We start from the raw sequence: 228,748 nt of genomic DNA on the forward strand, positions 1-228,748 counted from the left end.
AGGGCCGCGGCGGCGCGGACCGGGCGGGAGATGGTGCGACGGTTCATGGTGGTTCTCTCCTGGGGCTGTGGTGCGAGGGAAGGGACTGGTGGAGCCGTGCGTGACGCTGGGGTGGAGCCGATGTGGAGCCGGTGCGCGCCTGCGGATTAGGTGCTTCGGCGACGGGTGGCGAGCCGCTGCTGGAGGAGGACGGCGGCGACGATGATCACGCCCTTGGCGACGTTTTGGCTCGAGGTGTCGACGTTGTTGAGCGTGAAGACGTTGGTGAGCGTCGTGAAGATGAGGACGCCGAGGACGGTGCCGACGATCGTGCCGCGACCGCCGCTGAGGAGCGTCCCGCCGATGACGGCCGCGGCGATGGTGTCGAGCTCGAGCAGGTTGCCGTGGGTCGAGGTGCCGGTCGTCGTGCGGGCCATGAGCATCACGGCCGCGAGTCCGCAGGCGAGTCCGAGCAGGACATAGAGGTATGCCGTCTGGCGCTCGACCTTGATGCCGGCCAGTCGCGCCGCCTCCGGGTTGCCACCGATGGCGAGCGTGCGACGACCGAAGGTCGTGCGGTTGAGGAGCACCCAACCGAGCGCGGCCACGATGGCGAAGATGATGACGAGGACCGGGATGCCGAGGACGCTGCCGCCGAAGAAGTCGATGAACGAGCGGTCGCGCACGATCTGGGTCTTGCGCTGGGCGATGAGCTCGGCGAGGCCACGGGCGCTGGCGAGCATGGCCAGGGTGGCGATGAAGGGTGCCACCTTGCCGTAGGCGACGAGCACCCCGTTGACGAGCCCGCAGGCGCCACCGACGAGCAGTGCGGTGATCACCATGACGATCCAGTGGATGTCTGCGGCCATCGTCTGCGTGGCCAGGGTCGTGGCCCAGACCGACGACAGGGCGACGATCGCACCGACGGACAGGTCGATGCCGCCGCCGCAGATGACGAAGGTCATGCCGACGCTGACGACACCGACGACCGCCGCGAGGCGCAGGATCGTCAGGGCGTTGTCGATGCTGCCGAACCGCTCGCCCGCGGTGGCGAGGCCCACGACGCAGAGCAGGACGAGGGCGATGACGAGCCCGAGGTTGCGGGTCGCCGACCCCTCGAGGAAGCGGCTCACCGCGCTCGGGCCCGAACCGGCCGTGGCAGCGGGGGCCGCCATCTCCTGGGTGCCCGCGGGCTCCTCGGAGGCGCGGGGGGTCTCGACGCTCATGCGGCGTCTCCTCTCATGATGATGTCGAGCACCTGGTGCTCGTCGAGGTCGCCGGAGGGCGCCTCGTGAAGGACCTGACCGTCGCCGACGACGAGGACGCGGTCAGACAGACCGAGCACCTCCTCGATCTCGCTCGACACGACGACGACGGCCACGCCGTCGTCGGCGAGCCGGCGGACGAGGGCGTAGATCTCGGAGCGGGCGCCGATGTCGACACCACGCGTGGGCTCGTCGAGCAGCAGGACCCGGCAGCCGCGGAGCAGCCACCGCGCGAGCACGACCTTCTGCTGGTTGCCGCCCGAGAGGGTGCGGATCTCGCGGGTGATGCCGGTCGGCCGCAGCTCGAGGCTCGTGGCGAGCTCCTGGGCCGCGGCGTTCTCGGCGCCGCGGTCGATGAGGCCGCCCCTGGAGAAGCGGGTGAGCGTGGCCATGCTGATGTTGTGGGCGACGCTGTTGCCGAGGACGAGCGCCTGGCTCTTGCGCTCCTCGGGGCACAGCCCGACGCCCGCGGCCACCGCCGACCCGACCGACCCGGGCCGGAGGCGGCGGTTCCCGACCGTGACGGTGCCCTCGTCGGCCTTGCGGGCCCCGAAGACGGTCTCGACGATCTCGGACCGGCCGGCGCCGACGAGTCCGGCCAGACCGACGACCTCACCCGGGCGCACCGAGAAGCTCACGTCCTGGAACTCGCCACGGCGCGAGATGCCCTCGACGACGAGCAGCGGCTCACCCTCGGGAGTCGTGCCGCGCTCCGGGAAGACGTACTCGATCGACCGGCCGGTCATGAGTCGGATGACCTCGGCGGTCGGCGTCTCCTTGGCGGACAGCCCGGTGGCGACGGTGCGACCGTCCTTGAGCACGGTGACGCGGTCGCCGATGACGCGGATCTCCTCGAGGCGGTGCGAGATGTAGACGACGGCGATGCCCTGGGCGGTGAGCTGGCGGATGACGTCGAAGAGACGGTCGACCTCGCCGCTGTCGAGCACGGCGGACGGCTCGTCCATGACGATGAGCCGTGCCTTGCGCGACAGGGCCCGCGCCATGCTCACGATCTGCTGACCGGCGGCGGACAGGTCACCGACCTCGGTCGTGGGCGAGATCTCGGGGTGGCCGAGGCCGGCGAGCAGCTCGCGCGCCGCGGCCCGGGTCGCCGACCCCTGCGAGAGCCCGAACCGGGACGTCTCGTGCCCGAGGAAGATGTTCTCCGCGACGGTGAGCCCCTCGACGAGGTCGAGCTCCTGGTACATCGTCGCGATGCCCATGTCCATGGCCGCCTGCGGGTGGCCGAGGGTGACCTCGGCGCCGTCCCACGTGATCGTTCCCTCGTCGGGGGTGCGCACCCCAGCAAGCGTCTTGATCAGGGTGGACTTGCCCGCGCCGTTCTGCCCCAGGAGGCAGTGCACCTCGCCCGGGAGCACGTCGAGGTCCACGCCGTCGAGTGCCGTCACTCCGGGGAACCGCTTGACGATCCCGGCCATCACCAGAAGTGGTGAGGCGTCATTGCCTCTGCTCATGGGTCTGAACCGTAGGAGGCTTTTGCATGGGCGTCAAGCAAAAGACCTGAATTGGTGCGACACATTTGTCGGTGGCGTGGGCGAAACCCCTCGTTTGTGCTTGACTACCGCCGTGAACTCCCCCGGCACCCTCCCCCTCACCGATGGGCCTACGGGTGCCGGCGCCCTGCTCCAGCTCATGCGCGACGGGCGTCCGCGCACCAGGGCCGAGATCATCCAGGTGACGGGTCTGGCCCGCTCCACCGTCGGCGCCCGGGTCGACTCCCTCCTCGCGGTCGGGCTGCTCAGGCCCGCCGGGGAGTCACGGTCGACGGGTGGCCGCCCACCGGTGCGTTTCGCCTTCAACCCCTCCGCGGCCGTGGTCATCGGCGCCGACCTCGGCGCGACACACGCCACCGTGGGACTCACCGACCTCGACGGCACCGTCATCTCCGACCGGACCGTCGAGCTCGACATCGCCGGCGGCCCCGGACCCGTCCTCGACCGCGTCGTCGAGCTCGGTCGCGAGCTCCTCAAGGAGGCCAAGCGCACCCGGGCCGACCTCGCCGGCGTCGGCATCGGCCTGCCCGGCCCCGTCGAGCACTCGAGCGGCCGCCCGGCGTCCCCGCCGATCATGCCGGGCTGGGACGGCTACGACGTCCCTGCGCACGTCTCGGCCGGGCTCGGCGGGCCGGTCCTCGTCGACAACGACGTCAACATCATGGCCCTCGGCGAGCACGCCACGATGCACCCCGACGTCGACCACCTCGTCTTCGTCAAGGTCGCGACCGGCATCGGTGCGGGCATCATCTCCGGTGGCCAGCTCCACCGCGGCGCCCAGGGCGCGGCCGGCGACCTCGGTCACGTCGCCGCGCCGCACGGTGACGGCGTCCTGTGCCGGTGCGGCAACGTCGGCTGCCTCGAGGCCGTGGCCAGCGGTCCGGCGATCGTCGCCCGCCTGTCCCGCAACGGCGTCGACGCCCACGACACCCGAGGGCTCGTCGACCTGGTGCGCGGCGGCAACATCGAGGCGATCGCCGAGATGCGCGCGGCCGGTCGCGAGATCGGCGCCGTGCTCGCCTCGACGGTGAGCCTGCTCAACCCGCAGGTCATCGTCGTCGGCGGCCAGCTCGTGCAGTGCGCCGAGAGCCTCCTCGCCGGGATCCGCGAGGTCGTCTACGGACGGTCGCTGCCCCTGGCCACCGAACAGCTCCAGATCGTCGCGGCCCGCACCGGTGGTCACGCCGGCGTCATCGGCGCCGCGACGATGGTCATCCAGCACGTGCTCTCCGCCGAGGAGGTCGAGCGCCAGCTCGCCTCCGTCGCCTCCTGACCACTGCATCCGCAACCTTGGTCAGGAACCCGACCACGATTGCGGACGCAGCCGACGTTGCGGGCGACCCGCGGGTGCGCCGGTCCGCAAGACGGGGGCGCGGGTCCCACGCTCCGCCCGGGCCGGCATACCAAGGTGGTCACAGTTGCGCCCACGAGACGGAAGGGGGCGCGCGTCCCGTCGTCGCGGCCCATACAGTGTCGGACGTGATCTTCAAGGCCGTTGGCGACACGCGTCCGTACCCCGAGCACGGGTACAGCACGCGTCAGTGGTCCAACGTGCCCCCGCGCCTGGTGCGGCTCGACGACCTCGTCACCACCAAGCGCACGCTCGACCTCGGGATGCTGCTCTCGGAGGACTCGACGTTCTACGGCGACCTCTTCGCCCACGTCGTGGAGTTCGAGGGCACGCTCTACCTCGAGGACGGTCTGCACCGGGCCCTGCGGGCCGCCCTGCACCAGCGGCCGACGCTCCACGCCCGCGTCCTCGTCATCGAGTAGCCCGCCATGGCCGATCGCGACCTGTCCTCAGAGCTGCGCCACCGCAGGCAGAACCGCCGGGCGGCCACGACGATCCTCATCGTCCTGCTCCTGCTCTTCTTCGCGTTCTGGTACGCCTACTCCTACTACCGGGCGTCCGGCGGGGCGAGCGACGCCAGTCCGCGCACCAGCGCCACCTGTCGACCCTTCAACCCCAAGGTCCCGACGCCGGCGAACACCACGGTCAACGTCTACAACGCCTCCACCAAGACCGGTCTCGCCGCACGCACCGCCGCGTCGCTGCGCCAACGCGGCTTCAAGATTGGTGCGGTGAGCAACGACCCGCTGGACCGCAGTGTCGCGGTGGCCGAGGTGCGGTTCGGACCCGCCGGTCGCGGGCGTGCCCCGCTCGTCGTTCCGCTCGGGGGCAAGGGCACGACCCAGCTGCCCGACACCCGCAGGAACACGACGGTCGACCTGGTGCTCGGCAACAAGTTCACGACGCTCGCCCCGGCCCCGAAGCCGACCGGCCTGCCGATGTGCCCCGCGCCACGACCCACCGCATCGCCGTCGTGACCGTCGCGACGGGAGCGCCGATCGTGCTCTCCCCGGACATGACGACGACGCAGGCCCTCGACGTCATCGTGCGCTCGGCCGGCGAGCACATCCGCCGTCACAGCGAGCTGCTCGGCGCCGGTCTCGACCCCGAGGCTCTGCACCAGGTGCGGATCGGCGTCCGCCGGGCGCGGGTCGCCCTGTCTCTCCTCCGGCGCCCCCTGGGCGACGGCGAGAAGCTCGCCTGGGTGAGCACCGAGATCCGCGACCTCGCCGTGCCGCTGGGCAGGGCGCGCGACCTCGACGTCGCCGTCCGCGACCACGCCGACGGCCTGTCTCCTGACCCGCGGACGCTGCTGCTCGAGCGCCAGTCCGCGGCCCACGCCGAGGTCCTCGAGGTGCTGGCCTCCGACCGGTGGAAGGACCTCAGGACCCACGTCGACGGCCTCCTGCGCCACCTCCACGACGAGGTGCCCCACGACCCGCCCGTCCTCGAGTCGGCCCCGGACGCGCTGGACCGCCGACTCCGCCGCGTCCTGCGCCGGGGGGCCGACCTGCCCACTGCCTCGCGCGCGCAGCGCCACTCGGTGCGCAAGGAGGCCCGCAAGCTCCGCTACGGCATCCAGTTCTTCGGAAGCCTGTATGCCGTCCCACCCGAGTCCGCCCAGGCGCCCGGGTCCGCGCCCCACGAGCTGGCGCAGCGGGTGGCTCGCCTCCAGGACACGCTCGGCGAGCTGGGCGACCTCGAGACCAGCCACCACCTCCTCGAGCTCGTCGATGCCGCACCCGACGAGGTCGACAAGGAGCCCCTCGTGGGACGGGCGTCGTTGGTCGTCGCCGATCTCGGCTCGCGAGAACCCTTCTGGCAGCGCGGTCGCGTGACAGCCCCGTGACCGACCTGCGCACGTCGCCCGCGGTCCGTGCCGGTGCCGCATTCCTCGCGTCCCGGCTGCTGCTCGCACTCACCGTCCTCGCCATGGCCGCGGTCGCCGGGCAGGGAGCCGTCGACCACGAGTGGGCGAGCGGCGTCTGGTGGCTCGACCGGTTCTCGGCGTGGGACAGCTACCACTTCGTGCGGATCGCGACCCTGGGCTACCTGCCACCGGGGCTCGACTGCTGCGACCAGGCGTTCTTCCCCGGCTACCCGCTCCTCATGGCCGCGGTGTCCCCGCTCACCGGCGGCAGCGTCACCGGCGCCGGGGTCCTCGTGTCACTCGTCGCCGGTGTCGTCGCCGCTGCCCTGCTGTGGCGCCTCGTCGCCGACGACGCCCGCGGCGGACCGGTGGCGGCACGGCGGGCGGTCCTGCTGCTGACCCTCGCACCGTGCGGCTTCTTCCTCACCGCCGTCTACACCGAGGCCCTCTTCCTCGCCCTCGCCCTCGGCGCCTGGCTGCTCGCGACCCGGCGCCACTGGTGGTGGGCGGGTGCCGTCGCCGCCCTCGCCAGCGGGGTCCGGGTCAACGGCCTCTTCCTCGCGGCCGGGCTGGCGGTGATGTACGCCGTGCAGTGGCACCACGACGGACGCCCGCGACCGCGCCGGGACGTCCTCGCGCTCGCCCTGCCCGCCGTGAGCGTCGCCGCCTACATGGCGCACCTCCACTCGCTCACGGGCTCGTGGGACGCGTGGCGCGAGGCCGAGCAGCGCGGCTGGGAGCGCTCGACCGCGACCCCGTGGACGGGCATCGCCTCGGCCTGGCAGGCGCTCGTCGACAGCCCCGACAGGTGGCTCGCCGCCAGCCGGGCCGCCGACATCGTCGCGGTGCTCCTCGGTGTCGTGGTGTGCGTCCTCCTTGCGAGACAGCGCCGTTGGCCCGAGCTGACCTATCTCGCCCTCACCGTCGGCGTCGTCGTCTGCTCGACGCTCTGGGTGTCGGCGCCGCGCTACGCCCTCACCTGGTTCCCCGCCTACCTGGCGGTCGCGACGATGCGGGACGGGACGGCATACAGGCGTGTGTATGCCGTGGGGCTGGGACTGTCGGCCGCCCTCCTCGTGGGCGCGACGTGGGCGGCGGCGACGAGGCACTGGGTCGCCTAGCCGCGGACTGCCCCAGCGAACTCCCAGACCCATGGGTGACAATCTGTCGCGACACCGTTCGATTTCTCAGGAGTGTGACGTGGCCCCGTCCGGCAGTGGCAGCAAGAAGGCGCGCGCGAGCCAGCGCAACGCCTCCGACCGTGTGGCGCAGATGCGCAAGGAGCAGCAGGCCAAGGACAAGCGCCGGCTGGTCGCGATCTGGGGTGCGGCCGCGGTGACCATCGCGATCGTCGTGGGGGCCGTGGTGTTCGCGGTCGCGCACGACAAGGCCAACACCCCCGACCTGTCCGCGGTCAAGGACTACAAGTACGACGCCGGGGCGCACGTCCAGACACCGGTGACCTACAAGGAGACCCCGCCCGTCGGCGGCGAGCACAACCCGGTCTGGCTCAACTGCGGCGTCTACGACTCGGCGGTGCCCAACGAGAACGCCGTCCACGCGCTCGAGCACGGTGCGGTGTGGGTGACCTACAAGCCCGACCTGCCCAAGGCCGACGTCGACAAGCTCAAGGACGTCCTGCCCAGCACCTACGCGCTGCTGTCGCCGTACGAGGGTCTCCCGTCGCCGGTCGTCGCCTCGACCTGGGGTCACCAGATCCAGCTCACCGGCGCCGACGACCCGCGCCTCGAGGAGTTCATCAAGAAGTACCGCCAGGGTCCGGACACGCCCGAGCCCGGCGCGCTGTGCACCAACGGAACCGACGGCACCGACCCCTCCGTCTCGCCGAGCCTCACCGGTGGGGCGCCGGCCGCTCCCTCGACGGGCGCGACGCCGTCGACGAGCCCCTCGTCGATGCCGGGCGCGACGCCCTCGCCGTCGGCATCGTGACCGAGTCCCACCCCGCAGTGCCGACGGCCTCTCCCCGCTCCCGGGGCGAGGTCGTCGGCCTGTCGGTCCTGCTCGCGGTCGGCTCGTTGCTCGCCGGGCTGGTGCTCGGGTGGGCGTTGTTCGGGCGGGGCGGCTTCCCGCTGGACGGGTCCGCCGAGGCAGGGTTCGCGCGGGACATGCAGACCCACCACGGGCAGGCGGTGCAGATGTCGCTGCTCGTCGCCGAACGCACCGAGGACCCGGCCATCCGCACCTTCGCCAACGACATCGCGACGAGCCAGCAGCAGCAGGCCGGGCAGATGTTCGCCTGGCTGCAGCTGTGGGGGCTCACGCCGACGGGTTCGCAGGCGCCGATGGCCTGGATGGGGTCGGACCACCACGGAGCGACCTCGGCGTCGGGTGACGCCGTGCCGATGCCGGGCATGGCGTCCGAGGCGGACCTCGCGCGGTTGTCGGCCGCGCGCGGCGTCGAGGCCGACCGGATCTTCCTCACGCTGATGATCGCCCACCACCGCGGCGGGGTCGAGATGGCCGACGCCGTGCTCGCCCGCTCGGACCGCACCGAGGTCGTCACGCTGGCCCGGGCCATGAAGTCCGCCCAGACCTCGGAGATCACGGCGATGCAGCAGATGCTCGCCGCCCGCGCCTGAGGCCGGGGCCTGAACTTTTGCTCCCCATGCGGGAACCTCGAGGGTCCGGACGGAACATTTCCGTCCGGATCCTGTCGTTTCCCTCCGGATGCCCGCCCGCCACGCGTCGGTATGCCGGCCTGCCCGCCCTCGATTTCGCTCCTGCGGTCGCGTTGCGTATCCTGCTTCGCGGTGGTGTGTCCGAGCGGCCTAAGGAGCACGCCTCGAAAGCGTGTGAGGGTGCAAGCCCTCCGTGGGTTCAAATCCCACCGCCACCGCCAGAACGAAAGAACCCCGAGCCTCGGCTCGGGGTTTTTTCGTCGTCCTGCGCTTCCCGTCCTCACCAACTCGGCACATCTCGCTCGTTCGCGAGGACCGCGGTCACGACGGTGCGCTCCGGGCCCTGACCGCTGGGCATTTATTTACCACCGTTGACGTCGCCGGAATCCCATGTGCAATATATTGCATGCCAATCCCCCAGGACTCCCGGACCCTGCCCCGCCTGCTGCTGCGCGACGACGCCTACCTGGCACTGCGCGCCGGGATCATCGACGGCACCTTCGCCCCGGGTGAGCGCCTCAACGACGCCGACCTGGGCCAGTGGCTCGGCGTGAGCCGGACCCCGATCCGCGAGGCCCTCGGCCGGTTGGAGCGCGCCGGGCTCGTCCAGTCCAAGCCCGGCAGCTACACCCGGGTCAGCCCGCTCGACGTCCGCGAGGCCCGCGCCTCCCAGGCCGTCGCGGCGGCGCTGCACGAGCTCGTCGTCCGCGAGTCGGTCCCCAACCTGTCCGAGGGCGACCTCCGGGCGATGCGCGAGGCCAACCGCCGGTTCGCCGACGCCCTCGACGCCCACGACGCCGAGGCCGCACTGTCCGCGGACGACGACTTCCACGCCGTCACCGTCGTCGCGAGCGCGAACCCCGTCGCCTCGACCGTCCTCGAGCAGGTCACCCCCGTGCTCCGACGACTCGAGCGGATCCGCTTCTCGAGCCTCGACGGTCGACGCTCGATCACCCTGCACGAGCAGATCATCGCGCTGTGCGAGTCCGGCGACGCCGCTGCGGCGGGCCGGGCCGCGCAGGAGAACTGGCAGACCCTGCTTCCCCTCGTCGACCTCGTCGACGAGGACACCGACAGCCAGGCCGGCTGAGCGGCCCCTCCCCCCGCACCAAGGAGACACCCATGTCCATCGCGGACTTCGAGCGCTACCCCCTGACCTTCGGCCCCAGCCCCGTGCACGCCCTCGACCGCCTCACCGCCCACCTCGGTGGCGCGCAGGTGTGGGCCACGCGAGGACGTCAACTCCGGCCTCGCCTTCGGCGGCAACAAGACCCGCAAGCTCGAGTACATCGTCCCCGACGTGCTCGCCTCCGGCGCCGACACGCTCGTGTCGATCGGCGGCTACCAGTCGAACCACACGCGCCAGGTCGCCGCCGTGGGCGCGAAGCTCGGCCTCAAGGTGCGCCTCGTCCAGGAGCGCTGGGTCAACTGGGAGGACCCCGGCAACGACCGGGTCGGCAACATCCTGCTGTCGCGGATCATGGGCGCCGACGCGCGCCTGGACCCAGCCGGCTTCGACATCGGCATCCGGCAGTCGTGGCAGGAGGCCATCGACGAGATCGAGCGTGAGGGCGGCAAGCCCTACCCGATCCCGGCCGGAGCGTCGGAGCACCGCCTGGGCGGCCTCGGGTTCGCGAACTGGGCCTACGAGCTCGCCGCCCAGGAGGAGGAGCTCGGTGTCTTCTTCGACACCATCGTCGTATGCACCGTGACGGGCTCGACGCACGCCGGCATGATCGCCGGCTTCGCCGCCCTCGAGGAGGCCGGGGGCCGCCCCCGCCGCGTGCTCGGCATCGACGCCTCGGCCACGCTGCAGAAGACCCGCGACCAGGTGGGCCGGATCGCTCGGCACACGGCCGACCTCATCGACCTCGGCCGTGACCTGCGCGACGACGAGATCACCGTCCTCGAGGGCTGGGCCGGCGACGAGTACGGCATCCCGGTCGACTCGACCATCGAGGCGATCCGCCTCGCCGGCAGCCTCGAGGGGATGATCACCGACCCCGTGTACGAAGGGAAGTCGATGGCCGGACTCATCGACCTCGTCACCTCCGGCGAGATCGCCAAGGACTCCACGGTCCTGTACGCCCACCTCGGCGGCCAGCCGGCGCTCAACGCGTATGCCGGCGCGTTCGGGTGAGGTGGCGGCGTGAGCATGCTCGTTGACACCCCGGCGGCCCCGCCACGGCTGGCGGTGGCCGAGGCGAACGAGCAGGCCAACCCGCAGCACCTGCACCGTCCCCAAATGCCCAACATCGGCTTGGCGCATCGTCCATGATCTGACGGTGAACGTCGAGGAACTCGTGATGACCCGGTGGCGACGGTGGGGGCTGGACCGCCTGTACGTCGAGTCCGGCGACGGTTCGCGGCTGGGGTTCTGGGACCTCACCGCCGATGTGGGACACCCGGACCTGCCGGGTCTCGAACCCACGCTGCTCGAGGCGGTGACACATTGGCGACAGCAACAGCCGATCGGATCAGCGGTGCTCGCAGGTGCTGTCGGCGCCACCGGTGCCGGCTCCCCAGCAGCCACGGAGGCCTCTGCCGAGGTTGCCGAGCCCGAGACCCCCTCGGGTATGGAAACCCTCGACGCGCCTGACACGGCTGTCGCCGACCGTGTCGAGATCGACGAGTCGCCGCGGGCCGACGAGACGACTCCGACCGGGCCAGCACGCCCTTGGGTCGACCTCGCCACCAACCATGCGGGGGCGGAGGCTCGCGAGCAGGCCCACGCCGCCAGGGACGCCGCGCCCGTGAGGACGGTCTTCGCCCGACTTCTCGGCGTGCACACCGACGAGCGTGCGTGGCGCATCGGTGCCGACGGTGGGGAGAAGGTGGCCGCGCAGCTCAGGAAGGTCCAGAAGCAGGACCCGCGGTGGCGCTGCCTCCACGCGGTCCCCGTCGGTGGACGCGGCTCCGACATCGACCACGTGATCATCGGACCCGGTGGCGTCTTCACGGCGAACGCCAAGCACCACCCCGACGCCACCATCTGGGTCGGCGGCGGCACCTTCATGGTCAACGGCAGCAAGCAGTCCTACATCCGCAACGGGCGACACGAGGCGCAACGTGCGTCGCGGCTGCTGTCCGAGGCCTGCGGATTCCCCGTCCACGTCGAGGGACTCGTGGTGACCGTCAACGCCAAGAGCGTCACGGTGAAGTCCCAGCCCGAGGGAGTGTCCGTCCTCCCCCGCATGCAGCTCGCGAAGTGGCTGCTGCGCCACGGGGACATCCACACCGAGGAGGTCGTCGACGCGATCTTCGAGGTGGCGCGCCGGTCCACGGTCTGGCGCTGACCGGCATACGGCATGGAACAGCCCGCGGGCCTGCCGCTCCGAATTGGGAGGCGGCGAGTGCAGGGGACGACCTGCACGGCCCGCGGGCTGCGGTGAACTGCGTTGGATTGCGCCGGGCGGCGCGACCTCGAGCAGTCGAGGTGCACGACTAGCGCGCAGTCACCTCACGCGTCCAATGAGAAATCACTTCTTGGACCACCTCCCTTCCGTGTCCTCCGACGCTAAGCCGGGAGGCCCGTCGGGCGCAACGGTTTTTGACTCGTCGTGGACAGCCGACGGACGGGGCGGGTGTGGTCTGGTGGAGGGATGACGCGATACGGCTTCCACGCCTCCCACGAGCAGGTGAGCCCGCGTGACCTGCTTCGCGACGTGCAGCACGCCGAGGCCGCGGGCTTCGAGATGGCGATGTGCAGCGACCACTTCTCGCCGTGGAGTGTGCGGCAGGGACACAGCGGCTACACCTGGGCGTGGCTCGGCGCCGCCCTCGCGACGACGAACCTCACGATGGGGTGCGTCAGCGCACCGGGTCAGCGCTACCACCCGGCCGTCGCCGCCCAGAAGATCGCGACGCTGTCGCAGATGTTCGAGGGGCGGTTCTGGGTCGCCCTCGGCAGCGGCGAGGCGAGCAACGAGCACATCACCGGCGACGGTTGGCCGCGCAAGGAGCTGCGGGACCAGCGCCTCGACGAGTGCGTCGACGTCATCCGGCGGCTGCTTGCCGGCGAGGAGGTCAGCCACGACGGGCTCGTCACCGTCGACCGCGCGAAGTTGTGGGACCTGCCGGAGCAGCCGCCCAGACTCATCGCGCCGGTGGTCTCGGTCGAGAGCGCCGCGCGGGTTGCCGCCTGGGCAGACGGTCTCATCACGATCGTCCAGCCCGAGGAGACCCTCACGAGGGTCGTCGACGCCTACCGCGGGGCGGGCGGGCGCGGGCAGCTCTCGCTCCAGGTCCACCTAAGCTGGGCCGAGTCCGAGCGCGAGGCCGAGGCGATCGCCGTCGACCAGTGGCGCAGCAACGTCATCGGGCCACCGGTCGCGTGGGACACCGAGACCGCCGAAGCCTTCGACGCCATCGGCCAGCAGGTCGGCGTCGATGCCGTCCGCGATGCCGTCCAGGTCTCCGCCGACCTCGGTGAGCACCGCGACCGGCTCCGGCGCCTGGCCTCGCTCGGCTTCGACGACATCTACCTGCACCACGTGGGTCAGGAGCAGTCGGCCTTCATCGACACGTTCGGCGCGGAGCTGCTGCCGCAGCTGACGACGCAGCCGGCGACCCCGGGCGGGGCAGAGCCCGCAGCCGCCCCTCCTGCCTCCGCGACGCGACTCTGAGGAGACTCCATGCGCATCACCGACACGAGCGACCAGTGGTGGAAGTCCGCCGTCATCTACTGTCTCGACATCGAGACGTTCTACGACTCCGACGGCGACGGCATCGGCGACCTCCAGGGCCTGGCCCAGCGCCTCGACTACATCTCCGAGCTCGGCGTCACCTGCATCTGGCTCATGCCCTTCTACCCGAGCCCGCAGAAGGACGACGGCTATGACGTCGCCGACTTCTACGGCGTCGACCCGAGGGTGGGCACCGCCGGTGACCTGGTCGAGGTGATCCGCACCGCCCACGACCGCGGGCTCCGGGTCATCACCGACCTCCTCGTCAACCACACCTCCGACCAGCACCCGTGGTTCACGCAGTCGCGACGCAGCACCGACAACCCCCGGCGCGACTGGTACGTCTGGCGTTCGGACGCCCCGCCGGACACCAAGGCACAGGTGGTCTTCCCGGACAAGGAGGACTCCATCTGGGCCAAGGACGACCGGACCGGCGAGTGGTACCTCCACCACTTCTACTCCCACCAGCCCGACCTCAACGTCGCCAACCCCGAGGTCCGCGACGAGATCGCCCGCATCGCCGGCTACTGGCTCGAGCTCGGGCTCGACGGGTTCCGCGTCGACGCCGTTCCGTTCTTCGTCGAAGACGTCGAGACGGCCCGCGAGAAGTCCTCGGGCTCGGGGCGCAACGACGACGTCACCGAGAGCCTCAGCCCGCACCAGCACCTCAAGGACCTGCGGGCGTTCATCAATCGCCGCAACGGTTCTGCCGTGATGCTCGGCGAGGTCAACCTCCCCCACACGCAGCAGCGCGAGTACTTCGGTGGCGAAGCCGGCGACGAGCTGCACATGATGTTCGACTTCATCGGGATGCAGAACATGTATCTCTCGTTGGCCCGTGAGGACGCGCGCCCGCTCGCCAAGGCCCTGCTCGACCGACCACCGGTCCACAAGACCTGCCAGTGGGCGACGTTCGTCCGCAACCACGACGAGCTCACGCTCGACAAGCTCACGGACACCCAGCGGCAGGAGGTGTTCGACGCACTCGGCCCGGACCCGGAGATGCAGATCTACGACCGTGGCCTCAAGCGCCGCCTGCCACCGATGCTCGGCGGGGACCCTCGACGGGTCCGCATGGCCTACAGCCTCCTGTTCTCCCTCCCGGGCACACCCACGCTGTTCTACGGGGAGGAGATCGGTATGGGAGAGGACCTCGCCGGGGAGGGGCGCCTCGCGGTGCGGACCCCGATGCAGTGGAGCTCGGACACCAACGGCGGCTTCTCGACGGCGCCGCCGCGCAGGCTCGTCCGCAGGGTCACCCCCGGTGGCTTCGGGCCCGATCACGTCAACGTCGTCTCCCAGCGCACCGACCCCGACTCGCTCTGGAGCTTCATGCGCCACCTCGTTCAGACCTACCGGTCGTGCCCGGAGCTCGGCTGGGGCGAGTTCACCGTCCTCGACCAGCCCAACCCCCGGGTCCTCGCGCACGAGTGCTCCACCGGCGAGGCGGCCGTCGTCGCCGTCCACAACTTCGGCGCCGAGCCGCAGACCGTCACCCTCGACCTCTCGCACTGGGTGGAGGAGGAGGACATCGAGCTCGCCGACCTGCTCTCCGGCGCTGACGTCAGCACCGAGGGTGGCTCGCTCGAGGTCGTGCTCGACGGCTACGGCTACCGCTGGCTGCGGGTCCACCCCGCCGGCGACCTGCGGATCCCGTGAGCGCCGAGGGCCTCGGTCGCGCGCCGAGCGCCTCAGGCGCGTGCCGACGCCGTCCGTCGCCAGCTCCACACCGCCACGCCCACGATGAGGAAGCCCCCGAGGAGCACCGCCCCCACCGTCCCGAACCACGACACCACCTGCTCGTACGACTTGCCTGCGGCGTAGCCGGCGAGCACGCTCCCGACCGCCCACGACCCGGCGCCCAGCAGGTCCCACGCGAGGAACTTCGGGTACGGCATACGCGAGATCCCGGCGAGCGAGGGCATGACCGAGCGCACGAACGGGGTCCACCGGCCCAGGAACACCGCCAGCCCGCCACGCAGCCGCAGCCGTGCCTCGGCGCCCGCCAGACGCTGTCGTCGCGCAGGGTTCGTCACGCGCCGGTGCAGCCGCGGGCCGACCCGGCGCCCGACGGCATACCCGACGTTGTCCCCGAGGATCGCCGCGGCGAGCACGACGACGAGGACGGACGCGAGGGAGGTCTGGCCGATGGCCGCCGCGGCGCCCGCGAGCACGGCGACGGTCTCGCCCGGCAGGACCATCCCGACCAGCAGCGCGCACTCGCCGAAGACGACGAGGCCGGCGATCGACAGGATGACCCACGGCGGCTGGTCGAGCAGGAGGGCGAGGAGGTCGCTCACCGGCGCTCCCCGAAGAAGTCGAGCAGCTGGCGCGACGCCTCGGACTCGAGGACTCCCCCGACGACCTCGATGCGATGCGTCGCGCGCCGGTCGCGCACGACGTCCCACACCGAGCCGGTCGCCCCGAGCTTGGGGTCCCACGCCCCGAGGACGATCCGGGAGATCCGCGCGAGCATCGCCGCGCCCGCGCACATGGGGCACGGTTCGAGGGTCACGACGAGCGTGCAGCCCTCCAACCGCCACGAGCCCGTATGCCGTGCCGCCTCACGGAGAGCGACCACCTCGGCGTGGGCCGTGGGGTCGCCGTCGACCTCCCGCAGGTTGTGGCCCTCACCGATGACCTCGCCACCGGGGCCGAGCACCACGGCGCCCACCGGCACGTCGCCCTCCTCCGCGGCACGCGCGGCGAGCTCGAGCGCGCGGCGCATGGGGCCGGCATACTCCTCGCGCAGCGGGGCGGTTGTGGGGCCGGACGCTGGTCCGGGGTCGGGGCACACACGCTAAGTTTCACCCATGCGCGTTCACGTTGCCGACCATCCGCTCATCGCACACAAGCTCACCTACCTGCGTGACAAGCGGACGGACTCCCCGACGTTCCGCCGGCTGGCCGAGGAGCTCATGACCCTGCTCGCCTACGAGGCGACGCGTGACGTGCGGGTCGAGCCGTTCGAGATCGAGACGCCGGTGGCCCCGACGACGGGCATCAAGCTCTCCAACCCCAAGCCGCTCATCGTGCCGATCCTGCGCGCGGGCCTCGGCATGCTCGAGGGCATGGTGCGCCTGCTGCCGAGCGCCGAGGTCGGGTTCCTCGGCATGCAGCGCAACGAGGAGACGCTCGAGGCGATCACCTACGCCAACCGCCTGCCCGACGACCTGTCCGGTCGTCAGGTCTACGTCCTCGACCCGATGCTCGCCACCGGCGGCTCGATGGCCGACGCGATCAAGTTCCTGCTCGACCGCGGCGCCGACGACATCACCGCCGTCACCCTGCTCGCGGCGCCCGAGGGCATCGCGCACCTCGAGGAGTCGCTCGCCGACGCCGGGGTGCCCGTCCAGCTCGTCACCGGGTCGATCGACGAGAAGCTCAACGAGCTCGGCTACATCGTGCCGGGCCTCGGCGATGCCGGCGACCGGCTCTACGGCGTCGTCTGACGCCCGGCCCGACACGCCGTGTGGCCACATGAGTCACACCAGTCACACGTCCATCCGTCATCATGAGGTGCTGCGAAGTCGAGCCTGCGCGCGCCCCTGCGTCAGGCCTGAACCCGAGAGAGAGTCGACGTGTCCATGCCCCCGGTCAAGAAGATCGTCACGTGGCTGCTCGTCATCTTCCTGCTCTACGCCATCTTCACCTCGCCCTCTGACGCCGCCAACATCGTCGGCAGCGCCTGGGACGTCATCGCCAACGGCGTGGCCAACATCGGTCGGTTCTTCGACTCCCTGATCGCCCGGAGCTGACCTTGGCGGCCGGGCGCCTCGATCGAGAGCTGGACCGCTACCTCGTCGAGGGCGAGAACGTCGTCACGATGGTGCGCCAGCACTGGTTCTCGCAGATCCGCCCGATCGCGCTCTTCGTCGGCCTGCTCTTCCTCGCGACGTACGTCGAGGCCGAGGCCCCGCGCACCCGCGGCGGCGCAATGCTCGCGAACTTCTTCTGGTATGCCGCGTTCGCCGGTGCGCTGTACCTCCTGTGGCGCTATCTCAACTGGCGCCACGACTGGTTCGTCGCCACGGACAAGCGCTTCCTGCTCTTCTACGGCTTCATCCGTCGCAAGGTCGCGATGATGCCTCTGACGAAGGTCACCGACATGACCTTCGACCGCTCGGTCATGGGGCGGATCATCGGCTACGGCACCTTCCTCCTCGAGTCCGCCGGCCAGGACCAGGCCCTCGGCCACATCGAGTACGTCCCGCAGGCCGAGCGCCACTACCGCGCCATCTGCACCGTGCTGTTCGGCTCGGACGCGCCGCGTGACCCCGACGACGGGTGGGACGAGGACGACGAAGGTCCCGACGACGGACCCGGCGGGCGCGGTGGACGCGGAGGGCGTCCCGGCTCCGGACCGGACAGCGGCTACGACGACGGCTGGCAGGACCACTGGGAGGACCCGCACGGCTGGCGCGACTACCTCGGGCAAGGCGAGGGCGCGCGGGGAGCGGACGGCATACACAACCCGGTTCGCGACCACCGCGGAGTGACGCCGCCCCACGAGACCCTTTACCGCAGCTCCGATCTCCTGCACGCTTCTCGGTTGGAGGACACGGGTGAGATCCCCGTCATCAGGCCACGCAGCCAGCGCCGGCCCGGACGAAAGGGAATGCGATGAGCGTCATGCGGACCAAGTCCATCGAGCAGACCATCCGCGAGGGTGACGAGCCCGAGTACCAGCTCAAGAAACGCCTCACCGCCCTCGACCTCACCGTGTTCGGCGTCGGCGTCGTCATCGGCGCCGGAATCTTCACCGTCGCCGGCCGTGCGGCCAACCAGCTCGCCGGGCCCGCGGTCATCATCTCGTTCATCGTGGCCGCCATCTGCTGTGCGCTGGCGGCGCTCTGCTACGCGGAGTTCGCGTCGTCGATCCCGGTGTCGGGGTCGGCGTACACGTTCTCGTACGCGTCGCTCGGCGAGCTCGTCGCCTGGATCATCGGGTGGGACCTCCTGCTCGAGCTGCTCCTCGGTGCATCCGTCGTGGCACAGGGCTGGTCGGCGTATCTCGGCATCTTCCTCGATCACCTCGGGATCACCATTCCCGAGTCGGTGGCCTACGGGTCCTCGTTCGACCTGCCGGCGTTCCTCCTCGTGCTGGCGCTCACGGTGCTCGTGTCCGTCGGCATCAAGGAGTCGCTGCGGGTCAACATGGCGCTCGTCGCCCTCAAGATCTTCATCGTCCTGTTCGTGATCTTCGCCGGCCTCTCCTACGTCAAGACCTCGAACTACAGCCCGTTCATCCCGCCGTCGGTGCCGAGCAAGAGCGGCTCGACGATGGAGCAGCCGCTCGTCGAGTTCCTCTTCGGGTTCGCCCCGTCGGCATTCGGCATCTCCGGGATCTTCGCCGCGGCCTCGCTCGTCTTCTTCGCCTACATCGGGTTCGACGTCGTGGCGACGACGGCCGAGGAGGCCAAGAACCCGGCGCGCGACCTCCCCCGCGGCATCCTCGGCTCGCTCGTCATCTGCACGGTCCTCTACTGCGCCACCGCCCTCGTCCTCACCGGCATGGTGAAGTACAACGAGCTCGAGGAGTCCGGCTCGCTCGCCAACGCCTTCGAGCAGGTGGGCAAGCCGGGGTACGCCACACTCATCTCGGCGGGCGCCGTCGCGGGTCTCACCACGGTCGTCATGACGCTGCTCATCGGGTCCTCACGCGTCGTGTTCGCGATGTCGCGCGACTGGCTGCTCCCGTCGGGGCTGGGCCGGGTCAACCGCCGGACCGGCACCCCGCTCAGGATCACCATCGGCCTCGGGCTGCTCGTCGCCATCGTCGCCGCCGTCACGCCCGTCGGCAAGCTCGAGTTCATGATCAACATCGGGACGCTCACGGCGTTCTTCCTCGTGTCGATCGCCGTGCCGGTGCTGCGCAAGCGGCGGCCCGACTTCGAGCGGCCGTTCAAGGTGCCGTTCAGCCCGTGGCTGCCGTGGCTGTCGGCGGCGATCTGCGCCTACCTCATGTTCACGCTGCCGGTGGAGACGTGGATCCGCTTCATCATCTGGATGGCGCTCGGGTTCCTCATCTACTTCGTCTACGGGTACCGCAAGTCGCGGCTGGCGGGCGAGGCCCGCGAGGGCGAGGTCCCCAGCATGACAAGCACCTGACCCTCACCCGCATCAACTTTTGCTCCCCATGCGGGAACCTTGAGGGTCCGGACGGAACATTTCCGTCCGGACCCTCAAGCTTTTGTCCGGATGCCCGGCTGTCCACAGGCACCCCGCTCCTCTGCGGTCGTCCACAGGTCGATCAGCTGCCTCTCGCCCTCTCGCCAGGTCCGTCGAATGCTGGCGACCATGACCTCCCTCGATCCGTCACTGCGAGCCCTCGCCGAAGCGCAGCACGGGCTCTTCACGACCAAGCAGGCCCACCGGACCGGGCTCTCCGCGGTGGCGCTCGTCCACGCCGTGCGTTCCGAGGAGCTCCTCCATCCCGCCAGAGGCCTGTATGCCGTGGCCGAGCTCGTCGACCCGACGTCGCCGTCGAGGTGGCATACGGACCTGTCCTTCGGTGCCGGGCTGCTGTGGGACGACGCCACCCTGAGCTCCACGACGGCCGTGCTCGCACATGGGGTCCAGGTGTGGGGCGCGGGTCTGTCCACCGTCCACGTCCTGCGTCCGATCGACCGGTCGATCCGGGTCGGGCCCTATCGCGTTCGGCAATGGACAGGTCAGCCGACCGCGCCCACGGCCGTCGGCGCAGCCGTCGATCTGCCCACGGCCCTGGCCGCTCATGCGATGGAGCAGGGAGTTGTCCAGGGTGTCGTGAGCGCCGATCACGCACTGCACCAAGGTCTGGTGTCGTTCGATGATCTGCAGGCCGCCGTCGAGGTGGTGGGCGGTTGGCGTCACGGGAGCCGGGCGGTCTCGATGCTCTCCTTCGCCAACGGGCTCCGGGAGTCTGTCGGCGAGTCGCGCTGCTCGGTCATCCTCGAGATGGCCGGCCTCGTCCTCACACCTCAGGTCGAGATCCGGGACCACGACGGACGGCTCGTCGGTCGCGTCGACTTCCTCGTCCACGGCACCAACGTCATCGTCGAGTTCGACGGACGGATGAAGTACGACTCGGGCGACCCGGCGGTCCTGTGGGCGGAGAAGCGCCGAGAGGACGAGCTTCGACGTCTCGGTTATGTCGTGGTCCGTATCACCTGGGCAGATCTGGAACGCCCCGGGGCAGCGGCCGCCAAGGTGCGCTCCGCGATCGCGGCGGCTTGACGGCATACGAAGTCCGTTGGGCATGCAGCCGGAGGCAACATTGAGGGTCCGGAGGGAACATTTCCCTCCGGACCCTCAAGCTTCCCTCCTAGGGAGCAAAAGTTGGGCGCGGGTCAGAGGGCGGTGAGGATGTCGTCGACGCGCTGCTTGGCGTCGCCGAAGAGCATCTGCGAGTTCTCCCGGAAGAACAGCGGGTTCTGGACACCGGCATAGCCCGTCGCCATCGAGCGCTTGAAGACGATGACGTCGTGCGCGTTCCACACCTGGAGCACCGGCATCCCCGCGATCGGCGAGGTCGGGTCCTCGGCGGCCGCCGGGTTGACCGTGTCATTGGCGCCGATGACGAGGACGACGTCGGTCGACGGGAAGTCGTCGTTGACCTCGTCCATCTCGAGCACGATGTCGTAGGGCACCTTGGCCTCGGCGAGCAGCACGTTCATGTGGCCGGGGAGGCGCCCCGCGACCGGGTGGATCCCGAACCGCACCTCCACGCCGCGATCACGCAACCGCTTCGTGAGCTCGGCGACGGGGTACTGCGCCTGCGCCACGGCCATGCCGTAGCCCGGGGTGATGATGACCGACGACGCGTCGCGCAACAGGTCGGCGGCGCCCTCGGCGGTGATCTCGCGGTGCTCGCCGTAGTCCTTGTCGTCGCCGACGACGACCTCCTGGCCGAACCCACCGGCGATGACCGAGACGAACGACCGGTTCATCGCGCGGCACATGATCCACGACAGGATCGCACCGGAGGCACCGACGAGCGCGCCGGTGACGATGAGCAGGTCGTTGCCGAGCATGAAGCCGGCCGCGGCCGCCGCCCAGCCTGAGTACGAGTTGAGCATCGACACGACGACGGGCATGTCACCGCCGCCGATCGACGCGACGAGATGCCACCCGAACGCCAGCGCGATGAGCGTCATGAGGATGAGCGGCACGACCGAGTGCGACTGGACGAACCACAGCAGCAGCAGCGCCGACACGACGAGCGCCGCGAGGTTGAGCCAGTGGCGTGCCGGAAGCATGAGGGGCGTCGAGGGGATCCGTGCGGACAGCTTGAGGAACGCGACGACCGAGCCGGTGAGCGTCACGGCGCCGATGAACACCCCGAGGAAGACCTCGACCGAGTGGATCGTGTCCGACGCGTCGCCGACGGTGAGGTGGCTGTTGAGGCCCACGAGCACGGCCGCGAGCCCCACGAACGAATGCAGCATCGCCACGAGCTCGGGCATCTGGGTCATCTCGACCTGGCGCGCCCGCCACAGCCCGATCGCGGCACCGATGCCCATGGCCAGCGCGATGAGCAGCAGTGTCACGAGGGCGTGCTCGGACCGCGAGAGCACCAGCCAGATCGTCGCACCGAGCGCGATGACCATGCCGGTCACGCCGTAGGCGTTGCCCTCCTTGGCCGACTCGTGCTTGCTCAGCCCCGCGAGGGAGAGGACGAAGAAGACGGCAGAGACGATGTATGCCGCAGAGACCACGTTGCTCGTCATCGTCGCCTCAGTCCTTCCGGAACATCTGGAGCATGCGGCCGGTCACTGCGAATCCTCCGAAGATGTTGATGCTGGCGACGAGGATCGCCAGGAACCCGAGCGTCTTGACGAGCAGGTTGTCGGAGTCGATCTGCAGCAGACCCCCGACGACGATGATTCCGCTGATGGCGTTGGTCTCGGCCATGAGCGGTGTGTGCAGGGCGTGCGACACGTTGGAGATGACGTAGAACCCGACGATGACCGCGAGCGCGAACACGGTGAAGTGACCGAGGAACACCGCGGGCGAGGCCGACGCGACGAGCGCGAAGACGAGCGACCCCACGGCCATCCAGAGGTACTTGAGGCGTGGATCCCGCTTCCTGGGTGGCTCGGGGGGCGCGGCCGTGGTCGGCGCCGCGGCAGCATCGCCCACCGCTCCCGCCGCCGACACCTGCACCGGTGGTGGCGGCCACATCACCTCCCCCTCGCGGACGACGGTCATCCCGCGTTGCACCGGGTCCTCCAGGTCGAGCTCGAAGTGGCCGTCCTTCTCGGGCGTCACGAGCTTGAGGAGGTTGACGAGGTTGGTCCCGAACAGCTGCGACGCCTGCGTCGGCAGCCGTGCGGGGAGATCGGTGTAGCCCAGGATCGTCACGCCGTTCGCCGTGACGACCTTCTGGTCGGCGACGGAGCCTGCGACGTTGCCGCCGTTGGCCGCTGCCATGTCGACGATGACCGAGCCCGGCTTCATCGACGCGACCATCGCCTCGTCGAGCAGCCGCGGCGCCGGCCGGCCGGGGATGAGGGCGGTGGTGATGACGATGTCGACGTCGGCGGCCTGCGCGGCATACAGCTCGGCCGCCTTGGCGTTGAAGTCCTCCCCCGTCTCCTTGGCGTAGCCGTCGGCCGAGGGTCCGGTGTCCTCGACGTCGATCCGGAGGAACTCCGCACCCATCGACTCGACCTGCTCGGCGACCTCGCTGCGCGCGTCGAACGCCCTCACGACCGCACCGAGCGAGCCGGCCGTCCCGATCGCCGACAGCCCGGCCACACCGGCTCCGACGACGAGCACCTTGGCGGGCGGCACCTTGCCGGCGGCGGTGACCTGCCCGGTGAAGAGCGAGCCGAACTCGTGGGCCGCCTCGATGACGGCGCGGTAGCCACCGATGTTGGCCATCGACGACAGCACGTCGAGCGACTGCGCGCGCGAGATGCGCGGCACCGCGTCCATCGCGAGTGCCGTCACCCCGCGCTCGGCCAGGGCGGAGACGAGCTCCGGGCGCAGCGCCGGCGCCAGCAGGGCGACCACGGTCTGTCCGGCGCGCAGTCGCGCGACCTCGGACTCGGAGGGGGCGTTGATCTTGAGGATGACGTCGGTGTTCCAGACGTCCTCGCCGACGATGTCCGCACCTGCCGCGACGTAGGCGGCGTCCTCGAACGTCGCGAGGTGACCCGCGCCGGACTGGACGAACACGGCATACCCGAGGTCGATCAGCTGCTCGACGGTCCTCGGGGTCGCCGCGACCCGGGTCTCACCCGCCAACGACTCCAACGGCACACCGATGCGCACGACCGACCTCCTGGGTCCGGGACAGATACGCACGCGAACCTACTAGCCGAGGTCGACCCCGTGCCCGACTTGTGACTGCTGCGACGGCGTGGCGGCGTTCGGCGCCCACCAACCGCCCCTCGTGACGCGAGTCCCACTACGGTCGTGCCCATGGATGACTCGGTGCTGTGGCTCGTCGGTGCGGTCGCCCTCGTCGTCGTGGTGGCGGCGTTGATCTGGGTCCTGCGCACCCGGGGCGGCTCCGCGGCGCCGGTGCACCACGGCTACGAGGCACCCGAGGTGACCGAGACGGGCCAGCGCGGACGCAGCGACGTGACCTTCGGCGGCACCGACGACACCGACGCACCCATCGACCAGACCGTCCCGCGCAGCAGGCTCGGCGGCGCCGGGTGGCGCGACCGTACCGACGCTCCGGTCACCCGCACGACCGACTCGTATGCCGGTGAGTCACCGTCCTGGGCCGACGAGTCGTCCGCGGACGGCTCGGACTCACCCCTCGAGCACCATGTGGCCGTCGACCCGACGGACGCGGACCGGGGCGTGGACGAGGAGCTCGACCGTCGGCGCGGAGGTCATTGGTGAGCCGCTGCCCCGTCGACTGAGGTCCGTGGCGAGAACGACGACGCCCCGCCGGTCGAGACCGGCGGGGCGTCGTCGTGCGCTGTGCGGGGTCAGCCCTCGGAGGGGTTGAAGCCCGCGCGGCGGGCGGACTCCTCGTCGTAGAACCACACGTCGGGCTCTGCCGAGTCGTAGCCGTTGGCGCCGGGGGCGCGGTAGGTCATCGTGTCGCGGTACGCCTGCACGGGGTGGTCGAGCGGCTGCGCCCGATCCTCGAACGGTGCGGCCGAGCCGACGCCGTAGCCACCGTCGCGGATCTCCTCCATCGCCGAGATCCGTCGCGACGAGCTCTCGCCCTCGGTCGAGCCGCCGTCCTCGGACGAGCCGCCGTCCGAGTCGCCGTCGGACCCGTGGTCGTCGCCGCTCCACGCGTCGCTCTCACGGTCCTGCGCGCCCTGGTCGTCCGACGCCGTCTCGTGCGTGTCGGACTCGTCGGTGGCGGACTGCTCGGAGCCGGCCTCGTCGGTGCCGTCGTCGACTGTGTTGATCCGGTCGGTCCCGTCGGGCCAGTGGGTCGCGTCGCCACCCTCGCCGGTCGTGTCGTCGGTCGTGTCGGTCCGGTCCCCGTCGGCACGCGAGTCGGACTCGACGTCGCGGTCGGTCTCGACGTCGCCGCTGCGGGCGTCGTCGTCGCCGACGGAGTCGTCGCCGCTCCCGGCGACCGTGTCGTCACGGTCGCCCTCGTGGTCCGTCCCCGAGGGCTCGGAGTCGGACGTCGCGGCGGCACCCGCCGCACCGGCAGCACCCGCAGTGGCGCCGGCTGCTGCGGCCCCGCCCCACTCGCCAGAGCTCCCGGACTCCGAGTCATGGGAACCGGAGCTGTCGGCGTCGAAGTCACGCGCTCCCGAGCTCGCCGAGACGGTGGCGTCGGTCGTGGAGTCGGACTCGTCCTCCCACGTCTCCTCAGTCGTCGGCTCGTCGTCGGTCGAGTCACGCGCCCCGGTGTCGGCAGCGGTCGCCTCGGTGTTGCGGTCGGTGTCACGGTCGGTCACCGCGTCGCGGTCGGCCACGGGCTCGTCACCGCTGCCGGTCCCGTCCTGGCGACCCGCGTCGGAGCCCTCGGAGGCGAGGGGGGAGGTGCCCGGGGTCTGCTCGTCCGCCGGGAGCGGCTCCGTGGACGCGTAGTCCTCGACGTCGCCGATGATCGTCATCTCGCCGGCGTCGCCGTCGGAAGCGTCCGGCGCGCGCTCGTCGCCGTCACGGAGGTCTGCGTCGCGACCGTCGGCATCACGCAGGTCGCGGTCACGACCGTCGCCGTCGCTCGGGTCGCGGTCGCTCGCGTGAGCACCACCGTCACCCAGGTCGCGGTCCCCCGCGTCACGGGCATCGTTCGTGCGTTCTCCGTCGGTCCCGTCGCCGGACGCGGCCTTGGCACCGAAAAGCTCTTCATCGGACATCGTCGTCTCCTGTGCTCGTGGGTCGCCCTGGTCCACGTCCGAGACGGAGTCCGAGGCCTGGTCCGCATCGCGGCTGCTGTCGACGGGCGCCCACGTGCGCGCGGCGGGCTCGTCGTCGTGGTGGTCGGCTCCGTTGTCGCTGTAGTCGACTCCCGACGCGAGCCGCGCGGAGGCGTCATCGGGGTCGTTGCCGCGCGTCGCGGCATACGCACTGCCCGCTGCGGCCGCGGCACCGCCAGCGACGGCGGCACCCGTGCCCCATCCGCGGTCGGTGCGGTCCTCGTCCGCGGAGTCGGGCGTCGTGACCGAGTCAGCGATGGGGGTCCCGGAGTCGGAGTCGGCGGAGCGGGCCCCGGCGGCCGAGTCGGCGGGCTCAGGGGTCGACGTCATGGCGGACGTCGCGGGCGCCTCCTGCGCCGTCATGGACGCCTCGGACCGCTCGGGCCCGTCGGACGCCAGGGGCGCGTCGGTGGTCTCCGGTGCATCCGCGGTGGGCGAACCCCAGCGGCTGGCTTCGGGAGCCTGGTCACCTGCGGTCGACGGAGCCGTCGCGGGCACGGGCGTGTGGACGCGGGTCTCCTCGAGGGGTCGGACGTCGTCGTCGAGGTCCTCGGGGAGCGGGCGGGGGTCGTCGTTGGCGACCTCGACGTCGGGGTCGAGCTCGTCGGCACGGCGGAGCTCGGCGTCACGCTCCATGCGCCCGCGCTCGAGGTCGGCCTGGTGCCGACGCGCCTCCTCCTCGACCCGCTGCGCCTCACGGGCGCTCTCCTCGGCCTGACGCGCCCGTTCCTCGGCCTCCTGGCGGGCCACCTCGGCGCGCTCGGTCGACTGCTGGGCGAACGACTCCTGGCCCGAGAGGGCGGCCGACCGCTCGTGGGCACCGGCGCGGATGCTCGCGGCCTCGGCCCGCTGCTCGTCGAGACGGCGCTGCTTGCTGCGCGAGACCAACCACCACACGAGGAGGAGGAGGGCAAGGATCACAAGGGCGCCGATGAGGTACTTCACGGTGACTGCTCCTGACGTCGTCGTCGGGTGCGGCGGCACCCGCTCGTGCCCAAACTACCGTCGGACCTGCACGGATGGGGCGCGGGTCACGCCCCGGCTGGGGGCCCCTGATCGAGGCCCAGCTCCGCCACCGTGATCTCGCGCATCTCGACCTTGCGGACCTTGCCGGTGACCGTCATCGGGAAGTCCTCGACGATGCGGACGTAGCGCGGGATCTTGTAGTGCGCGAGCTTGCCCGAGGCGAACTCGCGCAGCGACTGCGCCGTCATCGGCTCCGCACCCTCACGCATCCGGACCCACGCCGCGAGCTCCTCGCCGTACCTCGCGTCGGGCACCCCGACGACCTGCGCGTCGACGACGTCCGGGTGGGTGTAGAGGAACTCCTCGATCTCGCGCGGGTAGATGTTCTCCCCACCGCGGATGACCATGTCCTTGATCCGTCCGGTGATCTGGAGGTAGCCGGCGTCGTCCATGACGGCGAGGTCGCCCGTGCGCATCCAGCCGTCGACGACGGCCTCCGCGGTCTTCTCCTCCTCGCCCCAGTAGCCGATCATCACCGAGTAGCCCTTGGTCCAGAACTCGCCGGCCTGGCCGCGGGGCAACGTCTCGAGGGTCACGGGGTCGACGACCTTGACCTCGAGGTGCGGACCGACCTGGCCGACGGTGCCGACCTTGCGGTCGAAGTCGTCGTCGGTGCGGGTCTGCGTCGAGACGGGCGACGTCTCGGTCATGCCGTAGCAGATCGTCATCTCGTCGATGCCGGCCGCGATGACCTTCTTCATGAGCTCTGCGGGGCACGTCGACCCGGCCATGATCCCGGTGCGGACCGAGCTGAGGTCGTAGTCGGCGAAGGTGGGCAGCGCCCACTCGGCGATGAACATCGTCGGCACGCCGTAGAGGCTGGTGCACCTCTCCTCGGCAGTCGCGGCGAGAGTCAGGGCAGGGTCGAACCCCGGCGCCGGGATGACCATGCAGGCGCCGTGGCTGGTCGCCGCGAGGTTGCCCATGACCATCCCGAAGCAATGGTAGAAGGGCACCGGGATGCAGATCCGGTCCTCCTCGGTGTAGCGGCACACCTCGCCGACGAGATAGCCGTTGTTGAGGATGTTGCGGTGGCTCAGCGTGGCGCCCTTGGGGAAGCCGGTCGTGCCCGACGTGTACTGGATGTTGATCGGGTCGTGCGGCGAGAGCCCGTCGGCGACCTCCCTCAGTCGTGCGTCGTCCACGGAGTCGGCGCCGGCCACGAGGTCGGACCAGCTGTCCTGGCCGATGACCCACACGTGCTCGAGATCGGGGCAGTCGCCGCGCACCTCCTCGATCATCGCGACGTAGTCGGACGTCTTGAACGACGCCGCCGTGAACAACCCGCGTATGCCGGCCTGCTTCAGCACGAAGCCCAGCTCGTGGGAGCGGTAGGCCGGGTTGATGTTGACGAGGATGACGCCCACCTTGGCGGTGGCGTACTGCACGACCGTCCACTCGGCGCAGTTCGGCGCCCAGATGCCGACCCGGTCGCCCTGGACCAGGCCGGCGGCGAGGAGCGCCCTGGCGAGCCGGTCCACCTGCTCGCCGAGGACGGCATACGTCCACCGCACTCCTTGGGCGCGGTCGACGAGCGCCTCGCGGTCGCCGTGTCGAGCGATGGTCGCGTCGAGGTTCGCCCCGATCGTCTGCTCGAGCAGCGCCGGCTCGGTCGGGCCGGCTGCATGGGAAAGCGTCGGGTCGGCGGTGGGTGACATCGAGTGCCCTTCTCACGTCGGTGTGAGACCCGAACGTAACCCCCGTCGCACCCCGCTGTCTGTAGGGTCTCGACATGGACGCGAGCGAGGGTGACGCCATCCCCGACGGTGCAGTCGTCGTGGGGATCGGGAACAGCGACCGAGATGCGGAGTGCCTGACCTGGGCCGGCAACTCCGCCCAGCGGTCCGGCAGCCCGCTGCACATCCTGCACGCGCACGACCTCGGCGCCGAGCTCTCCGCCATCGACCCCGTCGCCGGCAACCCGGTCTCGATGGGGCCCGAGGGCGACATCGGCAACGCCGGCCTCCTCGACGAGACGCTCGCGAGGGCCCGCGAGCGCTGGCCCGACCTCGCCATCACGGGCAGCCTGCCGTTCTCCCGTCCCGAGCAGGCGCTCATCGACGCGTCACGCACCGCGCGCCTCGTCGTCGTCGGCGCCGCCCGCACGAGCACCCTCCAGCGGCTCGGGCTGGGCCGCTCGTCCCTCGCCGCCGCGATGCACTCGTCGTCCCCGGTCGTCATCGTCCCGCAGGGCGCCCGGGTCGACTCGGAGGGACCGGTCGTCGTCGGCATCGACGGCTCCAGCCACAGCGTCGCCGCCGCCGAGCGCGCGTTCTGGATCGCCGAGCTGCGTGACACCCCGCTCGTGGCCGTGACCACGTGGAACGTCGAGGTCGTCGACGGCATGGTCGTCACGACCCCCGGCACCGACGCGTGGAACTCCGTCGAGGCGAAGTACCGCGCCGTCGCCGACCGGGTCGTCGGGCCGCTGCGCGCCAAGCACCCCAAGGTCGACTGCACGGTCGAGGTCGTGCGCGGCGCCGCGGCCAAGGTCCTCGCCGAACGTTCGGCCCAAGCCGGGCTCGTCGTCATGGGTACGCGCGGCCGCGGCGGATTCGCCGGGATGCTGCTGGGCTCGCAGAGCCAGAAGGTCCTCGAGACCGCCACCTCGCCGGTCATGCTCGTGCGCGCAGCGCAGAACGACTGACCCACCTGACGTGACCCGCACGCGCGACCGCTTCCAAGGACACATCGCCGGCGTCGGCTCGTCCTCGGGCACCCGCGTCGTCGTCGGCCGCTGGCACACGACCCCGCTCGGCCCGTTCACCGACGTCTTGGTCGAGAAGGGGGGCGGCCACCGCGTCCTGCTGGCGCCGAGCGACGCGGTCGCGGACTACGTCACGTCGACGTACGAGTTCGACGAGGTGCGCGTGGAACCGTTGTCCTGCACCGAGTCCGAGTCATCGTGGACCGTACGCTCCGACTCGCTCTCGCTCGACCTGACGGTCGGATCCCGTATGCCGTTGGGCTGGCTCCTGCGCATCGTGCCCCGCCGGGTCGGGGCCAGTCCGACGTGGGCCCGCATCGTGTCGCCGGTCGCACGACGGGTCATGCCCGGAGTCCGGACCGTCGGGACGGCGCTCGAGGGCCGACAGGAGTTCTACGGAGCGACCGACCTCCGGCGCATCGCCGCGATGACCGGACAGATGGACGGTGAGCCGCTGGGATCGCTCGCCGACATCGACCCACCCTGCCGCTTCGGCTTCTCCTCCACGCCGAGGACACCGTCGGTGACGACGGTCGTCACCACCGTCGTCGGGTCCACCTGACAGGTGCGCGGGTGCACAACCGGCGCTCGACATGCGGGCACTGTGCGATGCGGATACGGTCATCCCGGGTCAGCCAGGGGGGATGCTCATCCCGTCGGGGGGCGAGGCGATCCGGGCCGGCCCGAGAGGAGCATCTCGTGAACATGCATGCCCGAAGGACCACCGCCGCGATCGCCGGCGCAGGTGCCGCGCTCGCCCTGACGGTGGGGATGGCACCGCAGGCGCTCGCGAACTCGTTCGACCACGTGACCGCGGCCGGGGGATATGGCTACGACGACGGCGCCGACCGCTTCTGCGTCGTCGCCCACCCGGGCCGGTCCATCTCGGCGACCCTGACGCCCGACAACCCCACTCGAGGACCCAAGCGGTCGCTGAGCGCGAGCAACGGTCGCAGTGACTGTGCGAGCCTCGCAACGGCCTACGAGGACTCGGGCTACACCGCTCGCGTCAGCGGGACGTCGAGCGTCACCGAGTCGGTGCACTTCTTCAGCTGACCCGGCGGCTGCGGACGGGACGCGCCGGGAGACCGAGTCCTCCCGGCGCGTCGCGCGCCGTCGGCCGGTCGGCGCCCCAGCGCGGCGCCGGTCCGCGAGCCACGCCCACGGCGGAACGTGCGCGCGGACGGCATACCTCGTCTGGAAGCATGCGGACATGCGCCCGATCGTCCAGAGCAAGAAGCTCCAGCACGTCCGCTACGACGTGAGGGGGCCGATCCTCGTCGAGGCCCAGCGGCTCGAGGCCGAGGGGCACAAGATCCTCAAGCTCAACATCGGCAACACCGCGCCGTTCGGGTTCGAGGCGCCCGAGGCGATCGTCGCCGACATGGTGCACAACCTGCCCGATGCGCAGGGCTACAGCGACTCGCGCGGCATCTACTCGGCGCGCACCGCGGTCGCGCAGTACTACCAGTCGCGTGGGCTCACCGAGACGACCGTCGACGACGTCTACATCGGCAACGGCGTCTCCGAGCTCATCTCGATGGTGCTCCAGGCCTTCGTCGACGACGGCAACGAGATCCTCATCCCGGCGCCCGACTACCCGCTGTGGACGGGCGCGGTGTCGTTGTCCGGCGGGACGCCCGTGCACTACCGGTGCGACGAGGAGAACGGGTGGAACCCCGACCTCGACGACATCGAGTCCAAGATCACCGAGAACACCCACGCGCTCGTCGTCATCAACCCCAACAACCCCACCGGCGCGGTCTACTCCGAGGAGATCGTGCGCGGGCTCGTCGACATCGCCCGCCGCCACCACCTCGTCCTGATGGCCGACGAGATCTACGAGAAGATCCTCTACGCCGACGACGCGGTCACACCGGTGCACCACCACGTCGCGACCTTCGCCGAGGACGACGTGCTGTGCCTGACGTTCAGCGGGTTGTCCAAGGCCTACCGCGTGTGCGGCTACCGCGCGGGATGGGTCATGGTGTCCGGGCCGAAGCACCTCGCCGAGGACTTCCTCGAGGGTCTGACGCTGCTCGCCAACATGCGCATGTGCGCCAACGTGCCTGCGCAGCACGCGATCCAGACCGCGCTGGGTGGCTACCAGTCGATCAACGAGCTCATCGTGCCCGGCGGGCGCTTCTACGAGCAGATCAAGCTCGCCAATCGGCTGCTCAACGAGATCCCGGGCGTGACGTCGGTCGAGCCGCACGGCGCGCTCTACTGCTTCCCGCGGCTCGACCCGGAGATGTACGCCATCGAGGATGACCAGCAGTTCGTCATCGACCTGCTGCGCGCCAAGAAGATCCTCGTGACCCACGGAACGGGCTTCAACTGGTTCGAGCCCGACCACTTCCGCCTCGTGACCCTCCCCGACACCGAGGTCCTCACCGAAGCCATCGGCCGCATCGCGGAGTACCTCGAGACGATCCGCCGCTGACGTGAGCAGCCCTGCGGCACAGCCGGATGCGACGCTCCTCCTCGGGATCGCCGCCGGTGGCGTCGTGGGTTCTCTCGGCCGGTATGCCGTGGGGCTGGCGCTGCCACACCCCGCCGGCTCGTTCCCGTGGTCGACCCTCGTGGTCAACCTCAGCGGTGCGCTGGCCATGGGACTGCTCGTGGCGTTCCTGCTCGGCCGGCCGGGGGCGCACCGCCTGGCGCGGCCGGTCGTGGGTGTCGGGATGCTCGGTGGGTGGACGACGTTCTCGGCGTTCGCGGTCGACGTCGTCACCCTGCTCGAGACGGGGCACGGGGGCGAGGCCGGGGCCTACGTGTTGGCCTCCTTCCTCGGCGGTGTCCTCGCGGTGACACTCGGATCGACTGCGGGACAGCGGATCTGGAGGCTGTCGGCGTGACGGCGCTTCTCGTCGCGCTCGGTGCCGCGGTGGGCGCACCCCTGCGCTACCTCGTGAACCACTGGATGCGTCAGCACTGGGGGACGACGCCGACGGCGGGGACGCTCACCGTGAACGTCCTCGGGTCGCTCGTGCTCGGGCTCGCCGTCGGCTCCGGTGTCGACAGGTCCTGGCTGGCCCTTGTCGGGACCGGGTTCTGCGGGGCGCTGACGACGTTCTCGACACTGGCGCTCGAGCTGCAGGACGCGTTCGGGGACGAACGTCCTCGGGATGCCGTCGTCAACGTCGTGCTCAGCCTCGCGCTCGGAGTCGGCGCCGCATGGCTCGGGTGGATGGTGACGGCGTGAGCCCTGACGTCGAGCGTGCCGAGAACGCCGAACAGGTTGGCCCTTCGGAGCAGCGGGTCCACGCGATCCACATCGCTCCGGGAAGCCGGCTGCCCACCCGCTCGGTCGACTCGGTCGAGGCCGAGGCGGGCGCGGGTCTCGTCGGCGACCGCTACCACGGGAGCCGGCACCGGCACGTCACCGTGCAGGCGCTCGACGACCTCGAGGCTGCGGCGCGGGAGCTCGGCCAGGATATCCCGCCGGGGCTGACCCGGCGCAACGTCACGTTGACCTCGGGTCCGATCCCCACGCGCCCGGGCGAACGGATGCGCATCGGGGAGGTCGAGCTCGAGGTGGTGCGGATCGCGGCGCCCTGCCGGCTCCTCGACGACTGGATCGGCGTCGGCGCGATGAAGGCGATGCACGCCCGGGGCGGCACCGTCTTCCGGCTCCTCGGTTCAGGCACCCTCCACGTCGGCGACGAGGTCCACCTCGGCTGACCGGGCGCGCCGACGCACGAGCGATCCGTCGAGATCGGGCAGACGGCGCGATGCTGCCCCACGATCGTGCGTTCTGCCGGATCTCGACGTCCGCGAGGGCTGCAGCGAGGTCAGCCCGCCGGGCGAGGCACCTGGTCGGCGAGCGCGGGCGGCGCCTGGATGCAGTAGGAGTCGGTGAGCAGCTCGGCCACCTCGTCCCAGTCGATGTCGTCGTCGAGGATGAGGCCCACGACGTTGCTCCCCCACCCCGCCTTGAAGTACGGCTCACCCATGTGCTGGAACGCCATGACCTCGTCGGGGTCGGCGCGGAACGTGATGCGGAAGAGCTGGTCCTCGCCGCCGAAGACGTGCGCGATGGTCGCCGACCGGACCTTCCACGCCATGCCGATCCACGCGTCGTGCTCGCGCACCTCGGGGAAGGCGGCGACGATCGCGGAGAGCCGGTCGACCCACTCTGCGGGCACGGGAGGCCGTTCGACGGACGCCATGGCCGAGAAGCCTAGAGCCGGCCCCCGACACGCACGACCCGCACGACCCTCAGGACCCGCACGACCCGCAGGAAGACCTGCCGCTCCCTCAGCCGAGCCAGTGGACGAGCCAGGTCCCGGTGACGACGAGCACACCGAGCCCGAACGCCACGGCCGTCCACGCGAGTCTCCCACCGTCCGGCGCCGCCCCCGCCGGGAACCGGGACGCCGACGCAGTGGCCTGCTCGATGGCGGCCGCGAGGCCGCGGTGGTCGCCGTCGCCTGGCGTGATGTCGAGGACGCTGTCGTCGTCGAAGACCACGAGGGCCGCCTCCGTGTCGTGCCGCACCTCGCGGACCGCACCCATCGAGCTCGTCACCCGGCTGAAGACGGTGGCCATCTCGAAGCCGTCGCGGGTCACCCGGATCCTCCGGGCCAGCTGGTCCAGTCCCCAGTGCATCGCCGAGGCGGTCCCGACGACCACCCCGACACCGGACAGGCCCACCTCGTCGTCAGCCAGGAGCCACACGCCCACCACGATCGCGGCCACCGCCACGAGCGCGCCCGCGACCCGACGCCACGCAGGCGCCTCGACCACCACGGGCAGAGGAACAGGGATCGTCCCCATCGGCACCGCCTCGGACCAGTCCCGCACGTCCTCGGGGTCACGGTCGAACGTGTCGAGGTCGACCTCGGTCCCCTCGGGCAGCGCCGAGATGGAACCCATGGGCAGACGGAGCCCCGTCGGCGACGCGAGCGCGGCCCATCCCCCGTGGCGCACGTCGCCGACGAGGTAGGTCTCCACCGGTGCCGCCACGCGCCGGTCGTCGGGGCGGTCCAGCCGGAGGTCCTCGTCGACGGGGAACTCGGCCAGCCCGCGAGTGGAGTCGGTGGCGACGAGCCCCACGAAGTCGAGCTCGTCGGTGAACACCCGGACCGGCACCCCCACGTGGTGCGAGGACTCCTCGAGGTGGCGGCGCCGCACCCGCACCGACAGCAGCCGCTCGCCGAGCAGCCCTGCGACGAGCAGCGCCCCGAGCCCCACGGTGAACCACCACGTCCGGTCCGGCTGCTCGGTCACGGGGTGCGTCCACGACGGGTCGCGCGGGTCGATCCGCAGCGCGACCTCGTCGCCGACCTCGGGCACGTCGAGGAAGGTCAGGTCGACGACGGCCGGGAACCCCTCGGGCCGCTGCGAGAGCCGAACCTTCTGGTCTCCCTCGTCGTCCTCGCCGGTGATCACCACCCCCTCGACGACCTGCGCGCGAGCGACGTGCTCGGCGTCCAGCCCGGTGGCCCGCTCGTAGCCGAACACGGACCCGGTGGCGACGAGGACGAGGGCCATCGCGGCGAGCGCCATGAGTCGGTGGGGCCCGTCGGTGCGGAGCGGTCGCTGCAGACCTCGCGGCCACGGTGGCAGCACGACGCTGGCCGCCCGGGCGATGTCGCGCTGGCGACGCGCGCGGGACCGGAGGTGGACGGCATACGCGACGAAGGCGACCGCCACGACGGGCCACGCGACCCTCGCGGTGAGGACGTCGTCGAAGGCGACGTCGACGACCGCGAAGACCACCGCGCACGCGGCAGCCACGAACGGACGCCACCACAGCAGTACCAGCGCCCCGAGGCAGAGGACGACCGCCACCGAGAAGTCGGGCTCGGGTCCGCACGGCTCCGCCACCGTGCACGGCGCCGTGTCACCCATGGCCGACACGACGAACGCCGCGGCCCAGAGCACCGCGAGCACCCAGCGGGGCCAGCGCAGCGGCGCCGCCGCGACCCATGCCCGCACGCGCTCGTCGGTGAAGCCAGTCGTCACCGGCGCACCGTACCGCCGCCTCGGGCGGCCCGCACGGCAAACGGGCCCACGCACCCACGGCCCATCCACAGGGGCGGCGCACCGGACGGACCTTCCGGGTCCGCGCAGGCACCGGGCCTATGCTTCGCGAATGCCCAAGCGCCGCCGCAACGGACCCATGCCGGACGTCTTCGAGACGTTCGCGCACCGGGTCGACGAGGAGGAGCACTCCGAGGTCCAACTGGGTGCCGGACGCGTCGCCAAGGGCGCCGGGGTGTCCCTCGGGCTCATGGTGCTCGCGGCGCTCGCCTTCGTCCTGGGCTTCTGGACAGGCACCCGGAACGAGCCCGACCTCGCCTACGACCATCTCGTGTGGGAGGGGATCATCAAGGTCGGGTTCGCCGTCCTGTGCGGCCTGCTCGCCGCCGCCGTCGTGCTCGCCCTCGCAGCGCTCGCGATCGGCATCCCGTGGGTGCAGCGCCAGCGCGAACGCCGTCGCTGACCGTGGTCTCACGACCGACCACGTGCGCCCCGGCCCCGCCTACTTGAGCTGGCTCGAGCTCATCCCGAGCAGGCGCCGCGCCACGACGAGCAGCTGGATCTGCTGCGTCCCCTCGAAGATGTCGAGGATCTTGGAGTCGCGCGCCCACTTCTCGAGCAGCTCGCGCTCGGCGTAGCCGGTCGCACCGGCCAGCTCGACACAGGCGAGCGAGACGTTGACGCAGGTCCGGCCGGCCTTGGCCTTCGCCATCGAGGCCTCCATCGAGTTCGGGCGGCCGTTGTCGGCCATCCACGCGGCGCGCAGCGTGAGGGCGTGCGCCGCCTCGTACTCGGCCTCCATCTGCAGGAGCCGCGCCGCGGCATACGACTGCACGTATGCCGGCCGGTCCCAGTCCACGGTGACGCCCGCCTTCGCGAGGAGCTCGGTCGTGAGGTCGAGGCTCGCGCGGGTCAGCCCGAGGGCCATGGCGGCGACGAGCGGCCGGGTGTTGTCGAAGGTCTGCATGGCGCCGCCGAAGCCGCCCGCGGTCTTGATCTCGGGGTCGCCGAGCAGGTCGTCGGCAGGGACGCGGCAGTCGTCGAGGTGGAAGGCCGCCGTGTCGGAAGAGCGGATGCCGAGCTTGTGCTCGAGCCGGACGAGCCTGAGCCCCGGGTTGTCGCGCCGGACGACGAACGACTTGATGGCCTGCTTGCCCAGGCTCTTGTCGAGAGTGGCCCAGACGACGACGAGCTCGGCGCGCTCGCCGGCGGTGACATAGATCTTCTCGCCGTTGAGGACGTACTCGTCGCCGTCCCTCACGGCCGTGGTGCGGATCGCGCCCGAGTCGGAGCCGGTCTCGGGCTCGGTGATCGCCATGGCGGCCCACTGGCCGGCATACCGCTTCTTCTGCTCGTCGTTCGCGACGGCGGCGATCGCCGCGTTGCCGAGACCCTGGCGGGGGATCGACAGGGTGAGGCCGACGTCGCCGCGGCAGGTCTCGAGGATGGAGAGCACCGAGGCCAGGTTGGAGCCGTTGCGGACCTCGCTCGTGGAGGCGTGCGAGCGTCCGGAGCCGACGGCGGCCACCTCGGACTCGCCGTCGTCGGCACGTTCGGCGGCCTCGTCGGTGGCGCGGGTCGTCTTCGACGCACCCGCACCCTGGCCGGCGCCGGAGCTGCTCATGCCGTCGATGACGGCCGAGACGAGGTCGAGCTCGCGCGGGTACTCGTGCTCGGCGAGGTCGTACTTGCGCGAGATGGGGCGGAAGACCTCCTCGGCCATGCCGCGTGCCTGGGCGACGAGCGGTCGGAACTTCCGGGGAACTTCGAGATCGATCATGGTGTCAGTCCTTGGGTATGCCGGTCAGACGAGCAGGGTGCCCTCGAGGACACCCGCTCCACGGAGGTCACGGAACCAGCGCTCGTTGTCGAACTCCTTGACGAAGCCGTGTCCGCCGAGGAGCTGGACCGCGTGCGAACCGATCTGGGCGGCGTGGGTCGCCGTGAGCGAGCGCACCTCGGCGACGAGCGGCGCGGCATCGGTCCCGGCGTCGAGCCGGGCGGCGGCCTTGAGAACGGCGAGGCGCAGCCCGTCGAGCTCGATGGCGATGTCGGCGATGAGGAACGCGACGGCCTGGCGCTGGCCGATCGGCTCACCGAAGGCCTTGCGCTCCTGGGCGTAGGTCGTGACTTGGTCGAGGACGGCCTGGCCGGTACCGACGGCGGCGGCTGCCCACGCCAGCCGGCCGCGACGGACGGCGTCGCGGTGGTCGTCCGCGGTGCCGAGCAGCTGGGTGCGGGCCACGGTGACGTCGGTGAGGACCACGCGGCCGGTGCGGGCGGCGCGCACCCCCATCGCCGGGTCGTCCTCGATGGTCACGCCGTCGGTGGCGGCCTCGATGACGACGAGACGGGCCTCGCCCTCAAGCATCGCCGAGACGATGAAGAGCTCGGCGCGCTCGGCGTTGGCGACGAGGGCCTTGGTGCCGTTGAGGACGAGTGAGTCCCCCTGCGCCACGGCCGTCGTCGTCAGGGCGAACGGGTCGAAGAGGGGCTGGGGCTCCTGCAGCGCCAGCGCCGCGGCAGCGACCGGCTCGTCACCGGTGAAGTGCGGCAGGTAGGTCGCCTGCTGGTCGGAGTCGCCGTAGAGCGACAGGGCGGTCGCGACCGCTGCCGTGCCCATCTGCGCCACGGCGATGCCCATGTCGCCACGGGCGAGCTGTTCGAGGACGAGGACACCGGCGACCGCCGAGCGCTCCTCGGCGATGCCGCCGAGCTCCTCGGGGACGCCGACGAGCTCCAGGCCCATGTCCTGCATGGCCTGACGGGCGTCGTCGGGGACGGCGCGGTCGGCGTCGGCACGCGGGCCGACGGGGCGGATGACCTCGTCGGCGAGCTCGCGGGCCGCCTGCTGGAGCATCTGCTGGTCCTCGGTCGGCGTGAGGTCGTAGACCCCGCGACGCGTGGACGGGCCCGGGCGCCGGGCCGGGCCCGAGCCCTTGGCCCGGGTGAAGGCACGCCCGACTGCGACCTGCGCCTTGAAGCCGGAGTGGGCCCCGCGGTTGAGGATCCGCTCGACCCGGCCGCGAACCTTGGGGTCGGCCATGACGGGGAGCCCGCCGGCCTTGGAGATGAGCCGCAGACCGAGGCGCTGGCCCCGGTCGGCGAGAGTGGGTGGCGTCGTCGCCATGATGGCTTCCCTTCGAGGAAACGTGGTCGGTGTGAGGCGGTCGGGTCCGGGGTCGAGCCGTGGGTTCAGGTTCTCGACGAAGTATCCGGTACTCCGGGTGCCTGATACCGACTGTACCGCAAACTTGTCACTCGGTAACCAGAGCCGGATGACGGCACCACAAGCCGGGGGTGAGGGGGACGAGTCGGCATCGGACCCGGTCCCGACTCGTCATGGACACGCCGACGGGTCGGGCGTGCCATGCAGTGGACCTCAGCCGACTGCGGCCCCACGACCCACGGCGATCTCGGTGCCGAGCTCCCAGCCGGGCACGAGCGGCAACGAGTCGCCGCTCCAGAAGCGGCCCGGGTCGTACCAGTTCATCGGGGCGTCCGGCGTGAGCAGCCCCATCTCCTCGTAGGTGAGCGCGACGACCTCGGCGCAGTAGGCGACCTCGGGACGCAGCGCCTTGAGGTCGAGGTCGCGCGCCGACACGTGGTGGTCGCGACCGGCGAGCCACCGCCACGCGAGCCTGCCGGTCGAGGGGAAGGAGACGCCGTCGAGCCGAGCCACGCAGCGCAGCACGGCGTCCTCGTGCTCCTCCCCCACCTCCGGCGTGAGCTGGCGCAGCCAGGCGCGCTGGTCGTAGGTCTCCTGCCACCGCGACACCGCCGCGCGCAGGTCGTGCAGCTGCACCCCGCGGTGGAAGTCGCCGGTCCACATGTCCTGGAGGGACTTGCCCATCTCGGCGTGCCACATGAGCGGCGGCAGGTCGTCGAGGACCACCGCCATGCCGACGTGGTTGACCGGGGCGTTGGTCGCCGTCTGGATCGCGCGGTCGGCGATCGAGCGCCCACGGAAGATCCACACGTCACCGGTGCGGGTGAGGTCGACGGCCTCGTCGAGCGAGAGGCCGTCGGTGGGCTCGTCCACTGCACGCATGACGAGAGCCTATGCCGCACCCCCACTCCCCCGACTGATTGCCCTTTCCGGCGCCGCTCCGGGACGGTGACGGACCGCGGAAGCCGCTGGAAAGGGCAATCAGTCGCGCCGGGGCACGGCGGCATACGCTGCGGTCATGCAGTCGAACTGGTGGAAGCTGCTCGGTCTCGCCGGCGTCGTCTCGGTCGTCGCGACGGGTGCGGTCGTGGCGCGCAACGAGAGGCAGCGGCGCGCCTACACGCCCGACGAGGTGCGCGATCGCCTCCACGAGAGGCACGCCCGGGCCCAGCAGCAGCGCCCCTGACCCCGACTGATTGCCCCACCACGAGGAGCGAGCGCCGGCGAGCGCCTCGCGGTGGGGCAATCAGTCGCAGCAGTCGTGCGGGTCAGACCCAGAGGCTGGTGCAGCGGATGTAGCCGCCGCCCTTGGCGAGCTCGTCGACGTGCGGCGTGATGACCGACAGACCGGCGCTCTCGACGTCGGCCCGCAGCAGCGGGGCGCTGTCGCTCATGACCACCGTCGTGCCGGTCGAGACGAGGTTGCAGGCGAACGACTCCATCGCCTCGGACTCGGCGATCTCGATCGTGTCGACGGCGTCGAGGCGCGCGAGCAGGTCGCGGCTCTCGGGGGTGAAGGCCTCGGGGCAGTAGGCGATGAGGCCGCGCCCGTCGGCGTCGGGCTCGCGCAGGACGGCGAGCGTGAGGTCGATGTCGTACCAGTAGCTGTCGGGCCACCCGCTCACGGCGTTGACGTGCGGGCTGCCGTCGGCATTGAGCAGCGGGAGCGTCTGGAGCTGGATCCGCTCGAGACCGAAGCGCTGCGCGGCATACGCCAGGGCCGGCTCGTCGGAGCGGTAGCCGGCCCCACAGAAGACGAGGTCGCCGCAGACGAGGGCGTCGCCCTGCCCGCTGAAGCGCCACGGCTCGGGCAGGTCCTCGACCCGGTAGCCGAGCTCGGTGAGCTTGGTCCGCGCCCATGGCTCCTCGCCCTTGCGGGACGGGGGCAGGGTCGCCATGAGCGCGACACCGTCGCGCACGAGGGCCCAGTTGGCGGTGTAGACGCCGTCCTGGCAGGCCGGTGGGGCATCGACCTGGATGATCTCCGCGCCGGCCGAGCGGAGCGCGTCGCGGATGCCCGCGTGCTCGAGCTCGGCCTTGGCCGTGTCGACGGTCTCGCCGTCCTCGTAGTAGGGGTTGAGCTTGTGGTCGTTGCCGAAGTGGTGGGCGGACGACATCAGAAGCGTCGAGTTCAACACCGTCGGACTCCCGTGCGAGGTGGAGGGCGCGCCTCACGGAAACGGAGACTCGGGGGCACGCTACCCCTTGCGCGGCCTCATCCCGACACGGGAGCGGCGATCTGGGCCGCCATGTGGCCGGCGCCGTATCCGTTGTCGATGTTGACGACCGCGACACCCGGCGCGCAGCTGTTGAGCATGGTGAGCAACGGCGCCAGCCCTTCGAACGCGGCGCCGTAGCCCACCGACGTGGGGACGGCGATGACGGGAGCGGCGACGAGGCCCGCGACGACTCCGGGCAGGGCGCCGTCCATTCCCGCGACGACGACGATGGCCCGCGCGGCGCGCAGCTGGTCGAGCCGCGACAGGATGCGCTGCAGCCCGGCGATGCCGACGTCGACGACGAGTTCGGCGCTGCGGCCGAGGTGCCGCGCCACGAGCAGCGCCTCACGGGCCACGGGCAGGTCGGACGTGCCGGCCGCCACGACGAGGACGCCGCCACCCGTGGGCTCGGGCGGCTCGGCCGGCCACGCGACGAGCCGCGCCGTCTCGTCGTGGGCGGCGTCGGGGAGAGCCGCGAGGATCGCGTCGACGTGGTCCGCGGAGGCACGGGTGAAGAGGGTGCGAGCCTTCCGCTCCCCGACGGCCGCGGCGATCGCTCCGACCTGCGCCGCGGTCTTGCCCTCGCAGTAGACCGCCTCGGGGTAGCCGCGCCGGGCGGCGCGGTCGAGGTCGAGCTCGGCGATGTCGCGCAGCGCGTCGCCCGGCTCCCAAGGCCCCCGGGTCCGCGGTTCAGCCACGCGCTGCTGCCACGAGCGGGAGGGTGAAGGCACCGGACTGGATGCCGCGCAGGTCGACGGTGACGAACCGGAACCCGGCACGCCGGACCACGACGTCGACCTCGTCACGCAGCCCCGGGGCGGTGGCGCGCTCGATGTCGTCGGGCAGGAGCTCGACCCGGGCGACCTCGCCGTGGTGGCGCACCCGGCAGTCGGCGAACCCCAGCGCACGCAGCCCCGCCTCGGCCGACTCGACCTGCGCGAGCTTCTCGGGCGAGACCTCCTCGAAGTGCGGGATCCGCGAGGCGAGGCACGGCGCGGCCGGCTTGTCGGCGCACGGGAGCGCGAGCACTCGGGCAACCCTGCGGACGGCGGCCTTGTCGAGTCCGGCGTCGGCGAGCGGGCGCAGCACGCGGTGCTCGGTCGCGGCCCGTGACCCGGGGCGGTCGGGCCGCAGCGCGTCGTCCGCGTTCTCGCCGTAGGCGACCGCGCCGAGCCGATGCGCGGCGACCACGTCATCGTCGATCCGGGTGAACAGCTCGTCCTTGCAGTGGAAGCACCGATCCGGGCCGTTGAGCCGGTATGCCGGGTTCTCACCTTCGTGGGTCCGCACCTCGACCACGGGGACGCCGATGAAGGCAGCCACCTCGTGGGCCGTGGTGCGCTCGTCGGCGGCCAGGCTCGGGGAGACGCCGAGGACGGCGACGACTCGGTCGGGACCCAGCGCCCGGGTGGCCAGGGCGAGCAGGGTGGCCGAGTCGACCCCGCCGGAGTAGGCGACGCCGACCCGCTCGAACGGGGCGAAGGCATGAAGGACGCGCTCGACCCTCGACTCGTCCGGGCCGAAGCTCACGTCCTCCATGCCTTCACCTTCTCACTGTTCGTCCCGAGTCCGCCGAGCCGCCCGCGTCCCGACCAGCGCACCGGGCACCGAGCGCCACCACCCCGCCTTGCCAGCCGTTGAGGCCCCCGGCAAGAGTGAACCCATGACATCGACGATCGAGGAGACTCCCGCCGAGGCCGCCCTGCGGGCAGCACGCATCGGCGACGAGCACGGTGTCCTGCCCACGGAGCAGGTCACGACCTTCATCGCCGAGCAGCTGGCCGCAACCGACCTCGACGGCAGGAGCGTCTGCATCGTCGTCCCCGACGGCACGCGCACCTGCCCGCTGCCGATGCTCCTGGGCGCCGTCCACGCCGCCCTCCACGGCCGGGTGACCCGGATGACGACCCTCATCGCTCTCGGCACGCACCAGCCGATGAGCGACGAGGCCCTCGCCGCGCACCTCGGCTACGAGGTCGGCGCGCTCGAGGAGACCTATCCGGGGATGGAGGTCGTCAACCACGAGTGGTGGGACCCCGAGACGTTCGCCGACCTCGGCACCATCCCGGCGGCGCGACTCAGCGAGCTCTCCGAGGGACGGCTGACGATGGACGTGCCCGTCCTCCTCAACCGCGCGGTCGTCGAGCACGACGTCGCCCTGGTGCTCGGTCCGGTCCTCCCCCACGAGGTCGTCGGTATCTCGGGTGGCAACAAGTACTTCTTCCCCGGGGTCGCGGGCCAGGAGATCATCGACGTGTCGCACTGGATCGGCGCACTCATCACCTCGGCCGAGATCATCGGCACGACGGCGATCACGCCGGTGCGCGCGCTCATCAACGAGGGCGCCTCGCTCGTCCCCGCCGAGAAGCTCGCCTTCTGCGTCGTCGGCGAAGCGGGCAGCCTCGACCTGCACTCGATCTCGTTCGGGGACACGATCTCGTCGTGGGCCAGCGCTGCCGAGGTCTGCGCGGCGACCCACGTCCACCACCTCGACGAGCCTGTGTCGCGTGTCATCTCGGTCATCCCCGAGATGTACGAGGACATCTGGACCGGCGCCAAGGGCTTCTACAAGCTCGAGCCCGTCGTCGCGGACGGCGGCGAAGTCATCCTCTACGCACCGCACATCACCGAGATCTCGACGAGCCACCCCGAGATCCTCGAGATCGGCTACCACTGCCGCGACTACTTCGTGAAGCAGTGGGACCGCTTCAAGCACGTCCACTGGGGCACCCTCGCCCACTCGACCCACCTGCGCGGCGCCGGCACCTACGACGCCGGGACCGGCGAGGAGCGCCTGCGCGTCAAGGTCACGCTGGCGACCCGCGTCCCCGAGGAACAGTGCCGCCAGGCCAACCTCGGCTACCTCGACCCGGACTCGCTCGACCTCGCCGCGGCCCAGGCCGACGGCGAGACCTTCGTCGTGCCCAACGCCGGTGAGGTCCTCTTCCGGCTGCGCTGAGACCTGCGATCCGGACCGGAGCCCGTATGCCGTGCACCGGGCACGTCGCCCGGCCGCCGGTGCCTGCCACTACCGTTTCGCGCATGACCACCCACCTCTGGATCGACGCCGGCGCCGGCGTCGCCGGGGACATGCTGCTCGGGGCGCTCGTCGATGCGGGCGCCAACCTCGCCGAGGTCCAGTCCGTCGTCGACGCCGTCCTGCCCGGGACCGTGCGGCTCGCCCTCACCGAGGTGAGCCGTGCCGGGCTGCGGGCGGCCAAGGTCGACGTCGAGGTCATCGCCCCCGACCAGCCGCACCGCCGGTGGACCGAGATCCGCACGCTCATCGAGGTCGCGGACATCCCGGAACCGGTGCGCGACAGCGCCGTCCACGTCTTCGAGGTGCTCGCAGACGCCGAGGCGCACGTCCATGGTGTCGACCCTGCCGACGTCCACTTCCACGAGGTGGGCGCGTGGGACTCGATCGCCGATGTCGTCGGCGTCTGCGCCGCCCTCCACCTGCTCGGCGTGACGTCGGTGTCCGGAGGTCCGGTCGCCCTGGGGTCCGGCACCGCCCGCACCAGCCACGGCACCGTCGGGGTCCCCGCGCCGGCGACCCTGCGACTTGCCACCGGGTGGGAGGTCGCTGCCGTCGGCGAGGGCGAGCTCGCCACCCCGACCGGTCTGGCCCTCGTCCGGGCGCTCGCCACGACCTGCGAGGCCCTGCCGCGGATGCGGGTCACCGCCTCGGGTTCGGGCGCCGGGACCAAGGACGTCGAGGGTCGCGCCAACGTCACGCGCGTCGTCGTCGGGGAGGTCACGGACACGGACACCCCTGCCGCACAGGCACTGTGGGTGCTCGAGGCCAATGTCGACGACCTCGACCCCCGCCTGTGGCCCGGGGTCCTCGAGTCGCTGATCGAGGCCGGCGCCGCCGACGCATGGCTCGTCCCCATCCTCATGAAGAAGGGGCGCCCCGCCCACACCCTGTCGGTCCTGTGCGACGACGCCCACCGTGCGCCACTGCGCGACCTCGTCCTGCGGCACACGACGACACTCGGCGTCCGCGAGCACCCGGTCACCCGCCACGCGCTGGACCGGTCCTTCGCGACCGTCACGATCCACGGGCACCCGGTGCGGATCAAGCTGTCCCACACCGGTGACGGCACCGTCGTGCACGCGACCCCCGAGTTCGAGGACGTCCGTACAGCAGCCGAGCAGGCCGGCATACCGGCTCGGATCGTCCTCGACACGGCGAACGCCGCCGCGCAGGCTGCGGAGCTCCGCGAGCCTGCGCGACGGCGTCAGGACTGAGTCGGGCCGGTCGCCCGACAGGGGTCAGCCGAGGTCGACCGGCCCCTCCTGCTCCGGCTCGCCCTCGCGCTTGCGAGCCGCGCGGGCGATGAGGAAGAGCACGGTGCCGACGACGACATAGCCGGCGCTGATGAGCCACGTCTGTGCGCTCTGCTGGGTGAGCAGGGCGACGCTTGCGACGAGCGCGAGGATCGAGACGATCGACGGGGTGCGGAAGTACGAGTGCTCGACCTCGTCCTTCTTGAGCACGAGCACGGAGATGTTGGCGGAGATGAAGACGAGCACGAGCAGCAGCACCGTCGTGTCCGCGAGAAGGCCCACGTCACCGACGAAGCTCATGACCATCGTCATCGCGCCGACGACGAGGATCGCGACCCACGGCGTGCGGCGGGTCGAGGCGACGTCGCCGAAGATCCGCGGGAGCAGGCCGGCCTCGGCGAGGCCGTAGGTCGCGCGGCTCGCCATGACCATGAAGAGCAGCGCGCCGTTGCCGATCGCGACGAGGGCGATCGCGCCGAACAGCCAGGTCGGGAAGGAGAGCGCCGACGCCTTGATGACCTCGAGCAGCGGCCCCTCGGACGCGGCGAGCTGGTCCGTCGGGACGACTGCGCCGGCGCCGAGGGCGATGAGGAGGTAGATGAGCGCGGCCGTGAGGATCGCGCCGAACAGCGCACGTGGGTAGGCCTTCGAGGGCTGCTTGACCTCCTCGGCCATGTTGGCCGCGGCCTCGAACCCGAGGAAGGAGAAGAACGCGGTGATCGTCGCGGCGAAGGCGCCCTGGAGAGGCGTCACGCCCTCGGCGAAGGTCGTGAGACGCGAGACGTCGGCGTCGCCCTTGCCGAAGACGATGCCCGCCACGACGATGATGATCACGAGGCCGGTCATCTCGATGACGGTGGCGCCGACGTTGGCCATGAGCGACTCACGCACACCGCGCAGGTTGATCGCAATGAGGGCGCCGATGAAGACGAGCGTCACGGGGACGGACGGCAGGTCGACGAGGGCCTTGAGGTAGTCACCCGCGAACGCGTTGGCGAGGGCGGCCGAGGTCGTGATCCCCGACGAGAGCATGAGCCAGCCGATGATGAACGTGGCGTAGGGCTTCTTGAAGGCGCGCTCGGCGTAGCGAGCCGCACCACCCGCGTGCGGGTACTTCGTGATGAGCTCGGCGTAGGTGCCCGCGGTGAGCAGGGCGAGGACGAGAGCGAAGATCAGGGGCAGCCAGATCGCCCCGCCGACGTCGTTGGCCATGGTGCCGACGAGGGTGTAGATCCCCGCGCCGAGGGTGTCCCCCACGATGAAGAAGAAGAGCAGCAAGGGGGTGATCCCCCGCTTGAGCTTGGTCTCGGACTCGCCTGACTGTCTGACATCGGTGTCTGCTGACATGACGCCACACTCTGCCGTGGGACTGGCTGATCTGCGACTTTGCGATCAGGGCAATACCCGGCTACGGGACACCCGCAACCTCGCCGCCCCCGGCCGCGCGCACCGGCGCACCGTCCGGGCGTTCAGTCCTCGTCGGGCGGCAGCACGAGCGGCGGCCCCGGCACGACGGCCGCGTCGGCTCCGGAGCGCCGCTGCGACGTGACGAACGCCTCGAGGCAGCGCAGACCCGAGACGGCGGCGGCGCCCGCGACGTAGCGGGTCTCGCGACCGGCCCCGCTCTCGGCGTCGACGGCGTCGATGAGGCCGTCGACGGCCCGCCGCGCCGCCAGCACGTCACCGTCGTCGGGGACGGTGTCGTCGACCGCCTCGAAGAGCACGGCGAGCGAGATCATGAGGTCGGCCGTCCGGCGCCGCAGGTCGTCGGTGAGCGGCTGCGCGTGGGGGTCGAGGATGACGACGGCCATCGACTCGACGGCCGTGCTGCACCGCTGCAGCGTCTCCCCGAGGTCGAAGAGCGCCCGGTGGATGTGCGCGGTCCGGGGCGCGCGGGGGTTGCCCTTGCGCGCGCTCCTCGCCTGCGCGATCGCGAGCCGCACCCGCTCGCGTGCCGGTCCGACCTCGGGCAGACCGGCGAGCGCGTCGTCGGCGCGACCGCCGCCCTCGTCGGACAGCGCGTTGGCCACCGCTCGCACCTGCCGGGCGAGCTCGCGCCGCAGGTCGGTGGTCGACTTCTGCAGCTCGTGCAGCGGAAGAGGCGCGAACGCGACGAAGTTGACGAGCATCCCGACGAGCGCACCGACGACGATCTGGACGACGTAGGCCTCGATGTAGCCCTCGGGACGGGCACCACCCACCGCGAGCACGAACAGCGCAACCACCGGCACCCACGTCGTCTGGTCCCGCAGCCAACGCCAGGCGCCGACGAGGACTCCCAGTCCGACCGCCAGGCCGACGGTGATCGGGTTGGTCCAGGCCGTGAGCTGCAGCCCCATCGCCAGCAGGGCTCCGAGCAGGACCCCGACCACGGCACGCGCGGCCTGGACCACCGAGTCCGAGACGCTCGGGTAGATCACCGAGTAGGCGCCGAGCGCCGCGTAGTAGCGGTACTCACCGAGGTCGCCCGGCAGCAGACCGCCGAGCCAGAAGGCCAGCCCCGCCGCGGCCGCGGCCTTCGCGGCGAGCGCGGACACCGGGTGGTGCCACGCCATCGAGATCGCCGCCCGCGGGCTGGGGCGACCGAACCGCTCTGCCATCTGGGCCTCCGTCTGGTCTGGGACAGCCATCGATCGTCCCATCCCTCTCGTATGCCGCGTGCACGAGGGACCTTGGACCCTCGCGTCCCCGCCCCACCGGGGCGACGCTCGAAGCGTCGAAGGGAGAGCGCCATGAGCACCACCGACTCGTCCACCGGTCACCCGGTCGTCGTCGGCGTCGACGACGGGCAGGCCACAGGTCGCGCCGTCGAGGAGGCAGCCGCCCAGGCCCGCCGGTGGGGCCGGCCGTTGCGGGTCATGCACGCCACCGGGCTGAGCATCGTGCCGTGGACCGACGAGCACCTCGTGCGGGTCGCCAACCGCACCGAGAGGTGCCGCGAGCGCGCCCTGCGCGCTGTGCCCGACCTCCGGGTCAGCGCCGTCACGGAGGTCGCGGACCCCGCCGCGATGCTCGTCGAGGCGAGTCGGCAGGCGTCGATGGTCGTCCTCGACGGCGGCCGGCTCGGACAGGCCGAGGCGATCCTGCTCGGCGCCACTGCCGACAAGGTCATCGCGCACGCAGCCTGTCCGGTCATGGTCGTCCCTCTCGCGGCGGACCGGTCGGCGAGCGGCCCCGTCGTCGTCGGCGTCGACGCGCACCAGCACTCCGCCCCCGCCGTCGCGCTCGCCTTCGCGGAGGCCTCTCGTCGTCAGGTGCCCCTCGTGGCCGCGCACTCGTGGTGGTGGGACGAGGCGAACGCCGCGTTCACCCGGGGCGACCCCGAGGAGGCGCGCGAGCGTGTCGTCGAGTCGCACCGGCTCCTCGTCGCGGAGATGCTCGCGGGCTACCGCGACGAGTACCCCGAGGTGCGCGTCACGGAGTCCCTCGTGCATGGCATCGCCGGACCGACCCTCGTCCAGGCGTCGCGCGGCGCCCAGCTGCTCGTCGTCGGGCGACGCGGCCTCGGCGGGTTCCCGGGCCTGCTGCTCGGGTCGGTGGGTGCCCACGTCGTGCACCACGCCCACTGTCCCGTCGTCGTCGTGCCGTCGGACTGGGCCGAGGACGGCGACGCCTGATGGGCGTCGTGCTGACCTTCCTCGGCGCGGCCGGCACGGTCACGGGCAGCAAGACGCTCGTCGAGCACGACCGGCGCCGCACCCTCGTCGACTGCGGGCTCTACCAGGGCGAGCGCCAGTGGCGCCGGCTCAACTGGGAGCCGTTCCGGTCGCCCGCCTCGGGCATCGAGGAAGTCGTCCTCACCCACACCCACCTCGACCACTGCGGCTACCTGCCGGCGCTCGTCCGGCAGGGCTTCTCCGGTCCGGCCCGGTGCAGCCGGGCCTCGGCGGCGCTCATCCCGATCGTTCTGCGTGACAGCGCCCACCTGCTCGAGCTCGAGGCCGACGACGCCCGGTCGTCGGGCTACTCCCGGCACGATCCGCCACTCCCGCTCTACACCGCGACCGATGCGGAGCATGCGATCTCGCTGCTCGAGCCCACGGCATACGACACCGCGGTGCCACTGCGATCGGAAGGTCGGCTGACCCTCGTGCGGGCGGGGCACGTCCTCGGCTCGTCGAGCGTGCTGCTCGACCAGGGCGACACGTCGGTGCTCTTCTCCGGAGACCTCGGACGACCACACCACCCGCTGCTGCGGCCCCGCCCCACTCCCCCGGCCGCGAGGCACGTCGTCGTCGAGGGGACCTACGGCGACCGGACGCACCCCACCGGCGACCCCGGGCACCACGAGATGGCCGCGACGATCAGCCGCACGATCGAGCGTGGTGGGTCGGTGCTCATCCCGGCCTTCGCCGTCGACCGCACCGAGCTCGTCCTCGAGGCGCTCGGCCGCCTGCGCCGTGACGGGCTCATCCCCGACGTGCCGATCCACCTCGACAGCCCGATGGCGCTCAAGGTGCTCGAGGTCTATCGCAGTGCCGTCGCGCAGGGCGAGCTCGCCGAGGACATCGAGACCACCCTGGCGAACCTGCCGCGCTGGCAGCTCGCCCTCACGGCCGACGAGTCGCGCGCCCTCAACAGGCCGCGGACGCCGAGCATCGTCGTGTCGGCCTCGGGGATGGCGAGCGGCGGGCGGGTGGTGCACCACCTCGCCTCGATGCTGCCCGACCCGCGGCACACCGTGCTGCTCACCGGCTACCAGGCGGTCGGGACTCGCGGCCGCGCGCTGGCCGAGGGGGCGAGGGAGGTCAAGATCGCCGGCTCCTACGTCCCGGTGCGGGCCGAGGTCGCCCACGACGAGGGGTTCTCGGTGCACGCCGACGCGGACGAGCTCCTGGGGTGGCTGCACTCCCTCCCCGACGAGCCGGACACCGTCTTCGTCAACCACGCCGAGGCCGCCTCCGCGGAGGCACTGGCCGGGCGGATCCGTGACGAGCTCTCGTCCGCGGTCGTGGTGGCCAGGCTCGGGGAGCGCGTCCGCGTCGCCTGACCCGCCACGACAGTGGCCGACACGGTCTCGGGCGCGGCCGCAGCGGACGCCCAGGTCCTCAGGACGACCCCTCGGGGACGGACGCTTGCCGAGGGGGGCCTGCCGTCGCCATGGACTCACGCAGCGCGTCCACGAACTCCCGGATCGCGGCACTCTGGCTCCGGCTGAAGCGGACGACCTCGGGCTGCGCCTCGTCGCCGGGCGGACCCACCAGCCGCAGGGTCAGGGCGCCCCGGCTGAGAAGTGTGGGTGGCTCCAGCCCGACGGCGGTGATCGACTCGAACGGGATCATCCGCTCACGACGACCCGCCGGCGGACGGCTGGCGGTGCCGCCCAGCTGCCTCACCAGGGTCACGGTGCCGTCGGCGAGGACCAGCATCGCCAAGTGACCCTGGACCGTCAGTGCATCCATGCCCCAGACCTACCCGCAGACGCCACCGGCCATGCGTGCGCGCGGTGACGCCTGCGGTCGAACGGCCCGCAGCATTCGCCGGTCAGGCGACGCGCTCCCGTGGTGCGGTCTCGGCGGTCTTGCCGGGGTCCCGCTCGACGACGTCGCCGAGGACCTCGTCGATCTGGTCCATCAGCTCGGGCTCGAGCCGCACACCGGCGGCCTTGACGTTCTCGTGGACCTGCTCGGGCCGGGAGGCGCCGACAAGGGCCGCAGCGACGTTGTCGTTCTGGAGCACCCACGCGACGGCGAGCTGGGCCATGGTCAGCCCGGCCTCGTCGGCGATCGGCTTGAGGCCCTGGACGCGGGTGAGGACGTCGTCGTTCATGAACCTCTTGATCATGTCGGCGCCGCCCTTCTCGTCGGTGGCGCGCGAGCCCTCGGGCGGCGCCTGACCCGGCTGGTACTTGCCGGTGAGCACGCCCTGGGCGATGGGGCTCCACACGATCTGGCTCACACCGAGCTCGGCGCTCGTCGGGACGACCTCGTCCTCGATGACGCGCCACAGCATCGAGTACTGCGGCTGGCTGGAGATGAGCTGGAAGCCGAGCTCCTTGCTCAGTCGCACGCCCTCGCGGATCTGGTCGGCGGTCCACTCGCTGACGCCGATGTAGAGCGCCTTGCCCTGTCGCACGATGTCGGCGAAGGCCTGCATCGTCTCCTCGAGCGGCGTCTCGGTGTCGTAGCGGTGCGCCTGGTAGAGGTCGACGTAGTCGGTCTGGAGCCGCTGCAGGGAGCCGTTGATCGACTCCATGACGTGCTTGCGCGACAGGCCGGTGTCGTTCTTGCCGCCAGGGCCGGTCGGCCAATAGACCTTGGTGAAGATCTCGAGGCTCTCGCGCCGCTCACCCTTGAGCGCCTCGCCGAGCACCGTCTCGGCCTTGGTGTTGGCATAGACGTCGGCGGTGTCGAAGGTGCTGATGCCCGCCTCGAGCGCCGCCTGCACGCACCGGGTCGCCATGTCGTTCTCGACCTGCGAGCCATGGGTGAGCCAGTTGCCGTAGGTGATCTCGGAGATCTTGAGTCCGCTGTTGCCGAGGTATCGATAGTCCATCCCCCCACCGTATGCCTGCGACGACCCGCGCATTCCCGCAGGTCAGGCCACCTCTCCCGCCCTGTATGCCGTCCCGCTCACGTAGCGTCGCCAGCAGGCCCCACCGGGTCGTGACCCCAACGAGAAGGAGCACTGATGTCGGACGACGAGAAGGCTGCCGAGGAGCTGGTCGAGACCCTGCGCGACGGCGAGAAGGGCTTCGCCGACGCCGCCGCCAAGCTGCGCGACAGCGACCGCGCCGAGTGGGCGAGCGTCCTGGAGCGCCTGGCACAGCAGCGGGCCGGGTTCCGCCGCGAGATCGTCGAGCTCGGCCACGAGTACGGCGACGACGTCGACGAGAGCGGCACCGCCGCCGCGGCCGTGCACCGCGGCTGGATCGCGCTCAAGGACGCCCTCACCGGCGATGACGCCGGCGGTGTGCTCGGCGCTGCCGTGACCGGCGAGGACCACGCGGTCTCCGAGTACGAGAAGGCGCTCGAGAAGGACCTCAGCGCCGGCTTCCGCGAGGTCGTCACCCGTCAGCACCAGGCGGTCGTGGCCGCGCGCGACGAGGTCAAGGCACTGCAGACCGCCGACTGACCAGCCCGCCACACGACGAAGCCCCGGCCGCGATCCCGCTGCCGGGGCTTCGTCGTGGTGGCCAAGGTGTGGCTAGATGTGATGCCCAGGGACGTTGGTCAGTCGGGTCACTGGCGGGTGGCCTCCGATCGCGGAGTGGGCGCGGTGGTGATTGTAGAAGTGGAGCCAGTTGGGCAGGGCGGAGTTGCGCTGGTTGGTTGACTCGTAGAACCGGGCGTAGGCCCAGCCGTCGGCCAGGGTGCGGTGGAAGCGCTCGATCTTCCCGTGCAGATCTCGGCGTAGGCGACGCGGGAGTGGTCATCGATCACGGTGTGCACGTACGCGGTCCCGATCAGCGGGCCACGCAGCTTGCCCCTGCGGCGCTGGGTGTCCGTGGCTGCCCGGTTGCGGAAGCCTTGCTGCTTGCTGACGTAGCGCCAGCCACCGCCGTCGGGGATATTGCCGAACTTGGTGACGTCGACATGGATCAGAGAGCCGGGGTAGTCGTGTTCGTAGCGGCGCAATGGTTCGCCGTTGACCCGGTCGATGCGGGAGAGGCGGTTGACCCGGCACCGTACGAGCACGGCGTGGACGGTTGATGCTGGGATGCCGAGCCGGCCAGCGATCTGGACCGGGCCGAGGCGGTGACGCCACCGCAACCGCACGATCTGACGCACGACCTTGGTCGGGGTCTTGGTGGGGCAGTGGTGTGGGCGAGAGGACCGATCCGCCATCCCGGCCGGGCCCTCGAACCGGTACCGGTCAGCCCACTTCTTCGCCGTCTTGGGGGCGACCATGAACATTTTCGCCGCCGCCGAGTACGTCCATCTGTGCTCGACGATCAGGCGCGCCAGCCTCAGTCGGGTGCGTGGGGTCAGGGTCGCGTTCGCGTGGGACACGAAGGCCTCCAGGTTGGGAGCGGTGAACTAGACAGCTCCACTCCACAACCGGAGGCCTTCACCTGTCAGCGCGACTCACCGCCTTTGGGCGGGACGACCTCCTTGGACATCACAGCTAGACGCACACCCAGCAGTAGATCCTCTGCCCCGACTCCGAGGCCCGCTCGGCAAGGGCCGAGAGCTGATCGAGGAACTCGGCCAGGTCAGCAGGGTCGGCCCCTCCCCAGAACTCCTCGGTCTGCGACCACTGCGGAGCCACGCTCGCGAGCCGCTCGGACCCCGCGCCCACCAGGGCTGCGGTCAGGCCGTCGGTCACCGCCAGGACGAGCCGCTCCCCACCGTCCCGCACCGCGAGGGTCTGGCCGCTGCGCGCGTCCTCGACGACCTCGTCGTAACTCCTGCCGGTGAGCAGCGACTCCAGCGTGCCGAGCTGGACCACCGGGTCGATCCCCCAGCCGGTCACGGTGTCGAACCCCTCGGCGCCGTGCTGTGCCGCCGGGCCACCGTCTCGGTCCACGACCGCAGCCGCGATCTCGTCGGACGGTGCTGCGAAGTAGTCGAAGAGGACGGACATGGACGCATCATGCACGAGCCCACACGGTCGCGGCCCGGGCACGACGAAGCCCCGGCGCGTTTCCGCTGCCGGGGCTCGCCCTCTGTCTCAACACAGAGTGCGCCCGAAGGGATTCGAACCCCTAACCTTCTGATCCGTAGTCAGATGCTCTATCCGTTGAGCTACGGGCGCGTGTCGCACCCTGTCGGGGCAACGATCGGAAAGCATACGCGAGCACCCGGCATACCGAGAAATCCGTCCGCGGACGCGCTCGCGCGAGGCCTCGAAGCGGCGGAGGCGGACGGCATACCCGCAGGTAGGCGTGCGTGTGAGCGACCTCATAGGTGCGGAAAGGTTTCCGCTGCCGTGCCTGTCCGGCGGACCTCCTACGGTGGACAGACCGTGCTCCCCGGAGCACCCGCCACGGTTCTCGCCCATGGGACAAGATGCGTCTCACGATGCGAGTACCGTGAACCATCCAGCAGGTCAGTCGTCGGATCGCCTCCGAGGTGGCTCCGGCGTCGACCGGGCCACAAAGCCGGGCTCACGCTCGGAACCGGAAGGACAACGGACGCAGATGACCGCCCCCGCCGCACCCGTTCAGGGCACCACGCACGCAGGCCTCCAGGCCTGGGTCGACGAGGTCGCCGCGATGACCACCCCCGACGAGGTCGTGTGGGTGACCGGGTCCGACGAGGAGTGGACCCGGCTCACGGACAAGCTCGTCGCCGCCGGCACGTTCGTGCGCCTCAACGAGGACAAGAAGCCCAACAGCTTCTACGCCGCGTCCGACCCGAGCGACGTCGCCCGCGTCGAGGACCGCACCTACATCTGCTCGGTCGACGAGAAGGACAGCGGGCCCACCAACAACTGGATGGACCCGAACGAGATGAAGGACCTCATGCGCGGGCTCTACGCCGGCTGCATGCAGGGCCGCACCATGTACGTCATCCCGTTCGTCATGGGCCACCTCGAGTCCGAGAACCCGATGTTCGGCGTCGAGCTCACCGACTCCGAGTACGTCGTCGCGTCGATGCGCGTCATGGCCCGCTGCGGCAGCCAGGTCTTGCGGCGGATCGAAGACCTGGGCGAGGCGGCAAAGTATGTCCCGGCCCTGCACTCGCTCGGCGCCCCGCTCGAGCCCGGCCAGCAGGACGTGAAGTGGCCCTGCAACCCCGAGAAGTACATCGTCCAGTTCCCCGAGGAACGGATGATCTGGTCCTACGGCTCGGGCTACGGCGGCAACGCCCTCCTCGGCAAGAAGTGCTACTCGCTGCGCATCGCCTCGGTCATGGCGCGCGACGAGGGCTGGATGGCCGAGCACATGCTCATCCTCAAGCTCACCTCGCCGGAGCAGCAGGTCTACTACATCGCGGCCGGCTTCCCCAGCGCCTGCGGCAAGACCAACCTCGCGATGCTCAAGCCGACCATCCCGGGCTGGAAGGTCGAGACCCTCGGTGACGACATCGCCTGGATGCGCTTCGGCAAGGACGGCCGTCTGTATGCCGTGAACCCGGAGTTCGGCTTCTTCGGTGTCGCGCCCGGCACCAACGAGCACACCAACCCCAACGCGATGGCGACGATCAACAAGGGCAACTCGGTCTTCACCAACGTCGCGCTCACCGACGACGGCGACATCTGGTGGGAGGGCCTGGAGAACATGCCCGAGCACGCCACGTCGTGGAAGGGCGAGGACTGGACCCCCGAGAAGGGCGAGGCCGGCGAGCTCAGCTCGCACGCCAACAGCCGCTACTGCACCCCGATCAAGCAGTGCGACATCCTCGCGCCCGAGTACGACGACCCGCAGGGCGTCCCGATCTCGGCGATCTTCTTCGGCGGTCGCCGCAAGACCACCGTGCCGCTCGTCACCGAGTCGCGCGACTGGACCCACGGCACCTTCATGGGCGCGACCCTGTCGTCCGAGACGACGGCAGCCGCCACCGGCCAGGTCGGCGTCGTCCGCCGCGACCCGATGGCGATGCTCCCCTTCATCGGCTACGACGCCGGCGACTACTTCCAGCACTGGATCAACATGGGCAAGGACGCCGACGCGTCCAAGCTGCCGAAGATCTTCTACGTCAACTGGTTCCGTCGCGACGAGGAGGGCAACTTCGTCTGGCCCGGCTTCGGCGAGAACGCGCGCGTCCTCAAGTGGGCCATCGAGCGCATCGAGGGCAAGGCCGCCGCGGTCGAGACCGCCATCGGTCACGTCCCCACCCCGGAGTCGATCGACACCGAGGGCCTCGACATGGACCCCGACGAGCTCGCCAAGGCGCTCACCGTCGACAACGAGGAGTGGAAGGCCGAGATCCCGCAGATCGAGGAGTGGTTCGCCAAGTTCGGCGACAACCTGCCGACCCAGCTCCAGGTCGAGCTCGACGGCCTCAAGGCCCGCCTCGGGGTCGAGTGACCTCGCGCTGAGATCTCGCAGAGAGGCGCCGCTCCCCCTCGTGGGGTGCGGCGCCTCTCGCATGCTGTCGCCGCAACCCCACCGTCGTATCCCGTTCGCGTGACTTTCTCCCGGTAGCCTCTGCTTCTTTGCCAACTCCTGACTCTTTGGGGGGTGCCGTGCTGACCCACCCCCGACTTGGCTGGTGGCGGCACCAGGTCGAACGGCGCGACATCCGTGGCCGTCGGGGGTGCCCTTGTCACAAGGGGAGTTCCACATGACACACGGAGGAAGGCGCCACGGGGTCACCCTCTCCGCGGCGGCACTGGCAGCAGCCGTCGCGGTGGGAACCGCGACGTCGGGCACGGCGCTGGCGGCGCCGAACGACCGGCCAACATCGGTCCCGCCCGCAGGCGACAGCCACGACCACCTGCCCGACATCGACCTGCGCAAGGCGTCCGTCGCACCGACGGCCGCGCAGAGGTCGGCGGCCGCCCCCGCCGGCAAGGCCAGCCGCGGCACGGGCGGGTCGACGGTGACGTTCAACCGCTTCGGCTCGGTCGGCACCGTCACGCCCGAGGGCACGGCGGCGCTCGCGACCGGCCTCGGCTCCGAGCCCGTGGCAGCCGCCCGCACCTACCTCGAGCGCAACGCCACCGCGTTCGGCCTCACGGCCGCCGACATCGCGTCGATGGAGCACGTGAGCACCAACGCCGTCGGCGGCTCCTCCGTCGTCATGCTCCGCCAGGTCATCGGCGGCGTCCCCGCCGGCATCGACGGCCTCGTCGTCGTCGCCGTCGAGAAGGGCAGCGCCCGCTACGTCAGCTCGACGCTCGCGCCGCTGCGGGGCGAGAGCTCGGCTCGTCGCGCCGCCCCGTCGGTCAGCCCCGAGCAGGCCCTCGAGAAGGCCGCCGCCAACATCGGCGCCAAGGCGTCGGACGTCACAAGCGGCGCCGCCACCCAGCGCAGCAAGGAGGCCGGCTGGACCACCCTCAGGGCCAAGGGCCTCGTCGGCGACCAGCAGGTCAAGCAGGTCGCGGTGCCGGTCCCCGGCTCAGGTGCGCGGACGGCATACCAGGTGGTCGTCCGCGACGGCGACGACAGCGGCTACTCGGTCTACGTCGATGCGACGAACGGGAGCGTCATCGCCCGCGAGTCGCTCGTCGACTTCGACAGCGACAACCCGCGCTGGAAGGTCTTCACCGGAACCCCGGCCACCGACCACAGCTCGACCGACACCCGCGTCGAGTGGTGCTGGACGACGGCCACCGGCTGCACCGAGACGGTCGCCAACAGCGCCTCGCCGAAGGCGTGGGACGTCGACCCGCTCACCGGCCAGAGCACGACGACGACGAACGGCAACAACGCCTACAGCGGCGAGCGCTGGCGCGGCATCGGCGCCGTCAACCCGGCGCCGCTCACCCCGGACCGCAACTACACCTTCCCCTGGACCAACCAGTGGTCGGCCAACAAGTGCAACCCGGCGAACTACACGAGCAGTGCCCGCAACGACATCGACGCGGCCACGACCAACCTCTTCGCGATGCACAACCGGATGCATGACTGGTCCTACAAGCTCGGGTTCACCGAGACGGCATGGAACTTCCAGCGCGACAACGCCGGGAAGGGCGGGCTCGGCAACGACCCGGTGCTCGGCTACAGCCAGTCCGGTGCCCAGTCCGGTTCGCGCAACAACGCCAACTTCGGCACCCCGCCCGAGGGCGTGAGCGGCTACAGCAACATGTACCTCTGGCAGCCGCTCGCCGGCTCGTTCTACGCCCCGTGCGTCGACGGTGACTACGACATGTCGGTCATCGGCCACGAGTACGGCCACGGCATCAGCAACCGCATGGCGGGCGGCCCCAACAGCGGCCTCTCCGGCCTCCAGGCCGGTGCGATGGGCGAGAGCTGGTCCGACCTCATGGCCACGGAGTACCTCCAGGAGTGGGGCTACGTCCCCGTGAGCGCGACGGCGACCCCGATGGGTTCGTACGTCACGGGCAACGAGGACCGCGGCATCCGCAACTACAACTTCAGCAAGAGCCCGCTCAACTACAGCAACGTGGGCTACGACCTCACCGGCCCCCAGGTCCACGCCGACGGCGAGATCTGGTCGGCCACCCATGGCGACATCCGCAGCGCGTTCATGGCGCGCTACGGCACCGGCGACGCCACGGTCCAGCGCAGCTGCGCCACCGGCGCCACCCCGGTCACCTCGTGCCCGGGCAACCGCCGCTGGATGCAGCTCGTCTTCGACGCGTGGCTGCTCATGCCGTCCGGTTCGGTGAGCATGGTCGACGCCCGCAACGCGATGCTCGCGGCGGACCTGCTCCGCTTCGGCGGCGCCAACCAGGACCTGCTGTGGAACGGCTTCGCCGGTCGCGGCCTCGGTCAGGGTGCGGCGTCGGTCAACAGCAACGACAGCAACCCGACGCCGTCGTTCACCTCGGCCTACGGCGACCCGGCGACGCTGCGGTTCAACCCGACCGACGAGGACGGCCGTCCGGTGCCCGGTGCGCAGCTCTTCGTGGGCGAGTACACCGCGCGCTCGACGCCGATCGCGGACACCGACCCGGCGACCGACCTCGCCGACACGTTCTCGATCCTGCCGGGTGAGCGCACCTACACCGTGCTCGCCGCCGGCAAGGGCCAGACCCGGGTGACCTTCACGGCCAAGCCGCGCCAGACCCGCGACATGCCGGTCAAGCTGCTCACCAACCTCGCGAGCAGCGCGGCGGGAGCCACGGTCACCGGCGAGGGCGTCGACGTCCCCGCGATGATCGACGGCGACGAGGGCTCGACGGCGACCACGGTCCCGGCACCCTCGGCAGCGCAGAAGCAGTTCACCATCGACCTCGTCGGCGGCCGTCAGGTCGTCCGCAAGGTGCAGGTGAGCGCCCTCCCGGAGCCGGGCGCAGCCGGTCGCTTCCAGAACCTGCGCTCGTTCACGGTGCTCGCGTGCGACGCCAAGGGCCGGGTCCTGTGCACGCAGGACGCGGACTTCCGCCCGGTCTTCACGTCCGCACCGGACGCGTTCCCCGGCGCGGCGCCCCGACCGGTCGCCCCGGAGCTCAAGATGCGGACGTTCGACATCCCGCAGACCGCGGCGACCCACCTGCGGATCGCGCTCGACACGAACCAGTGCCAGGGCGGCCCGCAGTTCCAGGGTGAGCAGGACGAGGACCCGAACAACGCGACCGACTGCACGACGGCGTATGCCGGCGCGCAGACGATCGCGGTGACCGAGGTGCAGGTCCTGCGCAAGTGACCTGACCCGCGCAGAGGCGCCGCTCCCCACCCGGGGGCGGCGCCTTCGCGTTGCCGAGTGGCGCGAGCGCGCCCGAGCATGAACAATTCTTCCTGTGACCTTCCTCTCAAGTCCGCGCACCACGGCCGTCGCCGGTGTCGCGGCCGTCGTCTCGAGTGCCGCCGTGGTCCTGCTGCCGCAGCCGGCGCCGACGATCGCGGCACGGCCGACCAACACGGTCGGGACCTGGGGGACGGCGGTGGACACGACGACGTTCACGTTGGCCGACCAGACGGTGCGCAACATCGTCCACACGAGCGTCGGCGGATCCGGACTGCGGATCTCGCTGTCCAACGCCTTCGGCTCGGTGCCGGTGACGTTCGACTCCGTGTGGGTCGGGCAGGCCGGCCAGGGCGCGGCCGTCGAGGCCGGCACCAACCGTCGCCTCACCTTCGGCGACGAGACGTCGGTGACCGTGCCGGTGGGCGCCGAGGTCCTCAGCGACCCCCTGCCGGGAGACCTGCCCGCCGAGTCGACGCTCGCCGTGAGCGTCCACGTCGTCGGCGACGCCGGCACCGTGAGCGGGCACAAGCTGGCCCACCAGACCAACTGGGTGTCGACGCCGGGCGACCACGCCGCCGACGAGAGCGCAGCCGCCTTCCCGACCTCGACCGGCAGCTACGCCTGGGTCGAGTCGGCCGTCGTCGAGACACCGCAGCAGGTCGACACCGTCGTCACGCTCGGCGACTCCATCACCGACGGCGACCGGTCCACGCCCGGCCTCAACCGCCGCTGGCCCGACTTCCTCGCCCGGCGCGTCCTCGCCCGGCCCACGCCCCACCAGTACGGCGTCATGAACGCCGGGATCTCCGGCAACCGGGTCCTCGCCGACGGCTCGGGCGTGAGCGCGCAGGCACGCTTCGACCGCGACGTGCTCGCCCAGCCCGACGTGCGGACCGTCGTCGTCATGGAGGGTGTCAACGACCTCCGCTGGGACTTCGCGACCAAGCCCGCCGACCTCATCAACGCCTACCGCCAGCTCGCGGCCCGCGCGCACGCCCGCGGCGTCTGCATCGTCGGCGGCACCATCACGCCGTGGGAGGGCGGCAGCCGGTGGTCCGCGCAGCGCGAGGCCATCCGGGTGCAGGTCAACCAGTGGATCCGCACGACCGGCGAGTTCGACGCCGTCGTCGACTTCGACGCCGCGATCCGCGACCCGCAGCGCCCGTCCCGGATGCTCCCGGCCTACGACGGTGGCGACCACCTCCACCCGGGCGACGAGGGCTACCGCGCGATGGCAGCGGCCGTCGACCTCGGCGACCTGGAGTGCAGCCGCTGATCGAGGATCCCTCGACGCGGACGTGACGAGGGACGCACCGGCACCGTTGTTACCCATCGGTTCGGCTGCGTATCGTGCTCGACGAACCGAAGTCGCGCACCTCGAAGGAGCACGTCCATGCCCGAGCAGCCCCAGGCCGTCATCTACGACGCCCTCCGCACGCCCCGCGGACGGGGGAAGTCCTCCGGCTCCCTCCACGAGGTCAAGCCGATCGACCTCGTCACCGGTCTCATCGATGCCGTCCGCGAACGCAACCCGAGCCTCGACACCGCGCAGATCGACGACATCGTCCTCGGCATCGTCTCGCCCGTCGGCGACCAGGGAGCCGTCCTCCCCCGCGTCGCGGCGATGTATGCCGGCCTGCCCGAGCCCGTGGCCGGCGTCCAGGTCAACCGCTTCTGCGGGTCCGGCCTCGAGGCCGTCAACCAGGCCGCCTCGCGCGTCCGCTCCGGCTTCGAGGACCTGCTCCTCGCCGGCGGTGTCGAGTCGATGTCGCGCGTCCCGATGGGCAGCGACGGCGGCGCGTGGGCGATGGACCCGGCGACCGCCCTCGCCACGGACTTCGTGCCGCAGGGCATCGGCGCCGACCTCATCGCCACCCTCGAGGGCTACGACCGTGCCGAGGTCGACCGGTTCGCGGCCCAGTCGCACGCCCGCGCCGCCGCCGCCTGGGAGGCCGGACACTTCTCCCGCTCCGTCGTGCCGGTCAGGGATGCCAACGGGCTGACCATCCTCGACCGCGACGAGACGATCCGTCCCGGCACGAGCGTGGAGTCGCTGTCGTCGCTCAAGCCGTCGTTCGCCGGGATCGGCGAGGCCGGCGGGTTCGACTTCGTCGCCACCGAGAAGTACCCGAGCGTCGACCGGATCCAGCACGTGCACCACGCCGGCAACTCCTCGGGCATCGTCGACGGCGCCGCGCTCCTCCTCATCGGCAGCGAGCAGGTCGGCCAGGAGATGGGCCTGACGCCTCGCGCCCGGATCGTCTCGACCGCCGTCGTCGGCTCGGAGCCGACGATCATGCTCACCGGACCGGCGCCCGCGTGCCGCAAGGCGCTCGACCGCGTCGGCATGACCGCCAGGGACATCGACCTCGTCGAGATCAACGAGGCCTTCGCCGCCGTCGCCCTCAAGCTCATGCGCGACATGGGCTGGAACGAGGAGCAGACCAACGTCAACGGTGGCGCCATCGCCATGGGCCACCCGCTCGGCGCGACCGGCGCGATGGTCCTCGGGACCCTCGTCGACGAGCTCGAGCGTCGCGACCTCGAGCGTGGCATCGCCACCCTCTGCATCGGCGCCGGCATGGGCATCGCCACCGTCGTCGAGCGCGTCTGACCGCGCCCGACCGCCTCCGACTGCCTTCGAGCCATCCCTGAACTCCGCACCTGAACTCCGGACAGGAACCCCAGACACCATGAGCGAGAACATGATCCGTTACGACCGCGACGACGAGGGCATCGTCACCCTGACGATGGACGACCCCGCCGCGGGCGCGAACACGATGAACGCGGCATACAAGAGCGCGATGGGCGAGACGATCGACCGGCTCGAGGCCGAGCGCGACGAGATCACCGGCGTCGTCCTCACCTCCGGCAAGAAGACCTTCTTCGCGGGCGGCAACCTCACCGACCTCCAGAAGGTCACGTCCGACACCGTCGGCGAGACGTTCGCCGAGGTCGAGGGCCTCAAGGCGCAGCTGCGCCGGCTCGAGCAGCTCGGCCGTCCGGTCATCGCTGCCATCAACGGCGCCGCCCTGGGTGGTGGGCTCGAGATCGCCCTCGCCTGCCACCACCGGATCGCCGTCGACGACGACAAGGTCAAGCTCGGCCTGCCCGAGGTCACCCTCGGCCTGCTGCCCGGCGGTGGCGGCGTGACCCGCCTCGTCCGGATGCTCGGCATCACCGAGGCCCTCATGGGCTGGCTGCTCCAGGGTCAGCAGCGCACCCCGGCCGACGCCCACGCCAAGGGCGTCGTCGACGAGCTGGTCGCCACCCGCGAGGAGCTCGTGCCGGCCGCCAAAGCGTGGATCCGCGCGCACGCCGGCGACGAGACCGCGGCGACGAAGCCGTGGGACGTCAAGGGATTCAAGCTCCCCGGTGGGACCCCGACGACGCCGGCCTTCGCCGCGAACCTCCCGGCCTTCCCCGCCAACCTGCGCAAGCAGCTCAAGGGCAGCCCGGTGAAGTCCCCGCGCGCCATCATGTCGGCGGCGGTCGAGGGCGCACAGGTCGACTTCGACACCGCGAGCCGGATCGAGTCCCGCTACTTCGCCGGGCTGGCCGCCGGGCGGGAGTCGACAGCGATGATCCAGGCGTTCTTCTTCGACCTCCAGGCCATCAACAGCGGTGCCCTGCGACCCGCAGGTGTCGACAAGCGCCTGGTCCGCAAGGTCGGCATCCTCGGCGCCGGGATGATGGGCGCCGGCATCGCCCACGCCTGTGCCACCTCGGGCATCGAGGTCGTCCTCAAGGACGTGAGCCTCGAGGGCGCCGAGAAGGGCAAGTCCTACACCGCCCGGCTGCTCGACGCCAAGGTCGACAAGGGCCGCCTCGACGCCGCCGGGCGCGACGCCGCCCTCTCCCGGATCACGCCGACCGCCGACGCCTCCCACCTCGCGGACGTCGACGTCGTCATCGAGGCGGTCTTCGAGGACCACGACCTCAAGGAGAAGGTGTTCGCCGAGGTGGAGGCCGTCGTCGGGCCCGACACCCTGCTCTGCTCCAACACCTCGACCCTGCCGATCACCGGGCTCCAGGGTTTCAGCAGCCGCCCGAAGGACTTCATCGGGCTGCACTTCTTCTCGCCCGTCGACAAGATGAAGCTCGTCGAGATCATCCGTGGCGAGCAGACCTCCGACGAGGCGACCGCCCGCGCCGTCGACCTCGTCCAGCAGATCCGCAAGATCCCCGTCGTCGTCGGCGACGGTCGCGGCTTCTACACCAGCCGCGTCTTCGGCACGCTCATCCTCGAGGGCGCCGTGGCCGTCGCCGAGGGCATCGACCCGATGACCGTCGAGCGGGCCGCGACGTCGGCCGGCTTCCCCGCGCCGCCGCTGGCGATGCTCGACGAGGTCTCGCTCACCCTGACCCAGCACATCCGCGCCGAGGCCGAGAAGGCCGCCACGGCCGAGGGTCGCACCATCGAGAAGTCGGCCGGCGAGGAGCTCATCGACACCATGGTCGAGCTCGGGCGCAGGGGCCGCGCGTCGGGGGCCGGGATGTACGACTACCCCGCCGATGGGCCCAAGGTGCTCTGGCCCGGGCTGCGCGAGCGCTGGACCCGGGACACCCGTGTCCCGCTGCGCGACCTGCAGGACCGCTACCTCTTCGCGATGGCGCTCGAGACCGCCGCGTGCTTCGAGGAGGGCGTGCTGCGCGACACCGAGTCGGCCAACATCGGTGGCATCTTCGGCATCGGCTTCCCGCCGCACACCGGTGGCCCGGCGACGTTCATGACCAACCACGAGGGCGGCCTCGCCGGCTTCGTGGCCCGCGCCGACGAGCTGGCCGACACCTACGGCGAGCGGTTCCGTCCGTCGGGTTGGCTCAGGGGTCGCGCTCGCGCCGGGACGCTCGTGGACGCCGGGGCCTGACGTGCCCGGACCGCTCGAGGGTGTGCACGTGGTCTCGGTCGCCATCAACCTGCCGGGGCCGGCCGCCGTCGCGCGGCTGGTCTCGATGGGGGCGAGCGCGACGACGGTGCTCCCGCCGAGCGGTGACCCGCTCGAGCACTACGCCAAGGCGTACTTCGACGAGCTGCACGCCGGACAGGAGATCGAACGCCTCGACCTCAAGAGCGAGGAGGGCCGGGCCCGGCTCGACGTCCTGCTCGCCGGGGCCGACGTCCTCGTGACGAGCTCGCGCCCCTCGGCCCTCGCGCGCCTCGGTCTCGACCACGAATCGGTGGGCGGACGGCATACGCGCGTCTGCCAGGTCGACATCGTCGGCCATCCCGGAGCCGAGGGCGAGGTCGCGGGGCACGACCTCACCTACCAGGCGGGCGCCGGCCTGCTCCACGACGGGCGGCTGCCGTCGACGACAGCCGTGGACCTCACCGGGGCCGAACGCGCTGCCGCCGAGGCGTGCGCAGCCCTCGTCGAGCGCGCCCGCACGGGAGTCGGGTCGCGGCGCGAGGTGGCCCTGTCGGAGGTCGGGGTGTCGATCGCGGCACCCTTCACCCACGGGCTGAGCGCACCCGGCGGCCCGCTCGGCGGAGGACTTCCCGTGTATGCCGTCTACGCCGCTTCCGTGGGGCACGTCGCCCTCGCCGCGCTCGAGCCGCAGTTCGTGGCTCGGCTGTGCGCCGTCCTCGAGCTGGCACCCGAGGACCTCACCGGGGACCGGCTCGGCGAGGTCTTCGCCGGACGCACCGCGCAGGAGTGGCAGCAGTGGGCCGACGAGCACGACATCCCGCTCGCGGCGCTGGCCCCACCCGTCTGACCGTCCGCCCCGTCTGGCCGTCCGACCCGCCTCGCCCGACCCGAAGGAGCCCGCCGTGGCCGACATCCTCCAGCCGCCGACCTACGTCTCACCGTGGATGGCGGACGAGGTCGCGGACGTCGCGACGCTCGCGCGCACCTTCTTCGAACGCGAGGTCACGCCGCACCTCGCGCGCTTCGCCGAGCAGCACCAGGTCGACAGGGACACATGGCTCGCGGCGGGTGCCGCGGGACTGCTCTGCATCTCGGTGCCCGAGGAGTACGGCGGTGGCGGTGGCACGTTCGCGCACGAGGCCGCGGTGCTGTGGGAGCAGGGGCGGGCCGGTGACGACGCACTCGGCTACTCCGTGCACTCGACGATCGTCGCCCACTACCTCCTGACCTACGGGACCGAGGAGCAGAAGCAGCGGTGGCTGCCGCGGATGGCCTCCGGCGAGCTCGTCGGCGCCATCGCGATGACCGAACCCTCGACCGGGTCCGACCTGCAGCGCATCCGGACGACGGCGAAGCGCGAGGGCGACCACTACGTCGTCAACGGCAGCAAGACGTTCATCACCAACTCCACCCACGCTGGGCTCGTCATCGTCGTCGCCCGCACCGGCGGCGAGGGCTCGAAGGGCATCTCGCTCCTCGTGGCCGAGGTCGACGGCCTCGAGGGCTTCGAGCGGGGCCGGGTGCTGCAGAAGGTCGGCCAGCACGGGCAGGACACCCGCGAGCTGTCGTTCACCGACATGCGCGTCCCCGTCGCGAACCTTCTCGGCGAGGAGGAGGGGCAGGGCTTCTACCAGCTCATGCACCAGCTGCCGCAGGAGCGGCTCGCCATCGCCGTCGGCGCCGTGGGCGCTGCCGACCTCGCCGTCGAGCTGGCGGTGGCGTACTCCAAGGAGCGCGAGGCGTTCGGCGCCCCGATCGCGAGCTTCCAGAACACCCGGTTCACCCTCGCCGAGGTGAGCACCGACGTGCTCGCGGCACGCACCTTCCTCGACTGGTGCGTCGGGCTGCACGTCGAGGGCCGGCTCGACGCGGCCACGGCGTCGCGTGCGAAGTACTGGACCACCGACGTCCAGTGCGACGTCGTCGACCGGTGCCTCCAGGTCTTCGGCGGCTACGGCTACATGCTCGAGTACCCCATCGCGCGGCTCTATGCCGGCGCGCGCGTGCAGAAGATCCACGGCGGGACCAACGAGATCATGAAGGAGCTCATCTCCCGCAGCCTGTGAGCGCGGGACCGGCCGCGTTCACAGGAAGCACACAGCGAACTCATGGACTGGACCGATCCGGTGACGCTTCACTGGGTTCCATGAGCACGACTCCGACCTCGTCCGCCAAGCTCCAGCGGCCCGACGGCAGCCCCGTCCGGGTCCTCGTCGTCGACGACGAGTCCAACCTCACCGAGCTGCTGTCGATGGCGCTGCGCTACGAGGGCTGGGAGGTCCGGGCCGCGGGCACGGGGATCAAGGCGGTCAAGGCTGCCCGTGAGTTCCAGCCCGACGCCGTCGTGCTCGACATGATGCTGCCCGACTTCGACGGCCTCGAGGTGCTGCGCCGGATGCGCGCCGACAACGACGCCGTGCCGGTCCTCTTCCTCACCGCCAAGGACGCGGTGGAGGACCGGGTCGCCGGGCTCACCGCCGGTGGCGACGACTACGTCACCAAGCCGTTCAGCCTCGAGGAGGTCGTGGCCCGGCTCCGCGCCCTCATGCGCCGCACGACCGTGGTCGCCGAGGATTCCTCGTCGCTGCTCGTCGTCGGCGACCTCACGATGGACGAGGACAGCCACGAGGTGACCCGCGGCGGTGTCGAGATCGCGCTCACCGCAACGGAGTTCGAGCTGCTGCGCTACCTCATGCGCAACCCCAAGCGCGTGCTGTCCAAGGCGCAGATCCTCGACCGGGTGTGGAACTACGACTTCGGCGGCCAGGCCAACGTCGTCGAGCTCTACATCTCCTACCTCCGCAAGAAGATCGACGCCGGCCGCGAGCCGATGATCCACACGATGCGCGGCGTCGGCTACGTCCTCAAGCCGGCCCCGTGAGCACCACCACGACGGCGCCCGGCGCCCGTTCGTGGTTCGACCCGACCGGGTGGTCACTGACGACGAAGCTCGTCGCCGCGGTCGTCGGGCTCTTCCTCGTCATCACCGTGGCCACGTCCGCGTTCACTGTCATCGCGCTGCGCAACCACCTCCTCAACCAGATCGACCAGGACGTCACGTCGAGCCTCGTGCGCGCTGGCGGACCCCGCGGTGGGGGAGGCGGTGGTGGCGGCCCGATCCCCGGCGGCGGTGGCGAGTCGCTGCTCGTCGTCCAGCGCGACGGGGTGGTGGCGGTCAACCGGGTCGAGAGCGGCCGAACCGTGGGCGAGCTGTCCACCGAGCAGCTCGCCGCGCTCGACCGGGCCGGGCTCGGGCCGGTCCCCCGCACCGTCGAGGTCGAGGGCCTCGGCGACTACCGCGTCGTGGCGGCGCGGCAGCCCGACGGCGACACCGTGGTCTCGGGGCTGCCGATGAGCGGCATCGACAAGATCGTCGACGCCGTCCTCGGGCTCGTCGTCGGCACGACCATCACGGGTCTGGCCCTCGTCGCGATCGGCGGCCAGTGGATCGTCCGGCGCAACCTCGCTCCCCTCCAGCGCGTCGCCCACACGGCCACCCAGGTGAGCCGGCTCGAGCTGGACTCGGGCGCGGTCGCACTCGCCGAGCGCGTCCCCGCCGCCGACACCGACCCCCGCACGGAGGTCGGGCAGGTCGGCCAGGCTCTCAACAGCATGCTCGACAACGTCGAGGGCGCCCTCATGGCCCGGCACGAGTCCGAGACCCGCGTCCGCCAGTTCGTCGCGGACGCCTCGCACGAGCTGCGGACCCCGTTGGCCTCCATTCGCGGGTATGCCGAGCTGTCCCGTCGCGAGCGCGAACCCGTCCCCGCGTCGGTCACCCATGCCCTGGCTCGGGTCGAGTCGGAGTCGCTGCGGATGCAGGGGCTCGTCGAGGACCTGCTGCTGCTGGCCCGGCTCGACGCCGGGCGCCCCCTCGAGAGCGGGAGCGTCGACCTGTCGCTGCTCGCCATGGACGCCGTCTCCGACGCCCACGCGGCCGCACCCACCCACGTCTGGGAGCTCGATCTGCCCGACGAGCCGGTCGAGGTGGCCGGCGACCAGGCGCGACTGCACCAGGTGCTGGCCAACCTGCTCGCCAACGCCCGGACGCACACGCCGCCGGGGACCCGGGTCGTCACGTCGCTGCGCCGCGAGGACGACTGGGTCCGCCTCTCCGTGCTCGACGACGGGCCGGGTGTCCCGGTAGCGCTGCAGGACACCGTGTTCGAGCGCTTCTCCCGAGGTGACGAGGCGCGCACCCGGGCGGGCGGCTCCACCGGGCTCGGGCTGTCGATCGTCGACGCCGTCGCCAAGTCGCACGGCGGCCAGGTGAGCATGGACAGCCGCCCCGGGCACACGCGCTTCTCCGTGTTGCTCCCGGCCACCGTCTGAGCCGTCCCTCGACCCGTGCCGGAGCGAGCCCAGCTGCACCCGGCACCTAGGTCGTCGCGCACTCACGCCAGCACGACAGGGGCACCACAGCAGGCCCACAGCCACCGGCTCGACCGTTGTCGGCATGAACGCGATGACCTTCTCCCCCGGCCCTGCCGACGCCGACGCGTCACGCCCCGTGGCCCTGTCCCCCGACCGGAGCGGTGACCTCACGGCGCGTGGCCGTCGCCTGCTCCGCGGCGCACCCGAGGACCCCTCCTGGGCCCGCCCGGCACTCCTCGGACTCCTCGTCCTCACCGCGGTGCTCTACACGTGGAACCTCACGAGCAACGGCTGGGCCAACAGCTTCTACTCCGCGGCCGTCCAAGCCGGCAGCGACTCATGGAAGGCGTTCTTCTACGGGTCCTCCGACGCGGGGAACTCGATCACGGTGGACAAGCCGCCGGCGGCCCTGTGGGTCATGGCGCTGAGCGTGCGCCTGCTCGGGCTGAGCTCGTTCTCGATCCTCCTGCCCGAGGTCCTCATGGGGGTCGGGACGGTCGCGGTCGTCCACGCGACGGTGCGCCGCCACTGGGGTCACGCCGCCGGGCTCGTCGCCGGCGCGGTCATGGCGCTCACCCCGGTCGCGGTCCTCATGTTCCGGTTCAACAACACCGACGCGCTGCTCGTCCTCCTCATGGCGCTCGGCGCCTGGGCGACGATGCGCTCGATCGAGCAGGGGTCGGCCCGGTGGATGGCCCTCGTCGGCGTCTTCATCGGTCTCGGGTTCCTCACCAAGACCCTCCAGGTCCTGCTCGTCGTGCCCTTCTTCGGCATCGCCTACCTCGTCGCCGCCGACACCACCCTGCGCCGCCGGGTCATCGGCGCCGCGACCGGTGTCGCCGCAATGGTCCTCTCGGCCGGCTGGTGGGTGGCCGTCGTCGAGCTCGTCCCCGCGAGCATGCGCCCCTACATCGGCGGCAGCCAGACCAACTCGTTCCTCGAGCTCACCTTCGGCTACAACGGCCTCGGCCGTCTCAGCGGCGACGAGACCGGCTCGGTCGGCGGCGGCAACGGCTGGGGCACGACCGGGCTCGGCCGAATGTTCAGCAGCGGCATCGGTGGCCAGATCTCGTGGCTCATCCCGAGCGCGTTCATCCTGCTGGCCGTCGGCCTGTGGCTGCGGGGTCGCGCCCCCCGCACCGACCTGCGACGCGCGGGCTACATCGTGTGGGGCGGCTGGCTCGTCGTGACGATGCTGACCTTCTCGCTCATGGCCGGGATCTTCCACGAGTACTACACGGTCGCCCTCGCCCCCGCCGTCGCCGCCCTCGTGGGCATGGGGTCCGCGGAGGCGTGGCAGCGCCGGGACTCGCTCGTCGGGGCGGGCGCCCTCGCACTGGCGACCGGGGCAGCGGCCGGTTGGGGCTTCATCCTGCTGGGCCGCACCACGGCATACGGGGACTGGCTCCGCGTCCTCGTGCTCCTCGTCGGGCTCGCGGCCGCCGTCGGCCTGCTCCTCGTGACCCGCCTGCCGCGGCGCGCCGTCCCGGCCGTCATCGCGGGAGCCCTCGTCGCGGCGCTCGCCGGCCCCACGGCATACAGCCTCACGACGGTGGGCACGAGCCACACCGGCTCGATCGTCACCGCCGGTCCCAGCACCGCGGGCACGGGCGGTCCCGGAGGACGCGGTATGCCGGGTGGTGGCGGTATGCCGGGCGGCACGCCTCCCCAAGGCGGCTTCCCCGGTGGTGCGCAGGGCGGGTTCCCTGGTGGAGCGCAGGGAGGCTTCCCGGGCGGGGGCATGCCGGGGGCACCGGGCACGACGCGGGGCACCACCCCTGGCGGCACGACCGGCGGCACCCCCGGAGGGACGGGCGGTGGCATGGGCGGCCTGCTCGACGCGAGCACCCCGAGCACCGAGGTCGTCGCAGCCCTGTCGGAGAACGCGAGCAGCTATCGCTGGGTCGCGGCGGCGGTCGGCTCGCAGAACGCAGCAGGCCTCCAGCTCGGCACCGAGCTCCCGGTCATGGCGATCGGTGGGTTCAACGGGTCGGACCCCAGCCCGACCCTGGCCCAGTTCCAGGAGTACGTCGAGCAGGGGCAGATCCACTGGTTCGCCGCGAGCGGTGGCGGGATGGGCGGCCGCGGTGGCGGCATGGGCGGCAACGGCACCGCGTCGGAGATCTCGTCGTGGGTCCAGGCGAACTTCACCGCCGTGACGATTGACGGGTCGACGTTCTACGACCTCACTTCCCTCGCCGGCACCGCCACCTCGACGACGACCACGTCGAGCACGACCGTGGAGACGGTGTGAGCGCCGTGCTCGAGGTCGTCGTCCCGGTCCACAACGAGGAGCGGGTGCTGGCGGCGAGTGTGCGGCGGCTCCACGCCCACCTTTCGGCGACCTTCCCCCACCCGTTCCGGGTCACCGTCGCCGACAACGCGAGCACCGACTCGACGTGGCTCGTGGCACAGGAGCTCACCGCCGAGCTCGACGAGGTCACCGCCGTGCATCTCACCGAGAAGGGTCGCGGCCGCGCCCTCAAGCACGTGTGGCTGGCATCCGACGCCGACGTCCTCGCCTACATGGACGTCGACCTCTCGACCGACCTCGCAGCCCTCGGCCCGCTCGTCGCGCCGCTGCTGTCGAGCCACTCCGACCTCGCCATCGGGTCCCGGCTCGCCCGTGGCGCGAGGGTGGTGCGTGGCCCCAAGCGCGAGGTGATCTCGCGGGCCTACAACCTCATCCTGCGCGGCTCCCTCGGCGCCCGCTTCACCGACGCGCAGTGCGGGTTCAAGGCGATCCGGGCCGACGTCGCCCGCGAGCTGCTGCCGCTCGTCGAGGACACCACGTGGTTCTTCGACACCGAGTTGCTCGTCCTCGCGCAGCGCGCCGGGCTGCGGATCCACGAGGTCCCGGTCGACTGGTGCGACGACCTCGACAGCCGCGTCGACATCGCGAGCACGGCGCGCGACGACCTGCACGGCGTGTGGCGGATGCGACGCACCATGGGTGCCTCGTCCGCCCCAGTCGTGGCGGTGGCCGACCGTTTCGGACGGCGTATGCCGGGTCCCCACCTCGCGCGCCAGGCGACGGTCTTCGCCGTGGTCGGCGTGGTGTCGACGGTGCTCCACCTGGGGATGTTCGCGCTGCTGCGCCAGGGCATGGCCTCGGCGGCGCTCGCCAACGCCCTCGCCCTGCTGCTCGCCACCGTCGCCAACACTGCGTGGAACCGGCGCTGGACGTTCGGCGTGCGGGGGCGCGTGGGCGCCGCGCGCCAGCAGCTGCAGGCCCTCGTGGTGTTCGCGACGACGCTCGCTCTCACCACGGCCGGGCTCGGGCTGCTCCACGCCGTGACGACGTCGGCGCCGACGTGGGTCGAGACGGCCGCGGTCGGGGTCATGGCGGCCGTGTCGACGGTGGTGAAGTTCGTGCTCATGCGGACGTGGATCTTCACCCCGCACCAGTCGGCTGCGACCTCGCCCGGGCAGGCGGCGACCACGTTCGTCACCGCCCCGCGCTAGTCCTCGAGGTGGAGGCGCGAGGCGGGCGGACGGCATACGGTCACTGCATGCGGACGATGCTGCTCGCCGACGAGCTCCTCCTCCAGGTGACCCTCCCGGACGGCCGCGTCATGGGCGCCTCCTCCGGCACGATCGGCCTCGGCCTCGCCGGCGCCCTGCTCAGCGAGCTGGCGCTGGCGGGCCGGATGGGGATCGATACGCGGGGCCGGCTCACGGTGCTCGACCGCACGCCGTTCGGGGACCCGGCGCTCGACGGGGCGCTGGCGGCGTTCGCCAGCCATGAGGGCAAGAAGCCCAAGAACGTCCTCGGCAAGGTCGCCAAGGGACTCAAGGACAGGCTGTATGCCGGCCTCGCCGCCACGGGGCACGTCGAGCAGCGCCGCTCGAGACTGCTCGGTGTCATCCCCCAGACGCAGTGGCTGCCGCGGGCCGGTGGCACCCGGGACGCCACGCGGCGCGCGCTCGGCGAGGTCCTCCTGGGCTCGAGGACGCCCGACGCGCGGACCGCCTCCCTCCTGTCGCTGCTGCTCGCCGTGGGCGCCGTGCCGACGCTCTTCAAGGGGCTCGGCGGCCTCCCCGGCCGCGAGCTCAAGCGGCGGGCCAAGGTCGTGTCCGAGGGCGGCTGGGCCGGTGAGGCCGTGAGCAAGGCCATCTCGGACGTCAACGCCGCCGTCAACGCCGCGGTCATCGCGGCCGTCGTGGCGTCGACGGCGGGAGCCGGCGCGGCCGGCAGCTAGGACCTCGACCGCAGCGCGTGGCACAGCCGCCACGGTGTGGCGGCCGCGGCGGCGACCCCGATCCGGGGAGCCGCTTTGCTGTCGGCGTGGCCGGACGGTTACCCTGATCCGGCTGAGGAGGCGTCGCCTAGTCCGGTCTATGGCGCCGCACTGCTAATGCGGTTTGGGCTAACCGCCCATCGAGGGTTCAAATCCCTCCGCCTCCGCACACTGGAACTGCCCCGGGTCGCGTGCGGCCCGGGGCTTTTTCATGCCTCCTCGGCGGCGGCTGTTCGGCCTCCGCCCACCGCCTGCTGCCGGTCCTCACGTCAGCCTGCTGTCGGTGCGATCAGGCACACTGACGCCATGCGTGAGCTCCTGACCCGGCGCCGGTCGCCCCGCGCGCTGCTCGGGATCATGGTCCTCGCCTGGATCGTCACGGTGGGCACCATGCAGGCCGGGGACTCCGCACCCGACTCGTGGCTGCGCATCCCGATGGCCCTCGTCATGATCGTCGGGCTGGCCGTCTCGGCCGCCTGCCTCCTGCTCTTCCTCGTCCAGTCGTTCCGGCGCTGACGATGGACTCACACGCCGCGCCGCGCAGCCGTTCAACGGGCATGACGACCGACCGCCGCCACGCCACCGTCACCACCGACCTCGGCGACCTGCTCGCCGTGGCCGAGGGCGACGCCCTGGCCGGCCTCTACTTCCCTCATCACTGGCACCCGCCCAAGGTCGAGGACATCGGCGCCGAGGTGCCCTCGGCCGATGACCCGGTCTTCGAGGCGACCCGGCGCGAGCTCGGCGAGTACGTCCGTCGCGAACGCACGACCTTCACCGTCCCCACCGTCACGCACGGTGACGCCTTCAGCGAACGCGTGTGGGACCTGCTCGTGACGATCCCCTACGGTGAGACGACGACCTACGGCGCGATCGCGCGCGAGCTGGGCAACGTCGGCCTGGCCCAGCGCGTCGGGCAGGCCGTCGGCCGCAATCCGGTGAGCGTGCTCATCCCGTGCCACCGGGTCGTGGGTGCCGACGGCTCGCTGACGGGCTACGCCGGCGGGCTCGACCGCAAGGCCCGGCTCCTCGAGATCGAGGAGCCACCCGAGGTCGCCGAGTCCCGTCTCTTCTGACCGGGCCACCACAGCCCCTGCCACGCCGTCCGCGTGCCCATTCACTCCTGCCGTCGTCCGGCTCCCGGAGCGCGGGTCAGGAGCAGATGTCGTCGCTGGCCTTGCGGGCCTGGATCGAGGCGGACGACGACGGCGTGGACTTGAGGGTCGGCGTGGGCAGCGGCTCGGTGCCGAGGCGGTTGGGGACCTCGACGACGTCGGGCGAACCGGTACCGAGCGTCACCCGGATCTCGCGGCCGAGGTCGCGCTCGGACTCCTTCACCGTGGCGCCGGGGAAGGCCGCCGCGACCGTGCGAGCGGCCTCGGCGCGGTCACCGGAGTACTCGACGGTGGCGCCCTTGACGACGCCGTCGCCGTTGCTCGAGGTCACCTCGCCGAAGCCCTGGACGCGCAGCGCACCGACGGCCTGCTTGGCCAGCCCGACGACACCGGAGGAGTTGACGACCTGGACGCGGATCTGGTCGGGAGTGACGGTGAGCGGCTGGGTCGACGTCGGGCTGGGCGTGGGCTTCGGGGCTCCGAGCTCGCGGTCGGACCGGATCGACTCCCACAGCTCGTCGGCCTCGGGGGCCCACTGGACGCGGTTGCGGTCGGGGACGTAGGTCTCGGTCGGGACCGTGACGAACTGGATCTTGTCGACGCCGATGCCCTTGACGCTCTCGGCGATGTCCTTCATCGGGCCGAGGCCGAACTCCGGGTCCATCTGGAGCGAGCTCGTCGCCGCGCCGAGGAAGCGCAGCAGCTTGTCGGGCCGCAGGAGGAGCTTGGTGTCGGTGGCCTGCTGGGCGACGGACGCGAGGAACGCCTGCTGGCGCTTGATGCGCTGGATGTCGGAGCCGTCACCGACGCTCTTGCGGGTGCGGACGTAGCCGAGGGCCTGCTCGCCGTCGAGGACGTGCCGCCCGGCGGAGAGGGTGAACTTGGCCTTGGGGTCGTCGATGTCGAACGGCGTGCAGGCGGGGACACCGCCGAGCGCGTCGACCATCCCCTTGAACCCGCTGAAGTCGACCACGGCGAAGTGGTTGACGAAGATGTCGGTGTTGCCCTCGAGGGTGCGGATGACGCAGCCGGGGCCACCGGTGTTGAAGTTCTGGTTCCACTGGTGGATGCGCCACTGGTCCTTGGGCGCGTCACCGTTGCAGTCGACCGGCGCCGGCACCATCGAGTCGCGCGGGATCGACACCATCGTCACGGACTTCCGGTCACCCGAGATGTGCATGAGGATGTTGGTGTCCGAGTGCTGGCCCGGCTCCCAGTCCCCACTGCCGTAGGTCTCGTTGCCCTCGCCCTCACGGACGTCGGAGCCGATGAGCAGGATGTTGAGCGGTCCCTTGGCGACGTCGCCGGACGGCGTGGGCCGGTCCTTGCCGACCATCTTGGAGACGTCGAGACGGTCGATGTTGCCGTTGAGCTTGAGGTAGGTCGCGACCATGCCGACGACGAGCAGCGCGGCGACCACACCCACGGCGGCGAGCCACCGGCGGCGGCGGCGCTGCTTCTTGGCGCGGTGGGTCTCGCGCATGGCAGCACGCGTGTCCGAGCCCCCGTCCTCGGGGTTCGGCTCACCACGTTCGTCGCGCACGTCGTCCTGCACTGCGTCCTCTTCGTCTGCTGCCTCGGGTCCTGCGCCCGAGTCCTCGACGGTCGAGGCGCCCGACGAGTGTAGAGGCCCAGCCTGAGAGGTCGCTGACACCGGGTGACCCCGTCACGACCGCGCAGGTCAGGGGCTCGGCGGACGCGACGAGGCCCCCTCCGCCGTGGCGGAGGGGGCCTCGCTCAAAGACTGTGTGGAGTCCTCGATCAGAGGGGGCGGACCTGCTCGGCCTGCGGACCCTTGGGACCCTGGGTGACCTCGAACTCGACCTGCTGGTTCTCGTCGAGGCTGCGGTAGCCCTGGGTGTCGATGGCGGAGTAGTGAACGAAGACATCCGGTCCGCCGCCGTCCTGGGCGATGAAACCAAAGCCCTTCTCAGCGTTGAACCACTTCACGGTGCCCTGTGCCATGTGGGGTAACTCTTTCCTGTGTGTAGCACTCGGACGCAGCAGAATCGCGGCGCCCAGCGGCTGCACGCAACCACACCCCATGAGACCGGACGGACCGGCTCAGACACATCAACGCCCGCCTTCTGTGGAAGCGAGACGGGCGCGTACTGCGACCTGCGAGGAACTGCGTTGTGCAACCGGTCACGAACTTACCAGCAAACCCCTCGCGTGTGCCTGCCAACCAAGGTCGCGTCGCCAGATGTTCACGCACCCCGAGAACGACGAGAGGTATGCCGGGAAGCAGGCTCCCCGGCATACCTCTCGTCGCTCGCTTGCGTCTGCGGATGTGGCGGCTCTAGCAACCGCATCCGCAGACGCAAGAAGGAAGGGTGCGGGCGGTTCAGGCCTTGACCGCGAGCACCGCGCAGGTCGCGTCCAGGAGCACCTGCTGGGCCGTGCTGCCCGTGACGACCTTGCCGAGCGGCGAGCGCTTGCGCACCCCGATGACGATGAGGTCAGCACTCACCTCCGCGGCGACCGAGAGGATCTCCTCGGCGGGGGCGAGACCCCTCGTCGACTGGCGGACCTCGTGGTCGATGCCCTTCTCGGTGAGCTGGGCGTCGAGGGCGTCGAGGTCCTGGGGGTCGGCGAAGCTGGCGACGGAGTAGTCGCCCAGGACACCGGAGTTGACCACGACGAGCCGGTCCTGGCGTCGCAGCGCCTCGTCGATGGCGGCGTCGACGGCGGCCAGCCCCTGGGGACTGGGGATGTAGCCGACGACGATCGTCACGGCGCGGCCTCGCTGAGCTTCTTGGCGCCGGTCATGATCGCCACTCCCTCACCCATGTCGTGGGTCTCGGGGGTGATGACGCCGGCCCGACCGCCGAGCCGCTGGATGTGGATGCGGTCGGCGACCTCCCACACGTGCGGCATGTTGTGCGAGATGAGGATGACCGACAGGCCCTTGTCCCTCAGCTGCTTGACCATGTCGAGGACCATCCCCGACTCCTTGACGCCGAGTGCGGCGGTCGGCTCGTCGAGGACGACGACCTTGCTGCCGAACGCGGCGGCGCGGGCGACGGCGACGGCCTGGCGCTGACCACCGGAGAGGGTCTCGACGGCCTGACTCATGTTCTGGATCGTCTGGATGCCGAGGTTCTGCACCGACTCCCCGGCCCGTTTCTCCATGCCCTTCTTGTCGAGCATGCGCAGGACCGAGCCGAGCGGACCCTTGCGGCGGTCCTCGCGAGCGAGGTAGAGGTTGCTCGCGATGTCGAGCGCAGGGATGACCGCCAGCTGCTGGTAGACGGTCTCGATACCCGCGTCGCGGGCGTCCTGCGGCTTCTTGAAGGAGACCGGCTGACCGTTCATCGTCACGGTGCCCGAGTCCGGGACGTAGGCCCCGGTGAGGCACTTGATGAGCGTCGACTTGCCGGCACCGTTGTCACCGATGACCGCGAGCACCTCACCCGGGTAGAGGTCGAGGTTGACACCGTCCAGCCCGACGACGCGGCCGAAGGTGATGACGAGGTTGCGCGCCGAGAGCACGGGCTCCTGGGCGTAGACGTGCTCCTTGCCGGCGGGCACGCCGCCGTGGGCGACCTCGAGGTCTGTTGCACTCATGACTTGACCTTCCGGATCCACTGGTCGATGGCGACCGCGACGATGACGAGGATGCCGGTGGCGAGGACTCGCCACTGCTGGTCGACACCCATCTGGGAGAGTCCGAACGCGAAGGTCTGGACGATGAGCGCGCCGATGAGCGTCCCGATGAGTCGACCACGCCCGCCGAACAGCGACGTGCCGCCGATGACGACGGCCGTGATGCTCGCGAGGTTGGCGTCCGGCGCCGCGTTGGGCGTGGCCGCACCTGCACGGCCGATGAGGATCCACGCCGCGATCCCGTAGATGAGGCCGGCCACGGTGTAGACGGCGAGGAGGATCCGCTTGCTCGGCACGCCCGACAGACGAGCCGACTCGGGATCGTCGCCCACGGCATACACGTATCGACCCCAGGCCGTCTGGGACAGGACGAAGCCCATGACGGCATACATGAGGATGACGACGACGATGCCCCACGTGATGCGGAAGCCCGCGATGCCGAATCCCTCACCGAGGAAGTTGAGCAGCCCCGGCAGGTGGTCGGCCTGGATGCTGGAGCCACCGGAGTACAGCAGGGCGATGGCGGTGAAGATGCTCAGCGTGCCGAGGGTGACGATGAACGGCGGCAGGTTGATCCGGGTCACGAGCCAGCCGTTGAGGAAGCCCGCGGCCACGGCCAGCAGCACGCCGATGAGCAGTGCCAGGATGCCCGGCATCCCGTCATCCTTGGCGAGGGTGGCCATGACCATCATCGACAGGACCATGATCGCGCCCACCGACAGGTCGATGCCGGCAGTGAGGATGACGAGGGTCTGCCCGATGGCGAGCGCCGCGACGACCGCCGTCTGCTGGAGCAGGATGCCCATCGAGTTTGCGGTGAGGAACGTCGGGGTCGCGATGAAGAACGTGATGAAGGCGGCGATGAGCAGGAACAGCGGACTCAGCCACGGCTTGCCGTGCAGCTGGTGCTGCAGCCTCTGCACCGGGGACTGCTGCCGCCGAGCGAACTCGGCAGCAGCAGACGTGACGTCGGCAGTCATGGTCAGTTGCCCCAGCAGATCTTGGAGCCCTCGTCGGCAGTGATGCTCTCGACCCCGTCGACCGGCTTGTCGGTCACGAGGGCGACACCGGTGTTCTTGAAGTCGAGGCCGGCGTCGGGCTTCGGCTTCTCACCACCGCGGGCGACTGCGGCGATGGCAGCCATGCCCTCGGTCGCCATCTTGAGCGGGTACTGCTGGGCGGTGGCGCCGATGACGCCGCTCTTGACCGAGGCCACACCCGCGCAGCCACCGTCGACCGAGACGATGGTCGCGGTCTTGCCGGCTGCCTTGAGGGCGGCGTTGGCACCGACGGCCGTCGGCTCGTTGATCGTGTAGACGACGTTGATGTTGGGGTTCTTGGCCAGGCACTTCTCCATCGCGGAGCGGCCACCGTCCTCGGCGCCGTTGCCGGCCTCGTTGCAGACGATGGTGTAGTCGCCGCCACCGGCCGCGGAGTACTTGCCCGTGGGAGCCTCGTCGCCGTTCTTCTTGCCGTCCTTGACCTCGATCCCCATGCCCTCGAGGAAGCCCTGGTCGCGGTTGTAGTCGACCGAGACGATCTTGTCGTTGAAGAGGTCAAGGAGAGCGATGGTCGCGGGCTTGCCGGCGACCTGCCCCGCCGCCCACTGACCGATGAGCTTGCCGGCCTCGCGGTTGTCGGTGGCGAAGGTGATGTCGACGGTGTCGGCCGGGTCGGGCGGGGTGTCGAGCGCGATGACGTAGAGGCCGGCGTCGCGGGCCTTCTTGATCGCGGCGTTGACGCCGGTGCTCATCGGGGTGATGAGGATGCCCTTGTCGCCGCGGGCGATGGCGTCCTCGATCGCGGTGATCTGGCCCTGGTCGTCACCCTCCTGCTTGCCGGAGGCGACGGTGAGCTTGACGTTGTTCTTGGCCGCGTCGGCCTTGCCGCCGTTCTGCATGGCGACGAAGAACGGGTTCGTCGAGTCCTTGGTGATGAGGGCGACGCCGACGGGGGCCTCGCCCCCGCTGCCGGTGTCCGAGTCGCTGGAACGGTTGCAGGCCGCCAGGCCGAGAGCCGTCGTGGCGGCCACGGCCATGACGAGGGCGCGGGATCCGCGCGAGGCTCGAGTGGTGGTACGCATGGATGTCTCTCCTTTGAGTGTCCGATGACAACGTTGTCAAGGTCATTTATAGGCCCACCTTGCGCTCAGGTCAAGGGATGGCGTACAACTCGTGACGTGACAGTGACATCGTTGTCGTGCTGCCGGCCCCGCGCGGTGCGCCGTGGCTGACCGGGTCGGGCGCGCCACCATGCGCGACGTCGCTGCGCTCGCGGGGGTCAGCATCAAGACCGTGTCGCGCGTCGTCAACGACGAGCCCGGGGTCGCCGAGCCCGTGCGCGAGCGGGTGCAGGAGGCCGTGACACGGCTGGACTACAGCCACAACCTCGGCGCCAGCAACCTGCGTCGGGCGGCGAGCCGCAGCGGGCTCATCGGCGCCCTCCTCCAAGACGTGAGCAACAGCTTCTCCGCAGCGCTGCTGCGCTCGCTCGAGGACGCCGCCCGCAGCCGCGGATCGGCGATCCTGTCGGCCAGTCTCGACGAGGAGCCCGACCGCGAGCGGAGCCTCGTCCAGGACCTCGTGACCCGGCGTGTCGACGGGCTCGTCATCATGCCGTCGACATTGCGCCAGGACTACCTCTCGTCGGAGGTGCGCGCCGGAATGCCCGTGGTCTTCGTCGACCGCGAGCCCCGCGGTGTGGCCGCCGACTCGGTGAGCGTCGAGAACCGCGAGGGCGCCCAGATGGGCACCGAACACCTTCTCGCACAGGGGCATCGGCGCATCGCCTGCCTGACGGACCTCCCCGAGATCGCCACCGCCCAGAACCGGCTCGCCGGCTTCACCCAGGCGTTCGCCGAGCGAGGGCTGCGACCCGACGCGCGGCTCACCATCTCGGGCCTGCGCGGCGCGGCCGCGGCCGAGGAGGCGGTCGTCCAGCTGCTCGACCTCGATCGGCCGCCGACTGCCGTGTTCGCCGGTCGCAACGACCTGGCGCAGGGCACCGTCCGGGCCCTGCGCCGGCGCGGGCTCAGCGAGTCGGTCGCCGTCGTCGGCTTCGACGACTTCCCGCTCGCCGACCTGCTCACCCCGGGGCTCACGGTCATCCGCCAGGACGTCGGCCGGATCGGCCGCCTCACCGCCGACCTGTTGATGGCGCGGATCGACGGCGACCGCAGCGCGCCGCACCGGGTCATCGTCGAGCCCACGCTCGTCGTCCGCGGCTCCGGCGAGATCCCGCCACCCTCCTGAGGCCCGCGACCTCGCTCGACCCATGTGGCCCAGGACCACCGGGCGCGGCCCGTTGTCGGGTCTCGCCCGGTGGTCCCGGGGCCATCAGTCGGTGGGTGACAGGCCCGTCACGGCCGCAGCGGGGTCACCTTGACGTCGACAGCCTTCGCCGACCCACCGACGTCGTACGTCCCGACGTCCGTCGCCGAGGCCGGAGGGTAGATGAGGTCGGTCACCGAGCGCTGGCCGCCCTCCGCGAGCACCTCCACCGAGCTGCGGTCGAGGTATGCCGTGAAGGCCACCTCTCCGTCGCGTACCGTCACCCGGGCCTCCTCGACGCTGGGGAACAGCGGGTGGAACCCGACGTTCCCGCTCCGGGTCCGGTCGACGACGAGCGTGCCGTCCCGCCGGACACCGACGCGGGTGCCGACTGACCCGTCGGCGCTGCGCCGCAGCACGACACCGGCCTCGCTCGCTGAACCGAGGGCCACCCTGACCTCGACCCGGGCGACCGTGGCGTCGAGGCCGGTCGCTCGCTCCCCGGACGGGACCGGGCGCACCTTGGCCTGCTCCTTGTCGCGGTTGACCAGCGCCTTGTCGATCGCCGGCACGGGGGTCTGCCGCAGCTGCGGTCCGTCCGCCGACGACACGAGGGCCAGCGTGCGCGGCATCGTCATCTGACCGCGCCACGGGCTCGTCGGGACGTCCTGGGCGTACTCCCAGTTGTTCATCCAGCCGATCGTCGTGCGCTGCGAGTCGGACAAGCCGTTGAACGTCACGCCCGCATAGTTGTCACGCCCGTGGTCGACCCAGCTCGCCCGCTCGGTGCCGTTCTTCGCGGGGCTGGGAGAGAGCATGAACTGGTCGGCGAGGATGTGGCCCCAGCCGCCGGAGCTGTGGTCGATGATCCGGATCTGGGCCGAGCGCCCCTGGAGGTCGGCCAGGTCCCACGAGGCCCAGTCGAGCGCCTCGCTGTCGGAGCCCGTGCTCGACCGGACGACCTGGCCGCCGACGACGAGGTTGACCGTGGTCTGGGTGTCGCGCGGACCGGCTGCGGTGTCGGAGAACCGGATGTCGTCGACCATGAGGTGACCCCAGTCGCCGCTGCTGTTCTCGTCTCGCACGACGATGCGGGCCTTCTGGCCCACCACGGACCGGGCGTCGATGTGGCGCCAGTCCATGTCTCCTGAGCTGTTGCCGGTCACGGACCCGACGACCCGGCCACCCGAGACGAGCTCGACCACCGTCGGCCCACTCGTCCCGAGCGGGTGCGCACCGCCCGCGGTGAGGAGGTTGACCCAGCCGCGGTTCACGGTGAACTCCGGCGACACGAACGTGCCCGTCGCCGGGTCGCACCGGTCGGGGACGACGCACGTGTCCAGAACCTTGTCACCCTGGTGGTTGGGCAGGCCCGAGCTCGTCGCTCCGTAGCCGACGAACTCGCCGGTGGCGCTCCACCCCGCTGGCAGGTGCGTTGTCGGGTCGAGGGTCTCGAAGTCGGTGAAGACCTCTCCCCCGGGGTCGCCCTGCGTCGCGCCCGGGACCGCCGGGTGCCGTCCGCCACCGATGAGGAAGTTGAGGTGGCGCTGGTCGATGGTGAAGCTCGGCGAGTTCAGCTCGCCCTGCGCGGCGTCGAAGTCGACGAAGCTGTTGACGAGGCGCTGGCCGACGTAGCCCGTCACGCTCTGCTGCCCGGGCAGTGATCCGGCCGCGGGCTGGGAGCCGAAGGCGGTCCCCGTCGCGGTCCAGCCGGCATACCCGTTCTCGAAGCCCTGGAGGAGCGTCCCCGTGGGCGGCTCGTAGGTGGCAGGGCCGTCGGCCCTGAAGGTCGTGCCGTCGAAGTCCCCGACGAAGTATTGCGTTCCCGACCCGCCGGCGATCCCGCCGGGGTTGAGGCTCACGAGCATGACCCACTTGACCTTGCGCGGGTCACCGTCGACGGCGAGCGGGAAGAGGTCGGGGCACTCCCACACCCCTCCGGTCGCGTTGCGCGGACCGAACTCGGACAGGCGGCTCCACTTCTTGAGGTCGTTCGAGCGCCAGATGAGGACCTTGTGCTCGTTGGCGATGACCGCGACCATCCGCCACTCGCCTGCCGGCGCGTACCAGAACACCTTGGGGTCGCGGAACTCGCGCGAGCCGATGTCGATGACCGGGTTGCCCGAGTACTTCGTCCAGCTCAGGCCGTCGTCGGTCGAGTAGGCGAGCGACTGCGCCTGGATGCCGTCGCGGCCGCTGGCTGCGGTGTAGGCGCTCGTGTACATCGCGACGAGCGGCGGGTTCTGCGCGGAGCCGAACCCCGACGTGTTCGCCGTGTCGACGACGACCGACCCGGAGAACACCCCCTCGTTCGCGTCGAACGGGATCGCGACGGGCTTCTCGGTCCAGTGGACGAGGTCGGTGCTCGTGGCATGACCCCAGGACATGTTGCCCCAACGGTCGCCGAGCGGGTTGTACTGGAAGAACAGGTGGTAGACGCCCTTGTGGAAGACGAGCCCGTTGGGGTCGTTCATCCAGTTCTTGGCGGGGCTGAAGTGGTAGGCCGGTCGGTGCTGTGGCGAGTCCACGGCGGTCGCCGAGGGGGCGACGCCGAGCGCCACGAGGGCGGCGGTGACGAGCAGGACGACGCCGCGACGGCGTCGTGGACGTGATCGAACGAGTGAAGGCATGTGAGAGGTCTCCCCGGGATGACAACGTTGTCAACCACGATGAAACGGGAGACCCGCGGGTACGTCAAACGGAGGGACGAAACGTGAGACGACGCCACGGCGGCGGGGCCGCGCGGCGCGGACGTGGCGGCGGGTGTGGGATTTGAACCCACGAGAGGTCTCCCTCTGGTCGCTTTCAAGGCGACTGCACTAGGCCACTATGCGAACCCGCCCGGCCCACCGGCGAACCGGTGACCGACAGACAGGGTATGCCGCGAGCGCCCCTGACGTGGAACCCGCACCGCATCCTCCGGCGGGTAGGGTCGAGGGCCAACGGAAGGACACCGACACCGATGCCCAGAATGAGTTTCCTCGTCGGCCTCGCGGCCGGCTACGTCCTCGGCGCCCGAGCCGGGAAGCAGCGCTACGAGCAGATCAAGACCGTCTCCGGCAAGGTCTGGCAGAGCGCACCCGTGCAGAAGCAGGTCGCCGTGGCCAAGGAGAACGCCCGCACGAAGGCTGCTCCCGTCGTCGCCGACCTCGTCGCCGATGCCGCCAAGGCCACGAGCGAGAAGCTGCGCGCCTCCCGCACCGTGCCTTCACAGGTGAGCGCGGGCCGTGACCGCACCACCGGCGAGGACCCCTGGGTGGCGTCCTCCGCTGCCCACGGCGAGGACCCCTGGAGCAGCGCCACCCGGCGCTGACCTCCACGCGCTGGCGCCCTCGCGCCGACCTCCACGCGCCGACCTCCAGGCGCTGACCTCCATCGCTGACCGTCCTCAGCGCCCGCCCCGGACCCCACCCGCTCCGAGCAGCACCAGAGAGGGGACGAGGCCCGGACGGGCGAGGTCGGCGAGCAGCACGGCCGTCCCGGCGACCCCGGTGGCGAGCGAGACGTCACCGTCCGCGCCGCGCAATCCGCAGGGCCACTCCCCGGGGTCGGTCGGCGCCGCCGCGACGAAGGCCGCCGCCGCCGCGAGCGCCCGCTCCCGGTGCTCGTGCACGCCGAGCACGTCGGAGGCCAGGGCCACCATCCCTGCGGGTCCACCGGCGCCGTGGCACAGCGTCCACCCGCCCGCCACGGCCTCGGGTCCGCCCGTCACGGTGAGCTCGGCCGCGTCGGTCATGGCGCGCCCGCACCGCTGCACGGCCATCTCGGCCTCGGCCCGGGTCGTGTCGGTCGACCACGGCAGGTCGAGGCCGGCGTCGGCGAGCTCGAGCAGGCGCAGCCGGACGGCGCCCGCGCCCGCCGCGCCGTGGCACCAGAGGTCCGGCCACGTCACGTCTCCCTCACGCAGGTCCGGCCAGCCGCCACGCACCGGCTCGGCCCACGACGCCTCCCACTGCAGCGCCTCGCACGCCAGCTCCAGGGCCGCGGGGGCGAGTCGCGGCCACACGGCGGCCGCCTCGGCGAGGGCCCAGACGATCCCCGAGGCCCCGTGCGCCAGCCCGCACAGGGGGCGCGCCGCGTCGCCCTCGAGGCGGTGGTCGGGCCAGCTGCGCCCCCACGGCTCGACCCGCGAGCGATGGCGCAGCTCGGCGACAATGGCGCTCGCGTGCTCCTCGTGGCGATGCCTGCGCGCCAGCGACAGCAGGATGCCTGCGAGACCGTCGGTGAGGTCACTGCCCTCGGACCAGCCGATCCCGTCGGTGCCGCGCACTCGGGGCAGGAGCGACAGCCCCGCCTCACCGGCGAGCAGGCCGGACTGCACGTCGGGCCCGGTCGGGCGGTGCCGTCCCAGGGCGTCCGCTCCGGACGCGGCGAGCTCGGTCGCGTCGGGTCGCCGCAGGGCGGTGCCGAGGTGGGTCAGTGCCCACACCACCCCGGCATCCCCGTCATAGAGGGAGCGCCGACCGGCGACGACACCCACGGCGCCGGCTGGCCCCATCTCCCACGAGGGCCATGTCGGGTGGCCGGAGTCGTCGATGATCGCGGTGCGCACGAGGAGGTCCACGCAGCGGTGCGCGGCATCGAGGACGAGTGCCCGGTGATCCTGCGGCTCCTGACCGCCCATGCCCTCGTGCTCCCTTGCCCTCGCGGCGACGCTCATCGCCCTACCGCCCACCTTCGGACCCGAGGTGGGGGCTGGATGGGTCGACCCCGCTCCGGCTCATCTCTTCGGCGACGAGGTCGAGCCATGCGCTCGTACCCGCTCCCGTCCCGTCCAAACGCCCGTATGCCGTCGCGACCGCCTCGCAGCGCCCCTCACCGAAGCTCCGCCCGTCGCCGGGGTCCTGCGCCCAGCCGACACCCTCTGCGAGCCTCTCCGTGAGGGGCGGCGGGTCCCCCGCGGTGAGACCGGCGACCGCCGTGACGACGAGGTCACGGTGCGCCTCGCGCCGCGGCCCGGCGAGGTAGACCACACACGCGTCCGGCCGCTCGAGCTCCTCCGTCGTGGTCGCCACCTTGAGGAGCCACTCGTCGGCCTCCGCGAGCGCCGACGTCACGGCGTGCACGACCCGACCGACCTCGCCCTGGTCCGGACGGAGATAGACCCGCACCAGCTCCTCCGGGACCGCGCCGTGGTCCCATCGACCGCCCCAGGTCCGCCACCACCCCTCCTGGATGACGGACCCGGGGCGCTCGAGCACCCGCACCCGGTCACCGACCCGCGGCGGGAAGCCGGGCCGGCCCTGCGTCGTGACGTACTCCCCCCGGCACAGGGCCCGCCTTCCCGTCGCCGTGGCGACGACGGCCACCCCGGCGATGCCGGTCGCGACGACCTCGGTGTCGTCGACGCTCCACCGCACCGCTGCCTCGTGCGCCGCCCGGGCCGTGCCGGCCACGGGAGCCGCCCACCGGGGTGGCGCGCCCGCGCGAGGTGGGCGGACGGCATACCAGCCGCGGTAGAGGACGTCGGCAGGTGAGGCGTCGGCGGGAGACGACCGAAGGACGTCGTATGCCGTGAGCACCTGGGCCGCGTGCTCGGGTCGCCAGGCGTTCATGCCGGACCCTCCTCGGCGGCGGCCTCGGCCAGCGAGAGCAGCCGGGCGACATCGGCTGCGCCTGACTCGCCGTGGTTGAGGGCGACCTGCCACGCGGTCATGAGCGCGCGGACGCAGCGCCACGGCCCGGTGAGGGTGCCGGGGCCGCACGCGGTCCAGTAGGCGTCGAGGCACAGCGCGGCGAGGTCGAGCCCGGGGCGCGAGAGGCTGGTGAGCATCGCTGCGGCAGAGGCGAGGTCGTGCTCGGGTGAGCCGAGGCCGCCGAGCTCGAAGTCGATGAGGCCGACCCGCACCCCTCCCGCCGGCGTGGTCTCGACGATGACGTTGCCGGCGGCGATGTCACCGTGCACGAGGTGGGTGGGCCGCCACTGCGCACGAGCCCGGTCCACGGCGCGCCGGATGGCGAGGGTGTCGAGCCGGGCAAGGACGGACCGGGTGTCGTCGCGCAGCCGGCCGCCCGACATCGACGGCGGCAGCGCGTCGAGGAGCGGCCAGGGTGTCGTGGCGCGGGGCAGCCTGGCACCGGCGACGGCGTGCCGGTGCAGCCGGGCCAGAGCGCGGCCGAGGTCGGTGGCGACGGGCCGCAGCACGGCATCGCCCCCCACGCCACGGAGCTCGACGCCCGGCAAGGGAGTCATCCACACCGGCCCCGATCCTCCCTGACGGATCGGGGTCGGTGCGAGTCGCAGGGGCGCGATCGCGCCCAGGATGCTCGCCTCGACGGAGACGGTGTCGTCACCGTCGAGGGAGGCGGCCGTGCCCGGCTGCTTGACGTAGCCCACGGCGACCCCGGCCCGCTCGACGACGTGCACGTGGTTGCTGCGCGACACCGGTCGCACGTGCACGCGGCCGGCACGGACGTCCGACACGGGCACGAGGCCGTGCCGAACGGCCGAGCCAAGCAGGCTGGGGGTCGAGTCCACGGTCAGGCACCACCCGAGCTGCCCGTGGTGCCGGCGCCCGTGGTGCCGACACCCGTGGTGCCCGAGCCGCCGCTGGCGGAGTCGAGCGCGTCGACCTCCTCGAGGGCAGCGCGGTAGCCGGTCCAGAACGCCTCGTCGGCCGCGGACTCGATCTCCCGCGCGGAGGCGCCGTAGCCGTCCTGACGGCCCCCACGCACCCACTGGTCGATCGGCGGGCGCTCCCACTCGCCCCCGCAGGCGCGGGTCGGGAGGGTGCAGCCCGGACGGGTGACCTCGAGGTCGCAGACGACCGGGCGAGTGACGAAGTCGCAGACCGCCGGTCGCGTGACGAACGTCGGGCACAGCGCCGGGATCCGGGTGCGGATCGTCGGACAGCTGAGCTCGAGCCTCGTGCGCAGGCACACCGAGATGCGGGTGTTGAGACACGTGCCGATCGGCCGGGTGAGGGTCAGGACCGGCGCGGTGACGAGGTCGACCCCCAGCTCGTCGAGCGCGGCCTGGACCGGGTTGGCGAAGGTCATCGACCCGTCGTTGCTCCCGGCGAAGAGCAGGCCGACGACGTTGCGCGAGGTGTCGAGGACGACCGAGCCCGAGTCACCGTGGTCCGAGAACCGCGGGTTGCGGGTGGTGTCGGTGTCGATCCGGATCTGGTGCCGGAGCGTGCGGGACCCGACGTCGCTGCCGTAGTCGATCGTCACGGTGAAGTCGGTGGACGCGACCGTGCCGAAGGTGTGCTCGGTGGTGCGCCCACGCTTCTGCACGGCCATGCCGACGGTCGCCGGCGTGCTCCCGTTGACGTCACCGACCCCGGTGACGGTGGCGGTCCACGGCTCCGACGTGTCGACCGTGATGACGGCGCCGTCGACGTTCTCCGAGAGGACGGCCCGGGTCAGCGAGCCGAACTCGCCGGTGGGCGCGCCACCGTCGACGAGCGAGGGCTGGACCATGCGGTCGCCGACGGTCCACGTGTTGTTGACGCACGCCACGTGGAAGTTGGTCAGCGCCATAGTGGCGCCGGACGCCCGGTCACGGACCATCGCGCCGAGCGTGCCGACGAAGACGTAGTTGCCCGCCGACGGCACGTCCGGTGGCGACAGGAAGACGGAGCGTCGCGGGCCGATGCTGATGCCACCGGCGAGCGTCGGGTAGTTCGACGGGTCGACGAACAGCTCGGCGTCGTCGACCTTGCGGAAGGCCGGCTGGAGCTCGATGACGAGCTCCTGGACGTCGGTCTTGACCCCGTCGATCTCCGTGGGGATGAGCGCGTCCTTGGCGAGCCTGGACTTCGGCTTCTTCTTGTCGACGAAGACGACGATGCTCAGCTCCCCCGTCTTCCTGCCCCCCGTCTCCTTCTCGGCGATGTCGACCGCGACGACCCCCGGCGTCGCGATGAGACGGTCCTCGACGGACTCCTTCACCGGGCGGATGGCTGCGCGCTGCGCCGCCTGTTCCGACTGTGTGGCCATGACTGCTCCTTCACGAGTGTGCGGGGCCGCCCCTGTACGGCCCCGACAGCGACAAGGAGTCGGTCAGGCCGCGCCAGATACATGGTCGCGTCGACGAATTCGCACAGAAAGATGTGCCGAACAGGTATCTGGGCGGCTTTCCCGAACTCCTGACGTGGTGACCGACCACTCCCTACGCTGAACTGACGGCACCAGCCGCCGCGAGTCAGTTGGCAGAGCTCTCGGAAGGCACCGATGAACCACGACGAGCGGCCCGAACGGGCCATGCGACGCATCCCCACGACCGTCATCCCGGGCACGGCGGTCCGACGACTGGGCGTCCGCTTCCTCGACCCGACCACGGCGGTCCGGGTCGACGGGCGAGCGCCCGAGCCCACGGCATACGTCGGGGACGTCCTCCTCGTCAGCGGCCTGCAGGGACCGGACTTCGACGACCGGTTCCGCGCCCTCGAGGAGTCGGCCAAGGACGTCGGGTATGCCGTGGAGCCGGTTCCCGACGACGGTCTCCTGGGTTTCGCTCGGGAGAACGGGCTCATCGAGCAGCTCGATGCGGTGGGGCACACCGCCGTTCGCCTCGTGGCCACGCAGCGCAACAGCCCGCCTGCCGACGCCTGGGAGGTCCTGCAGTCCGCGCGGGCCCGTGGCGTGGGCGGCGTCGGCCTCGCCCACGTCATGACCGCCACCGGTTGGGGCGACGGCATCGGCTGGGGCGACGGCATCGGCTGGGGCGACGGCATCGGTTGGGGCGACGGCATCGGTTGGGGTGACGGCATCGGTTGGGGTGACGGCATCGGCAGTGGCTCCGGCGGACGGTTCCCCGTCGTCTGGTCGGCCCCGGTCCCGACGGCCTCGACGGAGGACGGACCCGTGGTCGCCATCCTCGACACCGGTCTCGGGCAGCACCCGTGGTTCGACTCGGGGGTCGAGCGTCATCCCGATGGCTCCGCCTCCTCTCTCGGGGTGACGTTCCCCGCCGGTCACGACCCCGAGGTCGGCGGCGTGACGATCGACCCGGTCAACGGTCGCCTCGACCGGCTCGCCGGGCACGGCACGTTCATCGCCGGCGTCGTCCGGCAGCACTGCCCGGACGCGCGGATCCTCTCGGTGCCCGTGATGTGGGGCGACGGGGTCGCCGACGAGGTCGACGTCGTCCGGGCGCTCACCGGCCTCTACGCCCGACAGCTGCTCGCGGCCCGCGACGGCGACGCGGCCAGGGCCGTGCACGTCGTGACCCTGTCGCTGGGCTATCGGCACGAGACGCCCGGCGCCTTCGACGACGAGGAGGCGCTCTTCCGGGTGCTCCGGGGTCTGTCCTCGCTCGGGGTCACGGTCGTCGCGGCGGTCGGCAACGACGCGAGCGACGTCGAGTTCTTCCCGGCGGCCTATGCCTCCCAGGTGACGACGGGCGCGCCGATGGTGAGCGTTGGCTCGCTCAACCCGGACCGCCGCACCGTCTCCGTCTACTCGAACACCGGACCGTGGGTGCAGGCCTACCTCGCGGCGACCTCGGTGGTGAGCACGATGCCCACGACCTTCAACGCCTCGCGCCGCAGTCCCGTGCAGAAGCAGGCCGACGCCGTGGCCCTGCCGGCCGTCCCCACCCGCGGCGCCGTCGACACCGACGACTACAGCGGCGGGTTCGGGGTGTGGAGCGGGACGTCGTTCGCCGCCCCCGCCATCGCCGGCGACATCGCCCGGGGACTCGGCCACCGCGAGGCCAAGGGCGTCGACGAGCTGGGCGAGCGGGCCCGCAAGGTCGTGACCGCCGTCCTCGAGTCGGCGCGCAAGGCCGTCGAGGAGAAGACGCCGTGAGCACGGGGGCGACCGACCGTCCGGACCAGGCCGGACCCGCCGCACCCAGCCTCGCTGTCGTGGCGGCACAGGCCTTCTCGCGCCACCGCGATGGCGACTCGAGCGCGATGGACCGCCTCGTCGACGACGTCACCCCGCTGCTGTGGCACACCGCGAGGTCCCAGGGCGCTGACCGGGCGACGGCCGAGGACGTCGTCCAGACGACCTGGCTGCGGCTCGTCGAGCACACCCACGACATCTCGGACCCGCAGGCGGTCCTCCAGTGGCTGCTCATGACCACCAAGCGCGAGGCCTGGAACGCCGTGCGCCGCGTGCGCCGCACGGTCCCGCGCGAGCCCTGGGAGGAGCCGACCTCGGGCGACCCGACATCGCCGGCGTCCGTGCCCGACCCGGCCACCGCGTCCGAGGAGTCCGAGGTCGCGCAGGCGATCTGGCAGCACATCGAGCGGCTCCCGACACGCTGCCAGCAGCTCCTGCGGCTCGTCGCGTTCGTCGACCGGCCCGACTACTCCGTCGTCAGCGCGGCCCTGGGCATCCCTGTGGGGAGCATCGGGCCCACCCGCGGCCGCTGTCTTGCCAAGCTCCGCCTCGCACTCACCGCCGACCCCACCTGGGAGGTGACGGCATGACCCCCACGAACCCCACCGAGGACCTCCTCGCCGGGCAGCCGATGGACGCCGACGACGAGCGCGCGCTCGCGCTGGTCCGCCAGCACCTCTCCGCCAGCGACCCCGTCCCCTCCGGCCTGGCCGAACGCGTGAAGTTCGCGATGACCGTGGCCAGTCTCGAGGCCGAGGTCGCCCACCTCATCAACGAGGGCTCGACGGCCGGCGCCGTGCGGACGACCGAGTACGACCGGGCCACGACCGTGACCTTCGAGAGCCACGGGCTGAGCATCATGGTCACGCTCGAGGAGGCCGAGCGCGGCACGACGACCGTGCGCGGGTGGGTCACCGCACCCGGCGCCGAGGTCGAGCTGCGCGAACGGGCCCGCTCGGCCCTGACGACGGCCGACGACGAGGGTCGGTTCGTCTTCGAGGGTGTCGAGCGCGGCACCGTGCACCTTGTCATCCGCCACCACGACGAGCCGGGCACCCGCCCGGTCATCACCCCGGGCATCGAGATCTGAGGGGCGGCGCACGAACACGCTCGACACCATCCGCCACCTGCACCAGCTCGGCCAGGCCGAGAACTCGGCGGGGCACTACCGGCGCGCCGACGCCGCGCTGTCCCGCGCGCTCAACGCCATCGACGACGTCGGGATGCTCGGGCTCGAGTCGCCCGAGGACCTCGCCCAGCTGCGGGCCCGGATCCTCATCACCCGCGCGGTCTCACGCCTCGGCATCGACGGGCCCGAGGCCGCACTGACCATGCTCGCCGGCGTGCAGGACCTGGCCCGGGACAACGGCGTGCCGCTGCTCGAGGTGCTCGCCCACCTCCAGGCGGGCGCGATCCACGTCATGAGCTCGAACTGGATCGCCTCGCTCGACGAGCTGCGCCACGTCGGACCGCACCTCGACGAGCTCGTGCCCCGCGAACGCTGCTCGGCCCTGCTCAACCGCGGCCTTGCCTCCGTGTCGCTCGGGGAGCTCGACAAGGGCCGCGCCGACCTCGACGAGGCGCTCGCCCTCGCCGTCGAGCACGGCCTGCCCGCGCAGGAGTACAAGGCACGCCACAACCTCGGCTGCCTCGCCTACCTTGCCGGCGACATCCCCGGCGCCCTCGCCCTCATGCGCGAGGCGTCGGAGATGCCGGTCGACATCACCACGGCTCGCGGCCTGCTCGACCTCGGCAACGTCCTGCTCGACGCCGGGCTCATCGACGAGGCCGAGACGGTCCTCGAGCGCGGCCTCGCGGCGGCACGACGGGACCGGCAGCCCCTCGAACGCGGCGACGTCCAGCTCGACCTCGCCCGGTCGGCCCTGCTGCGGGGTGACGTCGCCCAGGCCCGGGTCCGCGCCGGCCATGCGGTGCGCACCTTCCGCGCGCTCCACGCGGACCGCCGCACCGAGGAGGTCGAACTGTTCGGCGCTGCCGTCGACCTCGGTGTCGGTCGCAACCTCACCCGCGCGGCCAAGGTCGCGACGAAGTGGACGACGTCGTCACCGACCACCCCTCCCGAACGCCTCGCCACCCGCATCCGCGTCGAGGTCGCCCTCGCCCGTCAGGACACCGACGCCGCCCGCGACGGGCTGTCCCGGCTCGTCACCGACCAGCCGCAGCCGCTCGGCGCGCGCCTGCACGAGCACCTGCTCGCGTCGCGGCTCGCGAGCGCCGAGGGCGACGACGCCCGGGCCACCCGGATCCTCGAGGAGGCCGCCGAGCAGCTCGCGCTCGAGCAGGGCGGGGTGCACAGCATGGAGATCCGGGCGGGCCTGGCCTTCCACGCCGCTCGCATCCGCGAGGCGGACGTCACCTCGGCCACGGACTCCGGGTCGCTGCCGCGCCTCTTCGAGAGCGTCGAGCGCTGGCGCGCGGCCTCCCACCGTGCCCCTCCCCTGCGCCCGCCCGACGACGAGGTCACGGCAGCCCTCGTCGCCCGGCTGCGTCGGCTGCGGCAGACGGGGCAGCAGGACGAGACGCCGCTCTCCGACACCCAGCGCGAGGTCGTCGTCCTCCAGGGCGAGATCACCGAGCGGCTGCGGGCCGCGCGCGGTGACCGCGGCGACGCCGACGTGCGGGCCGTGGGGTTCGAGGAGACCGCGCGCACCGCCGACGAGCGCCACGTCACCCTCGTGACGTTCCACGAGGTGCGCGGGACCGTCGTGCGACTGGTGGTCGGTGGAGGCTCGGTGAGCCAGAGCGTGCTCGGCCCGACCCGTGACCTCGCCTCCGCCACGGCCAGGTTGACGTCCGACGTCCGGGCGGCGGCGATCGCACGGCCCTCGATGGCGACCTTCCTCGCACGCGCCCGCGAGTCGTCGCTGCGCGACGTGGACTCGCTGCTGCTGCGCGGTGTCGAGCTCACGGGCACCGTCGTCGTCGTGCCGACCGTGGCCCTCGCCCCGCTGCCGTGGCGCGCCCTGCCCTCGCTCGGCGAACACCCCGTCGTCGCCGCTCCTTCGGCCACCGCATGGGTACGCCGGTCCGTGGACGCCCGACGCACACCGTCCGTCGCCGCCCTGTCGGGCCCCGGGCTGCCTCGGGCGCGCGAGGAGGTGCGATCGGTCGCGCGGGTGTGGGGACGGCATACGGTCCCGTCGTCCGGAGCCACGGACCACGGGTATGCCGTGAGCGCGGACGTGCGCTCGGCGCTCTCGTCCGCGAGCATCGTGCACCTCGCCGCCCACGGCCACCACGTCGACCAGAGCCCGTTGTTCTCCTCGCTCGACATGGCCGACGGGCCGGTCTTCGCGCACGAGCTGAGGGCACCGCTCGCGGCCGAGCTCGTCGTGCTGTCGGCGTGCGACGTCGGGCGCAGCCGCGGGCGGCCTGGCGACGAGCCGCTCGGCCTGGCCGCGGCCCTGCTGGGGCTCGGCGCCCAGTGTGTCGTCGCCGCGACCAACCCGGTGCACGACGAGGTGGCCGCGGCCGCGATGGTCGACCTGCACGAGCGGCTGGTCGACGGCACCGACGTCGCGACCGCGCTCCAGCGGACGGCCTCGTCGGTGTCGGGCGCCGAGGCGTTCTGCGCCTACGGCAGCACGTGGCGCACGGGCTGAGCGCGACTCAGATGAAGAGGGCGGGCTCGTTGAAGAGCGCCTCGTAGGGGTCCTCGCCCGGGTGGCCGGGGTAGCGCACGCGCGCCGGGATGCCGGTGGCGATGGCACCGTCCGGGACGTCCTTGACGACGACCGAGTTCGCGCCGATCTGAGCGTCGTCGCCGACCTCGATGGGCCCCAGGATGCGGGCGCCGGCGCCGATGGTGACCCGGCTGCCGACCGTCGGGTGGCGCTTGACCTTGGCCAGCGAGCGGCCGCCCAGGGTGACGCCGTGGTAGAGCATGACGTCGTCGCCGACCTCCGCCGTCTCACCGATGACGACACCCATGCCGTGGTCGATGAAGAAGCGCTTGCCGATGGTCGCGCCGGGGTGGATCTCGACCCCGGTCACCGCGCGCGTCGCGGTGGACAGGACCCGCGCCGCCGGCTTGAGGTGCTCTCGCTTCCAGAGCTTGTGCGCGACCCGGTAGGACCAGATCGCGTGCAGGCCGGGGCTGTTGAGCACGAGGTCGGTGCGGGAGGCCGCCGCGGGGTCGCGCGCCACGGCGGCGTCGACGTCCTCGCGCACGCTCGCCGCGGCCCGCTGGAGGCGGGACCGCAGGCGGGCGAACGGCATACCGGAAGGGGGGTTCGTGAGCATCGCGTCAGTCGACGAGACCCTCGAAGAGCACGGTCGAGAGGTAGCGCTCGCCGAAGCTCGGGATGATGACGACGATGGTCTTGCCGGCGTTCTCGGGACGCGTGGCGACCTCGTTGGCGGCGGCGAGGGCGGCGCCGGACGAGATGCCGACGAGCAGACCCTCCTGGGTGGCGGCCTTGCGCGCCCACTCGACGGCGGTGCCGGCGTTGACGTCGATGACCTCGTCGTAGATGTCGGTGTCGAGGATCTCGGGGACGAAGTTGGCGCCGATGCCCTGGATCTTGTGCGGGCCGGGCTGGCCGCCGTTGAGGATCGCCGACTCCTCGGGCTCGACGGCGATGATCGTGACGTCGGGCTTGCGCTCCTTGAGGACCTGGCCCACGCCGGTGATCGTGCCGCCGGTCCCGATGCCGGCGACGACGATGTCGACCTTGCCGTCGGTGTCCTTCCAGATCTCCTCGGCGGTGGTCTTCCGGTGGATCTCCGGGTTGGCCTCGTTGGCGAACTGGCGTGCCAGCACGGCGCCCTCACGCTCGGCGACGATCTCGTCGGCCTTGGCGACGGCGCCCTTCATGCCGGTCGACGGGTCGGTGAGGACGAGCTCGGCGCCATAGGCCCGCAGCAGCGCGCGGCGCTCCTTCGACATCGACTCGGGCATCGCGAGGACGACCTTGTAGCCCCGGGCCGCGCCGACCATCGCGAGCGCGATGCCGGTGTTGCCCGACGTCGCCTCGACGATCGTGCCGCCCTCCTTGAGCGCACCGGCCTTCTCGGCCGCGTCGATGATCGCGACGCCGATGCGGTCCTTGACCGAGCTCGCCGGGTTGTAGAACTCGAGCTTCGCGGCGACGGTCGTGCCCTCGGGCGCCTCGATGATGCGGTTGATCCGCACGAGCGGGGTGTTGCCGACGGCCTGGGTGACGTCCTCGAGGATGGGCATGGGGTCTCCGTTGCTTCGTGTCGTCCGGCGCGGTGGCCGGGAGGTGGGTCGGGTGCTGGGGCCAGTCTCGCAGAAACGTGGCTCCTGCTTATGTGCATTCCAACACCACGTTATCCCTCGACGTTCCCGTGTGGTCCCGCCACCTCGCTCTGCGTATGCCGTCCCCTTCCTAGGGAGGGTGCGCCGGGGCCGTCGCCGACCTACGGTCGGGGGACACGACGACGAGGAGTTGAGCATGCGCATCGGCTACACCTTGATGACCGAGCAGAGCGGCCCGAAGGACCTGGTGCGGTGGGCCGTCGGCGCCGAGGAGGCGGGCTTCGACTTCGAGGTCATGAGCGACCACTACTTCCCGTGGCTCTCGGCGCAGGGCCACGCGCCCTACGCGTGGTCGGTCCTCGGCGCCGTGGCGCACGCGACCGAGCGGGTCGACCTCATGACCTACGTGACCTGCCCGACGATCCGCTACCACCCGGCGGTCGTCGCCCAGAAGGCCGCAACCGTGCAGCTCCTGGCCGACGGCCGCTTCACCCTCGGGCTCGGCAGCGGCGAGAACCTCAACGAGCACGTCGTCGGCGAGCGCTGGCCGGCCGTCGCGACGCGCCAGGACATGCTCGAGGAGGCGATCGAGGTCATCCGTGCCCTGCACACGGGTGAGCTCGTCGACCACCACGGCGAACACTTCCGGGTCGAGTCGGCGCGGATCTGGGACCTGCCCGAGGGTGGTGTGCCGATCGGCGTCGCGGTGAGCGGCGAGGAGTCGGTCGCGCGGTTCGGACCGCTGGCCGACCACCTCGTCGCGGTCGAGCCGAAGGCCGAGCTCGTCGACGGGTGGAACGCGACCGAGGGTGCGCCGACCATCGGGGACGGAGGGGCCCGCGCGATCGGGCAGATCCCGATCTGCTGGGACCCCGACGAGAAGGCCGCCATCGAGCGGGCCCACGACCAGTTCCGCTGGTTCGCCGGAGGGTGGAAGGTCAACGCCGACCTGCCCACGACGGCGGGGTTCGCCGGCGCCACCCAGTTCGTGCGCCCCGAGGACGTCGCCGACTCGATCCCCTGCGGACCCGACCTCGACGCCATCGCCGAGGCCGTCGCCGAGTTCGATCAGGCGGGCTTCACCGACCTGGCCCTGGTGCAGATCGGTGGCGAGCACCAGGAGCAGTTCCTCGCCGAGGCGGCCGGGCCGCTGCTCGAGCGCCTTCGCTCCTGAGCCCGCCCACACGAGGGGCGAGCGGCACGAACGGGCACGTCAACGGCATACGGAGATCGCTCGTGAGTCGTGCCACAACGGGTGCGAGCGCGGTCACTGAGAGGTAAGCGAGCGCTTGGCCGACACTAGACTCGCGGCCATGTCCGCGCTCCAGATCGTCGCCTCCGCCATCTGTTTCCCGCTGATGCTCGTGGGGTGGGCCCTGCTCTTCCGCCAGATCGGGCGCTTCGTCGCGCTCTACCGTGTGGGACAGGCGGATCCGCGCCGCTCGGACGCGCCGATGTCGCGCACGGTGACGCTCGCGAAGGAGTTCCTCGGGCACACGAGGATGTCGCGGCTGCCGGTCGTCGCGGTGGCGCACTGGTTCACGGCGCTGTCGTTCATGCTCCTCTTCGGGACGCTCGTCAACGCCTTCGGCCAGCTCATCAAGCCGGAGTGGCAGCTGCCGATCATCGGGCACTTCCCGCCCTACGAGTGGCTCACCGAGGTCTTCGCGTGGACCGGGCTCGTCGGCATCGTCGTGCTCATGGTCATCCGCCAGCTCAAGCACCCGCGCTCGGCGGCCGGCGAGAAGGGCCGGCGCTCGCGGTTCTTCGGGTCGACCTGGTGGCAGGCCTACTACGTCGAGCTCACCATTCTCGGCGTCACGCTCTGCATCCTCACCCTGCGGGTGCTCGAGGCGGCGCTGACGAAGATCCAGCACCCCGAGGAGTCGATCGGGCTGCACTTCCCACTCACCGGGTGGCTGTCGGGGGTCTTCTCCGGGCTGTCGGTCGACGGGCTCGAGACCTGGATCGTCCTCGTCGCGACGGTGAAGATCATCATCTCGTTCGCGTGGATGATCACCATCTCGCTCACGCCGACGATGGGTGTCGCCTGGCACCGCTTCCTCGCCTTCCCCAACATCTGGTTCAAGCGTGAGGCCTCGGGCCGGACCGCGCTCGGCAACCTCAAGCCGATGACGATGGGCGACGGCCGGCCGTTCTCGATGGAGGCCATGGAGGCACTTCACGGCGACGAGGACACTGAGTCCGAAGAAGAGCCGGTCCTCGGCGTCGGCAAGGTCGAGGACTTCACCTGGAAGGGCCTGCTCGACTTCTCCACCTGCACCGAGTGCGGCCGGTGCCAGTCGCAGTGCCCCGCGTGGAACACCGACAAGCCCCTGTCGCCCAAGATGCTCATGATGACGTTGCGCGACCACGCCAACGCGAAGTCGCCGTGGCTCACCGCCTCCGAGGAGGCCCGCGCGTCACTCCCCGCGGCCACGACGGCGCTCGCGGAGCTCCCCCTCATCGGGCAGACCGGCTACGACATCGACAGCCCGCTCACGGCATACAACCCTCATGGTCCGGACGCGGTCATCGACGAGGACGTCCTCTGGTCGTGTACCACCTGTGGCGCCTGCGTCGAGCAGTGCCCGGTCGACATCGAGCACGTCGACCACATCGTCGACATGCGCCGCTACCAGACGCTCATCGAGTCGGCGTTCCCCTCCGAGCTCGGAGGGCTGTTCAAGAACCTCGAGTCCAAGGGCAACCCGTGGGGCATGGGTGCGCGCGCCCGCCTCGACTGGGCCAAGGACCTGCCGTTCGAGGTCAAGATCCTCGGCAAGGACGTCGAGTCGGCGTCCGAGGTCGACTGGCTGTTCTGGGTCGGCTGCGCCGGCGCCTACGAGGACCGCGCCAAGAAGACGACCCGCGCCGTAGCCGAGCTGCTCGACACGGCCGGCGTCTCCTTCGCCGTCCTCGGTGACGGCGAGACCTGCACCGGCGACTCCGCCCGTCGCGCCGGCAACGAGATCCTCTTCTCGATGCTCGCCGAGCAGAACATCGAGACGCTCAACGGCGCCGGCGCCCAGAAGATCGTCGTCACCTGCGCCCACTGCTTCAACACGATCAAGAACGAGTACCCCGACCTCGGCGGTCGCTTCGAGGTCGTCCACCACACGCAGCTGCTCAACCGCCTCGTGCGCGAGAAGAAGCTCGTCCCCGTCGCGCGTCCCGCGGATGCTCCCGGCATGTCGTCCGCGAAGAACGCGGCCTCGACCGCTCCCTCTGTCACGTACCACGACCCGTGCTACCTCGGTCGCCACAACAACGTCTACGCCCCGCCACGCGAGCTCATCGGCGCACTGCCCGGCGTCGAGCTGCGCGAGATGGAGCGCTCCAAGGAGAAGTCGTTCTGCTGCGGCGCCGGTGGCGCCCGCATGTGGATGGAGGAGAAGCTCGGCGGTCGCATCAACATGAACCGCACCGAGGAGGCCCTGGCCACCGGTGCCGAGCGCATCGCCATCGGCTGCCCGTTCTGCCGCGTCATGATCTCTGATGGGTTGACGGCCAAGCAGTCCGAGGGCGTCGGCGAGGACGTCGAGGTCGTCGACGTCGCGCAGATGCTGCTGGCTGCCGTGCGTCGTGGCGAGGAGGACGAGTCGGCTGCCGCTGCGGTCGCCTCCGAGTCGGAGGAGTATGCCGGCCAGTCCGGTTCCGCTGCTCCTGCCGGTGCCGCTGCGGCGGGTGCCGCGGCTGCGGGCGGCGCTGCAGCTGCGACCACGGCAGACGAGTCCGAGAAGGACGAGGCGACCACGGTCGAGGCGAACCACGCCGAGGCGACCACGGACGCCGAGGCGGACCCGTGGGACGAGCCCGCCACCGCTCCCACGGCCACGGCTGACGAGTCGAAAGCGTCCAAGACCGAGGCGCCCGCTGCCGCCGCCGAGGCAGACCCGTGGGACGAGCCCGCCCCTGCCGCCAAGGCTGCCGAGCCGGAAGCACCCAAGACCGAGGCGCCCGCTGCCGCCGCCGAGGCAGACCCGTGGGACGAGCCTGCGTCTTCTGCGGCCAAGACCGCAGAGCCCGAGGCCCCGACCTCGGCTGCTCCGGCCGAGGACGTCGACCCGTGGGACGAGCCGTCCGTTCCGGACTCGAAGGCGGAGACGCCCCAGACCGAGGCGAAGGCATCGGTCTCCGAAGGCGCCCCCTCGCCCGAGAAGATGGAGACCGCGGCCGCGGCCTCGACCGACGACGTCGACCCGTGGGATGAGCCCGCCTCCCCCGCGGCTGCCACCTCCAAGGCCGCCGCCGAGGACGCGAAGGCTGAGAAGTCCACGCCCGAGGCCAAGCCGACCGAGGCACCCGCCACGGCCGCAGCCGCCGACGACGTCGACCCCTGGGACGAGCCCGCCACTCCAGCGGCTGCCGCACCCACGGCCGAAGCCGATGCCGCCGAGCCGCAGACCCAGGAGGCCGCCACCGACACGCCCACGGCCGAGTCGACCGAGGCACCCGCCACGGCCGCAGTCACCGACGACGTCGACCCCTGGGACGAGCCCGCCACCCCCGCGGCCGCCGCACCCACGGCCGATGCCGACGACGAGCCGCAGGCCCACGAGCCCGACACCGCCACCGACGCGCCGAAGGCCGAGTCGACCGAGGCACCCGCCACGCCCGCAGCCACCGACGACGTCGACCCGTGGGACGAGCCCGCCACCGCAGCCGCGGCTGCCGCGCCTACGGCCGATGCCGACGACGAGCCGCAGGCCCAGGAGCCCGACACCGCCACCGACGCGCCCACGGCCGAGTCGACCGAGGCACCCGCCACGCCCGCAGCCGCCGACGACGTCGACCCGTGGGACGAGCCCGCCACCGCAGCCGCGGCGGACTCCGATGAGGCGACGACGAAGTCCCAGGCACACGAGACGGATGCGACCGAGGGTGACGACACGCAGGCGGATTCACCGGCGCCCGTGGCAGCGCAGTCCGACGTCACGAACCGTGACGAGCTGCTCGGCTCGCCCGACCCGTGGGACGACGCCGACGACCTCTCGGAGCGCGCCAGCCTGACCACCGACGCCGCCACCGCGGCCTCCAACGCCGACGAGGAGCCCGCGGCGGGCGTCGAGACTGAGCCCACCGACGCCCCGAAGACCGTCGAGGGCGAGACCTCCGAGGTCGAGCCCGAGGCCACGACCGATGTCGAGGCCGAGTCCACCTCCGAAGCCAACGCCAAGGCCGGCGACGAGTCTGTCGACACGACAGAGAAGGCGGACGACTCGAAGGCACCTGCGGCACCGGCCACGCCGGCCAACGCCGACGACCTGCTCAACGCCCCCGACCCTTGGGACTGAGCACTGACGGCCCCATCGAGCCCCCACCGGCATCTCGCCGATGGGGGCTCGATGTATGTCCATCCATTTCCAAGGGTGACTTTCCCACCCGAAGCGCAACACCTGAGCCTGCTGTGACAGCAGAGGCCTCCAGCATGCACAGCGTCGAATAACGTTGCGCCACAGCCCATTTCGCCACCGATCGACTGTCAGTGCCACCCCGTAGGTTCGATCCATGACCACAGCGACGGAGCTGACCTACACGGAGTGCGTGCAACGCCTGCACGCAGCCCGTGAGGCCGCAGCCGCGCTCCCATCCGTGCTGTGGCAGGCCACCGGCAGCGAGCTCGCTACCGGCCTCGAAGCGCTCGGCGAGCTGTCCGCCGCCGGAGAGGGCGCCGAAGTCGCGGTGGTCCTCGAGGCCATCGAACGCGGCGAACCCGGCTGCGCCTCACCCCCACAGACCCCACGCGAATGGGTCGTCGCGCACCACCGCCGCTACGCCGTCGCCGGCGCCACACGCGTCGTCGACGTCGCCCAGGCCTGCCGCCAGAGCAGCCACCACATCCTGCGTGAGGCCGTCGTCACCGGACGGGTCAGCATCGGCACCGCGCAGGTCGCGCTCAAGGAGATGCGCCTGCTCAAACCCCACCTGTGCCCCGACGCCGTCGACACCGTGTGGAAGGGCCTGATGACCCTGGGCGAACGACACGACGCCCGCACCGTCCGTCAACTGCGTGAACAGCTGCTGGCCGCCTACGGCATCGCGGACGCGTTCGACGACACCGAGGACAGAGCCCGCGCAGGCGCGTCCCTGACCGCCGGCAAAGAGATCGCCCCCGGCCTGTACGAGTACCTCCTGCGCCTCAGCCGCGATGGCCGCGCCCTGCTCGAAGCCGCCATCGGGCCCCACGCGGCACCCACCCCCGGCCCCGACGGCGAACCCGACGAACGCCCCACCGAACAACGCCGCGCCGACGCGCTCCTCGCCGTCATCGGCCGCGCCCTCACCGCCGGCGACAGCAGCTGGTCCTCGACCAAGGCGCAGGTGTTCGTCGGCATCGCCCTCGCCGACCTTCGGACCCACCACGGGGGGACACGCACCGGAGCAGCGCACACCGACCAAGGGTTGGCAGTGCCCGGCGCCGGGACACTGCTCGGGGCGCTCACCAGCGGCGACCTCGTCACTCCCGACACCGTCCGACGCTGGGCCTGCGACGCCACCATCATCCCCACCGTCCTGGGCTCCCACGGTGAGGTCGTCGACCTCGGCCGCGCCACCCGCCTCTTCACCCCCGCCCAGATCAAACGCCTCTGGCTCCGCGACCGGCACTGCACCTACCCTCGATGCGACGCCCCCGCCGCCTGGACCGACGCCCACCACCTCATCCACTGGGCCGACGACGGACCTTCGGACCTGTCCAACGCCGCCCTGCTGTGCCCACGCCATCACACCGTCGTGCACTCGCGACGCCTCCACGGACACGTCACCACCGACCCCCAAGGCCGGCAGAACGTCACCTGGGACCTCACCCGCGGCTCCTACGACACCGCCCTCACCCACCACGCCACCGCACCGGGCCACGCCCACCCCACCACGACCCCACCCGACACCACACCAGACCAACGCATCTCCGGAGACGACACCACCTGGCCCCGACCATGACCCCGCCCCACACCCCGACACCACACAGGCGACGGGGCCACAGCCACGTGTGTCCCGGGTTCCTGGCGTGGAGTCAGCGGCGAGCGAGCGCCGCGATCCTCTCGATGTCGTCCGCTCCCGTGAGATCCGGCAGGGCCAGGAACACCGTCCCGACTCCCGCTTCGAAGAGCCGGTCGTGCCGTTCACGGTGAGCCGCCACCTCAGCAGCGTGGTGGCGCGCGGCATACGACGCTGCCTTGGTCCGTCCGCGCAGCCGCTCGACCCGCGTCCACGTGTCGTCGCGGTCGGAGCCGACGACAGCGACGTCGAGCACGGTGACCTCGACCTCCTCGTGGGGTCGCCCCAGCTCGTCGCAGTGGCGACGCAGGACCTCGGTCTTGTGGGTGACGATCTCAAGATCCCCCTGCACGTTGCAGGCGTCGCCCCATCGGGCCGCGATGCGCAGCGTCCGCCGTTCACCGCCACCGCCGATGACGAGCGGCAACCGACCCGCCGGCCGCGGATAGCACGTGGTCTCGGGCAGCGACACCCGCTCGCCGTGGTACGCCTTGGTGCCGGGCGCCCACAGGGCACGCACCGTCTCTGCCGCCACCTCGAGCCCGTCGAGCCGACCGGCCGTGGCAGGGAAGTCCACGCCGAACGCAGCGTGTTCGCGCTCCCACCACCCGGCTCCGAGCCCGCAGAAGGCCCGGCCCCCGCTGAGGACGTCGAGCGTGGCCGCCGCCTTCGCGATGACGCCTGCTGGTCGGTAGGTGGCCGGAGTGCACAGCGTGCCGAGCATGAGGTCGGTGGGGAGCGCGGCGAGCGCGCCCAGCGTCACCCATGGCTCCGGGATCGGGTCCCACGCACGACCGACCTGCGGGATCTGGATGAGGTGGTCCATGAGGGCGAGACCCGCGAACCCGGCCTCGTCCGCCGCGAGCGCGATGCCGCGCAGCCAGTCGAGCGGGTCCTCGCCCCACGGGAAGCGTGAGACCTGGAGCATCACCTGTGGCCCGTCGGACCTCGCAGCCACGCCGGCCGAGTCAAGCCTCACCGCCCTCGCCGGATCCGTCGACGACGACGGGTCGGTCCGTGAGACCGTCGACGACATCGGAGATGACGTCGGCGCCGACGCCGCTGCCGACGCCTCGCCGCTCACGACGTGCACCTCCCAGCCCTCGGCCTCGAGCTCGCCGCGGACGTCGCGCATGCGCTGCAGCTGTGAGCCGAGGACAGACGCGGGGACCGGACGGTCACGCGCAGCGTTGCGGGCCCGGCAGGCCGCAGCCGGGGTGTCGATCACGACCGCCACGACGGGGAGCCCGGCCCTGCGCGCCAGCGCTGCCCAGCCGGCACGCCGCTCGGCGTCGAGACCCAGGGTGTCGACGACGACGGTGAGACCTCGCTGGGTCCGCCCCGTCACCACCTGGTCGAGGATCCGGAACGCGTCGTCCGAGGCGTCGAGGTCGGCAGGTCCACTCCCCAGCAGCGCACGCAGGGCGTCCGAGGAGACGACCTCGGCCGGTCGGTAGTGCCCCGCGGCCCACGTCGACTTCCCTGAGCCGGCCGCACCGACCAGGACGACCAGCGCAGGGTCGGGGATCCGCATCTTCGCAGTGTGGCACCCCGACAACCCCGCTCACCTCAGACCGATGACGGCGCCGGACGCGGCGAAGGGGTGCCAGCGAACGTCGTCGAGACGGTCTCTGGCACCCCTTCGCGCGGGAACTGCGACCAGACCGAGCTGACGGTGGATGACCGCGGGTCAGCGCGCGCCTGTCAGCCCAGGTTGTTGTCCTTGAGGAACTGGGCCGCCACGTCCTTGGCGTCCTTCTTGTCGGTGACGGTCTGCTTGAGCAGGCCAGAGATGACTTCGGTGGTGAGGGCCTTCGACACGGCGTCGAGCGCCGGGGCCAGCTGCTCGGCCTTGTCCTTCGCGACGAGCGGGACGATGTTCTGCGAACCGAAGAGCTTGTCGGTGTCCTCGAGCGAGACGAAGCCGTTCTCCGCGATCGACGGGTCGGTCGTGAAGATGTTGGCCGCGTCGACCTGGCCGTTCTTGAGCGCCTGGACGAGGCCCTGTCCGGTGAGCGGACGGAACGACTTGAAGGTCACGCCGTAGGTCGAGGCGAGACCGGGCACGCCCTGAGGCCGCTTCTGGAACTCCGGCGGCGCACCGAGCGACATCTGGCCGGCCGTCGCCTTGAGGTCGCCGATCGTCTTGAGGCTCTTGGAGTCGGCCGTCTCCTTGGTCACGACGATCGAGTCGTTGTCCTCGGCGGCGGACTTCTCGAGCATCGCGAACGTGTCGGGCAGGAGCCCTTCGACGGCCGAGTAGACCTTGTCGGGGTCGGTCTCCTTGAAGTTCTTGTCGTAGAAGAACCCAAGGGCGCCGGTGTACTCGGGGATGGCCTGGATCGACCCGTCCTCGAGCGCCTTGAGGTAGATCTCGCGGGAGCCGATGCGCGGCTTGGTCGTCGCGTTGACGCCCTTGGCCTTGAGCGCGCCGGCATAGATCTCGGCGAGCAGCTCGGACTCGGGGAAGTCGGCGGAGCCGATGACGACGTCGCCGCCGCTGGCCGAGGTCGACGAGCCTGACGGCGAGTCGGACGACAACGGGTCACCGCCACCGCCACAGGCCGACAGACCGAGGATCGCGGTGGTGGTGAGAGCGAGTACGGCAGTCATGCGCTTCATGGGGAACCCTTTTCGTTGCGATCGATCTGGCGTCGGTGCTGGTGGCGTGGGCGGCGGTGCCGGGCTGGGAGACCGGGTCCCGCGTGGTCGAGCGCGCGACATCGACCGAGGCCGTCATGTCGCATCGGGTGCAACTCCACCATCGTCCACCGACATTCCGCCTCGGGAGGACGAGTTCGCGACCTCGGGGTTGCGCCGGCCGCGCAGCGAGCGACCCGACCGCCCACCGGTGAGTCCGGGCGAGACGACGAGCCGCTGCACCAGGGCCAGGATCCCGTCCACGAGCAGCGCGAGCAGCGACACGACGAGCGCACCACCGGCGGTCGAGACGTAGTCGCCGGTCTTGATCCCGTCGACGAGGTAGCGACCCAGCCCACCGAGACCGATGTATGCCGCGACCGTCGCCGTCGCGATGACCTGGAGGAAGGCAGAGCGCAGGCCGGAGAGCATGAGGGGCAGGGCGTTGGGGATCTCGACCTGGCGGACGACCTCCATCCCGCGCATGCCCATCCCCCGTGCGGCGTCACGGGTGGCGGGGTCGACAGCCTCGACGCCGGCATACACGCCGGAGAGGATTGGCGGGATCACGAGGATGACGAGGACGACCACGCTCGGGATGAGGAACGCGAGGTCGCCCGAGATCTTGGGCCCGAGCCACAGCGCCACGGCGAAGAGCAGGCCGAGGGTCGGGACGGCACGCAGCGAGTTCGCGAGGGTGACGAGCCAGCGCGCTCGCCCGGTGTGTCCGACCCACAGCCCCAACGGAACGGCGATGACGGAGGCGATGGCGACGGCGAGCAGGGAGTACCAGAGGTGCTCGACGATCCGCGCCGCCAGCCCGCCCTCGCCCGACCACGTCGCTGACGAGGTGAGCCACTCGACGATGCTGGCGATCATGCCCGACCCCCCTGCGCCCGCACCCACGGCGTGAGCAGCCGCTGCCCGACGAGGATGAGCCCGTCGAAGAGCAGCGCCAGCACGACGCAGGCCACGATGCCGGCGACGATCTCGGCCGTGATGAACCGGTCGTAGCCGTCCGTGAGGAGGTTGCCGAGCTGCGCGACACCGATGAGCGAGGCCACCGAGACGATGCTGACGTTCGACACGGCCGCCACTCGCAGCCCGGCCGCGATGACCGGGACCGCCAGTGGCAGCTCGACGCCGAAGAACCGGCGAAGTCCCCTGTAGCCCATCGCCCGCGCCGCCTGCAGCACGTCGTCGGGGACCGAGCCGAGCCCGTCGGCGACCGTGCGCACGAGCAGCGCGACGGTGTAGACGGTCATCGCCACGACGACGTTGGACCGGTCCAGCACCCTGGAGCCCGGGATGATGAGCGGCATGAGGACGAACAGCGCCAGCGAGGGGATCGTGTAGAGCAGCCCCGACGCCGAGATGAGCACGGGATAGACCCGCGACCAGCGGCGCGCCGCCCACCCGAGCGGCAACGCGATGAGCAGCCCGAGGATGAGCGGCAGCCCGGCCAGCCACACGTGGCTGCGCGCGAGCGAGAAGATGTCGCCCCAGTGGTCGTTGACCCAGGTCACGTGGTCACGACCTGTCCCCGCTGCCCTCGGCCGCCTCGGCGAACGCGTCGGCCTTGTCCTCGTCGGGACGGTCGGCAGCCTCGATGAGCGAGAGCACCTCGTGGGCCCGCACCGTGCCGACGAGCTCACCGTCGTCGTCGACGACGACCCCGCGACGCGACGGCGACGACAGGGCAGCATCCAGGGCGCCGCGCAGCGATCCCGAGGCCCGCGCCACGGTCCCGCCGCGGTGGAGGTGGTCCGTGGTCACCTCACCCGACACCCGCGCCGGCTCGACCCACCCGAGCGGTCGGTGCGAACCGTCGACGACGAGCACCCAGTCGCCACTCATGCCCGACGTGGACTCGCCGAGCAGCACGGTGCGCTCGGAGGCGAGCGGCAGCCGCGGCGCCGGCTGGAACTGCAACGACCGGTAGCCCCGGTCCCGTCCGACGAAGTCGGCGACGAAGTCGTCGACCGGGTGAGCGAGGAGGTATGCCGGGTCGGAGATCTGCGCGAGCTTGCCACCGACACGGAGCACCGCCACCTGGTCACCGAGCTTGATCGCCTCGTCGATGTCGTGCGTGACGAAGACGATCGTCTTGCCGAGCTCGGACTGCAGGTCGAGGAAGACGTCCTGGAGCTGGTCACGCACCACCGGGTCGACGGCGCTGAAGGGCTCGTCCATGAGCATCACCGGCGGGTCGGCCGCGAGCGCCCGCGCCACACCCACCCGCTGCTGCTGGCCGCCGGAGAGCTGTGACGGATAGCGGTCGGCGAGCTCGGGCGCGAGACCCACCCGTGAGAGCAGCTCGCGCGAGCGCTCGAGCGTCTCCTTCTTGTCCCAGCCGAGGAGGCGCGGCACGGTGCCGACGTTGTCGAGGACGGTGCGGTGGGGGAAGAGGCCGGCGTGCTGGATGACGTAGCCGATCCCGCGCCGCAGCTGCGCCTCGTTCATCCGCCCGGTGTCCTGGCCGTCGAGCAGGATCGTGCCGCTCGACGGCTCGATCATCCGGTTGATCATCCGCAGCGACGTCGTCTTGCCGCAGCCGGAGGGGCCGACGAGGACGGTGATCTTGCCGGTGGGAGCCGTGAGGCTGAGGTCGTCGACGGCGACCGTCCCGTCGGGGTACTGCTTGGTCACGCCGTCGAACCGGATCATCTGTGCCCCTCGTCGCGGTTGGAACCTCCAAAATAACCGGGCCACGCGGCATACGCGCAGTTCAGAACGCACGAATCGCGAGGGAGAAAACTCCCCGGTCGCGGCACCGGAGCAACAGAAACGCAGCAATGACGCCTAGCATGACGCCGACCACCCACAACGACGAGGGACGAGGTGCGACGTGACGACGACGACCGGTGACCCGGTGCGCGCCGAGCACGACCCCGAGCAGCCATCCGAGCCGAAGTCGACCACCGCGGCCGGCGCCGAGGCCAGGCGGGAGCGCTGGATCGCGCTCGGCTACCTCGTGCCGGCGCTCGTGATCTTCGGGCTCTTCATCTTCTGGCCGCTCGTGAAGTCGATCCTGCTGTCCGTCCAGGGCACCGACATCCTCGGCAACCCGAGCGGGTTCGTCGGGTTCGTCAACTACACGCGACTCTTCAGCGACCCCGACTTCCTGCAGGTGCTGTGGGTGACGTTCGCGTTCACGATCCTCACGGTGATCCCGAGCATCGCGATCGCGCTCCTCATCGCACTGCTGCTCCAGTCACGGATCCGGGGAGTGCGGTTCTTCCGCACCGCTTTTGCGCTGCCCTTCGCGTTCTCGGTGGCGACGGCATCGGTGATCTTCGGCGTGCTGTTCAACCCGGCGAGCGGTGTCCTCAACGGCATCCTCAACACCTTCGGCGTCGACAAGGTCCAGTGGCTCACCAACCCCGACCTCGCGCTGTGGTCGGTGTCCGGTGCGACGGTGTGGATGCAGATCGGCTACAACCTGCTCGTCCTCTCCGCGGGCCTGGGCGCCCTGCCCGAGGACGTCCTCGAGGCGGCGCGGCTCGACGGCGCGAGCGGCTTCCGGCTCCAGCGCAGCATCATCATGCCGCTGCTCACGCCGCAGCTGTTCTTCCTCGTCGTCGTCGGGACGATCCACTCGCTGCAGAGCTTCGGGCAGATCAAGATCCTCACCGTCGGTGGCCCCGAGGACCGCACGACGACCCTCGTCTACTCGATCTACGAGCAGGCGTTCGCCAACAACAACAGCAACTACGGCTACGCGTCGGCGCAGGCGATGGTGCTGCTCATCATCGTCCTCGTCATCACCGCGCTGCAGTTCGGCGTCCTCGAGAGGAAGGTGTTCTACCGGTGACCACCACCGCGCAGAAGCCGGAGCAGAAGCCGACGCAGAAGCCGAGGCGGCGCTCCTCGTCCAAGCCGTCGAACATCGGCAGCTACCTCATCCTCGGGGTGCTCTTCCTCGTCGTGCTCTTCCCCGTCTACTACGGGCTCGTCGGCTCGTTCATGGGTGAGCGCGACACCAACAGCTTCCCGCCGGCGCTGTGGCCCAAGAACGGCGTCCACCCCGAGAACTACTCCAAGGCGCTCGACATCATCCCGCTGGGCAACCAGTACCTCACGAGTGTCCTGCAGACCCTCGGCATCACCCTCGGTCAGATGGTGACGAGCGCCCTCGCGGCATACGCGTTCGTCTTCCTCAACCTGCGCTGGCGCGCGTTCTGGTTCGGCGTCTTCCTGTCGACGATGATGATCCCGTTCGAGTCGATCATCATCCCGAACTACCTGCTCATCTCGCAGTGGGGACTCAAGGACACGATCGCCGGGCTCACCCTGCCGTTCCTCGCGACCGGCTTCGGGACGTTCCTCCTGCGGCAGTCGTTCCTGTCGTTCCCGATGGAGCTGCGCGACGCGGCGCGGGTCGACGGTGCCGGGCACTTCCGCTTCCTCTTCTCGATCCTGCTGCCGCTGTCACGTCCCAGCCTCGCGGCGCTCGGCATCTGGTCGGCACTCTCGGCCTGGAACATGTACTTCTGGCCACTCCTCGCCACCGAGGACCCCAAGCACCAGACGATCCAGATCGGCATCAGCCAGCTCCAGAGCTCGGACTCCGACTCCCCCGGCATGGTGCTGGCCGGCGTCATGCTCGCGCTCTTCCCCACCCTCCTGCTCGTGATCTTCGGGCAGCGCTTCATCGTCCGAGGCCTCACCACGGGCGCCGTCAAGTAGTTGAGAACAAAGGAGTTCCACGTGAAGACGAGACCAGGCGCCCCCAAGGCGCGCAGGCTCCGGTATGCCGTCCCGGCAGCTGTGGCATCCGCGTCACTGTTCCTCGCCGCCTGCGGCGGGGGCACGGACGACGGCGGGGAGGGGGGCGACGGGGGCAGCGGAGGAGCCCCCGCAGCCGACGTCCTCGACAAGGCCAGCGGCGTGACGACCGTCGCGTTCTGGCACGCGATGGACGGCACCAACGCCGAGGCTCTCACCAAGCTCGTCGCTGACTTCAACGCGCAGAACACCGGCAAGATCGAGGTCAAGGCGACCTATGCCGGCAAGTACGACGATGCGATCACGAAGTACAAGGCGGCAATCCAGAGCAAGTCCACTCCCGACGTCATCCAGATCTACGACATCGGCACCCGCTTCATGATCGACGCGAAGCAGACCATCCCGATGCAGTCGTTCATCGACCGCGACAAGCTCGACGTCGGTGACCTCCAGCCCAACATCACCGGCTACTACAGCATCGACGACAAGCTCAACTCGATGCCGTTCAACACCTCGATGCCGGTCCTGTACTACAACAAGTCGCTCTTCAAGAAGGCCGGACTCGACCCCGAGGCCCCGCCGCAGGACCTCGCCGCCATCCGCACCGCTGCCGAGAAGCTGTCGAAGAAGGCCGGCGGCCCCGCCGACTACGGCTTCGGGGCGGCGATCTACGGCTGGCTGCTCGAGCAGTTCATCGCCACCGACGGCAAGGAGTACTGCGACCAGGGCAACGGCCGCGACGGCAAGGCCACCAAGGTCCAGTTCGACTCGCCCGAGTCGGTCGAGGTCGTCAAGTGGTGGCAGACCATGGTCAAGGACGGCCTCGCCGCCAACACCGGTCGCGACACCAAGGCGGCCCAGGCGGCCTTCAAGTCCGGCCAGCTCGCCATCACGCTCGAGTCGACCGGCCAGCTCGGCGGCTTCAGCAAGGCGGCCAAGGAGGGCGGCTGGGAGCTCGGCGCCGCCAACTACCCGCACATCAAGGCGGGCACCGAGGGCGGCCCGATCATCGGCGGCGCGTCGCTGTGGATCAACGGCGAGAACCACGAGGACGCCAACAAGGAAGCCGCGTGGCGCTTCGTGAAGTTCCTCGCCGACAAGAAGAGCCAGGCCCAGTGGCACACGGGCACCGGCTACTTCCCGATCAGCAAGGGCGCGCTCGACGAGCCGGTCGACGTCGAGTACCGCAAGGCCAACCCGCTCTTCGACGTCGCGGTCAAGCAGCTCGAGAGCACCAAGCTGAGCAAGGCCACCCAGGGCTGCCTCCTCGGCGTCATGCCGCAGGCGCGCAAGGCCTCCGAGGACGGTCTCGAGGCCGCGCTCAACGGCACCGACCCGCAGCAGGCCATGACCAAGGCGGCCGAGTCGCTGTCCGGTCAGATCAGCCAGTACAACTCCTCGGTGGGCTGACCCCCACCCCCGACTGATTGCCCTTTCGTGAGGTGAGGAGCGCAGCGACGAGCCTCACGAAAGGGCAATCAGTCGTCGGACGCCAGCGAGGCGAACGGTGACGCCTCCTCGAGATCCACGGCGATCTCGAGGAGGCGTCGCTCTTCCCCGAGCCGGGCGGACAGCATGACGCCGACGGGTCGACCGTCCTCGGTGCGACCCAGCGGCAACGAGATCGCCGGCGCCCCGGTGGCGTTGGCCAGCGGCGTGAACGCGGCGTACTCGACGAGGCGGGCGAAGTGGACCTCGAAGGGCTGGTCGGCGCCGAGGTGACCGATCCGCGGCGCCGTCGTCGCGAGCACCGGCGTGAGCACGAGGTCGACGTCACCGAAGGTCCGCTCCTGGAACCGGCCGGACGCGGCGAGGCGCGCGACGAACAGCGGCGCCCGGTGCGCCCGCCGCCGGAAGCGCTTGGCGAGGCCGAGCGTCAGCGGGTCGAGGGCCGCCGTGTCGAAGTCGGGCCCGAACATACCGCCGCGGTTCTTCGCGACGGCCCAGGCGAGCAGCGACCAGTAGTCCTCGAAGTCGGTCTTGAAGAAGCCCGGGATCGGGGGCGCGTACTCGACGACGGTGTGCCCCAACGACTCCAGCAGGTCACGGGTCCGCTCGACTGCCGCGCGCGTGTCGGCGTCGGACGGCGGGGCGAACGGCGAGTCGACCATGACCCCGATCCGCAGCGGTCGCGCCGGGCCGTCGTCCACCCGCCCGATCGGCTGGAGCCGCGGGTTGCGATAGCTGCGCTCCGCCGCCTCGAAGAACCGGGCCGTGTCACGCACGCTTCGGGTCAGCACGCCGTCGACGACGACCTTGACGGGCATCGACGCGTTGCCCTCGTCCAGACGCAGCCGACCGCGTGACGGCTTGAGCCCGACGAGCCCGCACGCGGCCGCCGGGATCCGGATCGACCCGCCGCCGTCGTTGCCGTGGGCGATCGGGAGCGCACCGGAGGCGACGAGCGCGGCCGAGCCTCCCGACGAACCACCGCTGCTGTATGCCGTGTCCCACGGGTTGCGCGTGACGTCGCCGCCGACCCTTTCGGTCGTCGCGGTCCACCCGAACTCGGGCATCGTCGTCGAGCAGACGGGGATGACCCCGGTGTCGAGGAACTGACGCGTGAACGCGCCGTCGACCTCGCCGGGCTGGGACGGGACGGCCCGCGAACCCATCGTGGCCGGCATACCGGCGACGTGGATGTTGTCCTTCGTCGCAGTCGGGACGCCCGCGAAGGCCCCACGCACGCGACCGGACGCGGCCCGGCGCCGAGCACGGTCCCGGTCCCACGCAGCCACGGCGTTGACGTCCCCGTTGACGACCTCGACGCGTGCGATGGCGGCGTCGACCGCCTCCTGCGCCGAGATCTCGCCGCGGGCGATGCGTTCGGCGACGCCGGTGGCGTCGTCGGTGCCGAGGGCGTCGTCGGTGAAGGCGCTGATCCGCGTCGTGGCAGCAGTCATGCACCAGTCCTACCGGACGGTAGCCCCGGACGGAGCGGACGTGTGACCGATTCCCGGCGTTGGACCGGTCAGACCGTGCGGCGCAGCAGCGGCAGCCGGTTGAGGATCTCGCTCACGACGAACGACACGACGACGACTCCGACGTTGAGGGCGAGCAGCATCCCGAGCGTCGTCGCGCCCTTGGGGAGGTCGAGAACCCGCAGCGCGACGAACAGCACGAGCAGGTGGCAGGCGAACACCCCGAGGGTGAGGTTGCCGAGGTGCCGCACCCGGCCGGCGATCGCGGGGGCCGCCAGCCTCGACGTCGGCGAGACGATGCTGCGGCACAGCAGGTAGACGCCGATCGAGCCGAGGGCGAGCAGCCAGCCTTGGTAGGACAGCGGGACCAGGGTGTTGACCGCCTTGGGCAGCGGGGCCGGCAGCTGGGGCAGCACCGTGACCTGGAGGGTGAAGCCGAGGCAGATGACGAACGTCGCGACGGCCAGCGCCACGAGGCGGGCACCCCGGACGACGACGTCCTTGAGCACGTAGCCGAGCAGGAAGAAGCCGACCCAGGGCAGGAACTGCGTGACGACGGTCGGCCCGGTCGCGAGGCTCGACGACCCCGCGAGGAGCGGGATGACCCGCTGCAGCGTGAGCTCCGCCGCGGGCAGGGCTGTGATCCCGAGTGCCACGACCGTGAGCGCATTGGTGCTGAACGCGTCGATGACCGGCCAGATGAGCGGCGTGACGACATAGAGGCCGAGGATGAGCCAGAAGAAGTACATCGCCGTGTAGACCTCGCCGCGCAGCAGGCTCGCGGCGAGCTTGCGGAGGTTGGGCGAGCCCTCGGACTGGTAGAAGAGGATCCCGATGTAGACGAGGTGCCAGAACACGAGCGGGATCCCGATCCGCGACAGCCGCCGGCGGTAGAACGTCATCGGCGACCGGTCCCGCGGGGGCTTGAGCAGCAGCGCGCCGCTCACCATGACGAAGACCGGCACCGCCCACTTCGTGCTGAACGTGAGGAGCGCGGCGACGTGCCACGTCCCCGTGCCCTCGAGCGCCGGGTTGGCGTACGTGTAGCCCGCGACGTGGATGAACGCGACGGCGATGATGGCGACGACGCGTGCGTAGCTCGTCCAGGCGAGCTCCCGGACGCGGGCATCGGGGTCGCTGGCCGGAGGGTCGGCGGCAGGAGGGTCGGTGGCGGGGCGGGTCGTAGTCATGGCACCGAACAGCATCCTCCACCAGCGCCCGAGAACCCAGCCGGCCACGAGCATTCGTGCCCCGCGGGCGCGACAATGGTCGACGTGACCGAACTCCTCACCCGGGACACGACGCGCGGGCGCGTCACCCTCACCGCCGTGACCCTCGGGTCGGGCATCGCGATCCTCGACGGGTCGGTCGTCAACGTCGCCCTGCGCACCATCGGCACCGAGCTCGACGCGTCGCTCGAGCAGCTGCAGTGGGTGATCAACGGCTACATGCTCGCCCTCGCCTCGCTCGTCCTCGTCGGCGGCGCGCTCGGTGACCGGCTCGGGCGCCGGCGCATCTACCTCGTCGGGATGGCGTGGTTCCTCGTCGCGAGCGCCCTGTGCGCCGTCGCCCAGACCCCTGGACAGCTCATCGCCACGCGTGTCCTCCAGGGCGTCGGGGCAGCGCTGCTCACGCCGGGCGGCCTGGCGATCATCCAGTCGGCCTTCCGGCGCGAGGACCGCGCGGCCGCGATCGGCACGTGGGCGGGGCTGAGCGGGATCGCCGCAGCCATCGGGCCGTTCGTCGGCGGCTGGCTCGTCGACAACGGGGGCTGGCGCTGGATCTTCGGCATCAACGTCCCCCTCTGCCTGGCGGTCATCGCGCTGACGCTCTGGGCGACCCCGGAGTCACGCGACACCGAGGCGACCGGTCGCGGGTTCGACGTCCTCGGCGCGGGGCTCACGGTGCTCGCGCTCGGAGGGCTCACCTACGCCCTCACGGCGTCGGCGACGATGAGCCGACCGTTGCTCGTCGCCGTGTCGGTCGTCGCGGGGGTCGCGGCCGTGGGGTTCGTCGTCGTCGAGTCGCGTGCCCGCACGCCGCTCGTCCACCTCTCGCTCTTCGGCGACCGGGTGTTCTCTGCCGCGAACGCCATGACCTTCGTCGTCTACGGCGCCCTGGGCGTCGTCTTCTTCATCCTCGTCCTCCAGCTCCAGGTGTCGGCCGGCTGGTCCGCGCTGTCGGCGGGGCTCACCGGCCTGCCGGTGACGATCGCCCTGATGTTCCTGTCGTCGAGGGCATCCCAGCTCTCGGAGCGCATCGGACCGCGCATCCCGATGTCGGTCGGACCAGTGGTGTGCGCCGTCGGGGCACTGCTCCTGCTGCCGGCCGGGCGCGGGGCGACCTGGTGGACGGTGCTGCCGGGGCTCGTCGTCTTCGCCCTCGGTCTCGCGCTGCTCGTCTCCCCACTCACCTCGACCGTGCTCGCGGCCGCCCCGGACCGGTATGCCGGTGTCGCGAGTGGCGTGAACAACGCCGTCGCGCGGGCCGGCTCGCTCCTCGCGGTGGCCGCCCTCCCCGCGCTCGTCGGGCTCACCGGCGACGACTACCGGGACCCGTCGGCGATGACGTCCGGGTTCCGCGCGGCGATGGTCATCTGTGCCGTCCTGCTCACCGTCGGGGGCGTGGTGAGCTGGTTCGGGCTGGCCGGCCGCTCGCACCCGGCGCCGGGGACCACGGATGAGACGGTCATGTAGGAATCTTCCACTCGGAAGTTCTCGACTGTAGGGTTTCTCCGAATCGCCTCGCCCCGGCGACCGCACCCGAAGGCACAGGAGATCGACGATGATCCGCACCGCCCGCCCGTTCGCCCCGCTGAGCCTCGCGGCCACGGCGGCCGCCTCGCTCGTCCTCGTGTCGGCGTGCTCGAGCGGCGCCGGGACCGGAACCGGGACGGGCACCGAGGCCAGGACCGAGCCCGGCAAGGCCGGTGGCACGGCGGTGTTCGCCATGACGAGCGACCCCGACACGCTCATGCCGTGGAAGGCGACGCAGTTCCAGGCGGTCAACGTCCTCGGCAACGTCTACGGCACGCTCACCGAGTATGACAAGGACCTCAAGACCGTCCCCGGGCTCGCCGAGAAGTGGGAGCCCTCGGCCGACGGCAAGACCCTCACCCTCACCCTGCGCAAGGGTGTGAAGTTCACCGACGGCAGCGACTTCGACTCCGCCGACGTGAAGTTCTCGCTCGACGCGATCCGCGACGAGAAGACCGCCGCCGTGGCCCGCAGCGCCCTCGCCAACGTCACCGAGGTCACGGCCACCGACCCGTCCACGGTCACCCTCACGCTCTCCGCCCCGGACGCCGCCCTCCCGGCCGGCCTCGCCAGCGTCAACGTCGCCATGCTCCCCTCGGAGGCGTCCGCGCCTTCCGCCATGAGCGCGCTCGAGACCACCCCCAACGGCACCGGCCCCTTCACCTTCGAGAGCCGCACGCCGTCGCAGTCGGTCAAGCTCAAGCGCAACGACGCCTACTGGGGCGACAAGGCCCTCCTCGACGGCCTTGAGTTCCGCGTCATGCCCGACGAGAACGCGATCGTCACCGCTCTCAAGTCCGGCAACGTCCACCTCGCGACGATCAACGACCCGCTCGTCGCGCGCACCGCCGAGGGCGGTGACCTCACGGTGACGAAGACTCCGCAGCTGAGCTACCACACGCTCCAGCTCAAGGCCTCGAGCACGACCCAGCCGGCGCTCGCCGACGTCAACGTCCGCCTCGCCATCGCGTGCGCTGTCGACCGGCAGCAGGTCCTCGACACCGCGGCATACGGGGAGGGTGAGGTGACCGGTCCGATCACGGCACCGGAGTACAAGTCCGACCCGGCCAAGCGCCCGTGCCCGAAGCGCGACGTCGCCAAGGCCAAGGAGTACCTCGCCAAGGCCGGCGGCGGTGCCCTCGTCCTCAAGACGATCGTCAGCCAGGGCGAGTACGCCACCTCGGTCAACGAGGCGCAGAACCTCAAGAGCCAGCTCGCCGAGGCCGGGATCACGCTCGACCTCGAGGTGCTCGACATCGCCGCGTTCGTCAAGCGCTGGGTCGCCGGTGACTTCGAGGCCGCCGTCGCGCTCAACGGCGGTCGCCCGGACCCGGACACGATGTACGGCCGCTACTTCACGAGCAAGGGCAACCTCCAGGCCGTCGCCGGCTACTCCTCCCCCGCGCTCGACGCGCTCTTCGCCGAGGGCAAGGCCACGCAGGACGAGGCCAAGCGCAAGGAGGTCTACGCCAAGGTCTCCCAGGAGCTCGAGGACAACGCCGCGTGGGTGTGGTTGTTCACGAGCAACGCCAACACCGTCGCGTCGTCCAAGGTCGCCGGCTTCGTCCCGATGAGCAACGGAAGCCTGCAGTCGCTGCGCACGACCACCATCCAGTGACCTCGCCGGCACTCACGTCGAGGTCGGTGTCCTCGCAGGCACTGCGGCGGTTCGCCTGGCGCCTCGTCGCGGTCGCGGCGACGCTGCTGGGGGTCGCGCTGCTCGTCTTCGTCATGCTCCGCGCGATCCCGGGCGACCAGATCACCGCCTCGCTCGGCACCGAGGCCGCGGCGCTCACCCCGGCCCAGCAGGCGGCGCTGCGCGAGTACTACGGCATCGACCAGCCGCTCGCCGCGCAGTTCTTCTCGTGGCTCGGCGAGCTCGTCCAGGGCAACCTCGGCTGGTCGATCCGGTCCCGCACGAGCGTCGCCTCGCTCACCGGGGCGGCCCTGCCGGTGACCCTCGAGCTGGCCGCGCTCTCGATCGTCGTGGCCCTCCTCATCGGCATCCCCGTGGGCATGCTCGCGGCAGCCACTCCCCACACCTGGCGCGACGGTCTGGGCCAGCTCGTCGCCCTCCTCGGCCTGTCCGTCCCGGCGTTCCTCCTCGCGAGCTTCCTCCTCACGTATGCCGCGTCGGGACTCGGCTTCAACCCGAACGGCCAGCCGTATGCCGTCCCCTGGGACGGGGTCTCGTCGCTGGGTCTCAACCTGCAGCAGATGCTCCTGCCCGCGCTCACCCTCGGGTTCGGGATCGCCGCGCCGATCGCGCGCACGACCCGCACGGCGGTGCTCTCGGTGCGCGACGAGGACTTCGTCCGCACGGCTCGGGCCAAGGGGGTCGGCGAGCGTCGGCTGCGCCGTCGCCACGTGCTGCGCAACGCACTGCTCCCGGTGACGACGATGACCGGGCTGCAGCTCGGCTACCTCCTCGGTGGCGCCGTCGTCGTCGAGCAGATCTTCTCGCTCCCCGGGATCGGGCGGCAGGTGCTGCTCGGCATCCAGCAGAAGGACTACGCCGTGGTGCAGAGCACCGTCCTCGTCATCGCCCTCGCGTTCGTGCTCGTCAACATCGTCACGGACCTCGTCTACCGGGCGGTCGACCCGCGGGTGCGTGCGTCGTGAGCGCCGACGGCGCGGGAGCCGCGGGTGGTCTCAGCGTCGACGTGACGTCGGCGCCGACGCGGCCGTGGCACCGGCTGCGGCGTTCGGTGCCCGGGATTCTCGGGCTCGTCATCATGGCGGTGCTCCTCGTCGTGGCGGTCCTCGCCTGGCTCGGCGCCCTCCCGCACGACCCGATCGCGCAGGACGCCCCGAACCGGCTCCAGCGCCCCTCGGGTGCGCACTGGTTCGGGACCGACCAGTTCGGCCGTGACGTCTTCTCGCGGGTGGCTGCAGGCCTGGCCAACTCGGTGCTCATCGCCGGTGTGGCCGTCGCCCTGTCGGCCGCCGTCGGGACGCTCGCCGGTGTCGTCGCGGGCTACCTGCGGGGTGCGGTCGACGCCGTCTTCGGTGGCGTCGCCAACGTGTTCTTCGCGTTCCCACCGCTGCTGCTCGCGCTGACGCTGGTGTCGGTGCTCGACCGGACGTGGTTCACCGTCGCGCTCGCCATCGCCGTCGTCTACGTCCCGATCTTCTTCCGGGTCGCGCGCGGACCGGTGCTGTCGCTGCGCGAGCAGGACTTCGTCCGTGCCGCCGTGAGCACCGGCCAGAACCCGTGGGCGACGATGGCGCTGCACGTGCTGCCCAACATCAGCGGGCTCGTCATCGTCCAGACGGCGCTGTCGCTGTCGTGGGCCGTGCTCACCGAGGCGTCGCTGTCGTTCCTCGGCCTCGGCGCCCCGCCGCCCGCCCCGTCGCTGGGCTCGATGATCTTCGAGTCCCGCAACATCGTGTCGATCGCGAACTGGACGATGATCGCGCCCGGCATCATCGTCGTGCTCCTCGTGGGCGGCCTCAACCTCCTCGGCGACGGACTCCGCGACGCCTTCGACGTCAAGGGACGGAACTGACCATGCGCTGGCTCGGGCTCATCTCGGGAACCTCGCTCGACGCCGTGGACGCGATCGTCGTCGACCTCACCCTGGGTGGTGAGACCGGCGACGTCCTCGAGGCGCGTGTCGTCGGGGGCCGCTCGACGCCCTACCCGCCCGAGCTGCGGTCGCGGCTCCTCGCGGCCCTGCCTCCGGGGCCCTGCACCGCCCACGAGCTCACCCAGCTCGACACGCTCGTCGGCCAGCACTTCGCCGCGGTGGCCGCGTCGGTCGCTGACGAGCACGGCGGTGTCGACGCAGTGTCGAGCCACGGCCAGACGACCTACCACTGGGTCGAGGACGGCCATGCTCTCGGGACGATGCAGATCGGTCAGCCGGCGTGGATCGCAGAGCGCCTCGACTTGCCCGTCGTGAGCGACCTTCGCGCGAGGGACGTTGCGGCACAGGGGCACGGCGCGCCTCTCGTCCCCCTGCTCGACGTCCTCGCCCTGGCGGGAGCCGGTGACACCGACGAGGTCGTCGCCGCTCTCAACCTCGGTGGGATCTCCAACATGACCCGGGTCGAACCGCAACCGGACGGGGGACCGGGCATCACGGCATACGACATCGGTCCGGCGAACGGTCTCGTCGACGCGGTGGTGACGGCCCGCGGACTCACGCCCGAGGGCTACGACGTGGGCGGTGCGATCGCAGCGTCAGGTTCCGTCGACGAGGAGCTGCTCGCGACGCTCATGGCCGACCCCTACTACGACCTGCCGGCGCCAAAGTCGACCGGCAAGGAGTACTTCCACCTCGACCACGTCTTCTCCGCGCTCGGTGACCGCACCCTCGGGGACGCCGACCTCGTCGCGACCCTCACGCGACTCACGGGCGAGGTCGTCGGACGAGAGCTGCTGCGCACCCATGTCGCTCGCGTCCTCGCGTCCGGCGGCGGCTGCGACAACCCGGTGCTCATGCAGGCGATCACCGACGCCGCACCCGGCATCCGGATCGACACGACCGAGGACCTCGGGATCCCGACCGACCTCAAGGAGGCGTTCGCGTTCGCACTCATGGGCTGGGCGACGTGGCACGGACTCCCGGGCAACGTCCCCGCGGCGACCGGCGCGTCCGGTCCGCGCGTCCTCGGGTCGCTGACTCCCGGTGCGGATCCGCTGCGCCTGCCCGAGCCGCTCGCCTCGCTGCCGCGTGCCCTGGTGGTCGTGCGGTGACGGCGGTGCGTGCCGCGTCCCGCGACGACCTCGCCGCGGTCCAGGACCTCTTCTGGGAGTGCTGGACCCGTTCGTATGCCGCCTTCGCGGCTCCCGAGGTCCTCGCAGGGTTGTCGCGCGCCGACGCCGACACCCGCTGGTCCGACGCGATCGGGAGGGACGAGACGCTCGTCGCCGCCGACGACACCGACGCGGTCGTGGGGGTGGTGCGCTTCACCGCCGACGACGACCGGCTGGCGGTCCACTCGCTCTACGTCTCGCCGACGGTGCAGGGCCGCGGCATCGGTGGACTGCTGCTCGACGCCGCCGACCACGCCGCACCGGGCGTCGCCGGCTCGGACCTCTGGGTGTTCGACGACAACGCGCCGGCACGAGCCTTCTACGCCTCCCGGGGCTGGCTCCCCGACGGCGGCACCCGGATCGACCACCGCTTCGGTATGCCGGAGGCCCACCTCACCCGGACCGCTCCCGGAGGGGCGGCTCGGGTGCTGGTGGGTCGGGGAGTGTGCGTCGAGGACGCGGAGAACCCTCCGCCCGGTGCCGTCGTCGGAGCATGGACGCCGGGCCGTGAGGCGATCGAGGTGGCCGGGGTGCGCGACACCTCCGGTGCGCCCATGACCCGCGACACCGTGCACGACCTCGCGTCGGTGACCAAGCTCGTCACGACCTGCGCGGTCATGGCGCTGGTCACCGCCGGCCGGCTCGACCTCGACTCGCCTGTCTCGCGGCACCTCGCGTGGACCGGACCCGACCCGACGATCCGCGACCTGCTCCAGCACCGCGCCGGCCTGCTGCCGTGGCAGCCCCTGCACCACGTGGTGCGCAGCCCCGACGAGGTCCTCGCGGTGCTGCCGGGGATGCCGCGCGGTTCGGGCATCGGTGAGGCGTTCGCCTACTCGGACCTGTCGTTCATCACCCTCGGGGCCGTCGTCGAGGCCGTGACGGCTCAGCCGCTGAATGCCGCGATCCGCACCCTCGTCACCGAGCCGCTCGGTGTCGGGCTGCACTTCCGGCCGGTTGCCGGAACGGGCAGTGACCCCGGCGACGTCGCCGACGCGAGAGACGTCGCCGAGTCCGCGCTCGACGAGGGGTGGGAGGAGCGGATGATCGCCACCGGCGAGCCGTATCCGGTCCACCTCACCCCCGCTTCGGACCTCGCACCCCTGCCACGGCGCAGGGAGCCCATCCGCGGCTCGGTCCACGACGCCAACGCGTGGCATGCGATGGGCGGGGTGTCCGGTCACGCGGGCCTGTTCGGCTCGGTGCCCGACCTGCTCGCGCTGGGGCGCGCCCTCGTCGACACGAGCCATGGCCTGTGGAGTCCTGACGTCGTCGAGAAGTTCACCACTGCCGGGCCCGACCCGCTGCAGGGGTTGGGTTTTCGCGTCCGACCGCTGGGCGGGGAGCGAGCCGCAGGGCCACGGCTCGCGTGGCACCCCGGCTTCACGGGCACGGCCCTCGGGGTGCGGCTCGGGGCCGACCCCGCCGTGGTCGCGATGGCGACCAACCGACACCTGCACGGCGGAGCACCCGTGCCCACCGACCGGCTGTGGGAGCGCGTGCTCCAGGCCGAGCTGTTCGCCGAGGAGGCGCACCGATGACCGACGACGCCCCGGCCCTGAGCATCACCGACCTGCACATCGGTTTCCGGTCGCGCAGCGGCCTCGCCCCTGCCGTGCGGGGTGTGAGCTTCGACATCGCCCGGGGCGAGACGCTCGCCCTCGTCGGCGAGTCGGGATCCGGCAAGTCCACGACCGCCGCCGCCGTGAACCGGCTGCTGCCCGACACCGCCGAGATCGGCTCGGGCTCCATCGTCGTCGCGGGCCGCGACGTCGCCGCCCTCGATCGTCGTGAGCTGCAGGCGCTCCGTGGAGCCGGCATCGGGCTCGTCCCGCAGGACCCGATGACGAACCTCAACCCGGTGATGCGGGTCGGCGAGCAGATCGCCGAGGCCTTCGAGGTCCATGACGTCGCCTCCGGTGCGGCCGCACACGCACGCGCCGTCGAGCTGCTCGAGGCGGTCGGCATCACCGACGCCGCCGCCCGCGCCCGCCAGTACCCTCACGAGTTCTCCGGCGGCATGCGTCAGCGGGTCCTCATCGCCATGGGGCTGGCCTGCAAGCCCGCGCTGCTCATCGCCGACGAGCCGACGTCGGCCCTCGACGTCACCGTCCAGCGACGGGTGCTCGACCTCCTCGACGACCTCACCGACGAGATGGGCACCGCGGTCCTGCTCATCACCCACGACCTCACCCTCGCCGCCGAGCGCGCCGACCGGGTCGCGGTCATGCAGAACGGCGAGATCGTCGAGATCGGAACCGCCCACGACGTCATGCACGCACCCCGGCACGACTACACCACGCGCCTGCTCGCCGCCATCCCCGGCACCACCGCGACCACGCGCGCCCGTCTGGACGACCGCTCCGTCGCCGAGGGCACGCCCGCCGATGGCTCGTCGGCCGACACCGCCGCAGGCCCTCCCCTCGTCGAGGTGCGCGACCTCGTCAAGGTGTACGGAAGTGGCCCCGGGTCCCATGCTCTGCGTGGGCCGGCATACGCCGCTGTCGACGGGGTGAGCCTGACCATCCCGGCCGGGAGGACGGTCTCCGTCGTGGGTGAGTCCGGGTCCGGCAAGTCCACCGTCGCCAACCTGCTGCTCGGGCTCGTCGAACCCACGTCGGGCACGGTGCTCGTCGACGGCCGGGAGCGCGGGCGGGGCCGCAAGGCACTCAAGGCGGTGCGGCGCCGCATCCAGCCGGTGTTCCAGAACCCCTACGCCTCGCTCGACCCGCGGTTCACCGTCGGGCGCAGCGTGGCCGAGCCGATGGGCGTCCACGGCATCGGCGACAAGGCGTCGCGGCGAGCCCGTGTCGCCGAGCTCCTCGAGCAGGTGGCGCTGCCCGCCGACGTCGCCGACCGGCACCCGCACCAGCTCTCCGGCGGTCAGCGTCAGCGCGTCGCCATCGCGCGCGCCCTATCGCTCGAGCCCGACCTCGTCGTCCTCGACGAGGCCGTCTCGGCGCTCGACGTCCTCGTCCAGCAGCAGATCCTCGAGCTGCTGGCCCGGCTCCAGTCCGAGCTCGGGCTCGCCTACCTGTTCATCAGCCATGACCTCGCCGTCGTACGGATGATCTCGGACGAGGTCCACGTCATGCAGCGCGGCAAGATCGTCGAATCGGGCTCTCCCGAGGCGCTGTTCAGCTCACCGAAGCAGGACTACACGCAGGAGCTGCTGTCGGCCATCCCCAGAGGCACCTGATCAGCCCGGAGACGGTTCGCCCAGCAGCGACGAGGTGACGAACTCGGCGACCTCGCGGTGCCACGTCGGCGCGTGCCGGAGCATCGCGTGACCCTCGCCCTCGACGGGCCGCCACGTGACGTCGGCGCCCTTGGCCCGCAGCTGTTCCGCGAGCCGCTGGGTCCGGCGAGGGTCCGTGGTCCGGTCGCCGAGTCCGTGCATGAGCAGCACCCGCAGCCCGGGGTGCCCAGGGCGCGGGTCGCCCTCCTCGACCCACGGCGCCAGCGCGACGACCGTCGTCACGCCGGGCTCACCGGCGAGGTGGGTGACGACCCGGCCACCCATGGAGTGACCGACGAGCGCGACGGGCAGGCCGGCATACCTCTCGCGGACGCGGTCGAGAGCCCAGCGGGCGTCGGTGAGGGGTGTCTGCTCGGAGCCGTTCCAGCCGAAGTAGCGGTTCTTGAGCCGCACGACGGCGAGCCGGTCGCCCGCGCGCCGCTCGATCGCCTTGGCGAAGGGCCACATCCGCAGGACCGGGCCGTCCCACCACGGCATCGGGCCGAACCCCTTCTCGCCACCGCCGTGCAGCACGAGGACCACGCCCTCCGGCGACGGCGGCATGGTGCCGCGCAGGTCGTGGGCGACGAGCCGACCGAGCGGGTCCTTCACCGGCGCGCCGTCACGGGAGCCGAGTCACGATCGCTCACCGGCGCCGACCTCCGCGACGAGCCACGCGGCGTACGCGGCACTGGCCTCGACGATGGGCACCGCGATGATCTCGGGGGTCTCATAGGGGTGTTCCTCGCCGACGCGGTCGAGGATCTCGTCGAAGCGCGAGCGGTGCGTCTTGGCGACGACGAGCTGCTCCTGCGCCGTCGTCACGGACCCGTCCCACCGGAACGTCGACACGACGCCGGGCAGGACCTGCACGCAGGCGGCGAGCCGTTCCTCGACGAGGAGCCGGGCCAGGCGTGGGGCGTCGGCCGCCGGCGCCGCGATGCGGACCTCGAGCAGACCGTTGCCTCCCGCCACGGCTCAGACCTGGGTGCGGTGGAAGTTCTTGAAGCTGCGGCTGGCCGTGGGGCCGCGCTGGCCCTGGTAGTGCGAGCCGTACTTCGTCGAGCCGTAGGGGTTCTCGACCGGGCTGGACACCCGGAAGAAGCAGAGCTGCCCGACCTTCATGCCCGGCCACAGCTTGATCGGGAGCGTGGCGACGTTGCTCAGCTCGAGCGTGACGTGGCCGCTGAATCCCGGGTCGACGAACCCCGCCGTCGCGTGGGTGAGCAGGCCGAGCCGTCCGAGGCTCGACTTGCCCTCCACGCGCGCGGCGACGTCGTCGGGCAGCGTGACCGTCTCGTAGATCGAGCCGAGGACGAACTCGCCGGGGTGCAGCACGAACGGCTCGTCCGGCTCGACCTCGACCAGCCGGGTGAGGTCGGGCTGGTCCTCGGCCGGGTCGATGTAGGGGTACTTGTGGTTGTCGAACAACCGGAAGTAGCGGTCGAGGCGCACGTCGATGCTGCTCGGCTGGATCATCTCGGGATCCCACGGGTCGAGGACCACGCGTCCCTTGTCGATCTCGGTCTTGATGTCTCGGTCGCTGAGCAGCACGACGCCACAGTAGTCGGCGGGGACGCCACGCGTCCGGTGGGCAGCCGGGCTGCCCACCGGACGTCAGGGGTCGGTGTCAGTGCACCTGGGTGGGGTCCGCGCCGACGTGCGCGTCCGCGGGGATGATGCGGGTTGCCACCGCGGTCACGAGCGAGAGCACCGCGACCACGACGAGCACGGCGACGTATGCCGGCCCCAACAGGTCCGTGGGCATCGTTCCGGTCTGCCGGGCGGCCACCTCGAAGAAGAGCGTGCCGAGCGCGGCGGCGCCGACGGCGTTGGAGAGCTGGCCGGTGGTGTTGAACTGGCCGGACGCTGCGCCCGCGTGGCGCCCCTCGACATGCATGAGCCCGAGCGGGGCCGTCGAGGAGACGATGAAGCCGAAGCCGGCGCCCATGACGACGATGCCCGGGACGAAGGCCCAGGCGCTCGTCGCGGGGGAGGCGCCGACGACCGCCACGGCCGTGAGTCCGGAGCCGGCCGCCATGACGACGGCGCCGAGGCTGAGCACGGCTCGGCCGATCTTCGGCATGAGCACGGCCGCGCCGAGACCCGCGGTCACGGTGCACACGACCGCGAACGGGATGCCGACGAGGCCGGCCTTGAGGACGCTCCAACCGAGCCCGAGCTGGAAGTACAGCGTGTTCGCGAGGAAGTAGCCCGCACTGGCGACGAAGAGGAGGGCGCCGACGACGGTGCCCCCGGTGAAGGCCCGGCCCGCGTAGAGCTCGGTCGCGATCATCGGGTCGCCCCCACGACGACCCTGTCCGTGCTGCGAGCGCACGAGCGCGCCCAGGACGAGGACGCCTGCTGCCATGACGGCATACGTCCAGGTCGGCCAGCCGAGCTCGTGACCCATGACGAGCGGGTAGAGCACGGCAAGGAGCCCGGCCGAAAGGATCGCGGCGCTGCGCAGGTCGATGCGCGGGGCGCGGGCGGCGCGCGACTCGGGAACGAAGCGCAGCGCGGCGAGGAGGGCGACGACACCGATCGGGACGTTGACGAGGAAGACCCAGCGCCAGCCGGCCGTCTCGGTGAGGATGGCTCCGAGGATCGGGCCGAGGACGGCGGAGATGCCGGCGAGGCCGGAGAAGATGCCCATCGCGGTGCCGCGTTCGTGCGGGGCGTACATCACCTGGATGCTCGTGAGGACCTGCGGCACCATCGCCGCGGCCGCCACGCCCTGAAGGACGCGGAAGGCGACGAGCGCCTCGATGCCCGGCGCGAACCCGCACGCCGCCGACGCCACGGTGAAACCGACGAGTCCGACGAGGAAGAGCCGACGACGACCGAAACGGTCGCCGAGCCGCGCGCCGGTGATGAGCGAGACGCCGAACGCGAGCGGGTAGGCCGCGACGACCCACTGGAGCATCCCCGCGCTCGCGCTGAGGGCCGACTCGATCGTCGGGAGGGCGACGTTGACGATCGTGATGTCGATGAGCTCCATCATCGAGGCGAGAAGGAGGCTGACGAGGGCGAGGGTGCGCGCGCGTCCGCTGATCGGGGTATCGACGGCGGTGGCCGTGCCGACGGTTGCGGCGGCAGAGGCGGCTGAGATGGGCGAGGGGTGTTCCGAAGCGGTTGTCGTGGTCATGGGATCGACGCTAGAAGTCCTTCCGGTCAGTTTCTGTCCGTTATGTCTGCGACTCTGGATCCATGGCGAACACGAGCTCACGTACCCTGCGTCTGCTGTCCTTGCTCCAGACCCACCGGTTCTGGCCCGGCGTCGAGCTGGCCTCCCGACTCGAGGTGTCCGAGCGGACGCTGCGCCGCGACATCGACCGGCTGCGCGAGCTGGGCTACCCCGTGTCGTCGTCGCGCGGGCTGGAGGGCGGCTATCAGCTCGGGTCCGGTGGGTCGATGCCCCCGCTCGTCGTCGACGAGAACGAGGCGATCGCCATGGTCGTCGCCCTGGGGCAGACGGCGTCGGCCCAGTCGGGCGCCCTGGCCGACTCGACCCTGTCGGCGCTGTCCAAGGTCGTGCAGGTGCTGCCGGCGCGGCTGCGGCGTCGGGCGGAGTCACTGCGGGCGGTCACGGTGGACTCGCCGTTCGCGGAGGCGCCCGAGGTGTCCGCGGCCGTACTGGGTGCACTGGCCCAGGCGATCCGTGACGCCGAGCGGATTCGGTTCTTCTACACCGCTCGTGGCGGTGCGCGCGCCGGGGAGGAGGCACGGCGGCACGTCGAGCCCCACCAGCTCGTGACGGTGGGGCGGCGCTGGTACCTCTTGGCGTTCGACCTCGAGCGGGCCGACTGGCGCTCGTTCCGGCTCGACCGTCTCGGGGAGCCGCAGGGGACGAAGTCGCTGTTCCGCCGTCGCGAGATCCCGGGCGGGGATGCTGCGGCGTACGTGCGGGCGGGGCTGTCGGGTCGCGCAGCGGGGCACCGGCTCGTGACGGTGGTTGCGGCTCCTGCGGCGGAGGTCGAGAAGCGGATCGGCCGCTGGACGACGGTCGAGGACCTCGGGGACGGGCAGTGTCGCGTCACGGGCGAGGCGCGGGACGTCGGCTTCCTGCTGCTCGGCATGGGGTTGGTGGACGCGCCGTTCACCGTCGAGGAGGCGGGTGACGAGGTGCGTGCGGCGCTCGAGTCGTGGTCGACACGGTTCGCGGCGGCGAGCTCCGGCGGGCCGTCGGGCGGGCCATCGGGCGGGTCATCGGGCGGCGGAAAGGCTTCGCTCTAGCCGTCCGAGGGGCGGCTGCGACCGTGGGTTAAACTTCCCACCGCGCCCTCACGTGGGGGCGCTTGCCGGTGTAGCTCAATGGTAGAGCGCCAGCTTCCCAAGCTGGACACGCGGGTTCGATTCCCGTCACCGGCTCCACAACCGCATGACGTGGCGCCACGCCCTGTCACCGTCGCCACTTGTCCCAGTCGATCCGCCCGGTCATGGTCGGCCGGACGAGAGCGGACGCGAGCAGCCCGCCGACGGCGAAGAAGATGGGCGCAACGAAGTCCGGGCCCATCCGCACGTCGGCGACGTTGCCCTCCGGGTCGGCCGGGTCGTAGACGACCTCTGCGTCGTCACCGACCCTCGGCGTCGGGTCGAAGAAGTAGTTGCCGACCTCGGCCTCGACGTCGTCGCCGTTGGTGTCGCGGAACCGGATGACGACGTAGGGATCCCGCCCCGAGTCCTGCACCTCGATGATCTCGCCGGTGGTTCTCACACCGTTGTCGCTTAAGGACGTCGCACTGTGCCACGTCGTCCAGGCCCCGAACCCGCACCCCACGGCCGCGACCACGAGGAACCAGCCCGCCACCCGGGGACTGTTGGCCCAGCGCGCGAACCTGTTGCTCACGTGGCGACCCTCCGGATCATGGGTGCGAGGTTGCCACGATCCGGGCCGAGTGGAGCATTCCAGAGGTCAGGATCTCGGTGATCCTTCACGCGGATGGCGCGACCGGCGGCACTGGTGTGGGGTCAGGCGTCCTGGGCGGTGTTGACGCGGGACGGCGGGTAGGGCGTGAACATCCCGTCGGGGAGACCGGACACCACGGGACTGACGGCGGACTTGGCTCCCTCGACGAGGTGGTCGGGGGCGGTCCCCGCCGGAAGCCGCAGGGCTGCGGCGAAGGCAGCGGCGTCGGCCGGTCGCTGATCGGGCAGCTTGGCCAGACCGGCCAGCACGGTGGTCCGCAAGGGCTCGGGCACGGTGTCCGGGAGCTCCGGCGCCGGCTGGCCGACGTGGGCGAGGGCGGTGGTGATCATCGACTCGCCCGCGAACGGACGGTCACCGGTGATCATCTCGAACCCGACGACGGCCAAGGCATAGATGTCGCTGGCAGGCGTTGCCGGGCGGCCCTGGACCTGCTCCGGCGCGAGGTAGTGGGCGGTGCCGAGCATCTCGCCGGTCTGGGTGAGAGCAGAGCCCGACATCGCCTTGGAGATGCCGAAGTCGGTCAGCCGCGCGTAGCCGTCGTCGTCGACGACGATGTTCGCCGGCTTGACGTCGCGGTGGACGACCCCGGCCTCGTGGGCCGCCTGGAGGGCCGACGCCGCCTGGTGCAGGATCTCGGTGGCCAGGTCGGGCGCGAGCGGGCCCTCTTCGGCGATGACCGTCGACAGCGGCCGGCCCTCGATGAGCTCCATGACGAGGAAGGCCGAGTGCTCGCCCTCGCCGAAGTCGTGGACGGTGACGATGTTGGGGTGCTGGAGCGCGGCGGAGTTGACGGCCTCGACCCGGAACCTCTCGACGAAGGTCTCGTCGCCACTTCCGCCGGGACGCAGGACCTTGACGGCCACGGGTCGCTGCAACCTCTCGTCGAGGGCACGCCAGATCTGACCCATGCCGCCCTCGGCGATGAGGTCCTCGAGGCGGTAGCGGTCGCTGAGCAGCAGTCCGGGTACGTAGTTCACGAGCGGGGTCCCGTAACGCCGGCGGCGGGAGCAGCGCCGGGCGTCGGGAGGCAGGGGCTTGGGGTGGTCACGAGAATCCTGAGCAGGGAGGGTTCCCTCCACGACAGAGGGACGACACCACCATTGTCGCAGGTCGCAGGCCTGTCGTGGACATCACGAGCCCTCTGACTGAGCGCCGCAACGTCACCGCACACCGCCCGGGGCAGACTCGACCCGTCCGCACGAAGCCCCACCCTGCTGAGGGAGAACACCCATGAAGGCCTTCCGCGAGCTCGTCGAGTCCTCGATCGCACACGGCACCCTCACCGGTGTCGAGGCCCTCCTCGCCGACGACGTCGTGTTCACGAGCCCGGTCGCCTTCACCCCGTATCCGGGCAAGGCCCTCACGGCCGCGATCCTCGACGGCGTCGCCCGCGTCTTCACCGACTTCCGCTACGTCTCCAGCATCGAGGAGGGCAACCGCAGCGCCCTCGTGTTCGAGGCGATGGTGGGCGAGGTCTCGGTCAACGGGTGCGACTTCATCACGACGAACGACGACGGCCTCATCAGCGAGTTCACCGTCATGGTTCGACCGCTCTCCGGCGCCAAGGCCCTTGCCGACGCGATGGCACAGCAGTTCCCTCGCATCCAGGCCGAGGCACGGGACGCGGCAGCGCCTCCCTCCTGACCCGACGCCCGACCGTGGGCCGAGCCGGTGACGGTTCGGTGCACGCCCAAGCAGACGGTCAGACCCGCGCGTAGCGCGCCCGCGCGCCTCCGTAGACCCCGAACGCCGCCAGGCCGATGGCGACGAGGGTGAGGAGGACCTGGCCGGCGGGCGCCTCACGCAGCGTCCTCAGGGCGCCGTCCAGACCCGTGGCCTCCGAGGGCTTCTGGCGGATGGCGGCCACGACGAACAGGACACCGACGACGGTCAGGGCGACCCCCTTGGCGACGTACCCGATCCTTCCGGCCCGGACGGCCCAGGTGCCCGGGTGGCCCTCGAGATCCTCGAGGAACGTCTTCTTCCACCCCTTGTAGACGTGGTACCCGCCGACGCCGACGACCCCGAGCCCGAGCGCGCCGACGAGCAGCTGGCCACCCGAGTGGCTCATGAGGCTCGCCGTGACGTCCTTGGTCTGTCCGCTGCTGGAGGAGGACGAGCCGGTCGCGAACGTCAGGGCGGTCCAGGCCAGTGCGGCGTAGACCACGAGCTTGCCCACCGCCTTGGCCCGGTCGGCCGCCTCGGCTCCGTGGGCGCCGGTGATCGCCTCGGTGAGCTGCCACACCGCGAGCAGGACGAGCCCGACGACGGTGAGCCAGAGGACGAACGACCCACCGGTGCTGCCGGCCAGCGTCGCCAGGGCACCGGACTGGTCGGCCTTGCCTCCACCGGAGGTCCAGGCGACCTTGAGCGCGATGTAGGCGATGAGGAGGTGGAGCAGGCCACTCACCGCGTAGCCGAGCCTGGCGCCACGCTCGACGACGGTGGAGTTGCCGGCCTCGTGGGCCGCAGTCTTGACGTCCGGGGTCTTCACGCGCGTCAGCCTCCCACAGCAGCGCGCGGGTAGGTCGAGGTCGGGTCAGCCCCCGGGGACCATCCAGCGCAGGATCTCGATGAGCCCGACGATCGCGCAGACGACGACGAACGCCGCGATGACCCACGCGATGATCTGTGCCGCGTCGATGCCACCGCTCGACTCAGGGGGCGAGCTGGGCGTCCCGACCGCCGTGGACGCTGCCGCGTCGGCGGCGTCGCGCGCCTCGAGGGCCTTGGCCCGCAGCGCCTCGACCTTCTTCGAGCGCGGCTCCTGACGGACCGAGCGGGGCAGCGAGCGCCACATCGCGGCGAAGTCGTCGCCGTGCGACGTGCGCCAGGCATCGACGGCCGCCTCGACCTCAGGTCCCTTGACCCCCGCCCCGAACCACGCGGCGCCGGCCGCGGGCAGGTCGCCCATGCCGTGGTGGACCTCGCCGAGCAGCCGCAGCGCCTCGACGTCGCGCTCCTCGCGCACGTGGGCCGCGAGCAGGTCGCGCGCCACCCACAGCTCCTTGCGCTCGACCGCCGCGGTCGCCGCGTCGACGACCGAGCTCGACTCGGCTGCGTCGGGGGTCTTCGGTGCGTCGTCGCTGGGGGCGTCAGGCATGGCAGCCAGCGAACCACACCGCCGCGCCCGAGAGCAGGACCGGCACACACGGCATACCTAGGTTGTGCCGGTATGCCGGCCGCCCACCTGCCGTGACCCACGCCACTAAGCGTGCGCTTAGTCACAAACCCCGACCCCACCTTGCCTCGGCCTACTCGCCGGTAGCACCATGGTTTGCATGGGCCACTACAAGAGCAACCTGCGCGACATCGAGTTCAACCTCTTCGAGGTCTTCGGTCGCGGCGACGTCCTGGGGCAGGGCCCCTACGCGGACGTAGACACCGACACCGCGCGCGAGATGCTCAAGGAGATGGCGCGCCTGTCCGAGAACGAGATCGCCGAGTCGTTCCAGGACGCCGACCGCAACCCGCCCGTCTACGACCCGCAGACGCAGGTCGTGACGATGCCCGAGTCCTTCAAGAAGTCGTATGCCGCCTACCGCGAGAGCGGCTTCTGGAACGTCGACGTCCCCGGCGAGCTCGACGGCACCGTCGCCCCGCCGAGCCTGCGCTGGGCGATGAACGAGCTCGTCCTCGGCGCCAACCCGGCGCTCGCGATGTTCAACGCGTCCTACTCCTTCGCCAAGCTGCTCTTCCTGCTCGGCACCGACGACCAGAAGAAGCTCGCGCGCTGGATCATCGAGAAGGACTGGCACTGCACGATGGTGCTCACCGAGCCCGACGCGGGCTCGGACGTCGGCGCCGGCCGCACGAAGGCGACGCAGAACGAGGACGGCACCTGGGACATCACCGGGGTCAAGCGCTTCATCACGAGCGCCGAGTCCGACATGGTCGACAACGTCGTCCACTTCGTCCTCGCCCGCCCCGAGGGCGCCGGCCCCGGCACCAAGGGCCTGTCGCTCTTCATCCTCACGAAGTACGACGTCGACCTCGAGACCGGCGAGCTCGGCGAGCGCAACGGCGTCTACGTCACCAACGTCGAGAAGAAGATGGGCCTCAAGGTCTCCACGACCTGCGAGCTCACCTTCGGCGGCGAGAAGCCCGCCACCGGAACGCTGTTCGGCGACGTCCACGACGGCATCGCCCAGATGTTCCGCGTCATCGAGAACGCCCGCATGCTCGTCGGCACCAAGGCCATCGCCACCCTGTCGACCGGCTACCTCAACGCGCTCGAGTACGCCAAGGAGCGCGTCCAGGGCGCCGACCTCACCCAGCAGACCGACAAGTCCGCCCCGCGCGTGACGATCACCCACCACCCCGACGTGCGCCGCAGCCTCATGCTGCAGAAGGCCTACGCCGAGGGCCTGCGCGCGCTCGTCCTCTACACCGCGAGCCAGCAGGACGTCGTCGACACCGAGCAGCTGCGCACCGGCGCCGAGGCCATCGAGCAGGGCACCCCCGCCGAGCTCGCCAACCGCGTCAACGACCTGCTCCTCCCGATCGTCAAGGGCCTGGGCTCCGAGCGAGCCTGGGTGCTGCTCGGCACCGAGTCGCTCCAGACGTTCGGTGGCTCCGGCTTCCTCCAGGACTACCCCGTCGAGCAGTACGTCCGCGACGCCAAGATCGACACCCTCTACGAGGGCACGACCGCGATCCAGGGCCTCGACTTCTTCTTCCGCAAGATCATCAAGGACAAGGCCCAGGCCCTGACCACGATCGCCATGCAGATCCAGGAGTTCGCCAAGGAGCTCGGCGGCCACGACGGCCGGATCGACCGGGAGCGCGAGCTGCTCGGCGAGGCCCTCGAGAACGTCCAGGGCATCTTGGGCTACATGGTCGGCGAGCTCATGAAGTCCGACCCGCGCCAGGGCGGCGACGTCGCCAACCTCTACAAGGTCGGCCAGAACACCACGCGCCTGCTCCTCGGCGCCGGTGACCTCGTCGTCGGCTGGCTGCTCCTGCGTCAGGCCGACATCGCGCTCACCGCCCTCGAGGGCGAGGTGTCGGACAAGGACCGCGACTTCTACACCGGCAAGGTCGCGGCGGCGCAGTTCTACGCCCGCCAGGTCCTCCCCCGCCTCGCCGCGGAGCGCACCATGGCCGAGGCCACGGACAACGAGCTCATGGACGTCCCCGAGTCCGCCTTCTGACAACTCGACTGGTTGCGCGGTCGGGACGGCGAGCGCCAGCGAGTTGTCCCGACCGCGCAATCAGTCGAGAAACGGGCTTTCGGTATGCCGTCCGCGCACCTCGCGCGGACGGCATACCTGCGTCTTGGGCGAGAAGTCGCGAGGATGGTGTCGATCGGGCCCCGGGTCGTTCGTCATCGGGGTGAGGCGGGCACCGGGTCCGTCGACGACGTCGCTGACGACGAAGGAGAGAGCCATGGCCGAGTACCTCATCTACTTCAACCAGCAGTGGGTCGGCGACCACCCGCACGAGTGGTTCCTGTCGCGGGTGGAGCCGTCGATGGCGGTCATCGGCGAGATGCAGGAGGCGGGCGTCTACGTCTTCGCCGGCGGGCTCGAGGAGGGCGGTCCGGCCTGGGCCGCGGACGCGACGAGCGGGGAGGTGACGGTCACCGACGGGCCGTTCGCAGAGACGACCGAGCAGCTCGGCGGGTTCACCGTCATCGACGTCCCGGACGACGAGACCGCGACAATGTGGGCGGGCAGGGTGGCGCAGGGGTGCGGCTGGCCCCAGGAGGTCCGACGGTTCGGGGCGAAGCCGGACCCGTCGTCCTGACCTGGCACCGAGCCCGGCATGACGTGGGCGAGGCGCCTGCTCTCCCCTCGTGAGCAGGCGCCTCGTTCGTCGGCTCGGCCACCACCTGCCCGAGCCGGCGGATCCCCCGATCCGCGCTGGTGCCAACCCTTCCAGCACGCCCGCGGCCTGTCGATGGGGAGCACTCCCCACACGCGCGAGGCCCCGGTGACCGTGTGGTCACCGGGGCCTCGTCGGGCGTGCGCCGGACGTCAGAGACGCGAGTCCGGGTCGACGCGGGTCTCGTCGACGCGGGAGCCCGACACCGGGTCGACCTGCGTCGAGCGGGTCGCGGTGTAGCCCGCCGGACGCGTGCGGCCGCGCATGGCGAAGGACAACAGGATGGCGAGCACACCTGCGGCGATGAGGATCCAGCCCAACATGCCGTCGTCCATGCCGGGGATGTCCACCTGCAGGACGAACGCGAGGATCGCGCCGATGACGATGAGGACGATTCCGAGTCCGATGTACATGGTCACTCCTTGTGGCCGCGTCCGGGCTCAGGGTGCCCGGATCGGGACCAGACTCTACCGCTGACCTGCGCGAATGACGGGGAGGACGGCACCCGGATTGAGCAGGCCCTCGGGGTCGAGCGCGTCCTTGATCCGCTGGTTGAGCTCCATGACGTCGGGCCCGAGCATCGCGGGGAGGGCGTCGCGCTTGAGCCGGCCGACGCCGTGCTCGCCGGTGATGGTGCCGCCGAGCTCGATGGCGGCAGAGAGGATGTCCTCGAACGCCGCCCGGGCGCGGGTGGTCGAGTCGGCGTCGGCGGCGTCGTACATGACGATCGGGTGGGTGTTGCCGTCGCCGGCGTGGGCCACGCACACGATGTCGACGCCACGGTCGGCCCCGATCTCCTCGACCCGGGCGACGAGGTCGGGCAGCTGCGGCACGGGCACGCCGACGTCCTCGAGCAGCAGCGAGCCCGCCGCCTCGGCCGCGGGGAAGGCCAGGCGGCGGGCACGGACGAACGACTCGCCCTCTGCCGGGTCGTGGGTGACGAACACGTCGACCGCACCGGCGTCGACGCAGGCCTTCTCGATGACGGCCATCTCCTGCTCGCGCGCGCCCGCGGGGGCGTCGGACTGGACGAGGAGCAGCGCGCGGTCGCGGTCGAGCCCCATCGGCGCGAAGTCCTCGACCTGGTTCACCGTCGGCTTGTCCATGAGCTCGACCATCGAGGCGCGCACCACCCGACCCATCCCCACGACCGCGTCGGCGGCGGCCCGCACCGTGTCGAACGTCGCGACGAGCGTCGAGGGGGCGAGCTGCGCCGGCACGAGACGCAGGGTCGCGCGCGTGACGATGCCGAGCGTGCCCTCGCTGCCGACGAAGAGCTTGAGGAGCGACAGGCCCGCGACGTCCTTGATCCGCTTGCCGCCCAACGTGATGAGCCGCCCGTCGGCGAGGACGACGTCGAGCCCGAGGACGTAGTCGGTGGTCACGCCGTACTTGACGCAGCACAGCCCGCCCGCGTTGGTCGCGACGTTGCCGCCGATCGAGCAGATCTCGAACGAGCTGGGGTCCGGCGGGTACCAGAGGCCGTGCTCTCCCGCCGCCTTCTTGACGTCAGCGTTGAACGCACCCGGCTCGACGACGGCGCACCGGGCCGCCGGGTCGATCTCGATCGCGGTCATCCGCTCGAGGCTGACGACGAGTCCTCCCTCGACCGCGGATGCGCCTCCGGAGAGGCCCGATCCCGCTCCGCGGGGGACGACGGGTATGCCGTGGCTCGCCGCCCAGCGCACGGCCACCTGGACGTGGTCGGCACTCTCGGCACGCACGGCCGCACACGGCATACCGGCTTCGGGGTCCTTGGCCCAGTCGAAGCGGTACTTCTCGAGCGCCTCCGGTCGGGTCGCCACCACCCCCTCAGGGAGGGCGGCGGTGAGCTCTGCGACGGCGGCGCTGCGATCGGTCACCGGGCCATCCTAGGAACGGGGACACTGGACTCGCCCGACGACGTCCGGGGAAGGAGATCGCGTGAGGCGCTGGGTCGTGGTCGTCCTGCTGGTCCTGGTCGGCATCGGTGCGGCCTGCTCGAGGGGGCAGGATGCGGGGATGACGAACCCCGGGACCGACCTGCTCGCGGCGGCCGAGCGCGGCGACGACGACGCCGTGTCGGCAGCACTGGACGCGGGCGCCGACCTCGAGGTGCGCGACGAGCAGGGGCGCACGCCACTGCTGCTCGCAGCGACGTTCGACCACGTCGAGGTCGCCCGGACGCTCGTGGCGGCCGGCGCTTCGCCCGACGCGCTCGACGACCGGCACGACACGCCGTGGCTCGTCACCGGGGTCACCGGCAGCGTCGCGATGCTCGAGGCACTCCTGCCCGCGAAGCCTGACCTCACCCTCCGCAACCGCTACGGCGGCGTCTCGGTCATCCCGGCGAGCGAGCGTGGGCACGTCGACTACGTGAAGCGCGTCGTCGAGACCGACATCGACGTCGACCACGTCAACGACCTGGGCTGGACGGCCCTGCTCGAGGCGGTCATCCTCGGCGACGGCGGTCCGGCGCACCAGGAGATCGTCCGGATCCTGCTCGGGGCGGGGGCCGACCGGGCCCTCGCCGACAAGGACGGCGTCACCGCCCTCGAGCACGCCCGCGAGCGCGGGCAGACCGAGGTCGCGGCGATCCTCGAGGGCTGAGGCGGGTTCGCTGCGGGCGTATCCCGCGGGGCCCGGAGTGTCCGACGCGCACGGCAGGATGGGGACATGGCCACGATCGTCTTCCTGCACGCCCATCCCGACGACGAGGCCTCCGGCACCTCGGGGACGATGACCCGCCTGTCGCGCGAGGGCCACCGCGTGGTCGTCGTCTACGGCACCGGCGGCGAGCACGGCACCGCACCCGAGGACCTGCCCGAGGGCACTTCGCTCGCGGAGTTCCGGCGGGGCGAGGCCGAGGCGTCCGCCCGGGTCACCGGCACCGAGCGGATCGAGTGGCTCGGCTACGTCGACTCGGGCATGCAGGGCTGGGAGCAGAACGGGCACGACCGCTCGTTCCACGGCGCCGACCTCGACGAGGCCGGCGGGCGCCTGGCCGACCTGCTCGACGAGGAGGACGCCGACGTCCTCGTGACCTACGACTGGCACGGCGGCTACGGCCACCCCGACCACGTCAAGGTGCACCAGGTCGCCCATCGTGCCGCTGATCTCGCGGCGCAGCGTCCGAGGCTGCTCGAGTCGACGATGAACCGGGACGCGATGCGGATCGGCTACCAGCAGGCGCTCGAGGCGGGCCAGGGCGACGAGAGCTGGGACCCCGACGCCCCCATCGACGGCGGCGAGCCGCTCGGCACGCCCGAGGCACAGATCTCGTGGAAGGTCGACGTCACGCCGGACATCGAGTCCAAGCGGGCGTCGCTCGCATGCCACGCCAGCCAGACGAGCGACGTGGGCATGATGCTGGCGATGCCCGAGGACGTGTTCCGGGCGTGGTTCGGGACGGAGTACTACATCGAGCCCGGGCGGCCCGCGGGCATGGTCGAAGGGTGGCCGTTCGCCGACCTCGACGCCGGCTGAGGGAGCCTGCGGGCGCGTCCGCAGACTCCGGCGCCGATGGGTGGTCGGGTGCTGAGAGTCAGGCGGTGCGCCTCAGGCGCGGCTGGTCAGCGCTCCGCGCACGAGGCTGTCGCCGGAGTGCTGCGGCTGGTCGTCGAACTGCTCGCGCGACAGGTCGACGATGACGTAGCCCTCGTCGAGCAGCCGGCGCGAGATCGGGAACGACTGGTCGGCGACACCGTCGTCGAGGACTCCGACCGACACCATCCGCTTGAGGTCGCGGTTGATGAGCCACACCTCGACGTAGCCGCCGTCGGTGGGCTGCAGGTCGCGGGCCGCGACGTCGAGCGTCACCGAGTCGGCGCGCTCGCTCACCGTGGCCGTCCCGCGCTGCTGTGCCGTGTCGAGGGTGTCGAGCTGGGCGGTCGCGACCGTCCGGGCCGCCACCGTGGGGGCCGGGTCGTCACCGAGACGGTCGGCCGCGACGACCCCGCCGGCACCCAGCAGCACACCGGCGACGCAGGCTGCCGCCAGCCACCCGAGCCCGGGCCGAGCCCGACTGCCCGTGCGCCCAGCCGCGAGACCCGTGCGGTCCAGTGGCACGACGACCTCGGGGGAGCCCGAGGAGGTGGTCGGTGCGGGCAGGACGGCGACGTCGGGGGCGGGCCCGACCTTGAGCGGAGCGGGCACCACGTCGCGAGCCGCGTCGGGCTCATCCATATCGGGGGCGTCGGGCTCGTCGGTGTCGGGGGCCGCGAGCTGGTCGGCGATGCGCGACCAGAGGGCCGGTCCGGGCTCGGCGAGCTCGACCGTGGCGGCGGCCCTCGTCGCGGTGACCGTGCGCGTCATGGCCGCGAGCTCGTCGTGGCAGGCAGGACAGGAGTCGAGGTGGTCGTGCTCGGGCTGCGACAGCCGCTCGCCGAGCGCGAGGTCGACGAGGCGCTCGTCGGCGAGGTGGCGCCCGTCGTCGACCTGGGCGGTGGTGGGTGGCGGTGTGGCGTTCACGGGTTCACCTCCTCGAGGCGGTGTCGGAGGTCGAGCAGACCTCGACGGATGTGGCTCTTCACGGTCCCGAGCGGGAGCCCGAGCGCGTCGGCGACGTCCTGTTGCCGGCGGTCCTCGATGATCGCCATCCGGATGATCGTCGCCCTCGGGTCACCGAGCGAGGCGAGCTCGTGGGCCACGACGACCCGGTCGGCGACGTCGTCCGGGAGCGGCGTCGGTGGTGGTGCGGGGCCCAGCGCGGCGACGACCCGGTCATCCCTCTGGTCGCGCGCCCGGGCCGCATGGTGGTCGGCGCACCGGCGGCGGGTGACGGTGGCGAGCCACCCCGCGAGAGAGCCCGACGCGGGGTCGAGGCTCCCCCGGCTGCGCCACAGGGCGAGGAAGACCTGCTGGGTGATGTCCTCGGCGTCGTGGTGGGCCCCCACCGAACGCAGGGCGATCGTGTGCACGAGGCCACCGAAGCGCTCGTAGACCTCGGCGAGCGCGTCCCGGTCCTCGTCGGCGACGCGCTGCATGAGCTCCGCGTCGCTCGTCTCGGGAGGGGCATCACTCAACACCCATCTCACGATAGGCGAAGGCTCAAGCGACGGAGGCGCGGCGGGCGATTGCAACGACGTTGTCCTCGTAGTGTCGGGTCCTCGGGTCCCACGTGCCGCCGCAACTCACGAGGTGCAGCCGGGCGGGGCCGGATCGGGCGAAGAGGGCGTCGACGTCGAGAGCCTTCTTGGCGTACTGGTCGACCCGCTCCACGACGTACTCGACCCGGGCTCCGCCGACCGTGACGACGATCGTGGCACCGACATCGAGCCGGGGCAGCTTCGCCAGCGGGCCGACCTCGTCGCGCGAGTCGACGTGTGCCGAGATGACGTTGGCTCCCCGGGGCGACGTCGGCGCCGGGCCGAATCGATACCACCCGGCGACGTCCGGGTCGTCGGGCAGCGCCATCTGGCCGTCCTTGGCGACACCGACGGGAACGACGGGCATGCGGACGCCGAGTGACGGGATCGTCAGCTCGAAGCCACCGGTCGCCGGCCGGGCACCGCGGGCCGGCGAGGGTGTCGCCGGACGCGCGGGGCTCGTCACCCGCGGCCCGCCGGACGCCGTCGCCGACGGGGAGGGGCGCCCCGTCGGCGACGGCGCGGCGGACAGTGGCCGGGTCGGTTCCGCCGTGGCGGGCTCCGGGTCGAGGGCCGCTGTCACGTCAGCGGGGTCGGTGAGCCGGTCGGGTGACCGGACGGCATACGCGCCCCACGCGAGCAGCCCGGCGAGGAGTGCGGCCGCCGCGACGACGACCGCCCTCCTCGGGCCGGAGCTCCACGCGTGGTTCACGTCAGGCGCGCACTTCCTGGCGGCGGCGGGTCGCGAGGAGCACGAGCCCACCGGCGAGGAACGCGGCGCCACCGGCCACCGTCAGCGGCTGCCAGGTGGTGGTGCCGGCCTTGCCGCCGGTCCCGCTCGGGACGCCGCTCGGCGAGCTGTGCAGACCGTCGATCGTCTGGACCGCGAGGTCGAGGTTGTCGTCGGCTGCCGAGCCCCAGGCGTAGACGATGGTGTTCGTCCCCTCCTTGAGGTCGACGTCGGCCGGACCGATGGCGACGGTGTCGGTGCCGGCGAGCACGACGTCGGCCTTGATCGCACCGGCGGGCAGGTCCGCCTTCGCCTCCTTGGGGTTGGTGAGGTTCGGGAAGGCGACCTCACCGTTGGCCCGCACGTCGACAGCCGGAGCAGCGGCGGTGTGCCGCACCGTGATCCGCGCCTGGCCCGCCTTCGTCGGCGCGGTGTCATTGACGAAGGGGGTGAGCACCGGTGTGCCGCCCGCGTTGAGGTGGGCGACGACGGTGACGTTGGCGCCACCGGGCACGGTGACGTCATTGGCCTCGATGACGGCGGCGCCGTTGGGGCCGGCGCCGGCCGCCGTGACCTTGAGGTCGTAGGACCCCTCGGGCAGCGTGAGCGGGTCGGTCAGCGTTCCGGGTTTGAAGTCCTCGAGGATGGCGTCGCCGTTGGCATAGACGTCGACGGTCGCTCCCGGCACGGCGTGCAGGATCGAGACCTTCGCGTCGGCGGCGTGGGCCGGGACGGCGAGGACGGTGCCGAGGCCGGCCGAGACGGCGAGGACGGCAAGGGTTCGGGTGGTGCGCATGGCGTTCTCCTGTCGGGTACGAGTGGGCCGTCGGCTCAGAGGTCGACCGGGCGGAGGACACCCGTGAGGCCGTGGGCGATCTGCTTGTTGCCCTTGTTGATGTTCACGGCGAAGGGGTTGATGTACGGGTTGCGGTCGTTGGTGTCCTTGTCCCGCAGCTGGATGAGCGGCAGCCGCTTGCTGAGCACGCGGACCCCGACCGTGCCGCCGTGGGCAGTGGTGAGGGCCGCTCCGTTGCTCGCCGCGGCCTGCTTGGCGGTGATCGTCGCGCCCGGGACGACGTGGTAGAGCAGGACCGTCTCGACGGTGTCGATGCCGAGCCCGGCGACGGCCTCGAAGACGGCCTTCTCGGACGACAGCCGCGTCCCGGCGATGTCCTTGACGAGCGCCTGGAACGCGCGGTCGTTGGGGATGAACGCGGTGAGGGCCACGTTGCCGTCGGCGAGCAGGGCGACCGGGCTGTTCGGCTTGTTGGCGATGACGGCCAGGACCGCCTCGGTGACGATGTCGTAGTCGTACCAGTTGCGGTCGAACTGGTTGCCGTCCGCGGTGAGGACGGCAGCCAGGCTGCGGGTGCCGGTCGGGGCCGGGTCGGTGCCGGGGTGCGACCTGCCATGCGCGGACGCGCTGGGGGCGAGCACCACACCGGCGAGGCCGGCGGCCATGAGGGCGGAGAGGATCTTGCGTGCGGTCATCGTCGATCTCCCTTTGTTCGGGGACGCGGAAGTACGTCCATGCCCCCTACTTCCGCCCCCACCCCCGCCAGGGATGCACCTTGGACAAACTTTTTACAAAGAAGGGCGAAGCGACGTCACAGGCGCCGGTCGGCGAGCACCGGGAACGCCTCACGGGTGCGCGCGACGAGCCCCGGGTCGACGTCGACGACGAGCACGTCCTCGTTCGTCCCCGCCTCGGCGAGGACCTCGCCGGTGGGCGCGACGACCTGGCTGCGCCCGCCCATCTCGGTGCCGGCGTGGGTCCCGGCGGTGTTGCACTGCACGACGAACGCCTGGTCCTCGACGGCCCGCGCGCGGCCGAGCAGCGTCCAGTGGGCGACGCGCGCAGCCGGCCACGCGGCGGGCACGACGAAGAGCTCTGCCCCCGCGTCGAGCTGCTGACGGTAGAGCTCGGGGAAGCGCAGGTCGTAGCACGTCGACAGTCCAACGGTGACGGGTTCGCTTGTGCCCGAGGGGATCTCGACCGTGACGACGTCCGTGCCCGCCTCGAGGAGCTTGGGCTCACCCGACCCGAACCCGAACCGGTGGATCTTGCGGTATGCCGTCCGCCCACCCTCCGCGGTCACGAGCAGTGAGGTGTTGGCCAGGGTCCGGCCGTCGGCCCCGGGCGCGGCGAGGCGCTCGACGAAGGACCCGGCGTGCAGGGTCGTGCCGGTCTCGGCGGCGAGCAAGGTCATGGCGGTGGCCCACGGCCCGTCGAGCGGCTCGGCCGCGGCCTCCCAGCGCCGGTAGTCGAAGCCGGTCGGCGCCCACAGCTCGGGCAGGACGACGAGGTGGGGGTGGTGGGCGTCCACGGTCTCGCGGACGAGGCCGGTGACGCGCTCGATGCGCTCGCTCATCGGCTCGTCGTCGCCGTATCCCACCTGCACGAGTGCGATGCGCATGGTCAGTCGACCTCCTTGGACTGCGACCCGAGTCGCTGGAGCCGCTCGTTGTAGGCCCGCAGGGCGGCGTCCTCGTCGCGGTCGGCCTGCCGGTCCAGACGCTTGGTCTCCTGGCGGTCGCGCGCGAACCACTGGCGGGCGACGAGGATCGCGAGGACCAGCGTCGGCGCCTCACCGAAACCCCACGCGATCTCGCCGGCGCGCTGCTGGTCGGCGAGCGCATCGGGCGCCCACGGCAGGTTGATCTGCTCGAAGAAGTCGGACGCGAGGACGAACTGGGTGCCGGTGAGGGCGACACCGAAGAACGCGTGGAAGGTGATCGTCGCGAAGAGGATGAGCAGCAGGATCGCCGGCGACCACCGCGGCGGTCCCGGGTCGATGCCGATGAGCACCCACGTGAAGAGGTAGCCGGTGAGGAGGAAGTGGGCGAGCATGAGCAGGTGACCCGAGTGGGTCGTGAGCGCGAGCTCGAACAGCGGCGACCAGTAGAACGCGGCGAGACTGCCGAAGAAGAGCACGGCGGCGACGACCGGGTTGGCCAGCACCTGCATGGCACGGGAGTGCACGACCTGGAGGATGAGCTCGCGCGGCCCCCACGTGCGGTCGGGACGGGCGGGCAGGGCGCGCAGGGCGAGCGTCAACGGCGCCGCGGGGACGAGCAGCAGCGGGACGATCATCGCCACGACCATGTGCATCACCATGTGCACGGAGAACTGCACCCGGCCCCAGATGTCGGGCGCACCGCTCGTGGCCCAGACGAACGCGACCCAGCCGAGGGTCCACAGCACCGTGCGGTGCAGCGGCCAGGCGTCACCGCGACGCGAGAGACGGCGGACGCCACCGGCATACAGACCGACGGCGACGACCGCGATGGCGATCATGAGCCAGTTGGGCCGCCACTGGGTCAGCCAGTCGGACGTCGTCATCGGACCGGGGTCGGGGAAGCCGGTGATCGACAGCACCGCGCTCGGCGACTGCTCGGAGTCAGGGACGGGCGGGGGTGTGCGACCGAGGACCGCGCCCAACCCGAACGCGGCTGCCATGAGCCCGAGCTCGACGAGGACGAGCCGGGCGAACCCGCTGCCGTCGGTGGCGATCGTGGCGATGACCCGGCGGCGCTGCTGCCAGCCGAGGACGCCGAGCGCGACGAGGATGGCCGTCTTGGCAAGGACCATCGCGCCGTAGGCCGACCCGAGGCCCGAGAGCGAGCCGAGCCGGATGACGGCCTGCTGCAGGCCGGTGACGGCGACGAGCGCGTAGGCCCAGCCGGCGAGCACCGAGTAGCGCGAGACCGTCGCGGACAGGTCCGTGCCGATGCGCGGCTGCATGAGGGCGATCGCGAGCAGTCCGCCGGCCCAGACCGAGACACCGACGAGGTGGACGCCGAGGGAGTTCACCGCGTCCTCGTGGCTCGCGCTGCCCGCGGAGTGCCCGGTGAGGGCGACGATGACGATGCCCGACAGCGCGATGGCGGCCAGCCACGCGTATGCCGTCCGAGTCCGGGCGAGGAGCGCGCCCAGCGTGACGACGAGCGCGACCGCCGTGGAGATCGAGAGCACGCGGGTCACCTCGAGCGACCACACGAACGTGAGGAACTGTCGGGCCAGCTCGGGATCGCCCAGGCGCAGCCCCGCGAGCGAGGCGAAGGTGAAGAAGACGCCGAAGGCCGCGGAGACGACCCAGATCGCGCCGGTCACCGCGGCGAGGCGTGCGGCCTGGACCCGGCGCTCGGTCGTGCGGCGCTCGGGGACGAGGAAGGCGGCCAGCACGAGCAGGCCGAAGGTCGCCGCCGATGACAGGTCGCTCACCACGCGCATGAGCGGGAGGGCCCAGCGGACGAGTGGCCCGGGGTCGTCGAGCACGAGCGGCGACAGGACCCCCGCGAGCGAAGCCGCCACGAGGGCGACGACGAGCCCGGTGACGCCGACGACGGCGACCGGACCGATCGGCGTGCGGGCGGTGGCGGGCGCGGTGCTCATGCCTCACAGCGTAGGCAGCACGGGGCCGGGACGACCCAGCCACCCATGGACCGATCGACTGAGACACTGGCGGCATCGTGATCTCCCCGACCGCTTCCTTCACCCTCGGCGTCGACGTCGAGGCGAGTCCCGACGTCGTGTGGGACCTGCTCGTGCGGCTGCACGAGTGGCCACGGTGGGGTCCGACCGTGCGCGAGGCACGACTCGACGACGGCTCGCCGCTGCTCCATGCCGGCGCGTCCGGGCGGGTGCGGACCGTGGCCGGGCCCTGGGTGCCGTTCCGGGTGCAGGAGTGGCGCGTCGACGAGGAGGTGCGGCACTGGTCGTGGCGCGTGGCCGGCATACCGGCGACGGGTCACACGGTCACGGCGCGGGGTGCCGGGTGCCGGGTGGAGATGTCCGCTCCGTGGTGGGCCGCCGGCTACTCACCCGTCCTGTGGCTCGGGCTGCGGCGGGTCAGAGCACTGGCGGAAGCACGTCCAGCTGGAGACGACACCACGGGCTGACGTCACGCCCTCCGGACAACGCGTCCTCGCGGAACCGCGCCCAGGGCACCCACTCGTGCTCGGTCACCTCGTCGGGGTCGGGTGCCAGCGACGCGGGGTCGGGGCAGCGCGCGACGTAGACGGGGCAGACCTCGTTCTCGACGACACCGTCGTCCATCACCGCACGGTAGCGGAAGTCGGGCAGGACGGGGCGCAGGTCGGTGACCTCGAGCCCAAGCTCCTGGCGCAGCCGCCGACGCACCGCGTCCTCGACCGCCTCGCCCGGCGCCGGGTGGCCGCAGCAGCTGTTGGTCCACGCTCCCGGCCACGTCGTCTTCGACCAGGCCCGACGGGTCACGAGGAGGCGACCGGCGTCGTCGAGGACGTAGCAGGAGAAGGCGAGGTGGAGCGGCGTGTCCAGGTGGTGCACCTCGCTCTTGGGTGCCGTGCCGATGGGCTTCCCGTCGTCGGACAGGAGCACGACCTGCTCCCGGGTCGCCGTCATGCGGGCCGCGCCAGCTGGTTGACGGCGGCGCGGAAGACGGCGGGAGCGGCACTGGCGGCGGGCACGAGGGCCCGGCGCACCGACGGCACCCGGGTCGCGGTGACCAGCCCGAGCGTGAGCAGGTCGTGGCTGCGACCGAGCCGGCGCCAGCTCGCCTCGTAGGCCTCGGGCTGATCCGCCACGACGGCGTCGACGGCGGCCCGGGCCTGCGCGAGGCCCAGCGCGAGGCCCTCACCGGTGAGGGCGTCGACATAGCCCGCGGCGTCCCCGACGAGCAGCACCCGCCCCTGGACCCGGCGGCGCGAGCGCTGGCGCAAGGGCCCGGCTCCCAGCACCGGGGAGCGGGGGTGGCCCGCGATCCGGTCGCGCAGCTGGGGGAAGGCGTCGAGGAGCTCGGCGAACGGGCGACGGTGCGAGCTGAGGAGTGCCACCCCGACCTCGTCCTCGCCGACCGGCGTCACGTAGGCCTCCCCCGCTGCCGCCCAGTGGACCTCGACCAGCGAGGACCAGGGTGCGCAGGCGACGTGGACCCGCTGTCCGTAGCGGCGCAACCCGGCGCGTGGGGCATCGAGACCGAGCATCCGGCGGACCGGAGAGTGCAGGCCGTCGGCGGCGACGAGGTGACGCACGGGCTGGCCGTCGACGACGACGTGGTCCCCGCGCTGCTCGACCCTTGCGACGGCAGCCTGCTCGACCTCGACCCCGGCGGCGTCCGCCCGGTCGAGGAGGGCCGAGTGCAGCTCGGTGCGCCGCACCCCGCGTCCGGTACCCGAGGTGAACCGCGCGTCGACCCTCCGGCGGCCGTCGACGTAGCGGATGCCCTCGATGGGGCGGCCGGTGGGGTCGACCCCGAGGTCGGTGAGCGCGGCGACGGCGCCGGGCATCAGCCCCTCGCCGCAGGCCTTGTCAATGGCGCCGGCCCGCGGCTCACGGACGGTGACCGCGAGACCGGACCGGACGGCATACAGGGCGGCGGCCAGCCCCACGGGACCGCCGCCGGCGACGAGCAGGTCACGCACGGGCGTCGACCGGGACCGGGGGGAGGGTGGCGAGGGCGGCGTTCTCGGCGCGCAGGCGGACCGCGAGCAGTGCGGCGTTGACGAGCGTGAAGACGAGCGCGGTCACCCACGACGCGTGGACGAGCGGGAGCGCGACGCCCTCGGCGACGACGGCGACGTAGTTGGGGTGCGAGAGCCAGCGGTAGGGACCGGAGCGGACGGGCGCGAGCCCGGGCACGACGATGACGCGCGTGTTCCAGCGTGGACCCAGCGTCGCGATGCACCACCAGCGCAGCGCCTGTGCGGCCACGACGACCGCGAGCATCGACCACGCCAGGGCCGCCGGGACGTCGGGCCGGCGGATGAACGCCTCGACGAGCATGGCGGCGAGGAGGCCCGTGTGCAGGACGACCATGAACGGGTAGTGGCCCTGCCCGGTCTCGACCCCGCCGCGCGACAGGCTCCACGCGGCATTGCGCTTCGAGACGACGAGCTCGGCCAACCGCTCGACGCCGACGAGCAGGACGAGGACCACGAACGCGGTGAGGGTCGTCATGCCGCGGCCCCATCGTCGTCGGCGCGCAGGAGGACGAGCTCGGAGCAGAACCCCGGGCCCATCGCCATGAGCAGCCCGTGGGTACCGGCCGGTGGGGGTCGCTCGGCGAGGGTGTCGGCGAGGACGTGAAGGACGGAGGCCGACGAGAGGTTGCCGATGCGCGAGAGGCTGCTGCGAGTGAGGGCGACGTCGTCGTCGTCGAGCCCGAGCGTGTCGCGCAGGGCGTCGATGACCTTGGGGCCGCCCGGGTGACAGACCCACCAGCCGATGTCGTCCCGGGTGAGCCCGTGGTCGGCGAGGAACCGGTCGACGTCCTCGCCGAGGTAGCGCGAGACGATCGCCGGCACCTGGGCGTCGAGGACGATCCGGAGACCGGACGAGCCCACGTCGAAGCCCATCGTCCGCTCGCTGCCGGGGTAGAGCCGGCTCCGGCTGTCGAGCACCTGGATCCGTCCGTCGCGCTCGGGCCCACCGACGACGACCGCCGCGGCGCCGTCGCCGAAGAGCCCGCTCGCGACGAGGTTGGCGACGCTCGCGTCGTCGGGCTGGACCGTGAGGGAGCACAGCTCGACGGCGACGAGGACGGCCACGTCGTCGGGGTGGCCGAGCAGGTGGTCGTGCAGCCGAGCGATCCCCGCCGCGCCGGCGACGCAGCCGAGGCCGAAGAGCGGGATCCGTTTGACGTCCTCGCGCAACCCGACGACCCCGGCGATCCGGGCGTCGAGGGACGGGACGGCGAGCCCGGTGACCGTGGTGGAGACGATGAGGTCGACGTCGGTGGGCGTGAGGCCGGCGGCCTTGAGGGCGTCCTGGAGGGCCGTCGCCCCGAGCGACACCGCGTGCTCGAGGAAGAGGTCGTTGGCCTCGTCGAAGCCGGCGAGGCCCTCGTAGTCACCGAGCGGGAGGACGAGGTGACGTTGTGCCACACCGGCATTGCCGTGGATCGAGCGCAGCAGACGCTCGCTCACCGTCCCGCGTGTGCCGACGACCCGGGCGAACGCGTCGGTGATCTCACCCTGGTCATGGCGGTGGGCGGGGAGAGCCGTCCCGACGGACAGCAGGCGGGTGCGCACGGAGAGCCTCGCTTCGGACCGGGGGTCATCGACACGGTCATCGGACCACGAGGACCACGACGTCCGTGAGGGCGATCCCGACGGCGGAGTAGAAGGGTGCCCGACCTCGGCCGAGGAGGGCGAGCCCTGCCAACACTGCCACGAGAACGCCGCCGGCGACCGTCGACGCGAGCCCCATCGAGCTCGTGACCAGCAGCAGGACCGATCCCGCCACGAGCAGCGCGACCGCGAGCAGGGTGCTGCGGCGGGCTCCGAGCCGGTGCGGGAGACCGCGCACACCCGTGGCGGCGTCGTCGGCGAGGTCGGGCACGACGTTGAGCAGGTGAGCGCCGACCCCGAGCAGGGCACCGCCGGCCACGACCACCGCCGGTGGGCGCGACCCGCCGGCGAGGTGGACGAAGGCAGGCAGACCACCGAACGACACGGCGTACGGCAGCCACGACAGCACGGTCGCCTTGAGCCAGAGGTTGTAGGCCCAGGCCGAGGCCACGCACCCGAGGTGGACGAGTCCTGCAACCGGCCCGCACGCGAACGACAGGACGACCGTCGCGACGACGGCGGCGCCGCAGGCCCGTTGGACCGTCGCGACCGCCAGCGCCCCGGTCGCGAGTGGCTTGTCGGACCGCCCGACGGCGGCGTCGCGCACCCGGTCGCGCAGGTCGTTGGACCACCCGACGGACAGCTGCCCGGCGAGGACGGCCGCGGTCACGAGGGCGGCCCGTCCGGGCGACAGGCCCGCCGAGAGGGCGAGCAGGGCCGACAGGACGGTGACCGCGAGCGCAGGTCCGGCATGGGCCGCGCGCAGCAGGATCGCGGTGGTCCCGGCGACGGTCCCGGCGGCGGCGCTCACCCCCTCAGCCTAGGCACCGACTCGTTAGGGTGACGGCATGTCGCTGCACCCCGCCGCCCCCGAGGACCTGCCTGCCCTCACCGCGGCCTACGTCCAGACGGTCCAGTCGATCAGCGACCTCGGGCACTCGCTGCGCCCCGGTGACGCCGAGCGCGAGACGCAGTGCCCGGGCTGGACGGTGCACGACCAGTTCGCCCACGTCGTGAGCCTCGAGGCGTGGGTCCAGGGCGAGGAGCCGCCGGAGCTCGAGGACGCCGAGGGCGACGGGCCGCAGGCCCAGCCGGGCATCAACGGCATCGTCGCGCGCTTCCTCGCCTCGCGTCGCGACCGGTCCCTCGAGGAGCTGCTCGAGGAGCTCGACGACCTCGCGACGAGCCGGGTCCAGCACCTCGAGGCCGAGACGACCTCGCCCGACGACCCCGCCGTCGGGCCGTTCGGAGCGACGACGCTGCACGGACTCACGGAGAACCGGCTGTTCGACCTCTGGGTCCACGAGCAGGACATCCGCGAGGCCATCGGCCGGCCGGGCAACCTCGACGGCGCCGCCGCGGCCCACTGCGTCAGGCTGCTCTTCGCAGCGCTCCCCCGCATCGTCGCGCGCACCGCGCAGGTGCCCGAGGGGCACGCGGTCATCCTCGACCTCAGCGGGCCGGTCGTCGGTCGCGCCGGCGCGCGCGTCGAGGTGCGTGACGGCAAGGCACACGGCATACCGCTGTTCTCCGGCGACTCCGAGCACCACCCCGACGTCGTCACGACGACGATCACGATGTCGACCCAGGCCGCGACGCGGCGGGCGACCGGCCGGGTGAGCACGGACGACACGCACGTCACGGTCACCGGTGACGAGGAGATCGCCCGGCGCGTCCTCGACGCGATGGTCATCGCGCCCTGACCTTGCCGGTCGCCCTGCCGGCTCCACAGGACAGTTGCGTCTCGCAACCATCCGGGTGCAGACTTGATTGTATGCCGCAAGCAACTGAGCCGTCGGACGTCCGGTCCGGCTTCGGGGACTCCCTCGTGCGCGCGATGAAGCTCATGGGAGCCGTCAAGCAGCGCGTGCCACGGGTCAACCCGCAGGTCGACCCGGTCGGGTACCCGCTGATGTTCAACCTCACCGGCGAACCCCGCCGGGTCTCCGAGATCGCCGAACGCGTCTACCTCGACATCTCCACGGTGAGCCGTCAGGTGAGCGCTCTCGTCGGCCAGGGATACGTCTCCAGGGTCGCGGACCCGAGCGACGGCCGCGCGCACATGCTCACCCTCACCGACGAGGGACGCCACCTCCTCACCGCGATCCGCGAGCGCCGCAACGAATGGCTCGGCGAGGTCACCGCCGACTGGAGCGACGACGACGTCGCCACCTTCGCCTCACTGCTGCGCCGGTTCGCCGACGACGTCGAGGCCCACCCGCTCTTCACCCCCAAGGACCCCTCATGACCGCCACCACCGCCACGACCGACCAGCCGCTGAGCCACCGGCAGATCGTCACGATCCTCGTCGGGCTCATGTCCGGCATGTTCCTCGCCGCGCTCGACCAGACGATCGTCGCCACCGCCATCCGCACCATCGCCGACGACCTCAAGGGTCTCGAGCACCAGGCGTGGGCGACGACGGCGTACCTCATCACCTCGACCATCGTCACGCCGCTCTACGGCAAGCTGTCCGACATCTACGGCCGCAAGAAGTTCTTCACCGCGGCCATCACGATCTTCGTCATCGGCTCCGTGCTGTGCACCTTCTCGACGTCGATGTTCGAGCTGGCCGCGTTCCGCGCGGTGCAGGGCCTCGGCGCCGGCGGCCTCTTCTCGCTGGCCCTGGCCATCATCGGCGACATCGTCCCGCCGCGAGAGCGCGCGAAGTACCAAGGCTACTTCCTGGCCGTCTTCGGCACCTCGTCGGTCCTCGGCCCGGTCGTGGGCGGGTTCTTCGCCGGCGCCGACTCGATCCTCGGCATCACCGGTTGGCGCTGGGTCTTCCTCGTCAACGTGCCGATCGGCATCGCCGCCCTCGCCCTCGTCTCCAAGACCCTGCACCTGCGCCACCAGCGCCTCGACCACCGCATCGACTGGACCGGCGCCGCCCTGCTCTCCGTCGCGCTCGTGCCGCTGCTCCTCGTCGCCGAGCAGGGCCGCGAGTGGGGCTGGGGCTCAACCAACGCCATCGTCTGCTACGCCATCGGCGTCGTCGCCGGCGTGCTGTTCTTCTGGCAGGAGGGACGGATGGGTGACGAGGCGATCCTCCCGCTCTCGCTCTTCCGCAACCGGACCGTCGCCGTCTCTTCGGCGGCGTCGATCCTCATCGGCATCGCGATGTTCGGTGGGCTCGCCTCGCTCCCGCTCTACCTGCAGATCGTCAAGGGCGCCTCGCCCACCGAGGCCGGCCTGCTGCTCGTGCCGATGACGCTGGGCATCATGTCGGGTTCGATCATCTCGGGCCAGGTCATCAGCCGCACCGGCCGCTACCGCTGGTTCCCCATCGTCGGCGTCGGGCTGCTCATGGTCTCGCTCTTCGTCTTCCACTACGTCGAGTTCGACACCCCGCTCTGGCAGACGATGATCGTCATGGTCTTCTTCGGCCTCGGCCTCGGCTTCAACTTCCAGCCGCTCACCCTCGCGGTGCAGAACGCCGTCCCGCCGCAGCAGATCGGTGTCGCCACGTCGACCGCCACGTTCACCCGTCAGATCGGCGGCACCATCGGGACGGCCGTCTTCCTCACGATCCTCTTCTCGCTCGTGCCGGAGAAGATCGCCGGCGCCATGCGCGCGGTCGCACCGACCCCGGAGTTCCAGGAGGCACTGCGCGACCCGGCCAACGCCGAGTTCGCCCGCCAGATGGCGCAGTCGCAGGCGTCCGGTGAGGGGTCGGCAGCGGCGAGCAGCGGTGTCCTTCAGGACAGCTCGTTCCTCAGCACGCTCGACGAGCGGCTGGCCAAGCCGTTCCTCATGGGCTTCTCGGAGGCCATGGACCACGTGTTCCTCGTCGGCTCGGCCGTCATGGTCCTCGGCTTCATCATCATGTGGTTCCTGCCCGAGGTCGAGCTCCGCAAGGGCTCGGCCTACCAGGAGCGCAACGACGCCGACGCCGGAGCCGCTGCCACCCACTGATCCCGACTGCGCACGGACGCAAGGAGCGGCCTCGTCGAGTCCCGACGGGGCCGCTCCTGCGCGTCACGGGTCAGAGCAGGCGGCCGGCAAGCCGCAGTCGCCGCTCGCGCACGGCGATGAAGGCGGGCATCAGCCAGGTGAACGCCGTGACGCACAGCAGCGCCAACGCCGTCCAGAAATGCGGTGAGCCGGTCTCGGTGCGCGCGATGACGGGTCCCAGCCACTGCGCCATCTGGACCAGGTAGGGCACGACCCAGAAGACGACCATGGCGGCAACCGCCATGAGCCCGGCAAGGTGGACCCACCCGAACCACGACGCGACGGCGCGGTCGTGGGGACTGATCCGTTCGAGCTCCTCGCGCTCACCCGCCGTCAACCGCAGCGTCCGTCGCTTCGTGGTCAGCCAGGTCGCGCGGTAGAGGTTGTGGCACTTCAGGAGGTTGGCGAGCAGGGCGTAGGCGTCGCTTCGGAGGAACACCATGGCCCACTGCTGCGTGATCCCGAGGATCTTGAGGAAGGCCACCGCCGCAGCCACCCTGCCCAAGGTCGAACCCTCACCCGTGGTCCCGCGGTCAGCCCCCCACTCGACGGCGAGGGCCAGCCCCAGGATCACGGAGTCGACGGCCATTCCGGCGAGGTAGATCCCGTTGCGCCGCGCACGTGGGAGGGTGACGACCTCGCTGAGGTCGGTCTCGAAGACGAGGAAGACCCCCCGCCTGCTGACGCGAAAGCCTCCGGAGAGCCCCTTGGCACGGCCGGCCAGCCAGTGCCAGAACTCGTGGACGCCGGCCAGGAGCACACCGACCACGGCGACGAGCAGCGTGGAGAGCGCCTTGTCGTCGGCGAACCAGAGATCCGCGTACCCCGGTCGCAGGGTCGAAGAGGCGACCATGGCCATCACGGAAAGAGCCGCGGCGAGCCCGTAGACCGTCCACGCGAGACGTCCGAAGAGGACTCCGGCAACCCGTGGCGTGATTCGGGGCCACTGCGGGCGCTCCTCGACTTCTGGCTCTGCGAGCAGGCCCATCGCGGCCAAGGCCTGCACGAAGTCCTGTCCGTCCACCGCCTCACCGGCCACCTCCGTCGCGGCGCGGGTGGCCCGCTCGAGGTCGCCGTGGGTCTGCAGCTCTCGGACGAACGCCCCGCCGGCACGCGGAACCGTGACGAACCTTCCCAGGTCGGGCCGACCGAGAATGCAGTCGTCGCCCTCGTCGGCCACCACGAGCCGGGCAAGGCCGGTGCCGAGCACCGGTTCCCCGGACTGCGGGACCAGATGCTCGGACTGCGTGACCGGTTCGTCGGACTCCGTGGCGGGCCGGGTGTTGCTCATGGGGATCTCCTCAGTGCGTGCCGGTCCGGGACCGGAGTGGCTCCGGTCCCGGACCGGCAGGCAGGGGTTCTGCTGGTTCAGCTGTCGTAGTCCGGGATGAAGTAGGTGAGGCGGGTGTTCTCGACCTCGCGGATCTCGATCTTCATGGGGCACCTCCTCTCGCGTCGACGGGTCATGACGTCAGACGCCCAAGGGCTGTCGTGACGAGCTCGGAGAGTCCACGGACGGTGCGGAGGAACCGGAGGGCTCGCCCACGACCTGTGCAAGGGCTGAAGGGGCGGTCGCGGCGGACCCGCACGCCGGGCAGTCCGGGCGTCGTTCCCACTCCTGCAGCGTCGTGGAACACCCGTCCGTGAGGTTGATGGTGAGCAGGGACCCTGCGTACTGGGGCGTCTCGAAACCGGTGAGGAGGCGCAGGCACTCGAACGCGGCATACGAGCCGAGCAGTCCCGCGAGCGCACCGATGCCGCGGTTGACGCGGGGCTTGGACTCGTAGAGGCGTCGGGCCGCGTCCGTGTGCGCGTCGTCGGTCCCGGGCGACAGGTCGAGCTCCCCGTTCGTGGGGTCCGCGAGCTCGAGGCACATCCGACAGGCGCTCACGCTGGGCACGACCGACCAGACCCCAGCCGTCGAGACGCCCATCCCGCCCCGGACGAACGGGACGCCGCGCGAGACACAGGCCTCGTTGACCCACAGGTCCACCCCGCGCGGGGAGTCGATGCCGGACATCACGAGGTCGGGCCGCGTCTCGTCGAGCAGACGCGCCACGTCCTCGCTCCCCCGGACGTCGAGCTCGCGCGTCGAGACGTCGATGTCGGGGTCGAAGCGCTGGACCCAGGCACCGGCCGCCTTGACCTTGGAGTGCCCGAGGTCGCGCCAGGTGTAGAGGTACTGGCGGGCGAAGTTCTTCGACTCGACGACATCGCGGTCGGCGAGGGTGAGCCGGCCGACGCCCAGCCCGGCGAGGTGCGGGACGGTGTTCGAGTTGAGACCGCCCGTGCCGAGGACGAGCACGTGGGCACCGCGGGCGCTGTCGAGGAGGTCCTCGCGGGAGCGCTCGAGCGTCGCGAACGTCTCGAAGAAGGCGAGGTTGGAGTAGTGGCGGTCGTGCACGCCGCCGGTGTAGCGACCGAGCCGGTCGGCGTCCTCGACGAGGCGGTGTCCGTCGAGGGCGGCGACGATGCCGTGCACGTCCTCCGCCGACACCTCGGGGCCGGCAGTGCTGAGCTGCGCCGCCAGCTCCGGGACGGTGTGGTCCCCGCGGCGCAGGAGGCCGAGGAGGGTCTCCATCCGGCCGTCGACGTCGGAGACGACGAGCGGGGAACGCTGGTCGAACACGAGGGTGAGCTCGTCACCCATCCGTTCCCAGACGACGTCCTTGAGCCGAGGTCGCACCGCTGCGTTCCTTCCACCGACAACCGGCGCCGAGCGGCACCGCCGGCTCATGCTGCCCCCGTCCCGAGCCGCCCGGAAGTGCAGTTGCAGGAACCTGCACTCGGCGCGACAGGAACGCCGTCGGGGTTCCGCGGCGGCGGACAGCGGCCCGTCCCAGCCCGCCCGCACGCCACCCGGGACGTGTCCGCGACCCGCTCGCGTCGCGTCAGGTGCCGGGGTGCGCCTTGGCCTGGCCGAGGAGGAAACCCGCCGAGAAGCGGGACCGCGCCTGGAGCTCGTCGAGGATGTGCGCGACGTCCGCCCGCACGGTCCGCACGCTCACGTCGAGGGTCCGCGCGATGGCCTCGTCGGTCATGCCGGAGCGCATGAGCCCGACGACCCGGCCCTGCCGTTCGGTGAGCATGGGCTCGCTCGCGCGCTCGTGACCGCAGTCGAAGGCGGAGAGCATGACGGCGTTCCAGTAGCGCATCGCGAGCTCGAAGACCTGGGGTGAGCGGACCACCATGACGGAGTAGTCGCCGTCGCGCTCAGGCCCGAGGAGCAGGACGTCCTCACGGTCGATGATCTTGACCTGGACCTCGGCGATGCCGAAGAGGTACTGCCCGACGGGCTCGTCCGCGATGAGCTGGCGACACTCGGCGTCGACCCGCTCGTAGTCGAAAATGCTCACCATCTCCATGCCGCGCAGCACCATCGCCCGGTTGTTGGGGAGGCTGAGGCGCATCTCCTCGATCGTGGCCGTCGGGCGGACCGAGAGCAGGTGGCTCCACCGCTGCGACTCCTCGAGGAGCCAGGGGTTGACGTCGTCCCCGACCGCGCCGATCCGGCAGTCGGTGGCGGTGCCGTCCTCCAGTGCCTGGCACAGGCGACCCCGCACCGCCCAGAGGGCCATCCCCGCATCCATCACGGCCGCACGCTGCGCCTGCGCGAAGCGGCCCCGCGGCCACGGCTGCGTGTTCGCCACCTGAGGCCTCCCCTCGTCCCGGTCGATCCCTGCGGGAACCGACTCTAGGACCTCGATGCGGCTCCTTCCCCCCGGACGGACCGACCGAGAAGCCGACCCCACGCGGCCGCGATGAGCGCCGAGAGCAGGGCTGCCGTCATCGGGAGCGCGAACGTCTCGTGCGCGCCCCAGGCGTCGACGAGTATGCCGCTCAGTGCGGTTCCCGAGGCCAGTCCGATGAGGAGGCCGGTGATGACCACGGCCATGCCCTCGGTGAGGAACGCGCGGGGCACGAGGTGCTGCACGAGCGTCATCCCGGTGATGAGGGTCGGTGCGGTCGCGGACCCCGCGACGAACATCAGGGCGGTGAGGCCCCAGAGGTCGTCGACGAGCAGGACCGGCGCCTCGAGGACGAACATCGCCAGCGCGCACCACACGAACCGCCGCGCGATCGAGCCCGTGAACTTCCTCGTGCCGAACACGATGGCCGACAGCGCCGACCCGAGCGCGAAGGCCCCGAGGATGACCGAGCTCATCCCGGTGCGACCGGCCTCGTCGGCGACGGCCACGGCGACGACCTCGTTGCCGCCGAAGACGGCACCGACCATGAAGAGGGCTGCCGCCACCGCGGCAACGCCGGGACGACCGATCGCGAGGCCGTGAGGCCGCTCGTCGTGGGGCACGACGGGCGGCTCCGACCGCCGTTCGGCGAGGAAGAGCACCGACCCCGCCGTGAACACGACGTAGGCGAGCAGCAGCCCGGCCTCGGGGAAGAGCGTCGTCGCCGCGAGCACGCCGAGCACCGGGCCGAGGACGAAGGTCGCCTCCTCGACGACCTGCTCCAGCGACATCGCGGCGTGCAGGGCATCGGGCTCGTCGCGCAGCAGGTGCGCCCAGCGGGCCCGGGACATCGGCCCCATCTCGGGGAGGAAGGCGGACACGGCATACCCGACGAAGAGGGTCCACGCGGGTGCGCCGACCGCGGACAGTGCCACGGTGACGAGTCCCGCGACGAACGTCATGAGGATGAACGGCATCGACGCGCGGCGCTGACCGTGCTTGTCGACGAGTCGGCCGATGACCGGGCCGGCCACGGCGAGGACGACGATGCCCCCTGCCGAGACCGCGCCGGCGAGGCCGTAGGAGTCGCGACGGGTGGCGATCATGACGATGATCGCGACGCCGAACATCGCTCCGCCGACCCGCGACAGTGCTCCGGCTGCGAGGAACCGCCACGCCCCGGGGATCGCGAACAGCGGGCGGTAGGTCGAGAGCACCCGTCAAGCGTGACAGCCGACCCGGACGATCGCGATGGCGGGTGGCCGCCACACCCCTCGTCCTCGACGTCGTGGACGGGTCAGGGTGCTCTCGCGCGGCAGGTACGGCCGCGCTGCCACGACGACCAAGGAGAACGACATGAAGCGCATGCTCGCCGCGACCGCCCTCGCCCTAGGGGTCGCCGCCTCGGGGATGGCCGCACCTACGGCGAACGCAGCGACCACTGGGGCGGGCCTCCCCACGGGCTCCTGCGTCTACATCGCCAAGGCCGACACCCAGCTCTACGAGGACACCCAGGGCAACCCGAACTACGTCGGGCAGTTCCGGTGGATCTCGCAGAACGTCCGGGTCGCCGGCCCGTGCCGCAGCAGCGACGGCTGGACGGAGATCAACCGCGTCTACATGTGGGGAGACTGGCACGCCACCGCCGCCTTCGTCGGCGACAAGGACTACATGCGCACCAAGCTGCTTTTCTTCTACGGCACGAAGTAGCCCGAAGCGCCAGAGAGGCGGCGGGTGCCCGCCACACCGTTGCTGCGCTGCCTCGACGGCTCCTAGGCTGCGACGACAGGCGACGCAAAAGACACCTCAAGGGGGATGCATGAAGAGCAGGCTCGCCCGTGTCCTCGTCGGCGCGGTGGCCGTCGTCGTGGGCTTGGCCACGCTCACGCAACCGGGGGCCTCGGCACAGGACTCCATGGCATGGGAGCCCTACCGGGTCACGGTGAAGACCGTGATCTACGAGGACCCGGGCAGCACAGTCAACTCGGGCCCGTCGAGCCTCGTGGTCGGCGACATCGTCTACATCCGTCCGACGACGGCGAGCGGAACCTTTGCCGAGGTCGACTACATCCAGCGTGTGGGCAAGCCCCTCCTCAGGGTCACCGACGGAAACGGCGACACCGACTACGTCAGGTCGACGGTCATCGAGCGCACCGTGGACCCGGGCTGGCGGTGGGGGACGGGCTGAGCGCCCGACCTGCGGGTTCGTCACACCTCCGCGTCGATCCTTCCTAGGATCGACGCGGAGGTGTTCGCGTGCAGGGGAAGTCCAGGTCGTCCGTTCGGGATCTGACGGCGCAGTTCGCCGATGCCTGGGGCTCGGCGCTGCGTGAGCGTGGTGGCCGCCGATGGTCGGTTCTCGCCACCACTCCCGAGCAGCTCGACGACCAACTGCGGGCCGTCGAGGCGCGGACGCAACGTTCGCTCGTCAACATGCAGAGCCGGTGGTGGATCGACCCACACGACCGCAGCGCACCCCTTGACGACCGGTCGCGCGCCCGCGGCGTCACCGTCACCCTCTTCGTGCCCCGGCGCGCGCTCGAGCTCTCACCCCTCCTGCCCTCGACCCACGGCGACGTCTGGGTAGCCCCGGTCCTGCAGGACGCGATGCTCGTCGACGACACCCTGGCGATCCTCAGCGGCGGCCTCGACGACGAGGGCCAGCGAGTCTTCTGCTCCACCACCGACGCCGAGTTGGTGGGCCTGTTGCGGCAGGTCGTCGCCGCGCTGAGGCAGGTGGCCGTGCGACCCGAGGAGGTCACGGGAGTAGCACCGCTCACAGCCCGCCAGGTGCAGGTCGCGCTTGCGGTCGCTCGCGGCGACAAGGACACCTCCACGGCCCGCCGGCTCGGTACCTCGCTGCGCACAGTCGAGCGTGAGGTCAGCGCCGTCGTCGCCCACCTCGGCGTGCGGACCCGTCAGGAGGCGTCACTCGCCATCCTCGGCGAGCGGACCTGACCCGACGCTGACCCGCACCGACCCCGTTGTCGGGGGAATCACCCGCTGTCGCCGGAAGATGGACGGGCGACACGGCGAGGTCCCCCCGACAGCGCGTCGGAGGGACCTCGTCACGTTCAGCGAAGCGGTCGGGGTCAGCCCCAGACGAGCGCGCGTGCCGGGTCGGCGAGGATCGCGGCGACGTCGGCGAGGTAGCGCGAGCCGAGCTCACCGTCGACGAGCCGGTGGTCGAAGCTCAGCGCGAGCGTCGTCACGGAGCGCGGCTCGATGCTCTCGTTGCCGTCGGCGTCGGTGACGACCCACGGGCGGCGGTTGATCGTGCCGAACGCGAGGATCGCGGCCTCACCGGGGTTGAGGATCGGCGTGCCCGCATCGATGCCGAAGACACCGATGTTGGTGATCGTGATCGTGCCGCCGGACATGTCGGCCGGCTGCGTGCGACCCTCGCGGGCCGTCGCGGTGAGCTGCCCGATGGCCTCGGCGAGACCGCGCAGGTCGAGCCGGTCGGCGTCCTTGATGTTGGGCACGACGAGCCCGCGCGGGGTCGCCGCGGCGATCCCGAGGTTGACGTAGCTCTTGAGCACGATCTCCTGGGCCTGCTCGTCCCAGGCCGCGTTGATCTCGGGGTTGCGGCGCGCGGCGAGCACCATCGCCTTGGCGAGGATGAGCAGCGGCGTGACCTTGACGTCCTTGAACTCGCGGTCTTGTCTGAGCTTGGCGACGAGGTCCATCGTGGCCGTGACGTCGACGGTGACCCACTCGGTGACGTGCGGCGCCGTGAACGCGCTGCCGACCATCGCCTGAGCGGTCATCTTGCGCACGCCCTTGATCGGCACGCGCACCTCCCGCTCACCGGTCCCGAAGGCGCCGTATGCCGGTGCGGCAGAACCGATCCCGGTCACCGGCGCCGTCGTGGACCCGGCCGCGACGGCGGGTGCACCGGCGGCGGCAGGTGCGCCTGCGGCATACGACTCGACGTCGGAGCGCGTGACGATGCCGCCCTCACCCGAGGCGGGCACGGAGGCGAGGTCGACGCCGAGGTCCTTGGCGAGCTTGCGGACGGGCGGCTTGGCGAGCACCTTGCCGCCGCCCGCGGCACCGTCCGCACCGCCTGCGTCTGCGTCTGCGGAAGTGGCGGTTCTAGCAGCCGGATCCGCAGACGCTGCGGGAGCCGCGGCGGGCGCCGACGCTGCGTCTGCGGAAGTGGCGGTTCTAGCAGCCGGATCCGCAGACGCTGCGGATGGGGCGGCGGCCTTGCGGGCCCGACGGGTCGTGCCACCGGCCTTGGGGCCGTAGCCGACGAGCGTCTTGACCGGCTCCTCCTCGACCTCGGCGTCAGCGGCCGCAGCGGCGTTGCCCGGTCCGACCTCGACCGAGCTCTGCGCGCCGGCCTGGACGTTGGGCACGACGGCGGGAGCGGAGTCCCCGCCCTGGCCGTCGTCGATGGTGATGATCGGCGTGCCGACCTCGACCTCGTCGCCGACGTTGACCAAGAGCGCCGAGACCGTGCCGGCCCAGGGGATGGGCAGCTCGACGAGCGACTTGGCCGTCTCGATCTCGACGACGATGTCGTTGACCTTGACGGTGTCGCCGACGGCGACCTTCCACTCGACGATCTCGGCCTCGAGCAGGCCCTCACCGGGGTCGGGGAGGTTGAAGTGCTTGGCACCCATGTGTGTCGTTCTCCTCAGGCGGGTCGGGACGTCAGTGGGACAGCGCGCGGTCGACGCCGTCGAGCACGCGGTCGAGGTCGGGCAGGTAGTGCTCCTCGAGCTTGCTCGCCGGGTAGGGCGTGTTCCAGCCGGCGACCCGGATGACCGGGGACTCCAGCGAGTAGAAGCAGCGCTCGGTCACGAGCGCGGCGATCTCGGAGCCGACCGACACGAACGACGGCGCCTCCTGGGCGACGACGAGCCGTCCGGTCTTCTCCACCGAACGCGTGATGGCGTCGATGTCGAGCGGGCTCACCGAGCGCAGGTCGAGGACCTCGATCGACGTGCCCTCCTCCTCGGCCACCTTGGCGGCGTCGAGGCAGGTGCGGACCATCGGGCCCCAGCAGGCGAGCGTGACGTCGGTGCCCTCGCGCACGGTGTGCGCGGAGAACAGGTCGCGCGGCGCGGCAGGGGCGTCGAAGTCGACCTCGCCCTTCTCGTGGTAGCGCCGCTTGGGCTCGTAGAAGATCACCGGGTCGTCGCACTCGATGGCCTGCTGGATCATCCAGTAGGCGTCCTCGGGGTTGGAGCAGAAGACGACGCGCAGACCGAGCGTGTGCGCGAAGTACGCCTCGTTGGACTCGCTGTGGTGCTCGACCGCGCCGATGCCGCCACCCATGGGGATGCGCACGACGACGGGCACCTTGACGGCACCACGCGAGCGCGAGTGCAGCTTGGACAGCTGCGAGACGATCTGGTCGAACGCCGGGTAGACGAAGCCGTCGAACTGGATCTCGACGACGGGCCGGTAGCCGCGCAGGGCCAGGCCGATGCCGGTGCCCATGATCCCGGACTCGGCGAGCGGGGTGTCGATGACCCGGTCCTCACCGAAGTCCTTCTGGAGGTGCTCGGTGATGCGGAAGACGCCACCGAGCTTGCCGATGTCCTCGCCCTGGAGGATGACCTTGGGGTCGTTCTCCATCGCCTTGCGCAGGCCCGCGTTGATCGCCTTGGCGATCGTGCTCTTGGTCGTCGTCATGCCCGCGCCTCCTCGGCCGCGAAGGAGTCGTTGTATGCCGTGAAGGCCGCCTTGTCGTCCTGCACCTGGCGGTGCGGCTCGACGTAGACCTGGTCGAAGATGTCGGACACGTCCGGGTCGGCCATCGACACCGTCGCGCTGCGCACGTGTTCGCCGAGCTCGTCGGCCTCGCGGTCGATCGCGTCGAAGAAGTCGGCGTCGGCGATGCCCTCGGAGGTGAGCCAGCGGCGGTAGCGGGCGATCGGGTCGCGCAGCTTCCAGATCTCGACCTCCGCGGACACGCGGTACTTGGTCGGGTCGTCGGAGGTCGTGTGCGCGGCCATCCGGTAGGTGAAGGCCTCGACGAGGGAGGGGCCCTCACCGGAACGGGCGCGGTCGAGCATGGCGGTCGTCACGGCATACACGCCGAGGACGTCGTTGCCGTCGACCCGGATGCCGGGGAAGCCGAAGCCGTCGGCACGCTTGTAGATCGGCGCGCGGGTCTGGCGCTCGTTGGGCTCGGAGATCGCCCACTGGTTGTTCTGGCAGAAGAAGACGACCGGGCTGTTGTAGACGCCGGCGAAGACGAACGACTCGTTGTTGTCGCCCTGCGCGGTCGCGCCGTCGCCCATGCAGGCGATGACGGCGGCGTCACGCTCGGGGTCGTCGGTGCCGACGGCGCCGTCGCGCTGGATGCCCATGGCGTAGCCGGTGCCGAGCAGGCTCTGGTTGCCGATGACGATCGTGTAGGGGTGGAAGCCGAACTCGGCCGGGTCCCACGCGCCCTTGTCGACACCGCGGTACATCGCGATGAGACGCATCGGGTCGACGCCGCGGGCCCAGGCGATGCCGTGCTCGCGGTAGCCGGGGAAGCAGTGGTCCTGCTTGCGCATCGCGCGGCCGGCGCCGATCTGGGCGGCCTCCTGGCCGAGGAGCGAGGCCCACAGGCCGAGCTCGCCCTGGCGCTGGAGGGCGGTGGCCTCCTGGTCGACGCGGCGGATGAGCACGAGGTCGCGGTAGAGGCCGCGCAGGTCGTCGTGGCTCAGCGCGTCGATGATCGCGTCGTAGTCCGCGTGCGGCTGGCGCTCACCCTCGGGCGTGAGGAGCTGGACCATGTCGGGGCCGCCATCGGCCGCCGAGCGGGGCTCGGTTGGTGCTGCCGGGTCCACCGAGACGTGGTGGTCGATCCCACCGGTCGGCGGGGTGGCAGCGACGTCGGTGTCGCTCACGGGCGCTCCTGTTCCCTGGGGGATCCGCTCGTGGCGGATGCCCGGCTCGGGCCGCCGGCTCCTCACGCTCGTGCGCGCGCGGCCCGGACGGCGGTGTCTGGGGAGTGGGTTCGGGGTGTGAACTCGGGCTCCCTAGCCTGCTGGGGCAAACGTACCGCGAGGGCGCCGCGACCTCCCAAACGTGCTGGCCGGCCCCACCCGGAGAGGTAGCGTCCGGGCATGCGTCGCCGCCGTTGGCCCCGGGTCCTTGCCGTCGTCCTCGTCCTCGTCGTCGTCGCCGCGGTGGGCGCCTACTGGTACGCGCGACCGCTGCTGCGGACCGGCACGGGGTATGCCGCCCACAACGCGTGCGCGCTCGAGTTCGTCGCCGGCCGCCAGGCCCCGGAGACCGACCTGCCGCCGAACCCGCTCGTGCCCTACCTGTCGACCAGCGTCGACGGCGGCGCCAAGCGGGCGAGCACGTCGATCAAGGGCCTGCTCGCCGGGCAGGAGGCCGCGTGGGCGCCGGAGACCGGCTGCACCGTCGGTGGTGCGCCGGAGGTGGCCACCCCGGGCCCCGCACCCGCCGCGGCCGGGAGCAACCCGTTCGCCGAGGCGAGCAGCACCGAGGACCCCGAGGTGGCGCGGCTCATCGCCACGGCCTTTGGCGACGAGCTCGGCGACGTCGAGCGCGAGCGGCTCGGCACGCGCGCGGTGGTCGTCGTCCGCGACGGCGCCATCGTCGGCGAGCGCTACGCCGACGGCTTCACCCAGGACACGCCGCAGCTCGGCTGGTCGATGACCAAGTCGGTGACCAACCTGCTCACCGGGCGGCTCGTCCTCGACGGCACGGTGAAGCTCAACGACGACCACCTCCGCCCGGAGTGGACCGACGACCGCGCGAAGATCACCGTCGACCAGCTGCTGCGCATGACCGGCGGGCTCGCGTGGGACGAGACCTACGACCTCGGCACGCCGATCACCCAGATGCTCTACGGCGAGCGCGACATGGCCGGCTTCGTCGCGTCGCAGGAGCTCGCGCACGCGCCCGGCACCCACCAGCAGTACTCCAGCGGCAGCACCACGCTCCTCTGCTCCGTCCTCGGGGCGAAGGCGACATCACGCCTCGCGGCGGCCCAGGTCTTCGCTCCCCTCGGCCTCAGCTCGGCCGTCCTCGAGACCGACGGTGTCGGGACGCCCGTCTGCAGCTCCTATCTCTGGGCGACGCCCCGCGACTGGGCCGCGCTCGGTCAGCTCGCCCTCCAGGACGGCGTCTGGGACGGGCAGCGGCTCCTCCCGGAGGGCTGGATGGCCGCCTCCACCAGGGTCACCCCCGTCGCGACGACCGAGGAGAAGGGTTATGCCGCCGGGTGGTGGTCCAACACCGACGCGGACGGCAGCCTCGTCGAGCCGACGCTCACCCCGGACACCTACTCGATGCAGGGCCACGACGGGCAGCGCGTCTACGTCGTGCCGAGCAAGAAGCTCGTCGTCGTGCGCCTCGGCTTCAGCCCGGAGATGTCCGGCGAGGACCCTGCGGTCGCGCCCCTCGTCGCCGCCCTGTCGCGCTGACCCGCAACCGGAACCGTTCGCGGCCGCGCCGCGTCGTAGGTTCATGACCATGCCGACGCGACCGCACCGACAGACGATCTCGTATGCCGTGAGCGCCCTGTGCGCGGTGACCCTCCTGTCCGCGTGCGGAGGAACGGGGGACGGCGGCTCCGACGTGGGACCCTCGAGCATGCCCTCGTCGTCGTCACCCTCCCCGTCACCCTCCTCTGACCCGAGCGGCCCCGCCGGCACCAGCCCGAGCATGCCGCCCAGCGGACGCGCCCGCCCGACGACGATGACCGGCCGCGTGACGAGCGTCGACGGCGACTGCACGGTCTTCAAGAGCGACCGCGGCGCCACGACCTGGGTCCTCATCGGCGAGACGGGCACGCTCCGGGAGGGGACGGCATACGTCGTGGAGGGAGTCGCGATGGACGCGATGGACCCCGCGTGCCCGCAGGGGCTGCCGTTCCAGGTCACCAAGGTCACCGAGGGCACGTTCACCGAGGACCTGCCCGTGCCCCCACCGGCGAAGGGCTCGGGCGTGACCATGCTGACCGGGGTCGCGGCCGACGGCGTCGAGGCCGGCTGTCGGACGCTTCAGACCGACAAGGGCGTCTTCGTCCTCGTCGGCCAGGTCCCCGTGCCCGATGGCCGCGTCGAGGTCCGCGGCGTCGTCCGCGTCGGCATGGCGACGACCTGCCAGCAGGGCACCGCCTTCGAGGTCATCAGCGCCCGCCCCGTCGACTGACCGGCATACCGGCTCGTCCTTCTCGCGCTCCGGGCACACGCGCCGGGACAGCGAAGGGCCCCGCGGCGAAGTCTCGCCGCGGGGCCCTCAGCTGTGGGTCAGGCTCGCGTCACGGGGTGACCGAGCCGATGAGGACCTCACCGGTGCCGAGGAGCGCACCGGCGCTGGACAGGACCTGCATCTCGCCGGAGACCTGACGACCGGAGGCGGGGACCGCCGCGACCGTGAGGTTGCCGGAGACCGGCGTGGACGCACCCGTCGCCAGCTCGGTCGTCGTCGCGGGCACCGAGAGGGTGCCGAGACCGGCCGAGTAGAAGACGTCGAGGTAGTCGTACTGGCTCGAGCCGGCCGGGACCGAGTAGCCGTCGACCTCCACCGTGTAGGTGCCCGCGGCGGGGTTGGTGATCGTCACGGCCTCCTCGCTGTCACCGTCGGCCTGCTGGGCCACGATCGTCCCCGCCGCGTTGCGGACGAAGAGGTCGAGGTCGGCAGCCGGGTCGGCGGTGTTGCCGATCTTGGCCACGAACTTGGTCGCACCCGCGGGGATGGTGACCGTGAACTTCTGGAGCTCGTGGTTGGCGATCGTCTTGCGCTCCGACACGGCCGAGCCGAGGGGCCCGCCCTTGGGAGCGACGGTGACCGGTGCCAGGTCGTTCGTGACGGTCCACGAGACCGGGGTGGCCTGGCCGACCTTGGCCGACGGCACCGTCTGGGTGGCCGGGTTGACCGTGACGCCCTGGGCGCTGGCGGTGATCTCGAACGGGTTCTTCAGCGTCGGCGTCGTGCGACGAGCCTCGACCTGGAGCTCCCAGATGCCCGGGAGCGGGTTCGAGTAGGCACGCGACGTCGGGTTGCACCCGCCACCGTTGTTGAAGTTCGTGAAGCACACGAGCGAGGACGTGGACTCCACCGGGTTGCCGTACGGGTTGTAGGCGATCCAGCGGACCTGCGACCCGTCGGCGTACTTGCCGAGGTTGACCTGGAGGGCCTTGGCGCCCTCGGGGACCGAGACGAAGAACTTCTGGAAGAGGTTGCGCTCCACCGTGTCCGTCTTGGCCACCGAGTACGTCGGGGCCTTGAGGTCCTGGCCGAGGACGACCGTGAGCAGGACCCGCTTGTCGACGACCGACGTGGCCGGGTCGTCGATCTCGAGGATCGCCGAGTGGACACCCGGCTTCGAGGTGAGGACCTTGACCGGGATGTCGACGGTGCCGCCGAGCGGCTGCGGACGCTGGCTCACCGGCAGGGTGAACGTGCCGTCGTTGCCGACGAGCCGCAGGTTGTGCTTGACGTTGCCCTTGACGCCGGAGGTGCGCGTCGAGGTCAGGGTGACGTTCTTCGGGACACCTGCGGTGAGGCCACCGTTGGCGGCGTCACAGCGGTTGTACAGGCCCGTGCCCTGGTTCGGCGTCGCGAGGAAGCCGGACAGCGGCGTGCAGACCGGGGCGGTGACGGTGTAGTCCTGCGAGGACGGACGGGTCTTGAGCAGGGTCCACGCCTTGGGGACGTTGACGAGACCGGCGCCCTGGCCGATGGCCTCGATGTTGTCCTTGTAGTCCGCGGTCGTGTAGAGCGAGTCACGGATCTGGCGCGGCGTGATCTTCACACCGGTGGCCTTGGCGGCCGAGACGAGCAGGGCCGTGGCGCCTGCGGTCTGCGGGGACGCCATCGACGTGCCGTTGAAGTGCGCGTAGCCCGGGGGCAGGGAGTAGCCGGCCTCGGGGACCGGGCCACCCGGCTGCCAGGTCGGGATCGACGAGACCGCCGAGCCCGGAGCCATGACGTTGGGCTTGAAGCCACCGTCCTCACGCGGACCGCGCGAGGAGTAGTTGTGCAGCGCGATGTCCGAGCTCACGTCGGCGCCGTAGTTGGACTTCCACGTCTCCTTGGTGATCGAGGAGGCGACGGACACGACGTCGGTGGCGACCGACGGGTCACCGATCGAGTTGATGCCGGGGCCGCTGTTGCCGGCCGAGATGACGATCTGGACGCCGTACTCCGAGATGAGCGCGTCGTAGAGACGGGCCCGGGCGTTGTTGCCGTCGTTGAGGGCCGGGAGGCCACCGATGGACATGTTGACGACGTCGACGCCACGGTTGGCGACGAGGTCGACCATGCCGTCGGTCAGCGCGACGGCGGTGCAGCCGCCACCCCAGGAGCAGGCGCGGCTGGAGACGATCTTGGCGCCGGGCGCCTGGCCGTCCATGGCCCCACCAAAGAGCGAGTGACCCGCGGCGATGCCGGCGACGTGCGTGCCGTGCGCGGCCTCGACGACGCCGATGTTGACGAAGTCGGCCTTCTGGCCGGGCAGGCCGGCGGCGGTGAGGTCGACGTCCTCGCGGAACTCGACGACGAACGGCATCGACTCGGCGATCGGCGTCGCCGGGTTGTCGACACCGAAGTGGCCGACGTCGAACTTCTCCTTGTAGGGGCGCATCTTCTCGTCGGCCGAGAAGACGAAGTCCTGGTTGGCGTCGACCCAGATGTCGTTGGTCGCCTCGTCGTAGAGGATGCCCCAGCGGTCGGTGGTGTCACCGTCGCGGTTGAAGTCGCCCTGCGCCTCGTCGCCCAGCGAGATGTTCTCGGCGACGCGCTGGAACTTGTAGGTGCCCGCGGGCGCCGTGTAGGTCCCGACACCGTTGAGGGTGAACTTCGGTCCGGTGACGGTCGTGAGCATCGCGCGCCACGAGCCGTCGCTCTCGAGCAGCGGGTCGGTGCCGGTGACCCAGTCGACGATCTTGCGCTCGCCCGTCGACGTCTTCTGCAGCGCCGGGTGGTCGAGGTCGACACCGGAGTCGATGACACCGATGGTGGTGCCGCGGCCGTCGAACGTCGGGTTGGCCTTCTTGAAGGCGATCGAACCGATGTCGCGGGTGGGCATGTAGGGGTTGTCGTCCGGCGTGCCGGCACCCGGCGCGGGCGCGGCAGCCGCCTCGGCGCCGGAGGCCGCCTCGGCCTCGGGACGGGGGAGCGCGATCCGCTCGTTGAGGTCGACCGCGACGATGGCGGCGTCCTTGGCGACGGAGTCGACCTTGCCGGTCGGGACGCTGGCGCTGATGTAGCCGAGCTTGTCGTTGACCGTGGCGACGACACCGCCGCTCGCCTTGATGGCCTCGACCGCACCCGCGGTCTGGCCCTTCGCGGTCGAGATCATGACGACGACACGCGATGCCTTGGTGTCGACAGCCTTCTCGAGGAGGTCACGGTCGTGACGCCCCAGCTTGTCGGCCGGCTTGGCGGCCTTGGGCTTGCTGTTCTGCGACTGCGCGGTGGGCGCTTTCGCGACGGTGATCTCACGGTCACGCGGAGCCGCCCCGGACGGGGGCGCCACAGCCGTCGCGGCAAGGGCCGCGGCTGCGATTCCGGCGACCGTCGTGAAGCTTCGGCGCAGGGTGCGTCGGGTCACGTCGGTGTCCTCTCGGGTCCTCGTGGGCACAGGGGGTCCCACGACTCGCACCCGCAGGGAACGGGCGGAACCGTCAGTGTGACCGCTCGACGCGCGACCCGCTAGAGGTCTCGCAGAGAAAATTGTGTGATACGCGGGGATCAATCTCGATTCCACCCCTACGGGTGGTCCCGACCGACCTCACCGGAGGGCTGGCGGGCCACTCGCGCCAGACCGTCAGACCATCACCCGGCTGCGTTGCGGGCGACGTCCCTGCGGGCGACGTCCCTGCGGGCGACGTCCCTGAGGGCGTCCACGGCGCGGCGGACGACGGCCCGCTGCGCCCGGTCGGGGCGCGACATCGCCACGACCCAGCGCCGCGCGTTGACCCCCCGCAACGGGCGGAGCACCACCCCGTCCCGCGGTCGCGTCGTGAAGCGGGGCAGCAGGGCGAGGCCCACTTCGGCCGCGACGAGCGCCTCGGCGATGCGGTTGTCGCGGATCCGCTGGGTGACGGTGACCGGCCGTCCGGTGACGCGGGCGACCGAGTCGAGGACCGTCTCGAAGGGGTATCCGGCCGGGACACCCACCCATGTCTCGTCGACGACGTCGCGTGGTGACAGCTCGTCCTTGGCTGCCAGCGCGTGCCCGCTCGGCACGGCGACGTCGATCGGCTCGCGCACGAGCACGGTGCTGGCCAGGCGCTCGGCCCCCGCCGGGACCGCCCCGAGCAGGCTGTGCCCGATGACGACGTCGTGGTCGGCGGCGAGGTCGGCGTAGTGGGCCTCGGAGACGTCGGTGTCGGTGAGCTCGACCGCGATCCCGTCGGCGGCCAGGACGGCGAGCGCACCCGGGACGAGGAACTCGGCGGCGCTCGTGAGCGCGGCGACCCGGACCCGGCCGGTCGGACGCCCACGGAACTCGTCGAGCCGCGCCTCGACCCGGGCGAGGGCGGTCTCGACGTCCACCGAGGCCTCGGCGAGCAGGCGACCGGCGTCGGTGAGCCGGATCCCGCGGCCCACCGGCTCGACGAGGGCGACGCCGAGGTCACGCTCCGCCGTGCGCAGCTGCTGCGACACCGCCGACCCGGTGCGGTGGGTCGCGACGGCGACCGCCGTCACGCTGCCGCGCTCTGCGAGCTCGCGAAGGAGGACGAGATGACGGACATCCATGCAGTCACCCTAATCAGTCATTTCAAGAACATTCAGTAGACCGAAGCAGTGTTCACGTCGACGATGGAGCGGTGCCCGTCCGTCACCGCCTTCTCGCCGTCCTCGTCGCCGTCCTCTGGGGCCTGAACTTCATCGCGATCCACGCCTCGCTCGAGCAGTTCCCGCCGTTCTTCACCGTCGCCCTGCGCTGGGCCCCGCTCGCGGTCGCCGCGATCCTCTTCGTTCCGCGGCCGGACGTGCCCTGGCGCTGGGTGCTCCTCTACGGCCTGGGGTTCGGGATGCTCCAGTTCACCTTCCTCTACTGGGGCATGGCCGCCGGTATGCCGGCCGGTCTCGCCTCGCTCGTCCTCCAGAGCTCCGCGCCCTTCACCGTCGTCCTCGGCGCCCTGCTCGGGGAGCACCTGTCCGCCCGGCGCGGCATCGGCGTGCTCGTCGCGATGCTCGGCCTCGGGATCGTCGGCTCGCAGCGCGGCGACGTCTCGGCCGTGTGGCCCTTCGTGCTCACGGTCCTCGGCGGTCTCGGGTGGGCGTTCGGCAACCTCGCCGTCCGTCGCGCCCGGACCACGCAGCCGGTCCGGCTGACGATGTGGATGAGCGTCGTGCCCCCGCTCCCGATGCTGGCGCTCAGCCTCGTCGTCGAGGGCCCGGCCCGGATCGGCGACTCCCTCACGAGCCTCGGGACGTCGGTGGGCGGCACCGCGATCGCCGGCCTGCTCTACACGAGCCTGATCGCCACCGTCGTCGGCACCGGGATCTGGTCCTGGCTCATGGCCCGGCATCCCGCCGGGACGGTCGCGCCGTTCTCGATGCTCGTGCCCGTCACCGGGCTCACCGCGGCCTGGCTCGTCCTCGGCGAGCGCCCCTCAGGGGTGGAGTGGCTCGGGTGTGCCGTCGTCGTGGTGGGCGTCCTGCTCACGGCAGGCGGGCGTCCCACGATGCCGGCGGGACGGCATACACCGCTCGTCCCGGAGGCGGCTCAGGCGCGAGGGAACGCCGCCATGACCTCGAGCAGCCGGTCGTTGGCCTCGGGCTCGGCGATGGTGACGCGTACGCCGTCGGTGCCGTAGGGACGCACGGTGAGGCCGGCCGCCAGGCAGGCGGCCGCGAGCTCGGGCGTGCGCTCGCCCACGCCGAACCACACGAAGTTGGCGTCGGTGTCAGGGACCTCCCAGCCCTGCTGCTCGAGCGCGGCGACGACCCGGGCCCGCTCGGCGACGAGCTCCTTGACTCGGACGTCGAGCTCGTCGTAGGCCTCGAGCGAGGCGATGGCGGCGGCCTGCGCGAGCGAGTTCACGCCGAAGGGGATGGCGGCCTTGCGCAGCGCCTCGGCCACCGGCTCGTGCGCCACGGCATACCCGACCCGCAGGCCCGCGAGCCCGTAGGCCTTGGAGAAGGTCCGCAGCACGGCGACGTTGGGGCGGGCGCGGTGGACGGCGAGCGCGTCGGGGGCCTCGCCGCTCGTGACGAACTCGAGGTAGGCCTCGTCGAGCACGACGAGCACGTCCTCGGGGACGCGGTCGAGGAACGCCTCGAGCTCGGCGGAACGCACGCTCGGCCCGGTCGGGTTGTTGGGCGTGCAGACGAGGACGACCTTGGTGCGCTCGGTGATCGCGTCGGCCATGGCGTCGAGGTCGTGGCGAGCCTCGCTCGTGAGCGGCACCTGGACGGCGGTCGCACCGGCGAGCGCGACGAGGATCGGGTACGCCTCGAAGCTGCGCCACGCGAAGACGACCTCGTCACCGGCGTCGCACAGCGCGGTGATGATCTGGCCGAGGACGCCGACACTGCCCGGGCCGGTCGAGATCCGCGCGGCGGGGACGTCGAGCCGGTCGGCGAGGGCCGCCGTGAGCGCCGAGACGCCCATGTCCGGGTAGCGGTTCATCTGCGCCGCCTGCTCGCGCACGACGTCGAGGACCGAGGGCAGCGGCGGGTACGGGTTCTCGTTGGACGACATCTTGTATGCCGTGACACCCGCCTGCGGTGCGGCCGGCTTGCCTGCGACGTAGGCCGGGACGGCGTCGAGGGAGCCTCGAAGCCGCACGGGGGTGGAGGGGGTCGAGGGCGTGCCGTCGGTCATGCCCGCCACTGTATTGCCCTCGCGCGAGGGCGAGAGACCGACCACTTCGTCGCCCGGGTCGTTCCCCGGCCGCGGCGATCATGGGAGAGTGACGGCGTGCAGAACTTCCTGATCCGGGTACTCATCAACGCCGTCGCCCTGTGGGCCGCGGCCGGACTCATCAGCGGCATCAGCTTCGGCGACGACGACGCGTGGACCAGCAAGGTCGTGACGATCGTGCTCGTCGCGCTGGTCTTCGGCCTGGTCAACGCGGTCATCCGACCGATCGCCAAGGTGCTGTCGTTCCCCTTCGTCGTGCTGACGCTGGGCCTGTTCACGTTCATCGTCAACGCGTTCATGCTGCAGATCACCGAGTGGATCGCCGAGCCGCTGGGCCTCGCGTTCACGATCGACGAGTTCTTCTGGGACGCCGTCTTCGGCGCCGTCATCATCACCATCGTGTCGTGGCTCCTCAGCGTCGTCCTGCCCGACGGCGACGACGACTGAGCACCACCGCAGCCCGCTCCTCCTGCTGAAGCAGCCTCCACCATGGGTCGTCACCACGCGCAGCCTGCTGCGCCCAACCAGCGCGGGATCATCGCCGCCCTCGTCGTCGGAGGCCTCGTCGTCGCGGGCGGCACCTACGCCCTCGGCAGGGGCAGCGGGGCGACCGACGCCGCGAACGCCGATGGCCGGTCCCCCTCCTGCCCGACCGCGCCGCTGCGCGTCGAGGTGGCGACCGAGCTCGCCGATCTCGTCGAGACCCAGCTGGCGAGCGCGACCAGGGCCAACGCTTGCCACCGCTACGAGGTGATCGGCAGCCGCTCGTCGAGCGTCGCGAGCCGGATCCGACAGGGCAAGGCTCCTGACGTGTGGATCCCCGACTCGTCGGTGTGGCTGGACCAGACGACTGCGGGCAGCACCGGCTCGGCGGTCAAGGCCGACTGGGTCGCCGGTGGCTCGATCGCGCACTCCCCCGTCGTCCTCGCCAACCCGGTGACGAGCGCCAGCAAGCTCTCCGGTGCCTTCTCGTCGTGGAACGAGCTCGTCAACAAGACCGGCTCGGTCCACCTCGCCAACCCGCACCTCGACACGGCAAGCCGGCTGGCCTTCATCGGCTCGCGCACCGGCGCCGGCGCGACGACCAAGGACGTCACCGCCGGCCAGCGGATCATCCTGCTCTCGCGCTTTGCCGCGACCGGGACCGTGGAGCTGCTCGCTGGCGCCAAGGACCCGTCGAAGTCGACGACGACCCGCAGCGAGCCGTTCCCGATCAGCGAACAGGCGCTCGCGGCATACGCCAAGGACAGTCCGGGACTGCTCAGCCCGCTCCTCCCGAGGGCCGGCACCCTGTCGATGGACTACCCGTGGGTGGCCGCGCCGGACCTCTCGCCGGCACTCACCGAGGTGGCCGCCGCAGGGCTGCGTGCCGTCACCTCGCCCGCGGCCGTCGAGGCGCTCACGGCGGCCGGCTTCCGCGGCGACGACGACACCGGCGGGCCCACGATCGAGGGCGTCGAGGCCGCGAGCTTCACCACGCTCAAGGCCATGACGGGCGACGCGCGGCTCGCGGCGCTGCGCCAGTGGGACGTCCTCAAGGCTGACGCCCGGATGCTCGCGATCATCGACGTCTCCGGCTCGATGACGACGGTCGCCAAGGACACCGGCGGAAAGACCCGGGCCAAGGTCGCCGAGGAGTCGCTCACCACCGCGGTCAAGCAGCTGCCCGGCGGCAGCCAGGTCGGTGGGTGGATCTTCTCGACGGACAAGGGTGGCAAGGGCAAGGACTGGGCGCCGATCGCGCCCATCGCCCGCCTCGACGACCCCGAGGGTGCGGGCACCCACCGGGACGCCATCGTCGCCGCCCTCGCGAAGTTCCCGAGCTACATCAGCGGCGACACCGGTCTCTACGACACGACTGCCGCAGCCTTCGCCGAGATGACGCGGACCTACGACCCCGAGTACTTCAACTCGGTCGTCATCATCACCGACGGCAAGAACGACGACCCCGGCGGCGGGCTCGAGCTCGGGCCGCTGCTCGCCCGGATCACGAAGGCGCACGACCCGACCCGACCGGTGCGGATCATCACGATCGGCATGGGCGAGGCCGACCCCAAGGCGCTGCAGGCGATCGCCTCGGCGTCGGGTGGCGCGACCTACACCGCCAACACCTCCGACGACCTGCTCACGGTGTTCGTCCAGGCGCTGCTCGCGCGCGAGCCCTCCCAGGCGCAGTAACCCGTCTCCGACGGCCCGGGGACAGCACCAGTCGGGGTACGTGTGACGAGTCGGGGGTCGCGGTCAGCCCGACTCGTCACGCCACCCCCGACTCGTGAGTCCCGGGACGCACTGCGGGCAGATGGGCGGACGGCATACTGGGCGCTTTTGTCCTACTACGACCTGTCGTATTACTATCGGTCGTAGTAGGACACGGACGCGACGACCGAGGAGACCGATGGAGCCCGTCGACCTGGCGAGGTGGCAGTTCGCCATCACGACCGTCTACCACTTCCTCTTCGTGCCCGTGACGATCGGACTGTCGTTCGTCGTCGCCGTGACCCACGTCGCCTGGGTGCGCACCCGCACGGAGGAGTGGCTGCGGCTGACGAAGTTCCTCGGCAAGCTCTTCACCATCAACTTCGCGCTCGGGCTCGTCACCGGCATCGTCCAGGAGTTCCAGTTCGGGATGAACTGGTCGGACTACTCGCGCTTCGTCGGCGACGTCTTCGGTGCACCGCTCGCCCTCGAGGCGCTGCTCGCCTTCTTCGTCGAGTCGACGTTCCTCGGCCTGTGGATCTTCGGCTGGGGCCGGATCCCCGAGAAGCTGCACGCCGCGACGATGTGGGTCGTCCACATCGGCACCCTGCTCTCGGCCTACTTCATCCTCGCGGCGAACTCCTTCATGCAGAACCCGGTCGGCTTCCGCTACGACCCGGAGAACGGGCGCGCGGAGATGACCGACTTCGTCGCGATCCTCACCAACAAGGTCCAGCTCGTCGCCTTCCCGCACGTCATCACCTCGGCCTACATGGTCGGCGGCGCGACGGTCATGGGCGTCGGCATCTGGCTGTGGCGGCGGGCGGCCACCCCGGGTGCCAGCGACGCCGCGGACGTGCCGATGTATCGCCGTGCCACCCGGCTCGGCGCCGTCCTCACCCTCGTCGCGAGCCTCGGCGTCATCGTCAGCGGTGACGAGCAGGGCAAGATCATGACCGAGGTCCAGCCGATGAAGATGGCTGCGGCCGAGGCGCTCTACGAGACCGAGGCCGGCGCCGGATTCTCGATCCTCACCATCGGCTCGCTCGACGGGACGCAGGAGCACTTTGCGATCAAGGTGCCCAAGGTGCTCGCGTTCATGGCGACGGGCAACCCCAACGGCACGGTCGAGGGCATCAACGAGATCAAGGCTCGCAACGCCGAGCTCGTCGCCTCGATCGAGCGGACCTACGGCCCCGACGTCGCCGCGATCACGACCGACGCCGACTACACCCCGAACGTGCCGCTGGCCTACTGGACCTTCCGGCTCATGATGGGGCTGGGCTTCGTGTCGATGGGCCTCTCCGTCCTGCTCCTCTGGCTGACGCGCGGCACGGGCCGGCCCCCGCTCTCGCGCTGGTGGGTATGGGCCGGCGTCGCCGCGCCGCTGCTGCCGATCTTCGCCAACAGCTTCGGCTGGATCTTCACCGAGACCGGTCGCCAGCCCTGGCTCGTCAACGGCCTCATGACGACGTCGTTCGGCGTCTCACCGTCGGTGTCGACGACCGAGATCTGGATCTCGATGCTCGTCTACACGGCCCTGTATGCCGTCCTCGCCGTCGTGGAGGTCCGTCTCTTCCTGCGCTACGTCGCCCACGGCGCGGAGCCCTTCCACGAACCGGAGCAGGTGCGCGACCAGGACGCACCTCTCCAGTTCTCCTACTGACCGCGGCCCCGCAGCCGCTGCGAGAGAGGCGATCTCGTCATGGACTACCCCCTCATCTGGTTCCTCCTCGTCGGAGTGCTCTGGACCGGCTACCTCGTCCTCGAGGGCTTCGACTTCGGCGTGGGCGCGCTCCTGCCAGTGCTCGGTGGCGGCGGCGCCCGCGTCGGCGCGGCCGTCGACGAGGCCGACCAGCGCCGGCGCGTCATGCTCACCTCGATCGGCCCGCACTGGGACGGCAACGAGGTCTGGCTCATCACCGCGGGCGGCGCGATGTTCGCGGCGTTCCCGGAGTGGTACGCGTCGATGTTCTCGGCGTTCTACCTGCCGCTCCTGCTCCTGCTCGTCGCGCTCATCGTCCGCAACATGGGGCTGGACTACCGCCACAAGCGGGACGACGGCACCTGGCGCCGTCGCTGGGACGCCGCGATCATCGGCGGCTCGGTGGCCGCGCCCTTCCTCGTCGGCGTGGCCCTCACCAACCTCGTGCGGGGCGTCCCCCTCGACGCCGACCACGAGTACGTCGGGACGCTGTGGACCCTGCTCAACGGACCCAGCCTCCTCGGCGGGGTCGTGTTCGTCGCCCTGTCCGTGACGCACGGCGCGATCTTCCTCAGCCTCAAGACCGACGGTCCGCTGCGCGCCGACGCGCGGATGGTCGCCACCCGGTCGGGCCTCGTCACCGTCGTTCTCGCGGCGACGCTCCTCGGGTGGCTCGTGACGACGCAGGGCGGCCTGCTCGTCACGTCCCTCGCGCTCGTCGCCGCCATCGCCCTCGTCGGTGGGCTCGCCGCCAACCGGGCCGGCCGCGAGGGCATGGCCTTCGGTGGCACGGCCCTCACATGGGCCGCCGCTGCCGCGGCCTACTTCGTCGCGCTGCACCCGGCGGTCATGCCGACGACGCTGGCCGACGGGGCCTCGCTCACCATCGACAACGCGGCGAGCTCGACGATGACGCTGCAGATCATGACCGTCGCCGCACTCTGCTTCGTGCCGATCGTCCTCGGCTACACCGCCTGGACCTACTGGGTCTTCCGCCGCCGTCTCTCGACCGACCACCTGGGCGCACCCGCGCTCGTGAAGTGAGCGGACGGCATACGCGATGAGGCCCTTCGACCTGCGACTGCTGCGCGCGGCACCCGAGGTGCGCGGTCCCGTGGCCGCGCTCACCGTCGTCGCGGGGGCGCAAGGCGTCGCGGCGATCGCGCTGGCGTTCGCGCTCGCTCGGCTCGTCACCGACGTCGTGTCGGGTGGCGACTGGCAGCGCAGCGCGGTGTGGGTCGTCGCCACGTTCACCGTGAGGGCCGGGCTGGGCGTGCTCGTCGAACGGGTGGGTGCGAGCACCTCGCACCGCGTCAGTGCGGGGCTGCGGCGCCGGCTGCTCGCGCGCTGGCTCACCGCTCCCGCCGAGCGGCGCCCGGACCCGGAACGCGCTTCGACCCTCGCGGTCCAGGGTGCGAGTGCCGTCGAGCCGTATGCCGCACGCTTCCTCCCAGCCCTCGTCGCCGGGGTCGTCGTTCCGGTCCTCGCGGTCGGTGCGCTCGTCGTCGTCGACCCGCTGAGCGCCGTCATCGTCGTCGTCACGCTGCCGCTGCTGCCCCTGTTCGCGGCGCTCATCGGGCGGGAGACGCAGGACGACACGATGAGCCGCTGGAGGGCGCTCGAACAGCTGGCCGGACACTTCGGCGACGTCATGCGCGGGCTGCCGACGCTCGTCTCCTACGGTCGGGCGCGGCGCCAGGTCGAGGTCGTGCGCGCGGTGTCCGAGCAGCACCGGACCGCGACGATGCGCACGCTGCGGGTCGCCTTCCTCAGCTCGTCGGCGCTCGAGCTGCTGGCCTCGATCTCGGTGGCGATCGTTGCGGTGACCGTCGGGCTGCGGCTCACCCACGGGTCGATGACCCTCCACGCCGGGCTGCTCGCGATCCTGCTCGCGCCCGAGGCGTACTGGCCCATCCGTCGCGTCGGCGCCGAGTTCCACGCGGCAGCCGACGGCGCCACCGCCGTCGACGCCATCCTCACCGAGCTGGAACCTGCAACTGATTGCCCCACGCCGAGGGACGCTGCGGCTCCGACCCCTCACGGTGGGGCAATCAGTCGGGGGGTGGTCGACGCCGAGGGGGTGGCGTATGCGTACCCGGGGTCGGACCGGCTCGTGCTCGACGACGTGTCGCTCGTCGCCGGACCCGGCCTCACCGTCGTCACCGGCGAGTCGGGCGCGGGCAAGTCGACGCTGCTCGACGTCGTCGCCGGTCTGCGGATGCCGACGCAGGGGCGGGTGTCGACCGCGGCCGTGCACTACGTGACCCAGCGGCCGTTCCTGCCCGACGGCACCGTCGGCGAGGCATTGCGGCTCGGCGCTGCGCGTGAGCTCACCGACGCGTACCTGCTGTCGGCGCTGGGGCGGGTGGGGCTCGCGGAGTTCGTGTCCGGGCTTCCCGACGGGCTCGACACGTCGCTGGGCGACGACGGGTTCGGGCTGTCGGCGGGACAGCGCACCCGCCTCGCCCTGGCTCGCGCCGTGCTCTCGACCGCACCCGTTCTCCTGCTCGACGAGCCCACCGCGCACCTCGACGACGAGTCGGCGGCACGGGTGCGCGACCTGGTCCGCAGCCTCGCCGACGACCGGTGCGTCGTCGCCGCGACCCACTCCTCGGACCTCGTGGCAATCGCCGACGAGCACCTGCACCTCGCCGGTTCGCTCGCCGAGGCGGTGACAGCATGACCGGCTCGACGGATGGGAGCAGCGCGCTCGAGGTCACCCTCTCGACCGGCTCGAACGGCCGGACCGATGCGCACGGCTGGCTCGCCGGGCTCTGGGGCGGGCTCGCCCTCACCTCGGGCGTCGCCCTCACCGCGACGTCGGGCTGGCTCATCGTCCGCGCCTCCGAGCGCCCGGTCATCCTCACCCTCCTCACCGCGATCGTCGGCGTGCGCGCCTTCGGGATGGCTCGCCCGTTCTTCCGCCACCTCGAACGCCTGCGCTCGCACGACAGCGCCCTCGGAGACCTCGCCGCCGCCCGCACCCGCGTGTATGCCGCCCTCGTCCCCCTCACGCCGGCCCGCCTCGGTCGCCGGTCCCGGTCTGCCGTGCTCACCGGGGTGGTCGATGACCTCACCGACGTCGTCGAGGCCCACGTGCGGGTACGGGTCCCCGTGCTCTCGGCCCTCGTCGCCGCCACGGCGACCACCCTGCTCACCGGCCTGCTCGTGCCGACCGCCGCCCTCGTGGTCCTCGCTTGGGTGCTCGTCGTGGCCCTCGTCGGTGCGGCCGGGCTGACGCTGGAGCGGTCGGCGCAGCCGGTCCTCGGCGCGGCACGCGCGGAGGTGGGCCGGGCAGCGGAGCTCGTGGCACGGCATACGTCGGAGCTCCGGGCGATCGGCGCCGAGGGCGACGTCCTCGACCGGCTCGACCGCGCCCACGACGACCTCGGGCGCGCGCTCCGGCGGCAGAGTCGGGGGCGGGCCCTCGTCACCGGCGGAGTGCTCGCGTTGACGGGGCTGGCCACGCTCGCCATGGCCCGCGTCGCGATCGGGTCGGACGTCTCGCCGGGTGTCATGGCGCTGCTCGTCGTCGTCCCCGCCGCGCTCGCCGACGCCCTGCTCCCCCTCGCCGATGCCGCCCGGGCGCGGGCGCGCGCCGAGCAGAGCGCCGCACGGATGGGCTCGCTCCTCGACCAAGAGCCGGCCGTCGCCGACCGGGGCACCGGCCCCGTCACCACCCGCACCCCGCACCTGCGGCTCGAGGGCCTGGGCGCCGGCTGGGTCGACGGGCGCACCGACGTCGCCGGAGTGGACCTCGACCTGCCGCCCGGACGCCGGGTCGGCCTCGTCGGCGCCAACGGCTCCGGCAAGTCGACGACGCTCGCCGTGCTCGAGCGCGCGCTCGACCCACAGGCCGGCCGCTACACCGTGGACGGGCACGACGTCACGGACCTCTCGCTCGACGCCGTGCGCGACCTCGTGGCCGTCGTCGACGACGAGCCGCACGTCTTCGCCGCGGACCTGCGTGCCAACCTCCTCCTCGCGCGGCCGGACGCGACCGACGCCCACCTCACCGCGGCGCTCGACGTCGCCGGGCTCGGCCGCTGGTTCGAGGCCCTCCCCCAGGGCCTCTCGACACCGCTCGGCACCGGCGGACGCGGCATCTCGGGCGGCGAGCGCGCCCGGCTCGCCGTGGCCCGCGGGGTGCTCTCCGGGCGGCCCGTGGTGCTGCTCGACGAGCCGGTCGCCCACCTCGACCCCCCGACGGCCAGGAGCGTCATGCGCGACGTCTCGACGGCCCTCGCGGGGCGTACCGTGGTGGTCGTCAGCCACCGCCCCGAAGGACTCGAGTCGCTCGACGAGATCGTCGACCTCACCCCCACCCGCTAGGACTTCGCTGTGCCAGCCTCTGCCTCCGCCCCTCGTCTCGGCGACCTCGAGCGCTCCGTCATGGAGGAGCTCTGGGACTCGACGAAAAGTCGGCCCGACGGCGCCAGCGTCCGCGAGGTGCTCGAGGCCCTGCCGAGCGAGCGGGGCCTCGCCTACACGACGGTGATGACCGTGCTCGACCGCCTGAGCAAGAAGGGGCTCGTCACCCGCGAGCGCGACGGCCGGGCCTGGCGCTACACCCCGGCCGGCACCCGCGAGTCGCTCACCGCCGAGACGATGCGCGCCTCGCTGGGCGACGTGACGGACCGCCGGGCGGCCCTGCTGCACTTCCTCGACGGTGCCACCTCGGAGGAGCTCGACGACCTGCGCGCAGCCCTGTCCGAGGTGGAGCAGCGGCGCGGCTGAGGCCGGACCAGCGTCGGTGTACGCCCTCCTTTTGGCGCTCCTCGCGCTCGTCCTCGCCGGCCTCGCGCCCCGGGTGATGGCCCGGCTCGGCGGCTTCCGGCGGGCACCGCGTGCCGCGCTCGTCGCCTGGCAGGCGGTGTCGCTCTCGGCCGTCCTCGCCGCTCTCCTGGCCGCTCCCGCCGCCGTGCCGTACCTGGATCCCGGCACCCCCGTGTGGTTGGCCTGCAGCAGCCTGGACCCGTGCGGCGCCTCGATCTGGTGGGCCGAGAACCGGCGGTGGGTCGTCCTCGGCGTCGCCGCCGCCCTCACCCTGCTCGTCCTCGGCCGGCTGCTCCTGTCCGGTCACCGCATCGGCACCCGGCTGCGTGCCGCCCGGGCTCGGCACCGCGACCTCGTGGACGTCCTCGCCGAGCCCGGGAGCGCGAGGCAGGCGGACGGCATACGGGTCCTCGACCACGCCACCCCGACGGCCTACTGCCTGCCCGGGCGCCGTTCGCGGGTCGTGCTCACCGAGGGGGCGCTCGCGGCGCTGCCCGACGACGAGCTCGACGCGGTCCTCGCCCACGAGCGGGCGCACCTGCGTGGGCGGCACGACCTGCTCATCGAGTACTTCACCGTGCTCCACCACTCGGTCCCCGACCCGGTGCGCTCCCCCGAGGCGCTGCGTGAGGTGCGGCTGCTCGTCGAGGCGCTCGCCGACCGCTCGGCCGTGCGGGCGTCGGGACCCGTCGCCACGGCCCGGGCCCTGCTCACCCTCGCCCACGGCCAGGCGCCCGAGGCCGGGCTCGGCGCCGCCGGAGACGGCACCACCGCCACCCGGATGCGACTCCTCGCCGAGGACGCGCTGCCCGTGCCGACCGTCGTCGTGATGTACGTGTATGCCGTGGCCGTCGTCGCGCTGCCGCTCGCCCTCGTGTGGCTCGCCTGGCGCTGAGTCAGCGCTGCACGTCGTAGGTGACGTGGACGGCGTGCGGCGAGACCCGGACCTCCCGCTGGACGAGGGTGCGGGGGACGGAGCCCTCGAAGAGGGAGGTGCCCGCGCCCAGGACGAGCGGGGAGACGTGCAGGCTCAGCCGGTCGACGACACCGGCATCAAGGCAGCCACGGACCACCTCGCCGCCACCCATGACGTAGACGTCCTTGTCGCCGGCCACCGAGCGAGCCTGCTCGACCGCCGCCGCCGGGCCGTCGAGGACGAAGGTGAAGTCGTGCGAGTCCGCGAGCCGCACCGACTCGGGCTCGCTGCTCGTGACGACGAAGAACGCCGGCTTGGCGGCGTGGCCGGCGCCGTAGCCGACCTCGTCGTTCCACCCGTGCGGCCCGTCGATGACGTCGAAGAGGTGGCGACCCATGACGACCGCCCCCGTGGCGACCGTCGCCTCCTCGAGCACGGCGCGGTCGACGTCGTCGCCCGAGAAGACCCACGCGTGCAGTCCCTCGGCGCCGTCGCCGAGCCCGTTGTCGGGCCCGGCCCCGGGTCCGGTGACGAAGCCGTCGAGGGAGACCGAGATGTCGGCCACCACGTGCGTCATGCCCTCACCCTGCCCGCGGGGCCGGCGCGGCACAAGGCGGTGCGACGGTGGCCGGACCGGATGGGAGGATGAGGGTCATGGCCTCCCTCGCTGACGTCACTCCTCCCATCGCGCTCGGCGCCCTCGACGGTCGCTACCGCGGAGCCGTGGCACCCCTCGTCGACCACCTCTCCGAGCCGGCGCTCAACCGCCAGCGGATCCACGTCGAGATCGAGTGGCTCATCCATCTCACCGACCGGTCCGTGGTGCCCGGCGTCCGCACGCTCACCGACGACGAGAAGGCCGCGCTGCGGCAGATCGTCGACGACTTCGGCCCCGACGAGATCACCGAGATGGGCGAGACCGAGAAGGTCACCCAGCACGACGTCAAGGCGGTCGAGTACTTCCTCAAGAAGCGCCTCGCGCAGATCGCCCCGGCCGAGGACGACAAGGGGCTCGCCGAGCTCATCCACTTCTGCTGCACGAGCGAGGACATCAACAACCTCTCCTACGCCCTCATGGTCCAGGGCGCCATCGAGGACGTCTGGCTGCCCCGCGCCGCCGCCCTCGTCGAGGCGCTGTCGACGATGGCGTCGGACCTGCGCGAGGTGCCGTTGCTCTCGCACACGCACGGTCAGCCGGCCACGCCGTCCACGCTGGGCAAGGAGCTCGCCGTCCTCGCGTGGCGGCTCCAGCGCCAGCTGCGCCGGGTCGAGGACGCCGAGTTCCTCGGCAAGCTCAACGGCGCGACCGGCACCTACGGCGCCCACCTCGCCGCCGTCCCCGAGGCCGACTGGGAGGACGTGAGCGAGTCCTTCGTCGAGGGCCTCGGGCTCACCTGGAACCCGCTCACCACCCAGATCGAGAGCCACGACTGGCAGGCCGAGCTCTATGCCGACGTGGCCCGCTTCAACCGGGTGCTGCACAACATGTGCACCGACGTCTGGACCTACATCTCGATGGGCTACTTCGCCCAGGTGCGTGGCCAGGGCACCGTCGGCTCCTCCACGATGCCGCACAAGGTCAACCCGATCCGCTTCGAGAACGCCGAGGCCAACCTCGAGGTGAGCAACGCCCTGCTCGACGTCCTCGCCTCGACGCTCGTGCAGTCCCGCCTCCAGCGCGACCTCACCGACTCCTCGATGCAGCGCAACATCGGCGTCGCCCTCGGCCACTCGCTGCTCGCCCTCGACAACGCGACCCGCGGTCTCGCCGGCCTCGACGCCGTGCCGGAGGCGATGGCGCGCGACCTCGACGCCAACTGGGAGGTGCTCGGTGAGCCGATCCAGTCGGCGATGCGGGCTCTCGGCGCCCAGGGCGTGCCCGGCATGGAGGAGCCCTACGAGCGGCTCAAGGAGCTCACCCGCGGCCGCCGCATCGGCCAGCCCGAGCTCGTCGAGTTCGTCCGCGGGCTCGGCCTGCCCGCCGAGGTCGAGGAACGCCTCGCGGCGATGACGCCGGCGACCTACGTCGGCATCGCGCCGGCGCTGGTCGACCACCTCGACTGAGCCTGAAGCGCCGCATACACGCCGAAGCGCCCCGCCGGACCGGAGTCCGTGCGGGGCGCTTTCGCGCGCCGTCCACTCGCCTCAGAGGGTGACGAGGCCACCGGGGGTCTCGAACGTCACCGACATGATGCCGGGGTTGCCCTTGGGCGAGACGAAGTTGAAGTCGATGCCCTCGGGCACGTAGTCCTTGTCGACGCCGACCCAGTCGCGCACGCGGTCGGGGTCGCCGGCGATCTCGAGCGACTTGAGCGCGACCTGCGTCTCGCCGACGCCGGAGGGGTGGGGCACCTCGGCGTCCCACTCGACGAAGAACGGGAGCTGCGGGTCCGCGATCAGGCCCTTGATGCCCAGCTGCTTCCACCGGAGCTCCACACCGTCGGGGCGGTGTCGGCTGCCGACGACGGACTCACGCCCGAGGCGTCCCTCCTGCTGGGTGATGTCGTCGACGCTCAGGACCCAGCCGAGCCAGCCACCGCCGGACTCGGAGCGGGCACGCACGGCCTGGCCGAAGGGAGCCTTGTCGGACGCGGGGTGGTCGAGCACCTCGACGACCTCGAGATAACGGTCACCGAGAAGCGGAAGGATGACGTTGCGCGTCCCGAAGCGCGGATGCACACCCCCGTCGACGGCTGCGATACCGAGCTGCTCGGCCAGACGTGCGGCCGTCGCTCGTGCGCCGTCGTTCTCTGCGGCATAGACAACATGGTCAACTCGCATGCGGATTATCGTGACACACCTTTGAGGGTGCTCTTGACACAGGGGCTAGTCACCCTGATCCTCCCCTCGGGCTCAGGCGCCCCGACCGCGCTGCCGCACGGCCTCGTAGACGACGATCGCCGCAGCGGCCGAGGCGTTGAGCGAGTTGACGTTGCCGTGCATGGGGATGCGCACCCTGACGTCCGCGGCCCGCAGGGCCTCGTCGGTGAGACCGAACTTCTCCGTCCCGACCGCGATCGCGACCGCGCCCGTGAGGTCGGCGTCCGTGTGCATCGTCTCGGTGTCGGGGGTCGTGGCGACGAGGCGTATGCCGTGTGCCCGCAACCAGCCCAGCGTCGCGTCGAGCGTCGCGCTGGCGACCGGGACGGAGAACACCGTGCCCTTGGACCCCCGCACGACGTTGGGGTTGCCCCAGTCGGTCACCGGGTCGACGCCGATGACGGCGTCGACCCCGGCAGCGTCCGCCGTGCGCAGCATCGCGCCGAGGTTGCCCGGCTTCTCGAGCCCCTCGCACACGAGCAGCAGCGGCTCCGCGGGGAGGTCGAGGTCGGCCAGCCCGGCGCGGACGGCCGGGACGAGGGCGAGGAAGCCGTCGGGACCCTCGCGGTAGGCGATCTTCTCGAAGGCCGCCCGCGACACCCGGATGGTCTCGACGCCGGAAGACCGCACGTCGTCGACGACCTGCAGCTGCTCGTCGGCGTCGAGCATGAGCTCGGGAGAGTAGAACAGCGTGCGCGGCCGCACCCCGGCGTCGAGCGCGAGCCCGAGCTCCTCGAAGCCCTCGACGACGGTGACGCCGACCTCGTCACGAGCGCGGCGACGGCGCAGCGCGACGACCTGCTTGAGGCGCGGGTTCGCGGGTGAGGTGATCTCGAGGTCGGGACGGGACGGCATACCGCTCATTGTGGGTGACCCTCAGTCGGCCTTGGCCTCGCCCCACCCGTGCCAGTGCTCCACCTCGACCCAGCAGCTCACCCGCGGGCGGTCACGGACGCGGTAGGGCTTGCCCGTGTAGTGGACCGAGAGCCGGTCGATGTCGGCGAGACCGCGCTCGGGGTCGTCGTCCCAGCGCACGACGCGGCCGCGGATGCTCACGTGGGTGTACCACTCACCCTCCTTGAGGGCGGTGAGGGCGACCTCGGGCCGCTCCCGCATCCAGCCGAGGCGGGCGCGGCCGGCGTCCATGTTGAGGAGCACCGTGCCGTCGTCCTCGACGAGGTACCAGGTCGCGACCGACATGGGCGCACCCTTGGGCCGCAGGACGGCGACGACGGCGGGGTTGGGTCGCGCGAAGAGCTCGGCGACCTCGGGCGGCAGGGGTGCTTTGGGCATGGGCCCATCCTGCCCTCGCCTCGGCCCTTCAGGGCGCTGCGGTCACAGCAGGGAACGGAGCACGGGGACGAGCCCGTCGTCGTCGACGTCGAGAGTGGTCTCGTCGGTGACCGCCTTGACCTCGTCGGGCGCGTTGCCCATCGCGACCCCACGCGCGGCCCACTGGAGCATCTCGAGGTCGTTGCGCTGGTCGCCGACGGCGACGGTGTGGGCCGGCTCGACGCCGAGGTGGCGGCGCACCATCTCGAGGGCCGAGCCCTTGCTCACGCCCTCGGGGTTGATGTCGAGCCATGCGGTGAAGCCGACGGCGTAGTTGACCTCGTGGAGCCCGATGCGCTCGGCGAGACCCATGAAGTCCTCTGCGGTCCCGTTGGGGTCGCGGAAGGTCACACGGGTGACGGGGTCGGCGACGAGCTCGTCCCACGGCACGACCGTGATGTCGCCCTGGAGCTCGCCGTCGGGGAACGGCGCACTCACCTTGAAGCCCACGCCGAGGTCCTCGACGGCGACGACGGCGTCGGGCAGCTCGGCGCGCAGCAGGTTGAGGGCCGGAGCGGGGTCGAAGGTCACCGCCTCGATGATCTCGAAGCCATCCTCGAGGGCGGGGTCGAGGCGGAGCGTGACCGCCCCGTTGGAGCACACGGCATACCCCGCCGTGAGACCGAGCTCCGCGAGGATCGGGGTCGTCGCGACGATGGAACGGCCGGTCGCGATGGTGACGTGGTGGCCGGCGTCGGCGACGGCGCGCACGGCGTCACGGACGACCGGCGACATCTCGCCGGCGTGGTTGATCGTCGTGCCGTCGACGTCGAGCGCGACGAGGTGGGGGGTGACCGTCATGCGGCCAACCTATCGACCCGCCCGGACGCGCGGTCAGCCCCGCTCCTGACCCAGCTTCCAGTAGCCGGAGAAGAGCACCTTGCGCCGGTCGACACCGGCGGAGCGCACGAGGTGACGTCGCGCCTCGGTGACCATCCCCGACTCGCCGCAGACCCAGGCGTAGCCGAGGTGGCCCAGCTGCGCCTCCGCGAGCGCGGGGAGCAGGGCCGAACCGGGTCCGCCGTCCGTGCGCAGGTGCACCGTGACGTCGGCTCCGCCGAATGCGTATGCCGCGAGCACGGCCGGGTCGGACACCTCGACGTGGATCGTGGCCCGGTCCAGGACCTCGGGGTGCGCGTCGAGGATGGCCGCGAGGGCGGGGACGGCCGTCTCGTCGGCGGCGAGCAGGACGGGGGTGTCGCACTCGTGCCCGCGGAAGAGCGCGCCGCCGGAGCGGAACCCCACGCGGTCGCCCGCGGTGGCTGCGCAGGCCCAGGCCGACCCGGGACCGGAGTCGCCGTGGGTGACGACGTCGACGTCGATGGTGGCGTTGAGGGCGTGGTGGGCGCGGATCGTGTACCAGCGCAGGTCGGGGCGCTCGGTCTCCGGCATATCCGCGATGGCGGCCCGGACGTTCTCGCGACCGTCCTCGGGCATGGTCAGCGTGGCGCCGGGTCGCGGCATGAGCAGGCCGAAGTACTCGTCGGCGCCGACCCGCCGGAAGTCGGCGAGCTCGTCGGCGACGAAGGTGATCCGGCGCATCCCGCCGCCGAGGTCGCTCACCGCGGCGACCGTCATCTCGAACTGGGAGTCGCTGTCACGGTAGACCGGGGAGGCCATGGTGAGGCGGGCGTAGGCGGTGGCGGCCTTCATGGCGACCTTGTCGAGGACGGTCATGCGTTCTCTCGCTTCCTGCGGTGGGGGATGACGACGGGGTCGCCGGTCGTCGGGTCGGCGACGACGGAGGCCGCGATCCCGAAGACGGACTCGATGACGTCGGGGGTGACGATGTCGGCGGGTGCGCCCTCGGCGACGATCGCGCCGTCACACATCGCGACGAGGTGGTCGGCGTAGCGCGCGGCCATCGCGAGGTCGTGGAGCACCATGACGACCGTCGTCCCCTCGCGGGCGTTGAGGTCGCGGACGAGCTCGAGGACGTCGATCTGGTGGGCGATATCGAGGAACGACGTGGGCTCGTCGAGGAGCAGCACCGGCGTGCGCTGGGCCAGGGACATGGCGATCCAGGCGCGCTGGCGCTGGCCGCCCGAGAGGCTGTCGACCGGGACGCCGGCGAGGTCGACGAGCTCGGTCATCTCGAGGGCCGCGGCGACGACGGCCTCGTCCTGGCGCGACCACTGCGTGAACAGCCCGTGGTGCGGGTGGCGGCCGCGTTCGACGAGCTCGACGACGGTGATGCCCTCGGGCACGATCGGTTGTTGCGGGAGCAGGCCGAGGCGCCGCGCGACCTGTTTGGTCGAGAGGTTGCCGATCACCTCGCCATCGAGCAGGACCCGGCCCTCGTGCGGGGACAGCAGCCGCGAGAGACCACGTAGCAGCGTCGACTTGCCGCAGCCGTTGGGGCCGACGATGGCGGTCACGCGACCGGTCGGCACGGCGAGGTCGAGGCCGTCGACGACGACCCGCTTGTCGTAGGCGAGGCTCAGCGACTCGGCAGAGAGGACGGACGACATGACTTCGCTCATTTCTCGACGATCGACCGGCGGCCCGCGACGAGCAGCCACACGAGGACGGGGGCGCCGGCGAGCCCGGTGACGACGCCGACGGGGAAGGCGGTGCCCGGCACGGCATACGCACTGACGTAGTCGGCCGCGAGCACCATCGCGGCGCCGACGAGCGCAGCGGCGGGCACCGAGGTGCGTCCGCCGGTGAGCCGTCGCGCGATCGGGCCGCTGAGGAACCCGACGAAGGCGATCGGGCCGCACACCGCCGTCGCCGAGGCGGTGAGCAGCACGACGAGGGCCGTGACGAGCGCGCGCAGCCGGTGCGCGGGCACACCCAGGCCGGCGGCGAGGTCGTCGCCGAGACCGAGGACTCCGAGCTGGCGGGTGGCGACGGTGAGCACCGGCAGGGCGACCGCGACGACGACGCCGAGACGCACGATCTCGTCCCACGACACCGAGCCGAGGCTGCCGGTGAGCCACACCAAGGCGTCCTGCGCACGATAGATGTCGGCGCGCAGGAGGACCCAGTGCACGACCGAGCTGAGCACGGCGGCGAGCCCGACGCCGACGAGGATCATCCGACCGGTCGCTGCGCCACCTCGCCCCGCGAACCCGTGGATGGCCAGCGCCACGGCGACGGCCCCGGCGAACGCCACGACGGCCACCGGCGTCCCCGACCAGCCGAGGAGCACGACGGAGAAGACGGCCGCCGCGCTCGCGCCGAGGTTGATCCCGAGGACGTCGGGGCTGGCGAGGGGGTTGCGCAGCATCGACTGGTACGCCGCACCGGCCGAGGCGAAGGCTGCTCCCGCGAGGACCGACATGCACGCGCGCGGCAGCGTCGACTCCATGAAGATGAAGGACGCACCCGGGATGGTCGTCCCGGAGACCATCCGTATGCCGTCCACGAACGAGATCCGGTAGTCGCCGAGGAGCGCGCGGACGAGGAAGAGGCCGACGACGAGCAGGGTGAGCGCGACGAGGAGGAGCCGCTGGCGGCGGCGGACCCGACGGCGCACGCCGCGCAGGGTGGCGAGGGTGTCGGCGCTCGCGGGCGTGCGGGCGGTGCCCGTCGACCCGGTCAAGCCGGTCGAGAGGAGAGAACTCGCCGCGTGCACGGTGGCACCGGCGGCGTGTTCTCTCCTCTCGACCGGGTCCACGACGGGGGTGCTCATGCGGGGTCCCCGCGGAGTATCCGGGGGAGCGAAGCGGCGGAGGAACTTCGTGGGGTGCTCATGCGACGTTCATCCGGCGGACGAGCGCGACGAGGAACGGGGCACCGACGACGGCGCAGATGATGCCGGCCTGGACCTCGCTCGGGGCGGCGACGACCCGGCCGAGGGTGTCGGCGCTGACGACGAGGACGGGCCCGGCGAAGAGCGAGCCGAGCAGGATGCGGCGGTGGTCGGGGCCGACGACGGCGCGCACGACGTGGGGCACCACGAGCCCGACGAACGCGATCGGCCCGGCGAGCGCCGTGGCGGAGGCGGCGAGCAGGATCGCACCGGCCGCTGCGAGCAGCCGGTGGAGCAGCACGCGCTGGCCGAGCCCGCGGGCGAGGTCGTCACCCAGCGCGACGGTGTTGAGGATCGAGCCGGACGAGAGGGCGAGGGCGAAGCCCACGACGAGGAACGGCGCGACGTCGAGGACGATCGAGGCGTCGCGCCCGGCGACGGAGCCGACTTGCCAGAAGCGGAAGACGTCGAGGGCGCCCTGGTCCGAGACGAGGATCGCGCCGACGAGGCTCGTCGACGTCGCCATGACGGCGGCACCGGCCAGAGCCATGGTCACCGGCTGGGCGCGCACCGGCGCGAGGAGGGCGAGCAGCTGGACGACGACGGCGGTGACGACCGCTCCGGCGAGCGCGAACCAGACGTAGCCGCCGACCCCCGAGATGGCGAAGACCTTGATCCCGACGACGACCGCGAGGGCCGCGCCGGAGTTGATGCCGAGGATGCCGGGCTCGGCGAGCGGGTTGCGGGTCAGGCCCTGGAGCACGACGCCGCAGACACCGACGGCCGCCCCGACCACGAGCCCGATGAGGGTCCGGTCGATGCGTGAGTCGACGATGCCACGCACCTCGTCGGTCACGGTCCCGCGCGTGAGCGCGTCGACGATGCGGGACGGCGAGACCGACTGGGTGCCGACGAGGAGTGAGAACGCGACGGCGAGCGTCACCGCGGCCACCCCCGCGGCCACGACGACGGTCACAGGCGTGCGACCGCCCCGACCCACCCTCCCTGTGCGGTGGGCCGGGGCAGCCGGCTGAGGAGTCCCACGCTCAGCGTGGTCATGGGTCCCACGCTCGGCGTGGGTGTGGGGCACACGCACCGCGTGGGGGTGGGTCCCACGCACCGCGCGAGCCGGCATACCGACACGCTCTGGTCCGGCCGGCATACCGGTGCGCTGTGCGCGAGCCGGTGCTCCGGACACGGTGGGGACCCGGACGCTCACTGGGCCGGGGTTCCGTCCACGGCCGAGGCGATCTTGGGCAGGAACTTCTCGAGCGCGACCGGCATCGACAGCGGCGAGGGGGATGACATCGTCAGGGCGACGGCGTTGTCGGCACTCGCGACGTAGTGGTCGGTCTTGAGCGCGGGGATCTGGCCGAGGAGCGGGTGCTTCTTGAGGGTGTCGACCTCCTCGGGCTTCTCGACGTAGAAGATCAGGGCGTCGGCGGCGAGCGTCGAGGACTTCTCGGCGGAGAGGTTCGCGCTGAACTGCGCGTTGCCCTTGCTCAGCGCGGTCACGGTCGGGGCGTCCACCATGCCGAAGCGTCGCAGGATCTGCGGGCGGAGGTCGTGCGTCGTGTAGAGGCTGACGACGGAGAGGTCGGTCGGCGTGAACCAGGCCCACGCGGCGGACTTGCCCTTGATCTGGGGGTACTTCGCGACGGCGTCGTCGATGGCCTTGTTGGTGTCGGCGGTGACCTTGGTCGCGAGCTCGGTGCGGCCGAGGGCCTGGCCGACGAGCTTGACGCTGTCCTCCCACGACGTGCCCCAGGCCTCTCCCGGGAAGGCGACGGTGGGGGCGATCTTGGAGAGCTTGTCGTAGTCCTCCTTGGTGATGCCCGAGTTCACGCCGAGGATGAGGTCGGGCTTGGCCGCGGCGATCTCCTCGACCGGGACGCCGGCGGTGTCGTCGTAGCGGGCGATCTGCGCGTCGGAGTCGAGCTTGGTCACGGCCGCGTCGAACCAGTCGGTCGAGCCGCCCGCGTTGCCGCCCCAAGTGATCTTCGTGGCGCCGACGGGGATCACCCCGAGCGAGACGACGACGTCGGCGTCGTTCCAGCCGACGGTGGCGACCCGCTTGGGCTCGGCGCTGATCGTGGTCTCGCCGAAGGCGTGCGTGACCGTCGTGGGGAAGGCGTCCTTGTCGACCGCCGAGGCGTTGGCCGTCGCCGGGTCGGCCGAGGCCTCGCTCGACGGACCGGTGGAGCACGCGGTGAGGAGGAGCGCGGCGACGCCGGATGCGGTGGCGGCGACGAGAGAGCGACGTGTCAGCATGGAGCCTTCTGGGATCGGGCCACGCGCAGCGCGGCGACAAGGTCAGTAAGGCAAACCTAAGTTAGGGTGCCCTCACCTTGTCAAATCCCGTCCGCTCCGCGTCGCCCGTCCGCCTGCATCCGCAGAGATGGTCACCTTCTCGACCACCCTTGCGGACGCTGTCGTATGCCGCCCGCCTGCGTCCGCAGAGATGGTCACCTTCTCGACCACCCTTGCGGACGCAGGCGAGCGACGTCGGCGCGGGGCGTCACTCGGGGGTCGACCACGCCTGTCGCAGGCTGAGCCGGCCCTGGGTCTGGAGCAGCGAGCGCTGGTAGAGCCGCGCCGCCACCCGGACGACGAGCGCGGCGGTCGCCACGAGGATCGCGAGCGCGACGAGCGCCTGCCACCACGAGGCGGAACCCTCGAGCACCCGCATCGGCATGAGGATCGCCGAGAACGGCGGCACGAACGACAGCACGACCTGGGTGGTCCCGCTCGTGAGCAGCGCCGAGAAGAACACGCCCATCGTGAGCATCGTCAGCGGCGTGGATGTGGTCTGGACGTCCTCGGTCCGCGAGGCGAGCGCCCCGGCGACGGCCCACAGGCACGCGAGGAGCCCGAACCCGACGACGAAGAAGACGACGAACCAGCCGACCGCCCCCGACACCGCCGGCAGGAAGCGGCCGTAGTCGGTGAAGGTCAGCCCGACGAGCCCCACCGCGACGAAGAGCGCCATCTGGGCGAACGCCAGCCCGAGGTTGCCGATGACCTTGCCGGCGAGCAGCTGGCGCACCGAGATCTTCGTCGTGATGATCTCGACGATGCGGCTCGCCTTCTCCTCGACGACGCTGTTGGCGAGCGCCAGACCGAACGTGAACGACGCGAGGTAGAAGAGCAGCGCGAGGGCGAACCCGACGGCCTTCGCGACCCCCGCCAGGTCGGAGTCTCCGTCGAGAACCGTGGTGCTGACGTCGGATCCGCGCGTGAGCGCGTCGACCGTCGTGCCGGCGGCATTGGCGTTGGCGTCGAGGGTCGCGTCGCGGATCGCGGTCCGTGCCGACGCGACGAGGTCGCCGGGCACGTCGTCGTGTCCGGTGAGCACCCACCCGGCGTCACCCTGGTGCAGCCACACGTCGGCGGTGTCGTCCTCGACGGCGGCGCGGGCAGCGGCGTCGTCGCCGACCTGGCTGAGCGTCACCGCGAGCTGGTCGTCGGAGGCCTCGGCTGCGGTCTCGACCTGCTGGGCCATCTGGTGCGCGGCGCTGGAACTGGTGACGACGGCATACTCCGAGGTCCTCCCGGCCATCCACGCCTGCACTCCGAGCACCACCGCGAGGATGAGGACGAGCCCGAACGTGCTGAGCAGGAAGGTCTTGTCGGTGAGCTTGGTGACGATCTCGCGGCGGGCCACGGTCATCCAGGGGGCGGAGGTCATGCCGTCACCTCGCGGTAGATCTCGGACAAGGCGGGCACCTGGCGGGCGAAGTCGACGACGACGCCACGGTCGAGGGCGGAGCGGAGGAGGGCCTGGCGCGCGGCTTCGTCGTTCGGCTCGACGAGCGCTGTGCTCCCGTCGACGTCGTGGACGTGTATGCCGTCCGCATCCCTGACCCAGCCCGCGTCACCTCCGAGCGTGATGCGGTAGAGCTCGGGGCCACCGCTGCGCAGCTCGCTCACCGAGCCGGTGGCGACGACGCGGCCGTGGGCGAGGACGACGAGCCGGTCACAGAGCCGTTCGACGAGGTCGAGCTGGTGAGAGCTGAAGAGGACCGGGATACCGCGGGCCGCGTGCTCGCGCAGGAGGTCGACCATCGAGTCGACGGCGGTCGGGTCGAGGCCAGAGAACGGCTCGTCGAGGATGAGCGCGTCCGGCGTCGTCATGAGCGCGGCGACGATCTGCACACGCTGCTGGTTGCCGAGCGAGAGCTTCTCGACCCGCTCCCCCGCGCGGTCGGCGAGACCGAACCGCTCGAGGTGCTCCGCGACGGAGGCCTTGGCGTCCGCGGCGGTCATGCCCGAGAGCTCGCCGAGGTAGACGAGCTGGTCGAGCACCTTCTGCTTCGGGTAGAGGCCGCGCTCCTCGGGCATGTAGCCGATGCGTCGGCGCACGGCCGTGGTCATCGGCCGCCCGTCCCAGCGGACCTCGCCGCCATGGGCGGCGAGCAGCCCCATGACCATCCGCATCGTCGTCGTCTTGCCGGCGCCGTTGCCCCCGACGAACCCGGTGAGGAGACCTCCGGGGACGGTGAAGCTCACGTCGTCGACGGCCTTGAGCTCCCCGAAGAAGCGCGTCAGCCCGGTGACCTCGATCTGTGCCATGCCTCCACGCTAGGCAGGGCGGCACCGCGTCGGATCAGCCCCGAGGGTGAGGCCGGCTCTCCGCCGGTCGGATGAGCCCGCTCTCGTAGGCGAGGACGACGGCCTGGACCCGGTCGCGCAGGTGGAGCTTGGCGAGGCAGTTCGACACGTGGGTCTTGACCGTCGCCTCCCCGAGGAAGAGCTCGCGGGCGATCTCGCTGTTGCTCTTGCCCTGCGCCATGAGGACGAGCACCTCGCGCTCGCGGTCGGTGAGCCGGGCGAGCTGTTCGTGCGACCCCACCGTGGCCGAGGTGGCGGCGGGTGAGGCCGGCGAGGAGCCCGGGGCGGAAGCGACGCCCGGGGCCGCGCCGCCCGGCGAGGTCACCATGGCCGCGATGACCCGGGTCGTCACCTCCGGCGCGAGCAGCGCGTGCCCACCGGCGACCGAGCGCACGGCGTCGACGAGCTGCTCGGGCTCGGCGTTCTTGAGGAGGAACCCGCTCGCGCCGGCCCGCAACGCATCGAAGAGGTAGTCGTCCCGGTCGAACGTCGTGAGGATGACGACCCGCCCGAGGTCGGCCCCGACGACGATCCTGGTCGCCTCGATGCCGTCCATGACGGGCATCTGCACGTCCATGAGGATGACGTCGGGGCGCAGCTCGCGGGCCGCGGCGACGGCGAGCTCGCCGTTGGCGACGTCACCGACGACCTCGATGTCGTCCTCGACCGACAGCATCATCGTGAAGCCCGACCTCACGAGATGCTGGTCGTCGACGATGAGCACCCGGATCGGGGCTTCCGACGTGGACAGGTCAGGCTCGGACATCGCTCTCCCCCAGTGGAACTCGCACCCTCACACGGTAGCCACCGGTCGGTCGGGGCCCGATCTCGACCGTGCCGTGGAGCGAGGCGGCCCGCTCCCTCATGCCGAGCTGACCGAGCCCGGATCCCGACGTGCCGGCGCGCGGCCGCCCGTTGTCGACGATCTCGACCTCGGCGTACGCCCGCCCCGGCCCGTCGTCGACGACCCGGGTCACGACATCGGCGACCGTGGCCGTCGAGTGACGGGTGACGTTGGCCAGGGCCTCCTGGGCGACCCGGTAGAGCGTGAGCCCGATCCGTGGCGCGACGTTCGCGTGCGCGCCGTCGTGCGACTCGACGAGCCGGTATGCCGTCCTCAGCCCGCCGCTGTCACGCGCGGCCACGAGGTCGGGCAGGTCGGCGAGCGTGGGCTCGGGGCCGCGGTGTGCCGCGGGCGACTTCTCCACGCCGGGATCACGTGCGGGCTCCTCGCCCGACGTCTCGATGTCGCGCAGCGTCCCGAGCAGCGACCTCATCTGGGTCACGGCCTCACGCGAGCTGGCCTCGATCTGGCCCAGCGCGGCGGCGGCGTCCTCCGGCCGCTTGTCGAGGACGCGACGAGCGGCACCGGCCTGGATCCCGATGACCGACACGTGGTGGCCGACGACGTCGTGGAGCTCGCGGGCGATGCGGAGCCGTTCGTCGACGATGGCGCGTCGTTGCAGCGAGTCCGACTGGGCCGAGATCGTCGTCGCCTGCTCCTCGAGGCGGGCGCGCTGCCGCGCTCCGCGCCACGCGACCTGACCGACGAGGATCGCGCCGACGAAGTAGAAGACGTTGACCGCGAGCGACGTCACGACGGCGGCGACGATGGGGCTGAACCACCCGTCGGCGCCCTCGTCGACGGCGTCCTGGGTCAGCTCGGCGAGCCCGTCGCCGAGGGCGAGCTGCCAAGCGACCCACAGCAGCATGAAGACGGTGATCCCGGCGACGATGAGCAGCGCCGAGCGCCGGTGGCGGGCATAGGCCACGGCGGCGTAGATCGCGACGAAGTAGACGATCTGCAGCGCGACCTGGCCCATGACCTGGGGCATCGTCACCCCGACGACGAACATGTGGGCGGCCGCCGCGCACCCCACCGCGACGGGATGCTGGCGCCGCCACACCATAAGCATCGCGCCCGAGACGATGGCGACCCACTGGACCCAGTGCGACTGACCGCCGGCGTCGATGTCGACGACGCTGCGCATCATCTCGAGGAGCAGCAGCCCGGTCACCGACAGCAGGACACCGACGGCCCAGTCGAGCGGTCCGATGGGTGGGGCCGGGCGCTCCCAGTCGTCGTCCACGGCGAAGAAGTCGCCGACGGTGGACGACAGCGAGCGGCGGGCGGACGGCATACGGCTCAGCCTAGGGACGGAGCCCTCGGGTGCGGATCCGCCTCGGGAGGGACTGAATTTCGAGAAACCGGTTCCGGTTCGACCCGCGCGGGTGTATCCCTTGTCAGGTGGAGCCGACGCGCACCCTCACGTGTGCCACGGAGCTTGCCCACGCGGGATCGCGGAGCGAGTCGATCGACGTCGCCCACCCTCGGCCCCGAGCACCCCACGGGCCTCATCCCCACCTGACCACGGTCGGGTGCACGCACCACCGCCCACCTCGGCGAGAGGAGGGAAGAGCTCGACTCCTCAGACAGGGGTGAGGACGTCGAGACCGATGAACGGACGCAGCGCCTCAGGGACGACGACGGAGCCGTCCGCCTTCTGGTGGTTCTCCAGGATGGCGACGAGCCAGCGCGTCGTGGCGAGCGTCCCGTTGAGGGTGGCGGCCACACCAGTGCCGCCACCCTCGACCCTGTAACGGGTCTTGAGGCGACGGGCCTGGAAGGTCGTGCAGTTGCTCGTCGAGGTGAGCTCGCGGTGCCGGCCCTGGGTGGGCACCCACGCCTCGCAGTCGAACTTGCGCGCCGCCGGGCCACCGAGGTCGCCGGCAGCCGTGTCGATGACGCGGTAGGGCAGCTCCATGAGCTCGAGCATCTCGCGCTCCCAGGCGAGGAGCCGCTGGTGCTCCTCGGCGGCCTCCTCGGGGCGGCAGTAGACGAACATCTCGATCTTGTTGAACTGGTGGACGCGGATGATGCCGCGGGTGTCCTTGCCGTAGCTGCCGGCCTCGCGGCGGTAGCAGGTCGACTGGCCGGCGTAGCGGACCGGACCCTTGGACAGGTCGATGATCTCGTCGGCGTGGTAGCCCGCGAGCGCGACCTCGCTCGTGCCGGTGAGGTAGAGGTCGTCGGCCTCGAGGCGGTAGACCTCGTCGGCGTGGTGGTCGATGAAGCCCGCGCCGGCCATGACCTCGCTCTTGACGAGGGTCGGCGTGATCATCGGGACGAACCCGGCCTCGATGGCGCGCTGCATCGCGAGGTTGAGCATGGCCATCTCGAGGCGGGCGCCGACGCCCTTGAGGAAGTAGAAGCGGCTGCCGCTCACCTTGGCGCCGCGCTCCATGTCGAGCGCGCCGAGGCCCTCGGCGAGAGTGAGGTGGTCCTTGGGCTCGAAGCCCTCGGCCGCGAAGTCCCGCGGCGTGCCGACCTCCTCGAGCACGACGTAGTCGTCCTCGCCGCCGACCGGGACGCCGTCCTCGATGACGTTGCCGATGCTGCGGGTCAGCGTCGCGAGCTCGGTCGCGGCCTCGTCGGCGGCGGCCTGGTTGGCCTTGACCTGGGCTGCGATCTCCTTGGTGCGCGCGAGGAGGGCCTGCTTCTCGTCACCCTGGGCCTGCGCGACCTGCTTGCCCATGGCCTTCTGCTCGGCGCGTAGCTGCTCGTAGGCCGTGAGGCTGGAGCGCTGCTTCTCCTCGGCGGCGAGGACGGCGTCGACGACACCCTCGTCCTCACCCCTGGCGCGCTGCGAGGCGCGCACACGGTCGGGGTCGTCACGGAGCAGCTTGAGGTCGATCACACGCCCCAGCCTAGTGCGCGTACCGGCGGGGCCAGGACCGCACGGGACTCGGTGCTGCAGGACGCGCGCCCTGTCGCGCGAGCTGCAGCACCGATGCGGGGTGGCTCGGGTCAGTCGCGCTCGACCGCGGGCTCACGCACCCGCCCCTGCCAGTCCATGGCCAGCGGCGCGGTGAAGCCGTGCAGGTAGACGGACACGAGGACGGTGAACGCGACGACCGACCACAGCCACCGGATCTCGGCGAAGTCCGCGTGCGAGCCGGCATACGCGAGGTAGAACAGCGAGCCCACGCCGCGGACGCCGTAGAAGGCGGCGACGATCCGCTCGCGCCGGTCGAAGTCGAGCGGACCGCTGCGGTGCGGGTGGCCGAGGAAGGAGACCAGGCCGGCGAGGGGGCGCAGGACGAGCAGGAGGAACAGCGAGATGCCGACGCCGCGCCAGTCGAGGTTCGCGAGGATCCCGTTGGTCAGGGCCATGCCGAGCAGAAGCAGCACGACGAGGGTGAGCAGGCGCTCCAGGCGCTCGATGACCGCGTGCATGTCGTGGTGGTAGGAGTGCTTGCGCTCGAAGCTGCGGATCGCCATGGCGCACGAGAACACGGCGAGGAACCCGTAGCCGCCGAGCACCTCGGCCAGGCCGTAGGTCGCGAGCAGCGCGGCGATGGCGACGAGGGGCTCGCCGTTCGCCGCGAACCGCAGGTCGCGCGAGCGGGCCCTGAAGGCCAGGCGTGCGATGGCTCGGCCGAGGACCATGCCGACGGCGACGCCGAGGACGATCTTGCCGAGGAGCTCCCACCCGACCCAGCGCAGCCCCCACTCCGACACGCTGCCCACGGTGACGAGCAGGATCGCGGCATGCACGAACGGGAAGGCCAGGCCGTCGTTGAGACCGGCCTCGCTCGTCAGCGCGAACCGGACCTCGTCGTCCTCGTCGATCTCCTCGGAGTCCTCCCTGGCCTCCCCCGCGTCCTCCCCCTCGTTGGGACCGCCGACCTGCACGTCGGAGGCGAGCACCGGGTCGGTCGGCGCCAGCGCACCACCGAGCAGCAACGCCGCCGGCGCCGCCACCCCCATCGGGCCCCACGCCAGGAGCGCGACGCCACCGACGGTGAGCGGCATCGCGATGCCCAGCAGGCGCCAGGTCGGCGACCAGGTGCGCCAAGACTCGACGCTGCGCAGCCGGAGCGGTCGGTCGAGGGCCAGACCGACGCCCATGAGCGAGACGAGGACGGTGAACTCGGTGATGTGGGTGACGGCCACCTGGTGCGACGTGGGGTCGAGGTCGAGCTCCCGGAACCCCGGCAGCAACCCGAGACCGAGCCCGAGGGTCACGAGCACGATGGGGGCGTTGACCTTGAAGCGGCTGAGGACCGGCGGGAGGATGACGGCGAGGAAGAGGGCGAGCCCGAGGGCGAGGTAGATCCGGGCCGAGGTCACCCTCTGACGTCCCAGACGTGGTGGGCGAGGTCGTGCAGGGCGTAGCGCCCGAGCGTGAGCACGGTGAACTCGGAGCCGTTGGAGCGCAGCCCGCGCCGGTCCCACTGCTCACCGGACAGGCCGGCATACGCACCGGAGAGGCGGGCGGCAGCCGCCGGGATCTCGGCGGCGACCTCGGGAGGCGACTGCTCGGCATACCGGCTCTCGACCGCGGTGACGTCCTGGTCCCAGTTCGCGAAGCGGGCGCCGTCCTCGTCGAGCATGAGCTGAACCCGCGCCGCGAAGAGGTCGCAGACGTCGCGGACGTGGCAGGCGTACTCCAGCGGGGACCACGTCGTCGGGTCCGGTCGCGTCGCCGCGTCCGGTCGCGCGAGCACCTGGCTCCACGGCCGTGTGTATGCCGTGACGAGACCCGCGATGTCGGTCGCCGGGACGCTGGCGGCGTCGAAGCCGCAGTCGGGGCATGCCCGCTCGAGCGTCCAGGTCCAGTCCTTGTCGTCGGGCGCGATCTCGCTCATGGGCTCAGCGTAGGCGGGGCGGGCGATCGTGGGTCCGTGGATGTGACTGTGGGGTACGGTCCCTGACGTGACCGACTCCTGGCCCGTGATCGTGGCGATCCTCGGACTGCTCCTGGTCATCGGTCTCTTCGTGGCCGTGGCCACGGGATGGGGCCGGTCGCAGGGGCGTCATGCCTCCCCGAAGCGCCCCACGCGCTCGTCGTTCCGGCAGGGCCAGGACGACGCCCCGGAGCCGCCGAAGAAGCGCGTCGCGGTCATCCTCAACCCGACGAAGTTCGTCGACGTCGCGGCCGCCCATGAGCTCGTGCGCGCCACCGTCCTCGCCCACGGCGAGTGGGACGAACCGATCGTCAGCGAGACCACCCTCGAGGACCCGGGCTTCGGGCAGGCCCGCGCCGCCCTCGCGGAGGGCGTCGACCTCGTGTGCGCCATCGGCGGAGACGGCACGGTCCGCTCGGTCGCGCACGTGCTCACCGGCACCTCGACCCCGATGGGTCTCATCCCCGCCGGCACCGGCAACCTCATGGGCCGCAACCTCGGGCTGCCGCTCGACGTCGCCGGTGGCATCGAGGTCGCGCTCACCGGGCGCAACCGCCACATCGACGTCGGCTGGCTGACGATGGACCCCGACACCGAGCAGGCCTCGACGCAGGAGCTCGACCCCGGTCACGACGGGCCGACCGAGCCCGACGTCGGCGCCGACGACACCCACGGCTCGGACCCGGCGCCGAACCAGCACGCCTTCCTCGTCATGGCCGGCCTCGGGCTCGACGCGAGCATCATGCACTCGACGACCGAGGAGGCGAAGGCCCGGATGGGCTGGGGCGCCTATGTCGCCACGGGTGCCAAGAACCTCCTCGGCGCCCGCTTCGCCACCCGCTTGCGGATCGATGGTGGCGAGCCGATCGCCCACACCGCACGCACCGTCGTCGTCGGCAACTGCGGCCGCCTCACCGGGGGCATCACGCTCATGCCCGACGCCGAGGTCGACGACGGCATCCTCGACGTCGTCGCGATCACGCCCAAGGGCATCGTCGGCTGGGCCGGGGTCGCCGTCCACGTCCTCGCCAAGCGCGGGCAGAACCACCCGAAGCTCGACCGCTACCGCTGCCAGTCGATCCTCGTCTCGCTCGACGCCCCCCAGATGGTCGAGATCGACGGCGACGTCATCGGCGAGGCCCGACGGGTGCGCTTCGAGGTCCGGCCCAGGTCGCTCATCGTCCGGACCTCGGGCACGCCGACCGCCGACGAACAGGTCCGCTGGGCCTGACCCGGCACGTCAGCGCCTGACCGCCGAGTCAGCGGCGGGCGCCGCCCCTCAGCGGCGGCACCGCCCCTCAGCGCCGGGCGCCGCCCTCGATGGGTGACTGCGGCCCCGGGTCGGGGTTCTTGTCGCGCCACTTGCGCTCGAACGGCAGCCGCCACGTGTGCGGCGCGACGAGCTGGTGGATCTGGTTGGGGCCGTAGGTGCCCTCCGCGTAGGGCCGGACGACGGGCGGGTTGTCGAGCAGCGGCTGGCTGACCTCCCAGAGCCGCTCGATGCCCTCGGCGGAGGTGAAGAGCGTGTGGTCGCCGCGCACCGCGTCGTAGATGAGCCGCTCGTACGCCTCGAGCACCGCCCCCGCCCAGTGCGTCTCCTGCATGGCGAACTGCATCGAGAGCTTGTCGAGCTTCATCCCCGGCCCCGGGCGCTTGCCGTAGAAGGACAGCGACATCCGCGCCTTGTCGGCGAGGTCGAAGGTGAGGTGGTCCGGGCCGTGGTCGCCGACGCCGGACCCCGGCGGGAACATCGACTGCGGCGGCTCGCGGAAGGCGATGGAGATGATCCGCGCCCCCTCGGCCATCCGCTTGCCGGTGCGCAAGTAGAACGGCACCCCGGCCCAGCGCCAGTTGTCGATGTAGCAGGTGAGCGCGATGAACGTCTCGGTGTCGGAGTCGGGCGCCACCCCCGGCTCGTCGAGGTAGCCGATGTACTGGCCCCGCACGACGTCGGCCGGCTTGATCGGCAGCATCGACTCGAAGACCTTGTTCTTCTCGCGGCTGATGGCGTCCGGCTCGAGCGAGGTCGGCGGCTCCATCGCCGTGAACGCGAGGATCTGGAAGAGGTGGGTGACGACCATGTCGCGGTAGGCGCCGGTCGCCTCGTAGAAGTCGCCGCGGGTGGCCAGACCGAGCGTCTCGGGCACGTCGATCTGGACGTGCGCGATGGAGTTGCGGTGCCAGATCGGCTCGAACAGGCCGTTGGCGAAGCGGAACGCGAGGATGTTCTGGGCCGGCTCCTTGCCCAGGAAGTGGTCGATGCGGAAGATCTGCTCCTCGGCGAACACCTCGTGCAGGCGCCGGTTGAGCTCGACGGCGGAGGCGTAGTCGGTGCCGAACGGCTTCTCCATGACGACCCTGCTGCGCTCGACGAGTCCGGCGTCGGCGATGGTCTGGACCGCGGCGAGCGCGGCCTTGGGCGGGACCGACAGGTAGTGCAGCCGCAGCTCGGTCTCGCCGGGCAACAGCTCCTCGGCCGCGCGCACCGCGTCGCCGAGCGCCTGCGGGCCGGCCGACAGCGGGACGTAGTGCAGCCGCTGCGCGAACGTCGCCCACTCGTCCTCGTCGAGGTTGCGTGTCGAGAACTCCTTGATGGCGTCGTGCGCCAGGTCGCGGAACTCGTCGACGCCCAGCTCGTCGAGCGAGGTCCCGACGATCCGGAGGTCGTCGAGCAGCTTGGACTCGAAGAGGTGGAGCAGCCCGGGGATGAGCTTGCGTTTGGCGAGGTCGCCCGTCGCACCGAAGAGGATGACGGTCGTCGGTGCAGTCGTCGGCTCGCTCATGGGTCCACTCTGGCACCGAGACGCTCGCGGATCGCGGCATACACCGTCTCGTCTCGCACGAGCGCGAGGTGACTCACGCCCGGGAGCACGACGACGTCCTCCGCCGGGAATCGACGGTGCTCGGGTGAGCGACGCCCCGACCCGCGCGCGCTGGCCGCGGTGACGATGCCGTCGCCGAAGAGCTGGGCGACCCGGCTGTCGACCTTCTTGCCCAGCAGTCCGACGATGGCCAGATGCCGTATGCCGGGGTGCAGCGGGACGTCGACCCGTCGCCCTCGGCGGTCGGCCGGGTCCACCCCGTCCCACTCCTCGTCGAGGATGTTGCCGTGCCGGAGGTCCTGGATGCCGACGCTGCGCGAGCGGAGGAGGTCGGCGAGGGGACGGACGTGGCGCAGGGTGCCGAGCGCGCGGGCGGCGTGGTTGGCCCCGCGTTCGAGCGGGGCGCCGAGGTGGGGCGAGCCGAGGGTGACGGTGTCGCTGACCCTGCTCACCCACTCCGCCCCCGGGCCGGTGACGTCGGCCTGGGCGAGCGCGCTGTGCACGACGAGGCCCCCCATCGAGTGGCCGACGAGGACGAGGCGGGTGACGGGGACGGGCCAGTGGGCGACGAGTGCGGCGAGGATGCGGTCGAGGTCGTGGCCGTTGTGCGAGATCCGCAGCCCGGTGTTGTAGCGCACCGTGACCGGCGTGAGCCCGAGATCCTCGTGCAGCCGGTTGCCGAAGCGGCCCTGCTGCCAGAAGGTCTCGGTGACGAGCAGCCCGTGGACGAGGACGACGACCTCGCCGGTCGCCTCGGGATACGCCGCCGCCAGGCCCTCCCGGGTCAGCGGCACCGAGCGGCCGCGGCGGCGGACCCCCATCGTGTGCGAGAGGGCGGACCCGGCGACGTCGAGCCGGTCGCCGAAGAACGCGTTGACGAGCGCGCGGGCGCCGTTGGGCCCGCGGTGGTGGACGATCTCGTCGGTGACACCGGCGACCCGCTCGACGCCACGCATCACGGCCCGCTCGACCCGGGTCGACTCGTCCTGATCCTCGTGTTGGCCGGCGCCGTCGTTCGGGGTCTCGCTCATGCCCCGAAGAGTTGCACGCCCCAGTCCTCGGCGTCACCCAGCCCGGGTGGCACGGCGAAGAGCGCGGACCCGGTGTGCTCGATGTACTCGTTGAGCTTGTCCGACTTCGCCAGCGCCTGCTGCATCGGCACGAACTGCCGGTGCGCGTCGCGGACGAAGGCGATGAAGAACAGCCCGGCGTCGAGGTGGCCGCTGCCGTCGCTGCCGTCGGTGAAGGTGTAGCCGCGACGCAGGATCCGTATGCCGTCCAGCTGGCTCTCGTGCGCGAGCCGGACGTGGCTCGTGAGCGGGATGCGGGGTGCGCCGTCGACGCCCTTGGCGGTGAGGTCGAGCGGGGCGTTCTCGTCGCGCCGGTCGGCCGGGAGGTGCAGCGAGGCGCCCACGGCCTTGTCGCGACCGAAGATGTCCTCCTGCTCCTGCAACGGCGTGCGGTCCCACACCTCGATGTGCATGCGGATCCGGCGGGCGACGAGGTAGGAGCCACCCGCCATCCACGCCGCGTCGCCCGGCACGTCGGCCGGGTCGACCCAGACGTGCTCGGTGAGGGCGGCAGAGTCCTCGGCCTTGATGTTGGCCGTGCCGTCCTTGAACCCGAAGAGGTTGCGCGGCGTCGCCTGGCTGGTCGACGTCGACGACGTGCGGCCGAAGCCGAGCTGGCTCCACCTCACGGAGACGACGCCGAAGCCGATCCGGATGAGGTTGCGGATGGCGTGGACGGCGACCTGCGGGTCGTCGGCGCAGGCCTGGATGCAGAGGTCACCGCCGGTGCGGGCCGGGTCGAGGTCGTCGCCGGTGAACCCGGGGAGCTCGCGCAGCGCCTCGGGCCTGCGGTCGGCCAGACCGAACCGCTCGTCGAAGAGCGAGGGCCCGTAGCCGATGGTGACCGTGAGGTTGGACGGCGGGAGGTCGAGCGCCTCGCCGGTGTCGGTCGGAGGCCGGTGTGGACCGCCGCCGACGACCCCACCGGGCGTGGCCTCGGCGCCGTAGGTCATCCGCTCGGCGGCGCGGGTCCACTCGCGCAGCAGCAGCCGCAGCTCGGCCGGGTCCGTGGTCACGACGTCGAGGGCGACGAAGTGCATCCGGTCCTGGGCCGGGGTGACGATGCCGGCCTGGTGCTCACCGCGGAACGGCACCGGCTCGGGCTGCGACGCCGGACCGGACGAGGACTGGTGTGCCGCAGCGGAACTGGGGCGGCCGGCATACGTCAGGCCCGCGGCAGCGCCGGCGATGGCGACGCCGGCACCCGAGGCGAGGACGCTGCGCCGGCTGGCGCCTTCGGGACGAGGGCTCACGGGTTCGCGACGACCCCGGCGACCTTGGCCACGTCCTCGGCCACGGCGTCGAGGGCGTCGGAGAGCGCGCGGACCTCGATCGGGGTGAGCTCGGTGTAGAGCTGGTAGCCGTCGCCCTTCTGGTGCTTGGCGACGAGGGCGTCGAGCGCGGCGGCCCGCTTGTCGTACGACGCGACGAGGGCGGCGTCGCGCTCCTCGAGGACGGGACGGAGCGCGGCGATGGCGCTCTTGGACCCGTCCCAGTTGGCCGCGAAGTCCCAGAGGTCGGTGTGGCTGTAGCGCTCCTCCTCGCCGGTGATCTTGCCGGTGGCCATCTCGTCGAGGAGGGCCTTGGAGCCGTTGGCGAGCTGGAGGCCGTTGAACTCGACCTTCTTGGCCTCGGTGACGATCGTCGTCACGTCGGCGAGCAGCTGGTCGGCGATGGCCCCGCTGTCGGCCTGGAGGCCCTTGACCCAGAGGTCCTGCTCGAGGCGGTGGTAGCCGGTGAACGCCATGCCGTCCTCGACGACGTCCTCGCGGCCGTCGATCTTGGGGTCGAGATCGCCGAAGGACTCCGCCACCGGCTCGATGCGCTCCCAGTAGGAGCGGGCGACCGGGTAGAGCACCTTGGCCTCGTCGACCTTGCCGGCCTTGACGAGACCGACGAACTCGGTGGTACGGGCGAGGAGGGCGTCGGACTGGCTCGCGACGTAGCGGGCGTACGACGTCGTGGCCGCCGTGACCTTGGCGTCGTCGGTCTGCGGCGCGGCGCTCGCACCGGTGACCGTGAAGTCGCTGCGGATGCCCTTGCCGACCATGCCCGGCTTGCACGCCGTCTCGTAGGTCCCGGGCTCAGCGACCTCGACGTGGAACGTGCGGGTCAGGCCGGGCGCGATGTTCTCGACCTCGCCCATGATGCGGTCGCCCTCGGCGTAGACGTAGAACTCGTTGACCTTGGTGCCCGTGTTGGAGACCGTGAACTCGATCTGGCCGGCCGGTGCCTCGGCGCGGGCGACCTCGCACGCGGTGTCGCTCGCGCTGACGGTGATCGGACCCTTGCCGTCGGCGGGTGCGGCGGCGTCGGAGCCGCCACCGCACGCCGCGAGGGCGAACGTGGCCGGGACGAGGGTGAGCGCGAGGGCGCGGCGGGTCATGCGGTCTCTCCTGGGTGCGAGGGGGTGAGGGGTGCGGGCCGGGGCGCGGGCGCCTTGACCGGTCGGAGGAAGAGCGCGAGGACCACGACGACGTAGGCCGTCCACGCCACGGCCTGGAGGACGGTCGTCGCGGGCGTGAAGTTGAAGATCCCCTTGAGCAGGGTGGCGTACCAGCTGTCCGGCGCGATGGTGCCCGAGACGTCGAACGCCAGCGTCTGCAGGCCGGGGAGGAACTGCGCCTCCTGCAGGTCGTGGATGCCGTAGGCGAGGATTCCGGCCGCGACGAGGACGAGGGCGATGCCGGTCCACCGGAAGAACGAGCCGAGGTTGATCTGGACCGCGCCGCGGTAGATGAGCCAGCCGAGGACGATCGCGGCGCCGAGGCCGAGCAGCCATCCGACCAGCGGAGTGTTGTTGCCGGCGCCGGCGGCCTCGGTCGTGGCGTAGAAGAAGATCGCGGTCTCGAGCCCCTCGCGGCCGACGCCGAGGAACCCCACGAGGGCGACGGCGAGCGGCCCGAGGTCGAGCGCCTTGTCGAGGCGCCCCTTGAGCTCACCCGAGATGGTGCGGGCTGCTGTGCGCATCCAGAAGACCATCGCGGTGACGAACCCGACGGCGAGGATGCTCGCGCTGCCGCCGATGAGCTCCTGCGTCTCGAAGCTCAGCTGACGGGTGCCGAAGGTCAGGGCTGCGGCGAGACCGGCGCTGAGGACGACGGCGGTGACGACGCCGACCCAGACGTATCGCAGGGCCCAGCGGCGGTCGGTCTTGACGAGGAAGGCAACGAGGATGACGACGACGAGCGCGGCTTCGAGTCCCTCGCGGAGACCGATGAGGGCGTTGCTGACGAGCATGGGACCTGCGATTCGACGGGGAGGTGCGGGGACGGGCGGCGAGACTTAGGTGAGCCTTGCCTTTGCAGAAGGTACGCCCCACCCCTGTGTCCGCGTCAACTCGGTCCACCGTCTGTCGCGTCACACGGTCGGCCGGGCCGGGTTCAGCGCTCGAGCAGACCCCGCAGGTCGTCGGCGGTGAGGGCGCTGGACAGGAGGTTGCCGTCGTCGACGACCCGGGCGAAGAGGTCGCGCTTCTTGTCCTGCAGCGCGACCACCTTCTCCTCGATGGTGTCGCTGGAGACGAGCCGGTAGACGTTGACCGACTTGGTCTGCCCGATGCGGTGCGCCCGGTCGATGGCCTGGTTCTCGGCGGCGGGGTTCCACCACGGGTCGAGCACGAAGACGTAGTCGGCCTCGGTCAGGGTGAGCCCGAACCCGCCCGCCTTGAGCGAGATGAGGAACACCGGGGCCTCACCCTCACGGAACCCGCGGACGACCTCGGCACGGTCGCGGGTCGACCCGTCGAGGTAGGCGTAGGGGATGCCCTCGGCCTCGAGCCGGGCCCGGACGATGGCGAGGAACCCGGTGAACTGGCTGAACACCAGGGCGCGGTGACCTTCGGTGGCCAGTTCGGCGACCTGCTCGACGAGCGCCTCGACCTTGGCGCTCGGGGCGGCGCCGCCGTAGGCCTCCTCGTCGACGAGCGTCGGGTCGAGCGCCATCTGGCGCAGCACGGTGAGGGCCCGCAGGATCGCGATGCGGTTGCCATCGAGGTCGTCGATGAGCCCGAGGAGGCGTTGGCGCTCGCGCGCGAGGTGTCGGTCATAGATCGCCCGGTGCTTGGGGTGCAGCGCGACGTGGAGGATCTGCTCCTGCTTGGGTGGCAGGTCGGCGGCGACGGCTTCCTTGGTGCGCCGAAGCATGAGGGGCCGGATCCGGCGGCGCAGCGTCGCGAGCGCCTCGGGCGACTCACCACTCTCGATCGGCTTGGCCCACTGGTCACGGAAGAGCTGGGGGCGCGGGTGCAGACCGGGCGCGACGATCGACAGCAGCGACCAGAGGTCCATGAGCGAGTTCTCGAGAGGCGTGCCGGTGAGCGCGAAGGTGACGCGGGCCGGCAGGCGGCGCATCGCGGCATACGTCTTCGCCTGGTGGTTCTTGACGAACTGGGCCTCGTCGAGGACCGCTGCCGACCACGGGACCGAGCGGAACTCCTCGGCGTCGATGCGGCCGACGGCATAGGTCGTCACGACGAGGTCGGCGCCGGCGATCGCGTCGGCCATCGGCACCTTCGCCTTGCCGCGCGTGCGGTCGAGGACGGCGATGCTGAGGTCGGGCGCGAACTTCTCGACCTCGTCGACCCACGTGCCGAGCACCGAGGTCGGCGCGACGATGAGCATCGGGTCGACGAGCTCGCCACGCTCCTTGGCGCGCAGTGCGGTCGCGATGACCTGCACGGTCTTGCCGAGACCCATGTCGTCGGCGAGCACCCCGCCGAGGCCGAGGTCCCACAGCAGCGACAGCCACCGGAACCCCTCCTCCTGGTAGGGCCGCAGCGTCGCCTTGAGGGTGGCCGGGACCTCGGCCGGCGGCGGCGTGTGCGCGGCGTCGATGCCGAGCAGGGCGTCGACCGACCGCTGCCAGCGGCCCGACTGCTCCTCGACGACCCCGATCTCGACGAGCTCGTCCCACAGCCCGGCGTGCAGCACCGAGAGGCGCAGTGGGTCGGTGGCCTTGTCCTGCAGCGTCCGCGCCTCCTCGACGAGGGCGCGCAGCTTGTGCAGCTCGGGTGCGTCGAGCGTGAACCAGGCGCCGTCGGGAAGCAGCATCCGCTCCTCCCCGCGCGCGAGGGCGGTGACGAGGGAGCCCAGCGGGACCTCGTGCTCGCCGACGGTCACCGAGATCTTGAGGTCGAACCAGTCGTTGCCCTCGCTGGACTGCGTCGTGCCGACCGCGATCCGCGGCGCGTCCGTCACCTCGGCGTATGCCGTCCGCTCACCGACGACGTCGACCTCGACGTCGGCGTGGCCCTCGAGCCGGGGCAGGAGCTCGGTGAGGGCGACCGTGTCGAACCCACCGAGGGTGACCTCGTGCCGCAGCCGCCAGCCGAGCCGGGTGAGGTCCCAGAGCGCGGGGAGGTCGTCGCGGCCCGGCGCGTGCTCGAGCAGCTCGGCCTCACGGGTCGGGTCGCGGAACGCCTCGGGGTCGCGGAAGGACACGTGCTCGCGGGTGATCGGGACGGACACCGGGGCGTCGAGCGGCCCGTAGCGGAAGGTCCAGGCGAGGTGGGCCGTGTGCTTCTTGCCGAAGCGGACGGCGAGGTGCAGCCGGGGCGGCGCGACCTCGGGCAGGCTCAGACCGTCGTGGGTGCGGACGGTGGCGCGGCGCCGCAGGACCGGGAGCTTCTCGATGGCGAACGTCGACCAGTCCTCGCGGGGGATGGTGAACGACCCGCGCTCGACGACCCGGGCGGCTGCGACGTCGACGTCGGGCCCGAAGCCGCCCAGCCGCAGGTCGGAGCCCTCCTGGCGGAACCACCCGGTCGGCGGGTCGCCGACGATGACGAGGTCGCCCTCGCCCTCGGGGAGGTCGAGGCTGGGCACGGCCCGGACCGCACCCCCGTCGGTCGGGGAGAGGTCGAGGACGAAGTGGCCCTCGTCGGCGACGAGGTGGACCTCGCCGGACCGGCTGGCGTGCGGGACGAGGACGACCCCGGCGTCACGCGCGCGGGCGAGCAGGTCCACCCACCCGCGGCCGAGTTGAGCGAGAGGGATCGAGGCCGGCATCCGCCCGTAGGACGCCATCCGGCTGGCCCGCCGGTGGGCGTCGGCGATGGCGGTGAGTGCGTCGAGGGGCGGTCCGTCGAGACGGAACGCGTAGGACGAGTAGTAGCCACCGGCCACCGCCTCCCACGAGATGCCGGTCTTGATCCAGCGCCCCGGGACGGCACCCGGGACGACCGGCCGGAGCTGGATCCGCGTCACGTCGCGGTCGGGGTGCCACGGGTTCGACCGGCCGTGCGGGACCTCGACGTCGAGGAGCAGGCCGACCGAGCCGGTCTCGGGCTCGGGGTCGACGACGTCGAGCAGCTCGTCGAGGGCGTCGCGCCACGAGGTCGTGCGCGGGGCGCCGTCGGAGGCGTCGTCGGAGCGCCACGGTCGCTGGGTGCGCATGGCGATGACGAGTGCGGCCGCGTGCTTGCAGGCGACACCGACGGGGCAGGTGCAGTCGCTGTCGAGGAAGGGGCCGTGGGTGTCGCTGGCGAGCGACACCTCGGTGCGGTAGATCGCCGGGCCGCTGCCGATGACCCGGGCCGCCGCCCGGGTCCCGCCGTCGGCGACGACGATGCTCGTCACCCGCCCGGCTCGTGCGTAGTCGCCGCCCCGGACGAGGGTCATCGAGTCGAAGGCGCCGGCGAGCTCGCGGTCCGAGACCTCGGCGAGGGTGTCTGCCTCACGTTCCACCGCCGGGTCACCTCCTCCGTCCGCGCAGCAGGGGACAACGGTATGCCGTCCTGCTGACATTCCCGGACCGTCATCCACAGCGCCCTGCTTGCGTCCGGCGCCCTGGTGGCCCTGTCGTCAACCTGCCGGACGTTGCGTATGCCGTCCGCCCCGCCCTCCCTGCGTCCGGCACCCTGGTGGCCCTGTCGTCAACCTGCCGGACGTTGCGTATGCCGTCCGCCCCGCCCTCCCTGCGTCCGGCACCCTGGTGACCCTGCCGTCAACCTGCCGGACGTTGCGTATGCCGTCCGCCCCCGCCCTCCTTGCGTCCGGACCCTGGTGGCCCTGTCGTCAACCTGCCGGACGTTGCGTATGCCGTCCGCCCCCGCCCTTCTTGCGTCCGGCACTCTGGTGACCCTGCCGTCAACCTGCCGGACGTTGCGCGGCACGTTCTCGGGAGCGGAGCAGCGCCCCGAACCGCTGGAACCACCTCGCAGCATCGATCCGCAGTGTGAGCACGGACACCGACAGTGCGACGTCACCATCGGTCACGAGGCCGAGTAGTCGCAGGTCGTCATCGAGGGAGTTGAGAAGGTCGCCGTGACCCGCACCCTGGATCTCGAGGGAGACTCCCTGACGCTCCCACCGGCAGTCGACATAGATGCGGCCGTCCGGACCACGACGGACCACCTGCTGGGCCGGTGCCGGAATCCCGTGAGCTCCGCACAGGCGCACGAAGTCGAGCTCGTTCATCGAGTGACCACCGGCGCGAATGTCGGCAAGGACCTGCCGCAGGACGTTCCTGAACTCGTGACGCCGAACGCGCTCGAAGGCCTCCAGGAGGTGGTCCGCGGTGACGAGCCGCTGTTGCACGGGGAGGACGAGCATCAGGGAGGCCTCGCGCACGCTCCGTGACCACAGTGCCGCCTGCACGGCGGCCACGGCCGGCCGAGCACGTGGGATGCCCGAGTCCACCGCGTCGGCGTCATCCCATCGGCGCGACTCGTGAAGGACGACCTCGCCTGCCATCGTGGACCGCCCCTTGCGGACCGACTTCCGGACCCACACGTGAATCGCCGTATCGCTGAGACCGGTGACGCCGGCTGCCTGCAAGGCGGTGACCCCGCCGAGTCGGGCTGTGCACGCGACCTCCGCCAGAGCGGCCCGCCACGCGTTCGTCGGGTCGAGCGGACCGCAGTCGACCACGACGCCTCGGTGGGGGATCGAGCGCCACCGCTCGGCCTCGACATGGTTGCGCCGCGTCCCCCGGCTCACGCCCGCCTCAGTCAGCTCCGCCAGGGTGTAGACGCGCTGGCCCGCTGAGGCCGGCGCCTCGAGGTTTCTCAGTCTTCGAGTACTCATGCCCACGCAGCCTTCTGCCCCGTGTCGCGGTCCGGAAGACCTGTTCACGCCGCCTGTGGACAGCGCGCCAGATCCACGGTGACTGTGGATATCCGTGGCGCCGGGACGGCATACACACCACGTCCGGCACCTCGACGGCAGAGCCACCACAACGCCGGACGCAAGGCGCCGGTGCGGGTGGGAGCGAGTGGCGGGGTCAGTCCTCGCCGGGGAGGCGACCGTCGGGGTAGGTCGCGCGCAGCTCGTCCTCGCTGGGCGTGCGCTGCTCGCGCGCCTCCGGCGGGAGCAGGTCGCTCACCGCTGCCATGATCCGCTTCGTGTCGGCGGCAGCCGAGCGGTAGAGGAGGTCGACCGGCGGACCGACCCGGATCCGGACGGTCGGCGGGTTCGAGAGGTTGAGCAGGTTGGGCAGCTTCGACGAGCGGGGCCAGACCTTCTCGGTGCCCCACATGCCGACGGGGATGACCGGCGCCCGGCTCGCCGCCGCCAGCCGCGCCGCCCCGGTCTTGCCCTTGAGCACCGGGTCGAAGAAGGCCTCGCCGCGCGGGATCGTCCCCTCGGGCAGCAACCCGACCATCTCGCCGCCCTCGAGCGCGAGCGCCGCCATGTCGTAGGACACCGCACCACCCTCGGCCCGGTCCACCCGGATGCCACCCGCCGCCGAGATGAACGAGCCCAGCACGGGCACGTCGAAGAGCTCCTTCTTGCCGAGCACCCGGGCCGTGCGCCCTGACCGCCGGACGACGTTGGCCATCGCGACGACGTCGAAGTAGCTGCGGTGGTTGCCGACGAGGATGACCGGACCGTGGCGCGGGATGTTCTCGATGCCCTCGATGTCGAAGCGGGCGCACGGGAAGAACGTCGAACGCAGGCCCTCGAGCAGGAACCGCTGGAGCTCGATCCCGACGACCGGCACCTTGAAGACACCCGGCGACACGTCGAAGTGCACGATCGGCCACCGACGGGCCACGGCATACATCGTCAGTCGTGGGTCGGGGTTGACCGCGGCAGGTGAGCCGACCGCCTCGAGGAGGGGCACGTCGAAGATCGAGTCCGAGTAGGCGAAGCTCTCGGCGAGGTCGATGTCGTTCTGGACGGCGAAGTGCCGCACCGCGCTGAGCTTGCCGGTCGACCAGACGAACGGCCCGCGGATCGAGCCGTCGAACCGACCGTCGTCGCGAGTGCCGTATCTGGTGGCGAGGACGTGGTCGAAGCCGAGACGGTCGGCGAGCGGCTTGATGAGGTGCTCCGGGGTCGTCGTGGCCATGACCACCGGGCGCCCCTCGGCCTTGTGCTGCTCGATGAGCGCGAGCGCGAAGGGGTGGACGAGCTCGGCGATGACCTCGGCGGCGTTGGCCGCGGCCTCGTCGAACGACGTCGAGTCCTTGCCCCGCGCGACGAGGGTGGCCTGGCGCGCCAGGAAGATCGATGGGAGGTTCTCGCCGACGAGGTCGAACGCCTTGAAGAGCAGGCCCTGCCCCGGCAGCGACCGCGGCACGACCCCGAGGTCCACCATCGCCTGCGTGAGGTGCGGGCCGGTGCCTCCCTGGAGCAGGGTCCGGTCGAGGTCGAAGAACGCGGCGCCTGGCATGGCCCCAGCCTATTGCGGTGCACGCGGCCGTGCCGTCGGCCACCGCTTCGGTGCATAGGCTGCCGGTATGACGACGGCGTACGTGCTCGGCGGCGGTGGGGTGCTCGGCACGACCCAGCTCGGGATGCTGCGGGCACTGGCCGAGCGCGGCGTCCGACCGGACCTCGTCGTCGGCACGAGCATCGGTGCGCTCAACGGCGCCTTCGTCGCCGCGGACCCCTCCGTCGACGGCATCCGGGCGCTCACCGAGGCCTGGCGGGCTGTCGGCTCGAGTGGGGTCTTCCTCGAGAACCCCATGCGCTCGGCCGCCCGCATCGCCCGCTTCCGCACCCACCTGCTCACGAGCGCGCCGCTGCGCTCGATCGTCGACGACCACCTGCCGGTCGACACGTTCGAGGAGCTCGAGGTGCCGTTCCAGTGCGTCGCCGCCTGCATCGAGACGGCCGGCTCGACGTGGTTCAGCAGCGGCGAGCTCGTCGACCCCGTCGTCGCGTCGTGCTCGGTGCCCGGCCTCTTCCCTGCCGTCGAGATCGCCGGCCAGCACTACCTCGACGGTGGGCTCGTCCACTCCATCCCCGTGGGCCGGGCGGTCAGCCTGGGCGCCGACCGGATCTTCGTCCTCCAGGTCGGCCGGGTCGAGCAGCCACTCTCTCCTCCGCGCCGTCCGTGGGAGGTCGGGGTCGTGGCGTTCGAGATCTCGCGCCGTCACCGCTACGTCCACGAGATGGAGTCGATCCCCGACGGCGTCGAGGTGCACGTCCTGCCCAGCGGCGCCCCCGAGACGCCCTCGGTCGCACTGACCTACGGCCGCGCCTCGCGCCTCACCGAACGTGCCGAGCAGGCGTATGCCGCGTCGACGGCATACCTCTCCGACCTCTGATCCCCAGAGCGTCGCCCACCCCACGGCATACAGTCACGTCATGGGTCTTGCGGGAATCCCGAAGCCGCCGCGGTTCGCCCGTCGTGTGCTCCCCGTGGTGTGGCCGGTCGGCGCGGCCGCGCTCACCGGTCTCGCGACGCCGGTCATCGTGGCGGGGGCGTTCCACGCGTTCGTCGACAGGCGGGCCCGGCTCTTCCGGGTGAGCTGCCTCGGCGTCGGCCTCATCTGGGTCGACGTCCGCATGCTCATGGACTGCTGGCGCCTGCAGCTCAAGAACCCCGACCACACGGCGCCGGCGTGGGAGGACGACCACGAGAAGGTCTTCCTCGCCGGGCTCAACCGGGCGATGATCCTCGGCAAACGCTGGGTCGGCTTCGAGGTGCGCCTCGACGACCGCATGCACTTCGGCAACGAGGGCGCCCCGCTCGTCGCGTTCGCGCGACACGCAGGTCCCGGTGACTCGATCGCCCTCGCCTGGCTGCTCGGCCACACCGCCGAGCGCATGCCCAAGATCGTTCTCGCAGAGGCCCTTCGGTGGGACCCGATGGTCGACACCCTGCTCACGCAGATGCGGTCCTACTTCGTGCCGTCGCGCACCGGCGCCGGTGACGACCGCGTCGAGGGGGTGCGCGAGCTCGCCCGTGGACTCAAGCACGACGACGTGCTGCTCCTCTTCCCCGAGGGCCAGAACTTCTCGCCCGACCGTCGCCGCCGGCTCATCACCCGGCTGCGCGAGGCCGGCCAGGAGCTGCGCGCCCGCCGCGCGCTCCAGCTCTGGAACACGCTGCCGCCCAAGACCAAGGGGGTCGTCGCGGTCCTCGACGAGCGGCCCGACGCCGACGTCATGATCGTCGGGCACGCGGGCTTCGGCCGGCTCACGACCCCCAGGGAGCTGTGGGACGCGATCCCGTTCACCGACCGGCCCTTCCTCGTGCGCGCCCACACCTACGCCGCCGACGAGGTGCCCGACGACGTTCCCGCCATCGAGGAGTGGCTCGACGAGCGTTGGACCGAGATCGACGAGTGGGTCACGACCTACGAGGACTGACGGCGCCGCCCGGCAGTGGGCACGGTGCGCGGCAAACGGCCGGACGCACCGAACGCTGAGCACGAACCCCGACCCACCCGGGTTCGGTTGCCGCGCGGGGTGCGCGGAGCGGCTCAGCTGATGGGCCGGCCCCGGGTCAGGTGCCGCGCAGCGACCGCAGCCAGTCGCGAGCGCCGGCGAAGTCGGCGTCACTGGTCAGCGGCGCCACCTCGACGGCTGCACCGTCCTCGCGCGGGTAGGACCCGAGGAAGCGCACCTCGGCGCAGACCCGCTTGAGCCCCATGAGCGCCTCGCCGACGCGCTCGTCGAGGACGTGGCCCTCGAAGTCGATCGAGAAGCAGTAGGAGCCGAGCGAGCCCTTGGTCGGGCGCGACTCGAGCCGGGTCATGTTGATGCCGCGCACCGCGAACTGCTCGAGCAGCTCGAGCAGGCCACCCGCCCGGTTGTGGCGCTGGAAGAGCATGACGGTCGTCTTGTCGGCGCCGGTGCGCTCGGGCAGCGTGCCCGGCCGCGAGACGAGGACGAAGCGGGTCACGGCGCCGGCGCGGTCGCCGATGTCGGAGGCGAGGACCTCGAGCCCGTGGTTCGACGCGGCGACCGGGGCGCAGACGGCGGCGTCGTAGGCCTGGTCGACCCCGCCCGCCAGCCCGGCAGCCGCGGCGGCGGTCGACAGGGTCGGGACGTAGGCCGCACCCGGGAGGTTCGCGTCCATCCAGCCGCGGACCTGCGCCCAGGCGTGCGAGTGGGTGCCGACCGCGCGGACGTCGGCACGCGGCATACCGGCTCGGGCGGCCAGCACGAAGGTGATCGGGACGTTGACCTCGCCGATGACGACGAGCGGGTCACCGCTGGCGAGGGCGTCGAGCGTCGCGGAGACGCCGCCCTCGACGGAGTTCTCGATCGGCACCATCGCGGCATCGATCTCGCTGCGCCGCAACGCATCGAGCGCCGAGTCCACCGACCCGAACGGCACGTGCTCGCCGTCGTGCGACTGCGACCAGGCGAGCAGCGCCATCTGGGTGAAGGTGCCCTCGGGGCCGAGGTAGCCGTAGCGGGTGGTCATCGCTGCCTTCCGGTGCGGGCGGCGCTCAGCGCCTGCTGCTCCTCGGGGGTGAGGGTCGCGTCGGAGCCGCCCTCGGTGATGCCCTTGGCGTAGGTGCGGGACTCACCGCGCGCGTGGATCGAGGACAGGACGACGCCGTCGCCGCGGTCGTCGACGATCGCGGCGCTGAAGCTGAGCCGCCCACCCATGTCACCGAACGCGTCGTAGCGCACGACCGCCACGTGCCGCAGCGCCTGGCCGATGTCGGCGCGCAGGGCAGCGAGGTCGCCGGCACCGACGGGCCGCTGGCGCTCGAGGTGCTGCACCCGGGCCCGCAGCCGCAGCACGAGGACGACGAGCGCCACCAGGGCGGCGATCGGGAGCACGACGAGGACGAGAAGGATGACCACCTCGGCGACGCTGCTCGCGAACATGGGCGCCAGCGTATGCCGTCCGCTCACCCGCCGCGGGTACGTCCAGTCCGCGTCGGCTACCCGAGGCGAGCAGAAGGTGGCGAGGCGAGCAGCGAGGGGTGCTCGGCTCGGTCGGCAGTGCTCATCTCGACCTGCTGCGCCTCGTCGCGGCCCACCCACCAGAGCAGCCAGAGGGCGACGAGGCCACCTGCGACGTCGGCGTTCTGGAGGATCCGCCCGGGCAGCTCGGGCCACTCCGGGTGGTTGAGCCAGGAGATCCCCCACCACGGCATCCGCATGAGGAACCACCCGGTGACGACGAGCCCGGCGGCCAGCCGTCGGGTGCGCCACCACGGCACGCCCGGCCCGCGGCGGCGCCACGGCTGCGCACCGAGGAGGGCGAACACGACGACGACGATCCAGTGGAAGTGGTGGATCCACGCCACCGGGGAGAGCAGGCAGGCAAGCAGCCCAACGACCGCCACCTCGCCGATCGAGTCGTCGCGCAGCCACATCCGACGAGCCAGCCGGAACCCGAAGACCCCGACGACCGCGACGAGCACGAGCCAGATCGCCGTCCCGGCGAAGCCCTCCGGACCGACCCGGAGCAGGAAGCCGCGCATCGACTGGTTCGACGTGCCGAAGTTGGGCCCGAGCCGGGCCGGGTCCTGCAGCGCCCCACCCCAGAACGCGAATGACGCTTCGGGCAGCAGCACCCACGCGCCGAGGGTCACGCCGACGGCGGTCCCCACCGCGGTCGCGGCCTCGCGCCAGCGCCGGTTGACGAGGTAGTGGATGACGAAGACGCCGGGCGTGAGCTTGATCGACATCGCCAGCCCGACGAGGACGCCGGGCGGCACGTGCCGCAGCAGTCCGGGTCGCGGGCGGCGCAGGTCCATGAGGCAGGCGAGCACCATGAACGCGTTGACCTGCCCGAACCGGATCCCGTCCGACACCGGGTGCAGCCACAGCATCGGCGCGACGAGCGCCGCGAGCGCGAGGGGCACCCATGGTCCGGCGCGGTGGACGAGGCGCCACCCGGCATACCAGACGATCGCGGTCGTGGCGGCGACCTGGGCGGCGGTCCACAGCCAGCCGGCGACCCCGAACGGGACCCACGCCAACGGAATCGCGAGGATCGCCGCGAAGGGCGGGTAGGTGAACGGCAGCAGCTGCGGCGCCTCGGTCATCGCAGCATAGATCGGGCGCCCGGTGAGGATCGAGACGCCGGCATCGCGATAGACCTCGACGTCGACCTGCCACTGGTCCATCGGCCAGAACACGAGGTAGCGCAGCACCGCCGGGACGGCCGCGAGCGCGATGACGACCACGGCGAGGGCCCACTGCCACCGTGCCGGCACCGGGCGCCGAGAGCGTGGCGAGGTCGGGGTCACGGGGCCATTGTGTCTTCACCCGTCCCTCACATGCTCACCACATGACGCGTGTCCGGCCGCACGTAGGATCGCTGCCGTGACTCGTCGAGCCCTGGCCGTTCTCATCGCTGCGCTCGCGGCCCTCCTCGGTCTGGGCGGCGCGGCGCTGCTCACGACGTCGGCCGACGCGGCTCCGACCGACGCGGCCACCTCCACCTCCATATCGGCGACGTCCGCGTCGTCCACGTCGTCCGCGACCTCCGCCGCACCCGAGCCGTTCGGCGCGACGGTGCTCATCGGCACCGGCGGGATCACCTGGACCGACGTCAGCGAGAAGGCCACCCCCAACCTCTGGATGCTGCTGCGCGACGGCTCGAGCGCGGCGATGTCGATCCGGTCGGTCGAGACCAACACCTGCCCCGCCGACGGCTGGCTCGGCGTCTCCGCCGCGAACCGCGCGGCCGCGCCGCGACCGGGCACGGGCAGCGCGCAGTCGCGCCCCTGCACCCCGCTCGAGGAGCCCAGCGGTGGTGTCGTCCCCGGCTGGGACGCCTACGAGCAGGCTGCCGCCTCCCGCAAGTTCGACAGCAAGCTGGGGCTGCTCGGTGAGTCCGCGTCGAAGTCCGACGTCTGCATCAAGCCCGTCGGACGCGGTGCCGCCATCGCCGCGGCCATGCCCGAGGGCACCACCGACCGCTACTCGCCGTACTCCCCCGAGACCCTGCTCGTCGACATGAACACCTGCCCGCTGACGATCGTCGACGTCGGCAGCGTGCGCGACCCCGACGACATCGCCGAGGGCGAGCAGGCCGTCGAGGGCTCGCGCGTCGAGCAGGTCGCCGCCATCGACAAGCGGATCGGCGAGGTCATCACCGCCGCCCCTGGTGGCGCCGACTTCATCGTGGCCAGCCTCTCCGACGCCGGCGTGACCGAGCGCCTCCGCCTCGTCGTCGCCCGGGGACCCCACTTCGGGCCCGGCAGCCTCAACGCCGCCTCGACCCGCCAGCCCGGCCTCGTGCAGGCCCAGGACGTCCCCGTCACGGTCATGAACCTCACCGGTGTCGCCGTGCCCGACGGCCTCGGAGGCGCGACGATGACGAGCGAGCAGGCCCCGGACAACTCCGAGCGCCGTGCCGCCGAGCGACTCCAGGGGCTCGTCGACTACGACCTCGCGAGCCACGAGGTGCACAGCCTCGTTCCGCCGTTCTTCAACGGGTTCGCCTACGGCCAGCTCGTCATCTACCTGCTCGTCCTCCTCGTCTGGAAGGGCAAGATCGGCACCGATGACACGCGCCGCCGGGTCCTGAGCATCGTCCGGGTCGTCGCGGTGGCGGCGGCGTCGGTGCCCGCGTCGACCTTCCTCGCCAACCTCCTGCCGTGGTGGCGCTTCCCGATCCCGATGATCTCGATCGTCGGTGCCGTCGGGCTCTTCGTCGCCCTCATCGCGTATGCCGCCCTGCGCGGACCGTGGGGACGCACCGCTCTCGGGCCGCTCGCCTTCGTCTCGGCGGTGACGATCGCGGTGCTCGCCGGCGACGTCATCACCGGATCCCGGCTCCAGCAGTCCTCGCTCATGGGCCTCCAGCCGGTCGTCGCGGGACGCTTCTACGGCATGGGCAACGTGACCTTCGCGCTCTTCGCCACCTCGTCGATCCTGCTGGCGACCGCCATCTCGAGCTACCTCGTGCGGCAGGGCCGCGACCGCATCGCCGCGATCGCGGTGCTCGTCATCGGCATCGGCGCGGTGATCATCGACGGCGCACCGTTCTGGGGAGCCGACGGCGGCGGGCCGCCCGCCCTCATCCCCGGCATCGCCTACCTCGTGCTGTCGATCCTCGGGCTGCGGATGACGTGGCAGCGGGTGCTCCTCATCGGGGTCGGGTCGGCCGCGTTGTTCTTCGGCGTCGCGTTCCTCGACTGGCTGCGCGAGTCCGAGAGCCGCAGCCACCTGGGCAACTTCATCCAGGCCATCATCGACGGCAACGCGATGGACATCGTCGTCCGCAAGGCGCAGCAGAACTGGAACATCCTGCTCGGCAACGCCCCCCTCACCCTGCTCGTGCCGGCGGCGCTGCTCTTCGTCATCTACGTCCTCGCCCGGCCCACCTCGTGGGGCTCGCGCGGCCTGGGCAAGGCGTCCGAGAAGGCCCCGACCCTGCGCGCCGGGCTCATCGCGCTCGTCATCATGCTCACCATCGGGTTCCTCATCAACGACTCGGGCACCGCGATCCCCGCCGTCGGGGCCACCGTCGCCGTGCCGCTCATCGTCAGCGTCGTGGTGCGGACCCTCGAGGAGGACCTGCGAGCGGTCGCCGGAACCCGCCGCGCACGGCGCTCGTGACGAGCCAGAGCCACACGACGAGCATCGCCACCGGCGCCACGTTCGTGCGCACCGTCATCGTGACGTCCTCGACGCCCGGGGTCATGCCGAGGACCCGCCCCGGCGTGTAGGCCATGGTCATGACCCACAGCCGCAGCAGCAGCACGAGGTCGGCGACGCCGGCGACGACAGCAGGCAGGGTCGCCCAGACGACGACGTCGTACCAGGGCAGCGAGTAGGACGCCGCCATCGCGTAGGCGCCGGTGAGGACCGCGACGGCTGCGAGCGCCCTGGCCCCGACGGACGACTCGGCCGGCCGCACGAGCCGCCACAGGCACAGCGCGAAGACGACGGCGAGCACCGCAGCGCACACGGAGACGACCCGGCGTGCGTCCGCGTCCCCGCCCAGGGTCTCGAAGACCCACCGCCACGGCGTCGCCAGCGAGACCGCCCGCGCCGACCGGCCGATCTGGTCGTAGACGTTCGGTCCGGCCCACAGCTGGAGCCCACCGACGACGACGCCGGCTGCCACGAGCAGCACCGCGGACCGTGCGACCCGCCGCGCCGAGAAGGCGACGACGAGCGCGAGGAGGACGACGGCATACGTGAACTTCGACGAGATCGCGAGGGCTGCGAGGGTGCCGGCGAGAGCGGCCCCGCCGAGGCCGGCATACCGGTGCGCCGCCCAGACGGCGGCGACGGCGAGCGCGGTCGCGAGCAGGTCGACGTGGGCGCCGAGGACACCGACCGAGAAGACGAGGGGGTTGGCCGTCCAGACGGCGTCGATCCGACCCTCGCGGCCCGGGAGGATCCGGCGCAGGCACCAGCGGACGGCGAGCCACGACGCGATGACGACGAGCTGCCACAGCCACACGGTCTGGCGCAGGTTGTCGCCACCGCCGAGCGAGGTGAGCCCCTGGACGACCGTCGCGAACGGGCCGTAGACGCTGGGCTCCTCGGTCCACGGCGCCTCGACGGCCGAGACGACGGGGTCGCTGCCGCCGCGCCACGTGTCGGGTGACACGACCCACGGGTTGTCGCCGAGCGCGAGGATCCGCCCGTAGGCCGCGTAGCTCACGTGGTCGCCCGAGCCGAACGGCGCGGTGAGGGCGGCGCCGACCGCGAGCGCCGCGACGACCGCTCGGGGCAGCTCGGTGCCGCGGCCCAGGACCGCGAGCAGCACCCCCACGGCTCCCAGCACGTATGCCGTCCACAGGGCTCCCGTGACCACTGCCGGCGAGAGCGCGACGGGGAGGAGCGTGCCCGGCGCCCACCCACGGGGGCCGAGGTCGGGGGCGGCGGCGTGCGGGAGCGCCAGGCCGACGAGGAGCAGGAGGGCGAAGGACGCGAGCAGCAGTCCTCGGCGGGCGACCTCCCCTGTGTGCCCGAGGGCGAGACCGCTGGGCGCCTCGCCGGCGTCGGCGTCAGATGCGGTGTGCGACACCGGGTGCACGCTTGGAGAGGGCTCGGCGCAGACGCCGCCGGGTCAGGGCACGCCAGACGTCGCGGTATTGCATGGCGCGGTGCACCTGACCGCGCCAGTCCTTGCCGGAGACCCGGTGGTGCAGTTCGCACGGGACCTCCTCGACGCGCAGCCCGGCGCCGAGCACGTCGACGGTGAGCCCGACCTCGACACCCCAGCCGGGCGCGAGCGGGCTGGCCGCCTCGAAGGCCTCGGCGGTGAGGCAGCGCATGCCCGACAGCGGCTGGACGGCGGTCCAGCCGGTGAGGTCCTCGATGCCCTCACGGGCAAGGCGGACCACGAACCCACGCCCGCCACCGGCGACCTTCTGCGCGGGCAGGGTGGCGATCGTCATGTCGGCGCGGCCGTCGCGGACCGGCGGGACGAGCACGTGGAGGTTGGTCGCGGAGCCCTCGAGGTCGCCGTCGACGAAGAGGAGGTGGCGCGGGCCGACCCCGGCGCCCTCGGCGGCCTCGAGCCCGCGGAGGTGGCGGACACCCGTCTCGAGCGCGGCCGCCTTGCCGGCGTTGCGCGCGTGGACGATGACGTCGGCCCCCGCCGCGTGCGCCACGGCCGCGGTGTCGTCGGAGCTCCCGTCGTCGACGACGACGACCCGGTCGACACCCTCGAGGGTGAGCACCGCCTCGACCGTCGCAGCGATCCGGTCCGCCTCGTCCTTGCACGGGATGATCGCGGCGACAGCGCGCGCAGGTCCTCCGGGCGCCGACATCAGCGCAGCGTGACCTGGCGGCTCAGCAGGCCGGAACGGGCGCGGCGCTCGTCCGCGGTGAGGGCGGCCGTGGAGGCGAGCGCGGCGGCATACCGCGTGCCGAAGGTCGCGAGCGCGTCCTCGTGCTGGGACGGGTCGCTGTCGGCCGGGACCTCGAAGACGGGGACGAGCAGGCCGCAGGCGCGGAAGGCGCCGAGCAGCCGGGTGCCGTCGCCGAGGCCGGACTCGGCCGCCGCGTGCAGGCGGGCGAGGGCGTCGGTGGCGGTGTCCTCGTCGTCGGGCAGGACCAGGCGGATGTAGGTGCGCTCGCCGATCTTGACCCAGTAGGCCGAGGGGAGGGCGGACATCCGCCGGGTCGGCACGACCGACTCGTTGGCGCGGTCGAGCGAGGCCTGGCCGTCCTCGTCGAGGTCCTGCCCCTCCACCCAGAAGTCGAAGCCCTCGTGCACGACGAACTCGAACGGCTCGCTCGTGTCGATGAGGTCCTGCAGGCGCGGGGTGTCGGCGGTCGCGGCGGCGACGTGCTGCACGGCGGTGCCGGGTTCGGCGGCGGCGCCGGCGAGGAGCTGGGCCGCGAGGTCGCGGCTCGGGTCACCCGTCGACGAGCCGGACTGCGTCCCGATGAGGACGGTGCCGTCGGAGCGGTGCAGCGCCGGCCACGCCATGGGGAGCACCGTCGCGATCGTCGCGGACTCCACGCCCTCGGGGGCCTGGCCATCGGCGAACCGCACGGCGACCGTGGCGGCGGGCAGGATCTCGCGGATCGCCACCCACTCGGTCTCCTGCGGAAGTCCCTCGAAGGGACGGTTCACGTAGGGGACGGCCGCGGTGCGCTGCCGCCTCGCGGGTGCGCCCTGGTCGTCGGTGGTCCTGCGTCGTCGCGAAGCCTTGCCCATGGGCGTCAGCGTAGTGGTGCGGCGAGCGTGCTCAGGTCAGGTGGCTCGGAGCGCACCGGGCCGGAGCGACGCTCAGGTGGCCCGGCGGCGGCTCGGTCCGCCCATGGCGGCCCACACCGTCTGGCCGCCCTTGTCCTCGCCGACGCCCCACTCGTGGGCGAGCGAACGGATGATCCGCAGTCCTCGCCCGCTCGTGAGCCAGACCTCCGGCTTGGCGGGAACGGGCACGGTGTCGCCGCCACCGTCGGTGACCTCGACCTCGACGACCTCGCCGCGGACCTTCCAGCGGACGCGCAGGCACCCGTCGGCGAGCGGCCGCGCGTGGCGGATGGCGTTGGTCATGAGCTCCGAGGCGACGATCTCGGCCTCGTCGATGGTCTGCTCGGCGAGGTCGCGGGCCCGGAGGTCGGCGACCACGGCCTTGCGCACCTTGGGCACGGTCGACACACCCCAGGGCGCTCGGATGGTGCGGACCTGGCCCTTGCCGATGGTGCCGCCGAACTCGTCGAGCTCGGGGGTGTTGGAAGACGTCACGCCGGGGACTCTAGCCGAGCAATCCCATGACGTCCCGAGGTCGATCGCTGATGATGACGTCGACGCCGAGGTCGGCGCAGCGTTGGACGTCGTCCGGCTCGTTGACGGTCCAGACGTAGACCTCGTGCCCGCGACGCTGGTGCGCGCGCACCACCGACGGTGTCCTGCGCAGGATCCGGACGTCGAGCCCGATGATGTTGACCCCGCGCGGCAGGGACCCGTCCCACGAGAAGCGCGGTGCCGCGGCGTCGACGAGGTAGACGAGCGGGACCTGCGGCGCCAGCCCCCGCATCCGCATGAGCGCGAGGATCGAGAACGACATGACCCGGACGTGCGGCAGCTGCGGCAGGTCGCCCGTCGTCAGGCCGAACTCGCGCAGCACGGTGACGAGCTGGCGCTCGACGAGCCCGCCGTAGCGGGTCGGGTGCTTGGTCTCGATGAGGGTGAGCAGCTCCTGGCGCTGGTCGACGAGCGAGTCGAGCAGCCGGCGCAGGGTGAGCAGCCGCCCGCGCTCGGGGTCGACGTCGGCGTCCTCGCGCGAGGTGCCGTCGTCGAGCTTCTTCCAGCTCGACCAGTCGAGCTGCTCGAGCCGGGCGAGCTCGAGCGTGGAGATGACGCCGTTGCCGTTGCTCGTCCGGTCCGCGCGACGGTCGTGGACGCAGACGAGGTGGTGGTCGGCGGTGAGGCGGACGTCGCACTCGATCCCGTCGACCCCGTGGCCGAAGGCCGTCGTGTAGGCCGCGAGGGTGTGCTCGGGCTGCTCGGCGCTGGCCCCGCGGTGGGCGACGACACGCGGCCGCCCCCGACTCCCCGAGCCCTCCGGGGTCCCCGCCGAACGCGCCTCCATCGGGCCATGGTCCCAGTGCGAGCACCCGGGTGACGGGAGCGACTCACACGTTCGGACGGCATACCGTTCCATCATCGTGAGCCTGCCGCCCTTCCAGAGCCTCGTCGACGCGCACTGGCGCGACGTCGGCCGACTCGCTCATGCCCTCGCGGGTCCGAACCTCGGCGACGACGTCGCTCAGCAGGCGTGGGTGCAGGCGCTCGCGGCCTACCCGCGGCTCACGTCGACGCGCAACCTGCGGGGTTGGCTGCTCACCATCACCCACCGGTGCGCGATGGACGCGCACCGCGCCGCCCGCCGCACCACGCCGCACGACGACCCGGCCTCACTGGCCACGGCGCCCGTGGTGGACGGCCCCGCCGCTCCCGACGACGGGCTCTGGGCGCGGGTCGGCTCGCTGCCGGAGCGCCAGCGCGAGGCCGTCGTCCTCAAGTACGTCGCCGACCTCGACCACCGCGCCGTCGCCACGGCCCTGGGCACCACTTCGGCGATGAGCCGGCGCCTCGTGTCCGACGCCCTCGCCACCTTGCGAATCGACCTGGAGGACCTTCGATGACCACCGACCTGCTCGGCGCCTTCGCGCCCGACGTCCGCCCGCCCGTCCTTCCGGAGTCCGACGTCTCGTATGCCGTCGAGGACACCGCCGTGGGCCGCCTCCTCCTCGCCGTGCGCGCCGACGGCCGGCTCGTCACGAGTGCCTACGTCACCTCGACCGACGACGAGGACGCCTGGCTGCAGCGCCTGTCCGACGTCGTGTCACCGCGCGTCCTGCGCCACGCGAAGCCGCTCGACACCGCGCGACGCGAGCTCACGGCATACCTCTCGGGCACGGTGACCGGCTTCTCGGTGCCGGTCGACCTCGTCCTCGCGAGCGAGTTCCAGCGCGCGGTGCTGGGCGGGCTCGTGGCGGGTGTGGGCTACGGCGCGTCGACGACCTACGGCGAGCTGGCCGCGACGATCTCGCGGCCGGGCGCCTCCCGAGCCGTGGGCTCGGCGCTGGGCGCCAACCCGGTCTGCGTCTTCGTGCCGTGCCACCGCGTGCTCCCGGCCGGCGGTTCCGTGGGCGGTCGCGTCGGCGGGTATGCCGGTGGGCCGGCCGCCAAGGAGTTCCTCCTCGCGCTCGAGTCGGGGGGGATCGCCGACTGACGCCGGGTGGCACTGCGGCTTGTCGGGGTTGCGGCTCCCGCCGCTCGGAATACGCTGGACAAACCATGTACACGATCAAGCGGGCCGCGGAGCTGACCGGCATCGGGCTGCCGACGCTGCGCGCGTGGGAGCGCCGCTACGGCGTCGTGTCACCCGTGCGCTCCGAGGGCCGCTACCGGCTGTACTCCGACGGCGACCTGCGGGCGCTGCGCATCATGGCCTCGCTCGTCGACGACGGGTGGACCGCGAGCGAGGCCGCCGCCGAGACGCTGCGGCGCCTGGACGGGGTGGACCCGGCGATGCTCCCCCCCGGCGGCACCGTCGGAGAGGGGACGGTGGACGGCCCGGCTCGGGTCGGCGGTCCGGCTGGTGGCTTCGTCGACGGGGTCGAGCCCGACGGGCTCCAAGAGGTCATGGAGGCTGCCGCCGACCTCGACGCGTCCCGGTTGGGCGTCGTGCTCGACCGTGCGTTCGCCGACGAGAACTACCCCCGGATGGTCGGCGGCTGGCTCATGCCCGTCCTGCTCTCGGTCGGGAGCGCGTGGGCCGACGGGCGGATCACCACGGCCGGCGAGCACCTCGTGAGCCACGCCGTCCACCGGCGGCTCGCCGCGCTCTACGACGCGACGCCCAAGGCGACCGCCGGTCCCCTCGTCGTCCTCGGCCTTCCTCCCGGGTCCCGCCACGAGCTGGGGCTGCTCGCGTTCTCGGTCGGGGCACGGCGGGCCGGCATGCGCACGGCCTACCTCGGAGCCGACCTCCCGACGGCCGAGTGGGTGGGCGCGGTCTCACGCCGTCACGCGGGCGCGGCGGTGCTGTCGGTGCCTCGGCTCGCGGACGCCGTCGCGGCCCAGGCCGTGGTCGACGCGGTCCGCCAGCAGGCGCCGGGCGTCGTCATGGCCGTGGGCGGCGGTCACCAGGGACAGGTCGCGGGAGCCCTCCTCCTCGGGCACGACCTCGCGGCGGGCGTCAAGGCGCTCGGCGCGTCGCTCCCCCGGACCCGGAGCGCTCGAGCCTGACGGGCTCCCGGGGCGCGGCGGGTGCCACGCGCGACACCGCCCCCCACACGATGCGCGGCGGGAGGCGGTGTCCTGCAACCCCGGTGCCTGCGGCGAAGGGCAGACGCGTCAGCACTCGGGGGAGTCGTCAGCACCAGGGGTAGATGAAGAGGCTCCTCTCCCCGGCGCGGTGGTCGGCGAGCACCACGCTCAGGGGCAGCGGGTCGGGCAGCGAGGCCACGTCGGTGCCGGCACGCGGGGTGACGCCCACGCTCACGGCGGTGCTGATCGGCAGCCCGCCCTTGGCGACGGCCGAGAAGAGGCCGGCGTCCTTGAGGGTGTTGATCCCGGCCCGCATGCAGTCGGTGTCCGGCTTGGCGCTCGCGGAGGGTGCGACGGCGACGGTCAGGGTGGCGGCTGCTGCGACAGCGGCGGCGGTGACGAGCTTCCTCATGACTTCTCCTGGTGAAGGGGACGGGTCCGGGGGTGTCGGGCCCACCTGTGAGACAACTCCTCGCCGCACCCATTGTCAAGGGTTTGTACAAGGTTGTGCGCTCCGCGCCCGGTGCGCCGCGGGAGACCGACACCAAACGCCGCCCCCCACCCCTTCTCGGGGTGAGGGGCGGCGCGTACGCACCCGATGCGGGGTCGGGAGGGGAGGCCGACACCACCACCGGGTATCGCTTGCCTGTCGCCTTCTGTCCCTCCAGAACACACCCCCAGCCTGGTCGAGTCAAGGTTTGTGCAGGGTTGATCACGGCCACTTTCGAGCCATTTTCCGGGTGGTCACGACGTGCCGTGGAGCGGTCGGGGCTCGCTCGGGCGGGCTGTGGCTCAGTCCCGCGGCCGGTCGTCGGGGAGGTCTGGACCCTCGATGTCGTAGCCGCCGAGCAACTTGGCCATCGCCAAGTGGGGCCTGGCCTCGTCGTGCCGGCTCTGGCGCTGCAGGGTGCGACCGAGGAGCAGGAGCGCATAGTGGTCGTCCCGGTGGTCGACGAGCATCGCCCGCAGGATCTCCTCGGCCCGGGCCAGCTGCGCCGAGTGGTAGTAGGACCGCGCGAGGTAGAGGCGCAGCTCGGTCGTGCCGTGCAGCGGCGGCTCGAGCGCGCTGCGGTCGACGAGGTCCACGAACAGCGACGCCGCCTCGCGGTAGTCCCCCGCCTCGAAGCTCGCGCGCGCCGTCTCGTAGTCGTCGGCGAACGTGTCGTCGCCCATGTCGCCTCCTCGATGACTCCCGCTAGCGTGTTCTAGCGGTCGTCCTAGACTTCACTATCCTGCCGAATCGACCGGTGAGGCACTGCTCAGCGGAAGGCCGGTTGCCCGGTGAGGGCCTGCCCGACAACGAGCTGGTGGACCTCGGATGTTCCTTCGTAGGTGAGGACGGACTCGAGGTTGTTGGCGTGCCGCATCGGCGAGTACTCCAGGGCGATGCCGTTGGCCCCGAGCAGCGTGCGGCACTCGCGCGCGATGGCGATGGCCTCGCGGCAGGAGTTGAGCTTGCCCAGGCTCACCTGCTCGGGTCGCAGCGTGCCCGCGTCCTTGAGCGCACCGAGGTGGAGCGCGAGGAGCATCCCCTTGCCGAGCTCGAGGGTCATGTCGGCGAGCTTGGTCTGGGTGATCTGGTAGCCGGCGAGCGGCTTGTCGAAGATCTCGCGGTCCTGCGTGTAGGCGATCGTCACCTCGAGGGCGTCGCGTGCGGCACCGAGCGCCCCGAAGACGATGCCGAAGCGCGCCTCGGACAGACAGGACAGCGGGCCGGACAGACCACGGGCCTCGGGCAGCATCGCCGACGCCGGCAGGCGAACCCCGTCGAGCACGAGCTCCGAGGTCACCGAGGCGCGCAGCGAGAGCTTGCCGGTGATCTCGGGCGCCGAGAAGCCGGGGGTGTCCGTCGGCACGACGAAGCCACGCACCGTGGAGCCGTCGCTGTCGTCGGTGCGGGCCCA

The 228,748-nt window shown here is 71.6% G+C and carries 207 protein-coding genes, 5 tRNA genes and 2 pseudogenes (2 of these 214 only partly in view); 100 read left to right on the forward strand and 114 right to left on the reverse strand.

Going from position 1 to position 228,748, the window contains the following annotated elements:
- The 3 genes from ACSQ11_RS03420 to ACSQ11_RS03430 form a co-directional block, all read right to left on the reverse strand.
- On the reverse strand, positions 1-47 hold the beginning of the coding sequence (locus ACSQ11_RS03420) for a substrate-binding domain-containing protein (protein ID WP_436003065.1). The gene continues 1,003 nt to the left of window position 1, outside the view; the window shows 47 of its 1,050 coding nt (coding positions 1-47); it begins with the start codon at positions 45-47; its stop codon lies beyond the left edge, outside the window.
- Between the two features lie 99 nt (positions 48-146).
- On the reverse strand, positions 147-1,205 hold the full coding sequence (locus ACSQ11_RS03425; RefSeq protein WP_436003067.1) for an ABC transporter permease: 1,059 nt from the start codon (positions 1,203-1,205) through the stop codon (positions 147-149).
- Positions 1,202-2,719, reverse strand: a complete 1,518-nt coding sequence (locus ACSQ11_RS03430) for a sugar ABC transporter ATP-binding protein (protein WP_436003069.1) — start codon at positions 2,717-2,719, stop codon at positions 1,202-1,204. Before ACSQ11_RS03430 ends, ACSQ11_RS03425 begins: the two co-directional genes overlap by 4 nt.
- 178 nt (positions 2,720-2,897) lie before the next feature.
- Here ACSQ11_RS03430 and ACSQ11_RS03435 point away from each other — a divergent pair, with 178 nt between their 5' ends.
- The 13 genes and pseudogenes from ACSQ11_RS03435 (at position 2,898) to ACSQ11_RS03495 (ending at position 14,962) form a co-directional block, all read left to right on the forward strand.
- Positions 2,898-4,031, forward strand: coding sequence for an ROK family protein (locus ACSQ11_RS03435; RefSeq protein ID WP_436006684.1), 1,134 nt, complete (start codon positions 2,898-2,900; stop codon positions 4,029-4,031).
- Between the two features lie 206 nt (positions 4,032-4,237).
- Entirely contained in the window at positions 4,238-4,531 is a 294-nt protein-coding gene (locus ACSQ11_RS03440) for a type II toxin-antitoxin system VapB family antitoxin (protein WP_009776380.1), read from the forward strand.
- A gap of 6 nt (positions 4,532-4,537) precedes the next feature.
- Positions 4,538-5,086, forward strand: coding sequence for a LytR C-terminal domain-containing protein (locus tag ACSQ11_RS03445; protein WP_436003072.1), 549 nt, complete (start codon positions 4,538-4,540; stop codon positions 5,084-5,086).
- Entirely contained in the window at positions 5,050-5,958 is a 909-nt protein-coding gene (locus ACSQ11_RS03450) for a CHAD domain-containing protein (RefSeq protein ID WP_436003074.1), read from the forward strand. Before ACSQ11_RS03445 ends, ACSQ11_RS03450 begins: the two co-directional genes overlap by 37 nt.
- Complete coding sequence (locus tag ACSQ11_RS03455) at positions 5,955-7,100, forward strand: mannosyltransferase family protein (RefSeq protein WP_436003076.1); 1,146 nt, start codon at positions 5,955-5,957, stop codon at positions 7,098-7,100. Before ACSQ11_RS03450 ends, ACSQ11_RS03455 begins: the two co-directional genes overlap by 4 nt.
- A gap of 79 nt (positions 7,101-7,179) precedes the next feature.
- On the forward strand, positions 7,180-7,929 hold the full coding sequence (locus ACSQ11_RS03460; RefSeq protein WP_436003078.1) for a DUF3105 domain-containing protein: 750 nt from the start codon (positions 7,180-7,182) through the stop codon (positions 7,927-7,929).
- Complete coding sequence (locus ACSQ11_RS03465; protein ID WP_436003080.1) at positions 7,926-8,579, forward strand: DUF305 domain-containing protein; 654 nt, start codon at positions 7,926-7,928, stop codon at positions 8,577-8,579. The genes ACSQ11_RS03460 and ACSQ11_RS03465 overlap by 4 nt, the downstream gene beginning before the upstream one ends.
- Positions 8,580-8,749: 170 nt before the next feature.
- A tRNA-Ser gene (locus ACSQ11_RS03470) sits at positions 8,750-8,839 on the forward strand.
- 185 nt (positions 8,840-9,024) lie between these two features.
- The gene (locus ACSQ11_RS03475) at positions 9,025-9,708 is read left to right on the forward strand and encodes a GntR family transcriptional regulator (RefSeq protein ID WP_436003082.1); all 684 of its coding nucleotides are present in this window, start codon (positions 9,025-9,027) and stop codon (positions 9,706-9,708) included.
- Positions 9,709-9,740: 32 nt separating this feature from the next.
- Positions 9,741-10,758, forward strand: a pseudogene (locus tag ACSQ11_RS03480) (1-aminocyclopropane-1-carboxylate deaminase).
- Positions 10,759-10,903: 145 nt separating this feature from the next.
- Entirely contained in the window at positions 10,904-11,914 is a 1,011-nt protein-coding gene (locus ACSQ11_RS03485; protein ID WP_436003084.1) for a nuclease-related domain-containing protein, read from the forward strand.
- A 306-nt stretch (positions 11,915-12,220) separates the two neighbouring features.
- Positions 12,221-13,243: a TIGR03885 family FMN-dependent LLM class oxidoreductase gene (locus ACSQ11_RS03490; protein WP_436003086.1), complete on the forward strand. Its 1,023-nt coding sequence runs from the start codon at positions 12,221-12,223 to the stop codon at positions 13,241-13,243.
- Between the two features lie 9 nt (positions 13,244-13,252).
- A complete protein-coding gene (locus ACSQ11_RS03495; RefSeq protein WP_436003088.1) occupies positions 13,253-14,962 on the forward strand; it encodes an alpha-amylase family protein in 1,710 nt (569 codons plus the stop codon).
- A gap of 32 nt (positions 14,963-14,994) precedes the next feature.
- Here ACSQ11_RS03495 and ACSQ11_RS03500 read toward each other — a convergent pair whose 3' ends face one another.
- Positions 14,995-15,603: a DedA family protein gene (locus tag ACSQ11_RS03500; protein WP_436003090.1), complete on the reverse strand. Its 609-nt coding sequence runs from the start codon at positions 15,601-15,603 to the stop codon at positions 14,995-14,997.
- Positions 15,600-16,031: a tRNA adenosine(34) deaminase TadA gene (gene tadA / locus ACSQ11_RS03505; RefSeq protein WP_436006686.1), complete on the reverse strand. Its 432-nt coding sequence runs from the start codon at positions 16,029-16,031 to the stop codon at positions 15,600-15,602. The genes ACSQ11_RS03500 and tadA overlap by 4 nt, the downstream gene beginning before the upstream one ends.
- A gap of 85 nt (positions 16,032-16,116) precedes the next feature.
- On the opposite strand from tadA, the gene upp reads away from it, so the two are divergent.
- The 5 genes from upp (at position 16,117) to ACSQ11_RS03530 (ending at position 20,521) form a co-directional block, all read left to right on the forward strand.
- Positions 16,117-16,755, forward strand: a complete 639-nt coding sequence (upp, locus tag ACSQ11_RS03510) for a uracil phosphoribosyltransferase (RefSeq protein WP_436003092.1) — start codon at positions 16,117-16,119, stop codon at positions 16,753-16,755.
- 129 nt (positions 16,756-16,884) lie between these two features.
- Positions 16,885-17,061, forward strand: a complete 177-nt coding sequence (locus tag ACSQ11_RS03515) for a hypothetical protein (protein ID WP_186828030.1) — start codon at positions 16,885-16,887, stop codon at positions 17,059-17,061.
- 2 nt (positions 17,062-17,063) lie between these two features.
- Positions 17,064-17,930, forward strand: a complete 867-nt coding sequence (locus ACSQ11_RS03520; protein ID WP_436003094.1) for a PH domain-containing protein — start codon at positions 17,064-17,066, stop codon at positions 17,928-17,930.
- The gene (locus tag ACSQ11_RS03525; protein WP_436003096.1) at positions 17,927-19,414 is read left to right on the forward strand and encodes an APC family permease; all 1,488 of its coding nucleotides are present in this window, start codon (positions 17,927-17,929) and stop codon (positions 19,412-19,414) included. The genes ACSQ11_RS03520 and ACSQ11_RS03525 overlap by 4 nt, the downstream gene beginning before the upstream one ends.
- Positions 19,415-19,603: 189 nt before the next feature.
- A complete protein-coding gene (locus tag ACSQ11_RS03530) occupies positions 19,604-20,521 on the forward strand; it encodes a type IV toxin-antitoxin system AbiEi family antitoxin domain-containing protein (RefSeq protein ID WP_436003098.1) in 918 nt (305 codons plus the stop codon).
- Between the two features lie 113 nt (positions 20,522-20,634).
- Here the strand turns inward: ACSQ11_RS03530 and pntB are convergent, their stop codons facing one another.
- Positions 20,635-22,014, reverse strand: coding sequence for a Re/Si-specific NAD(P)(+) transhydrogenase subunit beta (gene pntB / locus ACSQ11_RS03535; RefSeq protein ID WP_436003101.1), 1,380 nt, complete (start codon positions 22,012-22,014; stop codon positions 20,635-20,637).
- A 7-nt stretch (positions 22,015-22,021) separates the two neighbouring features.
- Positions 22,022-23,563, reverse strand: coding sequence for a Re/Si-specific NAD(P)(+) transhydrogenase subunit alpha (locus tag ACSQ11_RS03540; protein WP_436003103.1), 1,542 nt, complete (start codon positions 23,561-23,563; stop codon positions 22,022-22,024).
- A gap of 150 nt (positions 23,564-23,713) precedes the next feature.
- Between ACSQ11_RS03540 and ACSQ11_RS03545 the strand changes: the two genes are divergently transcribed.
- Positions 23,714-24,145 carry a hypothetical protein gene (locus ACSQ11_RS03545; RefSeq protein ID WP_436003105.1) on the forward strand — a complete coding sequence of 144 codons (432 nt, stop codon included), beginning with the start codon at positions 23,714-23,716 and terminating at the stop codon, positions 24,143-24,145.
- Between the two features lie 89 nt (positions 24,146-24,234).
- On the opposite strand, the gene ACSQ11_RS03550 is transcribed toward ACSQ11_RS03545, so the two are convergent.
- Together ACSQ11_RS03550 and ACSQ11_RS03555 are read right to left on the reverse strand one after the other, a co-directional pair.
- Positions 24,235-26,583 (reverse strand): sunset domain-containing protein, encoded by a 2,349-nt coding sequence (locus tag ACSQ11_RS03550; RefSeq protein WP_436003107.1) that lies wholly within the window; start codon positions 26,581-26,583, stop codon positions 24,235-24,237.
- Positions 26,584-26,669: 86 nt separating this feature from the next.
- Positions 26,670-28,322 carry an AMP-binding protein gene (locus ACSQ11_RS03555; protein ID WP_436003109.1) on the reverse strand — a complete coding sequence of 551 codons (1,653 nt, stop codon included), beginning with the start codon at positions 28,320-28,322 and terminating at the stop codon, positions 26,670-26,672.
- A gap of 74 nt (positions 28,323-28,396) precedes the next feature.
- On the opposite strand from ACSQ11_RS03555, the gene ACSQ11_RS03560 reads away from it, so the two are divergent.
- The 7 genes from ACSQ11_RS03560 (at position 28,397) to ACSQ11_RS03590 (ending at position 33,055) form a co-directional block, all read left to right on the forward strand.
- Positions 28,397-29,311, forward strand: a complete 915-nt coding sequence (locus ACSQ11_RS03560; protein WP_436003111.1) for a universal stress protein — start codon at positions 28,397-28,399, stop codon at positions 29,309-29,311.
- Between the two features lie 10 nt (positions 29,312-29,321).
- The gene (locus ACSQ11_RS03565; protein WP_436003113.1) at positions 29,322-29,933 is read left to right on the forward strand and encodes a hypothetical protein; all 612 of its coding nucleotides are present in this window, start codon (positions 29,322-29,324) and stop codon (positions 29,931-29,933) included.
- A gap of 137 nt (positions 29,934-30,070) precedes the next feature.
- Positions 30,071-30,427 (forward strand): hypothetical protein, encoded by a 357-nt coding sequence (locus ACSQ11_RS03570; protein WP_436003115.1) that lies wholly within the window; start codon positions 30,071-30,073, stop codon positions 30,425-30,427.
- Positions 30,428-30,584: 157 nt separating this feature from the next.
- Positions 30,585-31,814, forward strand: coding sequence for a pyridoxal phosphate-dependent aminotransferase (locus ACSQ11_RS03575; protein WP_436003117.1), 1,230 nt, complete (start codon positions 30,585-30,587; stop codon positions 31,812-31,814).
- A 1-nt stretch (position 31,815) separates the two neighbouring features.
- Positions 31,816-32,229, forward strand: coding sequence for a fluoride efflux transporter FluC (locus ACSQ11_RS03580; protein ID WP_436003119.1), 414 nt, complete (start codon positions 31,816-31,818; stop codon positions 32,227-32,229).
- The gene (gene crcB, locus ACSQ11_RS03585; protein WP_436003121.1) at positions 32,226-32,576 is read left to right on the forward strand and encodes a fluoride efflux transporter CrcB; all 351 of its coding nucleotides are present in this window, start codon (positions 32,226-32,228) and stop codon (positions 32,574-32,576) included. The genes ACSQ11_RS03580 and crcB overlap by 4 nt, the downstream gene beginning before the upstream one ends.
- A complete protein-coding gene (locus ACSQ11_RS03590) occupies positions 32,573-33,055 on the forward strand; it encodes an MOSC domain-containing protein (RefSeq protein WP_436003123.1) in 483 nt (160 codons plus the stop codon). The genes crcB and ACSQ11_RS03590 overlap by 4 nt, the downstream gene beginning before the upstream one ends.
- 110 nt (positions 33,056-33,165) lie before the next feature.
- Here ACSQ11_RS03590 and ACSQ11_RS03595 read toward each other — a convergent pair whose 3' ends face one another.
- Both ACSQ11_RS03595 and ACSQ11_RS03600 read right to left on the reverse strand, forming a co-directional pair.
- The gene (locus tag ACSQ11_RS03595) at positions 33,166-33,543 is read right to left on the reverse strand and encodes an MmcQ/YjbR family DNA-binding protein (protein ID WP_436003125.1); all 378 of its coding nucleotides are present in this window, start codon (positions 33,541-33,543) and stop codon (positions 33,166-33,168) included.
- 88 nt (positions 33,544-33,631) lie between these two features.
- A complete protein-coding gene (locus ACSQ11_RS03600; RefSeq protein ID WP_436003127.1) occupies positions 33,632-35,341 on the reverse strand; it encodes a hypothetical protein in 1,710 nt (569 codons plus the stop codon).
- Between the two features lie 130 nt (positions 35,342-35,471).
- Between ACSQ11_RS03600 and ACSQ11_RS03605 the strand changes: the two genes are divergently transcribed.
- Entirely contained in the window at positions 35,472-35,822 is a 351-nt protein-coding gene (locus tag ACSQ11_RS03605; RefSeq protein ID WP_436003129.1) for a hypothetical protein, read from the forward strand.
- Between the two features lie 39 nt (positions 35,823-35,861).
- On the opposite strand, the gene ACSQ11_RS03610 is transcribed toward ACSQ11_RS03605, so the two are convergent.
- The 3 genes from ACSQ11_RS03610 to ACSQ11_RS03620 all read right to left on the reverse strand — a co-directional run bounded on the left by ACSQ11_RS03610 (position 35,862) and on the right by ACSQ11_RS03620 (position 39,410).
- The gene (locus ACSQ11_RS03610; RefSeq protein ID WP_436003131.1) at positions 35,862-37,139 is read right to left on the reverse strand and encodes an acyl-CoA dehydrogenase family protein; all 1,278 of its coding nucleotides are present in this window, start codon (positions 37,137-37,139) and stop codon (positions 35,862-35,864) included.
- Positions 37,140-37,163: 24 nt separating this feature from the next.
- Positions 37,164-38,489: an acyl-CoA dehydrogenase family protein gene (locus tag ACSQ11_RS03615; RefSeq protein WP_436003133.1), complete on the reverse strand. Its 1,326-nt coding sequence runs from the start codon at positions 38,487-38,489 to the stop codon at positions 37,164-37,166.
- A gap of 252 nt (positions 38,490-38,741) precedes the next feature.
- Positions 38,742-39,410: a hypothetical protein gene (locus tag ACSQ11_RS03620; RefSeq protein ID WP_436003135.1), complete on the reverse strand. Its 669-nt coding sequence runs from the start codon at positions 39,408-39,410 to the stop codon at positions 38,742-38,744.
- A 136-nt stretch (positions 39,411-39,546) separates the two neighbouring features.
- Here ACSQ11_RS03620 and ACSQ11_RS03625 point away from each other — a divergent pair, with 136 nt between their 5' ends.
- Positions 39,547-39,714: a hypothetical protein gene (locus ACSQ11_RS03625; RefSeq protein WP_436003137.1), complete on the forward strand. Its 168-nt coding sequence runs from the start codon at positions 39,547-39,549 to the stop codon at positions 39,712-39,714.
- Positions 39,715-39,796: 82 nt separating this feature from the next.
- Here the strand turns inward: ACSQ11_RS03625 and ACSQ11_RS03630 are convergent, their stop codons facing one another.
- From ACSQ11_RS03630 to larE, 3 genes are all read right to left on the reverse strand, one after another.
- Positions 39,797-40,645 (reverse strand): dimethylarginine dimethylaminohydrolase family protein, encoded by an 849-nt coding sequence (locus tag ACSQ11_RS03630; protein ID WP_436003139.1) that lies wholly within the window; start codon positions 40,643-40,645, stop codon positions 39,797-39,799.
- Between the two features lie 98 nt (positions 40,646-40,743).
- The gene (larB, locus tag ACSQ11_RS03635; protein WP_436003141.1) at positions 40,744-41,445 is read right to left on the reverse strand and encodes a nickel pincer cofactor biosynthesis protein LarB; all 702 of its coding nucleotides are present in this window, start codon (positions 41,443-41,445) and stop codon (positions 40,744-40,746) included.
- Positions 41,438-42,286, reverse strand: coding sequence for an ATP-dependent sacrificial sulfur transferase LarE (gene larE / locus ACSQ11_RS03640; RefSeq protein ID WP_436003143.1), 849 nt, complete (start codon positions 42,284-42,286; stop codon positions 41,438-41,440). The genes larB and larE overlap by 8 nt, the downstream gene beginning before the upstream one ends.
- 124 nt (positions 42,287-42,410) lie before the next feature.
- Between larE and ACSQ11_RS03645 the strand changes: the two genes are divergently transcribed.
- Complete coding sequence (locus tag ACSQ11_RS03645) at positions 42,411-43,706, forward strand: lactate racemase domain-containing protein (protein ID WP_436003145.1); 1,296 nt, start codon at positions 42,411-42,413, stop codon at positions 43,704-43,706.
- 83 nt (positions 43,707-43,789) lie between these two features.
- Positions 43,790-45,001, forward strand: a complete 1,212-nt coding sequence (gene larC / locus ACSQ11_RS03650) for a nickel pincer cofactor biosynthesis protein LarC (protein WP_436003147.1) — start codon at positions 43,790-43,792, stop codon at positions 44,999-45,001.
- A 24-nt stretch (positions 45,002-45,025) separates the two neighbouring features.
- Here the strand turns inward: larC and ACSQ11_RS03655 are convergent, their stop codons facing one another.
- Positions 45,026-46,387, reverse strand: coding sequence for an APC family permease (locus ACSQ11_RS03655; RefSeq protein ID WP_436003149.1), 1,362 nt, complete (start codon positions 46,385-46,387; stop codon positions 45,026-45,028).
- A 122-nt stretch (positions 46,388-46,509) separates the two neighbouring features.
- Positions 46,510-47,670: an FUSC family protein gene (locus ACSQ11_RS03660; protein ID WP_436003151.1), complete on the reverse strand. Its 1,161-nt coding sequence runs from the start codon at positions 47,668-47,670 to the stop codon at positions 46,510-46,512.
- Positions 47,671-47,772: 102 nt separating this feature from the next.
- On the opposite strand from ACSQ11_RS03660, the gene ACSQ11_RS03665 reads away from it, so the two are divergent.
- Positions 47,773-48,657, forward strand: coding sequence for a universal stress protein (locus ACSQ11_RS03665; RefSeq protein WP_436003158.1), 885 nt, complete (start codon positions 47,773-47,775; stop codon positions 48,655-48,657).
- Positions 48,657-50,030: an MBL fold metallo-hydrolase RNA specificity domain-containing protein gene (locus tag ACSQ11_RS03670; protein ID WP_436003160.1), complete on the forward strand. Its 1,374-nt coding sequence runs from the start codon at positions 48,657-48,659 to the stop codon at positions 50,028-50,030. The genes ACSQ11_RS03665 and ACSQ11_RS03670 overlap by 1 nt, the downstream gene beginning before the upstream one ends.
- Before the next feature lie 58 nt (positions 50,031-50,088).
- Here the strand turns inward: ACSQ11_RS03670 and ACSQ11_RS03675 are convergent, their stop codons facing one another.
- Both ACSQ11_RS03675 and ACSQ11_RS03680 read right to left on the reverse strand, forming a co-directional pair.
- Positions 50,089-50,442 (reverse strand): hypothetical protein, encoded by a 354-nt coding sequence (locus tag ACSQ11_RS03675; RefSeq protein ID WP_436003162.1) that lies wholly within the window; start codon positions 50,440-50,442, stop codon positions 50,089-50,091.
- An 82-nt stretch (positions 50,443-50,524) separates the two neighbouring features.
- Positions 50,525-51,535: an aldo/keto reductase family protein gene (locus ACSQ11_RS03680; RefSeq protein WP_436003164.1), complete on the reverse strand. Its 1,011-nt coding sequence runs from the start codon at positions 51,533-51,535 to the stop codon at positions 50,525-50,527.
- A gap of 135 nt (positions 51,536-51,670) precedes the next feature.
- Between ACSQ11_RS03680 and ACSQ11_RS03685 the strand changes: the two genes are divergently transcribed.
- Positions 51,671-52,114: a PA2169 family four-helix-bundle protein gene (locus ACSQ11_RS03685; RefSeq protein ID WP_436003166.1), complete on the forward strand. Its 444-nt coding sequence runs from the start codon at positions 51,671-51,673 to the stop codon at positions 52,112-52,114.
- Positions 52,115-52,186: 72 nt separating this feature from the next.
- Here the strand turns inward: ACSQ11_RS03685 and ACSQ11_RS03690 are convergent.
- The 3 genes and pseudogenes from ACSQ11_RS03690 to ACSQ11_RS03700 all read right to left on the reverse strand — a co-directional run bounded on the left by ACSQ11_RS03690 (position 52,187) and on the right by ACSQ11_RS03700 (position 53,737).
- Positions 52,187-52,992 (reverse strand): annotated as a pseudogene (locus tag ACSQ11_RS03690) (helix-turn-helix domain-containing protein).
- Between the two features lie 115 nt (positions 52,993-53,107).
- Complete coding sequence (locus tag ACSQ11_RS03695; protein ID WP_436003168.1) at positions 53,108-53,566, reverse strand: hypothetical protein; 459 nt, start codon at positions 53,564-53,566, stop codon at positions 53,108-53,110.
- 98 nt (positions 53,567-53,664) lie between these two features.
- Positions 53,665-53,737, reverse strand: a tRNA-Arg gene (locus tag ACSQ11_RS03700).
- Between the two features lie 385 nt (positions 53,738-54,122).
- Here ACSQ11_RS03700 and ACSQ11_RS03705 point away from each other — a divergent pair.
- From ACSQ11_RS03705 to ACSQ11_RS03775, 15 genes are all read left to right on the forward strand, one after another.
- Positions 54,123-55,955: a phosphoenolpyruvate carboxykinase (GTP) gene (locus ACSQ11_RS03705; protein WP_436003169.1), complete on the forward strand. Its 1,833-nt coding sequence runs from the start codon at positions 54,123-54,125 to the stop codon at positions 55,953-55,955.
- A gap of 256 nt (positions 55,956-56,211) precedes the next feature.
- Positions 56,212-59,202 carry a M36 family metallopeptidase gene (locus ACSQ11_RS03710; protein WP_436003172.1) on the forward strand — a complete coding sequence of 997 codons (2,991 nt, stop codon included), beginning with the start codon at positions 56,212-56,214 and terminating at the stop codon, positions 59,200-59,202.
- Positions 59,203-59,296: 94 nt separating this feature from the next.
- On the forward strand, positions 59,297-60,520 hold the full coding sequence (locus ACSQ11_RS03715) for an SGNH/GDSL hydrolase family protein (protein WP_436003174.1): 1,224 nt from the start codon (positions 59,297-59,299) through the stop codon (positions 60,518-60,520).
- Between the two features lie 117 nt (positions 60,521-60,637).
- Entirely contained in the window at positions 60,638-61,858 is a 1,221-nt protein-coding gene (locus ACSQ11_RS03720) for an acetyl-CoA C-acetyltransferase (RefSeq protein WP_436003176.1), read from the forward strand.
- Positions 61,859-61,937: 79 nt separating this feature from the next.
- A complete protein-coding gene (locus tag ACSQ11_RS03725; protein ID WP_436003178.1) occupies positions 61,938-64,115 on the forward strand; it encodes a 3-hydroxyacyl-CoA dehydrogenase NAD-binding domain-containing protein in 2,178 nt (725 codons plus the stop codon).
- A 1-nt stretch (position 64,116) separates the two neighbouring features.
- Positions 64,117-64,962 (forward strand): CoA transferase, encoded by an 846-nt coding sequence (locus ACSQ11_RS03730; RefSeq protein WP_436003180.1) that lies wholly within the window; start codon positions 64,117-64,119, stop codon positions 64,960-64,962.
- A 97-nt stretch (positions 64,963-65,059) separates the two neighbouring features.
- Positions 65,060-66,181 (forward strand): acyl-CoA dehydrogenase family protein, encoded by a 1,122-nt coding sequence (locus tag ACSQ11_RS03735; protein ID WP_436006688.1) that lies wholly within the window; start codon positions 65,060-65,062, stop codon positions 66,179-66,181.
- Positions 66,182-66,261: 80 nt separating this feature from the next.
- Positions 66,262-66,996 carry a response regulator transcription factor gene (locus ACSQ11_RS03740; RefSeq protein WP_436003182.1) on the forward strand — a complete coding sequence of 245 codons (735 nt, stop codon included), beginning with the start codon at positions 66,262-66,264 and terminating at the stop codon, positions 66,994-66,996.
- Positions 66,993-68,447 (forward strand): HAMP domain-containing sensor histidine kinase, encoded by a 1,455-nt coding sequence (locus ACSQ11_RS03745; RefSeq protein WP_436003184.1) that lies wholly within the window; start codon positions 66,993-66,995, stop codon positions 68,445-68,447. The genes ACSQ11_RS03740 and ACSQ11_RS03745 overlap by 4 nt, the downstream gene beginning before the upstream one ends.
- 124 nt (positions 68,448-68,571) lie before the next feature.
- Positions 68,572-70,743, forward strand: coding sequence for an ArnT family glycosyltransferase (locus tag ACSQ11_RS03750; protein ID WP_436003187.1), 2,172 nt, complete (start codon positions 68,572-68,574; stop codon positions 70,741-70,743).
- Entirely contained in the window at positions 70,740-71,954 is a 1,215-nt protein-coding gene (locus ACSQ11_RS03755; RefSeq protein ID WP_436003189.1) for a glycosyltransferase, read from the forward strand. Before ACSQ11_RS03750 ends, ACSQ11_RS03755 begins: the two co-directional genes overlap by 4 nt.
- A gap of 47 nt (positions 71,955-72,001) precedes the next feature.
- Entirely contained in the window at positions 72,002-72,691 is a 690-nt protein-coding gene (locus tag ACSQ11_RS03760; protein ID WP_436003191.1) for a GOLPH3/VPS74 family protein, read from the forward strand.
- Between the two features lie 116 nt (positions 72,692-72,807).
- A tRNA-Ser gene (locus ACSQ11_RS03765) sits at positions 72,808-72,897 on the forward strand.
- Positions 72,898-73,036: 139 nt separating this feature from the next.
- Positions 73,037-73,246, forward strand: coding sequence for a hypothetical protein (locus ACSQ11_RS03770; protein ID WP_436003193.1), 210 nt, complete (start codon positions 73,037-73,039; stop codon positions 73,244-73,246).
- A gap of 41 nt (positions 73,247-73,287) precedes the next feature.
- Positions 73,288-73,806: a methylated-DNA--[protein]-cysteine S-methyltransferase gene (locus ACSQ11_RS03775; RefSeq protein WP_436003195.1), complete on the forward strand. Its 519-nt coding sequence runs from the start codon at positions 73,288-73,290 to the stop codon at positions 73,804-73,806.
- A 76-nt stretch (positions 73,807-73,882) separates the two neighbouring features.
- Here ACSQ11_RS03775 and ACSQ11_RS03780 read toward each other — a convergent pair whose 3' ends face one another.
- The 6 genes from ACSQ11_RS03780 to ACSQ11_RS03805 all read right to left on the reverse strand — a co-directional run bounded on the left by ACSQ11_RS03780 (position 73,883) and on the right by ACSQ11_RS03805 (position 79,534).
- Positions 73,883-75,400 (reverse strand): LCP family protein, encoded by a 1,518-nt coding sequence (locus ACSQ11_RS03780; RefSeq protein WP_436003197.1) that lies wholly within the window; start codon positions 75,398-75,400, stop codon positions 73,883-73,885.
- Between the two features lie 206 nt (positions 75,401-75,606).
- The gene (locus tag ACSQ11_RS03785; RefSeq protein ID WP_009776543.1) at positions 75,607-75,810 is read right to left on the reverse strand and encodes a cold-shock protein; all 204 of its coding nucleotides are present in this window, start codon (positions 75,808-75,810) and stop codon (positions 75,607-75,609) included.
- Between the two features lie 379 nt (positions 75,811-76,189).
- Positions 76,190-76,579 (reverse strand): universal stress protein, encoded by a 390-nt coding sequence (locus tag ACSQ11_RS03790; RefSeq protein WP_436003199.1) that lies wholly within the window; start codon positions 76,577-76,579, stop codon positions 76,190-76,192.
- Entirely contained in the window at positions 76,576-77,412 is an 837-nt protein-coding gene (locus tag ACSQ11_RS03795) for an ATP-binding cassette domain-containing protein (protein WP_436003201.1), read from the reverse strand. The genes ACSQ11_RS03790 and ACSQ11_RS03795 overlap by 4 nt, the downstream gene beginning before the upstream one ends.
- Positions 77,409-78,431 carry an ABC transporter permease gene (locus ACSQ11_RS03800; protein WP_436003203.1) on the reverse strand — a complete coding sequence of 341 codons (1,023 nt, stop codon included), beginning with the start codon at positions 78,429-78,431 and terminating at the stop codon, positions 77,409-77,411. Before ACSQ11_RS03800 ends, ACSQ11_RS03795 begins: the two co-directional genes overlap by 4 nt.
- A 2-nt stretch (positions 78,432-78,433) precedes the next feature.
- Complete coding sequence (locus ACSQ11_RS03805; RefSeq protein WP_436003205.1) at positions 78,434-79,534, reverse strand: substrate-binding domain-containing protein; 1,101 nt, start codon at positions 79,532-79,534, stop codon at positions 78,434-78,436.
- A 142-nt stretch (positions 79,535-79,676) separates the two neighbouring features.
- On the opposite strand from ACSQ11_RS03805, the gene ACSQ11_RS03810 reads away from it, so the two are divergent.
- Complete coding sequence (locus tag ACSQ11_RS03810) at positions 79,677-80,702, forward strand: LacI family DNA-binding transcriptional regulator (protein ID WP_436003207.1); 1,026 nt, start codon at positions 79,677-79,679, stop codon at positions 80,700-80,702.
- Between the two features lie 107 nt (positions 80,703-80,809).
- On the opposite strand, the gene ACSQ11_RS03815 is transcribed toward ACSQ11_RS03810, so the two are convergent.
- Positions 80,810-83,350 (reverse strand): GH32 C-terminal domain-containing protein, encoded by a 2,541-nt coding sequence (locus tag ACSQ11_RS03815; RefSeq protein WP_436003209.1) that lies wholly within the window; start codon positions 83,348-83,350, stop codon positions 80,810-80,812.
- Positions 83,351-83,474: 124 nt separating this feature from the next.
- Positions 83,475-83,562, reverse strand: a tRNA-Ser gene (locus tag ACSQ11_RS03820).
- A gap of 129 nt (positions 83,563-83,691) precedes the next feature.
- Between ACSQ11_RS03820 and ACSQ11_RS03825 the strand changes: the two genes are divergently transcribed.
- Complete coding sequence (locus ACSQ11_RS03825) at positions 83,692-84,033, forward strand: protoporphyrinogen oxidase (protein WP_436003211.1); 342 nt, start codon at positions 83,692-83,694, stop codon at positions 84,031-84,033.
- Positions 84,034-84,108: 75 nt separating this feature from the next.
- Here ACSQ11_RS03825 and ACSQ11_RS03830 read toward each other — a convergent pair whose 3' ends face one another.
- The 4 genes from ACSQ11_RS03830 to ACSQ11_RS03845 are packed head-to-tail and all read right to left on the reverse strand — an operon-like array spanning position 84,109 to position 88,664.
- Complete coding sequence (locus ACSQ11_RS03830) at positions 84,109-85,380, reverse strand: lanthionine synthetase LanC family protein (protein ID WP_436003213.1); 1,272 nt, start codon at positions 85,378-85,380, stop codon at positions 84,109-84,111.
- A 4-nt stretch (positions 85,381-85,384) separates the two neighbouring features.
- Complete coding sequence (locus ACSQ11_RS03835) at positions 85,385-86,275, reverse strand: T3SS effector HopA1 family protein (protein WP_436003215.1); 891 nt, start codon at positions 86,273-86,275, stop codon at positions 85,385-85,387.
- Complete coding sequence (locus ACSQ11_RS03840) at positions 86,272-87,198, reverse strand: aminoglycoside phosphotransferase family protein (protein WP_436003217.1); 927 nt, start codon at positions 87,196-87,198, stop codon at positions 86,272-86,274. The genes ACSQ11_RS03835 and ACSQ11_RS03840 overlap by 4 nt, the downstream gene beginning before the upstream one ends.
- 2 nt (positions 87,199-87,200) lie before the next feature.
- A complete protein-coding gene (locus tag ACSQ11_RS03845; protein ID WP_436003219.1) occupies positions 87,201-88,664 on the reverse strand; it encodes a hypothetical protein in 1,464 nt (487 codons plus the stop codon).
- 234 nt (positions 88,665-88,898) lie between these two features.
- Between ACSQ11_RS03845 and ACSQ11_RS03850 the strand changes: the two genes are divergently transcribed.
- Genes ACSQ11_RS03850 through ACSQ11_RS03865 form a run of 4 tightly spaced genes read left to right on the forward strand, consistent with a single transcriptional unit; the run spans position 88,899 to position 94,138 of the window.
- A complete protein-coding gene (locus ACSQ11_RS03850; protein WP_436003221.1) occupies positions 88,899-90,476 on the forward strand; it encodes a S8/S53 family peptidase in 1,578 nt (525 codons plus the stop codon).
- On the forward strand, positions 90,473-91,105 hold the full coding sequence (locus tag ACSQ11_RS03855) for an RNA polymerase sigma factor (RefSeq protein ID WP_436003223.1): 633 nt from the start codon (positions 90,473-90,475) through the stop codon (positions 91,103-91,105). The genes ACSQ11_RS03850 and ACSQ11_RS03855 overlap by 4 nt, the downstream gene beginning before the upstream one ends.
- Positions 91,102-91,605, forward strand: a complete 504-nt coding sequence (locus ACSQ11_RS03860) for a hypothetical protein (protein WP_436003225.1) — start codon at positions 91,102-91,104, stop codon at positions 91,603-91,605. Before ACSQ11_RS03855 ends, ACSQ11_RS03860 begins: the two co-directional genes overlap by 4 nt.
- Positions 91,541-94,138, forward strand: a complete 2,598-nt coding sequence (locus ACSQ11_RS03865; protein WP_436003227.1) for a CHAT domain-containing protein — start codon at positions 91,541-91,543, stop codon at positions 94,136-94,138. Before ACSQ11_RS03860 ends, ACSQ11_RS03865 begins: the two co-directional genes overlap by 65 nt.
- 7 nt (positions 94,139-94,145) lie before the next feature.
- Here ACSQ11_RS03865 and cysE read toward each other — a convergent pair whose 3' ends face one another.
- Both cysE and cysK read right to left on the reverse strand, forming a co-directional pair.
- Positions 94,146-94,778 (reverse strand): serine O-acetyltransferase, encoded by a 633-nt coding sequence (cysE, locus tag ACSQ11_RS03870; RefSeq protein WP_436003229.1) that lies wholly within the window; start codon positions 94,776-94,778, stop codon positions 94,146-94,148.
- A gap of 4 nt (positions 94,779-94,782) precedes the next feature.
- Entirely contained in the window at positions 94,783-95,718 is a 936-nt protein-coding gene (gene cysK, locus ACSQ11_RS03875; RefSeq protein WP_436003231.1) for a cysteine synthase A, read from the reverse strand.
- A 235-nt stretch (positions 95,719-95,953) separates the two neighbouring features.
- On the opposite strand from cysK, the gene ACSQ11_RS03880 reads away from it, so the two are divergent.
- The 3 genes from ACSQ11_RS03880 (at position 95,954) to ACSQ11_RS03890 (ending at position 102,699) form a co-directional block, all read left to right on the forward strand.
- A complete protein-coding gene (locus tag ACSQ11_RS03880; RefSeq protein WP_436003233.1) occupies positions 95,954-96,931 on the forward strand; it encodes an LLM class F420-dependent oxidoreductase in 978 nt (325 codons plus the stop codon).
- 139 nt (positions 96,932-97,070) lie between these two features.
- Positions 97,071-101,054: a heterodisulfide reductase-related iron-sulfur binding cluster gene (locus ACSQ11_RS03885; protein WP_436003235.1), complete on the forward strand. Its 3,984-nt coding sequence runs from the start codon at positions 97,071-97,073 to the stop codon at positions 101,052-101,054.
- 214 nt (positions 101,055-101,268) lie between these two features.
- Positions 101,269-102,699, forward strand: coding sequence for a DUF222 domain-containing protein (locus tag ACSQ11_RS03890; RefSeq protein WP_436003237.1), 1,431 nt, complete (start codon positions 101,269-101,271; stop codon positions 102,697-102,699).
- A 73-nt stretch (positions 102,700-102,772) separates the two neighbouring features.
- Here the strand turns inward: ACSQ11_RS03890 and ACSQ11_RS03895 are convergent, their stop codons facing one another.
- From ACSQ11_RS03895 to ACSQ11_RS03915, 5 genes are all read right to left on the reverse strand, one after another.
- Positions 102,773-104,290 (reverse strand): LLM class flavin-dependent oxidoreductase, encoded by a 1,518-nt coding sequence (locus ACSQ11_RS03895; RefSeq protein WP_436003239.1) that lies wholly within the window; start codon positions 104,288-104,290, stop codon positions 102,773-102,775.
- Positions 104,291-104,460: 170 nt separating this feature from the next.
- Positions 104,461-105,378 (reverse strand): ABC transporter substrate-binding protein, encoded by a 918-nt coding sequence (locus ACSQ11_RS03900; protein ID WP_436003241.1) that lies wholly within the window; start codon positions 105,376-105,378, stop codon positions 104,461-104,463.
- A gap of 114 nt (positions 105,379-105,492) precedes the next feature.
- Positions 105,493-106,275 (reverse strand): ABC transporter permease, encoded by a 783-nt coding sequence (locus ACSQ11_RS03905; protein WP_436003243.1) that lies wholly within the window; start codon positions 106,273-106,275, stop codon positions 105,493-105,495.
- On the reverse strand, positions 106,272-106,922 hold the full coding sequence (locus tag ACSQ11_RS03910; RefSeq protein WP_436003245.1) for an ABC transporter permease: 651 nt from the start codon (positions 106,920-106,922) through the stop codon (positions 106,272-106,274). Before ACSQ11_RS03910 ends, ACSQ11_RS03905 begins: the two co-directional genes overlap by 4 nt.
- A gap of 4 nt (positions 106,923-106,926) precedes the next feature.
- Positions 106,927-108,063, reverse strand: a complete 1,137-nt coding sequence (locus tag ACSQ11_RS03915) for an ABC transporter ATP-binding protein (protein ID WP_436003247.1) — start codon at positions 108,061-108,063, stop codon at positions 106,927-106,929.
- A gap of 181 nt (positions 108,064-108,244) precedes the next feature.
- Here ACSQ11_RS03915 and ACSQ11_RS03920 point away from each other — a divergent pair, with 181 nt between their 5' ends.
- The 3 genes from ACSQ11_RS03920 to ACSQ11_RS03930 are packed head-to-tail and all read left to right on the forward strand — an operon-like array spanning position 108,245 to position 111,534.
- Complete coding sequence (locus tag ACSQ11_RS03920; protein WP_436003249.1) at positions 108,245-109,210, forward strand: carbohydrate ABC transporter permease; 966 nt, start codon at positions 108,245-108,247, stop codon at positions 109,208-109,210.
- Positions 109,207-110,085: a carbohydrate ABC transporter permease gene (locus ACSQ11_RS03925; RefSeq protein WP_436003251.1), complete on the forward strand. Its 879-nt coding sequence runs from the start codon at positions 109,207-109,209 to the stop codon at positions 110,083-110,085. The genes ACSQ11_RS03920 and ACSQ11_RS03925 overlap by 4 nt, the downstream gene beginning before the upstream one ends.
- A 21-nt stretch (positions 110,086-110,106) precedes the next feature.
- Positions 110,107-111,534, forward strand: a complete 1,428-nt coding sequence (locus ACSQ11_RS03930; protein ID WP_436003253.1) for an ABC transporter substrate-binding protein — start codon at positions 110,107-110,109, stop codon at positions 111,532-111,534.
- Between the two features lie 68 nt (positions 111,535-111,602).
- Here ACSQ11_RS03930 and ACSQ11_RS03935 read toward each other — a convergent pair whose 3' ends face one another.
- Both ACSQ11_RS03935 and ACSQ11_RS03940 read right to left on the reverse strand, forming a co-directional pair.
- Entirely contained in the window at positions 111,603-113,027 is a 1,425-nt protein-coding gene (locus ACSQ11_RS03935; protein ID WP_436003255.1) for an amidase, read from the reverse strand.
- A gap of 68 nt (positions 113,028-113,095) precedes the next feature.
- Entirely contained in the window at positions 113,096-114,235 is a 1,140-nt protein-coding gene (locus ACSQ11_RS03940; protein WP_436003257.1) for an acyltransferase, read from the reverse strand.
- Between the two features lie 75 nt (positions 114,236-114,310).
- Here ACSQ11_RS03940 and ACSQ11_RS03945 point away from each other — a divergent pair, with 75 nt between their 5' ends.
- From ACSQ11_RS03945 to ACSQ11_RS03975, 7 genes are all read left to right on the forward strand, one after another.
- Positions 114,311-115,741, forward strand: a complete 1,431-nt coding sequence (locus tag ACSQ11_RS03945; protein WP_436003259.1) for an MFS transporter — start codon at positions 114,311-114,313, stop codon at positions 115,739-115,741.
- 88 nt (positions 115,742-115,829) lie between these two features.
- Positions 115,830-117,419 carry an ABC transporter substrate-binding protein gene (locus ACSQ11_RS03950; protein WP_436003261.1) on the forward strand — a complete coding sequence of 530 codons (1,590 nt, stop codon included), beginning with the start codon at positions 115,830-115,832 and terminating at the stop codon, positions 117,417-117,419.
- 26 nt (positions 117,420-117,445) lie between these two features.
- Positions 117,446-118,423, forward strand: a complete 978-nt coding sequence (locus tag ACSQ11_RS03955) for an ABC transporter permease (RefSeq protein WP_436003263.1) — start codon at positions 117,446-117,448, stop codon at positions 118,421-118,423.
- On the forward strand, positions 118,420-119,310 hold the full coding sequence (locus ACSQ11_RS03960; protein ID WP_436003265.1) for an ABC transporter permease: 891 nt from the start codon (positions 118,420-118,422) through the stop codon (positions 119,308-119,310). The genes ACSQ11_RS03955 and ACSQ11_RS03960 overlap by 4 nt, the downstream gene beginning before the upstream one ends.
- Positions 119,311-119,312: 2 nt before the next feature.
- Positions 119,313-120,503, forward strand: a complete 1,191-nt coding sequence (locus ACSQ11_RS03965) for an anhydro-N-acetylmuramic acid kinase (protein ID WP_436003267.1) — start codon at positions 119,313-119,315, stop codon at positions 120,501-120,503.
- 5 nt (positions 120,504-120,508) lie between these two features.
- Positions 120,509-122,104 (forward strand): GNAT family N-acetyltransferase, encoded by a 1,596-nt coding sequence (locus ACSQ11_RS03970; RefSeq protein WP_436003269.1) that lies wholly within the window; start codon positions 120,509-120,511, stop codon positions 122,102-122,104.
- Complete coding sequence (locus tag ACSQ11_RS03975; RefSeq protein WP_436003271.1) at positions 122,101-123,762, forward strand: dipeptide ABC transporter ATP-binding protein; 1,662 nt, start codon at positions 122,101-122,103, stop codon at positions 123,760-123,762. Before ACSQ11_RS03970 ends, ACSQ11_RS03975 begins: the two co-directional genes overlap by 4 nt.
- Here ACSQ11_RS03975 and ACSQ11_RS03980 read toward each other — a convergent pair whose 3' ends face one another.
- The 4 genes from ACSQ11_RS03980 to ACSQ11_RS03995 all read right to left on the reverse strand — a co-directional run bounded on the left by ACSQ11_RS03980 (position 123,763) and on the right by ACSQ11_RS03995 (position 126,949).
- Positions 123,763-124,413: an alpha/beta hydrolase gene (locus ACSQ11_RS03980; RefSeq protein ID WP_436003273.1), complete on the reverse strand. Its 651-nt coding sequence runs from the start codon at positions 124,411-124,413 to the stop codon at positions 123,763-123,765. It abuts the gene before it with no gap.
- A gap of 24 nt (positions 124,414-124,437) precedes the next feature.
- Entirely contained in the window at positions 124,438-124,776 is a 339-nt protein-coding gene (gene cutA / locus ACSQ11_RS03985; protein ID WP_436003275.1) for a divalent-cation tolerance protein CutA, read from the reverse strand.
- Between the two features lie 3 nt (positions 124,777-124,779).
- Positions 124,780-125,355 (reverse strand): dCTP deaminase, encoded by a 576-nt coding sequence (dcd, locus tag ACSQ11_RS03990; RefSeq protein WP_436003277.1) that lies wholly within the window; start codon positions 125,353-125,355, stop codon positions 124,780-124,782.
- A 76-nt stretch (positions 125,356-125,431) separates the two neighbouring features.
- Complete coding sequence (locus tag ACSQ11_RS03995) at positions 125,432-126,949, reverse strand: MFS transporter (protein ID WP_436003279.1); 1,518 nt, start codon at positions 126,947-126,949, stop codon at positions 125,432-125,434.
- 62 nt (positions 126,950-127,011) lie between these two features.
- Between ACSQ11_RS03995 and ACSQ11_RS04000 the strand changes: the two genes are divergently transcribed.
- Both ACSQ11_RS04000 and ACSQ11_RS04005 read left to right on the forward strand, forming a co-directional pair.
- On the forward strand, positions 127,012-128,037 hold the full coding sequence (locus tag ACSQ11_RS04000; protein WP_436003281.1) for a helix-turn-helix transcriptional regulator: 1,026 nt from the start codon (positions 127,012-127,014) through the stop codon (positions 128,035-128,037).
- A gap of 64 nt (positions 128,038-128,101) precedes the next feature.
- A tRNA-Gly gene (locus ACSQ11_RS04005) sits at positions 128,102-128,175 on the forward strand.
- Positions 128,176-128,203: 28 nt separating this feature from the next.
- On the opposite strand, the gene ACSQ11_RS04010 is transcribed toward ACSQ11_RS04005, so the two are convergent.
- Both ACSQ11_RS04010 and ACSQ11_RS04015 read right to left on the reverse strand, forming a co-directional pair.
- Entirely contained in the window at positions 128,204-128,650 is a 447-nt protein-coding gene (locus ACSQ11_RS04010; RefSeq protein WP_436003283.1) for a DUF3592 domain-containing protein, read from the reverse strand.
- Positions 128,651-128,772: 122 nt separating this feature from the next.
- On the reverse strand, positions 128,773-129,708 hold the full coding sequence (locus ACSQ11_RS04015; RefSeq protein ID WP_436003285.1) for a serine/threonine-protein kinase: 936 nt from the start codon (positions 129,706-129,708) through the stop codon (positions 128,773-128,775).
- 253 nt (positions 129,709-129,961) lie between these two features.
- On the opposite strand from ACSQ11_RS04015, the gene ACSQ11_RS04020 reads away from it, so the two are divergent.
- The gene (locus ACSQ11_RS04020; protein WP_436003287.1) at positions 129,962-130,375 is read left to right on the forward strand and encodes a nuclear transport factor 2 family protein; all 414 of its coding nucleotides are present in this window, start codon (positions 129,962-129,964) and stop codon (positions 130,373-130,375) included.
- A gap of 58 nt (positions 130,376-130,433) precedes the next feature.
- On the opposite strand, the gene ACSQ11_RS04025 is transcribed toward ACSQ11_RS04020, so the two are convergent.
- Positions 130,434-131,225: a DUF1206 domain-containing protein gene (locus ACSQ11_RS04025; protein ID WP_436003289.1), complete on the reverse strand. Its 792-nt coding sequence runs from the start codon at positions 131,223-131,225 to the stop codon at positions 130,434-130,436.
- Positions 131,226-131,270: 45 nt separating this feature from the next.
- Complete coding sequence (locus ACSQ11_RS04030; RefSeq protein ID WP_436003291.1) at positions 131,271-131,834, reverse strand: hypothetical protein; 564 nt, start codon at positions 131,832-131,834, stop codon at positions 131,271-131,273.
- Positions 131,835-132,012: 178 nt separating this feature from the next.
- On the opposite strand from ACSQ11_RS04030, the gene ACSQ11_RS04035 reads away from it, so the two are divergent.
- The gene (locus ACSQ11_RS04035; RefSeq protein ID WP_436003293.1) at positions 132,013-133,884 is read left to right on the forward strand and encodes an acyl-CoA dehydrogenase; all 1,872 of its coding nucleotides are present in this window, start codon (positions 132,013-132,015) and stop codon (positions 133,882-133,884) included.
- A gap of 60 nt (positions 133,885-133,944) precedes the next feature.
- Here the strand turns inward: ACSQ11_RS04035 and ACSQ11_RS04040 are convergent, their stop codons facing one another.
- Positions 133,945-134,121 carry a hypothetical protein gene (locus ACSQ11_RS04040; protein ID WP_436003295.1) on the reverse strand — a complete coding sequence of 59 codons (177 nt, stop codon included), beginning with the start codon at positions 134,119-134,121 and terminating at the stop codon, positions 133,945-133,947.
- Here ACSQ11_RS04040 and ACSQ11_RS04045 point away from each other — a divergent pair.
- Positions 134,120-134,479 carry a YciI family protein gene (locus ACSQ11_RS04045; protein ID WP_436003297.1) on the forward strand — a complete coding sequence of 120 codons (360 nt, stop codon included), beginning with the start codon at positions 134,120-134,122 and terminating at the stop codon, positions 134,477-134,479. The two genes, ACSQ11_RS04040 and ACSQ11_RS04045, sit on opposite strands and share 2 nt — an antisense overlap.
- Positions 134,480-134,709: 230 nt before the next feature.
- Here the strand turns inward: ACSQ11_RS04045 and ACSQ11_RS04050 are convergent, their stop codons facing one another.
- Together ACSQ11_RS04050 and ACSQ11_RS04055 are read right to left on the reverse strand one after the other, a co-directional pair.
- Entirely contained in the window at positions 134,710-134,970 is a 261-nt protein-coding gene (locus ACSQ11_RS04050; protein ID WP_436003299.1) for a DUF6458 family protein, read from the reverse strand.
- A 54-nt stretch (positions 134,971-135,024) separates the two neighbouring features.
- On the reverse strand, positions 135,025-136,419 hold the full coding sequence (locus ACSQ11_RS04055; RefSeq protein ID WP_436003301.1) for an FAD-binding oxidoreductase: 1,395 nt from the start codon (positions 136,417-136,419) through the stop codon (positions 135,025-135,027).
- A gap of 61 nt (positions 136,420-136,480) precedes the next feature.
- Here ACSQ11_RS04055 and ACSQ11_RS04060 point away from each other — a divergent pair, with 61 nt between their 5' ends.
- Together ACSQ11_RS04060 and ACSQ11_RS04065 are read left to right on the forward strand one after the other, a co-directional pair.
- Positions 136,481-137,146, forward strand: a complete 666-nt coding sequence (locus tag ACSQ11_RS04060; protein WP_436003303.1) for an ankyrin repeat domain-containing protein — start codon at positions 136,481-136,483, stop codon at positions 137,144-137,146.
- Positions 137,147-137,212: 66 nt separating this feature from the next.
- Positions 137,213-138,022: a PIG-L family deacetylase gene (locus ACSQ11_RS04065; RefSeq protein ID WP_436003305.1), complete on the forward strand. Its 810-nt coding sequence runs from the start codon at positions 137,213-137,215 to the stop codon at positions 138,020-138,022.
- 72 nt (positions 138,023-138,094) lie between these two features.
- Here the strand turns inward: ACSQ11_RS04065 and ACSQ11_RS04070 are convergent, their stop codons facing one another.
- The 7 genes from ACSQ11_RS04070 to ACSQ11_RS04100 all read right to left on the reverse strand — a co-directional run bounded on the left by ACSQ11_RS04070 (position 138,095) and on the right by ACSQ11_RS04100 (position 144,749).
- Positions 138,095-139,006, reverse strand: coding sequence for an anti-sigma factor (locus tag ACSQ11_RS04070; protein ID WP_436003307.1), 912 nt, complete (start codon positions 139,004-139,006; stop codon positions 138,095-138,097).
- The gene (locus ACSQ11_RS04075; protein WP_436003309.1) at positions 139,003-139,563 is read right to left on the reverse strand and encodes an RNA polymerase sigma factor; all 561 of its coding nucleotides are present in this window, start codon (positions 139,561-139,563) and stop codon (positions 139,003-139,005) included. The genes ACSQ11_RS04070 and ACSQ11_RS04075 overlap by 4 nt, the downstream gene beginning before the upstream one ends.
- 22 nt (positions 139,564-139,585) lie before the next feature.
- Entirely contained in the window at positions 139,586-140,335 is a 750-nt protein-coding gene (locus tag ACSQ11_RS04080; protein WP_436003311.1) for a sortase domain-containing protein, read from the reverse strand.
- A gap of 1 nt (position 140,336) precedes the next feature.
- On the reverse strand, positions 140,337-141,149 hold the full coding sequence (locus ACSQ11_RS04085) for a DUF4397 domain-containing protein (protein ID WP_436003313.1): 813 nt from the start codon (positions 141,147-141,149) through the stop codon (positions 140,337-140,339).
- 35 nt (positions 141,150-141,184) lie between these two features.
- The gene (locus ACSQ11_RS04090; RefSeq protein ID WP_436003315.1) at positions 141,185-141,844 is read right to left on the reverse strand and encodes a fasciclin domain-containing protein; all 660 of its coding nucleotides are present in this window, start codon (positions 141,842-141,844) and stop codon (positions 141,185-141,187) included.
- 116 nt (positions 141,845-141,960) lie between these two features.
- Positions 141,961-142,770, reverse strand: a complete 810-nt coding sequence (locus ACSQ11_RS04095; RefSeq protein ID WP_436003317.1) for a carbon-nitrogen family hydrolase — start codon at positions 142,768-142,770, stop codon at positions 141,961-141,963.
- 2 nt (positions 142,771-142,772) lie between these two features.
- On the reverse strand, positions 142,773-144,749 hold the full coding sequence (locus ACSQ11_RS04100; protein WP_436003319.1) for a cytochrome c oxidase assembly protein: 1,977 nt from the start codon (positions 144,747-144,749) through the stop codon (positions 142,773-142,775).
- Between the two features lie 77 nt (positions 144,750-144,826).
- Here ACSQ11_RS04100 and ACSQ11_RS04105 point away from each other — a divergent pair, with 77 nt between their 5' ends.
- Complete coding sequence (locus ACSQ11_RS04105) at positions 144,827-145,255, forward strand: SRPBCC family protein (RefSeq protein WP_436003321.1); 429 nt, start codon at positions 144,827-144,829, stop codon at positions 145,253-145,255.
- Here the strand turns inward: ACSQ11_RS04105 and idi are convergent.
- Genes idi through ACSQ11_RS04130 form a run of 5 tightly spaced genes read right to left on the reverse strand, consistent with a single transcriptional unit; the run spans position 145,206 to position 149,216 of the window.
- Complete coding sequence (idi, locus tag ACSQ11_RS04110) at positions 145,206-145,739, reverse strand: isopentenyl-diphosphate Delta-isomerase (RefSeq protein ID WP_436003323.1); 534 nt, start codon at positions 145,737-145,739, stop codon at positions 145,206-145,208. The two genes, ACSQ11_RS04105 and idi, sit on opposite strands and share 50 nt — an antisense overlap.
- Positions 145,736-146,758: an NAD(P)/FAD-dependent oxidoreductase gene (locus tag ACSQ11_RS04115; protein WP_436003325.1), complete on the reverse strand. Its 1,023-nt coding sequence runs from the start codon at positions 146,756-146,758 to the stop codon at positions 145,736-145,738. The genes idi and ACSQ11_RS04115 overlap by 4 nt, the downstream gene beginning before the upstream one ends.
- Entirely contained in the window at positions 146,751-147,293 is a 543-nt protein-coding gene (locus tag ACSQ11_RS04120; protein WP_436003327.1) for an isoprenylcysteine carboxyl methyltransferase family protein, read from the reverse strand. Before ACSQ11_RS04120 ends, ACSQ11_RS04115 begins: the two co-directional genes overlap by 8 nt.
- The gene (locus tag ACSQ11_RS04125; protein WP_436003329.1) at positions 147,290-148,366 is read right to left on the reverse strand and encodes a type III polyketide synthase; all 1,077 of its coding nucleotides are present in this window, start codon (positions 148,364-148,366) and stop codon (positions 147,290-147,292) included. Before ACSQ11_RS04125 ends, ACSQ11_RS04120 begins: the two co-directional genes overlap by 4 nt.
- 37 nt (positions 148,367-148,403) lie before the next feature.
- Positions 148,404-149,216, reverse strand: a complete 813-nt coding sequence (locus ACSQ11_RS04130) for a UbiA family prenyltransferase (protein WP_436003331.1) — start codon at positions 149,214-149,216, stop codon at positions 148,404-148,406.
- Between the two features lie 37 nt (positions 149,217-149,253).
- Between ACSQ11_RS04130 and ACSQ11_RS04135 the strand changes: the two genes are divergently transcribed.
- The 3 genes from ACSQ11_RS04135 to ACSQ11_RS04145 all read left to right on the forward strand — a co-directional run bounded on the left by ACSQ11_RS04135 (position 149,254) and on the right by ACSQ11_RS04145 (position 152,320).
- Positions 149,254-150,108, forward strand: a complete 855-nt coding sequence (locus tag ACSQ11_RS04135) for a maleylpyruvate isomerase family mycothiol-dependent enzyme (protein ID WP_436003333.1) — start codon at positions 149,254-149,256, stop codon at positions 150,106-150,108.
- Between the two features lie 71 nt (positions 150,109-150,179).
- Positions 150,180-150,653 carry a MarR family winged helix-turn-helix transcriptional regulator gene (locus ACSQ11_RS04140; protein WP_436003335.1) on the forward strand — a complete coding sequence of 158 codons (474 nt, stop codon included), beginning with the start codon at positions 150,180-150,182 and terminating at the stop codon, positions 150,651-150,653.
- A complete protein-coding gene (locus tag ACSQ11_RS04145) occupies positions 150,650-152,320 on the forward strand; it encodes an MDR family MFS transporter (protein WP_436003337.1) in 1,671 nt (556 codons plus the stop codon). Before ACSQ11_RS04140 ends, ACSQ11_RS04145 begins: the two co-directional genes overlap by 4 nt.
- 70 nt (positions 152,321-152,390) lie before the next feature.
- On the opposite strand, the gene ACSQ11_RS04150 is transcribed toward ACSQ11_RS04145, so the two are convergent.
- The 4 genes from ACSQ11_RS04150 to ACSQ11_RS04165 form a co-directional block, all read right to left on the reverse strand.
- The gene (locus ACSQ11_RS04150) at positions 152,391-153,650 is read right to left on the reverse strand and encodes a hypothetical protein (RefSeq protein ID WP_436003339.1); all 1,260 of its coding nucleotides are present in this window, start codon (positions 153,648-153,650) and stop codon (positions 152,391-152,393) included.
- Between the two features lie 180 nt (positions 153,651-153,830).
- Positions 153,831-155,045, reverse strand: a complete 1,215-nt coding sequence (locus tag ACSQ11_RS04155) for a HesA/MoeB/ThiF family protein (protein WP_436003341.1) — start codon at positions 155,043-155,045, stop codon at positions 153,831-153,833.
- 205 nt (positions 155,046-155,250) lie between these two features.
- Positions 155,251-156,009 (reverse strand): response regulator transcription factor, encoded by a 759-nt coding sequence (locus ACSQ11_RS04160; RefSeq protein ID WP_436003343.1) that lies wholly within the window; start codon positions 156,007-156,009, stop codon positions 155,251-155,253.
- A gap of 44 nt (positions 156,010-156,053) precedes the next feature.
- A complete protein-coding gene (locus ACSQ11_RS04165) occupies positions 156,054-157,265 on the reverse strand; it encodes an MFS transporter (protein ID WP_436003345.1) in 1,212 nt (403 codons plus the stop codon).
- 139 nt (positions 157,266-157,404) lie between these two features.
- Here ACSQ11_RS04165 and ACSQ11_RS04170 point away from each other — a divergent pair, with 139 nt between their 5' ends.
- From ACSQ11_RS04170 to ACSQ11_RS04180, 3 genes are all read left to right on the forward strand, one after another.
- Positions 157,405-157,758 carry a hypothetical protein gene (locus tag ACSQ11_RS04170; RefSeq protein WP_436003347.1) on the forward strand — a complete coding sequence of 118 codons (354 nt, stop codon included), beginning with the start codon at positions 157,405-157,407 and terminating at the stop codon, positions 157,756-157,758.
- 109 nt (positions 157,759-157,867) lie between these two features.
- Positions 157,868-158,236 carry a hypothetical protein gene (locus ACSQ11_RS04175; protein ID WP_436003349.1) on the forward strand — a complete coding sequence of 123 codons (369 nt, stop codon included), beginning with the start codon at positions 157,868-157,870 and terminating at the stop codon, positions 158,234-158,236.
- A gap of 68 nt (positions 158,237-158,304) precedes the next feature.
- Positions 158,305-159,006 carry a hypothetical protein gene (locus tag ACSQ11_RS04180; protein ID WP_436003351.1) on the forward strand — a complete coding sequence of 234 codons (702 nt, stop codon included), beginning with the start codon at positions 158,305-158,307 and terminating at the stop codon, positions 159,004-159,006.
- A gap of 134 nt (positions 159,007-159,140) precedes the next feature.
- Here ACSQ11_RS04180 and ACSQ11_RS04185 read toward each other — a convergent pair whose 3' ends face one another.
- The 3 genes from ACSQ11_RS04185 to pdhA are packed head-to-tail and all read right to left on the reverse strand — an operon-like array spanning position 159,141 to position 162,905.
- Positions 159,141-160,679 carry a dihydrolipoamide acetyltransferase family protein gene (locus tag ACSQ11_RS04185; RefSeq protein WP_436003353.1) on the reverse strand — a complete coding sequence of 513 codons (1,539 nt, stop codon included), beginning with the start codon at positions 160,677-160,679 and terminating at the stop codon, positions 159,141-159,143.
- Between the two features lie 31 nt (positions 160,680-160,710).
- Positions 160,711-161,697 (reverse strand): alpha-ketoacid dehydrogenase subunit beta, encoded by a 987-nt coding sequence (locus ACSQ11_RS04190; RefSeq protein WP_436003355.1) that lies wholly within the window; start codon positions 161,695-161,697, stop codon positions 160,711-160,713.
- Positions 161,694-162,905 (reverse strand): pyruvate dehydrogenase (acetyl-transferring) E1 component subunit alpha, encoded by a 1,212-nt coding sequence (pdhA, locus tag ACSQ11_RS04195; protein ID WP_436003357.1) that lies wholly within the window; start codon positions 162,903-162,905, stop codon positions 161,694-161,696. The genes ACSQ11_RS04190 and pdhA overlap by 4 nt, the downstream gene beginning before the upstream one ends.
- Before the next feature lie 219 nt (positions 162,906-163,124).
- Between pdhA and ACSQ11_RS04200 the strand changes: the two genes are divergently transcribed.
- Together ACSQ11_RS04200 and ACSQ11_RS04205 are read left to right on the forward strand one after the other, a co-directional pair.
- Positions 163,125-164,456, forward strand: a complete 1,332-nt coding sequence (locus ACSQ11_RS04200) for a serine hydrolase domain-containing protein (protein ID WP_436003359.1) — start codon at positions 163,125-163,127, stop codon at positions 164,454-164,456.
- Between the two features lie 49 nt (positions 164,457-164,505).
- Complete coding sequence (locus ACSQ11_RS04205) at positions 164,506-165,186, forward strand: hypothetical protein (RefSeq protein WP_436003361.1); 681 nt, start codon at positions 164,506-164,508, stop codon at positions 165,184-165,186.
- A 109-nt stretch (positions 165,187-165,295) separates the two neighbouring features.
- On the opposite strand, the gene ACSQ11_RS04210 is transcribed toward ACSQ11_RS04205, so the two are convergent.
- On the reverse strand, positions 165,296-168,592 hold the full coding sequence (locus ACSQ11_RS04210) for a S8 family serine peptidase (RefSeq protein WP_436003363.1): 3,297 nt from the start codon (positions 168,590-168,592) through the stop codon (positions 165,296-165,298).
- A 224-nt stretch (positions 168,593-168,816) separates the two neighbouring features.
- A complete protein-coding gene (locus tag ACSQ11_RS04215; protein WP_436003365.1) occupies positions 168,817-169,743 on the reverse strand; it encodes a LysR family transcriptional regulator in 927 nt (308 codons plus the stop codon).
- 71 nt (positions 169,744-169,814) lie between these two features.
- Here ACSQ11_RS04215 and ACSQ11_RS04220 point away from each other — a divergent pair, with 71 nt between their 5' ends.
- Positions 169,815-170,810: an EamA family transporter gene (locus tag ACSQ11_RS04220; protein WP_436003367.1), complete on the forward strand. Its 996-nt coding sequence runs from the start codon at positions 169,815-169,817 to the stop codon at positions 170,808-170,810.
- Here ACSQ11_RS04220 and hisC read toward each other — a convergent pair.
- Positions 170,720-171,820 carry a histidinol-phosphate transaminase gene (gene hisC, locus ACSQ11_RS04225; RefSeq protein ID WP_436003369.1) on the reverse strand — a complete coding sequence of 367 codons (1,101 nt, stop codon included), beginning with the start codon at positions 171,818-171,820 and terminating at the stop codon, positions 170,720-170,722. The genes ACSQ11_RS04220 and hisC overlap by 91 nt on opposite strands.
- Before the next feature lie 96 nt (positions 171,821-171,916).
- On the opposite strand from hisC, the gene ACSQ11_RS04230 reads away from it, so the two are divergent.
- The 8 genes from ACSQ11_RS04230 to ACSQ11_RS04265 all read left to right on the forward strand — a co-directional run bounded on the left by ACSQ11_RS04230 (position 171,917) and on the right by ACSQ11_RS04265 (position 181,431).
- Positions 171,917-172,306 (forward strand): phage holin family protein, encoded by a 390-nt coding sequence (locus ACSQ11_RS04230; RefSeq protein ID WP_436003371.1) that lies wholly within the window; start codon positions 171,917-171,919, stop codon positions 172,304-172,306.
- Positions 172,307-172,348: 42 nt separating this feature from the next.
- Positions 172,349-174,037, forward strand: a complete 1,689-nt coding sequence (locus ACSQ11_RS04235) for a substrate-binding domain-containing protein (protein ID WP_436003373.1) — start codon at positions 172,349-172,351, stop codon at positions 174,035-174,037.
- Between the two features lie 217 nt (positions 174,038-174,254).
- Positions 174,255-175,721 carry a cytochrome ubiquinol oxidase subunit I gene (locus ACSQ11_RS04240; protein ID WP_436003375.1) on the forward strand — a complete coding sequence of 489 codons (1,467 nt, stop codon included), beginning with the start codon at positions 174,255-174,257 and terminating at the stop codon, positions 175,719-175,721.
- 39 nt (positions 175,722-175,760) lie between these two features.
- Positions 175,761-176,804: a cytochrome d ubiquinol oxidase subunit II gene (gene cydB / locus ACSQ11_RS04245; protein ID WP_436003377.1), complete on the forward strand. Its 1,044-nt coding sequence runs from the start codon at positions 175,761-175,763 to the stop codon at positions 176,802-176,804.
- Between the two features lie 16 nt (positions 176,805-176,820).
- Positions 176,821-178,443 carry a thiol reductant ABC exporter subunit CydD gene (cydD, locus tag ACSQ11_RS04250; protein ID WP_436003379.1) on the forward strand — a complete coding sequence of 541 codons (1,623 nt, stop codon included), beginning with the start codon at positions 176,821-176,823 and terminating at the stop codon, positions 178,441-178,443.
- Positions 178,440-180,092 (forward strand): thiol reductant ABC exporter subunit CydC, encoded by a 1,653-nt coding sequence (gene cydC / locus ACSQ11_RS04255; protein ID WP_436003381.1) that lies wholly within the window; start codon positions 178,440-178,442, stop codon positions 180,090-180,092. The genes cydD and cydC overlap by 4 nt, the downstream gene beginning before the upstream one ends.
- A 9-nt stretch (positions 180,093-180,101) precedes the next feature.
- Positions 180,102-180,497 carry a BlaI/MecI/CopY family transcriptional regulator gene (locus ACSQ11_RS04260; RefSeq protein ID WP_436003383.1) on the forward strand — a complete coding sequence of 132 codons (396 nt, stop codon included), beginning with the start codon at positions 180,102-180,104 and terminating at the stop codon, positions 180,495-180,497.
- 16 nt (positions 180,498-180,513) lie between these two features.
- Positions 180,514-181,431: a M56 family metallopeptidase gene (locus tag ACSQ11_RS04265; RefSeq protein WP_436003385.1), complete on the forward strand. Its 918-nt coding sequence runs from the start codon at positions 180,514-180,516 to the stop codon at positions 181,429-181,431.
- Between the two features lies 1 nt (position 181,432).
- Here the strand turns inward: ACSQ11_RS04265 and ACSQ11_RS04270 are convergent, their stop codons facing one another.
- Positions 181,433-182,029, reverse strand: coding sequence for a dihydrofolate reductase family protein (locus tag ACSQ11_RS04270; RefSeq protein ID WP_436003386.1), 597 nt, complete (start codon positions 182,027-182,029; stop codon positions 181,433-181,435).
- 77 nt (positions 182,030-182,106) lie between these two features.
- Here ACSQ11_RS04270 and purB point away from each other — a divergent pair, with 77 nt between their 5' ends.
- On the forward strand, positions 182,107-183,516 hold the full coding sequence (gene purB, locus ACSQ11_RS04275) for an adenylosuccinate lyase (RefSeq protein WP_436003388.1): 1,410 nt from the start codon (positions 182,107-182,109) through the stop codon (positions 183,514-183,516).
- A gap of 81 nt (positions 183,517-183,597) precedes the next feature.
- On the opposite strand, the gene ACSQ11_RS04280 is transcribed toward purB, so the two are convergent.
- The 16 genes from ACSQ11_RS04280 to ACSQ11_RS04355 form a co-directional block, all read right to left on the reverse strand.
- Positions 183,598-184,233, reverse strand: a complete 636-nt coding sequence (locus ACSQ11_RS04280; RefSeq protein ID WP_436003389.1) for a VOC family protein — start codon at positions 184,231-184,233, stop codon at positions 183,598-183,600.
- A 72-nt stretch (positions 184,234-184,305) separates the two neighbouring features.
- On the reverse strand, positions 184,306-185,127 hold the full coding sequence (locus ACSQ11_RS04285) for a TrmH family RNA methyltransferase (RefSeq protein ID WP_436003390.1): 822 nt from the start codon (positions 185,125-185,127) through the stop codon (positions 184,306-184,308).
- 21 nt (positions 185,128-185,148) lie between these two features.
- Positions 185,149-185,565 (reverse strand): pyridoxamine 5'-phosphate oxidase family protein, encoded by a 417-nt coding sequence (locus tag ACSQ11_RS04290; protein WP_436003391.1) that lies wholly within the window; start codon positions 185,563-185,565, stop codon positions 185,149-185,151.
- A 42-nt stretch (positions 185,566-185,607) separates the two neighbouring features.
- Complete coding sequence (locus ACSQ11_RS04295; protein WP_436003392.1) at positions 185,608-186,405, reverse strand: HAD family hydrolase; 798 nt, start codon at positions 186,403-186,405, stop codon at positions 185,608-185,610.
- A gap of 33 nt (positions 186,406-186,438) precedes the next feature.
- Positions 186,439-187,281 carry a siderophore-interacting protein gene (locus ACSQ11_RS04300; protein ID WP_436003394.1) on the reverse strand — a complete coding sequence of 281 codons (843 nt, stop codon included), beginning with the start codon at positions 187,279-187,281 and terminating at the stop codon, positions 186,439-186,441.
- Positions 187,278-188,087 carry an ABC transporter ATP-binding protein gene (locus ACSQ11_RS04305; protein WP_436003395.1) on the reverse strand — a complete coding sequence of 270 codons (810 nt, stop codon included), beginning with the start codon at positions 188,085-188,087 and terminating at the stop codon, positions 187,278-187,280. The genes ACSQ11_RS04300 and ACSQ11_RS04305 overlap by 4 nt, the downstream gene beginning before the upstream one ends.
- Positions 188,084-189,241 (reverse strand): FecCD family ABC transporter permease, encoded by a 1,158-nt coding sequence (locus ACSQ11_RS04310; RefSeq protein ID WP_436003396.1) that lies wholly within the window; start codon positions 189,239-189,241, stop codon positions 188,084-188,086. The genes ACSQ11_RS04305 and ACSQ11_RS04310 overlap by 4 nt, the downstream gene beginning before the upstream one ends.
- Before the next feature lie 58 nt (positions 189,242-189,299).
- On the reverse strand, positions 189,300-190,277 hold the full coding sequence (locus tag ACSQ11_RS04315) for a FecCD family ABC transporter permease (protein WP_436003397.1): 978 nt from the start codon (positions 190,275-190,277) through the stop codon (positions 189,300-189,302).
- 239 nt (positions 190,278-190,516) lie between these two features.
- A complete protein-coding gene (locus ACSQ11_RS04320; RefSeq protein ID WP_436003398.1) occupies positions 190,517-191,572 on the reverse strand; it encodes an iron-siderophore ABC transporter substrate-binding protein in 1,056 nt (351 codons plus the stop codon).
- 247 nt (positions 191,573-191,819) lie between these two features.
- A complete protein-coding gene (locus ACSQ11_RS04325) occupies positions 191,820-192,989 on the reverse strand; it encodes an ABC transporter permease (RefSeq protein WP_436003399.1) in 1,170 nt (389 codons plus the stop codon).
- A complete protein-coding gene (locus ACSQ11_RS04330; RefSeq protein ID WP_436003400.1) occupies positions 192,986-193,873 on the reverse strand; it encodes an ABC transporter ATP-binding protein in 888 nt (295 codons plus the stop codon). The genes ACSQ11_RS04325 and ACSQ11_RS04330 overlap by 4 nt, the downstream gene beginning before the upstream one ends.
- A gap of 34 nt (positions 193,874-193,907) precedes the next feature.
- Complete coding sequence (locus tag ACSQ11_RS04335) at positions 193,908-194,678, reverse strand: response regulator (RefSeq protein WP_436003401.1); 771 nt, start codon at positions 194,676-194,678, stop codon at positions 193,908-193,910.
- A complete protein-coding gene (locus ACSQ11_RS04340) occupies positions 194,665-196,053 on the reverse strand; it encodes a sensor histidine kinase (protein WP_436003402.1) in 1,389 nt (462 codons plus the stop codon). The genes ACSQ11_RS04335 and ACSQ11_RS04340 overlap by 14 nt, the downstream gene beginning before the upstream one ends.
- Positions 196,054-196,341: 288 nt before the next feature.
- Positions 196,342-197,610, reverse strand: coding sequence for a serine--tRNA ligase (serS, locus tag ACSQ11_RS04345; RefSeq protein ID WP_436003403.1), 1,269 nt, complete (start codon positions 197,608-197,610; stop codon positions 196,342-196,344).
- Positions 197,611-197,720: 110 nt separating this feature from the next.
- Positions 197,721-199,046, reverse strand: a complete 1,326-nt coding sequence (locus tag ACSQ11_RS04350; protein WP_436003404.1) for a cation:proton antiporter domain-containing protein — start codon at positions 199,044-199,046, stop codon at positions 197,721-197,723.
- Complete coding sequence (locus ACSQ11_RS04355; protein ID WP_436003405.1) at positions 199,043-199,564, reverse strand: DinB family protein; 522 nt, start codon at positions 199,562-199,564, stop codon at positions 199,043-199,045. Before ACSQ11_RS04355 ends, ACSQ11_RS04350 begins: the two co-directional genes overlap by 4 nt.
- Before the next feature lie 67 nt (positions 199,565-199,631).
- On the opposite strand from ACSQ11_RS04355, the gene ACSQ11_RS04360 reads away from it, so the two are divergent.
- Positions 199,632-200,834, forward strand: a complete 1,203-nt coding sequence (locus ACSQ11_RS04360; protein WP_436003406.1) for a diacylglycerol/lipid kinase family protein — start codon at positions 199,632-199,634, stop codon at positions 200,832-200,834.
- Between the two features lie 67 nt (positions 200,835-200,901).
- Here the strand turns inward: ACSQ11_RS04360 and zwf are convergent, their stop codons facing one another.
- The 8 genes from zwf to ACSQ11_RS04400 all read right to left on the reverse strand — a co-directional run bounded on the left by zwf (position 200,902) and on the right by ACSQ11_RS04400 (position 213,113).
- Positions 200,902-202,386, reverse strand: coding sequence for a glucose-6-phosphate dehydrogenase (gene zwf, locus ACSQ11_RS04365; protein ID WP_436003407.1), 1,485 nt, complete (start codon positions 202,384-202,386; stop codon positions 200,902-200,904).
- Positions 202,383-203,456, reverse strand: a complete 1,074-nt coding sequence (locus tag ACSQ11_RS04370) for a lipase family alpha/beta hydrolase (protein ID WP_436003408.1) — start codon at positions 203,454-203,456, stop codon at positions 202,383-202,385. Before ACSQ11_RS04370 ends, zwf begins: the two co-directional genes overlap by 4 nt.
- Positions 203,453-204,748, reverse strand: coding sequence for an iron uptake transporter deferrochelatase/peroxidase subunit (gene efeB, locus ACSQ11_RS04375; protein WP_436003409.1), 1,296 nt, complete (start codon positions 204,746-204,748; stop codon positions 203,453-203,455). The genes ACSQ11_RS04370 and efeB overlap by 4 nt, the downstream gene beginning before the upstream one ends.
- The gene (efeO, locus tag ACSQ11_RS04380) at positions 204,745-205,881 is read right to left on the reverse strand and encodes an iron uptake system protein EfeO (protein ID WP_436003410.1); all 1,137 of its coding nucleotides are present in this window, start codon (positions 205,879-205,881) and stop codon (positions 204,745-204,747) included. The genes efeB and efeO overlap by 4 nt, the downstream gene beginning before the upstream one ends.
- The gene (gene efeU / locus ACSQ11_RS04385; protein ID WP_436003411.1) at positions 205,878-206,735 is read right to left on the reverse strand and encodes an iron uptake transporter permease EfeU; all 858 of its coding nucleotides are present in this window, start codon (positions 206,733-206,735) and stop codon (positions 205,878-205,880) included. Before efeU ends, efeO begins: the two co-directional genes overlap by 4 nt.
- Before the next feature lie 143 nt (positions 206,736-206,878).
- A complete protein-coding gene (locus ACSQ11_RS04390; RefSeq protein WP_436003412.1) occupies positions 206,879-210,181 on the reverse strand; it encodes an SNF2-related protein in 3,303 nt (1,100 codons plus the stop codon).
- 402 nt (positions 210,182-210,583) lie between these two features.
- Positions 210,584-211,522, reverse strand: coding sequence for a hypothetical protein (locus tag ACSQ11_RS04395; RefSeq protein ID WP_436003413.1), 939 nt, complete (start codon positions 211,520-211,522; stop codon positions 210,584-210,586).
- Between the two features lie 196 nt (positions 211,523-211,718).
- Positions 211,719-213,113 (reverse strand): HAD-IB family hydrolase, encoded by a 1,395-nt coding sequence (locus ACSQ11_RS04400; protein ID WP_436003414.1) that lies wholly within the window; start codon positions 213,111-213,113, stop codon positions 211,719-211,721.
- A 67-nt stretch (positions 213,114-213,180) separates the two neighbouring features.
- Between ACSQ11_RS04400 and ACSQ11_RS04405 the strand changes: the two genes are divergently transcribed.
- Positions 213,181-213,993 carry a patatin-like phospholipase family protein gene (locus tag ACSQ11_RS04405; protein ID WP_436003415.1) on the forward strand — a complete coding sequence of 271 codons (813 nt, stop codon included), beginning with the start codon at positions 213,181-213,183 and terminating at the stop codon, positions 213,991-213,993.
- A 40-nt stretch (positions 213,994-214,033) separates the two neighbouring features.
- Positions 214,034-215,041 carry a 1-acyl-sn-glycerol-3-phosphate acyltransferase gene (locus ACSQ11_RS04410; protein ID WP_436003417.1) on the forward strand — a complete coding sequence of 336 codons (1,008 nt, stop codon included), beginning with the start codon at positions 214,034-214,036 and terminating at the stop codon, positions 215,039-215,041.
- A gap of 136 nt (positions 215,042-215,177) precedes the next feature.
- Here the strand turns inward: ACSQ11_RS04410 and pheA are convergent, their stop codons facing one another.
- The 3 genes from pheA to ACSQ11_RS04425 are packed head-to-tail and all read right to left on the reverse strand — an operon-like array spanning position 215,178 to position 217,890.
- Entirely contained in the window at positions 215,178-216,104 is a 927-nt protein-coding gene (gene pheA / locus ACSQ11_RS04415) for a prephenate dehydratase (RefSeq protein ID WP_436003419.1), read from the reverse strand.
- Positions 216,101-216,517: a DUF4446 family protein gene (locus ACSQ11_RS04420; protein ID WP_436003421.1), complete on the reverse strand. Its 417-nt coding sequence runs from the start codon at positions 216,515-216,517 to the stop codon at positions 216,101-216,103. Before ACSQ11_RS04420 ends, pheA begins: the two co-directional genes overlap by 4 nt.
- A gap of 56 nt (positions 216,518-216,573) precedes the next feature.
- Complete coding sequence (locus ACSQ11_RS04425; RefSeq protein WP_436003423.1) at positions 216,574-217,890, reverse strand: glycosyltransferase 87 family protein; 1,317 nt, start codon at positions 217,888-217,890, stop codon at positions 216,574-216,576.
- A 76-nt stretch (positions 217,891-217,966) separates the two neighbouring features.
- Here ACSQ11_RS04425 and ACSQ11_RS04430 point away from each other — a divergent pair, with 76 nt between their 5' ends.
- Entirely contained in the window at positions 217,967-220,210 is a 2,244-nt protein-coding gene (locus ACSQ11_RS04430) for a hypothetical protein (RefSeq protein ID WP_436003425.1), read from the forward strand.
- On the opposite strand, the gene ACSQ11_RS04435 is transcribed toward ACSQ11_RS04430, so the two are convergent.
- The 5 genes from ACSQ11_RS04435 to ACSQ11_RS04455 all read right to left on the reverse strand — a co-directional run bounded on the left by ACSQ11_RS04435 (position 220,137) and on the right by ACSQ11_RS04455 (position 224,658).
- Positions 220,137-221,633, reverse strand: coding sequence for a hypothetical protein (locus tag ACSQ11_RS04435; protein WP_436003427.1), 1,497 nt, complete (start codon positions 221,631-221,633; stop codon positions 220,137-220,139). The genes ACSQ11_RS04430 and ACSQ11_RS04435 overlap by 74 nt on opposite strands.
- A complete protein-coding gene (locus tag ACSQ11_RS04440; protein WP_436003429.1) occupies positions 221,614-222,381 on the reverse strand; it encodes a glycosyltransferase in 768 nt (255 codons plus the stop codon). Before ACSQ11_RS04440 ends, ACSQ11_RS04435 begins: the two co-directional genes overlap by 20 nt.
- Entirely contained in the window at positions 222,381-223,277 is an 897-nt protein-coding gene (locus tag ACSQ11_RS04445; RefSeq protein ID WP_436003431.1) for a DUF5926 family protein, read from the reverse strand. Before ACSQ11_RS04445 ends, ACSQ11_RS04440 begins: the two co-directional genes overlap by 1 nt.
- 72 nt (positions 223,278-223,349) lie before the next feature.
- Complete coding sequence (locus ACSQ11_RS04450; RefSeq protein ID WP_436003433.1) at positions 223,350-223,811, reverse strand: ATP-binding protein; 462 nt, start codon at positions 223,809-223,811, stop codon at positions 223,350-223,352.
- A gap of 10 nt (positions 223,812-223,821) precedes the next feature.
- Complete coding sequence (locus ACSQ11_RS04455) at positions 223,822-224,658, reverse strand: glycerophosphodiester phosphodiesterase family protein (RefSeq protein ID WP_436003435.1); 837 nt, start codon at positions 224,656-224,658, stop codon at positions 223,822-223,824.
- 76 nt (positions 224,659-224,734) lie between these two features.
- Here ACSQ11_RS04455 and ACSQ11_RS04460 point away from each other — a divergent pair, with 76 nt between their 5' ends.
- The 3 genes from ACSQ11_RS04460 (at position 224,735) to ACSQ11_RS04470 (ending at position 226,823) form a co-directional block, all read left to right on the forward strand.
- A complete protein-coding gene (locus ACSQ11_RS04460) occupies positions 224,735-225,214 on the forward strand; it encodes an RNA polymerase sigma factor (protein ID WP_436003437.1) in 480 nt (159 codons plus the stop codon).
- On the forward strand, positions 225,211-225,804 hold the full coding sequence (locus ACSQ11_RS04465) for a methylated-DNA--[protein]-cysteine S-methyltransferase (RefSeq protein WP_436003439.1): 594 nt from the start codon (positions 225,211-225,213) through the stop codon (positions 225,802-225,804). The genes ACSQ11_RS04460 and ACSQ11_RS04465 overlap by 4 nt, the downstream gene beginning before the upstream one ends.
- A gap of 65 nt (positions 225,805-225,869) precedes the next feature.
- Positions 225,870-226,823 (forward strand): MerR family transcriptional regulator, encoded by a 954-nt coding sequence (locus ACSQ11_RS04470; RefSeq protein ID WP_436003441.1) that lies wholly within the window; start codon positions 225,870-225,872, stop codon positions 226,821-226,823.
- 127 nt (positions 226,824-226,950) lie between these two features.
- Here the strand turns inward: ACSQ11_RS04470 and ACSQ11_RS04475 are convergent, their stop codons facing one another.
- The 3 genes from ACSQ11_RS04475 to ACSQ11_RS04485 form a co-directional block, all read right to left on the reverse strand.
- Positions 226,951-227,256, reverse strand: coding sequence for a hypothetical protein (locus ACSQ11_RS04475; protein WP_436003443.1), 306 nt, complete (start codon positions 227,254-227,256; stop codon positions 226,951-226,953).
- A 380-nt stretch (positions 227,257-227,636) separates the two neighbouring features.
- On the reverse strand, positions 227,637-228,017 hold the full coding sequence (locus ACSQ11_RS04480) for a tetratricopeptide repeat protein (protein WP_436003445.1): 381 nt from the start codon (positions 228,015-228,017) through the stop codon (positions 227,637-227,639).
- 86 nt (positions 228,018-228,103) lie between these two features.
- A protein-coding gene (locus ACSQ11_RS04485; protein WP_436003447.1) for an acyl-CoA dehydrogenase family protein crosses the window boundary here: on the reverse strand, positions 228,104-228,748 show its 3' portion. The gene runs 543 nt beyond the window's last position; the window shows 645 of its 1,188 coding nt (coding positions 544-1,188); its start codon lies beyond the right edge, outside the window; the stop codon is at positions 228,104-228,106.

It is taken from the genome of Knoellia sp. LjRoot47, from assembly GCF_964253435.1.
In the GTDB taxonomy this organism is placed as follows: Bacteria; Actinomycetota; Actinomycetes; order Actinomycetales; family Dermatophilaceae; genus Knoellia.

Bases quoted from the DNA above. Each gene is read 5' to 3' on its own strand.
- ACSQ11_RS03425 (WP_436003067.1), bottom strand. From the start codon at position 1,205: ATGAGCGTCGAGACCCCCCGCGCCTCCGAGGAGCCCGCGGGCACCCAG.
- ACSQ11_RS03430 (WP_436003069.1), bottom strand. From the start codon at position 2,719: ATGAGCAGAGGCAATGACGCCTCACCACTTCTGGTGATGGCCGGGATC.
- ACSQ11_RS03435 (WP_436006684.1), top strand. From the start codon at position 2,898: ATGCGCGACGGGCGTCCGCGCACCAGGGCCGAGATCATCCAGGTGACG.
- ACSQ11_RS03445 (WP_436003072.1), top strand. From the start codon at position 4,538: ATGGCCGATCGCGACCTGTCCTCAGAGCTGCGCCACCGCAGGCAGAAC.
- ACSQ11_RS03475 (WP_436003082.1), top strand. From the start codon at position 9,025: ATGCCAATCCCCCAGGACTCCCGGACCCTGCCCCGCCTGCTGCTGCGC.
- ACSQ11_RS03490 (WP_436003086.1), top strand. From the start codon at position 12,221: ATGACGCGATACGGCTTCCACGCCTCCCACGAGCAGGTGAGCCCGCGT.
- ACSQ11_RS03495 (WP_436003088.1), top strand. From the start codon at position 13,253: ATGCGCATCACCGACACGAGCGACCAGTGGTGGAAGTCCGCCGTCATC.
- tadA (WP_436006686.1), bottom strand. From the start codon at position 16,031: ATGCGCCGCGCGCTCGAGCTCGCCGCGCGTGCCGCGGAGGAGGGCGAC.
- upp (WP_436003092.1), top strand. From the start codon at position 16,117: ATGCGCGTTCACGTTGCCGACCATCCGCTCATCGCACACAAGCTCACC.
- ACSQ11_RS03525 (WP_436003096.1), top strand. From the start codon at position 17,927: ATGAGCGTCATGCGGACCAAGTCCATCGAGCAGACCATCCGCGAGGGT.
- ACSQ11_RS03530 (WP_436003098.1), top strand. From the start codon at position 19,604: ATGACCTCCCTCGATCCGTCACTGCGAGCCCTCGCCGAAGCGCAGCAC.
- pntB (WP_436003101.1), bottom strand. From the start codon at position 22,014: ATGACGAGCAACGTGGTCTCTGCGGCATACATCGTCTCTGCCGTCTTC.
- ACSQ11_RS03545 (WP_436003105.1), top strand. From the start codon at position 23,714: ATGGATGACTCGGTGCTGTGGCTCGTCGGTGCGGTCGCCCTCGTCGTC.
- ACSQ11_RS03555 (WP_436003109.1), bottom strand. From the start codon at position 28,322: ATGTCACCCACCGCCGACCCGACGCTTTCCCATGCAGCCGGCCCGACC.
- ACSQ11_RS03560 (WP_436003111.1), top strand. From the start codon at position 28,397: ATGGACGCGAGCGAGGGTGACGCCATCCCCGACGGTGCAGTCGTCGTG.
- ACSQ11_RS03575 (WP_436003117.1), top strand. From the start codon at position 30,585: ATGCGCCCGATCGTCCAGAGCAAGAAGCTCCAGCACGTCCGCTACGAC.
- ACSQ11_RS03595 (WP_436003125.1), bottom strand. From the start codon at position 33,543: ATGGCGTCCGTCGAACGGCCTCCCGTGCCCGCAGAGTGGGTCGACCGG.
- ACSQ11_RS03605 (WP_436003129.1), top strand. From the start codon at position 35,472: ATGCCCAAGCGCCGCCGCAACGGACCCATGCCGGACGTCTTCGAGACG.
- ACSQ11_RS03610 (WP_436003131.1), bottom strand. From the start codon at position 37,139: ATGATCGATCTCGAAGTTCCCCGGAAGTTCCGACCGCTCGTCGCCCAG.
- ACSQ11_RS03615 (WP_436003133.1), bottom strand. From the start codon at position 38,489: ATGGCGACGACGCCACCCACTCTCGCCGACCGGGGCCAGCGCCTCGGT.
- ACSQ11_RS03620 (WP_436003135.1), bottom strand. From the start codon at position 39,410: ATGCGTGCAGTGGACGAGCCCACCGACGGCCTCTCGCTCGACGAGGCC.
- ACSQ11_RS03625 (WP_436003137.1), top strand. From the start codon at position 39,547: ATGCAGTCGAACTGGTGGAAGCTGCTCGGTCTCGCCGGCGTCGTCTCG.
- ACSQ11_RS03630 (WP_436003139.1), bottom strand. From the start codon at position 40,645: ATGTCGTCCGCCCACCACTTCGGCAACGACCACAAGCTCAACCCCTAC.
- larE (WP_436003143.1), bottom strand. From the start codon at position 42,286: ATGGAGGACGTGAGCTTCGGCCCGGACGAGTCGAGGGTCGAGCGCGTC.
- ACSQ11_RS03645 (WP_436003145.1), top strand. From the start codon at position 42,411: ATGACATCGACGATCGAGGAGACTCCCGCCGAGGCCGCCCTGCGGGCA.
- larC (WP_436003147.1), top strand. From the start codon at position 43,790: ATGACCACCCACCTCTGGATCGACGCCGGCGCCGGCGTCGCCGGGGAC.
- ACSQ11_RS03655 (WP_436003149.1), bottom strand. From the start codon at position 46,387: ATGTCAGCAGACACCGATGTCAGACAGTCAGGCGAGTCCGAGACCAAG.
- ACSQ11_RS03660 (WP_436003151.1), bottom strand. From the start codon at position 47,670: ATGGCTGTCCCAGACCAGACGGAGGCCCAGATGGCAGAGCGGTTCGGT.
- ACSQ11_RS03665 (WP_436003158.1), top strand. From the start codon at position 47,773: ATGAGCACCACCGACTCGTCCACCGGTCACCCGGTCGTCGTCGGCGTC.
- ACSQ11_RS03670 (WP_436003160.1), top strand. From the start codon at position 48,657: ATGGGCGTCGTGCTGACCTTCCTCGGCGCGGCCGGCACGGTCACGGGC.
- ACSQ11_RS03675 (WP_436003162.1), bottom strand. From the start codon at position 50,442: ATGGATGCACTGACGGTCCAGGGTCACTTGGCGATGCTGGTCCTCGCC.
- ACSQ11_RS03680 (WP_436003164.1), bottom strand. From the start codon at position 51,535: ATGGACTATCGATACCTCGGCAACAGCGGACTCAAGATCTCCGAGATC.
- ACSQ11_RS03685 (WP_436003166.1), top strand. From the start codon at position 51,671: ATGTCGGACGACGAGAAGGCTGCCGAGGAGCTGGTCGAGACCCTGCGC.
- ACSQ11_RS03695 (WP_436003168.1), bottom strand. From the start codon at position 53,566: ATGTCCGTCCTCTTCGACTACTTCGCAGCACCGTCCGACGAGATCGCG.
- ACSQ11_RS03705 (WP_436003169.1), top strand. From the start codon at position 54,123: ATGACCGCCCCCGCCGCACCCGTTCAGGGCACCACGCACGCAGGCCTC.
- ACSQ11_RS03710 (WP_436003172.1), top strand. From the start codon at position 56,212: ATGACACACGGAGGAAGGCGCCACGGGGTCACCCTCTCCGCGGCGGCA.
- ACSQ11_RS03720 (WP_436003176.1), top strand. From the start codon at position 60,638: ATGCCCGAGCAGCCCCAGGCCGTCATCTACGACGCCCTCCGCACGCCC.
- ACSQ11_RS03725 (WP_436003178.1), top strand. From the start codon at position 61,938: ATGAGCGAGAACATGATCCGTTACGACCGCGACGACGAGGGCATCGTC.
- ACSQ11_RS03735 (WP_436006688.1), top strand. From the start codon at position 65,060: ATGGCGGACGAGGTCGCGGACGTCGCGACGCTCGCGCGCACCTTCTTC.
- ACSQ11_RS03740 (WP_436003182.1), top strand. From the start codon at position 66,262: ATGAGCACGACTCCGACCTCGTCCGCCAAGCTCCAGCGGCCCGACGGC.
- ACSQ11_RS03750 (WP_436003187.1), top strand. From the start codon at position 68,572: ATGAACGCGATGACCTTCTCCCCCGGCCCTGCCGACGCCGACGCGTCA.
- ACSQ11_RS03760 (WP_436003191.1), top strand. From the start codon at position 72,002: ATGCGGACGATGCTGCTCGCCGACGAGCTCCTCCTCCAGGTGACCCTC.
- ACSQ11_RS03770 (WP_436003193.1), top strand. From the start codon at position 73,037: ATGCGTGAGCTCCTGACCCGGCGCCGGTCGCCCCGCGCGCTGCTCGGG.
- ACSQ11_RS03775 (WP_436003195.1), top strand. From the start codon at position 73,288: ATGACGACCGACCGCCGCCACGCCACCGTCACCACCGACCTCGGCGAC.
- ACSQ11_RS03785 (WP_009776543.1), bottom strand. From the start codon at position 75,810: ATGGCACAGGGCACCGTGAAGTGGTTCAACGCTGAGAAGGGCTTTGGT.
- ACSQ11_RS03795 (WP_436003201.1), bottom strand. From the start codon at position 77,412: ATGAGTGCAACAGACCTCGAGGTCGCCCACGGCGGCGTGCCCGCCGGC.
- ACSQ11_RS03800 (WP_436003203.1), bottom strand. From the start codon at position 78,431: ATGACTGCCGACGTCACGTCTGCTGCTGCCGAGTTCGCTCGGCGGCAG.
- ACSQ11_RS03805 (WP_436003205.1), bottom strand. From the start codon at position 79,534: ATGCGTACCACCACTCGAGCCTCGCGCGGATCCCGCGCCCTCGTCATG.
- ACSQ11_RS03815 (WP_436003209.1), bottom strand. From the start codon at position 83,350: ATGCCTTCACTCGTTCGATCACGTCCACGACGCCGTCGCGGCGTCGTC.
- ACSQ11_RS03825 (WP_436003211.1), top strand. From the start codon at position 83,692: ATGAGTTTCCTCGTCGGCCTCGCGGCCGGCTACGTCCTCGGCGCCCGA.
- ACSQ11_RS03830 (WP_436003213.1), bottom strand. From the start codon at position 85,380: ATGAGCGTCGCCGCGAGGGCAAGGGAGCACGAGGGCATGGGCGGTCAG.
- ACSQ11_RS03835 (WP_436003215.1), bottom strand. From the start codon at position 86,275: ATGAACGCCTGGCGACCCGAGCACGCGGCCCAGGTGCTCACGGCATAC.
- ACSQ11_RS03845 (WP_436003219.1), bottom strand. From the start codon at position 88,664: ATGGCCACACAGTCGGAACAGGCGGCGCAGCGCGCAGCCATCCGCCCG.
- ACSQ11_RS03850 (WP_436003221.1), top strand. From the start codon at position 88,899: ATGAACCACGACGAGCGGCCCGAACGGGCCATGCGACGCATCCCCACG.
- ACSQ11_RS03860 (WP_436003225.1), top strand. From the start codon at position 91,102: ATGACCCCCACGAACCCCACCGAGGACCTCCTCGCCGGGCAGCCGATG.
- cysE (WP_436003229.1), bottom strand. From the start codon at position 94,778: ATGCTCACGAACCCCCCTTCCGGTATGCCGTTCGCCCGCCTGCGGTCC.
- cysK (WP_436003231.1), bottom strand. From the start codon at position 95,718: ATGCCCATCCTCGAGGACGTCACCCAGGCCGTCGGCAACACCCCGCTC.
- ACSQ11_RS03880 (WP_436003233.1), top strand. From the start codon at position 95,954: ATGCGCATCGGCTACACCTTGATGACCGAGCAGAGCGGCCCGAAGGAC.
- ACSQ11_RS03885 (WP_436003235.1), top strand. From the start codon at position 97,071: ATGTCCGCGCTCCAGATCGTCGCCTCCGCCATCTGTTTCCCGCTGATG.
- ACSQ11_RS03890 (WP_436003237.1), top strand. From the start codon at position 101,269: ATGACCACAGCGACGGAGCTGACCTACACGGAGTGCGTGCAACGCCTG.
- ACSQ11_RS03895 (WP_436003239.1), bottom strand. From the start codon at position 104,290: ATGCGGATCCCCGACCCTGCGCTGGTCGTCCTGGTCGGTGCGGCCGGC.
- ACSQ11_RS03900 (WP_436003241.1), bottom strand. From the start codon at position 105,378: ATGAAGCGCATGACTGCCGTACTCGCTCTCACCACCACCGCGATCCTC.
- ACSQ11_RS03905 (WP_436003243.1), bottom strand. From the start codon at position 106,275: ATGATCGCCAGCATCGTCGAGTGGCTCACCTCGTCAGCGACGTGGTCG.
- ACSQ11_RS03915 (WP_436003247.1), bottom strand. From the start codon at position 108,063: ATGATCCGGTTCGACGGCGTGACCAAGCAGTACCCCGACGGGACGGTC.
- ACSQ11_RS03935 (WP_436003255.1), bottom strand. From the start codon at position 113,027: ATGACTGCTGCCACGACGCGGATCAGCGCCTTCACCGACGACGCCCTC.
- ACSQ11_RS03940 (WP_436003257.1), bottom strand. From the start codon at position 114,235: ATGACTACGACCCGCCCCGCCACCGACCCTCCTGCCGCCGACCCTCCG.
- ACSQ11_RS03945 (WP_436003259.1), top strand. From the start codon at position 114,311: ATGGTCGACGTGACCGAACTCCTCACCCGGGACACGACGCGCGGGCGC.
- ACSQ11_RS03950 (WP_436003261.1), top strand. From the start codon at position 115,830: ATGATCCGCACCGCCCGCCCGTTCGCCCCGCTGAGCCTCGCGGCCACG.
- ACSQ11_RS03965 (WP_436003267.1), top strand. From the start codon at position 119,313: ATGCGCTGGCTCGGGCTCATCTCGGGAACCTCGCTCGACGCCGTGGAC.
- ACSQ11_RS03975 (WP_436003271.1), top strand. From the start codon at position 122,101: ATGACCGACGACGCCCCGGCCCTGAGCATCACCGACCTGCACATCGGT.
- ACSQ11_RS03995 (WP_436003279.1), bottom strand. From the start codon at position 126,949: ATGACCACGACAACCGCTTCGGAACACCCCTCGCCCATCTCAGCCGCC.
- ACSQ11_RS04000 (WP_436003281.1), top strand. From the start codon at position 127,012: ATGGCGAACACGAGCTCACGTACCCTGCGTCTGCTGTCCTTGCTCCAG.
- ACSQ11_RS04020 (WP_436003287.1), top strand. From the start codon at position 129,962: ATGAAGGCCTTCCGCGAGCTCGTCGAGTCCTCGATCGCACACGGCACC.
- ACSQ11_RS04030 (WP_436003291.1), bottom strand. From the start codon at position 131,834: ATGCCTGACGCCCCCAGCGACGACGCACCGAAGACCCCCGACGCAGCC.
- ACSQ11_RS04035 (WP_436003293.1), top strand. From the start codon at position 132,013: ATGGGCCACTACAAGAGCAACCTGCGCGACATCGAGTTCAACCTCTTC.
- ACSQ11_RS04045 (WP_436003297.1), top strand. From the start codon at position 134,120: ATGGCCGAGTACCTCATCTACTTCAACCAGCAGTGGGTCGGCGACCAC.
- ACSQ11_RS04040 (WP_436003295.1), bottom strand. From the start codon at position 134,121: ATGGCTCTCTCCTTCGTCGTCAGCGACGTCGTCGACGGACCCGGTGCC.
- ACSQ11_RS04050 (WP_436003299.1), bottom strand. From the start codon at position 134,970: ATGTACATCGGACTCGGAATCGTCCTCATCGTCATCGGCGCGATCCTC.
- ACSQ11_RS04065 (WP_436003305.1), top strand. From the start codon at position 137,213: ATGGCCACGATCGTCTTCCTGCACGCCCATCCCGACGACGAGGCCTCC.
- ACSQ11_RS04085 (WP_436003313.1), bottom strand. From the start codon at position 141,149: ATGCGCACCACCCGAACCCTTGCCGTCCTCGCCGTCTCGGCCGGCCTC.
- ACSQ11_RS04090 (WP_436003315.1), bottom strand. From the start codon at position 141,844: ATGACCGCACGCAAGATCCTCTCCGCCCTCATGGCCGCCGGCCTCGCC.
- ACSQ11_RS04095 (WP_436003317.1), bottom strand. From the start codon at position 142,770: ATGCGCATCGCACTCGTGCAGGTGGGATACGGCGACGACGAGCCGATG.
- ACSQ11_RS04100 (WP_436003319.1), bottom strand. From the start codon at position 144,749: ATGAGCACCGCGCCCGCCACCGCCCGCACGCCGATCGGTCCGGTCGCC.
- idi (WP_436003323.1), bottom strand. From the start codon at position 145,739: ATGACGGCGACCCGGGAGCAGGTCGTGCTCCTGTCCGACGACGGGAAG.
- ACSQ11_RS04120 (WP_436003327.1), bottom strand. From the start codon at position 147,293: ATGACGACCCTCACCGCGTTCGTGGTCCTCGTCCTGCTCGTCGGCGTC.
- ACSQ11_RS04135 (WP_436003333.1), top strand. From the start codon at position 149,254: ATGTCGCTGCACCCCGCCGCCCCCGAGGACCTGCCTGCCCTCACCGCG.
- ACSQ11_RS04140 (WP_436003335.1), top strand. From the start codon at position 150,180: ATGCCGCAAGCAACTGAGCCGTCGGACGTCCGGTCCGGCTTCGGGGAC.
- ACSQ11_RS04145 (WP_436003337.1), top strand. From the start codon at position 150,650: ATGACCGCCACCACCGCCACGACCGACCAGCCGCTGAGCCACCGGCAG.
- ACSQ11_RS04150 (WP_436003339.1), bottom strand. From the start codon at position 153,650: ATGAGCAACACCCGGCCCGCCACGGAGTCCGACGAACCGGTCACGCAG.
- ACSQ11_RS04170 (WP_436003347.1), top strand. From the start codon at position 157,405: ATGAAGCGCATGCTCGCCGCGACCGCCCTCGCCCTAGGGGTCGCCGCC.
- ACSQ11_RS04175 (WP_436003349.1), top strand. From the start codon at position 157,868: ATGAAGAGCAGGCTCGCCCGTGTCCTCGTCGGCGCGGTGGCCGTCGTC.
- ACSQ11_RS04185 (WP_436003353.1), bottom strand. From the start codon at position 160,679: ATGGGTGCCAAGCACTTCAACCTCCCCGACCCCGGTGAGGGCCTGCTC.
- ACSQ11_RS04190 (WP_436003355.1), bottom strand. From the start codon at position 161,697: ATGACGACGACCAAGAGCACGATCGCCAAGGCGATCAACGCGGGCCTG.
- ACSQ11_RS04200 (WP_436003359.1), top strand. From the start codon at position 163,125: ATGCGTCGCCGCCGTTGGCCCCGGGTCCTTGCCGTCGTCCTCGTCCTC.
- ACSQ11_RS04205 (WP_436003361.1), top strand. From the start codon at position 164,506: ATGCCGACGCGACCGCACCGACAGACGATCTCGTATGCCGTGAGCGCC.
- ACSQ11_RS04215 (WP_436003365.1), bottom strand. From the start codon at position 169,743: ATGGATGTCCGTCATCTCGTCCTCCTTCGCGAGCTCGCAGAGCGCGGC.
- hisC (WP_436003369.1), bottom strand. From the start codon at position 171,820: ATGACCGACGGCACGCCCTCGACCCCCTCCACCCCCGTGCGGCTTCGA.
- ACSQ11_RS04235 (WP_436003373.1), top strand. From the start codon at position 172,349: ATGGGTCGTCACCACGCGCAGCCTGCTGCGCCCAACCAGCGCGGGATC.
- ACSQ11_RS04240 (WP_436003375.1), top strand. From the start codon at position 174,255: ATGGAGCCCGTCGACCTGGCGAGGTGGCAGTTCGCCATCACGACCGTC.
- cydB (WP_436003377.1), top strand. From the start codon at position 175,761: ATGGACTACCCCCTCATCTGGTTCCTCCTCGTCGGAGTGCTCTGGACC.
- cydD (WP_436003379.1), top strand. From the start codon at position 176,821: ATGAGGCCCTTCGACCTGCGACTGCTGCGCGCGGCACCCGAGGTGCGC.
- cydC (WP_436003381.1), top strand. From the start codon at position 178,440: ATGACCGGCTCGACGGATGGGAGCAGCGCGCTCGAGGTCACCCTCTCG.
- ACSQ11_RS04270 (WP_436003386.1), bottom strand. From the start codon at position 182,029: ATGACGCACGTGGTGGCCGACATCTCGGTCTCCCTCGACGGCTTCGTC.
- purB (WP_436003388.1), top strand. From the start codon at position 182,107: ATGGCCTCCCTCGCTGACGTCACTCCTCCCATCGCGCTCGGCGCCCTC.
- ACSQ11_RS04280 (WP_436003389.1), bottom strand. From the start codon at position 184,233: ATGCGAGTTGACCATGTTGTCTATGCCGCAGAGAACGACGGCGCACGA.
- ACSQ11_RS04285 (WP_436003390.1), bottom strand. From the start codon at position 185,127: ATGCCGTCCCGTCCCGACCTCGAGATCACCTCACCCGCGAACCCGCGC.
- ACSQ11_RS04290 (WP_436003391.1), bottom strand. From the start codon at position 185,565: ATGCCCAAAGCACCCCTGCCGCCCGAGGTCGCCGAGCTCTTCGCGCGA.
- ACSQ11_RS04295 (WP_436003392.1), bottom strand. From the start codon at position 186,405: ATGACGGTCACCCCCCACCTCGTCGCGCTCGACGTCGACGGCACGACG.
- ACSQ11_RS04300 (WP_436003394.1), bottom strand. From the start codon at position 187,281: ATGACCGTCCTCGACAAGGTCGCCATGAAGGCCGCCACCGCCTACGCC.
- ACSQ11_RS04305 (WP_436003395.1), bottom strand. From the start codon at position 188,087: ATGAGCGAAGTCATGTCGTCCGTCCTCTCTGCCGAGTCGCTGAGCCTC.
- ACSQ11_RS04310 (WP_436003396.1), bottom strand. From the start codon at position 189,241: ATGAGCACCCCCGTCGTGGACCCGGTCGAGAGGAGAGAACACGCCGCC.
- ACSQ11_RS04320 (WP_436003398.1), bottom strand. From the start codon at position 191,572: ATGCTGACACGTCGCTCTCTCGTCGCCGCCACCGCATCCGGCGTCGCC.
- ACSQ11_RS04325 (WP_436003399.1), bottom strand. From the start codon at position 192,989: ATGACCTCCGCCCCCTGGATGACCGTGGCCCGCCGCGAGATCGTCACC.
- ACSQ11_RS04330 (WP_436003400.1), bottom strand. From the start codon at position 193,873: ATGGCACAGATCGAGGTCACCGGGCTGACGCGCTTCTTCGGGGAGCTC.
- ACSQ11_RS04335 (WP_436003401.1), bottom strand. From the start codon at position 194,678: ATGTCCGAGCCTGACCTGTCCACGTCGGAAGCCCCGATCCGGGTGCTC.
- ACSQ11_RS04340 (WP_436003402.1), bottom strand. From the start codon at position 196,053: ATGCCGTCCGCCCGCCGCTCGCTGTCGTCCACCGTCGGCGACTTCTTC.
- ACSQ11_RS04355 (WP_436003405.1), bottom strand. From the start codon at position 199,564: ATGAGCGAGATCGCGCCCGACGACAAGGACTGGACCTGGACGCTCGAG.
- zwf (WP_436003407.1), bottom strand. From the start codon at position 202,386: ATGAGCGAGCCGACGACTGCACCGACGACCGTCATCCTCTTCGGTGCG.
- ACSQ11_RS04370 (WP_436003408.1), bottom strand. From the start codon at position 203,456: ATGAGCGAGACCCCGAACGACGGCGCCGGCCAACACGAGGATCAGGAC.
- efeO (WP_436003410.1), bottom strand. From the start codon at position 205,881: ATGACCCGCCGCGCCCTCGCGCTCACCCTCGTCCCGGCCACGTTCGCC.
- efeU (WP_436003411.1), bottom strand. From the start codon at position 206,735: ATGCTCGTCAGCAACGCCCTCATCGGTCTCCGCGAGGGACTCGAAGCC.
- ACSQ11_RS04395 (WP_436003413.1), bottom strand. From the start codon at position 211,522: ATGAGTACTCGAAGACTGAGAAACCTCGAGGCGCCGGCCTCAGCGGGC.
- ACSQ11_RS04400 (WP_436003414.1), bottom strand. From the start codon at position 213,113: ATGCCAGGCGCCGCGTTCTTCGACCTCGACCGGACCCTGCTCCAGGGA.
- ACSQ11_RS04405 (WP_436003415.1), top strand. From the start codon at position 213,181: ATGACGACGGCGTACGTGCTCGGCGGCGGTGGGGTGCTCGGCACGACC.
- ACSQ11_RS04410 (WP_436003417.1), top strand. From the start codon at position 214,034: ATGGGTCTTGCGGGAATCCCGAAGCCGCCGCGGTTCGCCCGTCGTGTG.
- pheA (WP_436003419.1), bottom strand. From the start codon at position 216,104: ATGACCACCCGCTACGGCTACCTCGGCCCCGAGGGCACCTTCACCCAG.
- ACSQ11_RS04420 (WP_436003421.1), bottom strand. From the start codon at position 216,517: ATGTTCGCGAGCAGCGTCGCCGAGGTGGTCATCCTTCTCGTCCTCGTC.
- ACSQ11_RS04440 (WP_436003429.1), bottom strand. From the start codon at position 222,381: ATGTCGGCGCCCGGAGGACCTGCGCGCGCTGTCGCCGCGATCATCCCG.
- ACSQ11_RS04445 (WP_436003431.1), bottom strand. From the start codon at position 223,277: ATGGGCAAGGCTTCGCGACGACGCAGGACCACCGACGACCAGGGCGCA.
- ACSQ11_RS04455 (WP_436003435.1), bottom strand. From the start codon at position 224,658: ATGGAGGCGCGTTCGGCGGGGACCCCGGAGGGCTCGGGGAGTCGGGGG.
- ACSQ11_RS04465 (WP_436003439.1), top strand. From the start codon at position 225,211: ATGACCACCGACCTGCTCGGCGCCTTCGCGCCCGACGTCCGCCCGCCC.
- ACSQ11_RS04470 (WP_436003441.1), top strand. From the start codon at position 225,870: ATGTACACGATCAAGCGGGCCGCGGAGCTGACCGGCATCGGGCTGCCG.
- ACSQ11_RS04475 (WP_436003443.1), bottom strand. From the start codon at position 227,256: ATGAGGAAGCTCGTCACCGCCGCCGCTGTCGCAGCAGCCGCCACCCTG.
- ACSQ11_RS04480 (WP_436003445.1), bottom strand. From the start codon at position 228,017: ATGGGCGACGACACGTTCGCCGACGACTACGAGACGGCGCGCGCGAGC.